A 223,287-nucleotide genomic window follows, 5' to 3' on the forward strand; every position below is an offset into this window, starting at 1 on the left:
AGGCCGCGCGTGATCGCGCGATAGACCTTCTTGCCGGTGACGAGCCACAGGCTCGCAGCAAACGACTTCTTCGCCAGGATTTTTCGCTCGCGCGGCGTCAGCGCTTCCGGCGCGTAGGAGCGCTTGTGCTTGAGCAGATGCCGCAGGTCTTCATAGGCAAGGATGCGGTAAAGCCGGCCCCGGCGCGCAAAGCACGCCGCGAGCTGGAAGTCGGTCACATAGGCGCGGCCGTCGCGGCCGACCAGCCAGTTCTGCTCCTTGGCGAGATCGTTGTGGCAGATGCCGGCACGGCGCAACCGCCGCAACGCGGCCTTGGCCGAGCGGAAATAGGCGAGGTCGCCATGGGGCTTTGCCAGATGCAGCGCGACGCCGTCGACGAAGCCGCGCACCAAGGCACGGCGGCCGGCCCAGAGCAGCTCAGGACCGACATTGAGACCCTTTGCGAGCGCCAGCGCACGCTTCTCGCGCGCGAACAGATGACGCGCCAGCAGGAGTGACCACCACGGCACCTCGTCCAGCCGGCGCAGCACCGCGTCGACCTCGCCGTTGTCACCGCAGAAGCGGCCGCGCTCGACGGTCGAGAACACGTCGCGCTTCAGCAGCACGCCCTCGGTCCAGCGCGCCGAGAGTTCTGCGGCGTCGTCTTTGGGGAGGCTCATCGGAAGCTCACGCCGCGGCGGCTATGCGCAGGTGATCGGCGATCCAGCGATCGAGATCGGCGAGCGCCCGCGCACTCATCGCCTGCTTCTTGGCCACCGTCTTCTCGTTGCCGCGCAGCCGCGTGCCGTCGGGCTTCTTGGTCGGTACGCTTGCGAGCGGCGGGAACAGTCCGAAATTGATGTTCATCGGCTGGAACGAGCGCGTACCCGGTTCGATGGTCTCGATGTGGCCGCCGGTGATGTGGCCGAGCAGCGATCCCAGCGCGGTCGTGCCCGGCGGGCTCTCGAGCGTCTCGCCGCGAGCATCCGCGGCCGCATAGAGGCCGGCGATCAGGCCGACGCTGGCGGATTCCACGTAGCCCTCGCAGCCCGTCATCTGACCGGCAAAGCGCAGCCGCGGCTGCGCACGCAGGCGCAACTGGCCGTCGAGCAGCTTGGGCGAGTTCAGGAAGGTGTTACGATGCAGGCCGCCGAGGCGGGCGAACTCCGCCTTCTCCAGCCCCGGAATGGTGCGGAAGATGCGCTGCTGCTCGCCGTATTTCAGCTTCGTCTGGAAGCCGACGATGTTGTAGAGGGTGCCGAGCTTGTTGTCCTGGCGCAGCTGCACGATGGCGTAGGCCTTCGTCGCAGGATCGTGCGGATTGGTGAGGCCGACCGGCTTCATCGGGCCGTGGCGCAGCGTCTCGGGGCCGCGTTCCGCCATCACCTCGATCGGCAGGCAGCCGTCGAAATAGGGCGTGTTGGTCTCCCACTCCTTGAACTCGGTCTTCTCGCCGGCGATCAGTGCGGCGACGAAGCCGTCATACTGCTCCTTGGTCATGGGGCAGTTGATGTAGTCGGCGCCGTTGCCGCCGGGGCCGACCTTGTCGTAGCGCGACTGGAACCAGGCCACCGACATGTCGATGGATTCGCGGTGCACGATCGGCGCGATCGCATCGAAGAAGGCGAGCGCGCTCTCGTCGGTCAGCGCGCGGATGGCTTCGGCGAGCGGCGCAGAGGTGAGGGGGCCGGTCGCAACGATGACGTTGCTCCAGTCCGCCGGCGGCAGGCCGGCGACCTCGCCGCGGGCGATCTCGATCAGGGGATGGTCGTTGAGCGCCTTGGTGACGGCCGCGGAGAAGCCATCGCGGTCGACCGCAAGCGCGCCGCCGGCTGGCACCTGGTTGGCGTCGGCCGCGCGCATGATCAGCGAGTCGAGGCGGCGCATCTCCGCATGCAGCAGGCCGACGGCGTTGTTGGCGGCGTCGTCCGAGCGGAACGAGTTGGAGCAGACGAGCTCGGCGAGCCCGTCAGTGCGGTGCGCCTCGGTCATGCGGTCCGGCCGCATCTCGTGCAGCACCACGGGCACGCCGGCTTTGGCGACCTGCCAGGCGGCTTCGGAGCCAGCGAGGCCAGCGCCGATCACGTGCACACTATTGGAATGGGGTCCTGTCATGGGGCGGACAGGTAGCGCTTTTCGGCGAGGAGTGGAATCGCCGAGATTGAGTTTTCTGCCTCCGGAAACGACAACGCCCGCACGAGGCGGGCGCTATCGGTCCGTTCCGGTGAAGGGCTGAACGATATCAGCCCTGATACTGGCCGGCGGCAACGCGCGGGATGTCCGAGCGATCGAGGCCGATGTCGGCCAGTTCGCGATCGCTGAGCTGGGACAACTCGGCAACATTGCGCTGATAGTCCCGGAAGGCCTGGATCATGCGGATGAGCGAGAGCAGCATTGGTAGTCTCCTGTAGTTCGATTCAGCCTTTGCCTAAGGCCTCATCGTTGAAATGAATATAGGTGAGAGTGGTGCAGTGCGAAAGTTCCGATGTTGCGATGCAGCTAAGCGAACAGTGCATAGCATCGGTAAGGGGCGCTTAACCTCTTGGCACTCCCGCCCAAGGGCTGGGCGGGCCTGACCGATTTCTGCAGTAAATGTCCGTGAAATCACGGGCTTATAGCAGGTGATGCGGTTCCGATGAGGGTTGAAATAGGTTGCGTTCCCGTGATCCGCAACATGCTCGGTCAGCTAGTAGGCCCAAGTCTCGCATGCGCGAATCGCATGAATCGCAAAATGTAGAAATGAATTTACATTCGAAAGTTCGATGGATTCGTCGCGCTTTGCAGGCCTGCGACTCGTAGGCGCTGCCCCCAGGAGGATTACCGCTTCTGGCTTTCGCGAACCCGAATGCATTCCCCGCCATTGGACTCTGAGGCTGACCACCGCTCCGTTGATGCGGTGCACACACGCCAAGCGTGCGCATCTGATTACCAAGTTGTAATGAAAATCAGAAGTTTCGCATGCGGCTCTGCGCGGCGCGCAACATCACGCAATTCTCGCGGGGAATTTATTGCGGCAAGTTGCCGCAACCGGAGGAAAGTCATGTCGCAGATTCCGGCAATGTCGCCGGTTCTGGCCCAAGAACAAGAGAAGGAAAGTAACATCATGACGAAGTTACTCGGGGTTATCGCAATCGCCGCCGTCGCTTTCGCCGTCGCGCCGGCCCAGGCCGCCAAGCACGCCATGGGCGGCTGCAGCGGGGCCAATCTGGAGAAGACGGAGACCGCGATCGAGAACATGGCCGACGGCGACAGCAAGTTCGTCGCGCAGAAGGAGATCGCGGCGGCTCAGGACTCCCTGCTCAACGGCAAGATGGGTGCGTGCGGCACGCATCTGAACAAGGCGATGCACGCCACCATGGGCAAGTAAACGCGACCCAAGAGAGGGCCGGTCGCCGTGCGGTCGGCCCTACGCATTTTGTCGCGTGTTTCTTAAGGAGCGCGTGCGAGCTGGGTGGCGAAATAGGCCACGGTCTTCGAATAGACCTCGCTCTTGTTCCACTGCTGCAGCACTGCGAAGTTCGGGCTGCCCGGCTGCCAATCCTTGCCTTTCTGCCAGCCATAGCCGGCGAGATAATTGGCGGTGGATGCGAGCACGTCAGGCGCATTGTGCAGCAGATCACGCTTGCCGTTGCCGTCGAAATCGACCGCGTATTTCATCCAGGACGAGGGCATGAACTGGGTCTGGCCGAGCTCACCGGCCCATGCGCCCTTCATGTCACCTGGTGCCAGATCGCCGCGCTGGACGATGCGCAGCGCATCCAGCAGCTCGCCGCGAAACTGCTCAGCGCGCCGGCAGTCATAGGCCAGCGTCGCCAGCGAGCGGATGGTGGCGAACTTGCCGGTGTTGACGCCGAAATCGGTCTCCAGACCCCAGATCGCGACCAGCACCTCGCCCGGCACGCCGTAGGTCTGCTCGATGCGCGAGAGCACCGAGCCGTATTGCTTCATCATGTTGGAGCCGCGAGTCATGCGCGGCGGCACCATGCGGCCGGAAAACTCCTCAAAGGTCTGGGTGAAGACCTTTTGCGAGCGGTCGCGGTTGAGCACGCTCTGATCGAGCGTCACGCCGGCAAGCCCCGCGGTGATGGCCTGCTGCGAAATACCCTTGGCCGCGGCGTCGGTTTTGAAATCTGCAAGCCAGGCGTCGAAATTGCCCGAGCCGCAGGCGACAGCGGAAAGCGCTGGCTGGGCGGACAGGATTGACGCGGAGAGGGCGAGGGCTGCGAGAGCGAGACGAGAAATCGTCGGGGTCATCAGATGAAATGGATTCCGTGAAGTGATCTGGCCAGCGGCGCAATTTTGATTGTAACCGCGGCCAAAGCAAGGCGCATGGCAGGCCGATCCTGCCCGCAGCCGGGCAGGATCGGATGGCACGAGATCGTTAAGCGTCCGTTCGATTCCGCCACGGGAAGAGGTTGGCGGGGAAGTCGGCGGCGGGCTTGCGCGGACGATGTGGCGGAGGCGGTACGGGCCGCGCACCGGGATCGGATACGATCGCCTTGCGGTAGAGATGCCAGGTGGCGTGGCCGAGCAGGGGGATGACGACGGCGAGGCCGAGGAACGCGGGAATCGTGCCGAGCGCCAGCAGCACCGCGACGATCAGGCCCCAGGCCGCCATCGGCACCGGGTTCCTGGCAACGACGCGCAGCGAGGTCACCATGGCCTCGAACGCGCCGGCATGGCGGTCGAGCATGAGCGGGAACGACACGGCGCTGATGCAGAGCGCAGCGAGCGCGAACAGGAATCCGGTGCCGCAGCCGACCACGATCAGCCACCAGCCTTGCCGGGTCGTCAGCACGCGGGTCAGGAAATCCGAGATCCCGGTGACGCCCTCATAGCCGAACGCTGCGACATAGATCGCCTGCGCGGTCGCAACCCAGGTCACGAACAGCGCGAGCAGCAACGCGCCGAGGCCGAGCATTGCGCCGAACGAAGGCGAGCGCAGCACCTCCATGGCATCCCAGGCGCTGGCCTCCTCATGGCGTTCGCGTCGGCTGGAGAGTTCATAGAGGCCAAGGGCCGCGAACGGGCCGATCAGGGCGAAGCCCGCGGCCAGCGGAAACAGCAGCGGCAGCACGGAATAGCCCATCACCACGCGGGCGAGCACGAGGCCCAGCACGGGATAGATCACGCACAGGATGATGGCGTGGCTCGGAACTGCCTTGAAATCCTCCCAGCCGCGCCGAAGGGCCTCGTGCAGGTCGGACAGTTGGATGGTTCGGATCACAGGTCCAGCCGCATCTGCAGGCTGGGCCATCGTGGGTACATTGCCCTGATAGAGTGTGGCCATGATCGCTAGCTCCCTTGCCGGGCAGCCGCATTCGGCGCCGGCAAACGGCGCAAGCGGCCGCTCTTCTCTGAGTTTCGCGATTCCAACCAGACGCGAATTCCGGACGGGGATCGCGAGTTGAACGCTGAGGCTACTCCCAATTCCGAGTCCTGTCCCTCACGCTCGGGTGAAATTCGATGCCGCAGTGCAACCTCAATGATGTCATTCGGTCGTCATTTCGCCGCAGATAAGCTGATGCTGTTCGTGGTTCGCAGAACTCCGCGGGCGCAATGCAGTGACTTCGTTTATAAGTGGCCACTCAAGGCCCTTCCAACGGATCCTTTTCGGGGAGCAGACATGAGCATTTTCGGGAAAATCATGAGCGCGATCTTCGGCGGCCAGCCGGCTTCCGCCGCGCCCGCCGGTGGCGCAGCGCCGGGCAGTGCCCCCGCAGGGGCCGCGCCGGGCGCATCGACGCCGGCATCAGCGCCCATGGCGGCCGTCGATGTCGCGGCCATCGTCGACAAGGCGGTTGCCGCGCACAAGGGCGAGAAGCTGGAATGGCGCACCTCGATCGTCGACCTCATGAAGGCGCTGGACATCGATTCCAGCCTGGCCGCGCGCAAGGACCTTGCCAAGGAGCTCGGCTACAGCGGCGACATGAACGACTCGGCCAGCATGAACGTCTGGCTGCACAAGCAGGTCATGTCCAAGCTCGCCGCCAATGGCGGCAAGCTGCCGCCTGAGATCAAGCACTGACCGATCGTCCCTCGGTCGCCGAAGGGCCCGCGATCGCGCGGGCCCTTTTGCGTTCAGGCGACGAGGTCCGCATCCTCCGGATGCTTGTCGAGATAGTCGACGACGAAGCCGCAGCCGGCGATTAACTTCCTGCCGTCGCGGCGGATCAGATCCAGCGCGCCCTTGACCAAACCGGTGCTTGCCAAGGTGCGACCAAGGGAGGTTGCCGCAGGGGAGATATCCGGAAAATGCGTGTCCCGCTCAGCGTCATGGCCTTGCTCGCCGCGCTCGCTTCGACGGCGCAGGAGTCTTTGAGGAGGCTCGGGGCGCTCTAGCTGCGGTGCGATATGAGTTGACGACCGGCGAATATCGCGCTGCCATCGAAATAATCCTCGCTCTCGCTCTTGCGCGCTCGTCGGCGGTTCCCACGTGTTCCCTAGGACATGCGTCCGAATGCGGCCGGCAGGGTCGCCAGACATTCGGAAATCGTGATCGCCAGCCGCAGACGTGTGCCTCTGTCAGAGGAGGGTACGATGTCGGACTTTGGTTTCTTGAATACTCATCGCACATGGGAAGACTGGTCCGGGATGGTGCTGGGCGCACTGATTGTCGTCTCGCCATGGTTTCCCATTCAGGATCAGCCCGCGATTGTCGGAGACCAGATGGTTATCCTGAATGCGGTCGCAGTCGGCCTGGTCGTGTTTGGCATCAGCCAGCTTGAATATGTCGCGCTGCAGCGCTGGCAGGAAGTGGCGACGATCCTGATCGGATTGTGGCTCATCGCCTCGCCCTACGTCCTCGGCTATTCCGGTGAAGGGTTCCTGCGCATCTACCACACGAGCCTCGGCGCGGCGGTGGTGCTTCTCGGCGTGCTGCTGCTGTGGCAGGACTGGGACCTGAATGACCAGGACATGCTCAAGCACGGGCAATAGGCTGTAGATGTCGGCAGGCCCGCCTGGCTAGGGGCGGGCCGTACGCTTATCGCTCCACCAGATCCTGATAGTCCGGGTGCTTCTCGATCCACGCCTTCACGAACGGGCATTGCGGGATCAGCTTCAATCCGGCGGCGCGGACCTGGTCGAGCGCGCCTTGCACCAGCTTCGAGCCGACGCCCTTGCCGCCGAGCTCCTTCGGCACCTCGGTATGCTCGAAGGTGATGGAATTGCCGTCGAGCCTGTAATGCTCGATCGCAAGATAGCCCTCCACCTCGAGCTCGAAGCGGTGATGGGCCTTGTTGTCGATGACGTCGCTCATGTCGTCTCCGGTCAGCTCTTCAGGGAGTCCGTCAGCATCTTGCGGATCGACCAGGCTTCGCCGTCGGAAGCGCCCCTGATGTCGTCGATCCGCCAGCTACCTGCCTCCCGCACGAAGTCGTAACGCACGATCAGATCAGTCGGTTTCCGGTCGTTGCGGTGACCGGTGATGGTCACCGCGACGGTCGCCTTGTCCGCCTCCATCTTCTCGGCGTCCAGCTTGAACGACTTCACGTCCGGTTCCTGCGAATTGGTGACCGGATCGAAATCGACGGGCCCGACGTCGCCCTTCGGCGTATGCGTGTCCGCCTTGGCCCACAGCGCGATCAGCGCCTTGGAGAGATATTTCGTCTTGGCCGCCTTGTTCTCGATGATGAAGGCGCCGCCGCCATCGCCCTTGCCCTTGGCGGCGCGGGTGTAGATCGCAGTCAGGATGGCGAGGGGGTCGCTTGCAGCGACGGTTTCACCGAATGCCGGGCAGATGCCCGCGAGGAGGGCGGCGGCGACGAAGGAGCGGCGGGTGAGCATGAGATGTCCCTGAGATGATGGCGCATGACGGCAGGCCGGGGCGGCCGGTGCCGTCGTGCATCTCTGTAGACCGTTGTGAAGGCCGTTCGGTTCAATCGCTCGCTTTCGCGAGCCTGGAATCTTCCGCCTGCGGTTGCGGGCGGAGGCAGCCCTGGCAGATGACGAGGGAGCGGTTGACCCCGGCGTCCTGTTCGGCCTCGATGCTGTGCTGTGCCTGCCACCATTCCTTCGAATAGGGCTGGAGTCCGGCTTGCGACCCGTCGCGCTCGGATATGGCGGCGGCACGCGTCGTTCGCGATGGTCCGGCGGCAGCGCGCGGCTGATTGGGATCCTCGCCGGCGCCATCCCAGGCGTAGCGTGCAGGCTTGACGGCGGGATCGGAGGCCAGATGCGCTTGCGGGGCCATGGCACATCCGGCGAGCGCCAGCGACAATAGGAGGAGGGCGGGCGCTTTGACCATGATGCGGCACTCTGTACGCGAGAACTGCGCGAGGTTGCGCCGATCATGTTTAAAATTCCTTGAACGCGTGCGGGCCTGCGCACGACCAACGCGAATGCGATATCTGACGCTCGTGCTGACCCTCCTTGCCACGGCTGCACGCGCCGACGACGCAAAGCCGTTCAGTCCGGCCGAGTATCCGCCCGGCGTGCAGAAGGCGCTGCGTTACGCCAATGAGGAATGCGAGAGCCAGGGCGGCGGCGCGGTGACTTTTGCGCCGGACACGGTGCGCAAGGTCGACCTGACCGGCGACGGACGCGACGATTACATCATCGATTTTCGCGACACCAAATGTGGTGACCGCGAGACCACCTATTGCGGAACCGGCGGCTGCGTCATGAACATCCTGGTCGCGCTGCCTGACGGCAGCGTGCGTCCGGTGTTCGACGGCTATGTCCGCAGCTACAGGATCGTGGCACCGCCGATGAAGCGCGGCGCCGCGCGTGTCATCCGGTTCGATCTGCATGGGAGCTATTGCGGCGGTTTTGGCGCGCAGGCCTGCGTCAAGGAGAAGGCGATCACGGCGACGCCGTTCGCGTTCAAGCAGCCGTAAGGCAGCTGTGCGGCCGGCGGCCTTGCAGGCGTAGCGGCGATGGCGATAAATGGGCCTCAATGAGCGGGTGGCAAGCGCGCCCTCCGCACTCGAAGAGGAAGCCCCATGCAGCCCCTGCGCATGTCCCGTCGCGTCATGAATCTTGCTCACATGCTGACCCAGAATGCGCGGCGGCACGGGGCGCGTCCCGGTTTCGTCTGGGGCGACAGATCCTGGACCTGGCGCGAGGTCGATGCGCAGGTCTCGGCGCTGGCGGCGGCGCTCGCCGCGCGCGGCATCACGAAAGGCGACCGCATCCTGGTCCATTCCAAGAATGGCGATGAGATGTTCTTCTCGATGTTCGCGGCGTTCCGGCTCGGTGCGGTCTGGGTGCCCACCAATTTTCGCCTGATGCCGGATGAGGTCACCTACCTCGCAGAAGCCTCGGGTGCGAAGGCGTTTCTGTGCCATGTCGATTTTCCCGAGCACGCCGCGGCGGTGAAGGGCGGTGCGCTCGGGTTCACCTGGAGCATTGACGGCCAGGGCGCGTTTGGCGAGACATCGGTTGCACAGGCCATCGCGTCGCAGGCTGGCAGCACCGTCGAGAACGTCGCCGTCGAGCACGATGATCCCTGCTGGTTCTTCTTCACCTCCGGCACCACCGGCCGCTCCAAGGCGGCGGTGCTGACCCACGGCCAGATGGGCTTTGTCGTCACCAACCATCTCGCCGATCTCACCCCCGGGGTGACCGAAGCGGATGCCTCCCTGGTGGTGGCGCCGCTGTCTCATGGCGCCGGCGTGCATCAGCTGGTGCAAACCGCGCGCGGCGTGCGCACCGTGCTGCTGCCGACCGAGAAATTCGACATTGACGAGGCCTTCCGCCTGATCGAGACGCATCGGGTCAGCAACCTCTTCACGGTGCCGACGATCCTGAAGATGATGGTCGAGCATCCCGCCGCCGACAAATACGATCACTCCTCGCTGCGTCACGTGATCTATGCGGGCGCGCCGATGTACCGCGAGGACCAGAAGGCCGCGCTGAACAAGCTCGGCAAGGTCATCGTGCAGTATTTCGGCTTGGGCGAGGTCACCGGCAACATCACCGTGCTGCCGGCGGCGCTGCACGATCCCGAGGACGGCCCGCATGCGAAGATCGGCACCTGCGGCTTCGAGCGCACCGGCATGCAGGTCTCGATCCAGGACGACGAGGGCCGCGAGCTCGGAGCCAACCAGAGCGGCGAGATCTGCGTGATCGGCCCTGCGGTGCTCGCCGGCTATTACGACAATCCTGAAGCCAATGCGAAGGCGTTCCGTAACGGCTGGTTCCGGACCGGCGATCTCGGCCACATGGACGAGGAGGGGTTTGTCTACATCACCGGCCGCGCCTCCGACATGTACATCTCCGGTGGCTCCAACATCTATCCGCGCGAGATCGAGGAGAAGATCCTGACGCATCCCGCGGTTGGCGAAGTGGCCGTGCTCGGCGTGCCCGACGCGACCTGGGGTGAGGTCGGCGTCGCCGTCTGCGTCCCGCGCGAGGGCGCGAAGCCCGTGAGCGAGGCCGAGATGGCGGCGTTCCTCGCGCCGAAGGTGCCGCGCTACAAGATGCCGAAGCGCTTCTTCTTCTGGGAGGCGCTGCCGAAATCCGGCTACGGCAAGGTGCCGAAGCGTATGGTGCGCGACGAGCTCGAGGCGCGCGGGCTGCTCGACCTCGACAAGACCAAGGCAGGCTGAGCGAAGGTGATGCGGAGTATCAAGCAGCCCGGCGCGCCCGTCGCCGAACGCATTCAATGGGTGGAGGCGAGGGGGCGTGCCTTCACGTTCACGCTTCAGGCAGGTGTGCCGCTGCTGGAGGCTGCGCGGCGCGGCTTTGCGGCGGAGGGATTTGCCGGCGGCGTACTGAATTTCGGCCGCGGCGCGCTCGGGCCGTTCGGCTATGTCATGCCGGCGCTGTCCAAGACCGGTGAGAATGCCGCGTTCTACAGCGACACCTATCGGCCCCAAGGCATCACACGCACGAAGCTCGGCAGTATGACACTCGGCTCGCGCGCCGGCGCGCCGTTCTTTCATTGCCATGGGCTCTGGACCGAAGCCGACGGCAAGGCCAGCGGTGGCCACATGCTGCCGGACGAGACCATCGTCGTCGAGCCGTTCGAGGTCGCGGCGTTCGGTATCGACGCTGCGATGTTCACGGCCGAGCCCGATCCCGAGACCAATTTTAAGCTGTTCGGGCCGGTCGCGGCTGCGAGCACCGGCGCGCGCACGACGAGCCGCGTTTTCGCGCTGCGGCTGCGCCCCAACCAGGACTTTGCCTCCTGTCTCGAAGAGTTCTGCCGCGCACACGGCATCGCGCGGGCGAAGATTCATGGCGGCGTCGGCTCGACCATCGGCGCCCGCTTCACCCATGGCGGCGTCACCGAGCCGTTTGCGACGGAGCTTGCCATAACGGCTGGGGCGATCGCGCCCGGCGCCTTCGGCGCACTTGAATCTGCGCTCGATGTTGCGCTGATCGACTACACCGGCGGCATTGCGGAGGGGCGTCTGATCCGTGGCGGCAATCCCGTGCTGATGACCATGGAGCTGGTGATCGAGGTGTTGGGCTAGTATCGGCGAGCGATCATCAGGGATGAGAACGTAGCTTGGCAATGGCCAGGTACGTCGAGTCACTTATCCCTGAGCCCGATCCCTGAAAGAGGTTGAGCAACGGGGATTGTCCCTGACCGATGCTCTGGCCGTTTTTGACATCATACATGGCGGAGAAACGGCCGAGCAGCTTTTCAACCTTCGCGGGATCGGAGAGATCCTTGATCTTCATGAATTTGTCCACGAACTTGGCCTGCTGATCGATCGGCATCGACGCCATCGAGTCAGGCAGATTGAAGGTGGTCCTGAACACCTCCGAAAGAGCCTTGTCGGCGAGGATGTCGTATGCGGACGTGATCTCCCCCGCCTTTCGCTGGAAATAGAGCGCCAGGCGCACGCCCGGATTCGTATCCCCCTGCTGCTGCTCCAGGCTTTGCTGGAGATAGTTCGCCTGCGTTTCCCGGAATTGGTCCTGCTTCTGCGGCCCCATCATCGCAAGGCGCGCGACGTCGCCCTTGCTGTCGAAGTTGAACGACGCCGCGATTTCGGCAAAGCGATGATCGCTCTCGGTGTTCGCGAAGCTCTTCGGATTGTTCAGGTCGGACGCGAAGATCTTCTTGAGATATTCAGTGCTGACCTTCTTGGGGTCCAGGCCCTTGGCGACGAGAATGAAATTGACCATCTTCCGGTTTGCAAGCAGCTCGGAAACGCTGTCTATGCCTGCGATGGCTTCCTGATAGGACGTCGCGTCTTTCTGGGCCTGTTCGCGAACTGCTTTCTGCTGCTCAGGGCTTGCCTGTTTCAGCACTGCAATGACGTAGTCCTTCGCGGTCTGCAAGACTTTAGCCGGGTCCTGAGCCACCAAGGGGGTCGTCAGATTGCCTTTGGCGTCGAAGTTGAAGGCGCGTGCGAGCTCGACGTACCGATTGTCCTTGAGCGTACAGACGAAGCTCTTGGGGTTGCTGAGATCGCTTTCGAGGACAGCCTTGACAGTGTCCAGCGGGACCGCTTTGGGATCGAGGCCGACGGCGCCCAGCGCAAAATCATACACGGCTGGCGTCGATACGAACGCCTGGACCGACTTGATGTTGAGGATGGCGTTTCTGAAATTCCTGATTGCCAGCGCTTCGCTCAGCGGGCTTGCAGCCGCATAGACGGCGGACTTGCTGTCGTCGAACCGCTTTGTCGTGAGCGTGACGTTTGCAGCCGTCTGCGCGGGCACACCCGACGGCAGCGACCCGTCAGGCGAAAACTCGAACGCGCCGGCCAGGTCCACAAAATTGCCAATCGTCGCGATCTGGTCGTTGAGGCTGGAAATGCTCTTCGTGTATGACTCCAGGTGATATTTTTCGACCAGGATCTGGACATTCAACTGGGCCACGTCCGCGCCTGGTTGCGAGAGTTGGGCCGTGTAGTCGGCGATCTTGGTATTGGTGGCGCTCACGTCCGATTTGGCTTGAGCGAGCTGGGCGTTGAGGCCGGTCAACTGAGACGCGAAGGTGGTGTTGACGTAGCTGTTTGGATCGGATGGGTCGCTGCGCAGGACCTGACTTATCGTGTCGCGCGGCCACTTGCTCTGATCGATCCCGAACGCCGAATAGACGTAGTTGCGAAGACGATCGTCGTTCAGGAGCTGGTCTGCACTCGTGATGTTGCCGATCTGGGCGCTGTAGTATTTCGAGTCGTCCGCAAGCGCATCGACCAGACTCTTTTTGGTCGCCGTGTACAGACCGATCATCTCGTCGATCTGGTCCTCGGATTGCGCAACGGGCTTTATACCGCCCGTGAAGGAGAATGCCTCGGCAAACTCCCGGTAACGCTTGTCGACGAGCTTGTTGACGAAGCTCTTTGCGTCCGAGAGGTCGCTCTCCAGCACCTTTCTCATGAAAGCCTTGGCGTAGGCCATGTCTTCCAGGCCATATGCCTTCAGTGCGTAATGATACAGCCGATAATCCTTCATAAGATCGTCGACGGTCTTCACCTTGCCGATGTTGGCTTTGTAATAGGCGGCCTCTTTCGCGACGTCGGGTTGCTGTTCGACCCGCGTCAGGGACTGCTTGAGATGGTGCGAAATGTAATTGTAGCTGAAATACGTTGATACCATCGCGCATTCCTCGCGGCTTCTTAACGTCCCGGACGTCCGTCAATCATTGCGGGGTCGCGAGGTGGGGGCCGGCCTCATGCCAGCAGATTGTCTCACAGCTACGTTGTCTTACGGCGATTCCAGATCGCACTCTCAGATTTTAGTTTGCGTCCAACTAACGCATTACGTGTTTTGTTGCTGTTTGTATCCATTTGTTTCTCAGATGCAGCTTACGCGAAGGTGGTGTTCCTGATATGTTCCAATCGAAAGATGGGTCGGAATGGGGGAGCCGGGGATGAGCCGAAGAAGCGGTCGAACGATCAATCTGCCGGCGCCATACCTGAGGCGGGTCTGGCTCGACCTGTCGCGCGTCCACGATCGCGAGGCCTATCCGTTCTGCCTGCCGATCTTTCCGGATGATTTCGAGCTCAACTTCGAGGCCGCCATCACGATCATCGTTGGAGAGAACGGCACCGGAAAATCGACGATCCTCGAGGGGATCGCAGCGCTCGCCGGCTACGACGATGCCGGTGGCGGGAAGGGCTACATGCCGGTCGATCACTCCGAGGCGCGTGAGAAGATGGGCGGCCAACTTTCCAAGGCTTTGCGCGCAAGCTGGCTGCCGAAGATCACCAATGGCTGGTTTTTCCGCGCCGAGAGCTTTTTCTCGGTCGCGCGATATCTCGACAAGGCTGCACGTGATGCCGGTCAGGTCGGCCCGGATTTCCTCTCGCATTCCCATGGCGAAGGCTTCCTGCGCTTCTTCGAGGAGCGTTGTCAGCGCCAGGGCATCTTCATCTTCGACGAACCTGAATCGGCGCTGTCGCCGGCGCGCCAGATCGAATTCCTCAAGCTATTGCGACGCATGGACGAGTCGCGCATCTGCCAGGTCATCATGGCGACCCATTCGCCGATGCTGATGGCCTATCCCAACGCGCACCTGCTGCGACTCGGGAAGTACGGGCTTGAGCCTGTCACTTTGGAGCAAACCGATCACTACCGACTCATGCGCGAGTTTTGCGAGGATCCGCACGGGTTCGTCGAGGCGACGCTGGCTGAGTAGGCGAGGGGCGCCCACGCTCTCTCCATCGTCATTGCGAGGAGCTCTTGCGACGAAGCAATCCAGAGTCTTTCCGTGTAATGAGTCTGGATTGCTTCGCTACGCTCGCAATGACGGAGAGGAGGCGCGTGCATCGAACTCAAAATCCTATCTTATACCGGACACGGTCTCGCATTCTCGCGGCGCATTCTGCCCGAGCTTTGCGCTAGTCATCACCCCCAAAAGTGCCGAGGGCGCAGGGAAGGCCGGGTGCCGGCTGGCACCCGCGGTCCACTGTGCGAAAATTGCGCTACGAAATTTGCACAGCGGCATACAGGTGAAGCCAAACATCCGGCCTTCCCTGCGCAGTGGTTTTACGGCTTATGTCGCGCTCTCCCCGGGGAGCGATGCACTATTGCCCCCGTCGCCTTGCGGATCGCTGATGCGCGCGCCCGGTCGGGCAGGGCACATCACCGCAAGCCTTGGCGCACAGACCCCGGGCGCCAGGACCACACGATTTTGCCGTACGCAGGCTGCACCGGTCGTGTGCGCGCAAGCCGTTGCTCACGGAGTGACCCGCCCTGCAAACCGCCTTCGCGCCGACGCCGCCTGCGTCCACCACGTCCCCTCCCGCGTGTCGTGACGATCGCGATACGCCCCTCGGACCGGGCTGGGATGGCCGTAACATGCGATAATTCCGAATTCGCGTAAAGCGAATTGTTTTCGTCCTGATGCATTGACCCCGGTCTTGCGTGTTTTGCCTGTCGGGCAACGCAAGGGATGGTGTGGATGGGCGAGCGCCTCCGCCACCGCCATGCCACGAACCGGTCGCCCCTCGGCCCCAAAATGCGCTACGATGATCCCAGCGCGCCTCAAGTCGCGCAGATCGAAGAGTGAGGAAACGGTATGAGGATGAGAAGCGGAACGGCGTTCGCCGGGGTGGCGGCGCTGGCGGTGGCGGGGATGGCCCTGACGACGGCGTTCGCGCCGGCCTGGGCCCACGGGCCGACCCGGCAGAAGGTGCGGGAATCCATCGAGATCAACGCGGCTCCGGCCAAGGTGTGGGCGGTGATCGGCAATTTCCAGGACATGAGCTGGCTTCCGCCGGTGACCAAGACCGAGGGCGAGAAGGGCAACGAGATCGGCGCGACGCGGAAGCTGACGCTGACGGGCGGCGCCACCGTCGACGAGGAGCTCTACAAGTTCGACGCGGCCGCGATGACCTATTCCTACCGGATCACCACCGTCGACGTGAAGGTGCTGCCGGTCACCAACTATTCCTCGACGCTGACGGTGACGCCGAGCGCCGACGGCAAGGGCGCGACGCTGGAGTGGGCCGGCGCCTTCTATCGCGGCTTTCCCAACAACGACCCGCCGCCGGAGCTGAGCGACGAAGCCGCCAAGACCGCGGTGAGCGGGCTCTACAAGGCCGGCCTCGAGGCGCTGAAGAAGAAGATCGAGAGCGGAAGCTGACCGTGCGGGTGCTGGTCGTGCGTGCGCTGGTTCTGGCGGCGCTCGCCGCCAGCCTTGCTTGCAGCGCTTCCGCCGAGGAGGCGTTCGTCACCAACCAGCTCAGCGACGATCTGATGGTCGTGGACCTCGCCACCGCGCATGCGGTGGCAACCATCCCGATCGGCGGCAAGCCGGCCGGCGTCGCCGTCAGCGCGGACGGGCGCTTTGCCTATGTCACGAGCCCGGACGCCAAGGCGGTGACGGTGGTGGACGCCACCACGCGGCAGGTGACGGGGCGGATCGAGGTCGGCGGCGGACCGCTCGGCATTGCCGTGGCGCCCGATGGGCGCACCGTCTACGTCGCGGACTGGTATGCGGCGGCGGTGCGGGTGATCGATGCGGCCTCGCGCAGCGTCACCGCCAGCATTGCGGTCGGTGCCTCGCCGTCGGGCCTGGCGGTGACGCCGGATGGCAGACTGCTGCTCTCGGCCGACCGCGACGACGACAGCGTCTCCGTCGTCGACACTGCGACGCGCCAGCGCAAGGCGACCATCAAGGTCGGCACGCGCCCGTTCGGCGTCACCATCGATGCCGAGGGCAAGCGCGCCTACACCGCCAATGTCGGCTCCAACGACGTCTCGGTCATCGACATCGCGGAGGCGCGCGAGGTCGGCCGCGTGCCGGTGGGGATGCGTCCCTACGCGGTGGCGCTGACGCTGGGCCGCGGCTTCGTCACCGACCAATATGGCGGCACCGTCAGCGTGTTTGACCTCGCGACCCTGAAGCCGGTCAAGCGCATCAATGTCGGCGACTATCCCGAAGGCATCAATGCAACCACCGACGGCAAGCGCGTCATCGTCGCCTGCTGGGAGAGCAATATGCTGAGCATTATCGATGCGGCCGAATTGAAGGTGATCGGCGAGGTCAAGACCGGCGACGGCCCGCGTGCGTTCGGGGCGTTCTTGCGCAGGACGGAGTAGGGGCTGTAGCCCGCATGAGCGTAGCGACATGCGGGACCGAGCCCATCCTCATCCACCGGCGCTCCCGGATGTCGCTTCGCTCATCCGGGCTACGGCATCGGTGCACAGCGTCGATGCAATCTCATCCATCCGTTCGAACACATGATCCGGCCCCAGCGCCCGCAGCGCCGCCGGGGCCGCATAGCCCCAGCACACCGCACCGCAGGCAATCCCCACCGCGCGCGCCGCCTCGATGTCGCGCACCTCGTCGCCGATCGCGATCACGCGGTTCGGCTCCACGCCGGCGCGGCGAACGACGCGGCGGAATTTCGCGGACTTGCCGAACAGCGATGCCGAGCAGGCGTAATGCGAGAACAATGCGGCGGCGTCGCCGAGCTTCTCGCGCGCATTGGCCTCGCTGTCCGACGTCACCAGCGCCAACTGCACGCCGTTCTCGGCCATGGTCTGCAGCATCGTCTCGACGCCCGCAAACAGCGGGATCTCGCTAACCGCCTCCGCCTTCAGCCGCCGCGCATGCCGCGCGATCGCCGGCAGCTTCCACAGCGGCACCTCGAGGTGGCTGAGGATTTCGCGGCTCGAAGCATGCCGTAGCCCCTCGACATCCTCGTCCCGCACGCGGCGAAAGCCGAAGTGGTCAGCGACGTCGTTGATGGTGCGCAGGAACCAGGGGAAGCTGTCGGCCAGGGTGCCGTCGAGGTCGAAGATGGCGAGGGAGTAGGCCATGGAAGGAGCGGGCGTGCCGGGCGGACTTGCGCATCGTGTCCAGCCGGCGATGCGCTGACAGATGCGATCGGAAATGCTATATTGAGGCCAGAGGTGACAGATGTCGGAGCTACTGGCAAGGATTACGGTCGATCCGCAGCGTATGCATGGACGCCCCTGCATTCGCGATCTGCGCATCACGGTTGCCGACGTCCTGGGATTGCTGTCCGCGGGACAGTCGCGGGAAAGCATCCTCGATGATTATCCTTATCTGGAAGAGGCCGACATCGACGCGGTGCTCGCCTATGCCGCCCGTCAGGTCGATCACCCGATCATAGCGGCCAAATAGCTTGCTGTACCTGATCGATGCTCAGCTTCCACCTGCACTCGCGGAAGCGATGCGTCGCACTGGATACGATGCGGCCCATGTTGCCGAGTTCGGGATGGCGAACGCGACTGATGGCGTGATCTGGAACGAAGCCATTTCTCGGTCGGCTGTTCTCGTCACCAAGGATCGCGACTTTTCGCTGCTCCGCGTTGCAAAGAATCAGGGACCTATTGTGCTATGGGTGCGCGTGGGCAACATCGACAATCGCGCGCTGATCAGCCAGTTTCTAGGCGCCATGCCGCAAATTGCCGAAGCCGTCGCGCGGGGCGAGGCGGTGATTGAATTCGTCGGCAGCTAGCGGGACCGCAACCTGCGGACGTCAACGTTGATGTCGAGATCAACGTTGCTGACGCAAGTCTGAGTGGTTCGATGCGAGCCTCCTTCATACCAGCGGCCATCCCGCACCCGGGCACCACTGACACTGGCCAACTTCAGGCACCGCCATTGCGGCAGCGGTCCGCTACTCTCGCCGGCGAACTGCCAGGCCAGCACAGCTTCCTCACCGCTTTTGTTGGTGCCGATGATGTGCGGGCAGAGCTCGCGATAGCGCCCCTCGTAGACACAGGTTACCTGCTGCTCGGCGAGGATGGCGCTCCGAAATACCGTATAGGTTCGGCTCGGCATGGAGATCACTCCACCGCGGCATGATTCCGGCCGTTCAAGGCAACGGTCGCTATTCCGCAGCCTCGCTCGTGCTCCGCCGCTTCGGCTTCCGCGCCTTCTTGAGCACCGGCTCCAGGAATTTGCCCGTGTAGCTCCGCGGCGCTTTCGCGATGTCCTCCGGCGGGCCCCAGGCGACGATCTCGCCGCCGCCATCGCCGCCCTCCGGGCCGAGGTCGATGACCCAGTCGGCGGTCTTGATGACTTCGAGATTGTGCTCGATGACGACGACCGTGTTGCCCTGCGCGACCAGCTCGTGCAGCACTTCCAGGAGCTTCTTGACGTCGTGGAAGTGCAGGCCGGTGGTGGGCTCGTCCAGGATGTAGAGCGTGCGGCCTGTGGCGCGCTTGGACAGCTCCTTCGCCAGCTTGACGCGCTGGGCTTCGCCGCCCGAGAGGGTCGTGGCCTGTTGGCCGACATGGATGTAGTCGAGGCCGACGCGGTGCAAGGTCTGGAAAGTCTCGCGCACGCGCGGCACCGCCTTGAAGAACTCGGCGGCTTCCTCGACGGTCATGTCGAGCACGTCGGCGATGCTCTTGCCCTTGAACAGCACCTCCAGCGTCTCGCGGTTGTAGCGCTTGCCCTTGCAGATGTCGCAGGTGACGTAGACGTCGGGCAGGAAGTGCATCTCGATCTTGATGACGCCGTCGCCCTGGCAGGCCTCGCAGCGGCCGCCCTTGACGTTGAAGGAGAAGCGGCCGGGCTCGTAGCCGCGCGCTTTCGCTTCGGGCAGGCCGGCGAACCACTCGCGGATCGGCGTGAAGGCGCCGGTGTAGGTCGCCGGATTCGAGCGCGGGGTGCGGCCGATCGGCGACTGGTCGATGTCGATGATCTTGTCGATGTGCTCCAGGCCCTCGATGCGGTCGTGCGGGGCGGCGCCTTCGCTGGCGCCGTTCAGCTTGCGCGCGATGGCGCGGTACAGCGTGTCGATCAGGAGCGTCGACTTGCCGCCGCCGGAGACGCCGGTGACGCAGGTGAACAGGCCGAGCGGAATCTCGGCGGTGACGTTCTTGAGGTTATTGCCGCGCGCGTTCACCACCTTGATGGTGCGGCGGTGGTTCGGCGGGCGCCGCTCCGGCACCTCGACCTCGAGCTCGCCGGTGAGATACTTGCCGGTCAGCGATTTCGGGTTGCGCATGATCTCGGCGGGCGTGCCTTCGGCGACGATGTGGCCGCCATGCATGCCGGCGCCGGGACCGATGTCGAGTACGTAATCGGCAAGCCGGATGGCGTCCTCGTCATGCTCGACCACGACCACGGTGTTGCCGAGGTCGCGCAGCCGCTTCAGCGTATCGAGCAGGCGCGCATTGTCGCGCTGGTGCAGGCCGATCGAGGGCTCGTCCAGCACGTAGAGCACGCCGGTCAGCCCTGAGCCGATCTGCGAGGCCAGGCGGATGCGCTGGCTCTCGCCGCCGGACAGCGTGCCGGAGGAGCGGGAGAGGGTGAGATAGTTGAGGCCGACGTCGAGCAGGAAGGTGAGGCGCTCGCGGATCTCCTTGAGGATGCGGCCGGCGATCTCGTTCTGCTGCTTGTTCAGGGCGTCCGGCACCGTCTCGAACCATTCGCCGGCCTTCCTGACCGACAGCTCCGAGATCTCGCCGATATGCTTGTCGCCGACCTTGACGCACAGCGCCTCGGGCTTGAGGCGGAAGCCCTTGCAGCCCTCGCAGGGCACGTCGTGGAAATACTTTGCCAGCTCCTCGCGGGCCCACTCGCTTTCCGTTTCGCGGTAGCGGCGGTTGATGTTGGTGATGACGCCCTCGAACGGCTTCCTGGTGTCGTAGGAGCGCACGCCGTCCTGGTAGGAGAACTTGATCTCGTCCTCGCCGGAACCGTAGAGGATGGCGTCCTTGGTCTTCTTGGCGAGATCCTTCCACTTGGTGTCGAGGGTGAACTTGTAGTGTTTGCCGAGCGCGGTCAGCGTCTGCTCGTAATAGGGCGACGATGACTTGGCCCAGGGCGCGATCGCGCCCTTGCGCAGGGACAGCTCCTTGTCGGGAATGACGAGGTCCTCGTCGACATGCTGCTCGACGCCGAGGCCGCCGCAGGCGGGGCAGGCGCCATAGGGGTTGTTGAACGAGAACAGGCGCGGCTCGATCTCGGGGATGGTGAAGCCGGACACCGGGCAGGCGAATTTTTCCGAGAACAGGATGCGTTCGGGTCCGCTCTTGTCGTGGATTTTTGCCGTCTTCTTTTTCTCTTCCGCAGGCGCGGCTGCCGGCGCGTCGGCGAACTCGATGACGGCGAGGCCCTCGGCGAGCTTCAGCGCGGTCTCGAAGCTTTCGGCGAGGCGCTGGCCGATGTCGGCACGCACCACGATGCGGTCGACCACGACGTCGATATCGTGCGGGAATTTCTTGTCGAGCGTCGGGGCTTCCGCAAGTTCATGGAAGGTGCCGTCGATCTTGACGCGCTGGAAGCCCTTCTTCAGCCATTCGGCGAGTTCTTTCCGGTACTCGCCCTTGCGGCCGCGCACGACGGGGGCGAGCAGATAGAGGCGCGTGCCCTCGGGCAGCGCCAGCACGCGGTCGACCATCTGCGAGACGGTCTGGCTCTCGATCGGCAGACCGGTGGCCGGCGAATAGGGCACGCCGACGCGCGCCCACAAGAGGCGCATGTAGTCGTAGATTTCGGTGACGGTGCCGACGGTCGAGCGCGGATTCTTGGAGGTCGTCTTCTGCTCGATCGAGATCGCCGGCGAGAGGCCGTCGATCTGGTCGACGTCGGGCTTCTGCATCATCTCCAGGAACTGGCGGGCATAGGCCGACAGCGACTCGACGTAGCGGCGCTGGCCTTCGGCATAGATGGTGTCGAAGGCGAGCGAGGATTTGCCGGAGCCGGAGAGGCCGGTGAACACCACCAGCTTGTCGCGGGGGATCTCGACGTCGATGTTCTTGAGGTTGTGCTCGCGCGCGCCGCGGATCGTAATTGCGCGCAGGCTGGAGCCCGCGTTCTGTTGTTGGCGCTTCGCCTTGATCACTTCATCCATCCGAGTTGCCCTCAAGGAAGCCCAAAGGTGCGCGATCGCGCCAACAAAAAAGGCGCGCTGCGCCCGGAACCGGGATCGGCGCCGATGGGTGTGGCAGCGAACGTAGGAAGAACGGAGACGGATTTCCAGAGGGAGTTGCGAATCGTCAACGGAATGTTGGCGAACTGGCGGCATTTGGCAGCAGCGGGCAGGCGGAATTGCGCTGGAACGTGCCGCCAAAACAAAAAGGCCGGCACGAGGCCGGCCTTTCGTAACGCGGGTAGCGTTGGATACGAAGCTTAGTACTTCGCGACGATCGGGCCGTTGAAGTGATAGTTCACGCCGACCTGCACGGTGTGGAAGTTGAGCGTGCCGGTGGGCAGGGTGCCCGAGAAGTAGGTCTCGCCGCCAAGACTGCGATAGAGGTACTCGCCCTTGACCGACCACTGCGGAGCGAAGAACGCTTCGACGCCCGCGCCGACAGTCCAGCCGGAGTGCCACTTGCTGTCCGACACGGACACGCCGAGTGCGGAAAGGGTGATCTTGTTGTCGATCCAGGCGTAGCCGCCGGTGCCGTAGAACAGGACGTTGTTGACGGCGTAACCGATGCGGCCGCGGACGGTGCCGAGTGCGTCGGTCTTGGACGACGCGGTGATGCCGAGAGCGGTCGTTGAAGCGCTGACGTCAGCCCAGGAACCATCGGCTTCGACACCGAACACGACATTGCCGGTCTGCCAGTTATAGCCAGCGGTGCCGCCGACGAAACCGCCCTGCATCCGGGGGCTGCCAGCGTCTTCCCAGGCGCCGCCGCCGACGATACCGAGGTAGAAGCCGGTCCAGTTGTAGACCGAGGCCACAGCCACCGGAGCCTTGGTGTACGGGCGGGCCGCGAGATCAGCTGCCGACGCGGGGGCAGCCAGAGCGAACAAACAGGCCGAAGCCAACAAAACCTTCTTCATATTCAACCTAAATCCCAGTCCCAGTTTCTGTTGTTGCCTTCCGTGAACGGAAGGGCATCGGACGCTGTGGTCCAACTGGCGTCGTGCTTACACCAACGAAGCCGCAAGTTGTGTACCCGAAAAGTCACAACAATCACAAAACGTCACAATCACTGACTGATTGCTCCCCCTCGCTCGCACGCAGCAAAAAGGCCGGCGCGAGGCCGGCCTTTCGTCGGACGAGACTATGCTTGCGATCAGTACCTGGCGATCGCCGGGCCGCCCCAACGGTAGTTCAGGCGGACGAGGGCGAGATCGACGTCCTGACTGACGCGTTCGGTCTGAACGAAGGCTCCGCCCAAGGTGAAGTCGACGTTTCGAGTGCCGAGGAAGATGTGGTCGTACTCGAAGCCCACCGACCAGTTCGGGGCGAAGCCAAATTCGACTCCCGCGCCGACCGTTCCGCCCCAGCGTGTTCCGTTGGCCGAACCGAAGGTCGTGCCAGCACCCACAAAGCCCGGCGCGACGATGAGGTCGTATCTGTCGTCCACTACGGCGCCGCCGCCCTTTACGTAGACCAAAACGTTGTTCCAGGCATAACCGACCTGCCCGGTAATCAAGCCGAAGGCATCGACCCGCGTACGGTTCTGCTGATCTGGCGCGGTCGGGCTGATGTTTCTTCCACTGAAGTCAGCCCAGTTGCCTTGGCCTTCCACGCCAAACACCCAATTGGCCGACTGCCAGCGATAGCCGACCTGACCACCGACCGTGCCGCCCGTTGCGTTATGGCAGCCGTCGTCGATCAGCGTACCGGTGACCGGCGTCACGAAGTCCCAGCAATTGCGGCTTGAGCCCCAGCCCCCGTTGATGCCGATGTAAAAGCCGCTCCAGTCGTAGATGGTCGCGACCATCGGGGGCGGAGCCTTGGTGTAGGGACGCGCCGCCATATCCGCCGCGCTTGCGGGAGCCGACAGGCCCAACGCCACAGCACCGATTGCACCAATCAAAATCTTATTCATTGCAGTCTCCCCGGGTAAGGTCCGCTTCTTGAGGTCCCCGAAGCGGCCAATCAGGCGCGACGCCCATATGAACTTAATTCCGAGGCAACCGTAGCCTAAGCGAGAGGCAGAGTCCGTCTCCGAAATGCAACAGTCGCGGGGCAAGTACGGGACATATAACTTGATGAATGTTATGCGCTTTTTGCTGATTTTGGGAACCTGAAAAAGTTCCATCCGGTGCGCGCCATTTGGGCGGCATGCAGGCACCGAATATCCGCACCCGCCGGAAAGGAACAAATCTGGAACATTCCGGCAGGCAATGCTATATGTGGGGATAACCCGAGCGCTGGTGGGCTGATCGGTCCGCGCAAGCGTATAGGGTCGCCTCAATCAGGTTGCAGAGGGCCGCAGGGCGTGCGGCGCGGCCTTACGAATTCAGTGGCATTTGGAGTGGAGAGCGGCGATGGCGGGAAGCGTCAACAAGGTCATTCTGGTTGGAAATCTCGGCAAGGATCCTGAAATCCGCCGCACCCAGGACGGGCGGCCGATCGCGAATCTGAGCATCGCGACCTCGGAGACCTGGCGCGACAAGAACACCGGCGAGCGCAAGGAGAAGACCGAGTGGCATCGCGTCGTGATCTTCTCTGAGCCGCTTTGCAAGATCGTCGAGCAGTATCTGAAGAAGGGCGCAAAGGTTTACATCGAAGGCGCGCTCCAGACCCGCAAGTACACCGACCAGAGTGGCGTCGAGAAATACTCGACCGAGGTCGTGCTCCAGGGCTTCAACTCGACGCTGACGATGCTCGATGGCCGCGGTGGTGGCGGCGGAGGCGGCAGCTTCGGCGACGAGCCGGGCGGCGATTTCGGCTCCTCCGGTCCGGTCGGCAGCGCGCCGCGCCGTCCCGTTGCCGCCGGCGGCGGCCGCAACAGCGACATGGACGACGACATCCCGTTCTGAGGTACGGTGCCCTTGCTCGCGTAAAGCGTCAGGAATTCTTACCAATTATCGGGTGGAGTTCGGGTTTTCCGCGCTTGCCTCATGTGCTGCCTCAAGTCTTTGACGGGCCATGATGTGAATGGTATTAACTTCATGTTAATCGCATTCACATCGGTCGCCACTCGACCCGAGGAAGCCCCGCATGAGCCTTGCGCCGCTGCTTGAGGCCGCTCCCGCGATCCCGCTGCATGCCTTTGCCGCCATGACCGCCTTCGTGCTCGGCCTGGTCCAGTTTGCCGCGCCAAAGGGCACGCTGCCGCACCGGACGATCGGCTGGATCTGGGTGGTCCTGATGCTGGTCGTGGCTGCCTCATCGTTCTGGATCCACCAGATCCGCCTGGTCGGGCCGTTCAGCCCAATCCATCTGTTGTCGATCTTCACCCTGGTGGTTCTGCCGCTCGCGGTGTGGCGTGCGCGCACCCATCGTGTCGCCGACCATCGGCGGATGATGATCTTCATCTTCGCTGGCGCACTGGTGGTGGCGGGCCTGTTCACGCTGGTGCCCGGGCGCATCATGCACCGGGTGATTTTCGGGGCGTGAGAGCCGGTTACGCCCGGTCCGTTCCGGCCCCGTCCGGGGCGGTGCCGGGAAGGGCGTAAGTCTCTGGAAAAACAGTCGGAAAAAGCGCTTCCAAGACCCGCACAAGGGTGGTTATCGGGGGTGTGATGCGCTATATGATTCCCAGACAAAAACTCACCGGATTCCCCCTTGGCTGACGACGACAACAAGCCCGGCGACCAGCCGGCGCAACCCTCGGACATTCGCCCCGTTTCGATCTACGAGGAGATGAAGAAGTCCTATCTCGATTACGCCATGAGCGTGATCGTGTCGCGTGCGCTGCCCGATGCGCGCGACGGGTTGAAGCCGGTGCATCGGCGCATCCTGTTCTCGATGAACGAGGAAGGCTACACGCCGGACAAGAAGCACAAGAAGTCGGCCGGTATCGTCGGCGACGTCATGGGCCAATACCATCCCCATGGCGACCAGGCGATCTATGACGCGCTGGTGCGCATGGCGCAGCCTTTCTCGATGCGCGAATTGCTGGTGGACGGGCAGGGCAATTTCGGCTCGGTCGACGGCGATCCGCCGGCGGCGATGCGCTACACCGAGTCGCGCCTGACCAAGATCGCGCTCAAATTGCTCGACGACATCGACAATGAGACGGTCGACTTCCAGGACAACTATGACGGCTCGACCAAGGAGCCGGTGGTTCTGCCGGCGCGGTTCCCCAACCTGCTGGTCAATGGCGCCGGCGGCATTGCGGTCGGCATGGCCACCAACATTCCGCCCCACAATCTCGGCGAAGTCATCGACGCCTGCCTGGCGCTGGTCGACAACCCGTCGCTGACCATTGACGAACTCAACAACATCATCCCCGGCCCGGATTTCCCGACCGGTGGCATCATTCTTGGACGCCAGGGCATCCGCAGCGCCTACCATCTTGGCCGCGGCTCCATCGTGATGCGCGGCAAGGTCGAGTTCGAGACGATCCGGAAAGAGCGCGAGGCGATCGTCATCAGCGAGCTTCCCTATCAGGTGAACAAGGCGACGATGGTCGAGCGCATCGCCGAGCTTTACAAGGAGAAGAAGATCGAAGGCATCTCCGATCTGCGCGACGAGTCCGACCGGGACGGCTACCGGGTCGTGATCGAGCTCAAGCGCGACGCGGTGCCTGATGTCGTGCTGAACCAGCTTTACAAGTTCACGCCCCTGCAGACGAGCTTTGGCGTCAACGCCGTCGCGCTCGACTCGGGCCGTCCGCAGACGATGAACCTGAAGGACATGCTGACGATATTCGTCGGCTTCCGCGAGCAGGTCGTCACCCGCCGTACCAAGTACAAGCTGCGCAAGGCGCGCGAGCGCGCGCATGAACAAGTCGGCCTCGCGATCGCGGTTGCCAATATCGACGAGATCATCAAGGTCATCCGGCACTCGCCGACCCCGGCTGCCGCGCGCGAGACCCTGATGACGCGCGACTGGCCGGCCCGCGATGTCGAGGACATCATCACGCTGATCGACGATCCCCGCCATCGCATCAACGAGGACGGCACCATCCGCCTGTCGCTGGATCAGGCGAAGGCCATCCTGGAACTGCGACTGGCGCGTCTCACCGCGCTTGGCCGCGACGAGATCGGCGATGAGCTTTCCAAGCTCGCCGGCGAAATCGGCGAGTATCTCGAGATCCTGCACTCGCGCGCGCGCATCCTCGACATCATCAAGACCGAGCTCGCCGAGGTGAAGGCGGAGTTCGCAACGCCACGCCGCACCGTGATCATGGAGCAGGAAGGCGAGGTCGAGGACGAGGACCTGATCCAGCGCGAGGACATGGTCGTCACGGTCTCGCACGCCGGCTACGTCAAGCGCGTGCCGCTGTCGGCCTATAGGGCGCAGCGCCGCGGCGGCAAGGGCCGCTCCGGCATGCAGACCCGCGACGAGGATTTCGTCAGCCGGCTCTTCGTCGCATCGACTCATACTCCGGTGCTGTTCTTCTCCTCGCGCGGCCAAGTCTACAAGGAAAAGGTCTGGCGGCTGCCCATGGCCGCGCCGAGCGCGCGCGGCAAGGCGCTGATCAACATCCTGCCGCTGGAGCAGGGCGAGCGCATCACCACCATCATGCCGCTGCCGGAGGATGAATCCACCTGGGGCCAGCTCGACGTGATGTTCGCCACGACGGGCGGCAATGTCCGGCGCAACAAGCTGTCCGACTTCGTCGACGTCCGCCGCTCCGGCATCATCGCGATGAAGCTCGACGACGGCGAGTCGATCGTCGACGTCCAGATCTGCACCGAGCGCGACGACGTGCTGCTCACCGGCGCCGGCGGCCAGTGCATCCGCTTCCCGGTCCCCGACGTGCGCGTGTTCACCGGGCGCACCTCGATGGGCGTGCGCGGCATCGCGCTTGGCGAGGGCGACAAGGTGATCTCGCTGGCGATCCTGCGCCATGTCGAGACCACGTCCGATGAGCGCTCGGCCTATTTGAAGATGCGCCGCGCGGTCGCCGGCGAAGCCGCAACCGAGGAAGCCCCGGCGGATGCCGAGGCGGAGGAGACCTCAGGCAGTTTCCAGCTCCCGCAGGAGCGCTATGCCGCGATGTCGGCGGCCGAGCAGGTGGTGCTGACGGTCTCCGTCAACGGCTACGGCAAGCGGACCTCGTCCTACGAGTACCGCACCACAGGCCGCGGCGGCAAAGGCATCGTCGCCATGAGCGTCAACAACCGCAACGGCAATCTCGTCGCCTCGTTCCCGGTGGAGGAGGCGGATCAAATCATGCTGGTCACCGACAAGGGCCAGCTGATTCGCTGTCCGGTCGAAGGCATCCGCATCGCCGGCCGCTCGACGCAGGGCGTGATCGTGTTCGATACTGCCGAGGACGAGCACGTGGTGTCGGTCGAGCACATCACCGAAGAGGCCGAGAACGGCAACGGCGCGAACGGCGAGTAGCGAGTGGTGAATAAGGTGAGCTGCTCTATTCGCCACTCACCATTCGCTAGATCTCCAGCTCTGTCCCGAACTCCACCACCTGCTTGGTGGGCACGCCGAAGAACGCGGCCGAGCGTTCGGCGTTGCGCTGCAGGAAGGCGAATACGCCTTCGCGCCAGACCCACATGCCCGGGACGTCCTCGCGCGGGATGATGGTCTCGCGGCCGACGTAATAGGTGATGTCGGCGAGGTCGATGCCGGGCAGCTTGCCCTGCCGGCATGTGAGATTCAGCCCTTCGTAGATGGTCGGGTTCTGCATGAAGCCGTAATGCAGGATCACGCGGGTGATGCCCGGAATGATCTCATGCACCTCGGCGCGTTCCTCGTCGGGAATGTGCGGCGATTCCTCGATCAGCACGGTGACCAGCAGCACGCGTTCGTGCAGCACGCGATTGTGCTTGACGAACTGGGTCAGCGCGAGCGGCACGCCACGCGGCGCAGAGGCCAGGAACACGGCGGTCCCGGGCAGTCTCGCATGGCATTTGTTGACGGCGGTCTCGATCAGATCCTCCTCGGGCTGGCGCAGCCGGGCGCGTGCCGCTTCGACCAGCTTCACGCCGGCGCGCCAGGTCAGCATCAGGAAGGCGACGAGGCCGGCGAGCAGCAGCGGAAACCAGCCGCCCTCGAACAGCTTGATCGAATTGGCCGAGAAGAAGATCACGTCGATCACGAAGAAGAAGCCGTTCACGGCGACCACGAGCCAGGGCGAAAAGCCCCACTGGATCGCGACCAGGGCTGCCAGTAGCGTGGTGATCGCCATCAGCAGCGATACTGCGATGCCGTAGGCGCCGGCGAGGGCGTCCGAGGAGCCGAAGGAGAGGACCGCACCGAGCGTTGCCGCGGCGAGCAGCCAGTTTACCAGCGGCACGTAGATCTGGCCGATCGCGTGGCTGGTGGTGTGGCGGATCTGCATGCGCGGAAGGAAGCCGAGCTGGATCGATTGCTGGGTCAGCGAGAACACGCCGGAGATGATCGCCTGCGAGGCGATCACGGTCGCGACCGCCGAGAAGGCGACCAACAGATAGTGCAGGGCGTCCGGGCAGAGCTGGAAGAAGGGGTTCTCGATCATGGTGGGATCGGTGATCAGCAGCGCGGCCTGGCCGAAATAGTTCAGCACCAGCGCGGGAAGGCAGATCGCGAACCAGGCGAGCCGGATCGGCAGGCGGCCGAAATGACCCATGTCGGCATACATGGCCTCGCCCCCGGTCACCGCGAGGAAGGCGGCGCCAAGAATCCCGAAGGAGACGTGGAAATCCTGGTGGATCAGGAAGTCGAAGGCATAGAACGGGCTGAGCGCCGCCAGCACCGCCGGCGCCTTGACGATGCCGTGGATGCCGAGCGCGGCCAGCACGACGAACCAGGTCAGCATCACCGGGCCGAAGATGCGGCCGATGAAGCCGGTGCCCTGCTTCTGCATCATGAACAACCCGATCAGAATGGCGACGGTGACGGGCACGACCACCGGCGCGAGCGAGGGCGCATCGACCTTGAGGCCTTCGATGGCGCTGAGCACAGAGATCGCCGGCGTGATTGCGCCGTCGCCGTAGAGCAGGGCGGCACCGACGAGGCCGACCACCAGCAGATGCGCCCGCCAGGTGCCTGCTTGCGCGTTGCGCGCGTGGAGCAGGGCCAAGAGGGCGACGATGCCGCCCTCGCCACGGTTGTCCGCGCGCAGGATCAGCAGCGCATATTTCAGCGAGATGATCAGCAGCAGGGCCCAGAGGATCAGCGAGGCGACCCCCAGGACAGCGTCGTGACTTAGCGTGCCGCCATGGGCGGCCGCCTTGGCGGCTTCCTTGAGGGCGTAGAGCGGGCTGGTGCCGATATCGCCATAGACCACCCCGAGGGCGCCCATGGTCATGGCAAGCGGCAGTGGATCAGGATGATGGCCGGAGGCGACTGCGGGCGTACTGGACAAAGGCAATCCCCCGATGGCATCGCGCCCGGCGGGCCATTCCGACGGGCGCGAGCATCACGCAGTCTGCGACGAGACGTCGCAAATATCCATGGGGTTTATCTTGAGGGGCTTTCCTGACGCGAAACTGACGGATCCGACTACGGCGTGCGGTCGGCGGTCACGAGGCGCGCCTGGCGGACATCGGCCTTGCTGCCGGCGCGGCGCAGGCAGGACGTCTCGAAATTCGGCCAGGCCTGCTGCGAGCAGTCGCGTCCGATGGTGCGGATATCGAGCCGGTCGCTCTTGGCGAGCGGCTGCGGCACGCTGGCCTCGACGGTCGGGGCAAAGCCGGGCAGGAGGGTGAGGGCCGCGGCAACACACGCAGAGAGTGCGATGGCTGAAAGAGCCTTGATCATTGACTGTCCCCTGTGATGCGGCCGCCTGCGCCCAGCGTGCGGCCCGTCATTCGTTGGCCGGATTAGTAACCATGGCCAGTTTCCGGACGTCTTCGCGGAGGCTGGAAATGGTTTCGTTCGTGCTCTGTTTTGTTTCGTGGCTGCCCCCAGGACGAAACAAACCGGCCATGGCCGACACCTGCAGAGGACATTTTCCAGCAAACGGGCAGGAAACGGGCAAGGAACCTGCCCGGCTTGCCGGGCCGGGCCGGGCGCGGTAGGAGGGGGCCATGCCGCGCATCGCCTTCTATCCGGGTTCCTTCGACCCCATCACCAACGGCCATCTGGACGTGGTCCGGCATGCCGTTCCGCTGTGCGACCGCCTGGTGGTCGCGATCGGCGTCCACCCCGGCAAGAAGCCGCTGTTCTCGACCGAGGAGCGCCTGAAGATGCTTCAGGACGTTTGCGGTCCGATCGCGGCCCAGGCCGGCTGCGTGCTCGAAGCCGTGACGTTTGACGATCTGTCGGTGACCGCGGCGCGCAAGCACGGCGCGACCATCATGATTCGGGGCCTGCGCGACGGCACCGACCTCGATTACGAGATGCAGCTTGCCGGCATGAACGAGGCCATGGCGCCCGAGGTGCATACGGTTTTCCTGCCGGCCTCTCCCATGGTCCGCCCGATCACCGCCACTTTGGTGCGCCAGATCGCGGGGATGGGCGGAGATGTCTCGACCTTCGTGCCGCCGCTCGTCGACACCCTGCTCAAGGCCAAATTCGCCGGATAACGGCGCGCTGCTTCATCTCACCAGATCCGGAGTTTTCATGATCCGTCGTCTCGCAATTCTTGCCACGATCTTTGCCGCGCTCATTGGCGCGGCGCCGGCGTTGGCGCAGCAGCTTCCGGCGAACCTCGACAAGGCCAACGCGCTGGTCATCGACACCACCAAGGGCCGCATCGTCATCAAGCTCAGGACCGATCTGGCGCCGCAGCACGCCGAGCGCCTCAAGCAGCTCGCGCGCGAGGGCTATTACAACAACGTGCCGTTCCACCGCGTGATGGACGGCTTCATGGCGCAGACCGGCGACGGCGAGAAATTCAACGGCACCGGCGGCTCGAAATACCCGAACCTGAAGCAGGAATTCTCCAAGGTGCATTTTGCCCGCGGCATCGTCGGCATGGCCCGGCGCGGCGACAGCGTCGACACCGCCAACTCGCAGTTCTTCATCATGTTCGCGGATGGCGGCAGCCTCGACGGCCAGTACACCGTGATCGGCGAGGTCGTGCAGGGCATGGACGTCGTCGACAAGCTGAAGAAGGCGCCTCCCGGATCAAGCAGCGGCACCGTCACCGATCCCGACAAGATGGTGAAGGTGCAGGTCGCTTCCGACATCAAGTAGGCAAACGCGATGGCGCGCTGCGGCAACAGGCTTCTGGTCGCTGCCGCGATGCTGCTGCTCGGTGTCTCAGGCGCGAAGGCCGAGGACGCACAGGTCAACACCATCCAGGACATCTTCCGGCATCTGCGCACCTGCTGGAAGCCGCCGCCGCCCACCAAGGCTCGCCCACTCGACATTACCGTCGTCGTGAGCTTTAACCGGGCCGGAAACATTCTGGGCCATCCGCGGATTACCTATGAATCCGCGGAGGCCTCCGACAATGACCGGCTGCAATACCGGATCGCGGTGATGGAGGCGTTGCAACGCTGTACGCCGATGCCATTTACCGAAACGATGGCCGGCGCTGCTGCGGGGCGTCCATTCGCGATCCCGTTCCGTAACCGGAAGACTTCACCCCCAACGCAAGAGAGACGAGTATGAGCGTCACCGAAAACACCTTGATCCTCGAGACCACGCAGGGCCCCGTCACCATCGAGATGCGGCCCGACCTCGCGCCCGGCCATGTCGCGCGCATCAAGGAACTGGTCCGCGAGGGCTTCTACGACGGCATCGTGTTCCACCGCGTGATCGAGGGCTTCATGGCCCAGACCGGCTGCCCGCATGGCACCGGCACCGGCGGCTCGGGCAAGAAGCTGAAGGCCGAGTTCAACAAGGAGCCGCATGTGCGCGGCACCGCCTCGATGGCGCGCGCCGCCAACCCCGATTCCGGCGACAGCCAGTTCTTCATCTGCTTCGACGACGCCCGCTTCCTCGACAACCAGTACACGGTGTGGGGCAAGGTCACCGAGGGCATGGAGAACGTCGACAAGATCAAGCGCGGCGAGCCGGTGCAGAACCCGGACAAGATCGTCAAGGCGCGGATGGCCGCGGACAAGGAATAAGCGGCTTTGCCGGTGTCATGCCCCGCGCAGGCGGGGCATCCAGTAATCGCCAGGGGTGGTTACGACAAAGATCGTGAGTACTGGATCGCCCGCCTGCGCGGGCGATGACAAGTTCTGGGTATGCGCACCGATCTCTTCGATTTCGAACTGCCCGCCGAGCGCATCGCGTTGCGCCCGGCGAGCCCGCGCGACTCCGCGAAGATGCTTGTTATCGAGAACGGCGCGCTGCGCGACCAGACGATTGCCGACCTGCCGCAATGGCTGAGGCCGGGTGACCAGCTTGTCGTCAACGACACCAAGGTGATCGCGGCGCAGCTGAAAGGCCGCCGCATCGGCCGCGAGACCGAGCCGAAGATCGAGGCGACGCTGATCAAGCGTCTCGACGGCTCGCGCTGGCAAGCGCTGGTGAAGCCCGCCAAGAAGCTTGTTGCCGGCGACCGCATCCGCTTCGGCAATGAGGGCAAGGTCTGCCTGCTGGGCCATCTCGACGCCGACGTCGAGGCCAAGAGCAGCGAGGGCGAGGTGACGCTTGGCTTCTCGTTGCACGGCCCGGCGCTCGACCAGGCCATCGCCGATCTCGGCAGCCCGCCGCTGCCGCCCTACATCGCCTCCAAGCGCACGCCTGACGATCAGGATTTTGCGGATTACCAGACCATGTTCGCGGCGAACGAAGGTGCGGTCGCGGCTCCGACCGCAGGCCTGCATTTCACGCCCGCGCTGGAGCAGGCGCTGAACGCGCGCAACGTCGGGATCAACCGCGTCACGCTGCATGTCGGGGCAGGGACCTTCCTGCCGGTCAAGGCCGACGACACCGAAGGCCACAAGATGCACGCCGAGTGGGGCACCGTCTCCGCGGAGACTGCCGAGCGGCTCAACACCGCGCGGAAGAACGGCGGCCGCATCGTAGCAGTCGGCACGACGTCATTGCGTCTGCTCGAAAGCGCGGCGAGCGAGGACGGCACCATCCAGCCGTTCGCGGCCGAGACCTCGATCTTCATCACCCCCGGCTATCGCTTCCGCGCCGTCGATGTCCTGATGACGAATTTCCACCTGCCCAAGTCGACGCTGTTCATGCTGGTGTCGGCATTCTCGGGGCTCGAGACGATGAAGGCTGCGTACGCGCACGCGATTGCGAGCGGATACCGGTTCTATTCGTACGGGGACGCGTGTCTGCTGTTTCGGGGATAGGATAGCAAATCCATCACCGTCACCCTGAGGTGCTCGCCTCTTCGGCGAGCCTCGAAGGGCGACGGCCCTGCTGCTGCATCTCGGCCGCGCATCCTTCGAGGCTCACCCAGCGGTGCTCTGCACCGCCGGGTTCGCGCCTCAGGATGACGGGTCGGGAGTGCGTTACGCCATCACCCGCTGCGGCAAGAGCTCCGCGATCTGCACCGCATTCAGCGCCGCGCCCTTGAGCAGCTGATCCGCGGCCACGAACATCGAGATCGAATGCCCTGAGGGGTCGCTGAGGTCCTTGCGGATGCGGCCGACCAGGACGTCGTCCTGGCCCGAGGCGTCGATCGGCATCGGGAAGTAGTTCTTGACGCGGTCGTCGACCACCTTCACGCCCGGGGCCTGCGCCATGATGGCGCGGACCTGGTCCTCGCTGATCGGCTTCTCGCATTCGAAGGTGATGGCCTCGCAATGGGCGCGCAGCACCGGCACGCGCACGCAGGTGACGCCGATTGCGATCTTCTCGTCCTCGAATATCTTGCGGGTTTCATTGATGACCTTGGTCTCTTCGTCGTTGTAGCCGGTCTCGGGATCGACCGCGGTGTTGTGGTTGAAGAGATTGAAGGCGTAGGGGTGCGGCATCACCTTGGGCGTATAGACCTGCCCGTTGAGATTGGCGCGGGTGGACTCGACGAGCTCCTCCATCGCGGCCGCGCCGGCGCCGGAAGCGGCCTGGTAGGTCGAGATGATGACGCGCTTGATGCGGTTCTTCTGGTGGATCGGCCAGAGCGGCACCAGCGCGGTGATCGCGGCGCAGTTCGGGTTCGCAATGATGCCCTTGTGGTCGCGGATGCAGTTCGCGTTGATCTCGGGGATCACCAGCGGCACGTTGGGATCCATGCGGAAGGCGGAGGAATTGTCGACCACGACGGCGCCCGACTTGACCGCGATCGGCGCATACTTCTTCGAGATGCTGCCGCCGGCGGAGAACAGAGCGATGTCGACGCCTTCGAAAGCGCGCTCGGTCAACTCCTCGATGACGACGTTCTGGCCGCGGAACGACACCGTCTTGCCGGCCGAGCGGGCGCTGGCCAGCGCCTTGAGCTTGCCGACGCGAAAGCCGCGCTTGTCCATGGTGGCGATGAATTCGGCGCCCACCGCACCGGTGACGCCGACAATCGCGACGACGGGATCGTTACTCACATTCTCCTCCATTGAGTTCTAGACAACAAAAAAGCCCCGGACCATCGAGGGCGGGGCTTCGGTAGAGCTGATGCGTTTAAGTCGACGACCTACGCGCGCACGCCTCCCCGGGCCCCCGGGGCCATGGTGGTTTTGGTCGTGCGTTTGGTGGTCGTGAACATGGCGGCGACTTATGCGGGAGAGTCTTGCGGCCGTCAATGGCTTTTCGGCGGGAATGTGGCCGCGCGAGGAATCTGCCGCTATTTGGCGCGGGCGCCCGGCGGCTCCAGGATGACCTCCTTGAGGTCGTCGCCGCTGATCACGACGATCGCGAAACTGAGCCGGCCGCGCTCGCGCACGAGACCACCGCTGATGGCCTTGCCCGAGGCTGCTCGCTCGGCGACGCGTACAGCGTCGGCAAGGCGGTGCCTGATGGCGCCGAGCGCTGCGAGATTGCTGCGGTCCTCGAGGTCGAGCTCGGCGAGGGGCAGGGCGGCTTCGCCGCCGACGAGCTCGCCGGTCGCCGCATTGATGGTGTGGCGCCAGATGCGGTCGTTGTGCAGGGTCTTGACCCGGTAGACCGGCACGCCCGAGCCGCCGTCGAAACTCACATCGGCGGTGGTGGCGCCGGCATGGCGGGCTTCCGCTATCGCCATGGCCTGGCTGATCGTGATCGAGGAACTGCGGAATCGTTCGATCTCGCGGCTGACCGCCTGGCGGTCCGCTTCAGCATCACCATCTGTGTCGCTGTGAAGCGCGGTCGGCGTGCCCGCGGTCACGACTGCCTGTGCCGGTGCGGCGATGAGCAGCACGGGCAAGGCGAACGCAAGCAGTTGCGAGGTCCATCGTTTGGCTGTCGTCATGCTCGAAACCCTCGGCCAGCGAGTGTGCCGGATGATCGTAAAGAATTCGCGGCCGACCTTGGGCAAAGGCCGGCCGCTGAGCGTCGCGGCGGGCTGTACCCGCCGCGGCGATCGAAGCGGCACGGACCTCTTTTGGGGCTGGTGAAAAAAGCGGCCCGTACCAGCTTATAACTAAACCATACCGTATCGTTTTATTTCGGTCAATGCGTTTGCGCCCGCCCCCGTGGGGAAAGATCGCAAGCTCACGGAATTGTCAGCGGGAGGAGCGGCGCCGCGGCGTGCCCTTGGCAGCGTCCTTGACGCGGTCGGCGGGGCCGAGCGCACCGGCCAGGAACAGCTTGATCGCGGTGCGCATCCGCTTTTCCGCGGACTTCATCTCGAGCGCCGTTCCGAACGTCGCCAAGCGGTGGGTGTGGCCGACGACGACGTCGAGAAACACCTCGGCCGCGATGGTGGTGTCCTCGATGTCCAGCGCGCCTTGCGCCACCAGGCGGTCGAAGAAACGCGCCGTGGTGGCGACCGCCTTGAGCCAGCCTTCCTCCTTGCCGAGCTTGGCGATGTCGGGGAAGTTGATGGCCTGCGACGTCATCATGCGGCTGAAGGCGACGGCATCGGGCCCGCAGGTGAAGGTCAGCATCTCGCGCCCGATCTCCACCAGCCGCTGCTCGACCGAGATGTCCGCGTCGCTGGAGAGCTGCGTCTCCGCCGCAGCCGACAGCGGCGCAAGCCAGCGCGCGATCTCGCGCCTCAGCACTGCCGCAAACAGGCCGCGCTTGTCGCCGTAGCGGGAATAGACGGTGGGCTTGCTCACCCGCGCCGCTTCCGCGACCGCATCGAGCGAGGTCGCGTCAAAGCCGCGGTCGAGAAACAGGCGGGTGGCGACCTCGATCAGCCGCTGGTCGCGCTCGATGGCGGCCGTCTTGGTCGGCCGGCCGCCACGCGATTTCGGCACCTCGCGCCGCGGCGCTGCCGATCTTGTCCTGGTCGCAGTCAATCCCATGCCCAATGATTCCTGCGCGTTGCCTGTCATTCGCTCTATATCGCGCAGGAGAGGGGGCGTCATCGCGAATCTGGCCGAATTGGCCGTATCGTCAACGGTTTCGATAGGACGTCGTTCCGTCTCCAGCGTCACGGCAGCGTCGAAGTCCAGGCCTCGCCGGCCGCGGCCTTCTGATACCCGTACTGATAGAGCGCCCGCATATAGCCAGTGTCGAACCCTTCCGACGGCGGGGCGGGATAGTCGCGCGCGATATAGGAGAGATGGAAGCCCAGGCGGTTGCGCCTGGCGAAATCGTAGGTCGAGAAGATGATCGAGCGGGTCTGCGACTGGGTGATCGCCGACAGGCTGCGCGAGGCGACGTCGATCGTGCTGTTGGACACCAGCTCGAAGTTGCGCTCGATCTTCTTGTTGACGAGGATGTAGATGTCCATCTTCGCAGTGCCCGGCAGGCGGCTGCCCTGGAACAGCAGGGCTTCCGGCAGTGTCAGCACCGGTGCGGTCACACCGCCGTCGACATGCATCTCCTGAAACCGGCGGCCCTGGCCTTCGGCGTCGATCATGATCGGCGGAAACACCAGGGGAATGCTGGCGGAAGCCGCCATCACGTCGCGAAACAGCTTGAGCGCCTCGGGCGTTCCGACCGCTGCGATCTTGCCCATGTCCCAGATGGCGGTCCGCTGGGTGTCGAGATCGGTCGTCACGATCAGCAGCCTGCGGCCCCTGGCATTCTCGCGCGCGACCTGCGCCATGATCTCCGGCCCGACATAGCGGGCGACGAGCTCGCGCAGGCGCGTGTTGCCGAACAGGCCGGAGCCGAACAGCACGCGCATGATGCTGGGATCGTTCAAGAGGCTCTCCGCGATGCCGCTGGTGTAGACCTCCTTCAGCGTGTCGTCATATTGCGATCCGAGAAATGCAAAGGGTGCGATCAGGCCGCCGGTGCTGACGCCCGAGACGACCGTGAAGGTGGGACGGGTTCTGGCCGCGGACCAGCCGTTGAGCACGCCGACGCCGTAGGCGCCATCGGCGCCGCCGCCGGAGAGCGCCAGATAGGATTTCGTCGCAGTGCTGGCGTCCTTGTCGAAGCTGAATTTCGTCACCGGCTCGTCGGCGTAGCGCCTGAGCCCGTCGATATCGAGCACGCGTGATGTGCTGGCCTCGGCGGCCGTATAGGGCGTGCGGGGCAGGGAGGTGCAGCTGGCCAGCGCCAGACTTAAGGCCAGGACCAGGAGTCCGGTCAGGCGGGCGCCTATGTGCCTGATCCGGCCATGCGAAGGGCCGGATATTTCGGTCGAACTTGAAGCGGAGGGCATTGTCAGTGGCTGGCGATCACGCAAATACGGCCGCCGGCACATTCACCGCGGCATCTCGTCAGGCCCCACGGTAAAACTACACTGTATCGTTTTGTTTGGCAAGCCGGGGGTGGAACATGAAGTCCGCATCAAATCTGTCCCAGTCTGACGCATCGTGTGGTTCGGGCGGGTTGATCGGCCTCGCTCGGCACGCAATAAGCACGGCCATGAATCTTCCCAACACTGATCTACCCAATCATTTCGAACTGCTCGCCAGCGATGGCGCCGCGCGCACCGGCCGCCTGACCACGCCGCACGGCGTGGTGCGGACGCCGGCCTTCATGCCGGTCGGCACCGCCGGCGCCATGAAGGGTATGCACTGGCGCGAGGTGCGCGAGGCCGGCGCCGACATCGTGCTCGGCAACACCTACCACCTGATGCTGCGCCCCGGCGCCGAGCGGATCGGAGCCCTCGGCGGTTTGCAGCGCTTCACCGGCTGGAACGGGCCGATGCTGACGGATTCCGGCGGCTTCCAGGTGATGTCGCTGGCTGACCTTCGAAAGGTCACCGAGAACGCCGTCACCTTCCGCTCGCATATCGACGGCGCCAAGGTCGAACTGTCGCCGGAGCGCTCGATCGAGGTGCAGCGCTTCCTCGGCTCCGACATTGCCATGCAGATGGACGAATGCGTGCGGCTGCCCGCCGAGCGCGACGACATCGACCGCGCGATGCGCCTGTCGCTGCGCTGGGCCGAGCGCTCCAAGCGCGCCTTCGAGAGCGCGCCCGAGGGGTACATGCTGTTCGGCATCGTGCAGGGCGGCGACATCCCGCAGTTCCGTCACGCCAGCGCAGAGGGCCTCGTCGAGATCGGATTCCACGGCTACGCGATCGGCGGTCTTGCGGTCGGCGAGCCGCAGGAGGTGATGTTGGCGATGATCGACGAGACGGCGCCGATGCTGCCGAAGGAGCGGCCGCGTTATCTGATGGGCGTCGGCACGCCCGACGACATCCTCGAAGCGGTGAAGCGCGGCATCGACATGTTCGACTGCGTGATGCCGACGCGCAATGGCCGGCACGGCGTCGCCTTCACGCGCTTCGGTCAGGTGAATTTGCGCAACGCGCGCCACGCCGACGATCCGCGCCCGCTCGATGAAGAGAGCTCATGGCCGTCGACGCGCAACTGCGCGCGCGCATATCTCCATCATCTCGTCAAGGCGGGCGAGACGCTGGGGGCAATGCTGCTGTCCGAGATCAATATCGCTTACTACCAGTCCCTGATGCAGGGCATCAGGGACGCGATTGCGGGCGGAACGTTCGACGAGTTTTATCTGCGTACGCGTGAGGATTGGGCGAGGGGCGATATCGCCCCGCGCTGATCAATTGCGCAATGTCAATTGCAGACGATCCGCTGCTTGACGGCATGCTTGGTCACGAAACCATAGCCGCAATTGTCGCAGGTCCAGAGATAGCTGATCATGTGGTCCGAGACGTAGGCGGATGCTTCAGCGGCGACCATGGAGTCGGCGCAGACGGGACAGGTGGGCAACTCGCTGCAACGCGGATCGCGGTTCAGCGCGACGGTCGACATCACTTCAGCAACTGCTGACATCGTGGTGACCTCCCTGCTTTAGGACGTAAGTCTAACATAAGCATAAGTACTTGACGAGGTCGCAACACAAAAGCGCTGGCTTTTATAAAATTGCGGTCACCACGACGTGTTCGCTGACCTTTTCGCGGCCTCGGTATCGCAGCGCAAACAGCCCGTGTGCATTGCGATACTTCGCCGTGCGGCTTCGCGCGTCATGACATTCAATTTACTGCGCCGCACCCTGCCGACTGAGCGCTGGCGCGAGCGCGAGCGGCTTGCTGCGATCCGAACGGAGCCTGCGTGCGAACGAAATCCAGGGTTTCTCGACGAGGGAATATGTCATCCAGCTGACAAGGATCGACGACGTCACGACCTCGGCGACGAAGACGAGCCATGCCAGCGGTCCGTCGCCAGGCCATGCGTAGCGATGGATCCAGACCATCGCGAACGGCGACATCAGGTAGACCGAGTAGCTGATGAGGCCGACGAACGCGAGCGGACGCCAGGCCATCCGCTCGCCGAACGCGGCAAACACGATGAAAACGAGAGCCGCGCAGACATAAGCGGCCCCGATCGAATAGCTGTAGAAGAAGTTGTCCTCGTACGTTCCGCCATAGCGCCTGCTGGCCAGCGTGATCGCGAAGACGGCGTATAGCGCCGTGCAGACGGCGACATGCCGCCATCGCAGCGTTCCGCCGACGACGGTATCGCGAATGATCTTGCCGAGGAACATCGCCGAAAGGTTCAGCCCGATCTCCATCATCACCCACGCCGCCCGGTCCTCGACCAGGACAGCTACCGCCGTCCCGGCCAGCGCGGTCGCGACGACGATCGCGATGGCAGTCAGGCGCCGGGTCAGCAGTCCTGCCGTGAAGAGGATGATGCAGACAACGTAGAACAGCAGCTCGATCGTCAGCGTCCAGTAGAAGTCCCAGAGGTGACGGACCTCCAGGAAGCTCTGAAGCATGGTGACGTTGGCGACGATTTGCGACAGGGGATAGGTCCTCAACTCCACCGCCTGCATCGTGACGAGCCCGATCGCGATCGAGGTCCAGTAGGCCGGATAGAGGCGGAAGAACCGACTGACCGAGAAGTCATTCACGGGAGACGCGCTGGCGGGAAAACTGAAGGGAATGACGAAGCCGCTGACGAAGAAGAACAGCGCGACGCCGAACCGGCCGAAATTCATGTAGTAGCCGATCGCGTCATGAAAGATCGGATGATACGCGCCGGTCGGATGTTCCCGCACAATCACCTCAAGCGCGTGCTGAACGACCACCGCCAGGACGGCGATGCCGCGCAAGGTATCGATGAAGGCGAGCCGTTGATGCATCAGGCGTTCTCTGCGCTCCCGCCGCCCGCAACGGACGTCGCCTGTCGGGAGGGTATTTGGCTAAGGCACAAGCGATATTCAGAAGGGACGCTCGTCCACCAGTTCAGCATGGCAATCGTGAACAGATTGACAACGACAGCCGGCAGGGCGGTAAACTCGGGCCTCCTGCAAATGGATCACGTGATTGCCGCTTGCGTGTCGCCGCAGGCTGTCTGTAACTGCGGAACAGCTGCGACAGCGGTACAATTTGTCGCCAAAGGGAGTTCATAATGGACGCATCGTCCAAAACGGGTGCAGCGCACCAACCCGGCCGCGGCCGGATCTATTCTTCGATCGTCGAGGCTTTTGGCGACACGCCGATCGTGCGCTTGCGACGCCTGCCGGGCCAGCATGGGGTGAACGCGACGATTTTGGCAAAACTTGAATATTTCAATCCGGCCGCGAGCGTGAAGGACCGCATCGGTGCGGCCATGATCATCGCGATGGAGAAGGCCGGCATCATCAAGCCCGACACCGTGCTGATCGAGCCGACCTCCGGCAATACCGGCATTGCGCTCGCCTTCGTGGCGGCTTCGCGCGGTTACCGGCTCAAGCTGGTGATGCCGGAATCCATGTCGATCGAGCGGCGCAAGATGCTGGCCTTTCTCGGCGCCGAGCTGGTGCTCACCCCGGCCGCGCAGGGCATGAAGGGCGCGATCGCCGCCGCCGAGGAGCTCTTGAAGACGACCCCGAACTCGGTGATGCCGCAGCAGTTCAAGAACCTCGCCAATCCGGAAGTCCACCGCCGCACCACCGCCGAGGAGATCTGGAACGACACCGGCGGTAACATCGACTTCTTCGTCGCCGGCGTCGGCACCGGCGGCACGATCACCGGCGTCGGCCAGGTGCTCAAGCCGCGCAAGCCGTCGTTACGGGTGATCGCGGTCGAGCCGGAGGAAAGCCCGGTGCTGTCAGGGGGACAGCATACGCCGCACAAGATCCAGGGCATCGGCGCCGGCTTCGTGCCTGACATCCTCGACCGCTCGGTGATCGACGAGATCGTCAAGATCAACTCGACCACCGCGATCGAAACCGCGCGCGCGCTGGCGCGGCATGAGGGCATTCCGGGCGGCATCTCCTCGGGCGCGGCGATCGCCGCCGCGCTCCAGATCGGCAAGCGGCCGGAAGCTGCGGGAAAGACCATTTTGGCGATCGTGCCGTCCTTCTCGGAGCGGTATCTTTCGACGGCTCTGTTCGAGGGAATCTAGGATATGGCGGATCAACCGAGGCGGCCGCGCACGCTTGGCGATGCCAGGACCGAAGCTGAGGCGGCGTTCAAGAAGGTGACGGCCAAGGTCGCCGCGGCGTCGCCCAAGCAGAACGCCGTTCCCGGGATCAAGGAGCAGGTCACGCTGCGCATCGACCAGGACGTGCTGGAGTTCTTCCAGGCGGGCGGCCCCGGCTGGCAGGACCGCATCAACGAGGCGCTGCGCAAGGCCGCGGGGAAGTAAGGGATCGGTCCGCGGGCCGGGACGTCCCTGTGCTCGCATCCGTATCCCAAGCTCGTCATTGCGAGCGCAGCGAAGCAATCCAGAATCCCTCCGCGGTGACAGCCTGGATTGCTTCGCTACGCTTGCAATGACGGAGTGTGCGGCAGCGCCGTCTTTCCTTTTGTCTTGCCGTACGAGAATAGAAAGAAAAAAGCCCGGCGCGAGCCGGGCTTTTGTCTTTGAAGCTGCCGTCCTGCCTCAGCGGCGGAACATGCCGCCCATCATGCCGCCGACGACGCCACCCACGAAGGCCGCACCGGCCGCATCGCCCGGGCTGCTGCGTTGGGGTGCCGGTGCCGGCGCGCTGCTGCCTGCGGGGGCGCTGGCACGTCGGGCCGCCTTCTGGCCGCTATCGCTTGCAGTCGGCGGTGTGGCCACGACCTCCGAGAGCAGGGCCTTGTGCTGGGGCTTGTTGAGGTAGCCTGACGAGGGATAGCCGCGCGCGGCCTGCCAGCGCTTGATGACGGTCCGGGTTTCCTCGCTGAATGCTCCGGTCTGCTTGGTGTCGAAGCCGAGCCCGGTGAGGCGACGCTGCACGTCGCGGCGCTGGTTCTTGTCGAGGCCGATCTGGTCCTCGGTGAGTTGAGTGGCCTCGTCGGTGAAGGCTGCGGGATCGACGCCAGCGTTGAGGGTGCGGGTCGTCGTCGACGGTCCGCTCTTGATCGCGGCAAGCCGCGCCAGCGCCAGCGCCTTGAACTGGCCGTTGGGATAGGCGGTGAGGTAGGCGTTGAGCTCTTCCGGCTTGTTCGACTCCTTCACCGAGCGCCAGTATTCGAGCTCGACACCATCGGAGCTGCCGGCGGTCGCCACAGGGATGCTGCCAGCCGCCGTCGGCGCCGCGTTGGCAACCTGCGTCGTCGGAGCCTGGTTGAGATAGACGGCGCCGATCAGGTTGGTGTGGCCCCAGGGCAGCTGGCCCTTGTGGGTCTCCTCGTTGACCTGGGCGCGGACCGAGGTCATCGCCTGCTGGATCTCGACGCCGGGCTTGGTGATGTTGTCGATCAGCGCGCGGGTGAACGGGCTGTTGTTTCCTTCCTGGCCGTCGAGCGCAGTCTGACCCGGGCCGGTGGCGAACGCGATCAGCGTGCCTTCGCCGGATTTCATCTCGGCAAGACCGCTCTGTACGTTGACGCTGCGGGTCGCCGAGTTCGACTTGATCTTGGCGGCAAAGGGATTGTCGCGGCAGGCATCGAGGAAGACGAGCTTGACCTTGGCATCGCCCATGGTCTGCTCGAGCGTCAGGTCGATGTTGATGGCGGCGCCCAGCTTGACGTCCATCTCCGATTTGATGTCGGCATCGACAGGCAGGAGATAGTTGGTGCCGCCGACGGCGATGCCGTGGCCGGCATAGTAGAACAGCGCGATATCGGAGCCCTGCGCCTTGCGGCCGAAGTCGAGCAGCTTCTCGGTCATCTGGTCGCGGGACAGATTGGAGCCCTCGATTACCTCGAAGCCGACATTGCGCAGCGTGGATGCCATCGCCTTGGCATCGATCGGCGGGTTCGGCAATTGCGCGACGTTCTTGTAGGAGCCGTTGCCGACGACGAAGGCGACGCGGCGGTCGGCTTTCGCGGCACTGACCGACAGCGCGACGCAGATCAGCGACGCGAGGAGAGTGAGATAGCGCATCTGAAATCCCCAGAATCGAATTGCAGGCAGCAACAAATTGGCAACGAACGTACACGAAGTGCCCGACTTCGCGCCACCAAAACGGGCGGTACGTCGCGTTCAACCCGCTGCTGTGTGGCCGAATGTGCACGATGGAGGGGCTCTCCAACGTGATCCAAATCACACGGCCACTTGGTTTTGTCGCGCGAGGCAGCGCGAGGTTCACTGCGCGGGAGCGGGAACCGGCGCCGGCTTCAAATTCAGCAGATTGCCGCACAGGATCAGCGCCGCGCCGAGAACGGTCCAGGCGTCGAGCCGCTCCGAATACAGCAGCCAGCCTGCGGTCGCGGTCAGTGGAACCCGGAGGAAGTCCATGGGCACCACGATCGTCGCATCGGCATAGCGCATCGCGCTGGCGAGGCAGTAGTGTGAGAACGTGCCGCAGACGGCGATCACGCCGACCCAGGCCCAGGCGTAGGGCGACGGCCAGGTCCAGACCAGCAGCGTCGGCACGAAGCCCGCGACCGACTGCACCACCAGCATCCAGAACAGGATCGACAGCGCGCTTTCGGTGCGGGTCAGCGACTTCACCAGCGCCATCGAGACGCCAAATCCCATGGCGGCCCCGAGCGCGATGAGCTGCCCCGGATTGATCTCGCCGGTGGCCGGCCGCACGATCACGATCACGCCGACGAGGCCGAGCACGATGGCGGCGATCTTCCACGGCGTCATGCGCTCGGAGAGGAAGCTCGCCGCGAGGATCGCGGTCCAGATCGGCATGGTGAACTCGATCGCCACGACCTGGCCGATCGGGATCAGCGTCAGCGCAAAGAACCAGCCGAGCTGGGCAACATAGTGCACGAGGTTGCGCGCGACGTGGTGTTGCAGGCGCGATGTCCTGAGCACCCTGAAGCCACCGGCGCGATAGATGATCGGCGCCAGCAGGACGAAGCCCGCCAGCGAACGGATCTCCATGATCTCGAAGACGTTGAGCTCGCGTGTGGTCTCGCGCCCGGCCACCGCCATGATCAGCATCAGCGACAGCCAGCCGGCCATCCACAGTGCAGCCATCGTTTTGGACGGTGTCGTGCTCATTGCGGCGGATGCGGAGGGGTGGAATCCGAAGGGACGGCCGGTATCGGCGACATTGCCGCCGTTTGCAACGGCCAAATCTGCGGATGCAGCGATGCGGTGCGGCGTGTTAAGGCATCAGCGAACAACAAGAAAATCGGGAGACATTGCCCATGCGCATCTTGCAGCCAGCCGAGTGGCAAAAACCGCGCGGCTTTTCCCATGGCGTCGTGGTCGAGGGGCCGGGCCGGTGGGTGGTGCTCGCCGGCCAGACCGGCGGCGACGAGGCGGGCAATTACGCGCCTGACATGGCGGCGCAGGTCGGAGCCGCGCTGCAACGGATCATCAAGCTGCTGGGCGAGGCCGGCGCGGGACCCGAGCACATCGTTCGCCTCACCTGGTACCTGACCAGCCGCAGCGAATACGAGGCCGCGGGTGCCGGCATCGGCGCGGCCTGGAAGGAGACGCTCGGGCGCAATTTCCCGCCTTCGACGCTGCTCTATATCGGCGGCCTCGTGGACGAGCGGGCCAAGGTCGAGATCGAGGTCACCGCGTTCGTGCCGGGCGCATAAAAATCGATCCGGCGAGTTCGCCGGATCGATTGTCGTGTCACCCTGATGTCTTACTTCGACATCGAGATGTTGGCGCCGCGGAACTGGCTGTCCGCACGGATCGCGACGGTCTGCTTGTTGCCACTCGTCCGTAGCGCGAGGTTGGCGTTGAAGCCGGCAGCAGAGACGGCCACCTCGAAGTTTCCACCACCGCCGCGGCCCTGGAGCGAGCCGGAGATGTTACGGCTGGCCTCGGACCAGCTGCCGGTGACGGCGCTGCCCTCGGCCTTCACGCTGGCGGCGAGATTGAACTTGTAGGCGTCGCTGGCACAGGTCAGCGACATCTCCATCGTGGGGCCGATCGGGGCGTATTTGGCTCGGCAGCGGATGCGTTCGGTGGAGCCGTCATCCAGCGTGACGGTGCCGCCGCCGCTCCAGCTTCCAGCCATCGGAGCGAACGGGCCGGACTGGGCCTTGCTTTCAGAGCTGACGATCCCTGCCGCAAACAAAACGGCGGCCGCAATCAGCAGCCGCCGGCCTGGGGCGCGAGCCTCGATTGGTTTATTGGCGCGATGCTTCCCACCGCCCGCTGCACGGTATGCCTGCAGATGCTCCATTCCACTTCCCCGATCCGGCGTTGCCGTTGAGTTGACCGTTGGCATATGCACCATTGATCGAAACTTTCACAAGTCCCCCACTGCCGATGGTGCCGGAAACGTTAGCGCCGGGTGCGGTGATCTTGCCGTCGGCAACGGTCAGCATCGAGCTCGCGGTCGGCTCGCACGAGCCGCTCTTGGTCACGATGACGACGTGCCAGTTGCCGTCATAGGGGCTCTGGGCGAAGGCGGGAGCGGCGAGGGTGCCGGTAAAAACTGAAGCGGCACAGAACGCCGCGATGCGAGCAAAACGCATGAATTCCGTCCTTGAGTATGTCTGATATGCTGTCGCTTATTCGGACAAAATGTGACGGAAATTTGTTGCGTTGCCAAATCGAAAATTGTTCCTGTGGAAACAATGGTTTATTTGTGTTTTCGGCTCCGATTTTTCAAGCAGAATCAATGCGCCTTCACGTTAAGGGTAAACGTCAGGAGAGACTCGGTGCCGAGGTCGCGAACTGCTCGTCCTGGACCTTGGACGGCAGCGCCTTGTGAACCTTGATATAATCGATCACGTCGGCCAGCAATTTGAGCCCGAGCGGAGCAAGCGCACGCTCCCAGAGCTCGCGCGCGGTCTCGCCCTTTTTGACGAAGCACCAGTCCTGGGCGGCGATGGCTCCTGCGTCCATCCGGTCGGCGAGCTGATAGATGGTGCCGCCGGCGATCGGATCGCCTTCCTTGATGGTCCATTCCACGGCGGCCTTGCCGCGGTGGCGCGGCAGCAGCGAGGGGTGGTAGCCGATCCCGCCGAACGTGGCGGCGGCGAGCGCGTCCTTGCCGATCCGGGCATGGCTATGTGCCGTGATGATCAAATCGGTGTCAGGAGCGATCTCGGAGGCCACCACCAGCTTCGGATTGGCCTGCACCACGACCTCGATGCCGGCGGCCCTGGCCGCTGCGGCCAGGCGATCCTCGGCGTCCGCCACGACCACCCGTGCGATCGAGACGCTGTGCTCCCGGAGCATGTTCAGGGTGGTCACACCGAAATGGCGGGAGCCGACGAGGGTAATGCGCATGGGGGTCCGATCCGTCTCGCAACTGCGTCATACCCCCGATAACACGTCCGGGCGCATCCGCGCGGCGTTTGCGGCGGTTATCAACAATGCGCGGGGCGCGGGGCAGCTGAACTCCATGATTGCACAGGCCGCCGTCCCGGTGCTTCCATGTGGGCCTTACAGCGTTTCAGGAGCGAGGGCATGCGAAGCGCTTGGTTTTTTCTGTTTGTCACACTGATTGCGGGCGCTCCGGCCCACGCCGGCGGGCCGTACCCGGCAGTGCCGCCCGAGATCGGTGTGGCGCCGTTTATTGGCCCGACCTGGGACGCCTATCGCTGCGCTGAGGGGCTGCCCTACAATTTCTACCACGACGCCTATTATGGCGAGGAGCCGCCAGCGATCTATCGCGGCTATCCCTACAGGCCGTATTACCGCTACAGCGCCTACCGCAGGCTGCCCCGCAAGTATTTTTGCGTCACGGATTAGCGTTGCCGGGCGGCCACGGTCGGACGGCAAATGCTGTCATGCAGCCTGTGGCCGCTGGCGTAACTGCCAGCGGCTTTTTCATGCCGTGCCTCAAGAAATCATCTGACGGTAATACGTTCTCAACCAGCTTGTCGTATCGACGAATCCGTCGCGGATTTGTATTGCGTACCGCGACACCGAAAATGTCCCGCCGGCGTGGGTGCGCCGCGCAGGGCTTTTCGCCGGGACCGATTTCATGCCGAGCGCGATTGAGCAGATCGTGGACGCCTATGTGCGTCTGAAGAACCGTCGCGGCCTCGATCAGCTGATGATGCACAGGCAGCGGCTCGCGGTCGATCTGAAGTGCAGGTCCGGCTATGATTTCAGCCTGCCGATCGGCCAGATCGACGAGGAGATCGCGATCATCGAGGCGGGCCTCAGCCGGCTGAAGGCGGCGAATTCCACGGCGGTCTGAACCAGCCGCCCGGCGCCCATGGTGGAACAGGTTCAGTTCCGAGGTGGTCCAGGTGGGCAATGTCCGGACGGCTATGATTTCAACCACTCGAACGGCCGCTGCTATCCGAACGATTATCACGCGCCCGGTTACTACACGGCCCCCCAGCCGACCTACCGAGGGCGGGGCTACTATCGAGGCGACTACGACGGTCCCGAGTACTATGGACGCCGTGGCGGCCTCTGTCCGGATGGCTACGACTACAACTATGCGAGCGGACAGTGCTTTCCGAACCGCGCCCGCACGCCTGGCACGTACGGGCGCTAGTGTGCCTGCGGCGCGATGAGACTTGGATGAGTCGTCATCGCGCTTTGCCAGGCCGCCCCGTTTAGGAGCGCTTCCCGCCGTCGATCACCGTGAACAGCGGTCGGGCCTTGGTCGGCTCGACCAGCAGTTCGTCGACCATGGCACTCGCGGCCTCGACATATTTCCGCGTGGGCTTGTCCAGCGGCCGTTGGGCCTCGTCGTCAAGCGCGACCTTGGCGGCCTCGACCAGCTTGCGCATGCGCTCGGCATGGTCGTCGCCTGCGGTCAGCGTTGCGCGCGCCAGCGAGCGCAACACGAACAGCTCGCCCTCGAGGCGGAGCAGGCGGTCGTTGAGACGGGCGAGGATGGCGTTGAGGTCGGCCATGTCATGAGTTCGGTGCAGAGGATCCATCCCGATCTAACGGCGATCGGTGAACGGAGTGCAAACGGCATCGGCGCAATTGGGCTGATCGTCCGCGCGTCGCGGTGCCGCCGTTGTGACCGGTTGTGACGTCGCGTATGCGTGGGCGCGGCATGGTTCCCGCACCACGTATCAGCCTGGGTGGACGTTTGGAGCCCATGCGATGCGGTTTATCCCGATTGTGATCCTCTTGATGTCGGCATGCTCGGCTGCCGCCGCCGCGCCGGCGCGCCACGCCCGCCCGCACCACCCCGTTGTCGTCCGTCCGGCCGAGGACGCGCCGGTGCCGCCCGGCTGGTACAAATTTCCCGGGTGGCCGCCGATCCCGCCGTCGGAGAACAGGAATCTCGATCCCTCCAATTTCGGCGGAGGCTGATCGAAATTACGCAGCGCTTCGCGCCAGATAGTCGCGCGCGAAGGCGAGGTACCAGTCGAGGCAGGCGGGGTTGGCCATCGCCTCCTTGTTGATGACCTTCTCGACGGGCTGGCCGAGCAACAGCTTCTTGATCGGCAGCTCCTGCTTCTTGCCCGACAGCGTGCGCGGGATCTCGGCGACTGCGAAGATCTCGTTCGGCAGGAAGCGGCGTGACAGGCCGGCCTCGATCGCCTTGTTGATCTTCGCCTGCATCGCGGCGTCGAAGGCTGTGCCCTCGCGCAGCACCACGAACAACGGCATGTAGCTGTCGCGGCCGAGATATTCGAGGTCGACGACGAGGCTATCGAGCACCTCCGGCAGCGCCTCGATCGCGGAATAGAGCTCGCTCGTGCCCATGCGCAGGCCGTGCCGGTTGATGGTGGCATCGCTGCGGCCATAGATGATGCAGGAACCGTCGGGATTGACCTTGAGCCAGTCGCCGTGCCGCCACACCGGCCCGCGGCCGCTGCCGTCGAAATTGTCCGGATAGGTCTCGAAATAGCTGGCGCGATAGCGCGCACCGTCCTTGTCGTTCCAGAAATACAGCGGCATCGACGGCATCGGCTCGGTGCAGACGAGCTCGCCGACCTCGTCCGTGACGGCGCGCCCCTGTTCGCTGAAGGCTTCGACGGCCGCACCGAGCAGGCGGCACTGCATCGCGCCCGGCGTCTGCGGCAGCTCGCGGTTGCCCCCAATGAAGGCGCCGGCGAAATCGGTGCCGCCTGAGATGTTCGCCCACCAGATGTCGGCCTGCGCCTTGCTGCCGTTGGTCTTCGACAGCGCCGCAAAGCGCGCGTTGAACCAGGCTTGTGTGTCGGCGCTGAGCGGCGAGCCGGTCGAGCCGAGGCAGCGTAGCCGCGACAGATCGCCGGCGGCGGCAAGGTCGATCTCGGCCTTGGCGCAGTTGGCGAAGAACGCCGCGCCGGCGCCGAAGAAGGTCGCTTTCGACTGCGCCACGAAGCGCCACAACGTGGTCCAGTCCGGCTTGTCTTTTGCGCCGCCGGGGCTGCCGTCGAAGATGCAGCAGGTGGTGCCGCTGAGCAGGCCGCCGACCTGGCTGTTCCACATGATCCAGCCGGTCGAAGAGTACCAGTGGTAGCGCTCGCCGAACGAGTTCTGGTGATAGGAGCAGCCGATGTCGTTGTGCAGCCCGAGCAGCGCCAGCACCACGATGACGATGCCGCCATGGCCGTGCACGATCGGTTTCGGCAGGCCGGTGGTGCCGCTGGAATAGACGATCCAGAGCGGATGATCGAACGGCAGCCACATCGGCTCGAACGCGTCGATCGCGGCACCAGTGCTTGCGAGGATATCGGAGAGCAGGGCGTCCGGCGCGGCAGGCGCGCCGGCCTCGCTATGCAGGATAACGTGTTCGACGGTGGGGAGCGATCGTCGGAGTTCGGCCAGCACATCGTGCCGGTCATGGCGCCGGCCGGCATAGGTGACGGCGTCGCTGGCGATCAGCACTTTCGGCTCGATCTGCTTGAATCGGTCGATCACGGCGGGCGCGGCCATGTCGGGCGCGCAGACGCTCCAGACCGCGCCGATGCTGGCGCTGGCGAGAAAACCGATGATGGTCTCGGGGATGTTGGGCAGATAGGCCGCAACGCGATCGCCGGGCTTGACGCCTTTGTCCGTCAGATGCAGCGCGAGCGCGGCGGCCTTGCGCCGCAGTTCGGGCCAGCTGGTTTCCCGGAGCTTGCCGTCCTCGCCGCTGCTGACGATCGCGGGGAGGCCAGCGGCGTCCGCTGCCTCGACATGCCGGAATACCTGCCGGGCGTAGTTCACCTGCGCACCCGGAAACCAGACCGCGCCGGGCATCCTGCGCTCACTGATGACGGCCGCAAACGGCGTCGGCGATTGCAGATCGTAATAATCCCAGATGCTGCGCCAGAAACCGTCGAGATCGCGCACCGACCATTGCCGCATGTCCTCGTAGCTCGCGAAGGAGAGGCCGCGCTGCTCGGCCAGCCAGTTGCGGTAGAGGGCGATCTGCGGAACGAAAGGGGCGGTCATCGCGTGTCGGATTCGGTTGCGGGGAGGCAAGTGTAGCCCGCGCCGCGGACTAGCAGAAGCCGCAGTTCGCGCAGACCGCGATGGTCGCCTTCAGCCTACCACTCCACGCCCGCCCAGCGGCGTCCGAACACCGGCGGCTTCGTCTTCACCGCCTGCCAGCCGAAGAAGTGATGCTTGCCGGACCAGCTGTGCACCAGGCTGCTGCAGATGTTGCACCTGAAGTGGCCGACATGCGCCTCCGTGTGCTCCTCCCGTGTCGCGGTGTAGTTCATGCTGCAACCGGTGCAGGTGAATTCTTCGATCGTCCAGATGCTGTTGGCCATTGCACGCGCTATTTCCAGGGACCTCGCTGCAGGGTAGGAGCGGGCCTTTGCATCGGCGTAAACCGGCCCAGGGAAATCCGGTTAATCGCCGTTAGCCAAATCGCGCCGGGGTCGTCTTGACGCCCGCCCCGGGGCTGGCAATAACGGCTGCCCGTGCAAGTGCCGGAACCCGCGTCGATGCCGCAAGGAAGGTCGTGCCCGTGAAAAGCCTCCGTCAGCTCCTCACGGGAGAGGACATCATCCAGCTCGTGATCCGGCTCGGCCTGCTCGGCCTGCTGATCATCTGGACCTTCCTGATCATCCGTCCATTCGTGCCGATCCTGGCCTGGAGCGGCGTGCTCGCGGTGGCGTTCTACCCGGCCTTCAGCTGGGTCGCCAAGATCCTCGGCGGACGCCCCAAGATTGCGGCGGCGATCCTCACCCTCATCACGCTCGGCATCGTCATCGGCCCCGCGACCTGGCTCGGCATCAGCGCGGTGGACGGTGTGCGCGAGCTGGCGCATCAGCTCGGCACCGGCGACCTCGCGCTGCAGTCGGCGCCGGAGCAGCTCAAATCGTGGCCGCTGATCGGCCCCTGGCTCTATGAGCTCTGGGACCAGGCCTACACCAACATCCGCGCAGTGCTGCGCGAGGTGGCGCCCTATCTTCAGCCGCTGGCGGGGCCGCTGCTGTCGCTCGCGGGCGATGCCGGCGTCGGTACGCTCCAGTTTCTCGTGTCGGTGTTCGTGGCCGGCTTCCTGTTCCCGCATGGGCCGCGGCTGGTTGCGGCCGGCCGCAGCCTCCTGTTCCGCATCGTGCCCGAGCAAAGCGAGCATTTCCTCTCGCTCGCGGGTGCGACCATCCGCGCCGTGGCGCAAGGCGTGATCGGCGTCGCGATCGTGCAGGCCCTGCTTGCCGGCATCGGCTTCAAGCTTGCGGCGGTGCCGAGCGCGGGCCTGCTCGCCTTCATCGTGCTGCTGCTCTCGATCGTGCAGATCGGCGCCTTCCTCGTGCTGCTGCCTGTCATCATCTGGATCTGGACCGCCAAGGACGTCACCACGGCGCTGGTGCTGACGGTGTTTCTGGTCCTGGTCGGCTTCATCGACACCATGCTGAAGCCGCTGGTGATGGGGCGCGGTCTGAGCACGCCGACCATCGTGATCTTCGTCGGCGTGATCGGCGGCACGCTCGCCCATGGCATCGTCGGCCTGTTCATCGGGCCGATCATCCTGTCGGTGGCCTGGGAGTTGATGATGGCCTGGATCAGGACGGAGGACCGGGCGGAGGCAGGCGCGAGCGGCAGCGAAGGCTGACACCGCGGCCCGAACGGCGCGATCCTGCGCTCTCTGGTCGCCCCGGCCTGACGGCCCGCAGCCTGTGAGCAAGACGCGCCCCGAACTTGTCTATCCAACTAGACAAGTTACGATCGGGACGATTCTCTTCTCGACTACGGCAGCAATGGCGAAGTCTTCCAAGCTGGTTGCCGCCAAGCGCGGCAAGGTATTGTTGGTCAGACGCCGGTCGGACGGCCTGTGGATGTTCCCGGGCGGCCGCAAGCGCGCGCGCGAGTCCGAGAAGGATTGCCTGCGGCGGGAGATCAAGGAGGAGCTGCCCAAGCTGAAGCTCGGCAGGATCAGCCTCTGGAAGGAAGTGAAGGCCAGGAACAAGCGTTCCGGTCGCAAGATGAGCGATGCGATCTTCATCGCCAAAGGTGCCAAGGGCAGGCTCGCTATCGGCGACAAGAAGGAGATCGACCGCGCCGCCTGGCAGAAGCCGCGCGGCATCCGCCTGACGCCGACCTCGCGCTACATCCGTGACCGCCTGTTTCCGAGGAAGCGGCGTCGCAGCTAGTCCTCTCGCCCCGCCGATTGCGTCCGCCCGGCGAACTCCCTCGAGCGCGGCTCCGGTGCGGCGCGCCTCACCGCCTCGGCCTCGCGCAGCTCCTTGCGGACCTTGCGCGCATTGCGCATCGCGCGCTTGACGAAGGGGTGCTGGGAATCCTCGGCGAAGAACAGCACCACCTCGCAACTCGGACACTGCCTGGAATAGCCGTCCTGCAACCGCGCGGCGCGATCGCGGAACACGTTCTTGCAGCGCGTGCACTGAATCTGGACGGAGCCCATGCGCGATCGACAATGACTAATGGAAATGCATCGATCAGCTGATCGCAAAGGTCTGAAGAAAGCCTGAAGCCCTTTTGCGAATTCGCCGCCAGCCTGCCGCAAGCCGATGCAGCGGGCGCGAGCATGTCGGCGATGCTCGCGTCACGCGCGCGGCGAAGCTATTGCTTGGCCGCCATCGTCTCCAGGCAATGATTGAGAAAAGCGGTGCGATCTCTCGGCAGCACCTTCTCGAGATCCGCTTTGAGTGCGCATTCGCGCTGCCGCATCTGCTCGGCGCGGCGCTTCTCGGCGGCTTCGCGGAATTCGGGGGCGACCTTGCTGGGATCGACCAGCGCCTGTGAGCGGGCGGGTGTAGATGCAAGCAGCGCAATGGCGGCGATGAAAATGAATGGTTTCAAATGAGCCTCCGTGAAAAGAGGCATCCTAGCGCGCGGCGTGCCAAGGCTCAAATCGGAGCCCGCGGTACCCCGTTCCCGCCGCAGCTGCGCTGACAGGGCGTGTGAACCGGTTCACAGGCGCTCGACCAATTCGCTGCTATGAAGGCATCATTGCCTGACCAAATCATTTTCCAACGAAACGCCCCGGCGTCCAAGCGCCGGGGTTTTTCGTGCGGGCGATGCGGTCCTTGATCGCATCAGCCTTTGCCTCAAGTGAGGCACGATCCCCGCCGCGTTGTCAGGTTCGGACGGGCCCGGTTCCCCTCTATGGATGCACGGAGCGTTGCCACGAGGCGTGCGTTCGCCGTGCAAATCCCATATGCATGGCGGCGCGTCGCCGAATCGACACGAGGGCGGCGCGTGTTCAGTTGCGGTGGTTTACGACCAGAAACGGATTCACGTGAGGCTTGCAAAGAAGGCGCGGGCGGCCAAGGCATCGCTAAAGAGGGCATCGCCAAAGACCAGGATATCGCCCAAGACCAGATCGCCCAAGACCAGGACATCGCTCAAAGCCAAGGCGTCGCTCAAGACCAAGGCGTCGCCAAGGAAGAGCGAGGGGACGCAGCGCGCCACGATCTCGTCCTCGTCGCCGCTCGGTTCGATGGCGCTGCATCTGCTTGCGCAATGGAAGCAGTCCGGACCCAGCGGCATCGTGTTTCTCGCCGAGAACGAGAGCAGGGCGGAGCGGCTGGGCAGCGTCATTCACGCGCTCGATCCGTCCTGCGAGGTGCTGGTGTTTCCGCGGCTGAACACCTTGCCGTTTGATCAGCTCGAGCCCTCGCACGAGCTCGCAGGGCGGAGGGCCTCCGTGCTGCGGCGCCTCGCAAGATCCAGGAAGCCGCTGTTTCTCGTCTCGACCGCGGAAGCGGTGATGGAGCGCCTGCCGCCGCCGGCGAGCCTGTTGCGCCTCAGCGTCAGCTTGAAGGTGGGTGGCGCGTTTTCCGAGCGGGATCTCGAGACCCGCCTCGAATCCCTCGGATACGATCTCGACGACGAGCCGGACTATCCGGGCGGCGCGCTGTTTCATGGACAGACCTTCGAGATATTTCCCGCAGGCGCGCTCGGTCCATTCCGGATCGAGCATTCCGATCGCGCGATCGACCGGATCGTGGCGTTCGATCCGAAAGAGCACGACATCATCTTCGAGACGAAGGAGCTCGTGGTCGATCCGATGTCGGAGCGGCTTGGCCTTGCCGGCAAGGGCGGCAGGCGCGCGAGCCTGTTCGACTATTGCGGACGCGCCAAATGGATCGCCGATGCTGGAGTTCCAGCGCATGCCGACGGCTGGCTTGATACGATCGAGGAGGCCGCGCCGCGCGCGGAGCGGGAGCGCGAATATCTCGGACGGCGCGACTGGAAGCAGCTCTCCAGGGGCATGAAGGTGCTGCCGCGGACGGCATCGTTCCAGGCCGTGCCAGAATTCTCGAAGCTGACATCCGCAAGGAAAGCGCTGCGTGGCTTCGTCGAGGAGACGCGGCGGGCCGGTTCGCGACTGATCCTCGTCGCAGCGCATGAGGACGATCTGCGCGTGATGGAGCGGATGAGCGGCGTCAAGGCACAGCGCTGCGAGGATTGGGACGAGGCGACGCGCGGTGGAAGCGGCGAGGCGGCGCTTGTGGCCGATCTCGATGCGGGCTTCGTCGTGCCGGGGCGAAAGCCTCTCGTCGTCGTGACGGCGTCCGACGTGCTCGGCAGCCGGGCGCATCATGCGCAGCCGATGGCGCGCGCCTGGAGCGCGGCCTTCGACCATGCCGATGTGCCGGAGCAGGGCACGGTGGTCGTTCATCTCCAGCGCGGCCTTGCCGTGCTCGACGGCCTGCAGACGGTCAACACCGGCGGCGGCGCAATGCGGGAGATGATCCGCCTCAAGTTCGCAGGCGACAATGCGGTTCTGGTGCCGCCGACTGATCTGGCGCTCATGTGGCCTTACGCTGCCGAGCTCGGCAAGCTGGCGCTCGACAAGGCGGACGGCAGCACATGGTGGGCGCGCCGCAGCGAGGCCGAGCGCGAGATCCAGATCGCCGGCAAGGTGCTGGCCAAGCACATCAGCCAGCGACGCCGGCGGCGCGCGGAAAAGCTGGTGCCGCCGGGATCGGCCTACGAGAAGTTCGTCGCGCGGTTTCCCTATTTCACGACGACCGACCAGGCCAAGGCGATCCACGACGTGCTGGACGATCTTGCGTCCGGTCACCCGATGGACCGGGTGGTCTGCGGCGACGTCGGCTTTGGCAAGACCGAGGTGGCGCTGCGCGCGGCGGCCGCCGTGGTGCTCTCAGGCAAGCAGGTGGCGATCGCGGTGCCGACGACGGTGCTGGCCCGGCAGCATGTCGCAACCTTCCAGAGGCGCTTCGCCCCGTTCGGCATCGAGGTCGGGAATCTGTCGCGGGCAACGTCCGGCGCGGAGCTGCGCGAGACCAGGGAGGGCCTGCGCAGCGGCCGGATCAAGGTCGTGATCGGAACGCAGGCGCTCACGGCGAAGGACGTGAAGTTCGACGATCTCGGCCTCGTCATCATCGACGAGGAGCAGCATTTTGGCGCGGCCGAGAAGGCAAAGCTCGCCGGCCTCGCCAAGAATGTCCATGTGCTGATGATGAGCGCGACGCCGATCCCGCGGACGCTGGCCGCAGGTCTTGCCGGCTTCCGCGACCTCAGCGTGATCGCCTCGCCGCCGGTGCACCGGCTGCCGGTCGCGACCAGGATCGCGCCGCTGTCGGATGCCGCGATTGCCTCGGCGCTGCTCCGCGAGCAGCGCCGCCACGGCCAGAGCTTCCTGATCTGCCCGCGCATCCAGGATCTCGATCCGATGCTGGCGCGGGTGCAGGCGGTGGCGGGCGAGCTTCGCATCGTCTGCCTGCACGGCAGGCTGGCGGCGGACGAGATCGACGACCGCATGATGAGCTTCGTCGAGGGCAGGGCCGACGTCCTGCTCGCGACCAACATCGTCGAGAGCGGCCTCGACATTCCCCGCGCCAACACCATCGTGGTGTGCTGGCCCGAAAAGTTCGGCCTCGCCCAGCTGCATCAGCTGCGGGGACGCGTCGGGCGCGGCGGCATCCGCGCCTTCGCCCATCTCTTGACCGAGACAGCGTCCGGGCAGTCCGAGAAGCGGCTGGCCGTGCTCGAGGAATTCAGCCGGCCGGGCGCCGGCTTTGCCATCAGCGAGCGCGACCTCGACCTGCGAGGCGCGGGCGATCTGTTCTCGGAGCAGCAATCCGGCCATGTGCAGGTGTTCGGGCCGGTGCTCTACAGCCATCTGCTGAAAATGGCCTCGGAAAAGGTCGACGAGGAGCGCGCCGCGGTGTGGGTGCCCGACCTCAACCTGCCGGTCGGCGACATGCTCCCCGAGACCTATGTGCAGTCCGAGCCCGTGCGGCTCGAGCTCTATGCGCGCGCCGCACGATGCAGCAACGAGGACGATCTCGACGACCTCGAGGAGGAAACCTCCCGCCGCTTCGGCCCCCTGCCGAAGGTCGCCCGCGACTTCTTCGCAGCGGCCATGCTCAGGATCGAGTGCAAGCGCCGCGGCATCATCCGCCTCGACGTCGGCCCCGGCGCGGTGGCTGCGACGTTCCTGCCCGGGCGGTTGCGGAAGTCGAGAGGCAAGTCACTCCAGCGCGACGGCGACCGCGTCGTCTATCACAGCCCGATGCGCGATGCGCCGTTCGAGCGGGTGGAGGAACTGTTCGAGGTATTGGACGAGGGGTAGGGCACCCCAAAAATTTGAAAACAACCCCATGCACAGTAGACAAGTGCTGGCGGCACAATGCCTTTCCGCAGCCGGCGGAAAGGCTGGCGGGCCCATGATCAGATTCAACTGTTCTCCGTCACGTCGCATCGTTCGACGCCATATTTCCGGCTCGCAACCGGTTGACCCGTCGGGCAAAACAGTGGCATTCTGTCAACTTCGGAAAATCCGCCGCGGTGAAGGCTGCCCCCTGCGGAGCCGGGTGTTCGGTGGGCCGCAGCGACACCCATTGTCAGCTTAGCCCCAGCTAATTGAGTCATCCCGTCGCATAAACCCCGTATTCGGCCGGAGGCGCCGGGCCTGGCCGCTAACGTGGAATTAATCCAGAAAGCCCACAATTTTAGGCAGGTGTGTATGGGTGCTGCGTAAAGGAGGCGTCGCGACGACGTTCCGGCGACGGCTTCCTTTCGCTCGCTCATGAGGTCAATGCAGATGACCACGACATCCGAAGCGCAAGGCCTCGTCGAACAACTCGACCCCGCAGCACTTGCAGCCGCCGCAGCCCCCGAACCCGCAGCCCTGGAAGCTCCTGTGCCGACCAGGCGGTCCAGCCGGAAATCGGTCCTGGCCCTGTCGGTATGTGCCCTCGCCATCAACGGTTCGGCGGCCGTCTACACATGGCCAACCGATCTTCCGTCGCTGAATGTCCGCAAGCTCGCTGAACTGTTTCCGCGCCCGGAATCGTCCGCGCCAAAACCGGATCCGGTCATTGCCGCCTTGAAGGATATCCAGGCGGCCCAACAGCAACATACGGCTTCGCTGCAGGAGAACAGCTCCCTGGTGCAGCAAAATGCAGTTCTGCAGCAGCAGGATACATTGGTGCTGCTATCCCTGCGGCAGAGCATCACCGACGAACGGGTCGATGTGAGGAAGATATCGTCGCAGCTCTCCACGCTGATCGCGAAGGTCGACGCGCTGCAGAATACGATGATGTCGGACGTCACGTCCTCCATCCGACGGGCGAATGCCCGCTATGGACTGTCCGCAGCGATGCGCAAGCGGCTGCTGGTTCGGGAGTCGAAACCTGTCGGGCCCGTGTCGGTTGGAGGAGCTCCACTGACCGCGCCGGCTACGACGTCGGCTCCGGAAAGCTGAAGGCTCCCTGACTGAACAAGGTTGGCCGAGTGCGCCCGTCACTTCGAGGCGTGGTCGATCTTGTGCTGCAAATGTCCGGTGTCGTGATCGCGACGTAACTGGCTCAGCGACGTCTCGTTCAATTGAAGCAGCACCTCGCTGAGTTGGGTCGTATCGGGATAGCCGGCCGCAAAACCTCTTCCGTAGATCTTGCGCAACGTGCCGACCAGCGTGTTGCCGTGCTTCTTGCTGATCCGGCTATCCTTGTCGCGGTGGCGGCCATCCAGGCCATGTTCCTTCATGTGTTTCTCCCTGTGCGGCGTCTTGAGCGCCTGGAGAGAGCGTGCTCCCAAACGAGTTGATTGGCAACGGCATGGCGCGCGGCAGTTGAGGGCTGGTCCGTGCCGCCGCAACGGCGTTGCCGTCACGTGTCCATCGCTGAGCTGTGATGCCGCGCTGGATTGCGGCGGGATCGTTGACGCATCACATCAACCCGGACGGCGTTCGATTGGAGCTGGTACGATGCGCTCTGTTCTGGTCATGGGTCTGTTGCTCGTCCTGTGTACCGCCGCGAACGCTGCGACGGCGCATCGCTCCCGTACACATCATCCGCGCTATCCCGCGGTCGACCGTTTCGGCGCAGACGAAAATCCTCGGGCGCGCTTCGCAGTTCCCGGCTGGAGCGATGAAGCAACGCAGCGCTGGCTGAACAGTGCCTCGTCCAATGTCGGCCGAGGCGGATAGCCACCGCGGTCGGTTGCGTTGTCGGCCCGCGCTGGCGAACTGATGGGGGCTGATTTCCGAATAGCGAAGGCGGAGTGGCTAGGCGGCCTGCTCCTCGAATGAGGTGTAGACCCGGCCAGTGGGATCAACGACCTGAACGTCCCAGCAGCCGTCTTCGACCAGCTCTTTGGCCTTCTTGAGGGCGGCGGCGAGCGAAGGCCGTTTGAGACTGACGACGCCTGCCGTGTCGAAACCGCTGATTTCAAACATGCCGCTCCCTCCTATTTTCTCGAATCCTACACCTTTCGTCGGTGTTGTCTCGCGGCATTTTGGGGGAGGGCGGTTGGAACGGTCAAGGTTGAGTGCACTGTCACCGTAATCCGGTTACAGCGCGGTAGGATGGGTTGAGCCCTTGCGAAACCCATCGCCGGCAATCAATTAGGTCGGCTACTCCGCGGTCCTTCGAGGATTGCTGCGATAATCGATCGCGGATCGCAGCGGCGCTGATCGCAACGAGTGATGGGTTTCGCAAGGGCTCAACCCATCCTACGGGCTCGGATTGATTGCCGCCGTAGCTCGGCCGGTAGGCACGTGACTTTTAATCACGGGGGCCGTCGGCGAGAGCGACTATGGCCTGGCAAGGTACGGTTTAGTGCACTGGCACCGTAATCCCTGGATCAGTCTCTCAGTCGGCGCGGAATAATTCGGCTGCACCCAGCGTCGCTGTCCCGATCTGCTCGACACGGATGTTGGTGGGGTTGCGAGGGAAGCCTCCATCGTCTTTTCCCTTGATGAAAACATGGTAGGAAAAGTTTGTTGTGTGATCTCTCTGATCAGCAGCTGAATAGTACACGACGCAGCCAACTACATAGACGTAGACGTGGGGTTTGGCTTTCTCTTCCCACTCACGAATAGGGATGAATAAAACGTCTTCTTGCTCTGTTTGCTGGTCGGGGAAAATCGTAGAGCCTGTGAAATAAGGGCCGGGTGGATTTCTTGTACAGGTGCTCGGCTGTTTTTGCTGCAGTTCACTCGTCGGGGCACCGATATCATCAAGTACGGATTGGTTTACGATTGCGAAATCAAAAGCCGCGATGACTTGTTGTGCTGGCGTCTCTCCGACATTCTTCAGCTTCGTCTTGAGCTTAAGCAGATAGGTATTGTCGTAGCCGGGCTGCAGGGCGGCCCTGACGCTCACCTCTGCAGAGATCCAGGGGCGTTGTGCCGCCCGACTGATGGCTACTTGCTCTTGCGCGGCGATCGTTTGTTTCTTGGCCTCTGCGATTTGCTCGAGCGCATTGAATGCAAACCAAGCCGTAAACACAGCTGCTGCTGCCGATGCAGCGGTGCTAAGCGTCATAATAAAAGTGTTCCAGCCGAAGCGGTCATTCCGCTGACCGGGGGTATTGCTCACCATAGGTTGACGCCGCGGGAGAGAGCGCGGTTTAGCCGGTCGATAGATACGCTTCATTTGCAAGAGCCCCAAGCGAATCGCGGCTTTTCACAACCTATAAGGGTATGGCCAGACTTCCCCAAGAAGACGTCGCTGTCTAGTTGGGGCAGCATGCGACGGCTCCGGAGGACGAGGAGGCGTTACCTAGACGTTACCCGACGGACGAGGAGGAGGCTTGTGGAGTAGCGTAAGCTATTGATCTTTTTGGTGAGCGCGCTGGGGCTCGAACCCAGGACCCCGTGATTAAAAGTCACGTGCTCTACCGGCTGAGCTACGCGCTCCCATGGCCGCGGATGGCTTCGACAAAGAGATTGCCATCGTCTTCGGACATTCGAGAAGCATGTCTTGCCGCCACGCTGAACTCGCGTTGCGGGGAAAACCGGCTGTTTCCGGATCATACTTTCGGCCCGCGCTGTGTAAGAGGAGTGGCTGCGGAGGTCAATAGCGGGGGCGGCTGCCGAAACTCACGGCAGGAGCGGGGATTTGCTCGCGGTATCCGTCGTTTAGGCCGAGATTTTCAACCCGATTGGTGGGCCGTCATCCACGCCCAAAGAGCCCGTGACTTTTAATCACGGGGTCCGAGGCGCCCGGGTTTGGTCCGGTCCGTCAGTTCGCCTCGCGCCGGACCTCGTTCGGCACAGGCTGCGGCGTTCCCGCCGGGGTCGGCAGGGCGACCGGGCGGAGGCCGATCAGCTCGGCGGTGCGGATCGCGCTGTCGCGCCAGAACTGGAACGAGTTGATGCGGCTGAGCTCGAGGATGGCGATCGCAACCGCGGCCAGGAACGGCAGGCTTTGCAGCACCAGCACGCCGGCGAAGATGTAGATCTCGGTGATCTGCCGGAAGCTGTTGGAAGCGACCAGCACGCCGGCGCCGACCAGAAGCAGGGTGCCGATCACGGCCTCCCAGAACGCCTGGAACTCGATCGACATCCTGGACAGGCCGCCCTTCGAGGTGCGCGCGAACGCGATGTGCTCGGTGATCAGGCCCTGCGCCACCGCGCGCGACACCGTCCATTGCACGCTCATCGCCGCGATCATGGCGCCCAGCATCTGGCCCGGCTTGATCGCGACGCGGGCGCGGTACATCGACAGGAAGTGCACCAGCGAAACGATGAAGGCGCCGATGATCGGCAGCGTCAGGATCTTGTCGGGAATGGCAATGTCGGCAAAGGCGACGATCGGCACCCAGACGAGGTTGAGCAGCGCCACGACCACGCCGAGGCTTTCGGCGCCGAGCCAGTTCAGCCAGCCGAGGCCGTATTCGCGCTTCTGGTCCGCCGTCAGCCGGCTCGCGCCCGGCAGGAAGCGGCGCCAGTGCTTCTTGACGATCTGCAGGCCGCCATAGGCCCAGCGATGACGCTGCTTCTTGAAGGCCTCGTAGGTGTCCGGCAACAGGCCGGCGCCGTAGCGGGTGTTGGTGTAGTGCGTGACCCAGCCGAGCTCCTGGATCGCAAGGCCGAGATCGGAGTCCTCGCAGATCGTGTCGCTTGACCAGCCGCCGGCCATGTCCATCGCGGCGCGGCGGATCAGGCACATCGTGCCGTGCACGATGACGGCATTGAGCTCGTTGCGCTGGACCATGCCGATGTCGAAGAAGCCGGCATATTCGCCGTTCATGATGTAGTGCATGATCGACAGGTCGCCGTCGCGATGCTCCTGCGGCGCCTGAACGAGGCCGACGCGCGGGTCGGCGAAAGCCGGCACGAGGTCCTTCAGCCAGTCGGGCTCGACGACGTAATCGGCATCGAGGATGCCGATGATCTCGGCATCGACGGCGGTGCGGTCCATCGCGATCCGCAGCGCACCGGCCTTGAAGCCCTGCACTTTCTCGGCGTTGATGAACTTGAAGCGTTCACCGAGCGCGCGGCAATGGTCCTGGATCGGCTGCCAGAAGGCGGGATCGGGCGTGTTGTTGATGATGACGACGCATTCGTAGTTCGGATAGTTCAGCCGCGACAGCGCATCGAGCGTCTGCTTCAGCATGTCGACCGGCTCATAATAAGCCGGGATGTGGATCGAGACCTTCGGATAGTAGTTCTCCGGCACGTTCTCGACCGGCTTGCCCTTGGTAAGCAGCCGCTGCGGCGGGCGGCCGAAGGCGACCGCCGCGATCTCGTCGATGCGCGCCATCGCGATCAGCACCAGCGGAACAAGCAGGATCATGCCGAGCGTCAGCGCGAAGGCCGAGCCGAAGATGAAATAGTGCCCGTTCCAGAACGCGAACACGGTCGCGGCCCAGGCGCCGACGCCATTGGCGGTGGCCGACAGCAGGAACGCCTGCTTCGCCGTCGGCTGCTGCAGCCGCAGGATCGGCAGCGACAGGAGGATGCCGACCAGCAGCGCGATTCCCATCAGCTTCCAGTAGTCGGGGTTCTCCACCGGGCCGGTCCAGGCGAATTTCGGCTCGCGGCTGGCGTTGAGAATGCCCCAGTACGGACCGACGCCGCCTTCGAAGAATTTCCAGGGCTGATCGATGGCCTCGACGATGTTGTATTCCATGCCGATGGCTTCGGCGCGGCCGACGAAGTTGCGCAAGGTCAGCGCCTGCTGGAACGGACCGGGGTCGGCGTTGCGCAAATTGTAGCCCTGGCTCGGCCAGCCAAACTCGGCGATCACGATGCGCTTGCCGGGGAACAGGTTGCGCAGCAAATTGTAGCGGTCGACGGCCTGGTCGACCGCCTGGTCCGAGCGGAAGTTTTCCCAATAGGGCAGCACGTGGGCGGCGATGAAATCGACGTTGGAGGCAAGGTCGGGATTGTCGCGCCAGATGTTCCAGATCTCGCCGGTCGTGACGGGCACGCGGACCGAGCCCTTCACCTTCTTGATCATGTCGATGAGGTCTTCGACTTTCTGCTCGCCGCGGTAGATCACCTCGTTGCCGACCACGACGCCGACGACGTTGCTGTTCTTGCGGGCGAGCTCGATGGCGGCCTTGATCTCGCGCTCGTTGCGATCCTTGTCCTTGTCGATCCAGGCGCCGACGGTGACCTTGAGGCCGAACTCGGCCGCGATCGGCGGCACCAGTTCCACGCCGCCCGTGGACGAATAGAGGCGGATCGCGCGCGTCATGGTCGACAGCGTCTTCAGGTCGGCGCGGATTTTCTCGATCGACGGGATGTTGTCGATGTCGGGGTGGGCCGAGCCTTCGAACGGCGCGTAGGAGACGCTGGGCAAGAGGCCCTTGAAGTCGGGAGCGGGTTCCTTGTCGCGCAAGACTCCCCACAGCCCAGCGTGAAGCGCGGACACAAGCAACAGAACGGCGGCGACAACGCGCATCGCGGCTAAACCAAAAGGGGCTGAGGTGGCAGGGAAGCGGATCTGACCCCGAGATCCGACCGAGTCCGCGGCAAATGGAGCATACCTCTGCCGCGCGGTTTCACAACTGTCATGGGCTCATGTCCTTATGAGGGCATGGGCTTTTCGAACGACGCGCGGCAGTGCCAACCGCGTCTATGGCCGATCGTTCCTGAACGAGAGCTGAAACGACCGGCGACTATTTCTGCGGCGCCGGTGTCGGGCTTGCCGCAGGCGAGGGGCTCGCGGCCGGCTGGGGGGCGGGCGCATTGCCGGTGGTCGGCGTTGCCGGCTGGGAAGCGCTGGCTGCTGCCTGCTGCGGCTGGGAGGCCGGGTTGATCCAGCAAGCGTGCACGCGGCTATCCAGGGTCTCGGCGACCTTGGGATCGATCTGGCCGCCGAAGCGCGTCAGGCAGCGGAACGCCGCCTGAATATGGCCGCCGGGGCAGCCGAAGCGGTCGTACAGGTCGAGATGGCGGAAGGCGGTATCGAGGTCATCCCGCCACATCAGCCGCACCACGCGCCGGCCGAGCCAGACGCATTCGGGGTTGCCGGCCGGGCCGTTGATGACCTGGGCGGCTTCGGCGAACTCGTCGGTGCGGCGCTGGTTCTGGGCGGCGTCCTTGGCGGCATCGGCGGGCTGGGCCGCGGCCTTGCCCTGGTCGGGGGCCGGCGTGCCGCTCTGGGCCGAGGCACCATTGAGGCCGGCCAGACCGAGAAGGGCGGAGACGGCCAAGGTGGCGGCGAACTGCCGCAGGACCGCATTTCGTGACTGACGCACCCGTTGCCGCATGAATTCCCCAACTTCTCCACTGACCGCCCGCGTCAGGATCCCGCGGACGCGCCGTGATGGCGTCCAAATGGGTCTCCAATGCGGCGGAAAATTCCCGCCGAGTCCCATGACCTGAATTTCGAATTTTGTCCAGCAAAGTCACAATCCTAGGCCTCTGTCGAACGGCCGCAGGTAAATTCCTTGGGGGCGCGAGGGATCCATCCGGTGTGCCCCCTTGGCAGATGGCGTGGATGCAGGTAATCGACGGCCCTTCGCGGAGGACGGAACCGATTTCTCTTCGTACGCCACTGGCGCTTCTGCTCGTTTCACTGGGTGCGATTGCTGCCGTGTGGTGGTGGCTGGCCACGCCAATCACGCTCGCGCGCGCCCCGATCGATCCCGCCGACAAGGTTCAATGCGTCTCCTATGCGCCGTTCCGCGGCGAGCAGTCGCCGCTGGATGCATGGACGCATATCGAGGCCGACCAGATCGAGCAGGACCTGCGCCAGCTCAAGGAGATCACCGACTGCGTCCGCACCTATTCCATGGAGAATGGGCTCGACCAGGTGCCGGCGATCGCCGCCAAGGTCGGCGGGCTGAAGGTGCTGCAGGGCATCTGGCTCTCCAGCAACCGCACCAAGAATCTCGAGCAGGCCGCGCTCGCCGTCCGTCTCACCAAGGACTTCCCCAACGTCATCACCGCGGTCATCGTCGGCAACGAGGTGCTGCTGCGCGGCGAGATGACGACCGCCGACCTCGTCTCCATCATCCGCTCGGTGAAGGCGCAGGTGAGCGTGCCCGTCACCTATGCCGATGTCTGGGAATTCTGGCTGAAGAACCGCGAGGTCCATGACGCCGTCGACTTCGTCACCATCCACATCCTGCCCTATTGGGAGGATTTCCCGGTCAAGGCGAAATTCGCCGCCTCCCATGTCGAGGCAATCCGCGAGCGCATGGCGGTGGCATTCCCGGGCAAGGAAATCCTGATCGGCGAGACCGGCTGGCCGAGCGAGGGGCGCATGCGCGAAGGCGCGCTGCCGTCGCGCACCAACCAGGCGCGCGTGGTCTCGGAAATCCTCAGCCTTGCGAAGGCGCAGAAGTTCCGCGTCAACCTGATCGAGTCCTACGACCAGCCCTGGAAGCGCAGGCTGGAAGGCACCGTCGGCGGCTATTGGGGTCTTTATGATTCCGTACGCCGGAACCTGAAATATCCGCCGGGTCAGCCGATCAGCAATTTCCTGTACTGGAAATGGTACATGGGCGCCGGCATGGGCCTGTGCGTGCTGGTGTTCGCGGTGGCGCTGATCACGCTGCGCCGGCGGCCGTGGACGCCGCGCTTCTCGGCCTGGCTCGGCGTCGGCATCTCGGCGACGACGGCGGGCATCCTGCTCGGGATCGGCGCCGACAAGATGTACTACGAGAGCTACGGGATCGGCGGCTGGCTGCTCTGGGGCGCGCTGCTGCTCGCCGGGATCCTGTCGCCGATCTTCTGCGCGCAGGCGATGGTGATCGGCCGCAGTCTTCCGACCTTCCTCGATCTGCTCGGCCCGCGTGAGGGGCGCAAATGGTCGAAGCTCACCGCCGTGCTCGGCCTGACGCTGGCGGTGACCGCGGTGATCGCGGCCGAGACCGCGCTCGGCTTCGTGTTCGACCCGCGCTACAAGGATTTTCCCTACGCCGCGCTGACGATGGCGGTGGTGCCGTTTGCGCTTTTGATGCTGAACCGGCCGCAGATCGGCCAGCGTCCGATCGCCGAAGCGGTGTTCGCGGGCGTGCTGGCGCTGTCGGCCGTGTTCGTGCTCGTCAACGAAGGCCGCGACAATTGGCAGTCGCTGTGGACCTGCACGATCTATCTGTTGTTCGCGCTCACGCTGTGGCGGGCGCGGGCCGAGCAAACCCAAGAATGAACAGGCCGATCGCGAGGCCCGACAGCACGACATTGTAGAGCACAATGCCGAGGCCGGCCGCGACGAGGCCGACCGTGAGCAGCACGATCGAGGGCCGCATCAGGTTCAGCGTCGCAACCACCAGCGCGACGATGCCGAACACCGAGTTCTTGAACAGCACGGTCGAGACCGACCGCGACTTGCAGATCAGCGTCTGCAGCCCGGCGTCGCAGGCGAGAGCGACCTGCGAAAACTCGATCGCGAGATAGCGCACGTAGAGCGCGCAGCCGACGGTGACGAATCCGACGACGATCAGGAACTGCACCTGGTAGGGCGTGAGGCGGAAGGGCTTTTTTGTCATAGGCGCAATATGGTCGGGATGAAGGGAGGGGGCAACAGGGGAGGTGGAGGTTTTCGGCAAGTCTGCCCGAGAAAATCTGGAACAGGATTCACTGCGCGAATATGTTGCCGATCGCCGGTGCTTCGACTTTCTGCTCCCTGAGAGGGAAGCTCACTACCGCCTGAAGAATGACGTCAGCGTCGATCCCGCCGACGCCGTCTCCGGCTTTGCCTGCGGCGCGGGCTGCTGCGGTGCCGGGGCAGGCGCGGGCTCTTCGCGCTTCGACGAGCGCTTGGAGGAATAGCTGCGGCGGCGCTTGTCCGGTTTTGCATTTGGCGCGGGCGCCGGCGCGGTCTCGGCTTGCGGCGCGGTGTCCTGCGTCTTCTCGGAGTTGTTCTCCTGAACCCGGTCCTGGGACTTCTCCTGTGCCTTTTCTTGTCCCTTGTCTTGCCCCTTCTCCGAACCGCCACGCATCGACAGCCGCTGGCCGTCGAACACGGTGGTCTCGCAGTGGCGGTTGCTCTCGGATAGCCCGGCGCAGAGCTTTGCGGCGGCGGCGGCGTTGATCAGCGGACCGGCCCCTAAGCGCAGCTGCATGCCGAGGCCGCTCGTGCCTTCCTTGATCATGATGATCGGCCGCAGCACTGCGACTTCCGGATTGGATTTGGTCACGCCGCGCCAGAGCGCGCGCAGGCCGTCGATCGAGTTGGCGCCGCCGAGGTCGATCGCGAAACGCGTCTGCTGGACCGCGATCGCCGGCGCTTCGCTCTCGGCCGTCTCCGGCGCCCTGGCTGGTGCGGCCGCAGCGACTTCGATCGGGGCCGCCGCGGGCTCCGGCTTCTTCTCCGCCTCAGGCTGAACCAGCTTGGATGCGGCGGGATCAGGCGGCGCCATGATCGACTTGGACGGCACCAGCGGAAGCATCGGCAGCGCCGAGGTCGTTGCCGGCGCCTGCGACACCAACGATGCGGCAGCCGCGGTCTGCGGCGGCGGATTTGCCGGCTCCTTGGCTGCGTCCTTTGCGGGCGCCTGGTCCTTGGCGGTCGCGCGCGGCTTGTCGCCGGATGGCGCCGGCACCGAGGCGACTGGCCCGACGCTGGGCGCAGCCGCTGCGGGCTGCGCCTCAGGGGCCGGCGTGTCCTGCTGCTTTGCGCTTTGCCTCGCGATCGCGCCGGTGACGGAATCGAGCCCTTGCTCCAGCACGGTGACGCGCGAATAGAGCCGGTCGCGATCGGTGTTCAGCGTCTCGATGGCGGCGGCGAGGCGGCGCGCCTCGTTCTGGCTTTCCCTGGACAGCAGCTGCAGCCGGTCGGCCTGGCGCGCGAGATCGGCAGACGCCACCTGGTCACGGCGCCAGCCGAGCTGGGCCTGGTTGGCCATCACGGCGACGACGACGGCGCCGACGGCCGCGACGCCCCACGAGCCCAGCCGCCACAGCATGCGGCGGTCGAACGTGCTTTCCTCGGCCAAAAGTCCGGAGAACAGCCCGCCGGTCTCCTTCGTGCCGAAGGCGTCCGCCAGTGGGTCGGAATCCTTTGCCATGAACGTTAAATGCCCAGCCCTGTCCGGCTTCCCCGAATCAATCAGGGAACATTAACAGGAAAACTCGGTCGCACTTGAATTCCGGGCGTTTGCGGGGGTAGCAAGGCGGCAGCTTACGAGGGCGGCCTGCCGCCAATTGATTCGGCCGTATCTGACAGGATTGCGATGACCGTCCGTTCCAGCCTCACGATCGTGCTCGCCGCCGGTGAAGGCACGCGGATGCGATCGAGCCTGCCGAAGGTGCTGCATCCCGTCGCTCACCAGAGCCTGCTCGCCCACGTGCTCGCCGCCGCACCGAAGGGAACCGGCACCTCGCTCGCCGTCGTGATCGGCCCCGACCATCAGGCTGTGGCGGATGAAGCCAGGCGCATCCGCCCCGACGCGCTCACCTTCGTGCAGCGCGAACGCCTCGGCACGGCGCATGCGGTGCTGGCGGCATGTGAGGCCATCGCGCGCGGCGCCGATGATCTCCTGATCGCATTCGGCGACACGCCGCTGATCTCGGCCGAGACCTTTGCGCGGCTGCGCGCGCCTCTTGCCAAGGGCGCGGCGATTGCCGCACTCGGTTTTCGCGCAGCCGACCCGACCGGCTATGGCCGCTTCATCGTCGAGGGCGACCGCCTGGTCGCGATCCGCGAGCAGGCCGATGCCAGCGAAGCCGAGCGCAAGATCGATCTGTGTAATGCCGGCGTGATGGCGATCGACGGACGCCGCGCGCTCGAAATCCTTGGGCAAATCGGCAATGCCAATTCCAAGGGCGAATACTATCTGACGGACGCGGTCGAAATCGTCCGCAAGCAGGGATGGGAGTCCGTGGTGATCGAGACCAGCGAGGACGAGGTGCGAGGCATCAACACCAAGGCGCAGCTCGCGGAAGCGGAAGCCGTGATGCAGGCGCGCCTGCGGAAAGCGGCGATGGAAGCCGGCGTCACGCTGATCGCGCCGGAGACCGTGTATCTGTCCGCCGACACCGTGTTCGGCAAGGACGTCACCATCGAGCCGTTCGTGGTGATCGGCCCGGGCGTGTCGATCGCCGACGGTGCGGTAATCCATTCCTTCTCGCACATCGTCGAGACCACGCTCGGCAAGAAGGTCTCGATCGGCCCCTATGCGCGGCTTCGTCCCGGCACCTCGCTCGGCGACGGCGCGCGCATCGGCAATTTCGTGGAGACCAAGGCGGCGACGCTGGAGGCCGGCGTCAAGGTCAACCATCTCTCCTACATCGGGGACGCCACCGTCGGCGCCAATTCCAACATCGGCGCCGGTACCATCACCTGCAATTACGACGGCTTCAAGAAGCACAAGACTGTCATCGGGCAGGGCGCCTTCGTCGGTACCAACTCATCGCTGGTCGCACCGGTCACAATCGGCAACGGCGCCTATATCGGCTCGGGCTCGGTGATCACGAAGGACGTGCCCGACGACGCCATGGCGCTGGAGCGCAACCAGCAGACCATCAGGGAAGGCGGCGCGGCGCGCTATCGCGAGATGAAGACCGGCGGCAAGAAGCCGGAGAAGTGAGTGGCAAGGTGCCGGCCCCGATCGGTGCTGTTAGGGCTGCGTTCATGGACGACGACTTCATCGACGATACGATCTCATTCCTCGTCGAGAACGTCATCAAGCCGCCGGGACGATGGGTGCTGGAACAGGTCGGCGAGCCCCGCCCAACCGAGACCGCATCGCTGGTCACCGGCCTGGCGTTCTGGGCGTTCGTCGTTTTCCTCGTCTTTGCCCTGGTGCTGGGGTGGTGAGGCGCGCCGCTATTCGTCGTCGGCGAATTCGGAGAAGATCGCGCGGGTCAGGCGCCAGCCGCGCGGCTTGGCGCGCTTGGCCGGCTCACCTTGCTTATGCTTGACGAAGACCGGCTTGCTTTCCTTTCCGCGCTGGGGCGGCGGCCAATGGGCGAGGTGCGTGCCCGAGGTCTCGCTGGCACGCAGATACAACGACGACAGACCTTTGCGGTCGGATGAGCCCTTCATGGCCTTGTTCTCCTGACCGGAATCGTTGGTCAAACTTGTTGACAACAAGTTAACGTGCGGGGTTAAAGGCCGGCCACATCGACGCAGGCAAGGCAATGGTGCCGGCGAATGCTGTCTCAATCAGCAATAATTATTGAGTATATGGTTCCCTCGGAATTTCGCTAAAAACTGAGCGCGTCGTTTTGGCGATTTTTCGACGATTTGGGGGATATTGATCCGCATGTGCGGGATTGTCGGCATTCTCGGGCGCGAGCCGGTTGCAGAGCAATTGGTGGATTCGCTCAAACGTCTTGAATATCGCGGCTATGATTCCGCGGGCGTCGCCACGCTCGAGGGCAAGCATCTCGAACGCCGCCGCGCCGAGGGCAAGCTGAAGAATCTGGAGAAGCGGCTGGAAGCCGAGCCGCTCAAGGGCACGACCGGCATCGGCCACACCCGCTGGGCCACCCATGGCAGGCCGACCGTCAACAACGCCCATCCGCATGCGACCGAGCGCGTCGCCGTCGTCCACAACGGTATCATCGAGAATTTCCGCGAGCTGCGCGAGGAGCTCGAGAAGAAGGGTGCGGTGTTCCACACCGAGACCGACACCGAGATCGTGCTGCATCTCGTCGACGATCTGCTCACGCGCGGCAACAAGCCCGTGGAAGCGGTGAAGCTGGCGCTGGGGCGCCTGCGCGGCGCGTTCGCGCTCGGCTTCATCTTCGCTGGCGACAACGACCTCATGATCGGCGCCCGCAACGGCCCGCCGCTCGCGATTGGCTATGGCGACGGCGAGATGTATCTCGGCTCCGACGCCATCGCACTCGGCCCCTTCACCGACACGATCAGCTATCTCGAGGACGGCGACTGGGTCGTGCTGACCCGGAAGAGCGCGACGATCTTCGACAAGGACGGTCACGCCGTCCAGCGCGAGAAGATCAAGCACGCAGCCTCGACCTCGCTGGTCGACAAGGCCAATTACCGCCACTTCATGGCCAAGGAAATCCACGAGCAGCCGGAGGTGGTCGGCCATACGCTGGCACGCTATGTCGACATGGCGACCGAGCGCGTCGCGCTGCCGGTCAAGCTGCCGTTCGATTTCAAGACCATCCAGCGCATCAACATCACCGCCTGCGGCACCGCGAGCTATGCCGGCTTCGTCGCAAAATACTGGTTCGAGCGCTTTGCGCGCGTGCCGGTCGAGGTCGACGTCGCCTCTGAATTCCGCTACCGCGAGGCGCCCTTGCGCAAGGGCGATCTCGCCATCTTCATCTCGCAGTCGGGCGAGACCGCCGACACGCTGGCGGCGCTGCGCTACGCCAAGGCCGAGGGCGTGCACACGATCGCCGTCGTCAACGTGCCGACCTCGACCATCGCGCGCGAGAGCGAGACCGTGCTGCAGACGCTGGCCGGACCCGAGATCGGCGTCGCCTCGACCAAGGCCTTCACCTGCCAGCTTATGGTGCTCGCCAATCTCGCCATCGCCGCCGGCAAGGCCAGAGGCGAATTGTCCGACGAGGACGAGACCAAGCTGGTTCACGGTCTCGTCGAGGTCCCGCGCCTGATGTCGGATGCGCTCACCACGGAGCTGCAGATCGAGAAGCTCTCGCGCGAGATCGCGAAGTCACGCGACGTGCTCTATCTCGGCCGCGGCACCAGCTTTCCGCTCGCGCTCGAAGGCGCGCTGAAGCTGAAGGAGATCTCCTACATCCACGCCGAGGGCTATGCTGCCGGCGAGCTCAAGCACGGCCCGATCGCGCTGATCGACGAGACCATGCCGGTCGTCGTCATCGCACCCTATGACCGGGTGTTCGAGAAGACCGTCTCGAACATGCAGGAGGTCGCCGCCCGCGGTGGCAGGATCATCCTGATGACCGACGCCAAGGGCGCGGAGGAGGCGACCGTGGATTCCCTCGTCACCATCGTCATGCCCGACATGGCGGCGGCGTTCACGCCGATGGTCTATGCCGTCCCGGTGCAGCTGCTCGCCTATCACACGGCTGTCATCATGGGCACCGACGTCGATCAGCCGCGCAATCTCGCGAAATCGGTGACCGTGGAATAGGCAGAAGGGATCGGTGCTGCACTCTTCCAAAACCTGCTAGAAAACCCTAGCTTGAGTGCAGCGACCGACCTGGAACCCGAATGACCACCCGCGACGACGTCCCTGCGCCGCTTGATCCCGCTCCGGAACCGCATACCGGCCTGATGGGCCGCTTCCGCAATTATTTCCTGACCGGCCTCGTGGTGACGGGGCCGATTGCGATCACCCTCTATCTGGTCTGGTGGTTCGTCACCTGGGTCGACGGCGTGGTACGGCCGTTCGTGCCGCTGGCCTATCGTCCGGAAACCTATCTGCCCTATGGCGTCCCCGGCTGGGGACTGATTGTCGCATTCTTCACGCTGACCTTGGTCGGCTTCCTCGCGGCGAACCTGATCGGCCGCACCCTGGTCGATGTCGGCGAGACCTTCCTCGGCCGCATCCCGGCGGTGCGCGCCATCTATCGCGGCCTGAAGCAGGTGTTCGAGACGCTGTTCTCGGGCAAGGGCTCGAGCTTCCGCAAAGTGGGCCTCGTCGAGTTTCCCTCGCCCGGCATGTGGTCGATCGTGCTGATCTCGCAATCGCCGAGCGAGGACATCGCCCGCAGCCTGCCGGGGGAGGAGCATGTCTCGGTGTTCCTGCCGTGCTCGCCGAACCCGACCACCGGCTTCTTCTTCTACGTGCCCAAGAGCAAGATCATCGAGGTCGACCTCAGCGCCGAGGACGCCGCGACGCTGATTATGTCGGCCGGCGTGGTGCAGCCGGGCTCGGCGCCCGACCCGAAGAAGGCCGCCGCGCTCGCAGGCATGGCGAATGCCGCGCGCATCGCCAACGCCTCGACGCTCAAGCCCCAGCCTGCGAAGGTGGAGTAGGGCCATTCCGCTGCGGGATGGCCGCGTTCACGCAAGGACTCGCATCCTCTGCTAGTCTTCGGTCGATCTGAGCACGTCGCTCGGAATCGACCTGGAGTGCACGATGTCCAAAACGATTGCGATCCTCGCACCCGGCGCCATGGGCAGCGCCGTGGCCCGCCGCCTCAGCGAAAACGGCGCGCGCGTGCTGACCTCCTTGAAAGGCCGCAGCGAGGCGACGCTGAAACGGGCTGCCGATGCCGGCATGATCGGCGCCGAGGACGAGGCGATTGCCGACGCCGACATCATCCTCTCGATCGTGCCGCCGGGTGAGGCCGTGGCACTCGCCGAACGCCTGGCCGCGCTGATCGTCCGGCGCGCCAGGAAGCCGGTCGTGGTCGACTGCAACGCCGTCAATGTCGATACTGTGCAACGGATCGAGGAGATCATCGGCTCGGCGCAGGCGCCGTTCGTCGATGGCGGCATCATCGGCTTTCCGCCGCAGCCCGGCGGCAAGAGCCCGGCCTTCTACATGTCCGGCGAGCATGCGAAGGAGGTCGCCGTGCTGAAGGATCTCGGCCTCGACGTGCGGATCGTCGAGGGACCGGTCGGCGCCGCCTCCGCGCTGAAAATGTCCTACGCCGGCATCGTCAAGGGCCTCGCCGGCATCGGCTCGGCCATGGTGATCGCGGCGACAGAGGCGGGCGCGGCCGATGCGCTGCGTGACGAGCTGGCGCTGAGCCAGCCCGCCATTCTGGCGCGGCTCGAAGTGGCGCTGCCGGACATGATTCCAAAAGCCTATCGCTGGGTCGCGGAGATGCGGGAGATTTCCGGCTTCCTTGGAGCCGACCACCCGGCCAGCCAGATCTATGAGGGTTTTGCGCGCTGGTTCGAGCACCTCGCGGAGGATGCGAATGGCAAGGCTGTAGATGCGGAGCTGATGAAGGCATTCGCTGCGAGCATCGCGCGGAAGAAGACCTAGTCGTCCGGAGCTGCCGAAACCGGCTGCGGAAAGCCCTGGATGTCCCGGTCGCGTCTCAAGCGTACAACGTGTGCCGAGCTCCACCCACATCGTCATTGCGAGCGAAGCGAAGCAATCCAGAATCTTTCCGCGGAGGGACTCTGGATTGCTTCGCTTCGCTCGCAATGACGGGGAGGAGACGTCGCGATCCCCATCTGTTACTCTGCGGAAGCAGGCGCATGGGAGTTCGAATGAGAGTGCTTGTCATCGGCGCTGGCGCGCTTGGCGGCTATTACGGAGCTTGCCTCGTCCGCGCGGGCCGCGACGTGACCTTTCTGGTGCGGCCCGCGAGGGCCGAGCAATTGCGGCGGAACGGATTGCAGGTCGTGAGCCCGCACGGCGACTTCGCCGTGCGGCCGAAGATTCTTCTGGCCAGCGATCTCAGGGAGCCGTTCGACGTCGTGCTCGTCGGCGTGAAAGCCTACTCGCTTGACGACGCCATGAGCCAGTTTGCGGCCGCCATCGGCCCCAACACGATGATTTTGCCGATTCTCAACGGGTTGAAGCATCTCGATGCCCTGACAACAAGGTTCGGCGCTGCGCGCGTCCTCGGCGGGCTCGCGAATGTCAGCGCCGGGCTCGATGCGGATAGTCGTGTCGTCCAGTTCATGGCCAATCAGACGATTGTCTTTGGCGAGATCGATGGGACGTTGAGCGAGCGTGCGCTCGCGCTGGAGACACTGCTGCAGGTCCCCGGCATCGACGTGCGCGCCAGCGAGGCGATCATGCAGGACATGTGGGAGAAATTCGTCCAGCTCTCGACGCTCGCCGGCATCACCTGCCTGATGCGCGCGAGTATCGGAGACATCCTGGCCGTGCCGAACGGCGAGCAGTCCATCTTCCGCCTGTTTGCGGAATGTTGCACTGTTGCGACGGCTTCAGGTTTCGAGCCACGCGCGCCGTTCATCGAGTTCGACCGAAAACTGTTCACCACGCTGGATTCGCCGCTGAAGGCCTCGATGCTGCGCGACATCGAGCGCGGCTCGATCACCGAGGCGGACCATATTCTGGGCGATATGGCCAATCGGGCTCGCACGCTCAGCATCGACACACCGCTGCTGGACCTCGCCCGCGCGCATGTGGCGGCGTACGAAATCGGGCGGCGAAGGGCAGAGGGCTAACCCGCCCCGATCAGCGGGATCGCCTCATCGCGTTCGTAGAGATACAGCAGGCATCGCAGCGCCTCGCCGCGCTCGCCCTTGAGCTTGGGATCGTCCTTGAGGATGCGCAGCGCCTCGTCTCTAGCCTGGGTGATGAGCTGGCCGTGGACCTCCGAGCGCGCGATGCGGTAGCCGGGCAGGCCGCTCTGGCGCACCCCTAACACGTCGCCTTCGCCGCGCAGCTTCAGATCCTCCTCGGCGATGCGGAAGCCGTCGGTGGTCTCGCGGATCACTTTCAGGCGTGCCTTCGACATCTCGCCGAGCGGCTCGCCATAAAGCAAAATGCAGGTCGAGGCTTCCGAGCCGCGGCCGATGCGGCCGCGCAGCTGGTGCAACTGGGCAAGGCCGAAGCGTTCGGCATTCTCGATCACCATGATGGTGGCGGCGGGCACGTCGACGCCGACCTCGACCACGGTGGTCGCGACAAGGAGTCCGATCTCGTGGGCGGCGAACTGGCCCATCACGCGGTCCTTCTCGGTGCCCTTCATCTGGCCGTGGACGAGGCCGACGCGGTCGCCGAAGCGCTTTTGCAGGCTTTCGAAACGCTTGGTCGCATTGGTGAGGTGCTCGGTGCCTTCGGCCTCGGATTCATCCACCAGCGGGCAGATCCAGTAGACCAGCTTACCGGCTTCGAGCGCGCGGCCGACACCCTCCATGACCTCGCTGATCCGGCTCATCGGCACCGCGCGGGTGTCGATCGGCTGCCGGCCGGCGGGCTTTTCGCGCAGCTCCGAGATGTCCATGTCGCCGAAATAGGTCAGCACCAGCGTGCGCGGGATCGGGGTTGCGCTGAGCACCAGCACGTCGACCGCTTCGCCCTTGGACGTCAGCGCAAGGCGCTCGCGCACGCCAAAGCGGTGCTGCTCGTCGACGATGGCGAGCGCGAGGTCCTTGAAGATCACGTCGTCCTGGATCAGCGCATGGGTGCCGACGAGGAGGTCGATCTCGCCGGCTTCGAGTTGTGCCAACAACTCGCGCCGCTCCTTGCCCTTTTCGCGGCCGGTGAGGATGGCGACTCGCAGGCCGGCGCGCTCGGCGAGCGGGGCAATGGTCTTGATGTGCTGGCGTGCCAGGATTTCCGTCGGCGCCATCAGCGCGGCCTGCTTGCCGACTTCGGCCACCGCGGCGGCCGCGAGCAGCGCCACGACCGTCTTGCCCGAGCCGACGTCGCCCTGAAGCAGGCGCAGCATGCGCACCGGCTGCTTCAGGTCCTCGGCGATGGCGGCGGCGGCGCTGCGCTGGGAGGGTGTGAGCGCGTAAGGAAGGGCGTCGATGATCTTGTTGCGCAGGTGCCCGTCGCCGGCATTGCGCACGCCGGCGGGGCGGCGCAGCTGGGCGCGGATCAGGGCGAGTGCGAGCTGGCCGGCCAAGAGCTCGTCGAAGGCGAGGCGGGACCAGAACGGTCGGTCCGGCAAAATGTCCGTCAATTCGACCGGCTGGTGCACGCGATTGAGCGCCTCCGCGATTGGCGGGAAGTGGCAGCGGCGCAGCACCTCGGGGCTGATCCACTCCGGCAGGGCGGGGAGCTTCTGCAGCGCCTGCGCGATCGCGCGGCGGAGTGAGCCGAGCGCGAGGCCCTCGGTCAGGGGATAGACCGGATCGATCCCGGAGAGTTTCGAAATCGCCTCCTCGTCCAGTACACGATCGGGATGCACGATCTGCGGAATGCCGTCATACATCTGCAGCGTGCCGGAGACGTAACGCTTCTCGCCCATCGGCAGCAGCTTTTCGACATAGCCGGGCTTGGCGCGGAAGAAGGTCAGCACGACATCGCCGGTATCGTCGCTGGCATAGACCAGATACGGCGCGCGCGCGTTGCGCGGCGGGGGCGGGCGGTGGCGATCGACGGTGACCTCCAGCGTCACCATGGTTCCCACGGCCGCGTCGCGAATCTTGGGCCTGGCGCGGCGGTCGATGACCTGGCTCGGCAGATGCAGCAGCAGGTCCACCAGCCGCGACGTCTCGCTGCGGCTGAGCAGATACTGCAGCAGCTTGTCCTGCTTCGGACCGACGCCGGGCAGGCTGGTCACGGGAGCAAACAGCGGATTGAGCAGGCTGGGGCGCATGAGAGCGAATCTAGGATCGTTTCGGCCCGTCATGCCCGGCTTTATGCCTGGCATCCACGGCTTTTTTCGCGTCCCGACGCGGGCGGCGGGCCAGATCAAATCGAAGGCGCAAATCGAGGGCTGACATGGGCACCTCGAGTGGCTATATCACCCCCGCCCGGCACGTCCGGGCTTTCTGCGTTTGACTGGATTTGAGACATGACGGGAACGACACGATCGAGCAGCGGGCTGGATGACCGCCGCAAGCGGCTTCTGTTCCGCTGCTGGCACCGCGGCACGCGCGAGATGGACCTGATCCTCGGCCGATTCGCCGATGCCGAGATCGGCAACCTGTCCGAGACCGAGCTCGGCGAGCTCGAGCGCCTGCTCGAGGTCAACGATCCCGACCTCTATGCCGCCATCACCGGCGACAAGGTGCTGCCGGCTGACGTCACCGGCGCGCTGTTTGCCCGCATCAAGGCGTTTGCGATCGCGGACGGCAATTTATGAAGCAGGGGATGAAATCGCCGGCCGAGCTGCTCACGCCCGGCCGCGCGCTGACGCTCGCCAATGTCGCGGAAGGCGCGGAAGGCCTCGTCGTTTCCGATCTCGCCCGCGCCATCGCGGCGCGGCCGAAGAAACCGGCGGTCAGCCTCGCGGTGGTCTGCCGCGACGGCGCGCGCATGCAGCAGCTCGAGCGCGCGCTCAGATTCTTTGCGCCCGATCTGCCGGTGCTGACCTTTCCGGCCTGGGACTGCCAGCCCTATGACCGCGTCTCGCCGCATGGCGGCATTCTCGCGCAGCGCCTGACAACGCTGGCGCGGCTCGCTTCGCTCACCGGCAGCGACAAGCCGCTGATCGTGCTGACCACGGTGAATGCGGTGGTGCAGCGCGTGCCCGCGCGCGAGCTCGTCGCAGCGCAGGCGCTGTCGGTCGCACCGGGCAATGTGGTGCCGATGGATACCGTCGTCGCCTGGCTCGAGCACAACGGCTACAATCGTTCCTCCACCGTGCGCGAGCCCGGCGAATACGCGGTGCGCGGCGGCATTCTGGACCTGTTTCCGGCCGGCCTCGAGCAGCCGGTGCGTTTCGATTTCTTCGGCGACAGCCTGGAATCGATCCGCTCCTTCGATGCCGAGACCCAGCGCACGCTGCTCGACATGCGATCGCTCGACCTCGTGCCGGTCTCCGAGTTCCAGCTCGTCACCGACACCATCCGCCGTTTCCGCATGGGCTATGTCGCCGAGTTCGGCGCGCCCGAGCGCGACGATGCGCTGTACGAGGCCGTCAGCGAAGGCCGCCGCCATCCCGGAATGGTGCACTGGCTGCCGCTGTTCCAGGACCGGATGGACACGCTGTTCGATTATCTGCAAGGGGCGACTGTTGCGATCGAGCCGCAGGCCGAGGACGCCGTGCGCGAGCGCTTCAAGCAGATCCTCGACTACTACCAGGCCCGCCGCGAGGCGATGGAGCATCCCGGCGGCGGTGCCATCTACAAGCCGCTGCCGCCCGACCGGCTGTATCTGACCGACGAGGAATGGACCAAGCGTCTCGGTGACATCCCGCTGGCGCGTCTGACGCCGTTCTCGGTGCCGACCGACGGCACCAGCGTCGTCGATGCCGGCGCACGCAAGGGCCGCGACTTCGCGCCGGAGCGTAACGACACCACCGTCAACGTGTTCGAATCCGTCGTCAGCCACGTGATGGCGCTGCAGGCGCAGCGCAAGAAGGTCGTGATCGCGCTGTGGACCGAAGGCTCCCGCGACCGCATGAATTCGATGCTGCGCGACCACAAGCTCGCCCATACCACCAGCGTCAACAGCTGGCGGACGGTGCAGGCGACGCCGCGCAACGAGACCATGCTCGCCGTGCTCGGCCTTGAGAGCGGCTTCGAGACCGACGAGATCGCACTCATCAGCGAGCAGGACATTCTGGGCGACCGCCTGGTGCGGCCGCGCAAGGCCAGCCGCAAGCTCGACAATTTCATCTCGGAGGTGACGAGCCTTGCCGCCGGCGACATCGTCGTCCATGTCGAGCACGGCATCGGCCGCTTCATCGGCCTGCAGACCTTGGATGTTGCCGGCGCGCCGCATGACTGCCTCGAGCTGCATTATGCCGCCGAGACAAAACTGTTTCTACCGGTCGAGAACATCGAGCTCTTGTCCCGCTACGGCTCGGATCAGACCACGGTCGAGCTCGATCGTCTCGGTGGCTCGGGCTGGCAGACCCGCAAGGCAAAGCTGAAGAACCGCATTCGCGAGATCGCGGGCGAGCTGATCAAGATCGCGGCCGCGCGCCATCTGCACGAAGCGCCCAAGCTGCCGGTGCAGCAGGGCCTCTACGACGAGTTCTGTGCGCGCTTTCCCTATGACGAGACCGAGGACCAGCTCGGCGCGATCGAATCCACCCTGAAGGACCTCGAGCTCGGCCGTCCGATGGACCGCCTGATCTGCGGCGACGTCGGCTTCGGCAAGACGGAGGTGGCGCTCCGTGCGGCCTTCGCCGTTGCGCTCGAAGGCAAGCAGGTCGCGGTCGTGGTCCCGACCACGCTCCTGGCACGCCAGCACGCCAAAACCTTCACCGAGCGCTTCAAGGGCTTTCCGGTGAACGTGGCGCAGGCCTCGCGCCTGATCGCGACCAAGGAGCTGAACCAGGTCAAGAAGGGCATCGCCGACGGGTCGGTCGACGTCGTCGTCGGCACGCATGCGCTGCTCGGCAAGGCGATCAAGTTCCGCGACCTCGGCCTCGTCATCGTCGACGAGGAGCAGCATTTTGGCGTTACCCACAAGGAGCGGCTGAAGGCGCTGCGCTCCGAAGTGCATGTGCTGACGCTGTCGGCGACGCCGATCCCGCGCACGCTACAGCTGGCGCTGACCGGCGTGCGCGAGCTCTCGATCATTGCATCGCCCCCGGTCGACCGCCTCGCGGTGCGCACCTTCGTCGCTCCGCACGATCTCTTGATGATCCGCGAGGCGCTCTTGCGCGAGCGTTATCGCGGCGGCCAGGCGTTCTACGTGGTGCCGCGCATCGACGATCTGGCCGAGGTCAAGGACTTCCTCGACAAGAACGTGCCGGAGATGAAGGTCGCGGTCGCGCACGGGCAGATGCCGCCCGCCGTGATCGAGGACATCATGACCGCGTTCTACGACGGCAAGTTCGACATCCTGCTGTCCACGACGATCGTCGAATCCGGCCTCGACATCCCCAACGCCAACACGCTGATCGTGCACCGCGCCGACATGTTCGGCCTCGCCCAGCTCTATCAGCTCCGCGGCCGCGTCGGCCGCTCGAAACTGCGGGCCTACGCGCTGTTCACGCTGCCGGCGCAGCAGAAGATCACCGCGCAGGCCGAACGCCGGCTCACCGTGCTGCAATCGCTGGAGACGCTGGGCGCCGGCTTCCAGCTCGCTTCCCACGACCTCGACATCCGCGGCGCCGGCAATCTGCTCGGCGAGGAGCAGTCCGGCCACATCAAGGAGGTCGGCTTCGAGCTTTACCAGTCGATGCTGGAGGAGGCGATCGTCAACCTCAAGGCCGGGGTGTCCGAGCCCGCCGCCGACCGCTGGTCGCCGTCGATCACGATCGGCATGCCCGTGCTCATCCCCGAGGATTACGTCAGCGACCTCTCGGTGCGGCTGTCGCTGTACCGGCGCCTCGCCGATCTCGATACCGAGGAGGAGATCGAAAACTTCGGCGCCGAGATGCGCGACCGCTTCGGTGTGCTGCCGGACGAGGTGCGCTACCTGTTCAAGGTCGCCGCGATCAAGGCGTTCTGCCGCCGCGCCAATGTCGAGAAGATCGACGCCGGCCCGAAGGGCGCCGTCATCGTCTTCCGCGACAATTCCTTCGCCTATCCCGATCGCCTCGTCACTTTCATCCGCAGCCATGGCCAGGCCGCGAAAGTGCGGCCCGACATGAAGGTGGTGTTCCTGCAGGACTGGGAGACGCCGGAGGAGCGTCTCGCCGGCACCACGGAGATCATGCGGCAGCTGGCGCAGCTCGCGGAGAGCAAGAAGGCGGCGTGAGGGGAAGCGAGATCTCGTAGGGTGGGCAAAGGCGCTCTTGCGCCGTGCCCACCATTTTCCAAGACGAGCGATATGGTGGGCACGCTTCGCTTTGCCCTACGGCAGCGAGGTTGTGACTACGACGCCGCCCTTGAGGCGTCGGCCGACAGCCGCGCGAGCAATGATCTTGCCGTGTCCGACGGCGACAGCGAATCCACGCTGACCACGGGATCGCTGCGCATCTCGTGCTTGCCGTTGGACGTGTGCCGCATCACCGCCGACAAACGGCGGGCGATCATGTGGGCGGTGCGGAAGTCCGTCTCGGCGAACACGACGATGACCGAGCCGTCCTTCTGGGCTGCACCGAAATCCATCTGCCGCATCAGGCGGCTCAGGATGCGCGCGGCATCGAGCTGGGCGCGCGGATTATTGGGATCGAAGGCGAAGCGTGCCACCGACAGGCCGCCGCCGCGGGCCAGCGTCTGCTCAACCGCCTTGGCAAAATCGCGAGCGAAGGCTTCCGTGGTGAGCAGGCCGCTGCGCGGGTCGAGCCAGCCGCCGGCATCGATCGAGCGCAGCGTGCGGCTCAGTTGTGATTCCATCGCGTGCTGGCGGATCAGCGGCAGCGCGTTGGCGGCGATCTTCGCCGGCTCGCCCGCGATCAGCTCGAGATTGGGCAGATCGTAGCTCTGCACGAGCTGGTGCGCGGTGACGACCACGGGGAGGGTGCGGAAGCGGGTGTCCTCGGCGAGCACGGTGAGGAAGGCATCGGTCACGCGCGCGGTAAACCCTTCGGCGAGCACGACGCCGTCGATGTCTCGGGTGTTGAGATGCTTCGCGGCGGCCTCGATCGAGAGCGCGCCGACCACGCCGACGCGTTCGCCGAGCGCGACGGAGAGTGCGGGATAGGCGGCGCCGCGGCCGATCAGCAGCACGGTGGCATCGCGCGACGGGTCGCCCTCGGGCAGTACGACCTTCGCCTCGGGCAGCCGGCGCAGCACGGTCGAATGCAGGGTGCGGACGCGCAGCGCGGCGCGTAGCCGCGCGCTCAGGCGTTCGGGATGGCCGTCGCGCGAGGCGAAGGGCAGGGCGTTGTGCGGCAGCGTGCCCGCCGCATCGAGGGCCACGAAGGGAAGGTAAGGCGATTGGTCGGCGATCTTCCTGGCGAGCAGCGCCAGATGCGGCTCATGTCCGCCATGCATCGCGGCGAGCACAGCGGCCGGCTGCACCTGCTCGACCGCGCGCGTGGCGCTGGCCCAGTCGGTGTCGACCACGGGAAAGAGCCGGGCCTCGTCCAGCGCCGCGACGACGGCGGGGCGCTCGGCATTGGACACAAACAGGATCGGGCCCGCCTGGGACATTGGGAAACTCTGATCACGCAACAGGTGCCGCGCAATCTAGTTTGGCCGCCTTAATGCGGCGTCAACGTCTCAGGCGAAACTGGGCTCAAGCCGGCCCGGAGCGGTCGCGAAAAGCTTCGACCATCAGGGGGTTAAGCCCGAGCTCGCTGAGCGCCTCGCGGGCGCGGGCATTGTCCTGGGCCCGCCCTGCCAGCCGGTGGCCGGAGAGGCGGTCGGGCAGTGCAGTGAGCAGGGCGCCCTGGCCGAGCCGGCGCGCCCATTCCTGGAGGTCGTTGGAGAGGAAACGGTAGCCGCCGACGGCCATGATGCCGGAAGGTGGCGCGGTGATGCAGATTGCGCCGCTGGCACGGTCGAGCCGCGCGGCATAGCCGGTGTCGACATAGTCACGCGGGGGCTGCGCGGTCAGCGTCTCGCCGACCGGCTGCGGCGGGGCGTAGGCCGCGATCGGCACCATCGCCCCGCGCAGGCCAAGCGTGCCCTTCGGCGTCAGCAGGATCTCGCCGGCGATGGAGGAGCCCGCCTGCTCACGCGGCGCGCCGTGCGGTCCCGGCATCACCGGCACCGGCATGCCGTCCTCGCCGCGGCGGACGCCGAACAATCCGGCCTCGCCGAACAGATAGACGTCGGTCAGCGGCGCATGCGGCGCGATCCAGGCATCGCTCGCCGCCACCTGCTCCGGCGCGCGCCACAGGCCGATGACGTTGCGCAAGCTCGGCATCCGTGCCGCGAGGTCGGCATCGCCGAGCCGCAGCGCGAGCTGCGCCGGCGCGATCAGCACCTCGCATTCATGCTCGTTGATCTGCTGCTCCAGCACGTCGTTCTCGAACGGGTGATGCAGCGCCAGCGTGCCGCCCGACAGCAGCCACACCGCGAGCGAGGAGGCGAGGCCTGCGAATGACATCGGCGTGAACGCCGCCATCACGGTCGCGCCCTGCCTGACGTCGGCTTCGAGCGACATCGCAAGACCGCCGGCGATCAGGCTGAAATGCGGCCGCGGCACCGGGCGAAAGCCCTCCGCCGTGACGTCGAAGGAGATCATCGCCGCCTTGCGGCCGTCCTGGATCACGGCGCGCGTGGTGCCGGGCGGACGGGCCAGGACGTCGTCGAGCGAGGCCATGCCTTCGGGCAGGTCGCCTCCGAAGCCGTAGACATGACGGATCGAGAACGCCTCGGCGGCAGCGTGCATCGCGAGGTCGGCATAGCTGACGCCGTCGACCGTGCTCATGGTGACGATGGCGCGCGCCGCGGTGCGGTTGAGCGCCGCGGCCAGTTCCGCGTGCCGCCACAGCAGCGGCAGCACGGCGACGACGAGGCCGGCGCGATGGGCGGCGAGCACGGTGAGCACGAACTCGACCGTGTTGGGTAACTGGATCGCGACGACGGAATTGGCCGGCAGGCCCGATTCGACGAAATGGGCCGACAGGGCCTCGATGGCGGTGTCGGCCTCGGCATAGCTCATCCGCCGCGGCTGATGTCCGGTGATGCGCGCCTTGTTGAGGGGATCGAGCAGGGCGGTCGCGTGCGGCTGCCGCATCAGCGTGCGCTGAAACAGCGTGTCGAGGGTCGGCGATACGGCTGGCTGGTTCACGGCGTCACTTCGTTTGCGTCGCTTGAGGCTCACCCTTCGACCACCAGGTCTCCGGCAAATAGCCGGACAGCGCGGTGGCCTTCGGCCGTTCTATCCGATTCCAGCGCGCGATCCATTGCTCGGATACGTTAAACAGCGGGATTGTGTAGGAGCCCGCGATCAGGGCGCGATCGAGCGCACGCACTGCCGAGACGAAATCCGTATGTTCACGGGCCTCCAGCAGGGCGCCGATCATGGCGTCGATGGCGCGATCCCTGGCGCCCATGTAGTTGCGGGTGCCCGGGTTGTCGGCGGCCGCGCTGCCCCAATAGAAATACTGCTCGTTGCCGGGCGACAGTGACTGGTCCCAGCGGTTCTGGATCATGTCGAACTCGTAAGCGAGCCGGCGCTGGTCGAATTGGACGGGATCGACCGCGCGCACGCTCGCCTCGATGCCGGCGCGCCTGAGGTCGCGCTGGAAGGCGAGCGCGATGCGCTCCTGGTCGCGGGTCGTGACCATGATCTCGAAGGTGAAGGGCGCCTTGGTCGTGCGGTTGCGCAGCACGGTGCCGTCGAGATCGTAGCCCGCCTCCGACAACAGTTTCAGCGCGGCGCGCAGCGTCGTGCGGTCGCGGCCCGAACCATCGGTCACGGGCAGGCGGTAGCTGCCCTCCATGATCTCGGGCGGAATTTGCGCGGCGAACGGCTTGAGCAGCTCGCGCTCGCGCGCATCCGCAGGCCTGCCATAGGCCGACAGCTCCGAGCCGGCGAAGTAGCCGGCGACGCGCGAATAGAGGCCGAAGAAGTAGTTGCGGTTGACCAGCTCGAAATCGAACAGCAGCGTCAGGGCCTTTCGTACCCGGATGTCGGCGAAGACCGGACGGCGCGTGTTGAACACCAGGAATTCGGAAGGCTGCGGCACGCGGGGCTTGATGGTGTCGCGGATCACCTCGCCGCTTCTGGCGGCCGGAAAATCGTAGCCGTCGTGCCAGCGCAAAGGCTCGTGCTCGATGCGGAAATCATAGAGGCCGCGCTTGAAGGCTTCGAACTGGCCGTTCGCCTCGCGAAAATAGTCGAGCCTGATCTCGTCGAAATTGTAGAGCCCGCGATTGATGGCGAGGTCGCGGCCCCAATAATCGGGATTGCGCGTGAGCGTCACGCTCGCGCCAGGTTTCACCGCGGTCACGCGATAGGGGCCCGAGCCGACGGGGCTCGTCAGTGTCGTTTCCTCGAAGGTTGCGGTATCAACTGCATGCTTCGGCAGGATCGGCATCAGGCCGAGGATCAGCGGCAATTCCCGGTCGTTGGCCCCGGCAAGATCGAAGCGGACGGTGAGAGGATCGGGCGCCTCGGCCTTGGTGGCCTTGGCATAGTATTGCCGCAGGTTCGGGCGGCCGCGGTCGCGCAGCAGCTGCCAGGAAAACAGCACGTCCTCGGCCGTTACCGGCTTGCCGTCGGAGAAGCGGGCACGGGGATCGAGGCGGAACGTGACGAAGGTCCGGTCGTCGTCGGTTTCGACGGACCTCGCAAGCAGGCCGTACAGTGTGAACGGCTCGTCCTGGCCGCGCGCGAGCAGGCTCTCGATCACGTAGTTGCGCACCGGCTGCACCGCCAATCCCTTCACGATGAAGGGATTGAGACTGTCGAAGGTTCCGAGAATGCCCCAGGTCAGCCGGCCGCCCTTGCGGGCATCGGGATTGGCGTAGGGCATGTGGGTGAAATCGGCGGGCATCGCCGGCTTGCCGTGCATGGCGATGGCATGGGCTTCCTCGGCGCGTGCAGCACCGGTCGACAGCGCAAACGTGAGCGCAAAGGCAAGGACGCAGAGGCGGAGACCGGGGCCCTCGAAGAGGCGCTGGAACATGAACATCGGCACACGTTGATTCGAGGACCGGCGGGACTGAATCCTATCACAGGGAATTTCACCGGACGCAGCTGTGGATGTGGTCAAAGACGCTTGTCGGCATTGATCTTTTCGTCGGCCACGCTAAGAAGGCACCCAATCGCGCAAGAGCGCCGAGCCCGTCACGTATCCGCCTCAATTGACGGGGAGAGAGCCGCGCCCAAGGCGGCTTGGTTCGGTGCTTCGGAGCGGTTCGGGCACTTCCCGTTCAGAAAGGGTTTTCTGCAATGAATTTCCGTTACTTGGCCGCGTCCGTCCGGCCGCGCGGGCGACTTCTCGCCTTGTTGACGGCGACGGCATTGGCCGTCCCGTTTGCCGCCGAAGCCCAGACCCCGGCGCCGGCTCCCGGTGCGCCCGCCGCGCCCAAGGCGGCCCCGGCCCCGAAGGCGGCTCCAAAGGCTGCCCCCAAGGCTCCGGCGCCTGCCCAGGCGCAGCCGGCCCAGCAGGCTCCCGCGCAAGGCGCCCCGGCGCAGCAGGGCGCGGCCCAGCCCGCCGACCAGCAGATCCAGCTGATCTACGCGCCCTGGACCAAGTTCTGCCTCAAGGGCCAGGACGCCAACGCCAAGCAGGTCTGCTTCACGGGCAAGGACGGCCGCATCGAATCGGGCCAGCCGGTCATTGCCGCCGTCATCATCGAGCCGGAAGGCGAGCCCAAGAAGATCCTGCGCGTGACGCTGCCGCTCGGCATGCAGCTCGTGCACGGTACCCGCATCATCGTGGACAGCAACGCGCCGCTGCAGCAGCCGTATGTGATCTGCTTCCAGAACGGCTGCATGTCCGACTACGAGGCCACGCCCGAGCTCATCAACAGCATGAAGAAGGGCCAGAATCTCGTTGTCCAGGCGATCAACGCCAACGGCGCGCCGCTGACCCTGCCGCTGCCGCTCGCCGGCGAATTCCAGAAGGCCTATGACGGTCCGCCGACCGATCCGAAGGTGTTCGAGGAAACCCAGAAGAAGCTCCAGGAAGAGCTTCAGAAGAAGGCCGACGAGCAGCGCAAGAAGCTCGAGCAGCAGGGCACGCCGCCCGGCGCAGCGCCGACCGGCCAGAAGTAATTGGGACCAAATCCCGGACATGAAAAAGGCGCTCATTCGAGCGCCTTTTTTGCTGACCCGCCGTGTCCGAGCGAAGATCAGTTCAGCGACGGATTGCGCGGGCGGTAGCCGCCGCCCTTGTCCTTGATGAAGATCTCGGCGACCTGCGAGTGCCGGATCGGCTCGCCGGAATCATCGGGCAACAGGTTCTGCTCGGAGACGTAGGCGACGTACTCGGACTCCGCGTTCTCCGCGAGCAGGTGGTAGAACGGCTGGTCCTTGTGGGGCCGCACCTCCTCGGGAATCGACAGCCACCACTCCTCGGTGTTGTTGAATTCCGGATCGATGTCGAAGATCACGCCCCGGAACGAGAAGATCCGGTGGCGCACGACCTGTCCGATCTGGAATTTGGCGGTCCGCGCTTTAATCATTCCCCGTCGATAGACCAGGATTGTGGCCGATGCTAGTGGCCTTGTCGGGAATTAACCTTCGCGTCCGGGGCGGATAGCCCCCAAGTCTTCAGAAAACACTTCATCAATGCTCGATATCCTCAATCTAGCTCTACCTTATTTTGGCCTGATCTTCGTTGGTTTCGCGTGCGGCAAGGTCAAGGCCCTGCCGGAATCGGGCCTCGCCTGGATGAACTTCTTCCTGCTCTACGTGTCGCTGCCGGCGCTGCTGTTCGCGATCATGTCGAAGACGCCGTTTGCGGAGCTGAACAACCCGCCATTCCTGGTCGCGACCACGCTGTCGACGGTGGCCGCGTTCACGCTGGCGCTGGTCGTCGGCAAGGTGCTGGGACGCCTGACATTGCGCGAGGCGACGCTCGCAGGGCTCTCCGGCGGCTACGGCAATATCGGCTATATGGGACCGGGGCTGGCGCTCGCAGTGCTCGGGACGAAGGCGGCGGCGCCGACCGCGCTGATCTTCTGCTGCGACAGCATCTTCCTGTTCACGATCGTGCCGCTCTTGATCGAGCTCTCCGATCGCGACCATCCCTCCATCGTGCATGCCTTCGGCGTGGTGCTGAAGCAGATCGTGCTCAACCCGCTGATCATGTCGGCCTGCTTTGGCGCGGCGGTGGCGGCGCTCCATATCGAGCTGCCGGTCGCGCTCGACCGCACCATCACCTTCCTCCAGAACGCGGCCGCGCCGACGGCGCTGTTCGTGCTCGGCGTGACGGTGGCGCTCCGCCCGTTCGACCGTGTGCCGTGGGAGGTGCCGGGCGTGATCGCGGTGAAGCTCCTGATCCATCCGCTCGCGGCGTTCGGCCTGATGCTGGCGTTCGGCCCGTTCGCGCAGCCCTGGGCCGCGACCGCCGTGCTGATGGCCTCGCTGCCGCCGGCATTGAACGTGTTTGTCATCGCCCGGCAGAACGATGCCTGGATCGAATCTGCCTCCGTCGCCGTACTGCTCGGGACGTTTGCGTCGGTGGTCACGCTCACGAGCGTGATGTGGGCGATCCAGACGGGCCGGCTGGCGTTTCCGTAAGAGGCGCTACCGCCGCCAGGTCGGCGTCAGGCCTTCGCGCATGGCGAAACGCCGGAGCGGGCCGATAGCGCCGAGCAGGTGCATGCCGACGGCGCGGACCGGCTGGAGCGGCAGGAAGTCGTTGAGCAAGGAGCGGTTGGCGATGTCGATCGCGAAGGTCCGGCTCAGGATGTCGGGCCGCCGGGCGCGGTCATAGCGCTTGAGCACGTCGTCCGCGCCGGGATCCCGGCCCGCCGCGATCGCCTCGCCCGCGAGCTTCGCGATGTCGGCTGCATCCCTGAGGCCGAGATTGAGGCCCTGGGCGCCGATCGGAGGAACCACATGGGCGGCTTCGCCGACCAGCGCGATACGGTCGCGGCCGAAGGATCTTGGACGCTCGATCGCAAGCGGAAACAGGTTGCGACCGGGCTCGACCGTCATGCGTCCCAGGATCGAATGCGACTGCTTCTCGATCGCGGCGGACAGCTCCTCGTCACTCAAGCCGCGCAGCCGCTCGGCGTCGGCAGGCGCCGAGACCCAGACGATGCTGGAGCGGTCGCCGGGCAGGGGCACGAACACGCAGGGCCCGTGCGGCGTGTGGAACTCGGTCGAGACGTTGCGATGCGGCCGCGTGTGGCCGACGTTGAAGGTCAGCGCGGTCTGCGTCAGCTCGCGCCGCACGACCTCGATGCCGGCGGCCTCCCGGCACAGCGAATGCCGGCCGTCGGCACCGACCACGAGCCGGGCGGAGAGGAATTGTGCGGAGGCGGTGCGGACCGCGACGTCGTCGGCTTCGATGATGATGCTTTCGGCCTCGTCGTCGAAGCGGACGATCCCGGGTAGCTCGGCCGCGCGCTCTTCCAGCGCCAGCATCAGCGAGCGGTTGTCGATGTTGTAGCCGAAGGCGTCGAGCCCGATTTCGTGACAGCAGAAACGAACCTCCGGCGCGCGGAACAGCCGGCCGGTGTCGTCGACGAGCCGCATGACCTCCAGCGCGGCCGCCTTGTCCTTGCAGCGCTGCCAGACGTCGAGGCTCTCCAGGAGATCGATGGAGGCACCCAGCAGCGCGGTGGTGCGATTGTCGGCATAGGGCAGACGCCGAGCCACCAGCGCGGTCCGTGCTCCGGCCTGCGCCAATGCGATCGCCGCTGCTATCCCCGCCGGTCCGCCGCCGATCACGGCTGCGTCAAAATGTGTCGATGCGTCTGTCATGGAACGACAAATGACACGCCCCGCGGCAAATTCAAGCCCACCTATTTTTCCTTGGTTTTATGGCGAATTGTGCCACCGGGCGCCGTAATGGCTTATGTGCAAATCGCCCCCATTCTGATAGCAGAAGCCATGGACAGCCAAGAGGATTCCCTGAAGCCGACCCCCGCGATCCGCGCCGCGGCGTTCTCGGTGCATATCTTCACCGCCTTCGGCGGGGCGGTCGCTCTATTGGCGATGCTGGAGGCCGTGCGCGAGCACTGGGCGGCGATGTTTCAATGGCTGGGCGTCGCGCTGATCATCGACGCGATCGACGGTCCGATCGCGCGCCGGCTCGACGTCAAGAACGTGCAGCCGAACTGGTCGGGCGACGTGCTCGATCTCGTGGTCGACTTCGTCACCTATGTGTTCGTGCCCGCCTATGCGATCGTGGCGAGCGGGCTGTTGCTGCCGGTCGCGGCGCCCTTGCTCGGCGTCGCCATCATCGTCACCAGCGCATTATATTTCGCCGATCTGCGCATGAAGGCCGACGACAATCACTTCCGCGGTTTTCCGGCGCTGTGGAATGCGGCGGCGTTCTATCTGTTCCTGCTGCACTGGACGCCGTTGTGGTCCACGCTGCTGGTGGCGGCCTTGGTGGTGCTGACATTCGTGCCGTTCCACGTGCTGCATCCGGTCCGCGTCGTGCGGCTGCGCTGGCTGACGATGTCGCTGATCGCGATCTGGGCGATGCTGTCCCTCTACACGCTGGAGATGGACTTTCACGTCGGCATCGGCGTGACGGTTGCGCTGTGCGCGATCGCGCTCTGGATCAGCTTCAGCGACGCGTTGATCCGCTTCGCAAGATCCTTCGCATGATGCATCTGATCACCAGCCCCGAGGCGTGGGCCGCGCTGCTGACCCTGACCTCGCTCGAGATCGTGCTCGGCATCGACAACGTCATCTTCCTGTCTGTGATCGTCTCGCGCATCCCGGAGCGGCAGGCGAACCGCGCCCGCCAGATCGGGCTGGCGCTGGCGCTGGTCTTCCGCATCATCCTGCTCAGCGTGCTGGTCTGGCTGATCGGCCTGACCGCGCCGGTGTTCTCGGTCGCAGGTTACGACTTCTCCTGGCGCGACCTGATCCTGATCGGCGGCGGCCTGTTCCTGATCGCGAAGACCACGCACGAGATCCACGCCGAGGTCGAGGCCGATGACGGCGAGGGCGATGAGAAATCCGGCGGCAGCGCCTTCTTCTGGGTGATCGTCCAGATCATCGTCATCGACATCGTGTTCTCGCTGGACTCGATCATCACCGCGATCGGCATGGCGCAGGACATCGAGATCATGATCGCGGCCGTCGTGATCGCCTGCCTGATCATGTACATTTCGTCCGGGCCGGTGTCGCGATTCGTCGCGGAGCATCCGACCACGAAGATGCTGGCGCTGGCCTTCCTGGTGCTGATCGGCGTCGCGCTGGTCGCGGACGGATTCAAATTTCACATCCCGCGCGGCTACATCTATTTCGCAATTGCGTTCTCGGCGGCGGTCGAATTCTTCAACGTGCTGGCCAAGAGCAACCGCAAGAAGGCGAGCAAGCCGTCGGCTTAGGCGTTCCAGCCGGCGTCGAGTTGACAAGACGGGCGCGATGTCTTTCGCTCAGCCTTGGAGAAGAGGAGGTCAGGTGATGACCAAAGCCGTCCGTGTGCACAAGGTCGGAGGCCCCGAAGCCCTGGTCTATGAGAGCGTCGAGGTCCCGGCGCCGGCTACCGGCGAGGTGCGCATCCGTCAGCATGCGGTCGGCCTGAACTTCATCGACGTCTATTACCGAACCGGCCTCTACAAGGCGCCGGAGCTGCCCTTCATCGCCGGCAACGAGGCCTCGGGCGAGGTGGTTGCGGTCGGTCCGGGCGTCACCAATTTCCACCCCGGCGACCGCGTCGCCTACTACCATAACCTCGGCGCCTATACCGGCGAGCGCAACCTCCCCTGGGAGAAGCTGGTCAAGCTGCCCGATCACATCACCCACGAGCAGGGCGCCGTGCTGATGCTGAAGGGGCTGACGGTGTGGTATCTCCTGCACAAGACCTTCAAGGTCGAGCCGCACCATCGCGTGCTGATCCATGCCGCGGCCGGCGGCATCGGCCTGCTCGCCTGCCAATGGGCGAGTGCGCTCGGCGCCCATGTCATCGGCACGGTCGGCTCGCGCGAGAAGGCCGAGCTCGCGGAGGCCAATGGCTGCGACCACGTCATCCTCTACAACGAGGAAGACTTCGTCGCCCGCGTCAAGCAGATCAGCCGCAACGAGGGCTGCGACGTCGTCTATGACGGCGTCGGCAAGGCGACCTTCCCGGGCTCGCTGTCCTGCCTGAAGCCGCGCGGCATGTTCGTCTCGTTCGGCAATGCCTCAGGTCCGGTGCCGCCGTTCTCGATCGCCGAGCTCAACACTCACGGCTCGCTGTTTGCGACCCGGCCGAAGCTCAACGACTATATCGGCACGCGCAAGGAGCTGCTGGAAGGCGCCGACACGCTGTTCGCCGCCGTCATCAACGGCAAGCTGCACGTGCCGATCAACCACGCCTATGCGCTGAAGGATGCCGCGAAGGCCCATATCGATCTCGAGAGCCGCAAGACCACGGGCGCGTCGATCTTGAAGCCGTAGATGGCTGTCATTCCGGGGCGGCTCGAAGAGCCGAACCCGGAATCTCGAGATTCTCAGGTGCGCAATTGCGCACCATAGTTCGATGCTTTGCATCGCCCCGGAATGACGAGCGTGCGGATGCGGCCTTACGCCACCCGCCGCGCCGCGCCGGCCTTGGTCAAAATCCCGTCGAGACAATCGATCATCTCGGCGATCTCCGCGCGCGTGACGTTCAGCGCCGGCATGAAGCGCAGGGTGTCGAGCTGCGGCGCGTTCAGCAGCACGCCGGCCTCGAACGCCTGCGCGACGATCCCCGGCGCGATCGACAGCTTGAGGTCGAGCGCCAGCAGCAGGCCGCGTCCGCGGACGCCGCCGAGGCCGTGCCGGGCCGAGACCTTCTGCAGTTCGCTTTCGAGCAACAGGCCTGTCTCAGTGACTGACTTCAGGAAGTCCGGCTTGCTGACCTCCTCCAGCACCGCAAGTCCCGCCGCGCACATGATCGGGTTGCCGTTGAACGTGCCGCCCTGGTCGCCATGCTCGAAGCAGGAGGCGCGTTCGCTCGCAAGCAGCGCGGCGAGCGGCACGCCGCCGCCGATACCCTTGCCGAGTGTCATGATGTCAGGCGCGATGCCGGCGTGCTCATGGTGGAAGAGCTTTCCGGTCCGGCCCATGCCGGTCTGGATCTCGTCGAAGATGAGCAGCAGGCCGTGCGCCTGCGTCAACGCACGCAGCTCGCGCAGGAACTGATCGGTCGCCGGCCACACGCCTGATTCACCCTGGATCGGCTCGAGCATCACAGCCACCGTGTTGGCGTTGATCAGCTTCTCGACCGAGGCGATGTCGTTGAGCTTCGCCTTCTTGAAGCCTGATACCTTCGGCTCGAACAGCGGCTCGAACGCCTTCTTGCCCGAGGCCGACATCGTCGCCAGCGTCCGGCCGTGGAAGCCGCCTTCGAAGCTGATGATCTCGAACGCACCGCCCTTGTGCAGGCTGCCATATTTGCGCGCGAGCTTGATCGCACCCTCGTTGGCTTCCGCGCCCGAGTTGGCGAAAAACACCTGGTCGAAGGCGCTGTTCTCGACCAGCGCCTGCGCCAGCTTGAGGCTCGGCTCGTTGTAGAACGCCGGGCTCGGTGTGAGCAGCCGCTTGGCCTGCGCGGCGAGCGCGTCGGCGATCGCCGGCGGTGAGTGACCGAGGCAGTTGACGGCCCAGCCCTGCACGAAATCGAGATAACGCTTGCGGCCGTCGTCCCAGAGGTAGGAGCCGGCGCCGCGGACGAACACGGCCTTGGGCCGTGCGGTGATGTCCATCAGCGCGTCATACGGATGGGTGGCGGTGGTCATGTCGAACTCCTCTGGAGGCGGGTGAAAAAAGGACGCAAAAAGCAAGAAGGCCGCACTTTGCGGGTGCGGCCTTCTCGAAAACTGGCTGAATTCTAGTGCTTCAGCGGCGTCGTCGGACATGGCGCAACCCATCATCGTCGCGGGTGCGACGACGGAAAGCTGCGCGGCGTTGGGTCCGAGAGTTGATCATGGGGCGCGTCCGTACAGCCGAATGGCAGGACTTGTCAAGCGGCCGTTTTGCAGGATTCCCGCCGGGCGTACATCGGTCAGGTCAGGTGCGCCGCTTCTTCGGCGTCCTCGTTGCCCCAATCCGCAACCGCAATGGCGCTGTCGATGAGCTCGCCGCGCATCAGCTTGAGCGGCGAATTCCAGTACAGCGCGATGTTGTGGAAGGGGTCGGTCAGCACTTTGAACACCCAGACGAGTCCGGTCGTGACGTCGCGCGTTGCGAAGAGCTGGAGCATGCGGGCAAGCCCGCCAGCGATCCCGATCGCGAGCCAGAGCGCGCCGACATGGCGAATGAAGTCGTAGTGGCCTGCGGGAAGATCGAACAGCCCGAACAGCGTCGGAAAGACGTAGAGCACAATCGGCGCGCTGCCCCAGACCAGAAGCAGGATGATCTTGCGGGTCTGGTTATAGCCGACCTTCACCGCTTCCTTGTAGTCGTTGCTGACGTCGTTGACGGCGTCATAGCCGTTCGGCTCGAAGAAGAAGTGCCCGGTCTGTCGCGTCAGCATGGCGAGCCAGCCGACGAGACCCGCAAGGGCAGGGTCTTTGAACAGCAGCGCATAGCAGCCGAGAAAGATCACGGCGCTGACGAGGTGCAGCGTCTGGTTGACGGTGCTCTGGTGGTAGAAGCGGTAATCGTCGAAGCGCTGCGTGCGCAGCATGTCTGAGAGGCGGCTCATCAAAAATCCTCGCTCGCGTTGAAAGGCGCGCGAGAATTAGGACGAGTCCGTGACCCCTGCGTGAATGCACTATAGTGTCACATTGCATGCGCGCGCAGAGCGGCGCGAGAGGATTACTCGACACCGTAATGCGCGAATACATCGGCAATGCCGGCATTGATCGCTTTCGCCGCCGCGATGTCGCGCTCGGCTCCCTCGTTGTCGCCCTTCTTCCGCTTCGCCAGCCCGCGGCCGTAAAGTGAACTGTCGAACTGCGGCCTTGCGTTCAGCGCTGCGTCATAGTCGGCAATCGCCGCATCGAGATTACCGAGCTTGGAGCGACCTGGCGAAATCGGCCAGCGCGGTCACGATAGACGCGAGCACGGTTGCCATAGGCCGGTCATCGATCTTGCTGGTGCCGAAGCACCATTGCCGCGCCTGCGCGGGCGATGGGGATTGTGCCGCGGCGGGAAGCGCAAGCAGGATCAATGCTGTGCCAATCGCGTACAGCCCGGCCCCGACACCAACCTTTTGATTGTATTTCATCGATCGCCGCGTAGAAACCATTGAGCCTCTAGCGCGTTTGTGATCAACGGACGCCAATTGGTTCGAACCGAACGCGATGCGGTTCAGACCAAGGGAGACGGGACCAACCAGACAGTTTTCAGCCTTGTCCGATACCCCTTACCCGATCGACCTCGACAGCATTCGCGGCGCGTTTCCGCCGGGCATCGAAGCGCCGCCGCTGCTGGTCGACTTTGCCGCCTGGCTCAAGGGTCGCCCCTGGGGCAGCGTCGGCTGCTTCTCCTTGCAGGGCCAGTTCTCCGATTCCGCGCCGATCGTCGACGGCAGTCCGTTGCGCGACAGGTTTTCGCTGTTCATGCGCCTGCCTGACGGCTCGGCCGTCGGCGGCTGGTATGGCGCCGGTCTCGACCGCGACAACCCGCCGATCGTCGGACTGGGATCGGAAGGCGATTACGAGCTGCTCGCGCCGAGCCTCGACGGGCTGCTCGCCAAACTGACGTCGCAACAATTCGACAAGGCCTGGAGCGATCTCAAGCCGCACGAGGAGGTCGAGTGCCAGACGGGCGAGCTCGCGCAATGGCTCGCCGGCCGGCCGATCGGCGAGACGGCTGCGCCGGAAGACGGCGTGTTGGAGCTGCCCGACTTCCGCGGCTTCGTGGAGAAATGGAGCCGGGATCGCGAAGACTATTGGGCCAACCACCGGCTGATGGCCGAACTCGGCTGGCGGCTTGCCGCCCATCTGCCCAAGGGCAAGAAACCCTGGGACAGGACGCGTTTCGAGATCGCGATATCGGGTACCCAATACCAGGCCCGCGTGCTGACGCGCGGACCGCAGCCGTTCGAGGAAGCAGGCTCGATCGAATCCCTGCTGCGCGATCTGCGCGAGGAGATGCGTCGCGCGCAGCCCGAGCTGGGCCTGTGGTACGTGATGAATTTCGGGCTCTATGCCGACGGCCGCATCATGCCGAGCTTCGAGTACGACGTGCGCCCGACCATCGACGGCGAGCCGGCGAAGCTGTCCGAGGCGAGGGCCGATCTCGCCCGTGCACCGCGCCCCGAGCGCTGGGTGCCGAAATGGCTGGCGGCATCCTGAAGCTCGGAATCCGCGATGCTGCCGCCCGGACGGCGCGCCGAAATCTTCTGCTGTCGTGCCATCTTGGCGTCGCGGGAACGGCACCTTCGACCCCCCCCTTGACTTAGAGTGCGCTCGAAGGGGTATCTGTACGTGCGTCAGTACGAGAACGGGCACACATGAAGATCGGCGACCTCGCAAAACGAACCGGCCTGTCGACTCACACGTTGCGTTATTATGAGCGCATCGGGCTGCTGCCATACGCAGACCGGGATCGTTCCGGCCAGCGTGACTTTGACGCATCGATCCTCAGATGGATCGAATTCCTCGGTCGGCTCAAGACCACGGGAATGCCGATCCGGGATATGTTGCGTTATGCGGCGCTTCGTGATGAAGGCGAAGCCACCGGGCCAGCCCGGCGGCAGATGCTGGAAATCCACCGGGAACAGGTTCGCACGCAGATTGCCGAACTCCAGGAATGCCTGCTCGTCCTTGATACCAAGATCGCCGGCTATGCCGGCGGCGAACAGAGGACGAAGGAAAATGACGCACGCCCAAACACAAGCCGAAAGCCGCTTCGATCGCGGCCAGCGGGCCCTGTCACGCATTGACGGCAGAGCCGGCGAAAATGTCGTCGCCTCACTCGCCGACATCGCTCCGGATTTCGCACGATACGTGATCGAGTTTCCCTTCGGCGACATTTACAGCCGCCCAGACCTCGGCCTGCGCGATCGAGAGATCGCGACGATCGCCGCACTGACGGCGCTCGGAAATGCCGCGCCTCAGCTCAAAGTGCATATCGAGGCGGGTCTGAACGTCGGGCTGTCTCGCGACGAGATCGTGGAGATCATCATGCAGATGGCCGTCTATGCGGGCTTCCCGGCGGCGGTGAACGGGCTGTTCGCAGCCAAGGAGGTGTTTTCCGCGCATGACGGACGGCGGGTGTCGGGAGAAGCGACATGATGAACTTGCTCCAAGCATGCAGCCGGGCCGTCGTCCTTCGAGGCTCACTCTACGGCGCGGTTGCGTCGCAGAGCGAGCACCTCAGGATGACGGTGATGGAGCTATCATCGCTACGCTTGCAATGACGGAGTGCTTCAGAACCCCGCGACGCTGCCGTGCAGATCGTACGCGTCGGCGCGCTCGATCTTCGCGGTGACGATCTCGCCGACGCGCAAGGGGCGGCGGCTCGTCAGATAAACCGCGCCGTCGATCTCCGGCGCATCGGCTTTCGAGCGGCCCTTTGCCACCGTCGGGCCGACCTCGTCGATGATGATCTGCTGGCGCGTGCCGACCTTGCGCTTCAGCCGGCGCGCCGAGATCTTCTGCTGGCGGGCCATCAGCGCGTTGTAGCGCTCCTGCTTGACCTCTTCCGGCACGGGATTCTCGATCGCGTTCGACGTCGCGCCGGCGACCGGTTCGTATTTGAAGCAGCCGACGCGGTCGATCTCGGCCTCATCGAGCCAGTCGAGCAGATAGGCGAAGTCGGCATCGGTCTCGCCGGGGAAACCGACGATGAAGGTCGAGCGCAGGGCCAGATCGGGACATTCCTCGCGCCAGCGCTTGATCCGCGCCAGCGTCTTGTCCTGCGCCGCCGGACGCTTCATCGCCTTCAGCACTTCGGGGCTCGCATGCTGGAACGGGATGTCGAGATAGGGCAGCACCGTGCCTTGCGTCATCAGCGCGATGACCTCGTCGACATGCGGGTAGGGGTAGACATATTGCAGGCGGACCCAGGCCCCGAGTTCGCCGAGCTCGCGCGCGAGATCGAGGAATTTGGCGCGGACCTGGCGGTCCTTCCACGGGCTCTCGGCGTATTTGAGATCGACGCCATAGGCCGAGGTGTCCTGCGAGATTACCAGCAGCTCTTTCACGCCGGCGCCGACCAGGCGCTCGGCCTCGCGCAGCACGTCGTTGGCCGGGCGCGAGACGAGGTCGCCGCGCAGTTTCGGGATGATGCAGAAGGTGCAGCGGTTGTTGCAGCCTTCGGAGATCTTCAAATAGGCGTAGTGGCGCGGCGTCAGCTTGATGCCCTGCGGCGGCACCAGGTCGAGATGCGGATTGTGCGCCGGCGGCAGCGCGCGATGCACGGCGTCGAGCACGCTCTCATATTGCTGCGGACCGGTGATGGAGAGCACGCCGGGATAGGCCTGCTCGATCTGCTCGGGTTCCGCACCCATGCAGCCCGTCACGATGACCTTGCCGTTCTCGGCCATGGCCTCGCCGATCGCCGACAGCGATTCCTGCTTGGCGCTGTCGAGGAAGCCGCAGGTGTTGACGATGACGATGTCGGCCCCGTCATGCTTGCGGGCGAGCTCGTAGCCCTCCGCGCGCAGGCGCGTGATGATGCGCTCGGAATCCACCAGTGCCTTGGGACACCCGAGTGACGTGAATGATATGCGCGGCGCTCTGTCCATGTAATCGCCTGGAGGTCTACATCTGAATTGTCAGGATTTGCGGCCCAAGTAATTGAACCCATGAAAAAATTCAACAACTAACGTATGCGGTGCGGTGCTGAAGCGGAAGCTGGTTCCGATCGAGCGTGCTGAGGAACCGAGAGGAATCGCGCCAAACACGCACTTTTTAGTTGCTATTCTGTTTCTTGCTTAGTCCACGGAGCTTTACTGCGATGCGCCGTTTCATCTTCGGCCTGGCCTTCGTTACCGTTTCCTGCGGCGCGATGTTTCCGGCGAAGGCCGAAGTCGACAAGATCATCCATGTCTGCGATCGGCAAGAACGAATGTGTCCGGAATTCAGGCCACGCGTGAAGGCGCCCGATGGGTGGACGAGGGACGAGGCCGCGAGTCTCAAGTACCTCGCCTCGATGTTCGTGCCCAACGGGAAGAGGTTCGGCAACGCCGAAGTGATCATCTATGCCGAAGGCCGCTACAATAAGGATCGGACCGAATTGGTCCAATGGGTCGCATCCAGCGATCGGGATTGGGCGACGACATCCGGCAAGAACGCCAAGATCACCACGCTTCCCTCGGTCAACCCGAAGGTCATCATCAACCGCTACGACAATCCGTCCCTGAAGGACCAGCCGATCGAAGTGATCGCGCATTACGTTGATGTCGACAAGGACGGCAATTCCTACGTCGTGCGGCTGGCGGTCTCCGGCAAGAACGAGAGGGCGGTGTTGGCCGCCGTGCCACTTCTCGACAAGATGATCGTTGGCGCGAAGATTCCGTGATGGCACAAGCCCAGCCGCCGTCGGGCGGCAGTCTTCTTGTGGGAGTGGGCGGGTCAAAAGTTTACATCAGTTGTCTCAGGCACCCCAGCGACACGAAGCTGACCTTGGGCGCAGCCGTCTGATCCATGTCTGATCTGCCTGATTGACCGGCCTGAGCTAGTCCCAATTGCCCATAATTACAACCCTTTGCATGGCCTGCGGGCGTGCTATGGATGAATCAGCTGCCGTGAGTGAGCCATGAGCGCCGAACAGTCGCCCAAAATCGTGATTGTCGACGAGAGCCCGATCCGGGCTGCGATCCTCGAGGAGGGGTTGCGGGAAGCCGGGTTCACCCAGGTCGTCCATATCAGCGAGATGCAGAGCCTCCTGGCCCGTATTTATGCGGTGGACCCCGACATCATCCTGATCGATCTCGAAAACCCCAGCCGTGACGTGCTGGAGGCGATGTTCCAGGTCAGCCGCGCCGTGAAGCGGCCGATCGCGATGTTCGTCGACCAGAGCGATTCAGCCTCGATCCAGGCCTCGGTCGAGGCGGGGGTGTCGGCCTACATCGTCGACGGGCTGAAGAAGGAGCGCATCAAGCCGATCCTCGACCTCTGCGTGTCTCGTTTCAACGCCTTCGCGAAACTCCAGGAGGAGCTCGAGCGCACCAAGTCGCAGCTCGAGGATCGCAAGATCATCGAGCGCGCCAAGGGCATCCTGATGAAGGTGAAGGGCCTCACCGAGGACGAGGCCTATGTGCTGCTGCGCTCGACTGCGATGCGCGAGAAGAAGAAAATCGGCGAGATCGCCCAGTCGATCATCACCGCATCGGAGATGCTGAAATGACTGGACCGCTCCGCATCGGGTTCATCCCGCTGGTCGATGCCGCAGCCCTGATCGTCGCCGTCGACAAGGGCTTCACCGCCGCCGAAGGGCTCGAGGTCGAGCTGGTGCGCGAGGTGTCCTGGTCCAACGTGCGGGACAAGCTCAATATCGGCCTGTTCGACGCGGCACATCTGCTCGCGCCCGTCGCGATCGCGTCCTCGCTCGGGCTCGGCCACGTCAAGGTGCCGATCGCCGCGCCCTTCAATCTCGGCATCAACGGCAATGCGATCACGGTGTCGCCGGCGCTGCATGCGGCGCTGATGGAGGAGATCGACGGCGACCGCTTCGATCCGATGGTCACCGCGAAGGCGCTGGCGAAGGTGGTCGCCAAGCGCCGCAAGGCAGGCGCGGAGCCTTTGACCTTCGGCATGACCTTCCCGTTCTCGACCCACAATTACCAGCTGCGGTTCTGGATGGCGGCGGCCGGCGTCGATCCGGACGAGGACGTGCGCATGGTGGTGCTGCCGCCGCCCTACATGGTCGACAGCCTCGAGAGCGGCCATGTCGATGCCTTCTGCGTCGGCGCGCCCTGGAATTCGGTCGCGGTCGATCTCGGCATCGGGCACATCCTGCATTTTGTCTCCGATATCCTCGTGCGCGCCGCCGAGAAGGTGCTTGCGGTCCGTCAGGTCTGGGCCGACAAGAATCCGGACGTGGTCGCAGCCCTGGTGCGTGCGGCCGTGAAGGGCGCCGAGTTCATCGAGCAGCCTGCGAACCTCACCGAGGCGGCGCGGATTCTGGCGCAGCCCGAGCGGATCGGTGTCGATGCCGAGGTCATCCAGCGGACCCTCACGGGACGCCTGAAGATCTCGCCGGACGGCACCTTCCGCGAAAGCAGCCGTTACCTGCTGGTCGGACGCGAAGGCGCAGGGCGCCCCGAGCCGGTCCAGGCCGCCTGGCTCTACGCCCAGATGGTGCGCTGGGGGCAGACGGCGCTGACGCCCGACGGCGTCAAGACGGCCATGGCTGTGTTCAGACCGGATCTCTACGACGCAGCCGTCGGCCGCCAGCCGCCCACCGAGGCGCCCGCGGCCTTCGGCGCATTCGCCGGACCCGCCTTCGATCCCGACAACATCCGGGGCCACCTCGAGGCCTTCGAGGTCGGCCGCTGGAAGGCCTGATTCGTCCCCTGCATCGTTTTTCAGCAATGGGCGGTAGCGGCTAAATTTTGGGCCGAGTGCTCGAATTTCGTGTGAGTTCCGGGACCGGTGTTTTTCGGGGCTTCCGGTAATCCATTGAAAGATAAAAATTTTCTCTTTCGTAAAAGCTGGCACGCAACTTGTATGTTGCGCTGCGGCCAGCTTGTCATTGGTGCCTGCTGAGCCAAGTCCCACAGCAACGAAGCTGATTGGACCGTCGGGTTGCGAAGCAGGCTTAAGCCGCCAGCTGAGTTCCCCGCGGGTCGCACAATTTTCCGTCGATGCCACCGCGGTGGCCGCAGGAGCTTCGTTACCGACCATGAAAATCGATACGGTCTCAGTCGACTTTACCGACGAGCAGAAACGCTATCTCGAAGGCTTCACGACCGGCCTGCAGATCAGCCGCGTCGGTCGCGGCCTTGGTGGTGGCGGCGGCAAGGCGAATGCCGAGCCGACCGGTCCTGATGCCGTGCACATCAAGGCGCAGGACAAGGTCATCGCAGCAGGCAAGAAGCTCGCCGACCAGGAGAAGTTCAAGCGCGACGAGCATCCTTTCGATGCGTATCCGCGCCTTCGCCAGCAGGCGCTCGACAACACCCCGCCGAGCCCGGCGGACAATTTCCGCTGGCGCTATTACGGCATCTTCTACGTCGCGCCGACGCAGGACTCCTACATGTGCCGCCTGCGCATCCCGAACGGCATCATGAAGCACTGGCAGCTGTCGGGCCTTGCCGATCTCGCCGACGAGCTCTGCGGCCCCTATAGCCATGTCACCACGCGCGCCAATCTCCAGCTGCGTGAGATCCCGCCGAAGCACGCGATCAGAATGATCGAGGGCATCCAGGACCTCGGCCTGTGCTCGCGCGGCTCCGGCGCCGACAACATCCGCAACGTGACGGGAACGCCGACCGCCGGCATCGATCCGCAGGAAATCATCGACACGCGGCCCTATGCGCGCGAGTGGCACTATCACATCCTCAACGACCGCTCGCTCTATGGGCTGCCGCGCAAGTTCAACGTCGCCTTCGACGGCGCCGGCAAGATCGCGGTGCTGGAAGAGACCAACGACATCGCCTTCACCGCCTATGAGGTGAAGGACGGTTTCGGCGTCGAGCCTGGGGTCTGGTTCCGGCTCGGCCTCGGCGGCATCACCGGCCACAAGGATTTTGCGAAATATTCCGGCATCATCGTGAAGCCGGAGGAGGCGACCGCCGTCGCGGACGCCATCGTGCGCGTCTTCATCGATCATGGCGACCGCACCAACCGCAACAAGGCGCGCTTGAAATACGTGCTCGATGCGATGGGCCATGACGGCTTCCTCAAGCTGGTCGAGGAGCGGCTGAAGACGCCGTTCACGCGCGTGCCGGAAGAGGCGTTTCTCCCGCGGCCCGCCGCAGATCGCATGGCCCATATCGGCGTGCACAAGCAGAAGCAGGACGGCCTCAACTGGATCGGCGTGTCGCTGACGCTCGGCAAGCTCAGTTGCGATCAGATGCGCGCCCTCGCCAAGGTTTCGCGCGACCTCGGCGACGGTGAGATCCGCCTGACGGTCTGGCAGAACCTGTTGATCTCGGGCGTGCGCGACGAGAATGTCGAGCTCGCCATTGCCGCGATCAAGCAGACCGGGCTCGCGGTCGAAGCCTCGCACATCCGTGCCGGCCTGATTGCGTGCACCGGCAATGCCGGCTGCCGTTTCGCGGCGTCCAACACCAAGCGCAATGCCGCCGAGATCGGCGACTGGTGCGAGCCGCGCGTCGCCATGGACAAGCCTGTCAACATCCACCTGACCGGATGCCACCATTCCTGCGCGCAGCATTACATCAGCGACATCGGACTGATCGGCGCACGCGTGCCCGTGAACGAGGAGGACACCGTCGAGGGCTATCACCTCTTCACCGGCGGCGGGTTCGGCCCCGATGCCGATGTCGGGCAGGAGGTCTATCACGACCTCAAGGCCGAGGACGTGCCGAAGACGGTCGAGGCGCTGCTCAAGGCCTATCTCGCCCATCGCGCCTCGCCTGATGAAACCTTCCTGTCTTTTGCGCGCCGCCACGACGGCGAAACGCTGCGCAAGCTTGCCGATGCACAGGTGTCCGCATGAACCAGATCACGCCTCCGCCGAAACTCGACATCATTCCCGCCAGCGCGCCGTTCTCCGACGCGCAGCGCTCCTGGCTGAACGGATTCTTTGCCGGACTGCTCTCGCCTGACGTGGCTACGCCCTTGTCGGCAGAGCAGGGCGCGGCCGTCATGCAGGCCGGTGACGGCGACGACGGCGAAGCGCCATGGCACGACCAGACCATGCCGATCGCCGACCGGATGAAGCTCGCGGAAGGCCGTCCCCTGCGCCGCAAGATGATGGCGGCGATGGCGCAGCAGGATTGCGGCCAGTGCGGCTACAATTGCCAGGACTATTCGGAGGCGATTGCGAGCCGCAGCGAAGCGCGGCTCAATCTCTGCGTCCCCGGCGGCAAGGAAACCGCGCGGATGCTGAAGTCGCTCTACGAGGAGCTCGACAAGGCGCCGGCGGCGAAAGCACCCGAGAAGACGAACGCAGTCGCGGCGCCCGCCGTGACCGTGACGATCGCCGAGCCCGGCCGCTCGCGCGACAATCCGACGGAAGCGACGTTCCTGTCGCGGCGTCTTCTCAACAAGGGGAAGTCCGAGAAGGAGACCTATCACATCGAGTTCGATCTCTCCGCGAGCAAGCTCGACTACGTGGTTGGTGACTCTTTCGGCGTGTTCGCGCGCAACGATGTCGGCCTCGTCGACCAGATCATCGCGCTGCTCGGCGCCTCCCACACCACCAAGGTCAACGGCAAGACGCTGCGCGAGGTGCTGATCGACGACGTCTCGCTGTCGCCGGCGCCGGATTCGTTGTTCGAGCTGATCTCCTTCATCACCGGCGGCGCGCAGCGCGAGAAGGCGCGGGCGCTGGCGCAGGGCGAGGATCCCGATGGCGATGCCGCAACCCTCGATGTCATGGCAGCGCTCCAGAAGTTTTCCGGCACGCGTCCGCACCCCGAGGCCTTCGTCGAGGCGCTGGAGCCGCTGCAGCCGCGGCTTTATTCGATCTCGTCCTCGCACAATGCGACGCCGGGCAAACTGTCGCTGACGGTCGATTCCGTGCGCTACGTGATCGGCAAGCGCAAGCGCATCGGCGTCGCCTCGACCTTCCTCGGCGAGCGCATCGCCGAAGGCGAGAAGCTCAAGGTCTACGTGCAGAAGGCGCACGGCTTCGGCCTGCCGCAGGATCCGAAGACGCCCATCATCATGATCGGCCCCGGCACCGGCATCGCACCGTTCCGCGCCTTCCTGCTCGACCGCAAGGCGACCGGCGCGCCCGGCAAGAACTGGCTGTTCTTCGGCCATCAGCGCAGCGACTGCGATTTCTTCTACCAGGAAGAGCTCAATGCGATGAAGACCTCGGGCCAACTGACGCGATTGTCGCTGGCCTGGTCGCGCGACGGCGAGAAGAAGTTCTATGTGCAGGACCGCATGCGCGAGGTCGGCCGCGAATTGTGGACCTGGCTCGCCGAAGGCGCGCATCTCTACATCTGCGGTGATGCCAAGCGCATGGCCAAGGACGTCGAACGTGCGCTGGTCGACATCGTCGCCCAGTTCGGCGCGCGTTCGACCGATGAGGCCGTGAGCTTCGTCGCCGAGCTCAAGAAGACCGGCCGCTTCCAGGCTGACGTCTACTAAGGAAGACCTCGTAGGGTGGGTTAGCCCCGCAGATGCGCGAAGCGCATCTGCGCGGCGTAACCCACCATGCTTCCGCAAATGCGGAGGGAAGTTGGTGGGTTACGCCGTGCGGACTGCGCTTCGCGCAGCCGCAAGGCTAACCCACCCTACACTGTCATCCCTCCGTCATCGTGCCCGGTTCCAACTGGCTCGAATCCTAACGAATAAGATTCTCGGAACCCGCAGGTGAAGAGAATTTGCGCCTGCGATGGGGCCTCCCCGGAGAACCCTCATCGCTATTTCCGCCGCCATCTTGCCTCCCGCCAGGGTTGATCCTTCATACTCCCGCAAATGGGGCGTTGGAGATCGACCATGCGCGAACTATCGGCGGAAGCCAGACTGCACTTCTACGCGCGCTCGCTCTCGCGTCGCACCGGGGCGAGCGCTCATCATCTGGCGCTCTACAGCGCCTTTGCCGTGATCGCCGCGATCGTGTTCGGCACGCTGTCGGTGCACCCGTTCTGAATCGTCGTTCGGGGGCGGCGAAGCCGAACCCGGAACCTCGAGATTCTCAGGTGCGCAATTGCGCACCATAGTCTGATGCTTCGCATCATCCCGGAATGACGACAATTCTCACGCCCCGCGCTTGAACGGCGCCACCTCGATCCCGGCTTCCTTCAACGCCTGACGCAGCGTCCGCGCGATCTCGACCGCGCCGTGTGTATCGCCATGGATGCAGACCGTGTCCGTCCGCATCTTGATGACCTTTCCCGTCACCGACACCACCGCGCCGTCCTGCACCATGCGCACCACGCGCTCCGCGATCACTTTCGCATCATGCAGCACCGCGCCGGGCTTCTTGCGCGAGACGAGGTTGCCGTCATCCTCATAGGCGCGGTCGGCGAACACCTCGTGCACCATCGGCAGGTTGGCCGCTTCGCCGGCCTTCACCAGCTTCGAATTGGCGAGCACGACGAAGATCAGGCTGGGATCGACCGCCCTGATGCCGGCGGCGATCGCCTTCGCCGTCATGTCGTCCTCGCAGGCGACGTTGGAGAGTGCACCATGCGCCTTCACATGCGTGACCTTGTGGCCGGCCGCGGTCGCGATCGCCTGCAGCGCGCCGATCTGGTAGGCGACGAGGTTCTCGATCTCGGAGGCTTTCAGCCCCGCGATCGGATGCCGGCCGAAGCCGTGCAGGTCGCGATAGCCGGGATGCGCGCCGACCGAGACGCAGCGCGCTTTCGCAAGCTCCACCGTCCGGCGCATGATGTCGGGGTCGCCGGCGTGGAAGCCGCAGGCAACGTTGACCGAGCTTGCGAGGTCGATCATCGCGGCGTCGTTGCCCATCTCCCACGCGCCAAACCCTTCGCCGAGGTCGCAATTGAGATCGATCGTCTTCATGGGTTGCTCTCCGCCTCTGGTCTCGTTGCCGCTTACGGTTCCGCCGTGACCTGCCAGGTTCCGGCGTCGACCGCGCTCACCGCGTAGCCGGCAACGTTAGCATCGCTGAGCGCCTCGATGTTGAGTTCGACGGTGTCGGAGGAGCGCAGGCGGTCGGGGAGGGTGCGGATCAGTTGGGCGAACTTGCGCGCCTCGTCCTGCGCCTCCGCCATGCTGACCTGCTTGAAGCGGAACGCGGTTCCCGCCGAGGTCTGCGCCAGGCGGCCCACATCGGCCGTGATCACGGTTGCGATCTTCGGATAGCCGCCGGAGGTGCCGCGGTCCATCATCAGCGCGATCGGCGAGCCGTTGCCGGGCACCTGGATGCTGCCGTTGACCGTGCCGTCGGAGACGATGTTGTGGCCGTGCAGGTGCTTGATCGCGGGGCCTTCAAGCCGGTAGCCCATGCGGTCTGACGTCGCCGAGATCTTCCACTCGCTACCTAAGAACAGCGCCTTGTTGGCGTCGTCGAACTCGTCGTCCTGCGGCCCGAGCAGCACGCGGATCGGTCCGCTCACCGGTTTCGGCAGCTCGATCCGCAGCTCCGGTGCGCCGCTTGCGGCCTCGACGGTGAATTCGTCGCCAGCCTGGAGCGGGCGCGGGTAGGGACTGCCGAGACCGGCACGGGCATTCACCGCAAGGCTGCCGAACACCGGCTCGCCCTTGATACCGCCTTCGATCGCCAGATAAGTGAACGCGCCACCGCGAGCGAAACCCAGCGTCAGCGTCTCGCCGTCCTTCAGCGTCACCGATGTGTCCATCGCCACCGGCCGCCCGGCGACATCGGCGTTGCGCGGTGCCCCGGCGATCGCCACGCGGACGGTGCCATCCTTCGCAGTGAACGTCGCGCCGAACGGGCCGATCTCGACAGCGGCCGCTAACGGCTCATTGCCGACCAGCGTGTTGGCCGCTGCGAGCGACAGGCGGTCCATCGCCCCGCTGACTGTCAGGCCGTAGCGTTGCGCACCATGGCGGCCGCCGTCCTGGACCGAGCTGGCAGGGCCAATGCTGGCAACAATAAGCCGGCTCATGCGACCACCTGCTCGGCGACGATCTCGCCGGCCTCGGCGGCGCGGTCCATGTCCTCGAACGTCTTGTGGTCGATGGCGAAAAACGTCACGCGATCACCGGGTTCGGTGAGGAAGGTCGGATTGCGGTGGAGCTGATAGGTTCTGACAGGCGTGCGGCCGAGCAGGTGCCAGCCGCTCGGGGCGGCCAGGCACTGGATGCCGGCCTGGATGCCGCCGATCGAGATCGTGCCGGCGGGCGTCAGCAGCCGCGGCGACTGCCGCCGCGACATGTGCAGGGATTTGTCGAGGCCGCTGAGATAGGACCAGCCCGGCGTGAAGCCGATCATGGCGACCTTGTAGTCGCCACCGATGTGCCGGGCGATGATGTCATCCGGCGTGGTGTTGAGCGTCTTGGCGACATCCTCGAGGTCGATGCCATGTTCGCCGCCATAGGCGACGGGAATGCGCCAGCGGCGCGCCTTGGTGGCTGGCGGCAGCGGCCGGGTGGCGATCGGGAGGATCTTCTCGCCGAGCGCGTCGAAGCCGATCTTGCCGGGGTCGTAATGCACCAGCAGTGAGCGATAGGTCGGCACGGTCTCGGTGATGCCGTCGATGGGGCTCGCTGCGAGTGCCTTGTCGAGCGCCAGCACGCGCTGGTTGGCGGTATCATCGATGGTGCGGCTGAACTCGACCGTGACGGCACTGTCGCCACTGGGCAGGAGGCGGGGCGGGGGAAGCGTCGCGGCCATTGAGCTGTCAAAGCGCTGTCGAAATCGGGCTTCTCAGGAAACGCGGGCTCAGCGTTGAGTTCCGCGTGTCCCTGCTTCGCGTAAATGCGCCCGCAAGTCCAATAAATTAATGCAGGGGTCCGCGATAAAGCCTTGTTATCGCGTCGCATAATGGCGCTGCGGCCCTGCATTCTTGTGGGTCTTTTGGCCCTTGACGCAAAGGCTGCGGCTCGCAAGATGCGCGCGTTATTTTCCCGCCTATCCGGAGCTCGTTCTCGTCCATGTCGCTGTCCCCCGAAGCCCGCAAGACCCTCGCCGGCATCACCACTGCCACCATCACCACGGTCCTGCTGAAAAAGGGCCTGCGCAACGTGTGGATGCGCGGCGCGCGTCCGCTGCGCCCGGGCCTGCCGCGCCTGGTGGGGCCTGCCTTCACGCTGCGCTTCGTGCCGGCGCGCGAGGATCTGGCGACGCCGGAATCCTGGTCGTCGCCGATCTCGACGCGCACCGCGATCGAGGCGATGCCGGAGGGCTGCATCGCCGTGGTCGACGCCATGGGCATCACCGATGCCGGCATCTTCGGCGACATCCTCTGCGCCCGCATGATGAAGCGCGGCGTCACCGCGCTGGTCACCGACGGCGTCGTGCGTGACGTCGAGGGCGTGCTCGGCACCAACCTGCCGGTGTGGTGCGACGGCTACGCCGCGCCGCCGTCGGTTGCGGGCCTGACCTTCGTCGGCTGGGGCGAGCCGATCGGCTGCGGCGGCGTTGCGGTATTCCCGAACGACATCGTGGTCGCCGATCAGGACGGCTGCGTGCTGATCCCGCAGGCGATGCTCGACCACGTCCTTGCCGAGGGCGTCGAGCAGGAGCGGATGGAAGCCTGGATCGTCAACGAGGTGAACAACGGCGCCGTGCTGCCGGGCCTCTATCCCATGAACGCCGAAACCAAGGCGCGTTACGCCGCCAGCAAGAAGTAACGGAAGCGAGGACCCCCATGGAGATCACCGTCGCAGGCACGCGGCCGACCCGCCGCGCGCCCAAGGAACACTTCACCGGCACGGTGTGGCAGGACCCCGTCATCATGGCGCCCGCGCCGGCACGGCTGAACTGCTCGCGCGTGGCGTTCGAGCCGGGCGCACGCACCAATTGGCACCACCATCCGCTCGGGCAGACGCTCTACGTCATCTCCGGCGTTGGCCGCATCCAGTCCAAGGGCGGGCCGATCCGCGAGATCCGCCCCGGCGACACTGTCTGGATTCCGCCGGGCGAACTGCACTGGCACGGGGCCTCGCCGACCAACGGCATGTGCCACATCGCCATGCAGGAAGCACTCGACGGCGTCTATTCGACCTGGCTCGAGCCGGTGACCGACGCGGAATACGGCGCAGCGGCGGGCTAATTTGCGTGCCCCGGGCAAGACGCATCGCCCTTGGCGATGCGTGGCCGAGCCGGGACACGGCGACTTACATCCTTTGCGCCGTCCACGTGCCTGTGCATATGGCGCCGCGCCAGGTGCCGGAGCCCGAGGTGCCGCTGAGGTGACCGAAGCCGACCGCGCGCTTGATGCCGCTGCTCAAGGTGACGTTGATGCTGCCGGCATCCGCCACGCGACCGGAGGCGTTCACGGTGGCGCTGCTTGATGCAATCTGACCGTTGTTGATGCCGATCGCGACGGTTGCGCCATTGCCGCAGGTCTCGCTCGATGACGAGATCCGGACATTCCATGTGCCGTCGAAAGTGTTGGTCGCAGCACCGGCCTGCGTCAGCGGGAGAGCGATGGCGAGAAGGGTAACGAAGAGTCCTTTGCGAATGCCGTTCATGGCACGCCCCTGTGGTTGACCATGCAGGGGAACGTGGCACGGCGCGCGGAACCGGCGATGTGAGAGGCGTCACGCCTGCAGCAGGCTCTGTGAGGTGGCGCACGTCGTCATGACACGCGGACAAAGCAAAGGGGCCCGGATCGCGGGCCCCTTGTTTGGTCAGAGCGTCGAAACCGAACTCAGTTCACGCGCGTCCAGGTCTGGCCGCCGCAAAACATGCCGCCGAAGGCGCAGCCCTGCACGCGCAGCCTGTCCGTGCCCTTCATGGAGATCGTGGAGTCGTATGTCGATCCGCTGTTGGGATCGAGGATGCGGCCGGACCATTTCTGGTCCTTGCCGGGCTTCATGTTGATCAGGACCTGCTCGCCGTTCTGGTTCGATTTGCTATCGACCGAATAGCCGCAGAGATTGCTGCCGCACTGCTCGATGCGGACCTTGCCTTCCTTCTCCTCGGTGAGCCAGACGCCGAGCGGTGAATTGAGATCACGCGTGGGCGCGGCTGCCGGAGCGGGCGGGGCGACCGCGGCGGATTGAACGGGAGCGGGGGCCGGAGCCGGTGGCGGAGGTGGCGCCGGCGGTGCAACGGCCACAGCGGCCGGCGGCGGTGCTGCGGGAGCCGCCTGCTGCTGGACGGGAGCAGGGGCCGGAGGCGGTGCGGGAGGAGGCGCGACAGCCGTATCAGCCGGCGCAGCGGTGGCGGTCGCCGGCTGCGGTGCGGGTGGCGCGGGAGGCGGTGCGGCCACGACGGGCGCGGGGGACTGCACGGCCGCGGGAGGCGCTGCTGCGGCGGCAGGTGGAGGCGCCGGTGCAGCCGGCGTTTGCGGCTCGACCGTCGCTTGCTGCGGCGCCTGCTGGCCTGGGCTCGTCTCGTTCTTCTTGGCCTTCTTGGCCTTGCCCTGGCCGGTGTTGTCGTACACGCCGGGAATCTGCACGGTGCCGCGGTCGGGATCGATGCGGATGGTGCGCCCGCCATATTCGAAGGTGTACTGCGCCTGCGCAGCAGTGCTCGCCAACAAAAGGAATGCGGCCGTGGCCACCAGCTTCCTCATTTCCATCTCCTGAACAGGTGGTCCCCGCACCGACGCTTACGCGCCGGCTCGATCGCAAAAAGTGATCTAGATCACTGTTGTCCGTATGAGTCGTCCTCCCTCCGGTTCCGGTTCAATAACGCGGAAGTCGGTCCACAGTTGGGCGGGCTTGGCCGTTCGGTGGCGCAGGGGGCTTGCCTGGACGATCCGTGCTGATTGAATATACTCGATGGTGCACGCTGACGGAGATGCTGATCATGCTGCGACGATCTTGCGTAGTGATGCTCATCGCGGCGTGTTGTCTGGTCGCGACTGCGGTGCAGGCGGCCGGGCTCCGCTTTCTCGACGTGCCGGCCGATGCGGGCGGGCCTGCACTGAAAGGCATGGTCTCGACACCTTGCGCGGCATCGCCCTCGGAGGTCGCGTTGGGCGCGGGTCTCGCCTTGCCGGGCGTCAAGGATTGTCCGATCGCGGGCAGCCGACTCCCGCTGATCGTTGTATCGCACGGGAGGCGCGGCTCGTATCTCAGTCACGTCGATACCGCGACGGCGCTGGCCGATGCCGGTTTCGTGGTCGCGGCTATCAACCACCCGGGCGACACCGCCAGGGACACCAGCCGGACCGATGAGTTCTCCGTGCTGGTCGAGCGTCCCGCCGACATGAAGCGATTGACCGATTTCATGCTCGGCGCCTGGACGGAAGCTGGGGCTCTCGACCCCAAGCGGGTCGGCCTGTTCGGTTTCTCGCGCGGCGCCTATACCGGTCTCGTCGTAATCGGCGGCAATCCCGATTTCGGCGCGCTTGCTCCGCTTTGCGACAAGGAAGGGGCGACAACGCCGAAATGCCGGGCCATTCGCGATGGGCGCGTACCAACTGAAGCGGCCGTACACGACTCCCGCGTGAGAGCGGCCGTGCTGGCGGATCCGCCCCTTTATGAGGGGCTCTTCAACCGGGATCGCCTCGCCAATGTGACGATCCCGCTTCTCTTATGGCGTTCGGCGCTCGGCGGTGACGGCGTCGTGCCCGCTTCGGTCGATGCGCTCGAGCAAATGCTTCCCGCGCGTCCCGACTTCCGGATCGTGCCGAACTCGTCGCACTTTTCCTTTCTTGCGCCATGTCCAGCTAAGCTGGCCGAAGCCGCGCCGATCCTGTGCACCGACCCGGCCGGGTTCGACAGGAAAGCGTTTCACGACACCTTCAACGACGCAGTCGTGAGCTTCTTCCGCAAGCATCTGGAGTGACGGACGAGATCGGCCGCCGGTCGCGCCGCTAGTCGAACCAGGCGGCGTAGATCTTCTTGTAGCTGCCGTCTTCCATGGAAATGTGCAGCCACTGGTCGACGAAGGCCTTGAGCGCCATGTCGCGCTGCAGCCAATAGGCTTTCTCGGAGAAATCGAACGGCTTTTCCGGATGCACCGCACAGAGCACGCCTTGATGCTGCTTCTGCTGGTAGCGCGTCTCGGAGGCGTCGGTCATCATCAGATCGGCGTTGCCCTTGGCGATCTCGTCGAAGATCACGGTGTTGTCGGCGAAGACGGTGATGTCGGCGTCCTTGATGTTGGCGCGCGCGAAGCGTTCGTTGGTGCCGCCGGGATTGACAATGACGCGGGTGCCCTTCTTGTCGATATCAGGGAGCGTCTGGTACTTGCCGACGTCGGCGCAGCGCGCGATCGGCGTCTTTCCCTCGCGCATGATCGGTGCCGAGAAGAAACCCTTCCTCTGCCGGTCGAGCGTCACCGACACGCCGCCCATGGCGATGTCGAACTGGTCGGCCTCGAAATCCTTCATCAGCTTCGGCCAGGCCGTCGGCACGAACTCGACCTTGACGCCGAGTGCCTTGCCCAGCGCCTCCGCCATGTCGACGTCGAAGCCAGAGAACTGCTGGGTGGTCTTGTCGAGATAAATGAAGGGCTTGTAGTCACCGGTCATGCCGACGCGCAAGGTGCCGCGCTTAATGATCTCGTCGAGGCGCGAGGGCGCCGCCTGCTGGGCGTGGGCCGAAAGGTTCATCAGCAGCGCCACGGCCAAAGCCGCCAGAATTCGAACGGATATTCGAACGGTCATCTCTTTTCCACCCATGCCCGAGCTGTCATTGTGCAGCTCCTCTGATTTGGATTTAGACCGGATGCCCGTCGCTGGCGAGGCGGAATTGAAAGGAAGCTTGGGGTGACGATTTCGATGTACGAGGCCTTGGTTGGCCTCTTCGTGCCGTATCTGCGCAACCTGTCCGTCCTGCTCGACAAGGGCGTGGCCTATGCCGAGGCCCGCAAGTTCAATCCCGCGGTGCTGCTCGGCATGCGCCTTGCGCCGAACATGTACGATCTGGCGCAGCAGGTCGGCGAGGCCTGCCGCCACGCCACGGTCGCGCCGGCCCTGCTGGCGCAGCACGATCCCGTGGCGCTGCCGGCGCTGGAGCACGACATGGCCGGGCTGCAGGCGCGCATCGCGACCTCGATCGAGTTCATCGAGAGCCTGCCGCGCGCGACGATCGATGCGGCGGCGGAGCAGAACGTCTTCTTCAGGCTGAAGAACGGCACCGAGCTGCCGTTCACAGGGCGGACGCTGCTGCTGACGTTCAGCGTTCCGCAGTTCTTCTTTCACGTTACGACCGCCTACGACCTGTTGCGGCACGCCGGCGTCGAGCTCGTGAAGAAGGATTATCTCGGAAGGAAGTAAGTCCTAAAGCGCGATGGGATCTGGATGAATCGTCATCGCGCTTTGGGTTGTTGTTTACGCATGATCTTTTTCGGAAAACCGCTTCGCACTTTTCCGGATCATGCTTCAGGCTTCGCCCTTGCGCTCGTAATCGGCGAGCGAGCTGCGGCCGGCGATCTCGCTGCGCAGCAGCTCGAAGCGCCTGTTCGCCTCTTCCTCATGCGCATCGACGAAGCGCACGGCGGCCTCGCTCGTCATCGGACCGCTGACGACGGGCGCGGACTGCTCGCCGATGGTCTCGTGGACGTAGTACTGGCCGTCATCGCCGCGATGAACCGTCCATTTGAGACGGATCGCCACCATCGGCCCCGGTCCGACCTTGCTGTAGCCGTCGGCATCGGTGTGCTCCGGCACCAGCGGCTGTTCCTCGACGACGGGATGCTCGTGCTCGGCGACCACCGGATGCTCGTCAGCGGCGGCTGGATGTTCTTCGACGACGGAATCCTCTTCAGCGGCCGGCGTCTCGGTGTCGCGGACGACGAGAACGGGCTCGGGGTTCTCCAGGATGCTGGCGATGGTCGCCAGCGCATGGTCGGTCGGGTCGATCTCTGACAAGGGTCCATCCTCCAGCTCGACGCGGACGGCAGGTCTGTCCCACTGCCGCCGCGGCCGGGAACATTAGGCGCGTTTGATTAAGGCTGAGTTGGGGCCCGATCTGCACCAAAATGGGACGCTTTCTGGCGTCCCGCAGGCGGTTGGGTCAGCTGAGCACGTCCTGATTGATGACGTTCTGCCTGATGGGATCGCCGTCCAGAGCGCTCAGGATGTTGTGCGCGGTCTGCTCGCTCATGCGCTGGACCGCCTCGACCGTGACGCCGGCGACGTGCGGCGCCATGATGACGTTGGGCAGCGCGAACAGCGCGTTGCTGACCGGCGGCGGCTCCACCTCGAACACGTCGAGGCCGGCGCCGGCGAGCTTTCCGGACGTCAGCGCGTCGTGCAGCGCCGCTTCCTTCACGATGCCGCCGCGCGCGGTGTTGATGAGGTAGGATCTCGGCTTCATGCGCCCGATCCGCGCCGCATCGAACAGGCCGACGGTCTCCGGCGTCTTCGGGCAGTGGATGGTGACGAAATCGGCGTGAGGCAGCACGGCGTCGAGGTCAGTGACCGGCTCGCATCCGGCCGCCTTGATATCGGCAGCGGGTTTGTAGGGGTCGTGGACCTGCACCTTCATCTCGAACGCCAGGCAGCGCCTGGCGGTGCGACTGCCGATGCGGCCGAAGCCGATGACGAGCACGGTCTTGCCGTAGAGGTCGAATGGCAGCATGCCGAGCCGGTCGGCCCATGTGCCGTCCCTGACGCAGGAATGCAGCTCCTGTGCGCGCTTGGCGAGCGTCAGCATCATGAACAGCGCCGCTTCCGCGACCGAGGGCGAGTTGGCGCTGCCCGCCACCATCAGCGGCACCTTGCGGCGGGAGAGGGCGGGTACATCGACGGCGTCGTAGCCGACGCCGATACGGGTCACCACCTTCATGTCTTTGGATGCCTCGAGCTCGGTCTCGCCGAAGGCGGTGGCGCCTAACGCCACGCCATGGACCGGCGCATGGCTCTTCAGCAGGGCCTCGAAGTCCTTGGCCGAGATCAGGTTGGAAAACTCGACGAGCTCGATATCGTCCCGCTGGGTGAGGAGGGCGCGTGCCCCTTGCGACAAAGTTTGGGTAACGAAAATCTTCTTCTTGTTGGTCGCCATCGCTCCCCTGCCTGCTCGCGTTTCTTAAGCCGGCGTCACAGCACGACGCCGGTTTCTTCGTTTAGCAGGTGCATGTTGTTGAGGTCCATCGCCAAACGCATGGGAGCCCCGTCCGTAGCGCCGGCATTGGGATCGACGCGGCCGCAGACCGGCGTGCCGTCGAGCCCGAAATAGACCAGGGTCTCCATTCCCATCGGCTCGGTGACGTCGAGCACGGTGTCGAAGGGCTCGACCCCTGGCCCCAGATGCGCATGCGACTCCGTGAGATGCTCGGGGCGGATGCCGAGCAGCAGCTTGTCGGTGCGCGGCAGCGCGCTGTAGCGCGCGGCGCGGGCCGGCGGCAGCGCAAAGGCGATGCGGTCGGTGAGGCGGAGCTGAAGCGCGCCGCCGACATCCTCGAGCCGGCACGGGATGAAGTTCATCGCGGGCGAGCCGATGAAGCCCGCCACGAAGTGCGTCGCCGGCTTGTGGTAGAGCTCGTTCGGCGTGCCGATCTGCTCGATGCGGCCCTTGTTCATCACCACGACGCGGTCGGCCAGCGTCATCGCCTCGACCTGGTCGTGGGTGACGTAGACCGTGGTGGTGCGCACCTTCTGGTGCACCTTCTTGATCTCGATCCGCATCTGCACGCGCAGCTTGGCGTCGAGATTGGAGAGCGGCTCGTCGAACAAAAATACCTTGGGATTGCGCACGATGGCGCGCCCCATGGCGACGCGCTGACGCTGGCCGCCGGAGAGCTGCTTCGGCTTGCGGTCGATCAGGTCGGTGATGTCGAGGAGGCGGGCGGCTTCCGTCACCCGCGCCTTGATCTCGGCCTTGGGATAGTGCTTCAGGCGCAGCCCGAACGACATGTTCTCGGCGACCGTCATGTGCGGGTAGAGCGCGTAGTTCTGGAACACCATCGCAATGTCGCGGTCCTTCGGCGGCACGTCGTTGACGACGTCGCCGCCGATCATGATATCGCCGTCGCTGATGTCCTCGAGCCCGGCGATCATGCGCAGCGTCGTCGACTTGCCGCAGCCGGAGGGGCCGACCAGCACGATGAACTCATGATCGGCGATGTCGAGGTCGATGCCGCGCACGGCTTCGACATCATCGTAACGCTTGACTACCTTCCGCAAAGCAACGTCAGCCATGAGTCATCAACCCTTTGTCGCACCGGCGGTCAGGCCGGCAATGTAGTAGTCCATCAGGAATGCGTAGATGATCAGCGGCGGTGCGGCGCCGAGCAGCGCGCCGGTCATGATCTGCCCCCAGTTGAACACGTCGCCCTTGATCAGGGTGGTGGTGATGCCGACCGGCAGCACCAGCTGATCGATCGACGTCGTGAACACCAGGGGATAGAGGAACTGCGCCCAGGACACCGTGAACGCGAAGATGGTCGCGGCGATCAGCCCGGGCAGCGCGACCGGGATGAAGATCCGCGTCAGGGTCTGCAGCCAGGAGGCGCCGTCGATGAGGGCGGCCTCATCGAGCTCCTTCGGGATCGAGGCGAAATAGCCGATCATGATCCAGGTGCAGAACGGCACCGTCAGCGTCGGATAGATGAACAGCAGCACGTACCATCGGTTGAGCAGCGTGATGCCGGTGTAATCCTGGACCACGCCGAGCATCTTGAACAGCGGGATGAACAGAAGACTGTCCGGGATCAGGTAGGTGAGGAAGACGCCGGTGGCCAACGTCGCCGAGCCCCAGAACTTCATCCGCGCCAGCGCGAACGCCGCGGGAATGCTGATCAGCATGGTCACGATCACGACCACGATCGACACGATCGACGAATTCCAGAAGAAGCGCAGGAACTGGTTCGAGGTGAGGAGCTCGACATAGTTCGACAGCGTCGGGTGGAATACCCACCACGGATTGGTCGCCGCCGATATCTCCGCGCTGCTCTTGAGCGAGGTGATCAGCATGTAGACCGGCGGTGTCAGGAAGAAGATCGCGAACAGCACCAGGAAGAAATAGGACCAGCGCAGCGCCCAGGCGCGGTCTCGGCTCATGCTGCCATACTTGACCTTGCGGGAGGGGCCGGACTTGTCGATTGCAAGCGTGCTCATCAGGCTTCGTTCCCGCGTTTGGTGACATCGCGCAGGATGAAGATCGCTGCGACGGCGAGGATCGGCACCATGAACAGCGAGACGCAGGCGCCGAGCGGAATGTCGCTGCTCTGGATGCCGACCTGGAACGCCCAGGTGGCGAACAGATGCGTCGTATCCAGCGGGCCGCCCGAGGTCAGGATGCGCACGATGTCGAAATTGGCGAAGGTGACGATCAGCGAGAACAGGGTGGTGATCGCGATGATATTGCGCATCATCGGCAAGGTGATATGCCAGATCTTCTGCCACCAATTGGCGCCGTCGATTGCCGCGGCCTCATAGAGCTGGTCGGGCACGGATTTCAGCGCGGCGAGATACATGATCAGGAAGAACGGCGCGCCGTACCAGACGTTGACGAGGATGACGGAAAAGCGCGCCCAGAAGGTGTCACCCAGCCATGGGATCGGACCGACGCCGAAGAAGGAGAGCGTGTAGTTGAAGGCGCTGTAGGAGGGATCGAACAGCCACAGCCAGGCCAGCGTGCTCATCGCCGGCGGAATCACCCAGGGCACCAGCAGCATGCCGCGCCATTTGCGCTGCTTCTTGCCGGGAATGTTGTGGACGAAATGCGCGACGATGAAGCCGATCAGCGCCTTGAAGATCACGGCGGTGATCGCAAAGATGCAGGACTGCTGCACCACCATCCAGAACGTCTCGCGCTTGAACAGGAAGGTGAAATTGCCGAGGCCGACGAATTTCGTCATCGCCTTGTTCAGCGTCGCCAGATAGAGCGAATAGAAGGCGGGATAGAGCACCAGCAGCGCGATTAGTAGGATCAGCGGCAGCGTCAGGAAGAACGCGACCGTCGATTTTCGCCCGAGCGCATTGCGCAGACTCTTTCCCTTGCGCGCGCCCGTCGCACGGGCGACGCGACCTCGCTCAACGACGACATCGGCCATGTCAGAATCCTTAGGGTCAGTCTTCTTGTAAGCAGTCCAACCTTGGAGCCGGCCATAGCGGTCGGCCTCAAATCCTGCGGATAGGAGGGCGGAGCCCTGGCGGCTCACGCACGTGGCGCGAGCCGCCCGGCACAGCCCGGCCTAGCTCCGCATGAAGCCTTCGCACTCGCCCTCGGCCCAGGCGAGCGCCTGCTCCATCGTCTCGCCCCGCGCAAAGCGCAGCGCCATCTTGGTCAGCGTCGCCTGGAAGTAGATCTGTTGCGCGATCTTGGGCGGCGCGGGCGACGCCGCGATCGACAGCGTCTGGTGCTTGTAGGGGTCCGGATAGTGGAAGAGCGTTCCCTTCGGCGGCCCTTCTTCCGCCCAGGTCGGGAACTTGCTCATGTTCGCGTAGGCCGGCAGGTCGTAGCCGCCGCTCACCGCAACGAACTTCTCGATCGACGATGGCGAGGACAGGTGAACGAGCAGGCTCTTGGCCGCCTCCTTGTTCTTGCCGAAGCTCCACACGCCCCAGAAGTAGGGCAGGTACGGTGCGAACCGTCCCTTCGGACCGGACGGGAAGCCGTGCGTCCAGCACTGCTCGGCGACCTGCGGCGCATCGCGCTTGGCAACGGCCCAGGCGCTCGGCGGATTGAGGATCATCGCGCCGCGGCCGGAGATCAGCCATTTGTTGTTCGAGGCGTCATCCCAGGACGGTGCATCCGGCGGCAGGAAGGCGATCAGCTTCTTGTAGAACTCCATCGCCTGGCGAACCTGGTCGGTCTTCACCGTGATGTCGCCCTTGGCGTTGACGAGCTCGGCGCCGAACGACTGGAAGATCGCGCCGGCGGTGTCCACGCTGTCGGTGGTCTCGCCGAGACCGATGCCGAACGCGAAGCCCGCCTTATGGCAAGCCTCGGCCGCCTTCAGGAAGGTCTCCATGGTCCAGTTCTCGACCTTGGGCGGGCCGCCGGCCGGATACATCTCCTGCACGTCGATGCCGGCATGCTTCTTCATCAGATCGATGCGGGAGCAGGGGCCCTTGATCTGGCTGCCCGGTGTCGCGGGGGTCGCGAGCCATTTGCCGCCCGACTGTCCGAGATATTTGACGGTGCCGTTCACCTCGCCATTCTGCTTGAGGAGCGGCTCCATGATGTCGTTGAGCGGCTCGAGATTCTCGGCATAGGCCTGCGGCCACCAGCTCGGCATCTGCAGGATGTCATGACCCGACTTGGCCTGGGCCTCGGCGGCGGCGGTCAGCTCGAGCTTCTTGTTGTTGCTGGTGATGTAGTCGATGGAGACTTCGACCTTCTCCTTGGCGGCCCATTCATTGACGAGATCGGTCGAGGCCTTGTTGGCGCCCGGCACCCAGTGGTCCCAGAAGCCGATCGACAGTTTGCCGGCGGCGTAGGCGCCCCGGACGTAGGGCGCCGTGATCAGCGCCGCGGAGGACATTGCAGTGGCAGCCACAAATTGACGTCGCGTCAGTGTCTTGCGTGACATCTCGTTTCCTCGCTTGGGTGTTTTATTGTTCTGGTGTTTCCTCAACTCTTCCGAGTTTTGCTTTTGATTTTCTTGTTGACGTTTCTTGTTGGTCGTTTCTGTCGGTGCGCCGTCAGCGTCGATCCGGATCGTGCGCCGCGCGGCAAATTGGTAGCGCGATCAGATCATGATTGATCGCGTCTGTCGAGAAAGCCGAAGGCGCTTCGTCTAGAACTAACGTTGTGCCCGAATGTGCGGCAATACCGCTGGCATCGCGCGCCGGAGCTGAATCGTGCTCCCTCGTTTTTGCGACGCACACATCGCGTCAGCCGATCGGGAACGATCCGTGCGCAATTACGCCGCAGTTCCGAATAAGCCTCCATAACCGCTTCGCGCGAAACGCTTTTCGGGCGTGGACAGCAATTGGCTGCGTCTGGACCTCGAAGCGGCGGAAACGATAGTGTTGCAAGCAGCGGGGTAGGTCCCACCCCGACAGAGGCCAATCCGTTCGACGATGGAGACGAGAATGATGCACCCGGCACCGCCAGCGCGACATTACTTGCGACGATCGCTCGCGCTGGGGTCAGTGCTCGTGTTGCTGCTCGGTGTCGCCGCAGTCGCGAACGCTCAAGGATTGGTCAAAGGCGTCCAGGAAGGGGCGGCTGCCGGGAACAAGGCGGCCGGCCCGGTCGGTGGCGTGCTCGGCGGCGCGATTGGCGGTGTAGTCGGCGTCTTCACCGGCGTGCTCGGCGTTGGCAACAATAACAATGCCAATCAGGCGCCGGCGGCCAAGGATGCTGGTAAGGACGCCAGCAAGGATGCCAAGCAGCAGCAGGGTGCCGGCAAGGACAAGGACGCCAAGAGCGCCAAGGAGAGTACCAAGGCGGGCAAGGGCGCCAAGGCGAGCAAGGAAGCCAAGAACGCGCCGAGCGCGCCACAGGACAACAAGGATAAGGACGTTACCGTCCTCACCCAGCCCGGCGCGCCGCAACAGACCGCCGAGCAGATCGTGGCCAACAGCGATTCCTATATCGAGCGGATCAAGACCGAGTTGAACCTCACGCCCGACCAGGAGAAGCATTGGTACGGCTTCTCGAGCGCCATGCACTACCTGGGGCACAATGGTGCAGAGCGGCTCAACCTGCGGGTTGCGCGCGCCAAGCGGGATCCGCCCGACGACATCATCGAGCAGATGCGCAATGAGGCGCAATTCCTGATCGACCGCGCCTCCGACCAGCGCAATGTCGCCGACGCCGCCGAGCCGCTCTATTCGAGTCTCGATGACAAGCAGAAGCAGGTCTTCATTCAGGAGATGGTGCGCCTCAGCCACGAGCGTGGACTGGATTGATCAAGTTGAAGCGGATTGCGGGCGCCTGAATTAACGGCGCCCGCCACGAACTCGTGAATCCTCTCCGCAATTCGGTTATGATTAGCTTCGCGAGGCTGACTGCGGGGTTGATATGGCGGACGGACTCTCCGTTTTCCTGGTCGAAGACGAGGCGTTGATCCGGATGATGATGGCCGACATGGTGGCAGAGCTCGGCCACCACGTCGTCGCGGAAGCGGACAATGTCCGGGACGCGAGCGCCTTTGCGATGACCGCGCAATACGATTTCGCCATCCTCGACATCAATCTCATGGGACTGTACGTCGATCCCGTCGCCGACTTGATCGAGCGCCGCGGCAAGCCGTTCCTGTTCGCCACCGGGTATGGGCCCGAGTTGCTGCCGTCCTTGCTTCGCCGCAGGCCCATCCTGCGCAAGCCGATTTCGATCGATCAGCTCAAGGCCATGATCGATTCGATGTTTCCGGAAGCCACAGCGCAGACGCCGCGCTGAGCGACCGCAAAGATGCCGCGCCGGCGACGCGCCGCGCCGGGAGCGCCAACGAAATTGGCCGCCCGTGGGGCGGCCGTTTCACGAAGAAATCCGTCGCGGCCTCAGATCAGGCCGGCACTGAGATCGATGCCGCGCGCCATCAGGCCGAACGAGGCGAGGAGGCCTGCGCAGCAGAACAGCAAGATGGTCTTGAACGAAGAACTGGCGAAACGCGTTTCGGCGACGGCCGGCATTGCGGCGAGCGAAATCATGCTCATGTTCATTCCCCCCTTTTGTTGGTCCTGAATTGCATCAGGTGAGGGAACTCCTAGAGCAAAAAGTTTGACGTGAGATTGCGAGGGATCCCTAACGGAATCGCAACCGGCACGCACCAGCGCGCGTGCCGTGTCGGGATCGCAAGTTTCAGCTGCGGCCGTTCCTCAACACGGTGGCGATGGTATGGGCGGTCATGGCGGCGCGATCAGACGCGCGCTGGGCGGCCAGCCGGTCTCGCGCCTTCTCCTCGATCAAGAGCTCGATCAGGGCGAGCCGCTTGTCCTCGTCATCCGCCTCGGTCAGCAGGCGATGATAGCGGTGATAGTCGAATCCTACGTCCTGCTTACGCATGTCACGCCCCCGCAACTAACGCCACACACTGGACGGATTGTTTCTCATAGGAAACAATCGGGCAAGCACGATCCTGCGTGGAACCGCGCTTTCGGTGCAATCAGCTGTGAATTAGTTAATGGACCGGATTAATGGACCGGACGACCCCTGCCGGCGGCGCTTCAATCCGGATTGTGGTCGGCGAACATCTTCAAGCCGAGGAAGCTCGCATCGGGCCTGGTGACCAGCCGGGTCGGAATGTTGCGCAAGTAATCCTGGAAGCGTCCCTTGGCCTCGAAGCGGGCGCGGAAGGCCGAGGCGGCCAGGAATTCGGGAAAGCGCGGGACGATCCCGCCGGCGATATAGACGCCGCCGCGGGCGCCGAAAGTCACCGCGAGATTGCCGGCGACCGAGCCGAGGGTGGCGCAAAACATCTCCAGCGTCGCACGGCTGTGCGCACAACTGCCGTCCAGGGCCGCCTTGGTGATGGCAGCGGCATCGCGTTGCGGCACCTCCGCGCCATCGACCTCCGCCAGGGCCTCGTAGAGGCTTTGCAAGCCCGAGCCGGATAGCGCGCCGCGCTCGATCGAGACATGGCCGAGGCGCCGGCGCAAGCACGCGATCACGCGTTCCTCGCGCTCGTTCTCGGCCGGCAGCGTCGCATGTCCGGCTTCGGTAACGACGGCCAGGCGTGCTCCATGGCGCTCGACCAGACAGGAGACGCCAAAGCCGGTTCCTGGCCCGACCACCAGCAGCGGTTCTCCGGGCAGGCCGTCCAGTCCGCCGAGCGGGATCAGATCGGCCGGCTGCAAGGCGGGCAGGGACCAGGCCACAACCTCAAAATCGTTCAGCACGTGGACGCTGTCGAAGCCGAGCGCCGGCTGGAGCTCGTTGCCGTCGATGACCCAGGGGCTGTTGGTCATGACGCAGCGGTTGTTGGTGACGGGGCCCGCCACGGCCAGCACGGCCCGTCGGGGCGGCTCGCCGCCGGATTTGCGTGCCAGCACATCGGCGATGGCTTCCCGGACGGTCGGGAAGTCGGCGACCTTCACGTAGTCGATCGCGCCGGTCTGGTTACCGTCGCCTTGGCTCAGCGCAAAGCGCGCATTGGTGCCGCCGATATCGGCGAGAAGAATCTGTTCTGTCTTGCCGATACCCATGGCCCTGTGGCTGCCGCGGCCTTGCCGGCCCTCGGGAACCCCTGTCTCCGTTCCTGATCCGGTCCGCGACTGCGCGGACGGTCCGAGAATCCTCGCTTGATTGTGCCTAGTCAACACGGACAGGGCCAAACCGTTGCATCCCGGGAGGTATTCTGGCCATCAGCGCGGTATCGCCACACGCTGACAGTGGTTGCGAAGCTGCGCCGGAAGATCGACAGTGGAGGGAGCGTTCGGCGCCCGGCGCCGGGCGAATGGCGTGGAGCCTTGCGATGAAGATTGCCGACCGCGACGTGCTGCTGGTGATCGACGTGCAGAACGACTTCTGCACCGGCGGGGCGTTGGCCGTGCCCGGCGGCGAGAAAGTCGTGCCCGCCATCAATCGCATCGCCCAAAAATTCGCCAATGTGGTGCTGACCCAGGACTGGCATCCGGCCGATCATGTCTCCTTCGCGCCGAACCATGCGGGCAAGCAGCCGTTCCAGACCATCGAGCTGAACTATGGCACGCAGGTGCTTTGGCCGTCGCATTGCGTGCAGGGCACGGCCGGCGCCGAATTCCACGAGGAGCTGGACGTCACAAGGGCGAGCCTCGTGGTGCGCAAGGGCTTTCGCCGCGGCATCGATTCCTATTCGGCGTTGTTCGAGAACGACCACAAGACGCCGACGGGCCTGCTCGGCTATTTGCGCGAGCGCGAGCTGAAGACCGTTTTCGTCGCGGGACTCGCACTGGACTTCTGTGTCCGCTTTTCGGCGGAGGATGCCCGCAAGGCGGGGTTCGAGGTCGCGGTGATCGAGGATGCCTGCCGCGGCATCGATCTCGACGGCTCCATGGCTGCGGCCCACCGGAGTTTTGGCGAGCTCGGCATTTCCGTCATCAGCTTCGAGGCATTCCTGTGAGAGGCGCGAGATAGACGTGGCGGAGAAGACAGGCAAACAGCCGGGCGGACCGGATCACGTGCAAGAGGACCCGCTGCTGTGGCCGTTTGCAGCGGCGCGGCTCGCCATGGATGCCTGCTTCTGGTGGATGGAGCGCGGGCCGGCTGAGCCGGTCGTCGACAGCAGCCTGCCGTGGACGACGCCGAGCACGGTGGCGCTGGAGCTTGCGACCATGCGCCTGCGCGAATGCACGACGGACCGATCCGGCCAGCCGGCGCTGGTCTGCGCGCCCTATGCATTGCATCGGGCCCTGATCGCCGATTTCGCGCCCGGGCATAGCGTGGTGCAGTCGCTGCAAAATGGCGGCGTCGACCGGGTCTATCTCACCGACTGGCGGTCGGCCACATCGGATATGCGCTATCTCTCGATCGACAGCTACCTGTCCGATCTCAACGTTGCCATCGATGAGATCGGCTCGCCGGTCGATCTCGTCGGTCTGTGCCAGGGTGGTTGGCTGTCGCTGCTCTATGCAGCGCGCTTTCCCGCCAAGGTGCGGCGGCTGGTGCTGGCAGGCGCACCGGTCGACCTGTCGATCGACTCGGCGATGTCGCGGCTCGCCCGCAACGCGCCCGGCATGGTCTACGACCAGCTCGTCGCGCGTGGCGGCGGCAATGTCAGCGGCAAAGAGATGTTGCGCGTCTGGTCGAAGGCGCCGAGCCGCGAGGATATCGCAGCCGCCTTGCAGAAGGAGCTCTCGGACGAGGAAGGCGCGGCGCTGCTCGCGCGCTTCGACCAGTGGAATGTGGAGCCCCTCGATCTGCCCGGCACCTATTATCTGGAGATCGTCAACTGGATCTTCCGGGAGAACCGGATTGCCGGTGGCAATTTCGTCGCGCTCGGCCGTCGGATCGACCTGAAGGACGTCAAGGCGCCAATCTTCCTGCTGGCCGGCCTCGACGATGAGGTGGTGCCGGCGACGCAGGCGCTCGCCACCGCCAAGCTTGTCGGTACGTCGCCCGCCTTCATTGCGGCGGCGTCCGAGCCGAGCAACCATCTCGGCCTGTTCATGGGCGCGCGGACCCACGCGCATGCCTGGCCCCGGATCGCCCACTGGCTGCGGGACGATCTGTCCGGCGTCCTGGCCCGCAGCGCTTGAGGTCGCCGGGCGCTGGACCGGCCGATGCGCAAATCCGTTATGCATGATGGAGGATGGCCTGCACGGGGCCAGATCGATGGGCTACATATGATTGGAGCTGACGGCGGCGGCCGGCCGGACGAGATTTAAGGGTACTGCGCTCGATGACTTTCCACTCGATCTACGCCCACGGATTTGCGCGCGTGGCGGCCTGCGTGGCCACCTCCCATGTGGCCGATCCCTCGGCCAATGCGAAGGCCGTCCTGGCGGCGGCCGATGCCTGCCACGAGCAGTCGGTGGCGGTTGCCGTGTTTCCCGAGCTGTGCCTGTCCGGTTATGCGATCGAGGATCTGGTGAAGCAGGATCCGCTGCTCGATGCGGTCGAGCGCGGGCTCGTCACCATCGTCGAGGCCTCCGCCGCACTGATGACCGTGCTGATCGTTGGCGCGCCGCTGCGCTTTGGTCACCGCATCTACAATTGCGCCGTCGTCATCCATCGCGGCAACGTCCTTGGCGTCGTGCCGAAATCGTACCTGCCGACCTACCGCGAGTTCTACGAGGGACGCCATTTCGCCTCCGGCGCCGGAATAGCCGGCGAGACCATTTCCTTTGGCGGTCTGCACGCGCCATTTGGCGTCGACCTGCTGTTCGCGGCCGAGGACGTCCCGGGCCTGACCATTGGTGTCGAGATCTGCGAGGACATGTGGATTCCGGTCACGCCGGCCTCGGAGCTCGCGCTGGCGGGTGCCAGCGTGCTGATCAATCTCTCGGGCAGCCCGATCACGATCGGCCGGGCGCGCTCGCGCGCGCTGCTGTGCCAGTCGACCTCGGCGCGCTGCCTTGCGGCCTACGTCTATTCCGCCGCCGGGGCCGGGGAATCGACCACCGATCTGGCCTGGGACGGCCAGACCTCGATCTACGAGAACGGTGTGCTGCTGGCCGAGGGCGAGCGCTTCCGCCAGGGCGGCCAGATCACATATGCCGACATCGACCTCGATCTGCTGAGGCAGGAGCGCGCGCTGATGGGCACGTTCGACGACAACCGCCGCCAGCGCGAGGCGTTCTTCCGCAAGGTGACGTTCGCCCTGAAGCCGCCGGCTGCCGATATCGGATTCCTGCGCAAGGTCGAGCGCTTCCCGTTCGTGCCGAGCGACGAGAGCCTGCTCGAGCAGGACTGCTACGAGGCCTACAACATCCAGGTCGCCGGCCTCGTGCAGCGCATGCGCGCGACCGGCACCAGGCGCGTCGTGATCGGTGTCTCGGGCGGTCTTGATTCCACCCACGCCCTGATCGTCGCCGCCAAGGCGGTCGACCTGCTCGGCCTGCCGCGTGAGAACATTCTTGCCTACACCATGCCCGGCTTTGCCACCGGCAGCGAAAGCAAGACCAATGCGCTGGCGCTGATGAAGGCGTTGCAGACGAGCTGGCAGGAGCTCGACATCCGCCCCACGGCGACGCAGATGCTGAAGGATATCGGCCATCCCTTCGGCAAGGGCGAGAAGGTCTACGACGTCACCTTCGAGAACGTGCAGGCGGGCCTGCGCACGGACTATCTGTTCCGCCTCGCCAATCATCACGGCGGCATCGTCATCGGAACCGGCGATCTCTCCGAGCTCGCGCTCGGCTGGTGCACCTATGGCGTCGGCGACCAGATGGCGCATTACAATGTCAACGCCGGCGTGCCGAAGACGCTGATCCAGCATCTGATCCGCTGGGTGATCGCCTCGAAGCAGTTCAGCGCTGACGTGAACCGCACCCTGGGCTCGATCCTCGCCGCCGAAATCTCGCCCGAGCTGGTGCCCGTGCAGCCCGGCGAGAAGCCGCAGAGCACGGAGGCCTCGGTCGGTCCCTACGAGCTGCAGGATTTCAACCTGTTCTACACGCTCCGCTTCGGCATGCGGCCGTCCAAGATCGCCTTCATGGCGCTGCAGGCGTGGAAGGACGTCGGCAAGGGCGAATGGCCGCCGGCGTTTCCGAACGACAAGCGCCGGGCCTACGATCTTGCCGAGATCCGGCGTTGGCTCGATGTGTTCCTGCGCCGCTTCTTCGCCTTCAGCCAGTTCAAGCGCTCGGCCATGCCGAACGGCCCGAAGGTGTCGGCCGGCGGCTCATTGTCGCCGCGCGGCGACTGGCGTGCGCCGTCGGATTCGAGCGCCACGGCATGGCTCGAGGATCTCGAGCGCAACGTGCCGAACTGATCGGCACGGCGGATCGATATTGCGGGGGACGATCTGATGTCGGCCGGGAAAGGCTCAGAGGCGGGTGAAGGGGCCAGCGTCGTCAACGGCCTCTACATCTTCGACATCGAAATGCGTGAGGGCAAGCGCGGGCAGGCGCGAGGCGTGGTCGTGCTCTGCGACGGCCGCATCATGGGTGGCGACAGCTATTTCTACTACACCGGCAGCTACACCTTCCGGAACGGGAAGTGGCGCGGTGACATGATCGTCAACCAGCACACGGAAGCGGTCGGCCGGACGCTTGTATTCGGGGGCAGGGAGGTCACCTGCGGCTTTTCCGGCGACTATTTCCCCGGCGGCGCGCAAGTGGAAGGAATGGCGCTGGTCGGCAAGATCAGCGTGACCTTCACGGCGCGGCTGACGCTGAAGGATGCCATGTGAGCGCGACCCGATCCGCTCGCGGGTGAATGGCTGCGTTCCTGCTCAGGAACATTCGCACGAACAGAACGTTCGCGTCTGTTGTTGCGATTTGTTGAGGAGAGGGACAATGCGTAAGCACTTGATGTTATCGACTGCAGCCGTCGGCCTTATGCTGGCATCCGGCATCGCCTACGCCCAGGCGCCCGGCGAGCGCAGAGACGAGCCGAAACGGACCGAGGAACCGGCGAAGGGCGCTGCGCCGCAGCGCGGTGGCGCGGCCCAGGAACGCGGTCAAGATCGCGCCCAAGATCGCGTTCAGGAACGCACGCAGGGCGCCCAGGAGCGACTGCAGGGTGCGGGCCGCGAGGACAAGGGCGGCGCCAGGCACGAGGCCGGCGACGACAAGCGCCAGCCAGCCCCTTCTGCCGAGCGCAATCAGCCGAAGGCGAAGGATCACGCGCAAGACTCTCGCGAGCCTGCGCGCGACCGCAACCGCGAGGCCGAGGGCGCGAAGCGCGACAGCGGCAAGAGCAGCGCGGAGACGAAGCAGGACAAGTCCGCGCCGCAGAAATCGACGGCCGAGTCGGAGAAGTCCAAGATGGGCCCGGCTGCCCAGCAGAACGAGCGCAACCAGCCGCCGCGCAATGCCGCCGAGCAACCGCCGCCGGCGCAGCAGGGCAACCGGCCGGCGACGGCGACGGACACAAGCCGGACGGCTCCGTCCAGCAACGCCCAGAGCGCCCCTGCCGCGACGGGCACGCAAACCAACCAAGCCAATCAGACGACGCAGACCAATACGCAGGTCAATCAGCAGGCTCAGATCACAACCGAGAGGCAGGTGCGGATGTCCGAAACGGTCAGTCGCGCACGCCTTGCGCAGCCGGAGCGCAATCTGAACATCGCGATCCGGGTCGGCGAAACGATTCCCTCGCGCGTGCGTCTCTACCGGCTGCCGCCCGAGATCATCTCGATCGAGCCGCAATATCGAGACTATGAGTATTTCGCCACGGATGACGACGTCGTCATCGTCGAGCCGCGGACGCACCGTATCGTCAGCCAGGTGCCGCGCGATCCGTCGCGGGCCCGCGCACAAATGGGCGGCGCCGCCACATCCAGCATGGCTGCGGCCGGCAGCAACGTGAATTGCCGCGTCATGCGGCGAGACGCCTCGGGCAATGTCGCCGAAGCAGAACCCACAACGGTGGGCTCGACCGCCCGCATGGATTCGTTGAGCGTGACGGTCCAGATGCCGGGCGGTGGCTCGTCCGCGCCGATTGCCCTCGGCGCTGATGCCGGCGACATCGTCGTCGCGACGCAAGGGCAGGGTGATTGCACGGTCACGATCGAGCCGCAAACACGCTGAGCGAAAGACGACACTGAAACGACAACGCGCCGCCCGGCTGAACCAGCCGGACGGCGCGATGTGCGTTCAATCTGAAAGTTCCGAGGTCCGGAGTGCCTAGGAGTCCGGACCTCGTCACCTTGCCCCAGCCTTCGATCCCTCGCCCCATGTGGTCCCCCAACCCCGTGGTGCGCGATCAGAGGGTGATGCCCTTGGAAGTGGCCGCCGATCGATGTCGCGCGATGTACGCGAGATCGGAATAGGATTCCATTCCGGATCACTACGGACACGATTCAACTTGCTTCTGCGGCAAACTGCACGTGCCTGCATCGACGGCGCGCCGTTGCACAAGATCGATGCTGACGATGCGCAGGATGTCCACACCCGCGCGACGCTGCGGATCCTCGATTTCACGGGCCTGTCATTGAACTGGTCTAGCGCTGCTCCCGTCATCGCTGACGACCGAAGGAGCAAGCCATGTCGAAGCCGGTGTTGGGCGCCGCATTGTCCATCAAATCGATCCCCGCGCATCGTGACTGGCTCCTCGAACGGCAGCGCGATCTCGAGATCCAGGATTTCTTCCGCGCCGATCTGCTCGACGGCGACTGGCGCAGCGCGGCGGTTGAGATCAAGCAGATGCTCGCGGGCCATACCGGCCGGCTCGGCATCCATGGCCCGTTCTGGGGCTTCAAGATCGACAGCCACGATCCCATGATCCGCCAGGCCGTGACCAAGCGCCTGCTGCAGGGTCTGGAAGCCGCCGAGTTCCTCGGCGCGACGCAGATGGTGATCCATTCGCCGTTCACGACCTGGGACCACAACAACCTCGATCTCTATCCCGACAACCGCAACAACCTGGTCGAGCGCGTCAAGGCGACGCTGGCCGAGGTGATCGCGCGCGCCGAGGCTATCGGCTGCGAAATCGTCATCGAGAACATCGAGGACAAGGACCCGCGCGACCGCGTGCGCCTCGCCAAGGCACTCGAAAGCAACAAGGTCCGTGTCTCGCTCGATACCGGTCACGCCAACTACGCGCATGTCTCCACCGGCGCGCCGCCGGTCGACTATTACGTCGAGACCGCCGGAGACATGCTGACGCATGTGCATCTCCAGGACACCGACGGCTTTGCCGACCGCCACTGGGCGCCGGGCGAAGGCAATATCCCGTGGGTCGCCGTGTTCCGCGCGCTGGGACGGCTGACCTCCAACCCGCGGCTGATCCTCGAACTCCGCAACCACGATGACGTCCGCGCCGGCGCAGCCCATCTCGCCGCGCTGGGTCTCGCCGAATAACCGACATCACAGAGGGCAGGGCTTAAGTCATGAGCAAATTCACCCGTCGCACCATCCTGAAATCCGGCGGCGCGGTCGCCAGCACGCTGCTGCTGCCGCGCTTTGCCATCGCGCAGAGTGACAACCGTCCGTCGGTGACGATCGCCGTGCAGAAGGTGACCAATTCGAACGTGCTCGACGTGCTGCGCGAGCAGTCCAATGTCGGCGAGCGCGTGTTCTTCTCCTCGATCTGGGAAGGCCTGATCTCCAAGAACTGGCGCGGTAGCCTCGAGGCCGTGCCGGGCCTTGCCACCGAATGGCGCCGCATCGACGACCAGACCGTCGAGGTGAAGCTGCGCCAGGGGGTCAAATTCCACAACGGCGACGAGCTTACTGCCGAAGACGTCGTCTTCACCTTCAGCCGCCAGCGCATGTTCGGCGAGACCGAGGCCAAGAGCCGCTCCACGATCCAGGCCTTCGAGAAGATTCCGACGCCGCGGCCGGGCAAGGAGCTGCCGCCTGATGTGCCCGCGGTTGCCCGCCGCATCTGGCCGGACCTCGTCCGCGTCGATGCCGTCGACAAGTACACCGTGCGTTTCTACAACGCGACGCCCGACGTCACCATCGAAGGCCGTCTGTCGCGCTACGGCTCCGACATCATGAACCGCCGCGCCTGGGAAGAGTCCGCCAGCTATCTCGACTGGGCGCGCAAGCCGATCACCACGGGTCCGTACAAGGTCGTCGAGCTCAAGCCCGACGTCTCGCTGACGCTGGAAGCCCACGACGAATATTGGGGCGGCCGTCCGCCGCTCAAGCGCATCCGCTTTCTCGAAGTGCCCGAGGTCGCGAGCCGCATCAACGGCCTCTTGTCGGGCGAATATCAGTTCGCCTGCGACATCCCGCCGGACCAGATCGCCGGCATCGAGAAGAACGCCGCGTTCGAAGTTCAGGGCGGTACCATCCTCAATCACCGCCTGACCGTGTTCGACAAGAACCACGCCGTGCTCGCCAATCCGCTGGTGCGGCGCGCCTTCACCCATGCAATCGACCGCCAGGCCATCGTCGACAGCCTGTGGGCCGGCCGCACCCGCGTGCCGAAGGGCCTGCAGTGGGAATTCTATGGCGACATGTTCAACGCCGACTGGAGCGTGCCGGCCTATGATCCCAAGCTCGCGCAGGATCTGCTCAAACAGGCGAACTACAAGGGCGATCCGATTCCCTATCGCCTGCTCAACAACTACTACACCAACCAGGTCGCGACCGCGCAGATCCTGGTCGAGATGTGGAAGTCGGTCGGTCTCAACGTGCAGATCGAGACCAAGGAGAACTGGTCGCAGATCATGGAGCGCGCGCCGACCCGCGCGGTGCGCGACTGGTCGAACTCGGCCGCCTTCAACGATCCGGTGTCGTCGCTGGTCGCCCAGCACGGGCCGAACGGCCAGCAGCAGCAGATCGGCGAATGGACCAACGTCGAGCTGAACAAGCTCTCGGAGTTCCTGGAGACCTCGACCGACCGTCCCGCGCGCAAGAAGGCGTTCCGCCGCATGCTGGAGATCGCCGAGCGCGAGGATCCCGCCTATACGGTGCTGCACCAGAACGCGACCTTCACGGCCAAGCCGAAATCGATCAAGTGGAAAGCCTCGCCCGCCTTCGCGATGGATTTCCGCGCCGGCAATTTCGAGGCCTGAAGGTGTCGCCGCTGGTCAGCATCGCAGGCCTGCACGTCGCCTTCAATGGCGTGCCTGTGCTGCGGGGTGTCGATCTTGCGCTCGGCAAGGGCGAGGCCGTCGGCCTCGTCGGCGAGTCCGGCTCAGGCAAGTCGGTGACGTGGCTTGCTGCCCTTGGCCTGCTGCCGCGGCATGCGAAGGTCTCGGGCTCGGTGCGGCTCGACGGGCGCGAACTGCTGGGCGCGCCGGCCGCCGAGCTCGATCTGGTCCGGGGCGGGCGGGTCGCCATGATCTTCCAGGATCCGGCGAGTGCGCTCAATCCGGTGCTGACCATCCGCAAGCAGCTCTGCGAAGCGCTGGCGCTGCATCGCGATCTCCAGGGCGAGGCCGTGAAGGCCGAAGCGAAGCGGCTGCTCGACCTCGTCGGCATCCCCGATGCGGCGCGGCGGCTGTCGGCCTATCCGCACGAATTCTCCGGCGGCCAGGTCCAGCGCATCATGATCGCGATGGCGCTCGCCGGAAATCCGGATCTCTTGATCGCCGACGAGCCGACCACGGCGCTCGATGCAACCATCCAGGCGCAGATCCTGGAGCTGCTTTCCGCCATCCGCCGCGAGATGAGCATGGCGATGGTGCTGATCAGCCACGATCTCGGTGTCGTCGCCGAGAACTGCGACCGCGTCGCGGTGATGTATGCCGGCCGCATCGTCGAGCAGGCCCCCAGCAACCAGCTCTTTGCCGATCCCGTGCACCCCTATGCCCAGGGCCTGATCGGCGCACTGCCGCCGCTCGATGGACCGCGCCGTCGCCTCACCGCCATTCCCGGGACGGTGCCTGATCCCGCGCACATGCCCGGCGGCTGTGCCTTCGCGCCGCGCTGCGCGTTCGCAGCCGAGCCGTGCGGCCTTGCCGCGCCGAGACTGGCGCCGATCGCGAACGATCGCACGGTTGCCTGCATCCGCGCCGAAGCGTCGCGCCGCGCGCTGCTCGGGATGGCCGCCGAATGAGCGCGCCGCTCGTCGAGGTCTCCGCGATCTCCCGCAGCTACAGCATGCGCTCCGGAATGTTCGGGCGAGCTACGGCCGTGCATGCCGTCGACGGCGTGTCGCTCTCGATTGCCAAAGGTGAGACTCTGGGCCTCGTCGGCGAGTCCGGTTCGGGCAAATCCACGACGGGCCGGATCGTGCTCGGCCTCGAGCCGCCCGACCGCGGCGCGGTACGGTTCGACGGCAAGCCGATGGCCGCGCCAGGGACGGCCGCGTGGCGCGCGCAGCGTGCGCGGATGCAGATGATCTTTCAGGACCCGCTGGGGGCGCTCGACCGGCGCCTGCCGGTCGCAACGCAAATCCGCGAGCCGCTCGACATCCACGGCCTCGGTACGCCGGCCGAGCGCGAGGCGCGGGTGCGCGAATTGCTGCGCGCGGTCGAGCTGACGCCCGCGCACGGCGCGCGCTATCCGGGCGCACTGTCCGGCGGCCAGCGCCAGCGCATCGTGCTGGCGCGGGCGCTGGCGACGAAGCCGGACTTCCTGGTTTGCGACGAGCCGGTCAGCGCGCTCGACGTCTCGATCCAGGCGCAGGTGGTGAACCTGCTTTGCGACCTCCAGGCGCAGCTTGGGCTCACGCTGCTGTTCATCAGCCACGATCTGCGCGTCGTCAGGCAGATCAGCACGATCGTCGCCGTGATGTATCTCGGCCGCATCGTCGAGATCGGCAGCGCCGACGATCTGTTCGCGCGCCCGGAGCATCCCTACACGCAGGCGCTGGTCTCGGCGTCGCCCGCGCCCGGCCGCCGCAGCGCCGGCCGCATCGTGCTCGCAGGCGATCCGCCGAACCCGGCCGCGCGGCCCCAAGGCTGCGCCTTCCATCCGCGCTGCCCGCGCGCCATCGCGCGCTGTGCCAGCGAGGTGCCGGCGCTCTCGGCGGTCGGCGGTGACAGGCAGGTCGCCTGCCATCTCGTCACGGGCGCCGAAACGCGGGACGCGGCGTGATGGGACGCTACTTCGCCATCCGGATCGGACGCGCCGCGCTGACGATCGTGCTCGTCGTGACCTTCGCCTTCGTCGTGCTGCGGCTGTCAGGCGATCCCGCCCTGATGATCCTGGGACCGGAAGCGCCGCCCGAAGTTATTGCCGCCTTCCGCAAAGCCTGGGGCCTCGATGATCCCATCTGGTTCCAGTATCTCGATTACTTCAGCGCTATCGCACAAGGCGAGCTCGGCCGCTCCATGCGCGACGGGCGGCCCGCGATTCAGCTCGTGCTGGAGCGGATCCCTGCAACGCTGGCGCTGACGCTGCCGGCTTTCTTCTTCAAGGTCGCGCTCGGCGTTCCCGCCGGCATCTACGCCGCATTGCACCGGGGCTCGTCGATCGACCGCGCCGTGATGATGACGGCGGTCGCCGGCTTCACCGTCCCGAGTTTCGTGCTCGCGCTGATCCTGGTTCTGGTCTTCGCCGTGCAGCTCGGCTGGCTGCCCTCGGGCGGACAGGACAGCTGGCGCCACGCGATCCTTCCCATTGCAACGCTCAGCCTTGGCGGCGCGGCGGTGCTGGCGCGCTTCACCCGCAGCGCCATGCTGGAGGTGCTGGGGCAACCCTATATCCGCACCGCATCCGCCAAAGGCGTGCCGTGGCGCAAGGTGGTGACATCGCACGCGCTGCCGAACGCGGCGATCCCGACCGTGACCATTCTCGGCTTCATGGTGGGCACGCTGATCGCGGGCGCGGTCGTGGTCGAGAGCGTGTTTGCCTGGCCGGGAGTAGGGCGGCTTCTCGTCGTTGCGGTTGCCAATCGCGACCTCGCCGTCGTGCAATGCATCCTGTTGCTGGTCGCGATGACCATGGTGACGTCCAACCTGATTGTCGATTTCCTCTACGGCTTCCTCGATCCGCGCCTGCGCGCCAAAGGAGCCCATGCATGACCGACGCCACGCTGAAGGACACCACCGTCCGCCGCCGCATCAGCCTGCCGGCGATCCCGGTCTCGGTCGCGCTCGCGGTCTGCTGGATCGTCGCGATGCTGGTGATCGCGGCCTTTGCCGAGAAGATCGCGCCCTACGGCTTCACCCAGCTCGACCTGCGCAACCGGCTGTCTGCGCCCGGCAATGTCGCGCACTGGCTCGGCACCGACGAGCTCGGCCGTGACGTGCTGTCGCGCCTCCTGGTCTCGATCCGCATCTCGCTGCTGATCGCCTTCGGCGCCACCGCGATCTCGGCCATCGTCGGCACCACGCTCGGCTTCCTCGCCGCGCATTTCCGAGGGTTCGTCGAGCAGCTCGTGCTGATGCTGACCGACTTCCAGGCCAGCATGCCCTTCCTGATCATGGCGCTGGCCGTGCTCGCCTTCTTCGGCAATTCGCTGCCGCTCCTGATCGGCCTGATGGGCCTGTTCGGCTGGGAGCGCTATGCCCGCATCGCGCGCGGCCTTGCCATCTCCGCCAATGCGCAAGGCTATGCCGCGGCCGTCCGCCAGTTGGGGGCGACGCCGTCGCGGATCTACCTCCGGCACATCCTGCCCAACATCGCCTCAACCCTGATCGTCTCGACCACGCTGGTCTTCCCCGAGGTGATCCTGATGGAATCCGGCCTGTCCTTCCTCGGCCTCGGCGTGCAGCCGCCGATGACCAGCCTCGGCAACATGGTCGGCTATGGCCGCGAGTACCTGACCCGGGCGCCCTGGATCATGCTGGCACCGGCGACCACCATCGTCGTGACCACGCTGGCGGTGTCAGTCATCGGCGACTGGCTGCGCGACCGGCTCGATCCGACGCTGCAATAGAGGCTACAGCCCGACGGCCTCCGCTGTCATTCCGGGGCGCGCCGAAAGGCGCGAACCCGGAATCCATTGTCCCGCGGGTACTGCCGCCCGATGGATTCCGGGTTCGATGCTGCGCATCGCCCCGGAATGACGGAAACGTAAAACAGGCGACGAAACCCCGCGCCGGGAGCAGGGGAGCCCTGTCCGGCCCAAGTTCCCGTTGCACCTCGGCGGCCCGTGCGCTATCCGGCCGGAAAGGCCTGAGGCGGCTCCATATTTTCCCGCCCCGGCACCCAAACCCGAGGACGGAAACCGCCATGCCAGCCTATCGCTCCCGCACCACCACCCACGGCCGCAACATGGCGGGCGCTCGCGGCCTCTGGCGCGCGACGGGCATGAAGGACGGAGATTTCGGCAAGCCGATCATCGCCGTCGTCAACTCCTTCACCCAGTTCGTGCCCGGCCACGTCCACCTCAAGGACCTCGGCCAGCTCGTCGCCCGCGAGATCGAGCAGGCCGGCGGCGTCGCCAAGGAATTCAACACCATCGCGGTCGACGACGGCATCGCCATGGGCCATGACGGCATGCTCTACAGCCTGCCGTCGCGCGAATTGATCGCCGACAGCGTCGAGTACATGGCCAACGCCCATTGCGCCGACGGCCTCGTCTGCATCTCCAACTGCGACAAGATCACGCCCGGCATGCTGATGGCCGCGCTCCGGCTCAACATCCCCGCCGTGTTCATCTCGGGCGGGCCGATGGAGGCCGGCAAGGTCAAGCTGCAGGGCAAGACCAAGGCCGTCGACCTCATCGACGCCATGGTGGCCGCGGCCGACTCCAAGGTCAGCGACGACGACGTCAAGGTGATCGAGCGCTCGGCGTGTCCGACCTGCGGCTCCTGCTCGGGCATGTTCACCGCCAATTCCATGAACTGCCTGACCGAGGCGCTTGGTCTGGCGCTGCCCGGCAACGGCTCGGTGGTCGCAACCCACGCCGACCGCAAGCGCCTGTTCGTCGAGGCCGGCCACACCATCGTCGATCTCGTGCGCCGCTATTACGAGCAGGACGATGCTTCGGTCCTGCCGCGCAACATCGCCAGCTTCAAGGCGTTCGAGAACGCGATGACGCTGGACATCGCGATGGGCGGCTCGACCAACACCGTGCTGCATCTGCTTGCCGCGGCCCATGAAGGGCAGGTCGCGTTCACCATGAAGGATATCGACCGGCTGTCGCGCCGCGTCCCCGTGCTGTGCAAGGTCGCGCCGTCGGTCGCCGACGTCCATGTCGAGGACGTGCACCGCGCCGGCGGCATCATGGGTATTCTTGGCGAGCTCGACCGCGCCGGCCTGATCGACACCTCGGTGTCGACCGTGCACGCGCCGACCATGAGCGAGGCGCTGGAGCGCTGGGACATCAAGCGCTCCAAGAGCGAGGCGGTGCGCACCTTCTATCGCGCCTCGCCCGGCGGCATCCCCACGCAAGTCGCGTTCAGCCAGGAGCGCCGCTACGACGAGCTCGATGCCGACCGCGAGAAGGGCGTCGTGCGCGACCTCGCGCACGCCTTCAGCAAGGACGGCGGCCTCGCCGTGCTCTACGGCAACCTCGCGCAGGACGGCTGCATCGTGAAGACCGCCGGCGTCGACGCCTCGATCCTCAAATTCTCAGGGCCCGCGCGCGTGTTCGAAAGCCAGGACGCCGCCGTCGAAGGCATCCTGGGCGGCAAGGTCGTGGCCGGCGAGGTCGTGGTCATCATCTATGAAGGCCCGCGGGGCGGCCCCGGCATGCAGGAGATGCTGTATCCGACCAGCTACCTGAAATCGATGGGCCTCGGCAAAGCCTGCGCCCTCGTCACCGACGGACGCTTCTCGGGCGGCTCGTCCGGCCTGTCGATCGGCCATCTGTCGCCGGAGGCGGCGGAAGGCGGCAACATCGGTCTGGTGCGCACTGGCGACGTCATCGCCATCGACATTCCGAACCGCAGCATCACGCTGGAGGTCTCCGACGAGGAGCTCGCCAGCCGCCGTGCAGCGGAAGAGGCGAAGGGCGATGCCGCCTGGCAGGCGACGGGCCGCAAGCGCAACGTCTCGACCGCGCTGCAGGCTTACGCTGCACTCACCACCAGCGCTGCGCGCGGTGCCGTGCGCGAAGTGAAGCGTCGCTCGAAGTAAGCGAGGCGATGCGCCGCGCGGATGGTCAACAAGTGCTGAACGGCCGGCGAAAGCCGGCCGTTCGCATTAAGGATGCCTCGACGAACTTCAGCAGCCCTGGATTTTGCAGCGTATACTGATGCGACCTTCGCAAGTCCATTTCGGGCAACTGGGGCACTCCATAATGTCTCGTACTCTTGCTGTTGTTTTCTCCACGGCCGTCGCCGCGATGTCCATGACGGGCGCAGCTTCCGCCGGCTGCTACAATTGCTATACGCCGCCGCCGTGCACCACCTGCTATCAGCAGCAATACGTCGCGCCGCAATACCGCACCGTCGACGAGACCGTGATGGTATCTCCCGGCTCCGTCGTGGCGCACCGCACGCCGGCGCAGTACCGCACCGTGATGGTGCCGCAGACCGTGATGGTTGCGCCGCCGAGCGTCCAGTACGAGCGCATCCCGCCGCAATACGCCACGCGCCAGCGCGTCGAGATGGTCTCGCCGGGCTATTCCTATTACGCCCCGGTGCAGATGGGCTGCGCCTCCTGCGGCTACTGAGCCGACCGCAGCAACGGCCGAATTTCGCGCGGCGCTCCCTCGGGGCGCCGCGTTTTCTTTTGGCCTCAAGCAAACAGGGCCCGGACCTGGAGCAGAAACTCCAGCCGGGCCCCGCAACCGGCAACGCTCTGGGCGGTGTCGACGGTCCCGCCAAGGCTAGGACACCGGGCTGACACACGCCTGACAGAGCGATTTCCATGGAAACGAGGGACGGCCACCGCGCGCCCGCCAGCTTCGCGTTGCCTTGGGCGGTCGGCCATGGGGGCTATCAATAGCCACAACGCGGCCCCGGCTGGGTGGGGGGCTTTTGGGGTAGAGCCGGGGCCGCAGGAGGTTGCTTGGACCCTTGGGGAAGGCCAAGCGATCGATAGCTTACCCGGCGCCTCCCAGCACTTCTGTTCGCTTCAGCACATTGCGCGCTAATCATTGCAGCGCTGTCTGCGTTTTGGGGAAACGGCCCCAACCCAGGGATAGGAGGAGTTGGGGCCGAAGTTGCCGGGCGAGCAAGGCTACGCTTAGCCCGGACTCAACATTTGGCATCGAACCCAGGTCGCTCGCGATTGGGCAACCGGCGTACCTCGGATTTGCAATGCCCTAGATTCTCCTCTGTGCGGGTGCAACCGAAGGGTCCCGGTGGTGTCCGCTTGCTAGGTTCGGCGGAGCTGCTCTAACCCATTGGTGATATCGGGGAGACGAAAGAAGCTGTCCAGCATCAGTGCGCAGATCAATTTACCAAGGATGAGTATGGGCTCGGATGAGAAGCGACGAAAATGGGATAAGCAACCGTGCCGTCCAAAGCACGCAGGCGCGCTCGGTACAAGGCATCGATCTTGCGCTCAGCAGCAGCGTTGAAACCTGCCTGCTGCAAGATCAAGATTGGGTTGGCGGCGCATTTTTCCACATTATCTTCTTGGACGGTCAGCTTGAACGAACTGGCTGTGTGATTCAGCGCCATAGACAAAATGTAGAAGTATTCGCCAGAACAGACATGAAAGGTCTTGTAGCCGTCACCATTAGAAAATGGACCTAGCTTTAGATTGTCTGCGGTCGGGATGCCGAATGATCGCAGCAGCTCATGCAACTTAGTCTCCATGCCCACGTGACTTGAAGCAGAAATTGCATTGCAAACTTCGCGACTAATCACTTCGTCATCAACCAGAGTCTTGTTGGGGGGCAACCCGTTATATTGGCCAAGGATTGCGCTGAACGCGCTGAGCCCGGTAGACCATCCCAACCGGCTCATCCTTCGATCTGTTATCTTCAATCAAGAAGAGCGTATGGCGTTCAGTCACGTTTTCGGCACATCCAGAAAGCTATCTGCTTTATGGGACCGTTCTCGACCGATAACGTCACCCGAACTCCCCAAGCGCTGACCAATCTGAAAAGCGCTTCATCGGAGCCGCTTTTGGGAAGTACGGCTGCCAGCCTGGACAGCTTTTCGTGTTCGGTAAACGGACGACCGACTCTTTGCTGTGTGCTCTCGGCTGATGGCCCACCCAAGCCGAGCGCAACCTTCCAAATCGGCACTTTGTCGTATTTCACCGGCCCGGCAACTTGCTCGAAATACGAATCCATTCGTCCACGATCAACATACAGATAATCTGCTATATCCATGGCTACCGATCCATTGGAAAAGGATTTGGGCTATATCAGCAAGCGAATCATAACACGTAGAGGTTGATTGTCACCGATTGTGTTCGGTCCTTCATTCTTAGCGACGGCTGTTTTCCACGCTGCACACATTCTAGGTACACTTCCGCCGCGCGTCCAAGGCGGGCCGCGCGTCAGGTCGCTTGTTTGGCTGTTGCTCGTGTCTGCGGAACGTCAGCTTCGGGTCAAACCGCGAAGAACTCAGGTTGAGCAAATCTGGTCCGCTCTGGCTTGATGAGCGGACCTCCTTCGAACACGGCGCAAGTTCGCAGATGGGCCAAAGGACTAAACCGCTCGCGCGGTAGGCCGCCGGGGCTGGCGACACAGCGAAGCAATGGGCGACAACTCATCCTGACGAGCGGGGCAATTAGCCCGTTGCGGGTGATGATCCGACGATCGAGGACGTGCTGATCTGGAAGTTCGTCGCGGAGCACCAACCATTGCACAAGATCCGGCTCGAACCCAACATTCTCGATCGTGATTGTGCGCACCGTCGCGCCAATTGCGCCCGGTCCAGGATCTCGACGTAAGCAGAGTTACTGATGCGGTGATGCTCTTGACGAGCAGCTCGAAACGGTTTCGGCTCAGATAGCTCCGGCAGCTTTCCATCTCGCTAGAGTCAGTCTGCCTCATGGGATTCGAATATCGATGACCTCACGTCTAGATTGTGGGGTGTGTTATTTTTGCTACGGCCAAGCCATTGAAAGTACGGGTGCCGCTGAACATTAAAATCCCCATAGACGATCTTCCTGATCGTCCGAAGGTTGTCTCCGCCGTCGACGCGACTTGGCTCGTGCACGCGGCACCGTCCTACGTCCCCCCAGCGCGGTTTCCTCCTTTGGAGGCTTTCGGACGCCGGCCGCCGAGCTCGCGGCGCCGTCCCTCATGCGGCCGGCATCCGAAACCCTTCACATGAGCTGACTCAGTGCATCAGTTCTGTTTCAGGAATTCCAGGAGCGAATTGTTTACGTCTTTGGCGCGCTCTTGCTGGGTCCAATGACCGCAACCTTTCAAGACTAACGTCTCGCGAAGCAAGGGCACCGACTGTTTGAGGCTAGGGATGAGATGGTTCCAATTCGGCGATCTGTAAACCCCGTCTCGATCGCCAACGACATAGAGTGCCGGGACCTGAACCTTTGCGCCAGACCATGGTGCGAGTAGTTCCCAATTCCGATCAATGTTGCGATACCAGTTCAAACCTCCGCCAAAGCCGGTGCGCTTGAATTCCCTGACGTAAAACTCGATGTCATTGTCCGTGAGCCACGTTGGCAATGATTGGGCTGTAGGCTTCCCATCAAGCCACCCCCCCTCATTAGGAAGCATCGCGAGCGACGCAGGATCTTCAACTGGCGCGTCGCCGGATAGAGCAAACAATGTTGTCCTGATTGCGTTGTGGACGTCTTTTTCGAGTTCTGCCTCGGCAACGCCCGGCGTCTGGAAATAGAGTTGATAGAAGCGCTGCTTTTCGGTCCTCGGCATGACGGCGCTTGGTCGGTTTGGACCACGCACCTGAAACGGCACGCTCAGGCCAACGACAGCCCTAAATCGATCCGGTCTGAACAGAGCGCAGCGCCAAGCGACCAGCGCTCCCAAGTCATGCCCGACAACGACTGCTTGATCCGTGCCGATCGCGTCGAGCAATCCGACCATGTCTCCCGTCAAATGCAACAGAGTGTATTGATCGATCGCATCCGGTTTGTCCGTCTGCCCGTAACCACGCATGTCGGGCGCGATGGCGCGATATCCGGCGCCAGCGAGCGCTTCCAATTGGTGCCGCCACGAATACCAGCACTCCGGAAAGCCATGGCAGAGAAGCACGGTGGGGCCGCTCCCTGCTTCGGCCATGTGCATTCGAATGCCATTTGTCTCGATAAATCGATGCGAGATCGTCATTGCCAACCTCCGTAAGATCATTGATCTGTTAGCTAATCAGTCAATTGTCGGCTCCAGCCCCAACCGAAGTGGCTCCGCCGACATCAAGTCGAACGGCGGGCCGCCAAAACGACATGCTCTACGAATTTATTTTCGAGCCCGCACCGCGCCTTCGGCAGTACGGGGTCGGCTTCGGGTCATGAACGACGATCTCACTCGTGACGCCGCCTTTCCGGTGCGCCTCTGATAGCCGACCATCGAGACAGGCGTCCCGACCATCGCGAAGGGCCAAAAAGAGACATCAGCCAAGTAGGCATCCAAGCAGGTCTGTCGTATAACTCGGCCTTACGAGGACCAGTGCCATGGTTCAGGAGCGCCCAGCCCGGATCGAGCGCAGATTGTCGGCGATATTGGCCGCCGACGTCGCTGGCTATTCACGGCTTATGCACCAAGACGAAGAGGCCACGCATACCAAGCTGACAGCGCTCCTCTCGGACGGGATCATGCCCGCGGTCACTGAGCACGGCGGTCGCATTGTTAAAAATACTGGCGACGGGTTCTTGGCAGAATTTCCAAGCGCGGTCGAGGCGGTTCGGGCTGCCGTACAGCTCCAGACCCGCGTCAACGAGCTTACAAACGCAGAGGCGGAAGACAGGCGTATTGCTTTTCGTATCGGCATCAATGTTGGCGACGTGATTGTCGAGCCGCATGACATTTTCGGCGACGGCGTAAACATTGCGGCGCGGCTCGAGAGTATCGCAGAGCCCGGCGGCATCTGCATCACGTCTTCCGCATACGACCATGTACGGGGAAAGGTCAGCGTTGAGTTCATTGATTTAGGCGAGCAAAATCTCAAGAACATCCACAGCGCGGTCCGGGTCTATGCAGTTGTCCGGGCAAGACCTAGTTCGACGACACAGGTTGAGAGCGCGAAGCCAGAGCCGCTGTCGCCGCCTCGTCTTTCCATTGTTGTACTGCCGTTCGTCAATCTAAGCGGTGATCGTGAGCAGGACTATTTCGCGGACGGCATAACCGAGAGTCTGACCACGGATCTGTCGCGCATCGGTGGTTCATTTGTAATGGGATCGAACAGCGCCGTCTCATACAAGGGCAGAGCTACCGATGCGCGCCAAGTTGGTCGCGAATTGAATGTTTGCTACGTGCTCGAAGGCTCAGTGCAACGCAGCGGCAAGCGACTTCGGATGAATGTTCAGCTGATCGATGCCAGGAGCGGCCAGCATCTTTGGGCCGAGCGCTTCGAGAAGCCTGTCGTCGACCTGTTCGATATGCAGGACGAAATCGTGTCGAGGCTCGCCGGTACATTAGGTGCCCAACTCATCGAGGCTGAGGCGCGACGAGCCGAGCGTACGCTGCATCCCGATGCGATGGACTTGTGCTTCCAGGGCCGGGCCTGGTTGATGAAGGGGATTAGCCTTGAATGCGTGACGCAAGCGCGGGGCTTCTTCGAACGCTCGCTGGAGTTCGATCCCGGCAACGTCGAAGCAATGATTGGTCTGGCAAATGTTGATACGGTAGTTGGAGGTAGTTTTACGACGGATGATGGGCCCGCGCGGCTTGCGGCGGCCGAGGCGATGGTGAACAAGGTATTGTCGATTAGGCCGAATAGTGCCTCAGCCCACATGGCTCGGGGTTGGGTCCAGACCTTTACGAACCGGGCCGCCCAAGGCATCCGTGAGTTCGAACATGCGTTGGCGCTGGCTCCGAATTTGGCCAACGCTCATGCTGCCCTTGGTTTCGCCAAATCCTACATAGGTCGGGCTACCGAGACCGAAGGTCATATACTCGAAGCTTTACGGCTCTCTCCTCGCGACGTTTTCGCCTACCAGTGGGCGTGTTTTGCGGGCGTGGCCAAGCTGCTGCTTGGTTCAGACGTCGAAGCCGTCAGTTGGCTGCGACAAAGCACCGAGGCGAACCGTAACTTTCATCTCGCTCATATATCGCTCGCCGCTGCCTTGGCCTTGACCGGCGCGCTCGATGAGGCGCGAACTGCTGCGAGAACGGGACTTGCGCTCAACTCAGGTTTCACCATTCGTCGCTTGCTCGCAGCTCAACAAAGCGACAATCCAATTTACCTTGAAGGGCTGCAGCGCTTGTGTGAAGGCTGGCGCCTCGCTGGCGTGGCGGAAGGGTGATGAGCGCTTCGGGCCGACTTCAGTGCTTTACTGCCCTACGTCGGCTTTGGGTCACGCGCCGACCTCGGCAGCTTGCTCGGCGAAGTTCGGTTCAACACTGAAGAGCGGACATTAGGCTCAATCCGCTAAGGTCGGCTAGGCGGAAACATCATCCGCCGTGTTCGCGGCTTAAATGATTGAAGTATCTTGCGGTGATTTTTGCGAGAAAATTTTGCTCACCAAAACGACTAACCAATTTTCCGGTAGGCAATCATTGTGATGCGGCGTTCCGCCGTGAAAGCTTCAGATGGTAGCTGCGTTCTTATGTTCTTATGACGTCATCGTCTTGAGCGCCGAGTGAGAGGCAAAATACTTCCGGCCCTTATCGGTGATCAGCCATACTAGCCTATCAATTCGATAAGGCCGAGGGCTTCGAATTGCCTTCGGACCATCACATAGTCATCGCGATTGCAATAGCTCTGCCGGAGTGGTTTGCTTCCGATCGGTCTACCGACGTTGGAGGCAATTGCGTTAGAAATCTGGCTTTCACCCAGCTCTTTGACGATCTCGTCGTAGATGGCCAAGAAGATATCCTTGAACGTAGTCTCTACGGTATAATCTTCGTTGGTGTTCGGCTGGCTTGAGTGGTGCGTCACTTCCTTGAGCCTGAGGGTAAGCCCTGTTTCAGGTCCCTTGAGAGCCGGATCGAAGGTGACCGCTACAGAATCATTTGCTTTTGCTAGGGTGGCCTTCAGATCGGCATTCGCAATCCTCAGCCTTTCTAATTCCTGCAGTAGTTTCGGATCAATAGCGTTGTCGCCGCGCACCCATCCAAGTCCTGGCTTCAGATTGGTTTGATGCGCAACTGCCGTGACGATTTTTGTGCAAAGTTCGTCTTGGTTGCTCCAGAAATCGACCATCCGACCGGTTTTTGGCTTTGCGTTAAATCAGACTTGTGCGCCCAGCTTCGTCCTTCTCGCATCTATTTGCTGGCAACGAGCCCGGTTCCTTGTGAAGGAATGCGAGAACCGGGATACCCTGCGACATCGCGTAATCGCATTCCTTCTCCGTGAAACTCAAGCCGTCGCTTGCTACCGATCCGTATCGGCCGGCCGTGATCACCACATAGTAGTCGCTGCGATCGATGACCCGCTTGATGTACTCGAATTGGTCTTGGTCGCTCGCTGGGAAGAGTTCCATGCCGGCTGGCAAATAACCAAACTTTGCCAAGCTGGTGCTCACAAGGCGCCGCTGTTCCTGTAAGTCTTCGAATGTCGAACTAACGAAAAACCCTATCCACTGCGAACCCCAAATTGGCCACGCTGGACGCTAACACATAAGGCGCGCTTTGCTGATCCGAGCTTATTCGCAGAGGTGGTTAGTCGCTATTGGTCAGTCAAAACCGAAGAATATTGAAATTATTGGCTTTTTGGCCTTGACTGGCGGAAGGGGTGGGATTCGAACCCACGGTACCCTTGCGGGCACGCCGGTTTTCAAGACCGGTGCCTTAAACCACTCGGCCACCCTTCCAGCGCAATAGTTTCAACCACTTAGCGGCTGACCCCGTCGAGCGCGATGCGAACAGTCCCGGGTTCCGGGACATGTCACGGATAGACGTCTCTTACGGCTTGAGAAAGCCCGCCGCAAGCACGGCGAAGGCGGCTCTCGAGGTGCCTCGGCGTCCTTGCTGCGCTTGGGCCTGTTGTCATTCCCTGGCGTTTGGCGAGCGGATCGACAGACGTGCCGCATTCAGCCGCGGGATTGAGGTCGGCTGCAGTGCCGGATGAATCGCCGATGGATCGCCGCGCTTGACCGGTTTGGATCCAGCCCTGTCGAAGACGCGCCACCCACGATGGTGCTCTGGCCTGCATCCTTCACGTACGCGGCCAGCGCCACATGGTTCTCGAAGTCGACCTCGACGAACATCCCGAAGTCAGAAGCGAACGCCGACCGGATCGAATGAAGCGGACTTGTGCCCGCCGCCTGTCGAAGGATCGGAGGGGCCGCTCGGGCCCGGAGGCGTCGGGTTGACGGTCGCCGTCTTCAGAATTTGCGGCACAAAGAGCTGGCCGAAGTTGAGGCCGCCACCGCTGACGAGTTCGAGCTCCGAAGTGCTGAGTTCGCGTCCCATGGATCGTCTCCCGATCTATAGCGTCTGTGGCTCCAGCCATAGCGCATCGCGGAGACCAGCGACCGTGACGGCTGTCACAGTGCTGCGACACCGTGGGCGGCGCTGATTGCGTCCTAGCGGGGCGAGATTTCGTACCTCTCCAATCGCTCAATGGCTGCTTGGCGTTCGTGCTGGCCCAGCCAGACCAGCGCCAAAAGCAGCGTGCCGCAAAGCGCCGCGAATCCGAAAACCAGACGCTTCATCGCCTGTGAATTCGAATGCGTGGGTAAGGTTCCTGACGATGCGGATGATCGTTACGCGCGATGGCCTGATAGGTCACGGCGCCTGTCCGTAAACAAGGAAGCCTGGAGCGCAGTTCTTGCTGCAGGCGACCGGGAAAAATCGGCAACGCCTCGCCGGGAATCAGGTAAGCTCCATCGTGCGGCCGGTGTCCATTTGGAAGCCCCTATCGGCCGCAAATCTGGGAATGCGCGGCCTTGCTTTCTCTGCCCGGAGAAAGTGAGGCCGTTTTTATGATGGAGACCGTTTGGGACTGCGCGGGAAGTCAGTCCGATTGCGATGCAGGTCGCCAATTCACGAAATCAAATTCGTCCTGCCATTCATGGACGATGGTTTTGCAGTAGGCGCAGCAAAACTGGCGCGGCTCATGGTCGTCTCGGGAAATCTGATCGGTCATGAAGGCCGCGTCGCATTTCGGGCAAGCAAAGACAACTCGCGTCATCAAAATTGCCATCGCTGAAAACGGGTCGCCCGCATGATTCCAGAACAGGGGGCACGGGCTAGATGGGAATTATCGATGGTAGCCCGGCAAAACCCGCATGCCTCGTGGCGGAACCGTCGGCGGCATGCGGGTTTTCTCCGCAAGTCGCGCCATGGCTTCTGTTGAGGCAGGGCAATTGGAAGTGGTGCGACGGGCCGCCGGCGATATTGAGGTGAAGAGCCGGCGGCCCACTTCAAGTATTGTCTTGAACCGATGTTCCCAATTGCGGGAATTGGTCTCGCTGCTATCGCCGGTTCTTGTTTCTCTCGCAGAACAGAAGGCCCACGACCTTTGATTTTGGCGCAGATCCTGCGCCGCCAGCGTCCGCGACGGTAAAGCTCGGACTTACGCCGTTTGCGCCAGGCTGGAACGTGTTGCCGACGCCGGCAACAAGCGCTCCGGCAGCGGGACTGTACTCCTGCCATCCTTTCGGACAGCTGGGCAGGTTGAAGGCCAGGACAGTGTGCTCTGGCAGGTCTTGGGCTTGGGCCGGAAAGTTGAACGCGCTCAGGAAAACGATCGATAGTGCGGCAGCAATTCGCATGGCTTGCAATCCTCTCAGCTAAATGGTCACCGGCGCAGCATAGTTTGCGCGATGTATTTTCGCGTGCCCAAACAGGAAGCTGTTGCACAAGTTTGAGGCCCGCACGGCGCCCGCGCGACGACACCGGCTAAATCCCGCGCGCAGACCGCGCACCAATGAAATTCGATTTGCTGGGTAACTTCGCCGCGCGCATCCAGATCTGCGGCTGGTCGTGGCTCACATCGTGCCGGCGGACGATAGGGCCGGCGATCCGGATGAGGTCCCCATAAGGCCCGCCGGCTCAGACCAGCGGGTCTTTCTCGTCATGCAAAGAAGGCCACGATGGCGAGTGCGACGTCAGCGCCGAGGTCGCCTGAATACATCCAGAAAGCAATTCCAGCACCGAGAGTCAGCGCAATCACCTTGAGAGCAATCATCTTCAGTCTCCCCTTGAAATTCCGGGAAAAAGTAGCAGCGTTATGTTTCCGGGATGCTTCGAGCGGAGAGGGAAGGTGTTTCCTTCACCGAACCGTTATCGGCTCTCGTCCCTGGCAGCTTCCCTGTAAGCCCAGGTTTGGACGGAGTCGGCTCCGGCGACGGATTTTCCGAAAATGGCAAAATGCCACTGTTTTGCCCGACGGGTCAAGCATCCCTTCGGGAACACGAGAAAAAGTCGTTGTACCGTCATGACTTAGCTACTGTGCATGGGGTTGTTTTTCGACATCTTGTTTGAGTGGGCCTCAGGCAGGGGCGGAAGGCCCCGATCTCCGCTTCGGGCGGGCGACCGGTCCGAGCGGGAGATTCTGCCGGTAAGAGCCTGAACAAGCGGGCATTTCGGCTTGCGTTGCGCCGCACGCGGGATCCGGCACATGGAACTCTTGCCTCACCTCCGCGTTGTCTCGCCATGACTGAAGACCTTTCCTTCCGACGCAAACCCCTGACCCCCGAACAGCGCCAGGCGCGCGATGCGGCTCGCCGGATCGAGGCCGAAAAGGCCATGCGCGATCACGAAGCGGCGCAGAAGGCGTTTTACGCCAACAAGGACCGGCTGAAGGCCGAGCGGCTCGCGCGTGAAGCTGCAGCCGCGAAGGGCTGACGGCGTCCGGTCGCAGCCCGCCAATTTTGCCAGGATCAACGGCCCGGCGGCTAGTGCCGCTTCTTGGACATGCTCTTCGCGCTCAAGGCCAGCTTGAGCGCCTGGACGGCTTCTGCGAATGCCCCGCGCGGTGATTGTGCCTCGATGGCTTCGGCCGCGATGCGGCAATCGTTGGCGACCTTGAGCAACCCGCTTCGTGCCAGGTCCATGGTGGAAAGGGCGGCCTGCTCCAGGCAGAGGCGTTCAAGCCGTCGAAACTCGCGCAGATCTCTGTTCATGCGTCAGCTCTCGATGTCCCGCATCCATGCGGCGCTGAGTCTGCTTAACAAACGGTAAACATCCTCCGGTAACAGATCTGGCTGGCACGAAGCTGGCGGCTGCGGTGGACAGCCCAAGCCTGGCGCAAGCGGCAGGCTTGACGGCGTTTGCCTTCCGCCGGAAGCTTCAAATGATCCTCAACTGACGTGAAATACGGAGACGTTCGCCTCCAGCCAATCCGAACCCGTTCAGTGACAACGCAATGGAGCTGACCATGACCACGTTCGACAAGCGCGAGCAGGGCTTCGAGGCCAAATTCGCCCACGACGAGGAGCTCATGTTCAAGGTGACGGCCCGGTCCAACAAGCTGCTCGGACTCTGGGCCGCCAGCCAGCTCGGCCTCAGCGGCGATGCTGCGGCCAGCTACGCGGCGGCGCTGGTGACGGAGCATCTGGAGAGCCGGACGATCGACGAAGTCCTGGACCAGGTGTCGGGCGATCTCCGCGGCAAGGGAGTGGCGCGCGAGCAGGTCGCCCAGAAGCTCCAGGAATGCCTGCATCAGGCCATGCAGCAACTGGAAGCAAAAAAGGAGTGAGCACCGCGCGGCCTGGTGCTCACAGCTCCATATGGATGATCTCGATGGGCTCGCCGCCGAGGCCGTGAGAGAACTGTCCTCGACCCGTGCTTCTGAAACCGTAGCGTCGGTAGAAGGCTTCGGCATTGATCGTGGCTTCAAGGCGGATCGGCCCGCTATGGCCACGCCGCGCCTCGGCCACGCCGATGTCGAGCAGCCGTCGCCCGACACCGGAGCCGGCAGCTCCGGGCAGCACGAACAATCGGGTGACCTCGCCGGGCTCGGCATCGACGAAGCCGATGACGATGTCGTTGCGAAGGCAGACGGTCATTCCCCCCTTGGCGATCAGCGCTTCGTAGAACCGGGGCGTCCGTTCGCCCATCCAGTTCTCGATCTGGGCCGGTGAATAGCATCCGCGCGAAAGACCCGCGATCGAGGCCTTGGTGATCTTGAACACGGTCTCCGCATCGTCCGGGCACGCCGGCCTGAAGGAGATGTCGTCAGCGGGCATGGGGACTCCGGTTTGTGTATCGCGAGATCGAACGCCTCACTCGGCGTGTCTGCGCATTCCGGAATCGCTGAGCTTGTCGACGTAGGCAATTCCGTGCGCCGAGACGATGAAGGTGCGCAGCAGCGCGATCGGTTCGGTCCTGGTCTCAGACACAACCGACATTCAGGCAGCATCCTCGCGAGCAGAGACGATCTCGCTTTTCTGTACCCCGACAAGATGGCCGGCGGAAGACGTGCGGTGCGCTTGACGAGGCTTCCGGCGATCGCGCGGTTTCGTGCTAGCGTGGACGCGGCCGTCCTGCGACGGCCCGGATCAGGAGGAGCGAGGTGCGGAACGGCTTTGACGGCGGGCTTGGGAGAACCGCGCTTGTTGTGGCGATCATGCTTGGCGCCGGCATCGGCGAGGTGTCGGCGACGCCGCTGACGCCGTTTCGCTACGAGGCGCAGGCGCAGCGCCATTGTCCGCATGATCAGGTGGTCTGGCTGGATTTCAGGAAGGGCGTCTATTACGCCAGGGGTCAGAAACGCTACGGCCAGGGTTTTGACGGCAGCTTCGTCTGCCTCAGCGAAGCCCGCGAGAACCTCTATCGCCGGTCGCTGCTCGGCCTGCGCTGAGCGCGTGACTGGCGCTCCAGGACGCCGGTTATTTCTGACCCGGCAGCTTCACCGGCACGTGTGGGGCGGTGCTGATGATGCGGGGGCTTCCGTCGGGATAGGCGCGGTCGCCGCGGATCAGCGATTCCAGAACCAGAAAAAATTTCTCGGCAAGCATTTGCGTCACCTTCGTTGGTGATGGCCTCTTGAAATACGTCGAGGCGCCGAATGCAGAAATTCAATCAACTAAAAGAGAGCCGGGCAATCCAGAACGGACGGCATGCTGCGTCGCGGTGTAGTTGTGGTTAGAGATAAGGAAAGGCGTGTGGTGGTGCTCAGCCGAAGGCCAGTGCCACCAGGCTCGAGCACAACAGCACCAGACCGCCTGCGGTCAATGCCAGGAAGCCATCGGATACGAGGTCATGGTTGCGCATGGGACACCTGCCGCTCTCGTCTTCGATGCTCGATCGGATTGATCAAAACGTCCGAACGTGCCGCCTTGAAAGAGGTGATGCTTGCCGCCCGTGCGAGTGCCTTCAGGCCCTCGTCCGGTAACCTTCGAACGCATGGGCCAGGAAGATCCCCGCGCTTACCAGACCCATCAGTGCCGAAACCGTCTCGATCATCGTTAAATTCCAAATCCCGCCCTTGCATGCGAGAGAACGCGTGCGGCCTTGCACAGTCAAAAGAATTCCAGTGAGCGGCGTGACAATGGGGGTGGAGTGAGGATTTGGCGCAACAGAATGTCCGGAAGTGGCACAGAGCAGGGCGCCTGCGCTCCGTAGATCAGCGGGGGAAGCGAACGGCCCGTTTACCATCCCGGCGTGATCGCCGCGGGCTCCCCATTTCCGCCGTGTTCGGGTTGCGTTATCGTTACCACATCCAAAGCGGTGGTGGGCCGCTTTGGGGCAAAGGACCGGACAGCGCGCGCCCGTCACCAAAGCGGGTGGGGTACGCCTCCGGCGAAATGGTATTTGGGGCGAATGGGGATCCGACGTTCAGATTCGGTTTTGCGGGCCGCGCGTGGTGTTGCGGCGGCCGCGACCTGCCTCGCGCTCGCCAATTGCGCTTCGTCGGGCAAATTCGCCAGCCGCGTCGATCCGAAATACGGCGTGTCCTCGAGCCCCCGGGTCGTGGCCTGGGGCGATCCGGTCCCGAAGGGCGGCGGCACCTACCGCGTCGGCAAGCCCTATGTGGTCGCCGGCAGGACCTACGTGCCGGAGGAGGACGTCAACTACCGCGCCGAGGGCATGGCGTCCTGGTACGGCGATGATTTCCACGGCCGTCTCACCGCCAACGGCGAAGTGTTCGACATGGGCTCGTTGACCGCGGCGCATCCGACCCTGCCGATGCCGTCCTACGCGCGGGTGACCAATGTCTCGAACGGCAAGTCGCTGATCGTCCGCGTCAATGACCGCGGGCCCTACCACGGCAACCGACTCATCGACGTCTCGAACAAAGCCGCCGAACTGCTTGAATTCAAAGGCAATGGTGTCGCCAGGGTCCGTGTCGAATATGTCGGCCGGGCGCCCCTCGAGGGCTCCGACGACCGCCAGCTGATCGCCACCCTGCGCACCGGGATCCCGGCGCCGTCGCCCTCGATGGTCCGGGTCGCCTCGGCGAGGCCCTTCGTGCCCGAGCTGCCGTCATCGACCCGCGGCGCCATTCGCGGCGAGGTTCCGATGCCGGAGGGGCGGCCCTACAATCTCGGCAACTCCTCGGCCGACATGGCCTCGCTCAATGCGACCTCGGAAATGTCGGCCTCGAGCCGCAGCCGGGGCCGGGCGCTCCAGAACGCGCGCGCCGTGTCCTATGACGAGGACGGCCGCTACACCACCGAGAGCGCTCCGTCCGCCGCCTATACCTCGGACGGCGCCGCCGAAGCCCGCAGCATCCTCAGCGGCCGCGGCCTGTACTAGGCCGCGCGCTCCTTCAAGAACGACACCAGCGCCGCATTCACTTCCTCGGGCCGCTCCTGCTGCACCCAATGGCCGGCGCCCTCGATGATCAGCTTCCGCTTGAGATTGGGTAGCACGCGCTCGAGCTCGTTGACGCGCTTGGCCCCGATCAGCCCCGTGATGACGGCGTCTTTCGAACCGGCAATGAAGAGGGACGGCTGGTGGATCTGCGCATCCTGCCAGGGCGCCGTCAGCTCCCAGTTGCGATCGAGGTTGCGGTACCAGTTCAGCCCGCCGCGGAAGCCGGACTTGCGGAAGGCCTCGGTGAAATAGGCGAGGTCAGCTTCGCTGAGCCAGGCGGGCAGCGGCTCTCCGGTGGTCGCGTGGCCCAGAAAGCCCTTTCCCTCCTGCACGAACATGGCGGCGGTGGGATCGGCGAGGCCGCGTCCGCCGAGCACGATGCGCATGGTGCGGGCAACGTCGCGCTCGAGCTCGGCCTCGGCGACGCCCGGCGCCTGGAAATATTGCCAGTAGAAGTTGGTCACTCCGCCCTCGCGCAGCAGGTCGAGCGGCTTGCCACGGCCGCGGAATGGCGGCGGCACGCTCAGGCCCGCCACCGCCGTGAAGATGTCGGGTCGGAACAGGGCCGCGTGCCAGGCCACCGGCGCACCCCAATCGTGGCCAACCACCATGGCCTTGGTTTCGCCGAGCGCCTGCACGAGGCCGACGACGTCGCCGACGGTGTCGAAGATCGAGTAGGCGTTCACATCGGCCGGCGCGGCGCTCTGGCCGTAGCCGCGCATGTCGGGAGCGACGACGTGAAAGCCGGCGGCGGCCAGCGCCGGGATCTGGTGGCGCCAGGAGTAGGACAGTTCCGGCCAGCCGTGGCAGAGCACGACCAGCGGACCCTGGCCGGCTTCGCGGATGTACAGGTCGATCCCGTTGGCCTTGATCATGCGGGTGGAAGACATCGCTTTTCCGCCTTGTTTCAGGGGTTTGGTCGCTAAATATAAGGTGTCACGATAGGGGCGTGACGAGAATCATGCAAACTCTGGCGCCGACGCCAGCCTCGTGTTGTTCGCACCGGTTCCAGCTGTTAGAACGCCGCTCTCAGGGCTTCGCCATGGCATTTCGTCTTTTTTCGCTCTGCCGCACCCGGTTCACCGCCGGAGCGATGGCGCGCGGGTTGATCGCTGCCGTTCTGGTGGCGGGGATCGGCTGGGGCGGGGCTCTCTATGCGGCCAACCAGAGCGTCCAGGGCGCCAAGAAGACGGAAGACGCCGGTTTCGACGGCGATGCGCCCACCGCGATCCTGATCGAGGCTTCCAGCGGCAGCGTGCTGTTCGAGAAGAATGCCGACGAGCTGCGCGCGCCGTCCAGCATGATGAAGCTGATGACGGCCGAGGTCGTGTTCAACGCCATCAAGAAAGGCGACATCAAGCTCACCGACGAGTACCGGATCAGCGAGAACGCCTGGCGCAGGGGCGGCGCGCCCTCCGGCGGATCGACGATGTTCGCCGCCATCAACAGCAAGGTCTCGGTCGACGATCTCCTGCATGGCGCGATCATCCAGAGCGGCAACGACGCCTGCATCGCGCTCGCCGAAGCCATGGCGGGCAACGAGCGGATCTTCGCCGCCGACTTCATGACCAAGCGGGCCCGCGAGCTCGGGCTCACCAAATCGACCTTCGCCAATTCCAACGGTCTGCCCGACCCCGGCAACAAGATGACGGTGCGGGAGCTCGGCATCCTCGCCCGGCACATCGTCCTGGACTTTCCGGAGTTCTACAAGCTGTTCGGCGAGAAGGAGTACACCTGGAACAAGATCCGCCAGCCCAACCGCAATCCGCTGCTCAATTCGATGGAAGGCGCTGACGGCCTCAAGACCGGCTACACCAAGGAAGGCGGCTACGGCATGGTCGGCTCTGCGGTGCAGAACGGCACGCGGCTGATTGTCGTCGTCAACGGGCTGGACGACCCCGAGGATCGCGCCACCGAAGCCAAGAAGATGCTGGAATGGGGCTTTCGCAACTTCGAGACCCGGACCCTGATCGCAGCCGACCAGCCGGTCGGGTACGCAAAGGTGTTTGGCGGCGAGAGCCGCTCGGTGAAGCTCGTCGCCAAGACGCCCGTGAAGGTGATGGTGCACAAGAACGGCAGCGACAAGCTGATCGCGCGCGTCGTGTATAAGGGTCCCGTGCGGGCGCCGGTCGAGGCCGGTCAGCAGGTCGGCGTGGTCAAGGTCTGGCGCGGCGGCAACATCGCGGTGGAGACGCCGGTCTATGCAGGTGAAGCGATCGGCACCGGCTCGACCATGCGGCGTGCGATCGACGGTGCCAGCGAGCTCGTGATCGGCATGTTCCGCGCGGGCGCCGAGAAGCTCTGATCATGAGTAAGAACGCGGTACAGCGACCGTCCGGACGCGGACGCTTCATCACCTTTGAAGGCGGCGAGGGGACGGGCAAGTCGACCCAGATCAAGAAGCTTGCCGACCGCCTCAAGGCGGCACGGATGCGCATCCTCGTCACGCGTGAGCCGGGGGGATCGCCGGGCGCCGAGATCATGCGCCATCTGGTGCTGTCGGGCATGGGCAAGCTGCTCGGGCCCGAAGCCGAGACGCTGCTGTTTGCCGCCGCGCGCGACGATCATGTCCGCACCGTGATCCAGCCCGCGCTGAACCAGGGCGCGTGGGTCCTCTGCGACCGCTTTGCGGACTCGACGCGGGCCTATCAGGGCAGCCTCGGCAGTGTCCCGATCGGGCTGATCAACGCGATGCAGCGGGTTACGATTGGCGATCTCAAGCCGGATCTGACCATCATCCTCGACCTGCCGGTCGAGATCGGATTGCAGCGTGCTGCCGTACGCCGCGGCACTGGCGCGCCCGACCGGTTCGAGAGCGAGCAGCTCAGCTTTCATCATGGCCTGCGCGAGGCCTATCGCAAGATCGCGGCGGAAGAGCCCAAGCGCTGCGTGCTGATCGACGCCAATTCCGATCCTGATACGGTCGCAGACCGCGTGTGGACTGCGCTGCGCGAGCGTCTCCTTCCCGCGACAGCGTCGGTGATCTCAGCATGAGCCCGCGTCAGGCCGAGCGTGAGACCGCCATTCCGCATCCACGCGAGACGAGCATTCTGTTCGGCCATCGCGAGGCCGAGACGGCGCTGCTGACGGCCTATCGCAGCGGGCGGATTCCGCACGCCTGGCTGATCGGGGGACCGCAGGGCATCGGCAAGGCGACGCTGGCCTATCGTATGGCGCGCTTCGTGCTCGCCCATGGCCAGCCGCTTTCATCTTCCGTGCAACGTGCCGAAAACCTCGCGATCGATCCTGACGACGCCGTGGCACGCCAGGTCGCGGCCGGCTCGCATGGCGGGCTGCTGACGCTGGAGCGCACCGCCAACGACCGCGGTGTGATGCGCACGGTCATCACCGTGGATGAGACGCGCGAGACAATCGGCTTCTTCGGTTCGACCGCTGCGGTGGAAGGCTGGCGGGTCTGCATCGTTGACACCGTCGACGAGCTCAATCCGAATGCGGCCAACGCACTGCTGAAGATCCTGGAGGAACCGCCGCAGCAATCGCTGTTCCTGCTGGTGAGCCATGCGCCCGCGCGCGTGCTCGCCACGATCCAGTCGCGCTGCCGGAAACTGCGCCTGCGGCCGCTCGGAACGGACGAGGTGATCGGCGCAGCGGCCGCAGCCGCTGACCTTGCTCCGACTGATCTGGCGCTGCGCGAGGCCGCAGAGGCTTCCGAAGGCAGCGTTGCACGCGCCCTGACGTTGCTTGGGGGTGACGCCCTGAAACTCCAGCAGCGCACGGCGGCGCTGCTGGCGCGTTTGCCGCAGGTCGATTCGCGCGAATTGCACACGCTCGGCGATTCGCTTGGGACCAGCGACCGCGTCGCGCTCGCGGCCTTCATCGACGGCATCGACCGCTGGATCGCGGAGCGTCTGCATGCGGACGATGCCAATGCCAACCAGAACCTGCCGCGCCTTGCGCGCCTAGCTGAGGTATGGGAAAAGATCGTCCGCGCCGCGCGCGACACCGAAACCTACAATCTGGAGCGAAAGCCCTTGGTTTTCTCGGTGTTCGGCTGGCTGGCGGACGCAACGCGCTAGAGCATGATCCGGAAAAGTGTGTAGCGGTTTTCCGACAGGATCATGCTCAAAACAATAACCTAACGCAGGTTCGTTTCCAAATTTCGAGAAGCCGGTAAAGGAATTCGTCGTGGCAACGCGAGCTAAGAAAACCGTCAAGGGCAAGAGCAGCAAGAAGAAGGCTGCCAAGAAGGCCGTGAAAAAAGCCGCGAAGAAGGCTGTAAAGGCGCGTGCGTCCAAGACCGCCAAGAAGACGGCCGCCAAGAAGGGCGTGAAGAAGAGCGCTGCGAAGACGTCAAAGAAGGCCGGCAAGAAGGCTGCGAAGAAACAGGCCGTTGCCAAGAAAGCCTCGAGGAAAACGACCGCCAAGAAGCCAGCCAAGGCTCCGGCAAAGAATAAAGCTCCGGCGAAGAAGGCGAAGGCGGCTGCGCCTGCCGTGATCGCCGCGCCTGCTCCTGTCGCCGCGCCCCCGAAGGCTGTGAAGCCCAAGGTGTCGCAGCCCAAGGTTTCGAAGCCGAAGGTGCCGCCTGCGCCGAAGCCCGCCGGAGCTGCGCAAGCCGCCGCGCCCGTCGCGGCCCCCGCGCGCGACAACGTCTTCTATATCACGACCGCGATCGCTTATCCCAACGGCAGCCCGCATATCGGCCACGCCTATGAGGCGATCGCAACCGACGTGCTGGCGCGCTTTGCACGGCTTGACGGCAAGGACGTGTTCTTCCTGACCGGCACCGACGAGCACGGTCAGAAGATGGTTCAGACGGCGGCCGGTGAGAACATGTCCGTCTCCGCGCTCGCGGCCCGCAATGCCGGCCGCTTCAAGGAGATGGACGAGCGCCTGAACGTGTCGTTCGACCGTTTCATCCGCACCACCGAGGAGCAGCACCATCGCTCCAGCCAGGAGATCTGGCGGCGCATGGAGGCGAACGGCGACATCTATGCCGACACCTATGCCGGCTGGTATTCCGTGCGCGACGAGGCGTATTACGCCGAGGACGAGACGCGCCTGAACGACGACGGCGTGCGCCTCGGTCCGCAGGGCACGCCGGTCGAGTGGGTCGAGGAGAAGAGCTATTTCTTCCGCCTGTCGGCCTACGAGGACAAGCTGTTGAAGCTCTACGCGGAGAATCCCGATTTCATCGGGCCGGACTCCCGCAAGAACGAGGTGGTGAGCTTCGTCAGAGGGGGTCTGCGCGATCTCTCGATCTCGCGCACGACGTTCGACTGGGGCGTGAAGGTGCCCGGCGACGAAGAGCACGTGATGTATGTCTGGGTCGATGCGCTGACCAACTACATCACCGGCGTCGGCTTCCCCGATGAAAATGACGGAAACTGGCGCTATTGGCCGGCCGACGTGCACATCATCGGCAAGGACATTATCCGTTTCCATGCTGTGTACTGGCCGGCGTTCCTGATGTCGGCCGGAATTCCGCTGCCCAAGCGGGTCTATGCCCATGGCTTCCTGTTCAACAGGGGCGAGAAGATGTCGAAGTCGGTCGGCAACGTCGTCGACCCCTTCAATCTCGCCGACCAGTACGGCGTCGACCAGATGCGCTATTTCTTCCTGCGCGAGGTGCCCTTCGGCCAGGACGGCAACTACAACCACGAGGCCATCGTCGCGCGCATCAATGCCGACCTCGCCAACGATCTCGGCAATCTCGCGCAGCGCTCGCTGTCGATGATCGCAAAACAGCTCGGCGGCGTGCTGCCGGAGCCGGGCGAGTTCAGCGACAACGACAAGGCGATCCTGGCGATGGCCGATGGCATGATCGGCGCATCGCGTGAGGCGATGGCGACGCAGCAGATCCATCACTGGCTCAACGCCGTGTGGGCCGTGGTCGCGGAGGCCAACCGCTATTTCGCGGGCGAGGCGCCGTGGGCGCTCGCCAAGACCGATCCTGTCAGGCAGAAGACGGTGCTCTATGTCACCGCCGAGGTCGTGCGCCAGATCGCGATCCTGGCCCAGCCGGCGATGCCGACCGCATCTAGCAAGCTGCTCGACAGCCTCGGTATCCCCGAAGGCGAACGCAATTTCGCCATGCTCGGCGGAGCCAGGCGGATCGCGCCGGGCTCGACACTGCCGGCGCCGACGCCGGCGTTCCCGCGCTACATCGAGCCGGCAGCCTGAGCGTTCGATCGATGTTGGTCGACAGTCATTGCCACCTGGATTTTCCGGACTTTGCGGAAGATCTCGACGGGATCGTGTCGCGGGCGCGAGCGGCCGGCATTGCCCGCATGGTCACGATCTCGACGCGGGTGCGGAGGCTGAACCAGCTTCTGGCGATTGCCGAGCGCTACGACGACGTCTATTGCTCGGTCGGCACCCATCCGCATCACGCGGATGAGGAGGACGGCATTTCGCCGGACGAGCTGATCGCGCTGACAGAGCATCCCAAGGTCGTCGCGCTCGGAGAGGCCGGGCTCGACTATTTCTACGACAACGGCTCGCCGGAAGCGCAGGCGAGGGGCTTTCGCGCCCATATCGCCGCTGCGCGCTCAACCGGCCTGCCGCTCGTGATCCACACCCGCGAGGCCGACGTGGATTGCGCCCGCATCCTGGAAGAGGAGGCGGCACGCGGATCGTTTCGCGCCGTGCTGCATTGTTACACCGGCGGGCGCGAGCTGGCGCTGAAGGCGGTGTCGCTGGGGCTCTATATCGGCTTCACGGGCATCCTGACCTTCAAGAAGTCGGAGGCCTTGCGTGCACTCGCGGCCGAGCTGCCGCCTGACCGTATTCTGGTTGAAACAGACTCGCCCTATCTTGCGCCGGGCAAGTTTCGCGGCAAGCGCAACGAGCCGGCCTTTGTGGTCGAAGTGGCCAAAGTGCTCGCCGAGACGCGCGGCGTGTCGTTCGATGAGATCTCACGCCAAACGAGCGAAAACTTCTTCCGCCTGTTCTCCAAGGTGAAAGCTTGAGACTGGAAGCCGCATGACGCTGACGCTGACGATCCTGGGCTGCGGCTCCTCCGCAGGCGTGCCGCGTCCGGCCCTCGGTTGGGGCGCCTGCGACCCGAGCAATCCGAAGAACCGCCGCCGCCGCTGCTCGCTGCTGGTCGAACGGAAGTCCGAGCACGGCACCACGCGGATCGTGATCGACACCTCGCCGGACCTCCGCGAGCAATTGCTCGCAACCAATGTCGACCACATCGACGCGGTGTTCCTGACGCACGAGCACGCCGACCAGACCCATGGCATGGACGATCTGCGCTCGGTCGTGATGCACATGCGACGACGAATTCCGACCTATTTCAACCTGTCGACCGCCAAGGACATCATGGCGCGGTTCTCCTATTGCTTCATTTCGCCGGAAGGCAGCGACTATCCGCCGATCCTGACCCGGCATTCGATCGAGGCGGGCGAAAGCCAGACCATTCTGGGGAAGGGCGGCGCCGTGACGATGACGGCCTTCCTGGTGCAGCACGGCGCCATTCCCGCGCTCGGCTATCGTATCGGCGACGCCGCCTATACGCCGGACCTCAACGACATTCCGCGCGAGAGCTGGGGCGCGCTGGAAAATCTCGACCTCTGGATCGTCGACGGCCTGCGCTACACCAGTCATGTCAGCCATTTCAGCATCAACGACGCGCTGTCCTGGATCGAGCGCTTCAAGCCGAAGCGTGCGGTCATCACCAACATGACGGCCGATGTCGATTATGAGGTGATCAGGCAATCGCTGCCTGCGGGCGTGGTGCCTGCCTATGATGGCCTGCGGCTGGAGACGCACTGAGCCTATCCAAGGAAAAGTTGCCGCAGGCCGGCATGCTCCTTGCTTTCGCGAGCCCCATCGTGTTGGTCTAACGTCTCAAAGACAGGCGTTGGCGGGAGGCGATAATCAGGCAAGGTGCCCGTAGATCGCCGGGCTTGATTGCGCCGCAGGATGAGGACGGGGGCCGCGTGGCAGTGGACGGCGACGACGTAAAGGCTGTTGGACCGGTCCGACGCGCTCTGGATCTGCTTTATCTCGGCTCGGGCATTGCGGCCGGCGTCTTCCTGGTTGCGATCTTCGCCATCATGATGGTGATGTCGGTCGGGCGGCAGTTTGCGCTCAACATCCCGGCGGGCGACGATTTCGCATCCTGGTGCATGGCGGCGATGGCGTTTCTCGGCCTCGCTCACACCTTCAAGCGCGGCGAGATGATCCGCGTCGGCCTGCTGCTGGAGCGGCTGCACGGACGGACCAAGCAGGTCGCGGAAATCGTGGCGCTCGCAATCGCCACCGCCTTCGTTCTCTACTTCACCCGCCACGCGCTACAGATGACGTACGACTCCTGGCGCTTCAACGACGTGGCGCAAGGCGTCGTCGCGCTCCCGCTCTGGATACCCCAACTCGGCTTTGCCGGCGGCCTCGTGATCCTGTCGATCGCGCTGATGGACGAGATGATCAATGTCATCAGCGGCAACCGGCCGAGCTATGAGAAGGGCTCGCCGGACGAGACGCCGGAAGAGTTCGTCGAGCGCATCTCGCAGGGCGGCGGAGGTTGACCATGGCCAATCTCGGCATGATCCAACTCTCCTTCATCCTGCTCGGCGTCATGATCCTGCTGCTGGGAAGCGGCGTCTGGATCGCGGTGTCGCTCGGGCTCGTCGGCTTCGTCGCGATGGCGCTGACCACGAGCCTGCCGCTCGGCTCGGTGCTTGCGACGACCACCTGGAGCGCGAGCTCGTCCTGGACACTGGCCGCGTTGCCGTTGTTCATCTGGATGGGCGAAATCCTGTTCCGTACCAAATTGTCGGAAGAGATGTTCCGAGGCTTGTCGCCCTGGGTTCAGTGGCTGCCTGGACGGCTGACGCATGTGAACGTGATCGGCTGCGGTATCTTTGCTGCGGTGTCGGGGTCATCGGCGGCAACCTGTGCAACCATCGGCAAGATCGCGCTGCCGGAGCTCGACAAGCGTGGCTATGACAAGGGCCTGAGCCTTGGCTCGCTCGCAGGTTCCGGCACGCTCGGTCTGTTGATCCCGCCCTCTATCCCGATGGTCGTCTACGCGGTCACCGCGAACGTTTCCGTGCTTCAGGTGTTCCTCGGCGGCTTCCTGCCGGGCGCGCTCGTGATGGTGCTCTATTCCGGCTACATTATCATCTGGTCGCTGCTGAACCCGGACAAGATTCCACCGCGCGATCCGCCGATGCCGTTGCGGCAGAAGCTCCGGGAGTCGGCGCGGCTCGCGCCGTGCCTGCTGCTGATCCTCGCGGTTTTCCTCTCGCTCGTGCTCGGCTTTGCGACCGCGACCGAATGCGCGGCATGGGGCGTCGCGGGCGCACTGCTGCTGGCGTGGTGGAGCGGCACGCTCACGCGCAAGAACTTCCTCGAGAGCATCATGAGCGCGACGCGCCTGACCTGCATGATCATGCTGATCCTCGCAGGCGCGGCCTACACGACGGCGGCGATGGCCTATACCGGCATCCCCGCCGCGCTCGCCACCTGGGTCCAGGGGCAGCAGCTCACCCCCGGCATGCTCGCGCTGTATCTGAGCATCATGTACATCATCCTCGGCTGCCTGATCGACGGCATCTCGATGATCGTGCTGACGGCCGTCATCGTGCTGCCGATGGTGAAGCAGGCGGGTCTCGATCTGGTCTGGTTCGGTGTCTATCTCATCATCCACGTCGAGATGGCGCAGATCACGCCGCCGGTGGGATTCAACCTGTTCGTGCTCCAGAACATGAGTGGCCGCGATACCTTCACCGTCGCGCGGGCTGCGTTTCCGTTCTTCGTGTTGCTGTTGGCCTCCGTGTTCATCATCACCGAATACCCGCAGATCGTGATGCTTCTGCCCAAGCTCGCTTTCCCTGACTGACTTAAATTCGACCGTGAGGAGAAGTCCGATGAAGTCTCGTCTCATTCGCGCAGGCCTGATCGCCGGCGCCGTACTGGCCGCAACGCCCGCCTTGGCCCAGACCAAATGGAATCTGCCGGCAGCGTATCCCGCCGACAATCCGCACTCGGAGAATCTGGTGGCGTTCGCCAAGGACGTCGAGGCCGCCACCTCCGGCAAGCTTCAGATCACGGTCCATCCTGGCGCCTCGCTGTTCAAGGCGCCCGACATCAAGCGTGCGGTCGTGACCGGACAGGCGCAGATGGGCGAGGTGCTGCTGTCGATCCACGAGAACGAGGACCCGATCTACGGTGTTGACGTCGTTCCTTTCCTCGCGACGAGCTTCCCGGATGCGATGAAGCTCTATCAGGCCTCAAAGCCCCTGATCTCCAAGAAGCTGGACGCACAAGGTCTCAAGCTCCTCTTTGTCGTGCCGTGGGCACCGCAAGGCGTCTACGTCAACAAGCCGCTCGCCGCGATCGAGGACATGAAGGGCCTGAAATGGCGCGCCTACAATGTCGGGACCGCGCGCATCGGCGAGCTGGTCGGCGCCCAGTCGGTCACCATCCAGGCCGCCGAACTGCCGCAGGCGCTCGCGACCGGCGTGGTGAATTCCTTCATGTCGTCAGGCGGTACCGGCTACGATTCCAAGGCCTGGGAATCGCTGAAATATTTCTATGACGTGCAGGCCTGGATCCCGAAGGACTACACCTTCGTGAACAAGGCCGCGTTCGAAGCGCTCGACAAGCCGACCCAGGAGGCCATCCTCAAGGCCGCCGCCACCGCTGAGACGCGCGGCTGGAAGGCCTGGGAAGAGAAGGCCAATTGGTACATCGATCAGCTCAAGGCCAAGGGCATGACGGTCGAGCCGCCCAGCCCGGCGCTGAAGGCCGGCTTCCAGAAGATCGGCGAGCAGCTCACGGCCGACTGGCTGAAGAAGGCCGGCGCCGACGGCCAGGCCCTGATCGACGCCTACAAGAAGATGTGAGGACGGAGGGAGGCCTCCGCTCGCCGTGCTCGGGCGGGCGGAAGGCTCTCCGGACACTGTTAGGCCGAAATCGCCTTGGCCGAGCCCACTTCGTTGCGCAGCAGGAATTTCTGGATCTTGCCCGTGGACGTCTTGGGGATTGGTCCGAACACGACCGCCTTCGGCGTCTTGAAGCCGCTCATGTACGAACGGCAGAAGGCGATGATCTCGGCCTCGCTCGCGCTGGCGCCGTCCTTCAGCTCGACGAAGGCGCAGGGCACTTCACCCCATTTCGGATCGGGCTTGGCGACCACGGCTGCGAACAGCACGGCCGGGTGCTTGTAGAGGATGTCCTCGACCTCGACGGAGGAGATGTTCTCGCCGCCGGAGATGATGATGTCCTTGGAGCGGTCCTTGATGATGACGTAGCCGTGCTCGTCGAGCACGCCGAGATCGCCGGTGTGAAACCAGCCGCCCTCGAAGGCTTCCTTGGTCGCCTTCTCGTTCTTGAGGTAACCCTTCATCACGATGTTGCCGCGGAACATGACCTCGCCGATGGTCTCGCCGTCGCGCGGCACCTCCTGCATGGTCTGCGGATTGATGACGGTGACGCTTTCTTCAAGCGGGTAGGGCACGCCCTGCCGGCGCTTCATGCGCGCGCGCTCGGCAGCGGGGAGGTCGTCCCAGCCGGGCTGCTCGGCGCAGACGGAGGCGGGGCCGTAGACCTCGGTCAGGCCATAGACATGCGTCAGCTTGATGCCGATGTTTTCTGCGCCTTCCAGCACCGCGACAGGCGGCGCAGCACCGGCGATGAGACCGACGACGCGGCGGGCGGCATTGCCTTTCGGCGCGTCGGGCGCGTTGATGAGCGTGTTGTAGACGATCGGCGCGCCGCACATGTGGGTGACGCCGTGCTGCCTGATCAGCTCGAAGATCTTCGTCGGCTCGACCTTGCGCAGGCACACGTTGATGCCGGCGGCCGCTGCGATGGTCCAGGGAAAGCACCAGCCGTTGCAGTGGAACATCGGCAGGGTCCAGAGATAGACCGGGTGCTGGCCGAGATTGCCGGCAAGGATGTTGCTGACGGCGTTCAGATACGCACCGCGATGATGGGTGACGACGCCCTTGGGGTTGCCCGTCGTGCCCGAGGTGTAGCTCAGCGCGATCGCGTCCCATTCGTCCTGCGGCGGGATCGCGGTGAAAGCAGGATCGCCCTGCGCGACGGCGGCCTCGTACTCGATTTCGCCGATGCGCTTGCCGCCCTTGAAGGCGGCATCGTCGACGTCGATCACGAACGGCTTTGGCCCGCTCATCTGTGCCAGCGCATCGGTGATGACGCCCGAAAACTCGGGATCGACAAGAATGATTTTCGCCGCGCCATGATCGAGCTGGAACGCGATCGAGGGCGCATCGAGGCGGATGTTGAGCGCGTTGAGCACGGCGCCGGTCATGGGGACAGCGAAGTGCACCTCGTTCATGGCCGGGATGTTCGGCAGCATCGCCGCTACGGTGTCGCCGACGCCAATGCCCTTGCCCGCTAGATACGACGCCAAGCGCCTGCAGCGCTCATAGGTCTGCGCCCAGGTGAAGCTGCGGCCTTCATAGACCGTGCTGACGTGATTGGGGTAGACCGCGGCGCTGCGCGCGAGGAAGCTCAGCGGGCTGAGCGGCACGTAATTGGCTTGCGTCTTGTCGAGGCCGATATTGTACGGGTTCTGTCGCTCACTCATCGACACCCTCCTTAAACCGCGTCAAAGAAATCCGATCGAGATCCAGGGGAAGATCGCAACGATGATCAATCCCAGCAGCAGCGCCAGCAGATAGCCCCAGATCGGCCTGATGCCTTCGGCCGGGTCGACGCGTCCGATGGCGCAGGCGGCATAATAGCCGACGCCGAAGGGCGGGGCGAATAGCCCGATACCCATGGCCAGAATGATCACCATCGCATAATGCACCTCGTGCACGCCGACGGCGCGGGCGATCGGAAACAGCAGCGGCCCGAACAGCACGATCGCCGGGATGCCCTCCAGCACGCTGCCGAGGATGGTGAAGGCCAGGATGGACACGGCGATGAAGGTCGCAGCCCCGCCCGGCAATCCGGTCATGGCGGCTGCCAGCGAACGCGAGAAGCCGGATTGTGTCAGGCCCCAGGCCATGCCGGTGGCCGTGCCGATGATCAGGAGGATCGCGCCCGATAGCGCCGCGGTCTCGACCAGCATCGGAAACAGCCGCCGCCACTCGAAGCGGCGGTAGACGAGGAGGCCGACCAGCGCGCCATAGACGATGCCGATGGTGGAGACTTCGGTCGCCGTCGCGATGCCCTCGACCACGGCGTAGCGGATCACGAAGGGCAGTGCGAGTGCGGGCAGGGCGATGACGAAGGTCTTGCCGATCTCGGATGCCGTGGCGCGGTTGACGTGGCTCATGTCCTCGTGCCGGTAGCGCCACCACACCAGCATGCACAGGGTAATCGCGAGCACGACGCCGGGCAGGAGGCCGCCGGTGAACAGCGCCGCAATCGAGACGCCCGTAACCGAGCCGATGGTGATCAGCACGAGGCTCGGCGGGATGGTCTCGGTCTGGGCGCCGGTTGCCGCCAGAAGCGCGACGAGATCGCCAGGCTTGGCGCCGCGTTGCTTCATCTCCGGGAACAGAACGGGCGCGACCGCGGCCATGTCGGCGGCCTTGGCGCCTGATATGCCTGAGACCAGGTACATGGCGCCGACCAGCACATAATGTAGGCCGCCGCGGACATGGCCGAGCAGGCTCGCCAGGAAGGCCACCATGGCCCGCGCCATGCCGGTCATCTCGATCAGCAGGCCCAGGAACACGAACAGCGGCACCGAGAGCAGGATGAGGTGGCTCATGCCCTCGTCCATCCGCCCGACCAGCACCATCACGGGCGTGCGCGTGGTCAGCGCCAGATAGCCGAAGATCGCCAGCCCAAAGCCGAACGCAATGGGAACGCCGGCAAAGACGCAGAAGCCGGCGACGCCGACGAAGAAGATGACGAGGTTGAGATTGCCGAGTGGCCGCAAGGATGGCTGCGCCAGCCAGAACAGTCCGACGACGACGGCGACGGAAACTACGGCCGTCAGTACCATGCGGTAGTCGGCGGCCCGCAGCAGCCGCAGCAGTGCGAATGCTGCCATCAGGCAGATGCCGGCCGGCAATGCCGCGGCGCGCCACATGTTCGAGATCTGCAGCGCCGGCGTGGTGATGAAGCTTTCCTCGTAGGCGTAGTCCCAGGACGGCCACACGATCAGCGCCAGGAATGCCAGCGCCGCACAGGTCGCGACCAGATCGAGATAGGCCCGCATCGCGGGGCCGGCGCTTGCGACCACGGCGGTCATGCGCATGTGCTCGGAGCGGCGGAATGCGACCGCCGCGCCCAGCATGGCCAGCCACAGGAACAGGATCGAGGCAAGCTCGTCCGACCAGATCAGCGGCCGGTGCAGGCCGTAGCGCGCGACCACGCCGGCGAACAGGATCACGATCTCGGCGACCACCAGAATGGCCGCCGGGATTTCGACCAGGAGGCCGAGGAGGCGCTCCGTCGAGGCCAGCAGAGAGGATCGGCGAGGGGACTGAACAGCCGCCTCGCCCGTCACTTCGATCACCTCGACCTCGACATGAGCCATGACGGCCCCAACGCGTTACGAGAGCTTGCCGACGGCCTTTTCCAGCAGGTCCCAGGCCTGGTCGCCATACTTGCCTTTCCACTCGGCGTAGAAGCCGGCGGAGCGCAGCTTGTCGCGGAACGGCGCGACAGTGGGCTGGTTGAAGGTCAGGCCCTTGGCCGCGAGCTCCTGCTGCAGGTTGGCATTGAGCTTGGCGGTGTCCTCACGTTCCTTGACCGCGGCGGCGTTGATGTTCTTGGCGACGATGGTGCGGACGTCCTCCGGCAACGCGCTCCAGGCACGCCGGTTGGCCAGGAACCAGAAGCCGTCCCACATGTGGTTGGTCAGCGAGCAGTACTTCTGCACCTCGTAGAGCTTCGCGGTCGAGATGATCGCCAGCGGGTTCTCCTGGCCCTCGACGATCTTGGTCTGCAGCGCCGAATAGACCTCGCTGAAATTGATCGAGGCGGGCGCGGCGTCGAACGCCTTGAACATCGAGGTCCACAGCGGCGACACCGGAACGCGGATCTTGAAGCCCTTGAGGTCGTCGGGACCGGTGATCGGCTTGGTCGAGGACGTGGTCTGGCGGAAGCCGTTGTCCCAGATCTTGTCCATGACCTCGAGGCCGGCCTTCTTGATTTCGCCACGGACATGGGCGCCGAGGTCGCCGTCCATGGCCTTCCAGACCGTGTCGTAGTCCGGGAATGCAAAGCCGATGCCGTTGATGGAGGCCGCCGGCACCAGGGTCGACAGGATCAGGCCGGACAGCGTGAAGAACTCGACGCCGCCGGAGCGGATCTGGCTCAGCATGTCGGTGTCGGAGCCGAGCTGGTTGTTCGGGAAGATCTGGAGGTCGAACTTGCCGTTGGTCTCGGCCTTGATCGCCGCAGCCATCTCCTTGGCGCGCACGTTCAGCGGATGAGTGTCCGGCAGGTTGTTGGCGTATTTGTAGGTGAACTCGGCGCTCTGCGCGCGGGCCACATGGGGCGCGCCAATGCTGCCCAGGACCGCGGTCGCGGCGGAGGCCTTGAGAAGCGTGCGTCGGGAAAAGCTCATGGGTCTGCTTCCTCGGAAGGATTGTTTTTGTTCTGAGACGCAAACCTATACGGACGTCACGTCAGAAGGTCATCTGCGATCTCGCGAAGCTCGCTTATTGCAGCCGGACATCGTCACGGCAATATCGGCTTTCGCCACATGGGGCCGGATACAAAATGGCGAAAACAACCCCATGCACAGTAGCCGTCAAGAGCTGGGACGATGGTCGGGCGGCAGGGCCGGAAACGGCGCTGGAGCGAAGGTGCTGTGGCAGGAATTCTACCTAAATATCTGATCCAATTGTATATAAAAATATTCCATAATATACCTTATGCGAATTATGGATATGACGGTCTGCGAAAGTCAGCCCGGACAAATCCACGGCTACTGAGAACCCCGCTTCCGGACAGAGTGGCAGTCCCAGACACCGGACAGGCAGTCAAGTTTGCGCCAGTCCTTGGGAGGTTCGTCATGCATGCAGGAGACGGTCGCCCGAGGAGGGCCGCTCGCGCGTTTCCATTCGGCGCCGCTAAGCTCGACAATCTCATGGAGGCGACCTCGACGTCTGGTCGCGACCTCCGGCGATATCTTTGGCGCGGTCGAGCAACAGCTCGCCCAGATCATCCAGCGCGACTGCACCCCACGGCATGGGCCTCGTCAGCCACGAGGCCCCTCGCCTGAGCGCCAATAGGTCCGGTTCCCTACGACGACAGCGACGCCCGTCTGCCGCTCGAGCCCGACATGGTCGTCTCGATCCGAGACCACTTCCTCTCGTGAAGCCGTACCGGCGACCGCGCGGTCTCGCGCTGCCATGGAAGGCTGCCTTAGCCGCAACCCAAAGCTAATGTGAATTGGGCTCAGAACAGCCTTGCGTATCGCACTAAGCGACCTAACGTTTCATTCAAACCTCGCGCAACTCGGGTTGAGACTCGCTATGGACAACGGGCCGGACAACGACGCAGAACCACAACGCAGCGAACCGGCGGAAATCCTTCCGCCGGTTTGGCTACGCGCCACCCTCGCCGACCTTGCGGACCTTGAATTCGACAGCCCGATCGCAGACTCGAACAGCGCCGACAGTCAGGATCTGGGCGATCTGTTTCGGAAAGCTGCCGGTGAAACAGACGATACCCCTGCCGCCCGTGTATTTCGCATGTTGTCTGCTGTAACCGGCATGCTGTTCCGGCCCAAGGATCCCAGCGAGCCCTTCGGTGCCATGGTAGTTTTTCCCGACGGCCGCCGGTCACCTGTTGCTGCGGACTTTCGGGGCCAGCCCGTCGAAGTCCTAGCCGCCATAGCTCAGCGCGCGACAAATCCGGCTTTGCGAGCGCGCCTTTCTGACCTTTGCTGGTTTCTCGAACGAAAACGGGTTGATTTGGCTACTGCAGCAGTTGCCGCCTACGTCGACATTTTAAGGAAGGTCGACAGCGGAGTGCTTGCGTTCCGTTTCGACGATGGCAAAGGAGCGCTCACGCACGACGCGCGCAATTTGCTACGACGGGCCCTGCAAATTGGCCGGATCGTGGGCTGGGACGATGTCGATGCAGTAGCCGCTCGCGCGATGGCAACTGAATTGCGCGTGAGGGCTATTCAGAACTCGCTCGCCATTCCTGTATTTTGGTTCAGCGAACTTCACCTGGATTTCGGCATTTCTGATCCGGCCGTGATCGGAAAGGATATCGAGGATTTAATTGCCGCCCTGCCAGCTGAAACCGATGCCCACAGCATCGTTGAACTCTGGCGGCTTGGCGCACATGCCTACCACCTCGCCAAACAACCTGACCACCGGCACCGCTGTCAGTCAGCGGCCGCCGACCAATTTGTCTCAATGGCAGACCGCCAACCACTGGCGATGATGACCTCGTCGATGCTAGCCAATGCGATTTCTGAGCTTCACGGGGTTCCCGGACAAAAGGACAAGAGGAAAGAACTGAAGCACCGGCTCGTTGATGCCCAGGCGGGCATCGCCGAGGAAATGTCTGGATTCTCCATTCCGTTCAATCTTGAGGATATGGCTCGGCAGATTGACCAGGGCGTAAAGCGCCAGCCTACCCTGCGCGACAAGCTGTTTGTCTTTGCGGCTCTCGAAAATTCACCGGATCCTGTAGAGCTAGCCGAAACAGCTTCCGAGTCAATTCGCGAGCATCCGTTGGCGTCACTTTTTGGCACCTCGCATCATGACAGCGAAGGTAAAGTCGTCCATCGTACTGAAGGGGCCGGGTTTGGCGATGGTGCTGACACTAGTGCAATTCAGCGTCAAATTGCTCAGGACGAGCGCATTCGCCGCCATGTCGTAGCGGCTGGAAAGATTGAGACTGCCCGTCAAGCGATCGGGGCCGATCATTTCTTGTCGGACGATGTCTTCGCGCGAATTCTCACTCATAGCGCGTTTGTTCCAAACGATCTGGTCAGAACGTTCAGCCGGGGATTCCTGCGCTTCTTTCAGGGCGATTTCGTTAGCGCGTTATACATTTTGACGCCCCTGCTGGAGAATTCGCTGCGCCAAGTGCTGAAATCGCATGGACATGACGTGACTATCTTCGACGATGCGACACAGACGCAGCAGGATCGCACAATCTCCTCCCTTTTTGAGCAGATGAGGAGCGAACTGGAGGCAATCTTCGGCGCAGCCATTACGGCCGATATCGAACGCGTCTTCTTGAAGAAACCCGGTCCATATCTCCGGCATGCGCTGTCGCATGGCTTGCTGCATGACGGAGACCCCTACGGTCCCGACGCTGGATACGCCTGCTGGCTAATCTTCCGGCTTTGCCTAATTCCTTTGTTTCCTTACCGGGAAGAGCTAACGCTTCCATTCGATCAACCGGCGCCATGCCAGCCGCTGGCATCGCAAGCAGCAAATACGTAGGCCGGGAATAGCGGAAAGACGGACTCTTAGCCGGTGCAATCGATGATAGGCTGCTGCTTACTGCCCAGCGCTCCTTGCAGACGGAAAGACCCTCGCCAGCACTTGAGTTGGGCAACCATGTGGTCGACGGCGTTCAGCCTGGGGCCGGAGGACCAGATCCGATCGTTGTTGCCGCTCGTCGACATCGACCGCGTGTACCTGATCGATGAGGCCGGCCAATCGGTCGAATTGTCTGCGTAACCTGCCCCCTACCGCAATGGCAGCAGGTCGAGCTGGTTTTGCGCCTTCTTCACCGCCGCCGCGAACCAGCTCTGGCTCGGCGCTTCCTTGGCGAAGCATTTTGTGTAGGCGTCCATGGCCTGGTCCTCCCTGGCCATGGCGTCTTGCGGGGTCTTCCTGGCCATCATCTGCGTCCAGACCTTCTCGCAGGCCGGGATCTCCGCCGTCTTTATGGCGTCGGTTACGGCGATGAAGAAGACCTTCTCGCCCTGGATCGCCACGACGTCGATTTCGTGAGGCGCTCCCTTCAGGTCGCCATTGCCGCGCACGCCGAGCACGGCGACCGCGGCGCTCGCGGATGCGGGCTTGGTGACCGGCAGCTCCGCATATTTGGCGAAGGCCGAGTCCTGGATCGCCTGATAGTAGAAGCGGTCGGACTTGATCGCTGCGCCGATCTCCTGCGGCATGCCGTCGTCGCGGTGCTCGCGCAGCCAGTGCCTGAGCAATCCCGTGGTGGTCACCACGGCCTGCATCTTGTCGCCTTCGGAGGCGAAGCCGAGACCGTCGAGATGGCCGAAGCCTGAATCGCCCTTGAACAGGGTGTCGACGTTGGACTTGCCATCGGCCGGGAGGCCCTTGATCGTGACCGGGCCCACCAGGCCGCGCAGGACGCGCGCCAGATCCTCGAGCGCCGCGTCATGCTGCTTGAAGGTCTCGTCGTTCTCCTTGGCCTTGGAGAATTTTGCGATGTAGCGGTCGCGCAGGTCGAGATAATTCTGCTCGGGCGCGGTCGCATGGGCTGATGTCGCGAAGGCGAGCAAGCAGAGCAAGGCGAGCGATCTCATTGCAATATCCGCAAAGACTGGAAACGACCTCCAGTCTTTGTGCCGGCGCCGGCCGCGAAGGTTCATCCGCGAGAGCGGGCCCTACTCCGCCGGCGTCAGCTGCCGGTTCAGGCGCAACGCCGCGGTCTCGCGCACGCGGACCCGGGCGCGGCGCTTGCGCCACCAGATCACGACGCCGGTGACCGACAGTGCCGCCACCACGAGCCCCATGATCGAGATCAGGATGCGGCCGAACAGGCCGACGATGCGGCCCGAATGCAGCGGGAACTGCGCCTGGACGAAGATGTCGGCGGCGGTCCCGACCCAAGGCAGCCGCTCGCCGATCGGACGGCCGTCCTCGCTGTCGTAATAGAGCTGCGCCGGGCCGACGCCGCCGGCGCCGTGATCGTCGCCGGGGTTGAAGAAGGCGGCGGCATAGACACCATGCGCCGGGCCGTAATTGATCGAGCCGACCGGGATCGTCCAGCCTCGCGCCTTGCCGTCGGCGGCCGCGCGTGCGGCAATGTCGGCGAACGTCATCTTGGGCTCGATGGGGTCATCGAGATCGCGATAGGGCCGTTGCTCGTAAGGAGTCGGCGTATAGTTCGACACCATCTTCATCAGCGGCGAGAACACCTCGAAATAGAGGTTCAGCGAGAACGCCGTGAAGGCGATGATGAACAGCACGCCCCAGGTCCACAGGCTGAAGGCGCGATGGATGTCGAAATTGATCCGGTAGGCGCTGCCCGAGGTCTTGATGGTCCAGGCCGGCGCCCAGCGCGCCCAGAAGCCGCGGTCGAGCTGTCGCGCGACCTCGGGCGCCCGCGCCGCCTTGGCGCGCCGCCGCGACGGTAGCGTCAGATAGAAGCCGACGAAGCAATCGATGGTCCAGATGATCGCGATGATGCCGAGCACGCGCATGCCCCAGCGGTCGCTGCCCCAGAACTCCGGGATGTGCATGGTGTAGTGCAGCTTGTAGAGGAACGAGACGAAGTTCTCTCGCGTCACCGGCCACACCGCGCCCCAATAGCGGCGGCCGAGCTCCACGCCGGTGTTGGGATCGAGGAAGACCTGATTGTAGTCGAGGGAATAGCGCTTGCCGGTCGCCGGATCGATCCGCGGCATCACAAAGAACCACAGCGAGTGGCCCTCCTCCGGCGTCATGAAGAGATAGACCACGCGCGCCCGTGGGTCGCGCTGCTCGATCATCTTGGCGAGCTCGATCGAGGGAATGGCCGGGCCCCTGGTCGAGACATCGAACAGATGGCTGTTCAGGACGTCGTCGATCTCATGGTCCCAGGAGATGATCGCGCCTGTGATGCCGGAGAAGAACAGGAATCCGGCCGTGAGCAGGCCCGCCCAGCGATGCAGCTTGCCGAATATCGCTCTCATGGTTCGAATCCCGCCTCAATCTCATGGTTCGAGACGCCCGCTTTGGGCGGGCTCCTCACCATGAGGGAATGCAATCCCGCCGCGAACAACGCCCTCATCCTGAGGAGCCCGCCGACAGCGGGCGTCTCGAAGGATGCGCCGCAAAGGTGCTGCCCGCCGGATTGTTTTCCATTTGCGATCGCCCTCGTCACCAGCGGTAGGTCAGCTTGCCGATCGCCTTGCGCCCCTCCGCGTACATGCAGCCCGACAGGCTGTAGCAGGCAGCGACATAGCGTGTGTCGGCGAGATTGGAGACGTTCAGCGACAGCCGCCAATTGTCACGGGTATAGGCGAGCAGCGCATCCAGCACTGTGGCCGATCCCACCTTGAAGGTGTTGGCATCATCGCCCCAGGTCGCGCCGACATAACGGATGCCGCCACCGAACTGCAACCCCGCCAGCAGTCCGTCCTGGAGCGTGTAGTCGCTCCATAGCGAAGCGCGGTTGAGCGGCACGGTGACCGGCGCCTTGCCGACATTGACCGGATCCTGCGTGACCATGGCATCGACATAGGCATAGGCCGCCCGCAGGTTCCAGCCGTCGGCCAGCGACATCGTGCCTTCGAGCTCGATGCCGCGAGATTTCACCTGCCCGATCTGTTCGTAAAAGGTGGTTGCAGGCACGTACACAGCGACATTGTCACGCGTCAGGTCGAAGGCGGCGAAGGTGAACAGCGCGTTCCAGCCCAGCGGTTGGTACTTGACGCCCACCTCGTACTGCACGCCGGTCTCGGGATCGAGCATCTGTCCGGACGGACTGGTCGCGAGCTGCGGCAGAAACGACTCGGAATAGCTGAAATAGGGCGCGATGCCGTTGTCGAAATTGTACATCACGGCGGCGCGGCCGGTGAACGCCGAGGAGTCTTTCGAAGTGGAAGTATCGGCCGGCGGTAGATTGGTGTCGAGCTGCGTCGTCACGAAGTCCTGGCGGCCGCTGAGCTGGAACGAGAGCCGGCCGAGCTTGATCTGATCCTGCGCATAGAGGCCGAGCTGCGACTGCTTGATGCCTTTGTTGTCGTACAGGCCGCCGAGAGCCCAATCGTAGCTGTAGACCGGATTGAAGACGTTGATCTCCGGCGCCGACGTCGTGACGGCAAAGGCGGTGTCGCGGAACGTGGTGTTGCGATAGTCGAGCCCGACCAGGGTGGTATGGCTGAGAATGCCGGTCGTGAACTTGCCATGGAGCTGGTTATCCACCGCGAAGGAGTTGATGTACGAGTTGCTGTAGCTGCCGAAACGCCCCAGCTGTCCCGCCGCCTCGTCGGTGTACCCTGTGCCGTAGAAGGTCTTCTCCTCATTGTGCTGATAGGCGTAGCGCAGATTCTGCCGGAACGTGATGTTGTCGGTGAAGTCGTGCGAGAGCTGGTAGCCGGCCGTTGCGATCTCGGTGTTGAAAGCGTTGAAACTCGGCACGCCCGCGAAGAACGAGACCGGGATGGTGCGACCGTTGTTCGGCCACACCGTTCCGGAAGCCGGCAGGAACTGGAGGCCCCACCCTGCCCGGTCGCGCTGGTAGTTGGCGAGCAAGGTGATGGTGGTGTCCTCGTTCGGCTTGAAGGTGACTGCGGGCGCGATGAAGACGCGGTTGTCCTTGGTGAAGTCGACCTGGGTTTCGCCGTCCCGGACCACGCCGGTCAGGCGCCATAGCACGGTGCCTTCCTTGTTGGCGGGCCCGCCCATGTCAAACTGGCCCTGATAACGGTTGAAGCTGCCGCCGGAGATCGAGACCTCGCCGAACTGCTGCGCGGTCGGCAGCTTGGTCACGTAGTTGAGGATGCCGCCGGTGCCGCTGCCGCCATACATCGCCGAGGACGGCCCTTTGAGAATCTCGAGCCGCTCGGCGCCATAGGGATCGAGGCCGTTGAAATGCACGTAGTTGCTGGAGGGAATCCGCAAACCGTCGATGTAGAGGCCCGACATGGTCGTGTCGAAGCCGCGAATCTGGAGAGCGCCGAAGCGGGTATCGGAGCCGCCATTGACGTCGCCGCTGACGCCGGCGGTGTAGCGCAGGGCCTCGCCGATCGAGACCGCGCCCTGATTCCTGACCTGGTCGGTGGTGACGATGGACACCGACTGCGGGGTCTCGATCAGCGGCGTGTCGGTCTTGGTGGCGGTGCCGCTGCGCGTGGCGACGAAACCGCGCACCGGCCCATTGGCGCGCTCAGTCGTGGCACCGTTCGATGCCGGCTGGGTCGGCGCGGCCTGCTGCGCGGCAGCGCGACGGCTGGCGCGGGAGGTGCGCGTCGATGCCGATCGTCGCGACACGGCGATCGCTGCAGGACGTTCGCGCTCGGCCGGCGCGTCAACGGTGACAGAGGGAATTTGCGTCTGCGCCTGCACGGGACCAAGGGAAAGGATGAGAGCGGCTGAGCTGACGGCGCCGAAGAAGAGCACCTGAACTTGTCGAAGACGCGTGTCTGAACGCGAAGGAAGTTGGAAGTCTGTCACGTCTTTAGTGGCCCCACGCACTGCCGGCTTCGCCGGTATCGTTTTTGATGCCTCGCCCTAACGCAGGCGATTTCGGAGCGCGATAGGAACCGGGTTAGAACTTCTCCAGACCTGTGCGCAGCACATGCGGCGAATGCGCTCAGGTGCGGAGAGAGGCGCGCGGATTTGGAATCGTTCCAGGCGACCGCGGTCAACGCGACGGAGCGCGATCACCAGCGACATCGCAAGCAGGCGCGGAGAACGAATCCTTTACCATGGCCTCGGCGCTCGATTGAGCCCGAGGGACCCCGAGGGTAGACTCTGTTGCGGGATATTTCATTTGCGTTGCAGACCATGCGGCAACGTTCTGTGCCAGCCTATGCTGGGCATCCGGGGTTCGACGTCCATGAGCGAATTGCGCGCTGCGACCAGGCAATCCACGGCGAGGACGGGGCTCGTCGAGTTCGACGGCGCCAGGGGCACCGTCACCATCCCCTGCACGATCGCAGACGTATCAGGCACCGGCGCGCGGCTGAAGCTCGACTGGTCGCTGGCGTTTCCGAAACAGGCCACGCTGATCTTTGCCGACGGGCTGCGAAAGACCTGTCGTGTCGCCTGGCAGAAGCGGCGGCTGCTCGGCGTCGCCTTCGCGGACGGCGTTGCGAGCCTCGACGAGCAGGCTCTCATGATGACCGAGGAAGAGCAGGCTCTGCACCGGCGGCATATCGGCGTGCAGGTCCGCGGCGCGCGCGAGGCACGGGGCTATACCGAGAGTCAGATGGCGGACCTCATTGGCGTCTCACCCGACGATGTCTCCCGGGCCGAGCGCGGCGAGATCAGCATCCCGCTGCACCAGCTCACGCACATTGCCGATCTGCTGCTGGTCGACCTCGACAGCCTCGTGGCTGGCCCGGCGGTCAGCGACGCCGAACTGGCGGCCAGCTAGTTTGCAACCTCGCCAGGCCTTGTGGCTGCCCTCCTGCGCCTCCGAACTGCCGTCGAAGACACTGCGGCGCGCCAGGCTGGCGGCCTGACGCGCCCACTGCCTTACCAGGTTGGCAAGTACGTGCCCTTGAAGCGCGTCTCCAGGAACGCCTTCACGGGGGCGGAGTGATAGGCCTCGATCAGCGGCTTCACCCACGGCTTGTCCTTGTCTTCCTCGCGCACGGCGAGGATGTTGACCCAGGGTCCGTCAGGATTTTCGCGGGCGATCGCGTCGGTCGCGGGATTGAGGCCGGCCTGCACCGCGTAATTGTTGTTGATCGAGACGACGTCGACGTCCTGCAGCGCGCGTGGGAGCTGGGCGGCATCGAGCTCGACGAAGCGCAGCTTCTTCGGGTTGTCTGTGATGTCGGCAATGGTCGAGGAGACGTTGTTCGGGTCTTTGAGCTTGATCACGCCGTGCAGCGCCAGGATCATCAGGCCGCGGGCGCCGTTGGAGGGATCGTTGGCGATGGCGACGCGGGCACCCTCCGGCAGATCGGCGAGCTTCTTGTATTTCTGCGAATAGACGCCCTGCGGCGAACCGATCGTGCTGGCGACCTTGACGATCTTCCAGCCGGTCTTGGAGATCTGGTTCTTCAAGTACGGCTCGTGCTGGAATGAGTTGGCCTCGAGATCCTTCAGCGCCAGCGCCTGGTTCGGGATCACGTAGTCGGTGAACTCGACCACCTTGATGTCGAGGCCGCGCTCGGCGCCGACCTTCTTCACGACGTCCATAATCTCGGCATGGGGGCCGGCGGTGACGCCGACGCGGATGGTTTCGGCCTGAGCTGAGGTCGCAAGCAAGGCTGCAGCCGCAAGGGTTGCGAGAAAACGCATAGATGTCTCCAGTTTCAGAACGTTTGGTTCAGCGGTGCCGCAGCCGGCGATTGACCCGGCGTGCCAGATAGTCGCCTGCGCTCTGGACGATCTGCACCAGCGCGATCAACACGACGACGACCGCGAGCATCATCTCCGGCATGAAGCGCTGGTAGCCGTAGCGGATGCCAAGATCGCCAAGGCCACCGCCGCCGACTGCGCCGACCATGGCGGAGTAGCCGAGCAGGCTGACCACCGCGAGCGTCAGTGCCAGCAGCAGGCCCGGCAGCGCCTCGGGGATCAGCACCTTGAGCACGATCTGGATGGGCGAGGCCCCGAACGAGGACGCGGTCTCGATCAGGCCGCCATCGACCTCGCGGATCGCGGCTTCGACGAGGCGCGCAATGAACGGGGTCGAGGCGATGGTCAGCGGCACGATCGCTGCCGTCGAGCCGATCGAGGTGCCGGCGACGAGCCGCGTGAACGGGATGATGGCGACGACCAGGATGATGAAGGGCGTCGAGCGCGTCGCATTGACGATGATGCCGAGCACGCGATTGACGAGGGGCGATGCGAACAGCTCCCCCTTCCGGCTGGTGGCGAGGAAGACGCCGAGCGGCAGGCCGAAAGCGGTGCCGAGCAGCGCCGCGATGCCGACCATGTACAGGCTCTCGCCCGTGGCCTGGATGATCAGATTGATGAGTTCAGGCGACATAGCCGAGATGCTCCGCCGAGAATTGATATTGAGAGAGCCAGGCGAGAACCCGCGCCTGCACGTCCTCGCGGCTGGGTATACCGAGAACGAGCGAGCCCACATGCTGGCCGCCGATCTCGTCGATACGCGCCGACAGCAGCGACACGTCGAGCCCGAGTTCGCGCGCAAGCCGCGCCACCACTGTGTCGCCCGCCCCTGCCCCACGCACCTGGACGCGGATCACGGCCTGCCCGCCGGCAGACCGCTCCGCCACGATCCGGCTCGCCAGCGACACCGGCAGGCTGTCGCCGATCACCTCGGCGAGGAAGGACTGCGTGATCGGATGCTTCGGGTGGGTGAAGATGTCGGCGACATGGCCGCTCTCGACGACGTGGCCGGCATCCAGCACCACCACTTCCTTGGCGAGCTGGCGCACCACGGACATTTCGTGGGTGATCAGCACGATGGTCACGCCGAGCTCGCGGTTGATGTTGGCGAGCAGATCGAGGATCGCGCGCGTGGTCTGCGGATCGAGCGCCGAGGTCGCCTCGTCCGACAGCAGCACGCTCGGTCGCGTGGCGAGGGCTCGTGCGATGCCGACGCGCTGCTTCTGGCCGCCGGAGAGTTCGGAAGGGTACCGATCATGCTTGTCGGCGATGCCGACGAGCGCGAGCAGCTCAGCCACACGCGCCCTGATGTCGGCCTTGGCCCAGCCGGCGATCTCGAGCGGCAGCGCGATGTTGTCGGCCGCGGTGCGCGACGACAGCAGGTTGAAGTGCTGGAAGATCATGCCGATCGAGCGCTGCGCCAGCCGCAGCTCGCGGCCCGCGAGCGCCGAGATATCGCGGCCGTCCACGATCACGCGCCCGGTGGTCGGCTTCTCCAGGCCGTTAATGAGTCGCACCAGGCTCGACTTGCCGGCGCCGGAGCGGCCGATCACGCCGGTGATGGAACCGCGCGGAATGGCGAAGTCGATGTTTTGCAGCGCGTTGACGCCGGGCTTGCCGCGATAGGCCGGATAGGTCTTCGAGATGGCTTCGAAGCGGACCATCGCGTCCGGCTCGGTCGCAGCGGGTGAAATCGCTTCAAGCGTTTCGATCGGTTGTCCGATCGCGAGCGATTGGTGGACATTCATGGAAGCGGCCTTCATGCACAATAGTTCGCTGTCCCGAGCGCCCCGGGGCGGATGGGAACCAGGTCGCATCGCGCGACGGGGAGAGAAACAGCGGTGAGGATCCGGAACGAACGCGCTGCACCGCAGCACGCACCATCGCCTTTTCCGGTCTTTCTTGCAATTTCAGATATTTGACGGGAGTTGGACGAAGATTTCCCAATCCCTCCGCGGAGAAGAATATTCCTCCGCCGAGGGCGATCAGCCGTTAACCTGGCTCAGGAGACCCTCAACCAGGGCAGCACGATCAGCAGGAGCCCCGCGAAATAAAGCAGCCCGAAGATCAGTCCAAAGCCCCAGAACTGCCCTTTCCCGATAAAGCCGCTGCCGAAATACATCGGCGCCGGCCCCGTCGCATAGGGCGAGATCACGCCCATCAGGCCGAGCGAATACATGCAGAGCATCGCAAGCGTCGTGACCGGCAAGCCTGGAATGCCCGATCCGACCGCGAGCACCACCGGCAGCACGGCGGCCGCATGCGAGGTGATGCTCGAGAAGAAATAGTGGATCCAGAAGAACAGCGCGACCAAGAGGAGCATCGCAGTCGACGGCGACAGTCCAGCGAGCGGCTTTGCGTATTCGGTCGCGAACCATTTGATGAAGCCGATCTCGTTGAGGCCCGAGGCCAGCGTCAGCAGCGAGGTGAAATAGAAGAACACCTCCCAGGCGCTCTTTTCGCTGACGATGTCGGCAAACTCGATCACCCCCGTGACCAGCATCAACGAGATCACGATGAAGACGACGGTGGTGGCGTTGACGAAGTTCGAGCCGAGCACCGGGACGCGGATGTCAGGGCTGGAACCGGCGATCCACAGGAACATCGCGAGCACGATCAGCGCCAGCATGATCCATTCGTTGCGCGACATCGGGCCCATGGCGCCGAGCTCCTTCGCCGCCCATTCGGCGATTTCCGGGCTGCGCTTCACCTCGGGCCGACACACGACGTAGCTGAGCAGCGGCACGACGATCATCAGGAGGATGCCGAGCGGCGCAAAGCCCATGAACCACTGACCCCAGCTGACCTCGACGCCGACGGTCTTCTTCGCGATGGCCAGCGCCGCCGCATTGGGCGCGAGCGCGGTGAAGAACAGCGAGCTGGTGACTGCGGTTGCCGCAAAAGCCGTCCACATCACATAGGTGCCGATCTTGCCGGCGGTCGGTCCGGGCTCGGAGCCGTAGATGCGCGGGATGTTGCTGATGATGGGATAGACGATGCCGCCGCTGCGCGCGGTGTTGGACGGCGTTGCCGGCGCGAGCAGAAAATCCGACATGGCGACTGCGTAGCCCAAGCCGAGCGTGTTCCGGCCGAGCTTCTGAACCAGCACCAGGGCGATGCGGCGGCCGAGCTGGCTCTTGCGATAGCCGATCGAGAACACGAAGGCGCCGACGATCAGCCACACCGTGCTCTCGGCAAAGCCCGCCAGCATCCAGCGCAGCGATTTACCGGGATCGGGATCGATATAGCCGGCGACGCCCGCGACCGTCAGCCCGATGAATCCGACCGCGCCGACCGGCATCGATTCCAGGATGAGCCCGGTGATGACGGCCGCGAAAACGGCAAAATAGTGCCACTGATTGACGTTGAGCCCCGTGGGCACCGGCCACAGATAGATCGCCAGCCACACCACGAGCGGCGCGATCAGCTTCCAGCGGAACCCTTGTCCCTCAGGCGCCTGCGAGCTAGCGGCCATGGGCCCTCCCCTTCGATGATCGTCGCGTTGGTCCGGCCAAACTGACCGAGCCGCTTTTGTCCCTTGCGCCGCGTATACGGATTGTCCTCGGTGCAATCAATGGCCGTCCGGGACGATCTGTTGGGATGGCTTCGCCAGATTGCCGGCGTCAATGTTAGCGCACAACGGCGTCACGAACACGTGGCCGGATTGCGCTACAACGAACGCTCGACAGAAACGGACCAAAGCGCCTATCTTTGCCGCCATGAGCCACGATCACGACCATCATCATCACCACGATCATGACCATTCCGAGCTGTCCGAGACCGAACTGCGCGTGCGCGCGCTCGAGACGATCCTGACCGAAAAAGGCTATGTCGAGCCGGCGGCGCTCGATGCCATCATCCAGGCCTACGAGACCAAGATCGGCCCGCACAACGGCGCGCGCGTCGTCGCCAAGGCCTGGACCGATCCGGCATTCAAGCAGGCGCTGCTCGAGGACGGCAGCAAGGCGATCGGCACGCTCGGTCATGTCAGCCGCGTCGGCGATCATCTCGTCGTGGTCGAGAACACGCCAGAGCGACACAACATGGTCGTGTGCACGCTGTGCTCCTGCTACCCTTGGGAGATGCTGGGGCTGCCGCCGGTCTGGTACAAGGCTGCGCCCTATCGCTCGCGCGCGGTGAAGGATCCGCGCGGCGTGCTCGCCGATTTCGACGTCAGCTTGCCGAAGGACATGGAGATCCGGGTCTGGGACTCCACAGCCGAGACGCGCTTCCTGGTGCTGCCGATGCGCCCTGAGGGCACCGAAGGCTGGAGCGAGGAGCAGCTCGCCGAGCTCGTCACGCGCGATTCCATGATCGGCACCGGCTTCCCGAAAACGCCGGGAGCGCCGTCATGAACGGCGTGCACGACATGGGCGGCATGGACGGGTTCGGCAAGGTCGAGCCCGAGCCCAACGAGCCGGTGTTCCATGCGGAGTGGGAATCGCGGGTCCTGGCGATGGTGCGCGCGATGGGCGCGGCCGGCGCCTTCAACATCGACACCTCGCGCTTCTATCGCGAGATGATCCCGCCGCACATCTATCTCTCGAGCTCCTACTACAAGAAATGGTTTCTCGGGCTCGAGGAGATGCTGATCGCGAAGGGCTATCTCACCCGCGAGGAGGTCGCCGCCGGCCACGCGCTGCAGCCAGCAAAGGCGCTCAAGCACGGCAAGCTGGAGCGCGACGATGTCGAGCGCACCATGGTGCGAGGCAAGTTCGCCCGCCCTGCTCCGGCGCCCGCCAGGTTCAAGATCGGCGATCGCGTGCGTGCGAAAAACATTCACCCGGTGACGCACACGCGGCTGCCGCGCTATGTGCGTGGGCATGTCGGCGTCGTCGAGCTCAACCACGGCTGCCATGTGTTTCCGGATTCGGCCGCGATGGAGCGCGGCGAGAATCCGCAATGGCTCTATACGGTCGTGTTCGAGGGACGCGATCTCTGGGGCGAGGACGGCGATCCAACGCTAAAGGTCTCGATCGACGCGTTCGAGCCGTACCTGGACCCGGCGTGATGAGCAGCACGCTTGCTGCCGCCGCCACAGCGGCCATTCCGAGCATTCCCCGCGATGACGATGGCCCGGTGTTCCGCGCGCCCTGGGAGGCGCATGCCTTCGCGATGGCCTTGAGCCTCCACGAGCGCGGCGTGTTCACCTGGCCCGAATGGGCCGCAGCGCTCGCCGACGAGATCAAGCGCGCGCAGGCCGCCGGTGATCCTGACACGGGCGAGACCTACTATCTGCACTGGCTTGCCACGCTGGAAGGCCTTGTCGCGCGGAAAGGCGTCGCATCATTGGAGACGCTGCACCGCTACCGCGACGCCTGGGACCACGCGGCGGACCGCACGCCGCACGGCAAGCCGATCGAGCTGCGGGACGAGGATTTTAGGTAGCTCGTTGATTGGCACGCTCGCGCCAAGGCCTCCACTGTCATTCCCCGCGAAGGCGGGGAATCCAGTACGCCGCGGCTTCTCGGCTCAAGCATGGTCTCTGGAATACTGGATCGCCCGCCTTCGCGGGCGATGACACCATTTCCTTGATTAGCGCCCCGCCACGTACTCGTTCCACCCCTTCGCCCGCAGGCTGCACGCCGGGCACTCGCCGCAGCCATAACCCCAATCATGCTGCGCGCCGCGTTCGCCGAGATAGCAGGTGTGGGACTGCTCGCGGATCAGATCGACCAGCTCGTCGCCGCCGAGATCATGCGCCAGCTTCCAGGTCGCGGCCTTGTCGATCCACATCAGCGGCGTATGCAGCTCGAAGGGCCTCGCCATGCCGAGCGAGAGCGCGGCCTGCATGGCGCGGATGGTCTCGTCGCGGCAATCGGGATAGCCGGAATAGTCGGTCTCGCACATGCCGCCGACGATGTGGCTGATGCCGCGCCGGTAGGCCAGCGCCGCGGCGAAGGTCAGGAACACAAGGTTGCGGCCCGGCACGAAGGTATTGGGCAGGCCGTCGGCCCCCATCGCGATCGCGACGTCGCGCGTCAACGCCGTCTCGGACACAGCCGCCAGCGTCGGGATCGACAGCGTATGGCTCTCCCCGAGCTTTGCGGCCCAATCGGCGCGCAGGCCCTTGATGCCGTCAAACAGCCGCTCGCGGCAGGCCAGCTCAATGGCATGACGCTGGCCGTACTCGAACCCTAGCGTCTCGACGCGGGCAAAGCGGCTCAGCGCCCAGGCGAGGCAGGTGGTGGAATCCTGGCCGCCGGAGAACAGCACCAGCGCGGTTTCGGAGGAAAATGCGTCACTCATGGCCCGCGCTTTAGCACTGCGCACCTCGCCCGCCAATCGGTGGAAATCGGCCTGTTCCGCCGCACGCCGCTGGGAACGGCGGCCCGCTTTTGGCATAAGGCTTTGGACCCAGGAGACTGCCCCGCAATGACCCCTTCCCGCGACATTTCCCGCCTGATCGAGATCATGGCGGCACTGCGCACGCCAGTGACCGGCTGCCCCTGGGACCTCGAGCAGAACTTTTCGACGATCGCGCCCTACACGATCGAGGAGGCCTATGAGGTGGCGGACGCCATCACCCGCGGCGATCTCGACGATTTGCGCGAAGAACTCGGCGACCTCCTGCTCCAGGTCGTGTTCCACGCCCAGATGGCGTCGGAGCAGAACGCATTTGCATTCGGGGACGTGGTCGAGGCCATCACCCGAAAAATGATCCGGCGTCATCCCCATGTCTTCGCCGACAAGGACGGCAATCTCGCCCCGCACCACGTCAAGGAAGTCTGGGACCGCATCAAGGCCGAGGAGAAGGCCGAACGCGCAGCGCGCCGGCCGCCGGAGGAAAACCCGTTGCACAAATCGCTGCTGTCAGGCGTGAAGGCCGGCCAACCCGCGCTGACGCGCGCGATGGAGCTGCAGCGCAAGGCCTCCACCGTCGGCTTCGACTGGAACGACCCGCGCGCGGTGCTGCAAAAGATCCGCGAGGAGGCTGACGAGATCGAGGCCGCGCTCGATCGCAACGACAATCAGGAGCTTGCCGAGGAAACCGGCGACCTGATGTTCGCACTCGTCAACCTCGCCCGTCATGTCGATGCCGATCCGGAAGCCGCGCTGCGCGCGACGAACGCGAAATTCGAGCGGCGGTTTGCCTATATCGAGCGCGCACTGGAGGCACAGGGGCGGACGCTCGAGCAGGCGTCGCTGGCGGAGATGGACGCGTTGTGGAATGCGGCGAAGGGTGATGAGAAGCCGGCCTCAGAGGGACGCAAGGAAGCGCGCAGCTAGCTCCGCTGTCGTCCCGGACAAGCGCGCGCAGATCCGGGACCCATAACCCCAGGGAGGCGTTGTAGCGGCGATCTGATAACCACGAGTCTTCGCCAAACGACGTCCTGTGGCTATGGGTCCCGGATCTGCGCTTACGCTTGTCCGGGACGACAGCGCTGTTGAGGAAGCAGTTGGCGTAACTCCCGCGGCGGGACCTACGTCGCATGATGCGGCACGGCGTCGAACCTCGACACCACGATATCCCGCTTGGTCTCGTCCACCCGCACCGTCATGTCGAAGCGGCCGTCGTGCAGCTCCTTGGCCAGCACCTCGGAATTGCGGTGCAGCCAGCTGATGCCGGCGCCGTCGGCGGCGTCGATGGAGAGATCGAGCGTGGTGCGCTTGGCGGCTAGCCGCTGCTCGATCGCGGCGAGCAGCGCGTCGATGCCCTCGCCCGATACGGCGGAGACCAGCATCGCCGGATGATCCTCCGGCCTGCGCGCGGCGATGTTCAAGAGTTCTTCGCGCTGCTCGGGCTCGTAACGGTCGATCTTGTTCCAGACCTCGATGATGCGGCCTGAGTCGTCTGGATTGATGCCGAGCTGGCGCAGCACGGCGTCGACGTCGCTTTGCTGCGCCTCGGCATCCCCATGCGAGATGTCGCGGACATGCAGGATGACGTCGGCCTCCAGTACCTCCTCCAGCGTGGCGCGGAAGGCGGCGACGAGTTGCGTCGGCAGGTTGGAGATGAAGCCCACGGTGTCGGACAGCATCGCCTTGCCGCCATGCGGCAGGTTGAGCGCGCGCAGGGTCGGATCGAGCGTCGCGAACAGCATGTCGGCCGCCTGCACGTCGGCGCGCGTCAGGCGGTTGAACAGCGTCGACTTGCCGGCGTTGGTGTAGCCGACCAGTGCGACCACGCGGTACGGCACGCGCTGGCGGCCGGCGCGATGCAGCCGCCGTGTCGCCTGCACCTTCTTCAGCTCACTCTCGAGCTTGGTGATACGCTCCTGGATCAGGCGACGGTCGGCCTCGATCTGGGTCTCGCCCGGACCGCCCATGAATCCGAAACCGCCGCGCTGGCGCTCCAGATGGGTCCACGAACGAACCAGGCGCGAGCGCTGGTAGTTGAGATGCGCGAGCTCGACCTGGAGCGAGCCCTCCTTGGTCTTGGCGCGGCGGCCGAAGATTTCCAGGATGAGACCGGTGCGGTCGAGCACCTTGGCGTGCAATTCCTTCTCGAGATTGCGCTGCTGGATCGGCGCCAGCGCGCAATCCATCACCACGAGCTCGACGTCGAGGCTCTTGGCCAGCGCGGCGATCTCCTCGACCTTGCCCTTGCCGATATAGGTCGCGGGCCGGATCTGGCTGATCGGCGCGATGATCGCATCGGCAATGACGAGATCGATCGCGCGCGCGAGGCCGGCGGCTTCATCGAGCCGGGCCTCGGCATCCCGCACGACTTGACCAGAAGAGGCATGGCTTTCCGATTGCGCGTCGGCACTGCCCGCGCGCACCCGCAAATAGGGGCCGATGACAAGCACCCGCCCCGTCTGCTTAGCCCCTGCCGACCGCCGACGGTCGGCATCCCCGTCGAAATTCCGGGGTTCCAATCAGATCACTCTCAAGCCGGCTGATCCTCGCCGCCTTCGAACAACTGGATGGGCGCGCCCGGCATGATGGTCGAGATCGCATGCTTGTAGACAAGCTGCGAGTGACCGTCGCGACGAAGCAGCAAACAGAAATTGTCGAACCAGGTCACGATACCCTGGAGCTTCACTCCGTTGACCAGAAAGATCGTCAGTGGCGTCTTGGTTTTGCGAACGTGATTAAGGAAGGTGTCCTGTAGGTTTTGTGCGCGGTCTGCCGCCATTGTTTTTTTCTCGCTTTGAGTTTCTTTTTATTGCGCCGGTTGCGGCCCTCTTTGTGAAATTCGGGGCCTCTTCCGGTTGCCGTTCCTCATGAGATCCCCCTCGGGAGGAACAGCGGTTCGATTAGAAGACAGGTCGGGATATTAGGCAAGCCGCTTCACGCGGCAGCCCGCGCCGTATTGCCCCGAAAAACTACGGAAATCGATGATTTTCTTCGCTTATTCCCGAGATGCCGCTGCAACGTCGCAGCGCTAGCCGACGCCGAGCGCCTTCAACTTCCGATGCAGTGCCGACCGTTCCATGCCAACGAACTCAGCCGTCCGAGAAATATTTCCTGAAAAACGGCTGATCTGTGCAATCAAATAGTCGCGCTCGAACACTTCGCGTGCCTCCCGCAGCGGCAGGCCCATGATGTGCTCGCCATTGTTACTGGTGGGCATCGCCGGCACCATCGAGCCGACGTCCTGCGGCAGCATGTCGGCGGTGATGATGACCTCCGGGCCGCCGGCGGCCAGAATCATGACTCTTTCAACGTTGTTGCGGAGCTGGCGCACGTTGCCGGGCCAGACATGCGATTGCAGCACCGCCATCGCGTCCTGCCCGATCTGGCGCTTGGGCAGGCCGCTGCCGGCCGAGATCTGCTCCATGAAGTAGTCGATCAGCTCCGGGATGTCCTCGCGCCGCTCCGACAGCGCCGGCACGCGGATCGGCACCACCGAGAGCCGATGATAGAGGTCCTCGCGGAAATGGCCGGCCGCGATCTCCTCTTCCAGGTTGCGCGCGGTCGAGGAGATGATGCGCACGTCGACCTGCACCTTGGCGGTGCCTCCGACGCGCTGGAACGACTGCTCGACCAGCACGCGCAGGATCTTGTTCTGGGTCTCGCGCGGCATATCCGCGATCTCGTCGATGAACAGTGTGCCGCCATGCGCTTCTTCGAGCGCGCCCGGCTTGCGCGGCTGCTCGCCGTTGGACTGCTCGACACCGAACAGCTCGTGCTCCATCCGTTCCGGCGTGATCGCGGCGGCGTTGATGACGACGAACGGGCCGTCGGCGCGGCCCGAGGCCGTATGCAGCGTACGCGCGGTCAGCTCCTTGCCGGCGCCGGCGGGGCCGACGATCAGGATGCGGCTGTTGGCCTTGGCCGCGCGCTCGATGGTCTGGCGCAGCTGGTTCATGCTGGGCGAGCGGCCGACCAGCTGGCTGGCGCTCGGCGCGAGCTGCTTCAGCTCCTTGACCTCGCGCTTGAGCCGCGAGTTCTCCAGCGCGCGGTTGGCGACCAGGATCAGCCGGTCGGCCTTGAACGGCTTTTCGATGAAATCATAGGCGCCACGCTTGATCGCGGCGACCGCGGTCTCGATGTTGCCGTGGCCGGAAATCATCACGACCGGCAGATCGGCATTGTCCTTCTTGACCTGCTCCAGCAACTGCAGGCCGTCGAGCTTGGAGCCCTGCAGCCAGATGTCGAGGAACACCAGGTGCGGCCTGCGATTGGCGATCTCGGCGAGCGCCGTGTCGCTGTCGCGTGCGGTCCTTGTGACGAACCCCTCGTCTTCGAGAATGCCCGCGACGAGATCCCGAATATCGGCCTCGTCATCGACAATCAGAATTTCACTAGCCATGGGTCGCGCCTGTCTTGTCAGCTGCCTGTTGAGGCTTCGATTTTCGTTGAATCATTGGTCTTTTCTTCCGGCCCTTTGGTTCCGGCCGCCGGCTCTTTTGTTTCCAGGTCCTTGCCGGATTCCTTGACAGATTCCGGGGACGTTTCCTTGATGTCCGGCTTGGCCGCGGGCTCGGGCGCCTGCTCGGCTCCCTGGGACTTCGCAGGCTGGCCGGAGATCGCAAAGCGCATGCGCATCCAGGCGCCGCGCTGGCCCTCGCGGAAATCGGAGGCGTCCTTCAGCTCGATGCGCCCGCCATGGTCTTCCAGCACGCGGCCGACGATGGCAAGGCCAAGGCCGGTGCCCTTGGCGCGTGTGGTCACGTAGGGCTCGAGCAGCCGCGAGCGCGCGACCTTGGGCAGGCCGATGCCGTTGTCGATCACGTCGATCAGCACGTCCTCGCCCTCGCGCGACACCACGACGTCGATGCGGCCTTTGCCGAGCTCCTCCGGCGGGACCTGCTCGATCGCCTCGGTGGCGTTCTTGACGATGTTGGTGACCGCCTGCGAGATCAGCCGCCGGTCGAACTGGGCCCGCAGCGGATCCTCTTTGAATTCCGCCTCGATATCGAGCTCGGGATGGGCGACCTTCATCAGGAACACCGCCTGCCGCACCGTGTCGGCGACGTCCTCGCCCTCCATCACGGGCTTCGGCATCCGCGCAAAGCGCGAGAACTCGTCGACCATGCGCCTGATATCGTCGACCTGGCGCACGATGGTGTCGGTGCACTGGTCGAAGATCTGCTTGTCCTTGGCCTCGGTGATGTCCTTGCCGAACTTGCGGCGGATGCGCTCGGCAGAGAGCTGGATCGGCGTCAGCGGGTTCTTGATCTCGTGGGCGATGCGGCGCGCCACGTCGCCCCAGGCCGAGGTGCGCTGTGCCGAGACCAGCTCGGTGATGTCGTCGAGGGTGATGATGTAGCTGTCGTGCGGCTGGTTCTTCTCGGCGCTGACGCGGACCGAGAGATTGCGTTCCTGCCCGTCGCGCGTGATCGTGATCTGGCCCTGCACCAGGCGCTGGGTCCCTTCCCGCGCCGTCTTCATCATCTCGTCGAGCTCGGGCAGAACGTCCGAGAGCGGATGGCCCAGCGTCTCCGCTTCGGAGTGCCCGATCAGCTTCTCGGCGGAGCGGTTGAGGATGCCGACGCTGCCCGAGGTATCGACGCCGATGATGCCGGCGCTCGCCGAGGACAGCACGGCCTCGATGAAGCGGCGACGGCTGTCGATGAGGTCGCTGGCGTTGACGAGCTCGTCGCGCTGGCTGCGCAATTCCTGCGTCATCTTGTTGAAGGTCTCACCCAGCTGGGCGAGGTCGCCTTCCGACTGGTGCACCGGAACTTTGACGTGCAGGTCGCCGGTCGAAACCGTATGGGCCGCGTTCATCAGTCGCCGGATCGGCGCCACCAGCGAGTTGGCGAAGTTCAGCCCGATCAGCACCGAGGCCATCAGGATGGTCAGCGCGATCACCGCGAACATCAGCGCGAAGGCGACCTGGATGCCGAGCCGCCGCGACTCGATCTGGGCATATTCGGCGACGCTGACCTCGGTCTGCTTGAGCTGGTTGACCACATTGGGATCGAGAGGTCGCGCGACATAGAGGAAGGTGTCGTTGAAGGCACGCAGCCGGATCACGGCCGCAACGAAGCTCGCATCCGGCAGCACCGCGATCTCGGGCTCGTTCTCGTTGACGTTGCTGAGGAAGTCCGGCGCCGGCGGCGAATAGGCCAGCCGCATGCCAGTGTCGGCGGATTCCAGGATGTTGGTGTTCTTGTCGATGATCATCGCGCCCGGCAGATTGCGGGAGCTCGCACTGGCGGTCAGCATCTCGCGGAACGAGCGCCGGTCCTGGTCGTACAGCGGCCTGGCATGGGCGATGTCGTTGGCCATGCCGAGAATGTCGCCGCGGATCAGCTGAGCATGGTCCTGCATGTAGGCGCGCGCGATGTTCAGCGAGTTCTGGATGACCTCCTTGGTCGGCCCGGAGAACAGCCGGTCGAGGCCGCGCTCGAGGGTGACGTTGGCGACCACGGAGACCAGCACCGCCGGCAGCACCGCAACGATCGAGAACAGGCTGACGATCTGGACATGGAGCCGCGCCGCCGCCCTTCCCCGCCGCCGCGCCAGGATGAGCTGCCAGAGCTCGCGGACGATGATCCCGACCAGCAGCAGGATGGTGCCGGCATTGATCAGGTAGAACGAACGGACCACCTCCGGCGTCGGCTCGATCCGCGTCAGTCCGGTCAGGACCAGGAAGGTCAGCAGGCCCGACAGCAGTGCCAGCGCCACGGCAAAGGGCGCCAGCCAGCGTCGAGGCGACCAACGTCGCGGCTCTTCGGCTGGGGCCGTGTCAAAGGATGCGGCCGAGGTATCTGCGCTGGTCATTCCGGCAATGGGTGCTGAAAACGGGTCCGCGGCGGGCGGAAACTGATGTATTCGTACCACATTGTTGCCGAGACACTACAGTGTCAAATAGCCACGTGATCTCAGAGGCTTACGGAATTCAACTTCTTCTTTTGGCCACGATTTACCAAAATGGAGCAGTCGGGATTCGACGGTCGCCGGCCAGCTCGACGAAGCCGGACGAGAGCCTCACTTCAGCGAAATGGTGATCTGGCTGATGTTTGCCGCGAGCTCCAGGCCCGCCTTCGGTCCTTGCAGCACCAGCGTCACGCCCTTCTCGTTGCGCAGCTGGACGCCGTTGATGCCGCCAACCAGGGCGAAGCCGCCGCCGACGGAACTGTACGTCCCGGCAAAGTCAGCGACGTCCCGGATGCCCGACGCCCGTCCCTCGAACCGACCAACGCTCGCGCCGGCTGTTATGCCGAAGCTGAGGCCCGCGACGGTGAAGGGATAGTTCCGCCCGCGATAATTCAACACGCCGCTGCCCGCGCCGCCGCCGACCAGAAGGCCGGCCTTGACGATCTTGACGCGGACTTGCCCGCTCGCCTGTGCAAAGGATGGCGTGGCCGGCATCGCAAGCAGGACGAGCACCAGCGCCGCGAGGCCGGTTGCGATGGCGCGCAGGACGCGTTCCAGCCTAGGGCTTCTCGGCATCGACCTTCTTCCACGTCTGGTCGGGATCAAACAGCGTCGTCCGCGGCGCGATGAAATCGGTCCGGGTGCCGAGATCCTTCTGGTAGACGGTGCCGGCGTGGTTGACCAGAAAGGTCATCACGCCGGAATTGCCATACTCAGCGGGCCATGCGATCAGCGCGAAGCCGCCGATCATCTTGCCCTTGACGACGTAGTTGAGCGCGCCGCCGGGCGCGTCGGCCCCCTGGCCTTTCAGGATACGGAAGTAGTAGCCGTGATAGGGGGCGGGCCCATCGCCTGCGCCTTGCTTGTAGCCTTCGGCCGCGGCCTCCGCGACCAGCGCGCCGAGCGGGCTTGGATCGGCATCGTCACGCCAGAACAGGCCGTCCTTCTTGCCGGCCGTGGAGAGGAAGCGCTGCGCATAGATGCCGGCACCCTCGCCGCGATCCTTGTCGGCATATTCGTTCTGCGCATCGACATAGGCGAGCGCGGTCTGGATCGCGTCGAGCTCGTTGCGGCCGATGCGGCGGCGAAGCACCTCGATCCGGCCTTCGTCGGTGTCGAACTCCCAGCCGGTCCTGGTGTTGACCAAGGGAATCGGGAACGGGAAGTCGTCCGGGCCGAGCATCAGCGTGGCCTTCTTGTTGCCCTCGGCCTTGATCGCATGCTTGGCGTCGTACATCGAGACGAACCGCGCGCGGATGTCGGCGTCGGCGACCTCGTCGCCGGACGAGACGATGTCGTCCGCCGCCTTGCCCAGCACCTTCAGGAGATCGCGCGGGCCGCTCTTGGCCGCAGCAGCGAGAGCGGCGGCCGCGTCCTCCGGCGTCTTGTAGGATTCCTGCGCCTGCGACACCGATCCAAGAAGCGCCAGCACCATGATGCCGGGCAGTACCGCGCGACAAAGCGACATCAGACCGATCATGGCGCGACCTCCGCAGGAATCTTCGCGCCGCCGGCGAGCCAATCGCTGTAGGTGCGGAATTTCAGGCCAAGCTTTTCGTAGCGGACGCGCAGATAGCCGTCGCTGCCGCGGGTCACCGCATCAGGCATTACGCTTTCGACCTCCTGCGCCATGACGCCGACATAGGCCTTGTCGCTGCCGATATAGCTGAAGCGATAATAGCCGAGACCGTTGCCGAGATGGCCGAGCAGTGCGATGTCGTGCTTCAGTGCTATATCCGAGCGCCGGCCACCGCCGCCTCCACCACCACGCATCGCCATGCCGCCACCGCCGCCGCGACCGGCAAAGCTCGGCCCGCCGCCGCCACCGCGCGGCATGCTCGCCATGCTCGATCGTCCGCGCGCCGACGCTGCGGCCGCCGCCCGGCCGGAGGAGACGTTCATGGCGCCGCCGCGATTGCCGCCACCGCCACGATTGGCCGCACCGCCGCCGCCACGGGTCGCAGCCTTGGCGCGGTCGCCCCCGCCCTTGGCACGATCACCTCCGCCCTTGGCACGATCCCCGGCACCGGCCCGGTCGCCGCCACCCGGCCGGTCGCGCGTCCCTGCACTGGGGCGATCCCCGGCGCCAGGACGATCGCCGCGATTGCCGGCGCGATCACCGGGCCCGCCACGATCGCGTGCACGATCGCCAGCGCGGTCTCCAGCACCCTGGTTGGGACGCAGCACCTGGTTGCCGTCACGACCGCGGAAATCCATCCGGTCCGACACACCGGCCTTCAGATTGTTGTTGCCGAAGCGCTGCTGAACATTGGTGTTGTTGTAGCGCACGCCCTGGCGATGGGCCGGATTATGCTGCCAGCCGGTATTGATGTTGGTGTTGCGATGATTGACGTAGACGTTGCGGTTGCCCCAGTTGCAGCCGCCGCCCCAGTAATTGCCCCAGCGCCCGATTGCCCAGGCCGTGCCGAACGCGAGCCCGGCCGCGACCACGCCGGCGCCGATATAGGAGGGATAGCCCCAATAATACGGCGGATATTCTGCATAGGGCCAGGTGCCGTAGACCGTCGCCGGATCGTAGTACGGCACATACATCGTCGCAGGATCGGCCTGCTGGATGACGACGACCTGCTTGCCTTCCTGCGACTGAACGCTGACCTTCTGCTGCTTGGTGGTCACCAGCTTCTTGTTGTCATAGGCCTTGTTGCGCAAGCGCTGGATCGCATCCATTACGTCGGGCTGCTGGGCGAGAAAGGCATCACCCAGCTTCTGGGTCCAATCGAGCTTGTCGCTCATCATGGCAAGAACCTCGGCCGTGCTCGCGAGCGCCTTGACGCTGTCGTCCCAGGCCTGCTTGTCGACCTCGGTCTTCAGCGCATCACCCTTCAGCGTCTTACGCTCCTTCAGCCAGCGGTCGGCCTGCACCACTTCGAGCGGATAGGTCGACGCGGCCAACACGTTGGCGAGCAGCTCGTCGGGATAGAGCGCGATCGGCGCAACCAACGCTTCGAGCTGTTCCGGCTTCAACAGCTCCGCAGCCGGTGCTTGCGCGGTTGCAGGCTGCGCCTGCGTGCTCGGCGTCGCCGGCTTGTCAGCCGTCTGCGCAAATGCCGCGACCGGCATCGCCAGCATCAGCGCAATGGCCATCAGGGTCTTGCCGCAGCGAGACATTCCACCCTCCATCGGACTTTCCGGTCGCGAACATCGGGCCGCGGCATGGGCGTTTGTTGATCGAGATCAACAAACGCCGCTTCGCGTCTTGTTGCGGCGCGAGAGTGGTATGGCGGAGACGCCTTCAACGAATGAGCGGCAGCCTGATCGTGAACAGGGCACCGCCCCCCGGCTGGTTCTCAGCGGCGATCGTGCCGTGATGGGCCTCGATGATGGTCTTCACGATCGCAAGTCCCATTCCCATGCCTTGCGGCTTGGTCGTGAAGAACGGATCGAAGATGTTTGCGAGATCCGCGGCGGCAATGCCTGGACCGGTATCGGAGATCCTGATCTCGGCCTGGCTGCCGGCGCGCGTGGTCGACACGGTGATTTCGCGCTTCTTCATGTCGGCGTCCGAGACTGCATCCATCGCATTGATGATCAGGTTGAGCACGACCTGCTGAAGCTGGACGGGATCGCCCTTGACGTGCAGATCCGCGAATGCGGGCATGTAGGTCAGCGCGATGCGGCGTCCATCGGCGACGGCGGTCACCAGTCCGATCGCCTCCCGCACCGTGTCGTTCAGCTCGATATCCCTGACCTCGAACGGGGTCTTCTTCAGCACGCTGCGCAGCCTGCGGATCACCTCGCTCGCCCGCTGGTCGTCCCGTCTGATGTCGGCGAGGATCTGCCGGACCTCGTCGATATCGGGCGGTGCGGCCCTCAGCATGAGCTCCGCGGTCTCGGCGTTGGTCAGAATGGATCCCAGCGGCTGGTTCAATTCATGCGCGATCGAGGTCGTCAGTTCGCCAACGGCCGAGTACCGGTTCACGTGGGCGAGTTCCGCGAGCCGCTGGCGCGATTCCACTTCGGCGAGCCGGCGGCGGCGACGCTCATGCAGCAGCCCGCTGATGAGCCCGGCCTGCACCAGGAATACGGCCGAGATCATCAGCATCTGCCAGCGATAGCGCTCCCAGATGTTCGGTTCGCGAAACAGGATTTCGCTGCCGGGAGGCAAGCGGCTCTCGCTGATGCCCCAGCGCTGCAATTCCCGCCAATCATATCTCGGCGCCGCGAAGCCGAGGGGCTCATAGGTGATGCTCGCAGGTTTTTCGCCTCCGAGAACGCGGATCGCGACGCTGACGGTCCTCGAACTCGTCTCCGCAACCGAATGCATCGGTCCGCCGACGGTGCTGCCCCCGAAGAACGGGTCCTGGTAGGAAAAGATCGGCGCATTCGCGACTGCGTGCAGGCTGCGCAGGGCGATGTCGCTCTCGTGGACGATCCCGGCTGCATCGACCGACATCAGGCCCCAGAACAGCACCGTGTGCGGGGGAAGACTCGATGCACGTTTCAGGATCTCCTCGAACGACAGGTCCGAATACCAGATGAGCTCCAACCGCTCGTCCAGAGGTTTCAGTTCGCGTTTCAGCTCCTCTATCCAGAACTTCTCGAGCGGCGAGGCACCGATCACGATTGCGACCGCCCTGGTATCCGGCAGCACCTGGAGGATGTTGGCGAATGCAGCCGTGAAATCGTTGCGGATCGCCACGACGACGTCATTGTCGGTAAGATCGGCGCGGTTGATCAGCCGGTACTCGACCGCGGAAAGAATCAACGGCGTATCGGGGAACAATCTCGCGCGGTATTTCTGGGCAAACCGGGCGGCGGGTGCGCCAATGGTCAACACGATATCGGGCAACGCCCCCTGGTAGAGCGATTGCAGATACTCGACGAAGGGCGCCTCGGGACCAGGATTGTTGAACCGCGCTGTGAGCAGCGCATGCTCCTGGATGTCGAGCGGCCATGGCGATTGCCGCTCGAGCTCCGACTTGATGTCGCGCGCGTATTCGCTCCACGGCCGAAACTCGCGGCCAAAGGAATGCAGCAAGAGCACACGCTTGAACTCGCCGCGCAGGCTCCGCTCGACGCCACGGGCCTCGTCAGGCGACAGGCACGCGACGACGAACAAGCCCAGGCAGAACAGCACGGCCGGCCATGACCTGACCGAGGCAGAGGACATGCGTCCGCTCAGCTCCAATCCCCGCAGCTTCCGGTGGCTGCTTTCCCAACAATTCTAGCGGCAATTGTCGCGCACGGACAGTCCGCGAAGACACGATCTGTCGCTAAGAGGCCGGACAACGGAAATAGCGGATCTCCATCTCCTCCATGCCCGGGAATAGCCGGATGATGCTGTTTGCATCCACCTCCTTCAGGCTGAACTGAATGCTGGAGAGCATCATGTCGGTCGCGCAGGCCGCCACCAGGTTGACGTTCGGACCGTTGTCCTTCCGCGCTTTGATGCGGCAGCGCGCGAATTTTCCAACGATCTGATCTCCGTCGACGATGAAACCGCCGCCATAGACGTCCGACATGTCGGTGAAGCCGAGCTGCGCGCCCTTGCGCGCAAACACCTTGCTGCAATTGTCGGCATCGCCGGCCCAGGCGCCGTTGAGGTCAAGGGCCCTGGCGCTGGCAGCCGCAACAACAAGCGAGATCAACGTCGCGCCGAGCGTGACCATTTTCCGTGAACCCATGTGCTTCGTCCTTCTCTCGTCGTTCAATGGCCGCCGCTCAGCACGAGCGTCTGGATCGGCAGCAACAGCGCCTGGATCCGCAGCAGCAGCGCGTGCACGAGGCCGACGCCGTCCACGACGTGCAGCGCGATCTTCCGGCTGGTCGGCGTATCCTTGGCCGAGATTTCCTCGTGGTTGCTGGTGTAGGCATTGACGATGCAGCTGCTACCAGGCGTGACTCCCTCGAGCCCTCCCTTGTAGAGCGGCTCCATGAATACAAGGATCGTGCCCGGACGAACGGCATTCTGCGCTTCCAGCAATTGCTCTCCGGACCGGAACTGCCCGGCTGCGATGTAGTCCTGCACGGTCGTGATCAGCATCGGGATGATCACCCACGGCTTGGATACGCAGGTCGCCTCCGCCACCATGCCGGTCTTCATCACCTGCGCCTCGATCTGGCCGAAGCCGGCCTGGAGAAGCTTGCGGCCGGCCTCTTCCGGAATCAGGACGCCCGCCGGGCGCATCATCTGGTTGACGACGTCGCCGGGACGAACCACGAACTGTTCGACCCGCCCGTCGACACCGGCGCGCACGAACGTCTTGTCGAGATCGACCTGGGCCTGGTCGAGCGCGGCCTCAGCGCTGGATTTCTGCGCCGGCAGCAGCGTGGAAATCTGCAAGGATGCGGATTGCTTCGCGGCGTTCGCGGCATCGACACCGGCCTGGCGCTGATCGACCAGGACCTGGAGCTTCTCGATGTCGCGCTGTGGAACGATGCCGGGGTTGCGGCGCTGGAGCTCGCTCTTGACCTCGAGCTCGTCCTTGGCCTGCTGGTAGTTGGCTTTCGCCTCCGCGATCTGTGCCTCGGCCTTGACGACGTCGGCCTGCGCCGCCTGCATCGCGGCATCGACCTCGGCAACCTTGCGCTTGGTAGTCTCGAACGCAGCCTGCTGCTTGGAGCTGTCGAGCGTGAACAGAACATCGCCCTTCTTCACCGGTGCGCTGAAGCCGACCTTGACCTCGGCAACACGGCCAGAGCTTTCGGGCAGGATCGGCACGGTTCGGAAGTACAGCGTCGCCGACTGCGTTGACGGGTGAAAATAGAAGATCATCGTGATCAACGAGACCGTCAGCATCAGGCAGCTCGTAATGCCCCAGCGCAGCTCGTACCAGACCGAGAAGAAGGTGATCTCCTTGCCGAAGCGCTTGCCCTGGCGGTAGCGGCGGTAGAGGTAGTCCGGCAAGATCGTCACCAGGGAACAGATCAGGAGCTCAAGCATGGCTGTGCTCCTTTTCCTTGGCGGGGCCCGCCTTGTCCGGTGGCGGCTGTACGACGCCATCCCCCGCTTGTGCCGGGCCTGCATACACCTCACCCTCTCCCGGCGTGGCGTCGGCAATCTTTTCGACGGAATCGGCAATGCTGCGCAGCGGCGTTCCAAAATCCGGGATATCGATCATCGCCAGCAGCAGGCCCGCGATCCAAAAAATGTGCATGTGGGTGAACAACGAGATCAGGCCGAGCACCGCAACGAATTCGAACTGCAGCTTCTGCGATTTGTGCGCCATCCGCTCCGGCAGGCTGTGCAGCTTCCAATAGAGCGTGCCGACCCAGAGGATTGTGCCGATCAGGAAGACGCCCATCACCACCATCAGCGTATCGGTCCCGCTTCCAGGCGCGAGATAGAACGGCAGATGGTGCGGAGCCATCGGATGAAGCTGGTCGCTCAAACGTCTCTCCCGGTCAGCGAACGTGCACTTTCGGCACTGTGTTCAGCTACCTTCCCAATTTGCTTGATTTGAATCAAGGGAACACCCGCGGCCGGACCTAGCGTTCCCTAAAGCTTTGCACAATCAAAGGGAGCCGCTGCCATGCCTGGTCTCGACGATCTCATTCCCAGTGCCACGCAGATCCGCAAAGAGGCCGCGCTCAAGGAGGCGGAGAAGGCGGAAGAGTATGTCCGCCTCGCGGCGGCGGCCGAGGCCGAGAAGCGGGCCCTGATCGAGCGACTGAGCAAGCCGTCCGGCAAGACCGAGGAGGAGAAGATCAAGCTCGCCTCGACGATTATCCAGCGTGCGGTGCGAAACGGGCTCACCGAGGTCATGGTCTATCGTTTCCCGAACACGCTCTGCACCGACAAGGGACGCGCCATCAACCAGATGGAAAAGGGCTGGGAAAATACGCTGACCGGCATCCCAAAGGAGATATTTCAGCTCTGGACCGACTATCTGAAGCCGCGCGGCTATCGCATCGCCTATCAGATCATCGATTTTCCGGGCGGCGTGCCCGGCGACATCGGCGTGACCATTTCATGGGGCGACGACTAGCGCCCGGAGCATAACGTGTTGAGCGGCTGATAGCGCAACCGCGAACTGATAAAACATTCGATTGTTGCTTCTGGCCATGCACGAGGAGCGCTCCAATTGGCGAAAGATGGGCAAAAGAAGCGTCAGTCAGCCGAAGCAACCAACGCCTCCGGCAAGATGAAGCGCAAGGAATTCGAGAAGGAACTCGCGAAGCTCCAAGTCGAACTAGTTCGCCTGCAGACTTGGGTCAAAGCCAAGGGTGCGCGCATCATCGTGGTTTTCGAGGGCCGCGACACGGCGGGCAAGGGCGGCGTGATCAGCCGTATTACCGCCCGCACGAGCCCGCGGGTCTACCGGCACGTGGCATTGCCCGTCCCGTCCGACCGTGAGAAGACGCAAGTCTACGTCCAGCGCTACATTGCGCATTTCCCGGCGGCAGGTGAGATCATCCTGTTCGACCGCTCATGGTACAATCGCGCTGGTGTAGAGCATGTAATGGGCTTCGTCAGCGACGAGGAGTACGAGCGCTTCCTGGCGCTCGCTCCTGCAGTCGAACGGGAGATGATCGTCAAAACCGGAATCATCCTGCGGAAGTACTTTCTCGATGTCAGCCAGGACGAACAGCGGCGCCGCTTCGAGGCCAGGATCAATGACCCGGTCAAGCATTGGAAACTGAGCCCGATGGATACAGAATCGGTTTGGCGTTGGTGGGACTACACGGCGGCCTACCAGCGCATGATCGAGGCCACGCACACGCCAGAGACGCCATGGTACATCGTGCCAGCCGACGACAAGCGCCGCGCCCGGCTGAACCTGATCCGGCATCTGATCGACAGCATACCCTATAAAAAGGTCGACATAGACCTACCGAAGATCCCCAAGCCGCAGGCGCGGCCCAAAGGCGCTACCGAAGATCTGGGCGCAGGCGAGCCGATCCCCAGCCGTTACTGAGGAAGCCAGCACGCGCTAGAGCCTTCTCCGGCGCCCAGCGCGCGAAACGCCTTGGCGCAGGGATGGAGGAGCAGGGAACGCCGTTTCATGGCGCGCATCGAGGATCCGCTGTGGCAGTGGAAGCTGAGCCCGATGGACACCGAGTCGTTCGGGCGCTGGTATGATTATTCGCGTGCGCGCGACATGATGTTCGAGGCGACTGACACCATACGCCGTGGCGGCTGATCCGCTCCGACGACAAGCGGCGCGCGCGGCTCAACGCAATCTCGCACATCCTGAGAACGATCCCGTACAAGAAGGTCAAGCGGGAGAAGGTCAAGCTGCCGCCGCGGTCGCACAAGGGACGCTACGACGACCAGGCAAGCCTGCGCGGGCGGAAGTTCGTCGAAGAACGGTACTGAAATGTGAAACGGGCTGCGGTGACGCAGCCCGTCTGCTATGAGCCCTGCTCCCGGATCTATTTCAACCGTATCGTCACCCCGCCGACCGCGGCCGATACTTCGGCGCCGACCCTGGGTCCGCTGAGCTGAAGGATGACGCCATTGGCGTTCTGCAGCTGCACGGCACCTGCCCCTGCCGCAACGGCGCCGCCCGCTCCGCCCGCCGCATAGGAGCCTTCGATGGAGGCGGGACCCTTCAGATTGAGGGCGCGGCCGACGAACTTCGTCGTCGAGGCTCCAACCGTGAAGCCGACGCTCATGCCGGAGACTGTGAAGGGATATTTCTTGCCCCTCAGGAGCAGCACGCCCTCCCCGCCGCCGACGCCGACGATGAACCCGCCCTTGGTAAAGACGACCGCGACCTGGCCGGTCTCGGCACGCGAGGGCGTGCTGAAACCGGCAATGGCTGCGAGCGAGGCGACCAGGACGGCGCCGACGGTGAACTTTCTCATGACGTTTCTTCCTCCTATTGGGTCAGGATCATGGCGAAGGAGCCAAACACGGTAAGCAGGATGAGCAGCAGAGCGATTTCGACCGTACCGTCGCGTCGGATTGCGCCGGGTCGGCAATGCCTGGCTGTCATCTACAAGACTGCATTGGGGCGCCTTGGCTCTCGCCAGGCTTGATCTGGATCAAGCAAGGCGCTGACGCTCGAGCTCCTCGACTTGAACCTCCTGGCTCTCACGACCCCGGTGCCGCCGGGACAGTTCGCGTCCGTCCGCAGCGGCGCACCGACGAAGATGCTGGAGCCAGTATCTCGACAAATGACCGGCATTTCCGCGCTATGGCGCGGCCGCACGCGTGACCGACTCGATCAATGATTGTGCGGTGAACGGCTTTGTCAGATAGGCGACGCAACCCGATGCAACCGCGGCAGTGCGGTTCACCGGGCTGTCATTGCCGGTAATGTAGATCACTGGCGCGGTGACGCCCTCCTCCGCCAGCTTGCGGCGCAGCTCGACGCCGGACTTGCCGTCGAGATTGATGTCGAGGACGATGCAGATCGCCTCGTCGAAACCGCCGTGATCAAGCAAGGCCTCCGCGGAATCGAACAGCCTCACATCGAATCCGTGCGCGCGCAGCAGCCTGTTCATGCTGACTCGCATGGATGGGTCGTCGTCGACAATGAAAACTGACCCGCGCATCGGCAAGAAAGCGGCCTTTCGGACTCGGCATGACGGTGACGCGGCGACTGCAATCAGGACGTGCCGCAATCGCATGGCAGCACCGCGTCAACGCGCTTCATATTGTCCTTTGGGGCAGTGACACCGCGGGAACTGCATTCGAAACGACGGTGCAGCCTAGCGGCCGTTCGGATCCAGCATTCCAAGCCGCTCCGCGATCGAAACGAGCTCGGCAAGCGAATGAACCTGCATCTTCTCCATCACCTGGTGGCGATGCGCTTTCACGGTTCGCTCGGTCGTCCCGAGCTCGTAGGCGATTTGCTTGTTGATCTTGCCGCGGACGATGAGATCGAACACCTGCCGTTCGCGCTGCGTCAGCGTCGCAAGGTGCGCGCGAAATGCCTCGAGCCTGCCGCGATGGCTGCGCGCGGCATCTTGCCTCGCCAATGCACGCGCGATCGCATCGAGCAACAGCTCCGATGAAACCGGTTTGGTCAGGAAGTCTTCCGCTCCCGCCTTGATGGCCTGCACGGTCGTCGGCGTGTCGGCGTGACCCGTCAGGAATATGATCGGCAACGTCGAGCCCGCGGCGATCAGGCGACTTTGCAGTTCAGGGCCGCTCAAGCCCGGTATCCGCACGTCGAGCAGGATGCATCCCGGCTGCTCGTCGTCCAGCGCTGCGTTCAGGAAGTCCTGCGCCGATGCGTAAGTGACGACGTCATAACCGGCAAGCTTCAGCCGGCGCTCGATCGCCGTCCGGAACGATGCGTCGTCATCGACAACGTGGACAAGACCGGGCACCATTTACCTCGCGTAAAATTCAATAAAGCAATCTTTAACCGAGGCCGCGTGGTTGCCAACGGTTCAAAAATCGAAACATTTGCTTCGCAACAAAATACTTTCCGGCTCCATCGAGGTCTTTCTCAGTCCGCGCAGCGATCGCCCCCGCTGTCCCTTGGGACATTGACCCTTGGGACAATGGATTGAAATACCGCCTTAGTCGTAAATCAACCTCGACGGGAACGCGATTGCGCGGCGCATTTCCGGTGCGAGAGATTTTTGTCTCAAAGACCAATTCGGCGGCAAGCTGAGGAGCTGGCCCATGTTCGTTCGCATCACCACCGATTCTGCGCTGCGCCCCAACTCCCTTCGCGACCTCGGCATGACCAGTGCTTCTAATGCGCTCGTCAGTTTAATCGAATTTTCCTACAAGAAAGGCGCCGAGATCTACGGCGAGAAAGAGCCCGCCGAATATGTCTACCAGGTCAAGTCTGGCGCGGTGCGGAGCTACAAGCTGTTGTCGGACGGCCGCAGGCAGATCGGCGCGTTTCACCTGACCGGCGACATTTTCGGGCTGGAGAACGGAAACGAGCATCGTTTCACGGCCGAGGCGATCGTCGACACCACGGTTCGCCTGGTGCGGCGGCAGAGCCTCGAGCTGGTGGCCGAGAGCGATGCCATGGTTGCCAGAAATCTGCTCAGCATGACCACGAACAATCTCCAGCATGCGGAAGATCACATGCTGCTGCTCGGCCGCAAGACCTCGCTGGAGCGGGTCGCGGCTTTCCTGCTGGAAATGGACAAGAGGCTGACCGCTACGGGGGTCATCGCGCTGCCGATGTCGCGGCGCGATATCGCCGACTATCTCGGCCTGACGCTGGAAACCGTCTCTCGCGCCATTTCGCGGCTGCACGAGCTCGGCGTCCTCGGCTTCATCGGCAACACCCAGCGCCAGATCGTGCTCCTGGACCGGAACCAGCTCGCGAGCCTCGATCTTCAGCCCTGAGCGACGCAGGGCTCTACCGAACCGCGCGCGAGCAGAGCGGCAGGAACTGCACGCTCAGCAATTCAGGCATTGTTCCCGCCACGGAGCCGTTCGTTCGCTTCACGATTTTCGATCGTCTTGCGCAGGACCTCAAACAGGATGGCTGCCGACCAGCCGGAAAGCAGGATGCCGTTCATGGCCGTCAACGGGCCGATCAGCCGCCATTCGGGCACCGGCGTGATGTCGCCATAGCCGAGCGTGGTGTAGTTCACGAAGACGAAATACAGCAGGTCGCTCCCCGCCGGTGCCGCCTGGACGAACCAGTATGTGCAGACCCAGACCAGGACCTCCAGGGTGTGCGCGACGCTCAGCGCTGCGGCCGTTGCGACCATCACCCCCATCAAGTGCAGTCGTGGCCCCTTGGTGACGAGCTTCAAGCTGGCCGTTCGCGCGATCGATACGGCACCGACGGTCGCCAGCGCGTGCATCCCGATATTGATCGCGCTGACCAGCGCGCTGACAAGGACTTGAAGCAGCATCAGGACCGACCTTCTTGCCTTTCGTGCCAATCTCGGCGCGACGGAAACCGTTCAACAACAGCGCCAGGGACTGCCCCTGCGACCCTGAACTCATCTTCGGACGGCAGTGGAACTCTCCGACTTGTCCTGCGCCCGCAGCGCTGCGGAACGGTCGATCCGGATCCAGGCCGCCGCGAGCTCCCAGGCGACCGCCAGAATGATCGGGCCGATGAAGAGGCCGATGATGCCGTGCGCCAATGTGCCGCCGATGACCCCGATCAGGATGAGGAGCGTCGGTGTGCTCAGGCCCCGACCCATGACCAATGGCTTGAGAATATTGTCCAGCAGACCGACGACGACGAGGAAGACGGTCAGAAGCAGCGCCGTTGTCACGTCCTTGTCCGTCCAGATCCAGATCACCACGGGCACGAGGACGATGGCGGCCCCGATCTGCACGATCGACAGCAGTAGAACGAGGATGGCGAGCAAGCCGGCGCTTGGGATGGCCGCAAGCTTGAAGCCGATGCCGGCCAGCAGCGCCTGGATGATCGCGACGCCGATCACGCCTTGCGCAACCGCCCGGATCGTTGCACCCGCCAGCGCGAGAAAATGCTCGCTCTGCTCCGGCACGATGCGGAACAGGAAGCCGCGGATCGCCTCAACGAGCTGCGGTCCGTACGGAAACAGGAAGCCGGCGACGAGCACCGACAGCAGGAACTGCAGCGTGCCGACGCCGGCGCTGCCGGCGAACGACAGCATCACCCCGGCCAGCGGTTTCAGATACGGCGCCACCTCGCGCAGTACGGCGCGAACGTTGGTATAGGCCAGGGTCCAGAGATCGAACAGCTGGGGGCCGATCAGCGGCCAGTCCTTGAGCCATTCCGGCGCCGCCTGAAGCACGAGATCGCCGGTGCCGATCTGGCCCGCGAGATCCTTGATGCCTTCGACCGCGCTCAGCCCGAGCCATGCCGCAGGACCGATGATAACGCCAAGCGTCGTCAGGGTGAGAATGGTCGCGGCCGTTCGGGGCCGGCCGCCGAGGCGTTTGGCGAGCCAGCTGAAGGCGGGATAGAACGCGACCGCAAGCACCGCGCTCCAGGTCAGGATCGGCACGAAGGGGCGGATGATCAGAAACGTCCACGCGATCAGGAGCGCGAGCAATCCGAGACGGATCACGAGCTGGACAATCTGCTCCGCGGAGAGAAGCTTGCGAAGTGGGGTCAAGACGACGCTGTCCTTCCGGGAGTGCGGATACCCGATGGACGTAGCGGCCTCCGCCGCCGGGCATTCTTGATCCAGATCAAGCGGGCCGCACAGACACGCCGTTCGTCCCCGATCGGGACATGCGCGCGGACGACGGAAGCCGGCAGGTCGGCGCCAATTAAGCTATTGTAATATCTATGTAATTACGATTTCGCCAGCCCAGGGCGCGATCCACCAAGGGTAGGCTGATCGGCGCTCGCTGGCGGGAACGGATTCCCTTGCCTCCGGATTGACCGGAATGGATAGGATATTTCTTGCGACGATGGTTTTGGCCGTGCTGCTGCTGATTGTGGCTGCGGACCTCCTGGTCAACGGCGTCGGCCTGCAGCCGCCGCCGACGCAGCTGGCCGACATACTGCCGGCGCCTGCACGCCCGGTCAGATAGGCGCAACGCCGCGCCGAGCGGCCGGACGACCAATTTGGATGATCCGGCGGAACATTTCGGTCCTATCAGGACTTCTGCTCACCGCGTCAGCCACAACGGCGAGCGCGATCCGGACAGGCTCAGCTCCGCTGTGGTAGGGGGAGCTGAGCCACCGTCGGCTCGTGAAGCCTAGCCCCCGCTCCGATAGACCTGGATGTCGAGATCCCGGATCTTCTTCCGCAGCGTGTTGCGGTTGAGGCCGAGCAGGTCGGCGGCGCGGATCTGGTTGCCGCGGGTGGCGGCGAGCGCGGCCGTGAGCAGCGGCACCTCGATCTCCTTGAGGATGCGGTGATAGAGCCCGGGCGGCGGCATGCCGTTCGGAAAGCCCTGGAAGTGCGAGGACAGATAGGCCTCCACCGCGCCGCCGAGATTGTCGACGCCCTGCTGGACCGCGGCACCCGGACTGACCGAAGGCGGGGCCAGCTCGCCGTCGATGACGGAGGCCGTGATCACGTCCTGCGGATAAAGCGCGGCAAGGCGCCGGGCGAGGTTCTCGAGCTCGCGGACGTTGCCGGGCCAGCGGTGCTGCTTCAGCCGCTCCAGCGCCAGCGCGTCGAGCTTCTTCGGCGGCAAGCCGTCTTTTTCAGCCAGCGTGAAGAAGTGCCGCACCAGATCCGGCAGGTCCTCGATACGCTCGCGCAAGGGGGGCAGGCGCAGCGGCACGACGTTGAGGCGGAAGAACAGGTCTTCGCGGAACAGGCCCTGCTGGATCAGGACGCGCAAATCCTTGTTGGAGGCTGCGACAATGCGCACGTCGGTCTTGATCGGCGTGCGGCCGCCGACGGTGGTGTACTCGCCCTGCTGCAGGACACGCAGCAATCTGGTCTGCGCCTCCATCGGCATGTCGCCGATCTCGTCGAGGAACAGCGTGCCGCCCTCGGCCTGCTCGAACCGGCCCGAGGCGCGGGTATTGGCACCGGTGAAGGCCCCACGCTCATGGCCGAACAGCTCGGATTCAATGAGGTCGCGCGGGATCGCCGCCATGTTGACGGCGACGAACGGGCCGTTGCGGCGCTTGCCGTAATCGTGCAGCGCGCGCGCCACCAGCTCCTTGCCGGTGCCGGACTCGCCCGTGATCATCACGGTGAGGTCGGTCTGCATCAGGCGCGCCAGCACGCGATAGATTTCCTGCATCGCCGGCGAGCGGCCGACCAGCGGGATCGCCTCCATCTCGGCGTCCTCATCCGGCGTCGAGACCCGCTCCTTCGGCTCGGCCAAGGCGCGGCCGACGATGGCGATGAGCTCCTTCAGGTCGAAGGGCTTTGGCAGATATTCATAGGCCCCGCGCTCGGAGGCGCGGATCGCCGTCATGAAGGTGTTTTGCGCGCTCATGACGATGACGGGCAAATTCGGCCGCATCTTCTTGATCCGCGGCAACAGGTCGAAGGCGTTTTCGTCGGGCATCACCACGTCGGTGATGACGAGATCGCCCTCCCCCTGGCTGACCCAGCGCCACAGCGTGGCGGCATTGCCGGTGAGCCTGACCTCGTAGCCGGCGCGGGAAAGTGCCTGATTGAGAACCGTGCGGATGGCGGTGTCGTCATCAGCAACGAGAATGCTACCTGCGGGCATTGTTAATCCTCATTTTGCCCCCTGTGACGCAGACGACGACTTCCCGGCAGAGCCGTCGCGACTGCTATGATCGGCATGTTTCACCGATGTGGAATACATCGGCATCAGCACGCGGAAGGTGGTCTTGCGCGGTTGAGATTCGCATTCGATGATGCCCCCGTGATCGCCGACGATCTTGGCGACCAGAGCAAGACCGAGGCCAGAGCCGGTCTGCTTGGTGGTCACGAAGGGATCGAACAGGTTGGGCAGAAGATCATCCGGCACGCCTGGTCCATTGTCCCTCACGCAGAATTCGAGCGGCAGGGATACCCGGGATTTTTGACCGGGGACTGACAGGCGCACGCCGGGGCGGAACGCGGTGGTGAGCTGGATCTCGGCGTCGGGCACGTCGATCAAGGCTTCGGCGGCGTTCTTCACCAGGTTGAGGAACACCTGGATCAGCTGATCCTGGTTCGCCAGCACCGGCGGCAGCGAAGGATCGTAATCCTCGATGAAGCGGATGTTGCGGGCAAATCCCGACTGCGCCAGCCGCTTCACGTGATCGAGCACCGAATGGATATTGACGGGGCCGCGCACCACGGGGCGCTCGTCGCCGAACACTTCCATGCGGTCGACCAGGGTCACGATGCGGTCGGCCTCGTCGCAGATCAGGCGCGTCAGCATACGGTCCTCGGACGAGGCCTGCTGCTCCAGCAGCTGCGCCGCGCCGCGAATGCCCGAAAGCGGATTCTTGATCTCATGCGCAAGCATTGCTGCTAGCGCTATCACCGAGCGCGCTGCGCTGCGATGGGTGAGCTGGCGATCCATCTTGTCGGCGATGGTGCGCTCCTGGAGCATCACGACGATATGGCCGGGCCGCTCGGTGAGCGGGGCCACGTGCAGATCGACCTGGCGGTCGCCGCCCATGCGCGGCGTGCCGAGATCGACCTTGTATTCATTGACCGGCGAATTCGAGGAGCGCACCTGGTCGATCAACGCCAGCAACGGGCTGCCGAACGGCACCAGCTCTTTCAGCGACTGCCGCTTCAGGAACTGCGTCGAGATCTCGAAAAAGGCTTCGGTTGCGATGTTGGCGGCGACGATCTTGCCGTCCGGCCCGATCAGGAGCACGGGATTGGGAAGCGCGTCCAGGATCGCATCGCTGTCGGACAGAACCGGCCGACGATGTTCAGCGGCTGAGCTCATGCAGCAGCGCTCCATGCGAAGTCGTCGAAGGCATCTTGCAGTGAACTGTGAACGAGGCGCGGATCCTCGGATGTGAGGATCTTCCGGCGCCAGGATTTCAGCGTCTCGGCCGGCGCGCGGCTCACATCGGCCGCGACGTCGAGCGCCCAGCCGAGATGCTTGCGCGCATGCTTGAGACCGACGCGCAGCCCATAGAGCGCGCAGACGCCCTCATAAAGCGTGCGGACGTAATGGAGCTGCGTCTGAAGCGACGGCGCGGCTTCCGCCGCACCGCCCATGAGGCGACGGCCGATCTGGCCCGGCAGCCAGGGCTGGCCCTGCGCGCCGCGGCCGATCATCACGGCATCGGCGCCGGAGGCCTCGAGGGCCGCGAGCGCCGTCTCGTAAGAGGTGATGTCGCCATTGACGATGAGCGGAATCGAGATCGCCTCCCGCACGGCGCGGATCGCATCCCAATCGGCCTCGCCCTTGTAGAACTGGCAGCGGGTGCGGCCGTGAACGGTGACGAGCTTGATGCCTGATGCTTCCGCGCGCCGCGCCAGTTCCGGTGCATTACGGCTGCGGTCGTCCCAGCCGAGCCGCATCTTCAGCGTCACCGGCACCTTCACTGCCGCGATCGTCGCATCGATCAGGCCGACGGCGTGGTCGAGATCGCGCATCAGGGCCGAGCCGGACTGGCCGCCCGTGACGTGGCGGGCCGGGCAGCCCATGTTGATATCGATGATGTCGGCGCCCTCGGCTTCCGCGATCCGGGCGCCTTCGGCCATCCAGTGCGCCTCGCAGCCGGCAAGCTGCACCACATGCGGGCCGATTCCCGTGGCTTCGCAGCGCAACCGCGACATCCGATGGCCGTTGGCAAGCTCATCGCTCGCGGTCATCTCGGACACGACCAGACCGGCCCCGAGTTCGGCCGCCAGCCGCCGAACGGGCAAGTCAGTCACCCCCGACATCGGCGCCAGGAAGACCGGGGTGGCGACTTCAATATCGCCTATTTTCAACGGCTTAGAGCCGGATGCTGCCGTGCCGGTCACAGGGGTCTCGTCAACTAGGCAGCGCCTCATCGCGCTGGCCATGATCTATCTTGCGCACAATTCTTGTGCAGTCAAGCGTCATGCCTACAGTTTAGACAATTCTGCAGATCTTTCAAGTGCAGTGCAGCAAAATGCTGTTTCCCACAATGCGGGGAAACCCCTTTTTTTGCGGGCCTGCCGTGCTAGAGGCATGCCGGCAATCATCCCCTGCTCTTTCATCAGCAACTGAGTATTTGAGTCCTATGGCGAAATCACAACGCACCGCTGTCGTCCTCGTGGCGGCCGGACGCGGCCTGCGCGCCGGCGCCGGCGGGCCGAAGCAATATCGCGAGATCGGCGGCGTGCCTGTGATCTATCGCGCCATGGAAGCCTTCAGCCGCCACGCTGGCGTGTTTGCGGTCCAGCCGGTGGTAAACCCCGACGACAGCGCCATCTTCACGGCAGCGGTCGCAGGGCTCAGTCACGAGCCGCCGGCCAATGGCGGCGCCACCCGTCAGGCCTCGGTGCTCGCCGGTCTCGAAGCGCTGGCGAAGCACAAGCCGGACATCGTGCTGATCCACGACGCCGCGCGTCCGTTCGTGTCCGAAGGCGTGATCTCGCGCGCGATCGAGGCGGCGAGCCGCACCGGCGCTGCGATCCCCACCGTTGCCGTCACCGATACCATCAAGGTCACCGGCGAGAGCGGCAATGTCGAGGACACGCCGGACCGGTCGCGCCTTAGAATCGCGCAGACGCCGCAATCCTTTCGTTTCGACGTCATCCTCGAGGCGCATCGTCGCGCCGCGAAGGATGGGCGCTCTGATTTCACCGACGATGCCGCGATTGCCGAATGGGCGGGATTGACGGTTGCAACCTTTGAAGGCGATGTTGCCAATATGAAGCTCACCACCCCCGAGGATTTCGTGCGCGAGGAAGCGCGCCTGGCTGCCCAGCTCGGCGACATCAGGACCGGCACCGGTTACGACGTGCATGCCTTCGGCGAAGGCGACCATGTCATGATCTGCGGCGTGCGCGTACCTCACACCAAGGGTTTTCTGGCGCATTCCGACGGCGATGTCGGCCTGCATGCGCTGGTCGATGCCATCCTCGGCGCGCTCGCCGACGGCGACATCGGCTCGCACTTCCCGCCGAGCGACGCCAAGTGGAAGGGCGCCTCGTCCGACCAGTTCCTGAAATACGCCATCGAGCGCGTCGCCCAGCGCGGCGGCCGCGTCGCCAATCTCGAGGTGACGCTGATCTGCGAGCGACCGAAGATCGGTCCCTTGCGCGACGCCATGCGCGCGCGCATCGCCGAAATCTCCGGCGTCGACATCTCCCGCGTCGCGGTGAAAGCGACCACCAGCGAGCGGCTCGGCTTCACCGGCCGCGAGGAAGGCATCGCGGCCACCGCGAGCGCCACCATCCGTCTTCCCTGGGGCGTCTAGGCCATGGGCGGCAGCGACGCACGCGCCCTCTCCCGCTCGCTGCTGGATTTGTGCCGGATGCGCAAGCTGACGATCGCGACCGCGGAGTCCTGCACCGGCGGCCTCGTTGCCGGCGCGCTGACCGACATCCCCGGCTCGTCTGACGTCATTGACCGCGGCTTCGTCACCTATTCCAACGACGCCAAGCGCGCGATGCTTGGCGTCGAAACGGGCACGCTGACGAATTTCGGCGCCGTCAGCAAGGAGACCGCGACCGCGATGGCGATCGGCGCGCTGGAGCGTGCCGATGTCGATCTCGCCGTCGCCATCACCGGCATCGCCGGCCCCGGCGGCGCCACGCCCGGCAAGCCGGTCGGCCTGGTGCACTTTGCTGCCGCCGCGCGCGACGGCCGCATCATCCACCGCGAGCACCGCTTTGGCGCGATCGGCCGCAGCGCGGTGCGGGCCCGCTCGGTGGTCGAGGCGCTGCGCATGCTGATGGACCTCGCCCGCGGCCCGCAAGTCGCGGCCAAGCCGCAACGCACCGCCGCCAGCCGTCTGCGCCCGCGCGTGACCCGCTCGCCGCGCCGGCATGCGGTGAAGCGCCGGCCGCCGCGCTCGCCAAGAGGATGAAGCGCTTCACGCCGCCATCAGCAACGCGCTCGCGTGGTCGAGCACGCACTGCTTGACCGCATCGGCCTCCGACGGTTTCGCTTTCGCGCTGACCGTCAATTCCAGGATCGGTGCCGCGGGATTAGCGACATCGAGGACCTTGGTGACGGAGACGGCAGGCTGCGCCTGAACGTCGATGCGGGAGTCGTTGCGCAATTCCTTCAGGATGCGATCGGCCAGCGTATTGGCCGCGCCGGCCGGGACCGGAAACGCCACCTTGACCTCGCCCGTGCCGGGATAGGCGCTGTGATTGACGATCGCTGCGCCCCACACCTGTCCGTTTGGCAACAGGATCTGCGTGTTGTCGGGCGCGACCAGCTCGGTCATGAACAGCGACAGCGACCTCACCTTGCCCGCCCTGCCGGCGACCTCGACGTCGTCGCCGATGTGAAACGGCCGGAACAGCAGCAGCATCACGCCAGCGGCGAGATTGGAAAGCGTGCCCTGGAGAGCGAGGCCGATCGCGAGTGACGTCGCGCCCAGCACGGCGACCAGGCTCGCGGTCTGGATGCCGAACAGCTGCAGCACGGCGATGCCGACCACCGCGAGCACGCCATAGCGTGCGAGGCTGCCGACGAACAAGGTCACCAGCGGATCGACCCGGTGCGTGACACCGAGCACGCGCGTCGCGAAACGCTGCATGGCGCCGGACAGATACCAGCCGATGGCGAGGAGCAGGATCGCGTAGATCGCATTGAGCCCATACAGGACGAGCGACGCTTTCAGCGTGTCGAAATTGACGGTCATGGCGGCTCTACCGGGACAATCGGTTGAGAACTCGGTGTCGCGGAAAATGATCCCTTCCGGCGCCTTGTCAATCGTCAAGCGCCTGCCGCTGGACCGCATAGGTGAGAGCGGCGTGAAACCCGGGCATTGGCCCGCGGGAATACCGCGTTCAGCCTCGGCGGCCTGTCATTGCGCCGTTCGCTCGATCCGATAGATGACGGGAAGCTTTTGCTCGATCGCCTTGGCGAGCACCGTCCCCGTGGTCCGTCCGAGCTCTTTCGCGATCGTCGTGATCGGCTTGGTGCCTGCGAGCTTCCTGAGCCGGTTGAGGTCGTCCTCGCTCCACGATTGCTTCCAGCGCGCCATGTCTCCAGTCCCAGTCCACGAGCCCCGCGCCCGATTCGGATTTTAGTTGAGTATCGTATAAAATACATCCCGTGCAGGTGCACCGCTCGCGGCAAGGGGTGTTCCATCACGGTTCCGCGTTTTGGCACAAACTGCACTTGTCACCTTCGACTGCGCGATGTCTGAATTTCTGATTGCGCGCCAGCCTGCAGGTGTCGCCCCGTCCCTACAAGCCCTTGCGCTGCCCGTCGGCCAAAACACCCAGCCAGCGGGTCAACGCCCGCGCGCGAAGATATTCCACTTTACCGAACTTCGGCTTTCGCGTATTCGTGCATCACCTCATCCCGGTCAGAGGGGCGTATCGCGATCGTCACGAACGCGGGGTGAGCGGCGGTGGATTGAGCCACACTGTCATTGCGAGCGCAGCGAAGCAATCCAGAGTCTCTCCGCAGAGAAATTCTGGATTGCTTCGTCGCAAGAGCTCCCCGCATTGACGGTGGAGAGAGCGTGCCCGCTCGCGGCGGTTACGTCGACGCCAGCTTTGGCCGCCCGTAGATCGCATCCGCCCGCTTCTCGAACGCGGTCGAGAACCGCGCGAAGGCGGCGTCGAACATCGAGCCCATCAGCATCGCCAGCATGCGGCTCTTGAACTCGTAGGCGAGGAAGAAACCGACGTCGCAGACGCCCTCACCTTTGGGCTCGAACGTCCAACGGTTTTCCAGATTCCTGAACGGTCCTTGCAGATATTCGACCAGGATCTTCAGATTGGCGCGGTCGAGCGTCACGCGGCTGGTGAAGGATTCCTTGACCAGCTTGAACGACACCGTCATGTCGGCGACCAGCACCTCGGTGCCGTCGGGCTTCGCCATGCGCTGCCGGACCTTGAGCGCGCTGCACAGCGGCACGAATTCCGGGTAGCGCTCGACATCGGCGACCAGATCAAACATCTCGGACGCGCTGTGGTTGACACGGTGCTTGCTCGAAACTCGATGCATGGTACGTCAGCGGGCGTGAGCTGCCCGCGCAGCCTTCAGTCTCGCGAAATCCTCGCCGGCATGATGCGACGAGCGGGTGAGCGGGCTTGCCGACACCATCAGGAAGCCCTTGGTGTAGGCGATCTTTTCGTAGGACGAGAACTCGTCCGGCGGCACGTAGCGCATCACCGCGTGATGCTTGCGGGTCGGCTGCAGATATTGCCCGATGGTCAGGAAGTCGACCTCGGCCGAGCGCAGATCGTCCATCACCTGCTGCACCTCATGGCGCTCCTCGCCAAGGCCGACCATGATGCCGGACTTGGTGAAGATGGTGGGATCGAGCTCCTTGACCCGCTGCAACAGCCGGATCGAATGGAAGTAGCGCGCGCCCGGCCGCACCGTGAGATAGCGCGACGGCACGGTCTCGAGATTGTGGTTGAAGACGTCGGGCTTTGCAGCGACCACGACCTCCAGCGCGCCTTCCTTGCGCAGGAAGTCGGGTGTCAGGATCTCGATCGTGGTCGAGGGACACGCGGCGCGGATCGCGCCGATGGTCTGGGCGAAATGCTCGGCGCCGCCGTCAGCGAGATCGTCGCGATCGACGGAGGTGATGACGACGTGGGCGAGGCCGAGCTTGGCCACGGCCTCGGCGACGTTCTGCGGCTCGGCGGCATCCAGCGCGTTGGGCAGCCCCGTCTTGACGTTGCAGAAGGCGCAGGCCCGGGTGCAGGTGTCACCCATGATCATGAAGGTCGCGTGCTTCTTGTCCCAGCACTCGCCGATATTCGGGCAGCCCGCCTCCTCGCACACCGTGTGCAGGCCGTTGGCGCGCACGATGTTGCGGGTGTCGGCATAGCCGCGGGTATTGGGCGCGCGCACGCGGATCCAGTCCGGCTTCGGCGGCGAAGCGGAATCAGGGCGATTCACCTTTTCAGGGTGGCGCGGGCGCAGCGGGTTCGAGATGGTATCGACAATAACGACCATGGGGTATCCGGTCTGTTCAGGTCCTACCTAGTCGGTCTGGCCCGGCATCGCAACCCGGCTCGCACCACTTCAGGGAACATGGCAGATATGGGCAATATCCTGCTCTGTTCTCAGGCGATTCTCACCTCGAATGGCTCCAGTCTCGAAACCTTCCACACCACGGCTAGGCAAGGCCCTGAAGCGTGCCTTCTTCGCGCGCAACGTGCGCGAGGTCGCACACGACCTGATCGGTGCGACCATGCTGGTCGACGGCGTCGGCGGGATCATCGTCGAGGTCGAGGCCTATCATCATACCGAGCCGGCGGCGCACTCCTACAATGGCCCGACGCCGCGGAACCAGGTGATGTTCGGCCCGCCCGGCTATGCCTATGTCTATCGCTCCTACGGCATCCACTGGTGCGTGAACTTTGTCTGCGAGGAGGAAGGCTCGGCCAGCGCCGTGCTGATCCGCGCGCTGGAGCCGACGCATGGCCTGGCTGCGATGCGCCGCCGCCGCCATATCCAGGATCTGCACGCGCTGTGCTCGGGCCCGGGCAAGCTGACGGAGGCGCTCGGCATCACCATCGCGCACAACACGCTGCCGCTCGACCGGCCACCGATCGCGCTGCACGCGCGGACGGAGGATTTGGAGGTCGCGACCGGCATCCGGATCGGTATCACCAAGGCCGTCGAGCTGCCCTGGCGCTATGGCGTCAGGGGCTCGAAATTTTTGAGCAAGCCGTTTCCTCGCTGATGGTCATTCCGGGGCGATGCGCAGCATCGAACTACGGTGCGCAATTGCGCACCTGAGGTCTGGTCCTACGGACCATCCCGGAATGACAGCGAGGTCACGACGCCTGCTTCAGCCGCTCCAGCGCCTCCAGCAGCTTGGCCTTGCGGGCCAGCGCCGCCTCGCGCTTTTCACGCTCCTCCTCGACCACCTCCTCGGCCGCGTTGGCGACGAACTTCTCGTTCGCCAGCTTGGATTCGGCGCGCTTGATGTCGGCGTCGGCCTTGCCGATTTCCTTGTCGAGGCGCGTCCGCTCCGCGGCAACGTCGATCACGCCCTTCAGCGGCAGCGCGACCACTTCGCCGCGCACAAGCAGCTGAACGGCGCCGTCAGGCGCACGGTCGGCAAAGGAGATGTCGGACAGCCGCGCCATGCGCTTGATGATTTCGGTCCAGCGCGGCGCACGCTCCTTGGTCTCGGCCGAGGCGCCCGCGAGCACCAGCGCGGTCAGCGTCGCCGGCGCGATGTTCATCTCGGCGCGCACCGAGCGGATCTGCGTGACCAGGTCGATGACCCAGCCGATCTCGGCTTCCGCCTTGGGATCGGTGAAGTCGGCATGGTCGAAGATCGGCATGACCGGCGCCGGCGAGATCAGCGGATCGGTCGGCCCGGCGGCTGCGGCGAGCATCGCGAACTGCTCCGGCGAAGGCTGAGAGGGCTTCAGCGGCCACGGCGCCAGCGCGAGCAGGCCGTCGCGCTTGGCCGTCACCTCCCACAGCTCTTCGGTGATGAAGGGCATGAAAGGATGCAGCAGCTTCAGGATCTCGTCGCGCGCCCAGGCCACCATGGCGCGGGTTTCGTCCTTGGCGGGGCTATCGGGGCCAAGCAGCACGGGCTTGGCGAGCTCGACATACCAGTCGCAATAGACGTTCCAGACGAAGCGGTAGATGGCGCCGGCGGCATCGTTGAAGCGATAGGCCTCGATCGCCTCGGTTACCTCGCGCGTGGTGTGCGCGGTCTCATGCGCGATCCAGCGGCTCAGCGTCTCCTTCGCCTTCGCCGGCTCGAAACCGTCGGGCACGGCACACTGGTTCATCTCCGCGAAGCGGCAGGCGTTCCAGAGTTTGGTCGCGAAATTGCGGTAGCCTTCGACGCGGCTGGTGGCGAGCTTGATGTCGCGGCCCTGCGCCGCCATCGCGGCCAGGGTGAAGCGCAGCGCGTCCGCGCCATATTCGTCGATCAGGTGGAGCGGATCGATGACGTTGCCCTTCGACTTCGACATCTTGGCGCCCTTCTCGTCGCGGACGAGGGCGTGGATGTAGATGGTCGAGAACGGGATCTCCTTCATGAAGTGCATGCCCATCATCATCATGCGGGCAACCCAGAAGAAGATGATGTCGAAGCCGGTGACCAGCGCATTGGTCGGATAGTAGCGCTGCACCTCGGGCGTATCGTCAGGCCAGCCTAGCGTCGAGAACGGCCACAGCGCCGAGGAGAACCAAGTGTCGAGCACGTCCTCGTCGCGCGTGATGAAGCCTTCGCGCTTGTTGCGGTCGAGCGCCATCTCGCGGCCCTGCTCGACCGTGATCACCTCCTGCTCGACGTAATAACCGAGCGCGTGGCTGATCGCCTCCTCCTCGGTCTCGGCGACGAACACCTTGCCGTCAGGCCCATACCAGGCCGGAATCTGATGACCCCACCAGAGCTGGCGCGAGATGCACCAGGGCTGAATGTTCTCCATCCACTCGAAATAGGTCTTTTCCCAGTTCTTCGGCACGAAGCTGGTTTCACCCGACCGCACCGCCGCGATCGCCGGCTTTGCGAGCGTCTTCGCGTCGACATACCACTGGTCGGTCAGATACGGCTCGATCACGCTGCCAGAGCGATCGCCGTGCGGCACCATGTGGGTGTGCGGCTCGATCCGCTCGACGAAGCCGAAGGATTCCAGCCGCTCGACGATGCGCTTGCGCGCTGCGAAGCGGTCGACCTTGTTGAACTCCTCGGCGAATTGCGCGGCGCCTTCCGGCAGGTCGCGCAGATAATCCTCGTTGTCGAGGAGATCGAGGCAGCCTTCCCTGTCGAGCACGCTGATGCGACGCAGGCCGTGGCGATTGCCGACCTCGAAATCGTTGAAGTCGTGCGCCGGCGTCACCTTCACCGCGCCCGAGCCCTTCTCCGGATCGGAATACTCGTCGGCGACGATCTTGATCTTGCGGCCGACCAGCGGCAGGACGACGTTCTTGCCGACCAGCTTCTGAAAACGCTCGTCCTCCGGGTGCACGGCAACGCCGGTATCGCCGAGCATGGTCTCGGGACGCGTCGTGGCGACGACGATGAAGCTCGAGGGATCCTCGGGGCTGAAGGTCTTGCCCTCGATCGGATAGCGCAGATACCAGAGGCTGCCCTTGACCTCGGTCTGCTGCACTTCGAGATCGGAGATCGCGGTCAAGAGCTTGGTGTCCCAGTTCACCAGCCGCTTGTCCTTGTAGATCAGGCCGTCGCGGTGCAGCTCGACGAACACCTTGACTACGGCCTTGGACAGGCCCTCGTCCATGGTGAAGCGCTCGCGCGACCAGTCGCAGGAGGCACCGAGCCGCTTGAGCTGGTTGATGATGGTGTCGCCGCTCTCGGCTTTCCACTGCCAGACCCGCTCCAGAAACTTCTCGCGGCCCATCTCGCGGCGGCCGGGCTGCTGGCGCTCCATCAGCTGCCGCTCGACCACCATCTGGGTGGCGATGCCGGCATGGTCGGTGCCGGGCTGCCACAGCACATCGCGGCCGCGCATGCGCTCGAAGCGGCACAGGATGTCCTGGAGCGTGTTGTTGAGGGCGTGGCCCATGTGCAGCGAGCCCGTCACGTTCGGCGGCGGGATCACGATGGTGAAGGGCACCGCGTCGCGGCGGTCGGGACGGCCGGCCTTGAAGGCACGGCTGTCCTCCCACACGACGGACATGCGGGCTTCGATATCGGCGGGCTGGTAATTTTTCTCGATCATGGGGCTGCTAGAAAGCCGCGCGCGGGGGCCAAGTCAACGAAAAGGTCAGGGGAAAGCGAGGCGGCAACAGCGCCTTCCGGCCCGGTCCGGGGCCGAATATGACACGCAAGCCGGGCATTATGAGGGCCCTCCGGCCGCTCTCAGCGGCCGCCGCGCGAGACCCGCTCGATTTCGGCCTTCACGATGCGTTCAACCAGGCCCGGCAAATTGTCGTCGAGCCAGGACTTCAGCATCGGACGCAGCATCTCCTTGACCAGATCCTCCAGCGTCCGCGCATTGCTGCTGAGGACGGTATGGGCCAGGGAGTTGAAGGCCGATTCGACCGCGGAGACGGTTGATTGCGCCAGGATCGGCTGTTGCGGCGGCAGTGGCGGCGCATCGAAGTCCACTGGCGCGTAGGACGGCGGAGGCGCCGGACGCGGCGGTGGCGATTCGGCGAACTCGAGATCGTCGCGCGGCTCGACCTTGCGGAAGCTTGGTGGCGGCGGAGGCGGTGTCGGCGCCGGGTCCATCGCCATTTCGTCGGTCAATTCGAGCACATCGGGTTCAGGCTCGGGCTCCGGCCCTGGCGCACGGACCTCGGGCGCGGGCGTCGCCGCATCGAGCCCCGCCAGCAGCGCGTCGATATCGTCCTGGCTATTCGGTCCGGCATCCGCGGCGGGCGCGGGTGGCGGCGGTGCCGGAGCCGGAGCCGGCTTCGCAGCCGGAGGTGGCGCGGGCTTCTCGGCGGCAGGTTTGGGCGGTGCGACCTTGGATGGCGGAATGTCGTTCATCGGCTTCGGCGGCGGCGCGGCGGGCGCCGCAGCCTTCTCGGGCTTGGCGGCCTCTGCCGGCGGCGGCTTTGCCTCGTCGTCGGCAATGATGCGCCGGATCGAGGCCAGAATCTCCTCCATGGAGGGTTCTGTGACCTTTGCAGGCTGCGTCATCTCCGACTCCACATCATCAACGCCCTCGCATGCGTTGTTTTACACCAAGCACGACAGGATTGGCCGGTTCCGCAACGAGCGCCCCGACATTTTCGTCGCGGCAGCCCGACTTGTCCCCAGATCACGGCTCAACGTGCGGCGGCGCGCCCCTGCCCTCGGCACTCAAGCTTTACGCATACGGCATCAGTTGCGGAGCGAATCGACCCGCATCTTCTTGGCAAGGCTATGTCAGGGATTTTGATGATTGCAAGCAAAGCACCGGTCGGCCGCAATTGTTCGCGAGGCCGACCGGATGACTACGGGAATCAGCGCCCGTCAGGCGTACGCACGCCGCCCCAGCTGTCGCGGACCTGATGGTAGTGAACGCTGGCATCGTAGACTGTGGTCGCAAGACCGAGGACCTGGGGCGACAGACGGCCGACGGCGGAGAGGACGTTATAGGACGCCACCACGCGGTCGTGCTGCGCAGTCACCAGCGCGACGCGCGCATTGACCAGAGCCTGCTGCGCATTGAGCACGTCGAGCGTGGTGCGCTGACCGGCCTTGGCTTCCTCGCGCACACCGTTGAGTGCGATCTCGGACGCGGTGACCTGCGCCTGCGCGGACTGCACCTGCGCCTTGCCGGCCTGCAGCGAACCCCACCACTGCACGACGGTCGCGCGGGTCTGGTCGCGCGTGGTTTCGAGGTTGAGACGCTGCTGCGCCAGGTTTTCCTTGGATTGGCGGATCAGCGAATATTCACTACCGCCCTGATAAATCGGCACCGAGACCTGCGCGATCGCGGATGCGTTGAACGAGCGCAACTGAATCAAGGACTGTTCGTTGGACTGCGTGGCCGCGGCCTGGATCGTAACCGTCGGCAGCAACGCACCTTCGGCGACTTTGACCTGCAAGAAATTGACGTCGATGCCATACATTGCGGCCGTGACGTTGGGATGCTCGACCAGGCCGAGCTCGACGGCCGAAGCGAGCGTTGACGGCAGGAACCGGTCGACCGGCGAGCCCGGTGCGAGGTTCGTCGGCTCGTTGCCGATGATGCGGCGGAAGTTCGCCCGCGTCGTGGTGAGGTTCGCCTCCGCGGTGAGCGCCTGCGTCTTGCCGGCAGCCAGTTGCGCTTCAGATTGCGCAACGTCGGTGCGCGTCACTTCGCCGACGTTGAAACGATCACGGGTCTGCTTCAGCGTCTGCTCGAGCACGCGCACGTTGCTGCGCTGGACTTCCAGCGTGGCGGCATCGCGCAAATAATCCATGTAGGTCGTGGCGGCCTGGAGCAACAGGCTTTGATCGAGGCTGCGCAGCGCTTCGCGGGCACCGGACACCTGACTCTCCGCCGCCCGCGTTCTGTTGGCGGTCTGGTTGCCATTGTAGAGCGTCTGCGAAGCGGTAATTCCAGCGCTGCGAGGCATGGTGGTTCCGTGGATTGACGAACTCCCCACGCCACTCTGCAAATCCGTATACTGATAGCCACCGCTGGCGGTCAGCGAGACCCTGGGGCGATAGCCGGACAGGGCTTGAGGCACGTTTTCGTCGGTCGAGCGCACCTGGGCGCGCTGTGCGTTGAGCTGCGGATTGTTCTGATAGGCGCGCACCAAGGCGGCCTCGATCGTGTCCGCCAAGGCAGGCGTCGGCCCGGTCAGCGCCAGCAGCAGGACCGAAACCGCAGCTCCGGTGAAGAGCTTCACCCCATGCATCCCAAAATTTCCGTTTCATTTTAACGCCCGGCTCGTGCCCGCGAGCCGGGTTAGCGTCTACCGAGTGGAGTCGTTGCCCCGCCGCAACATAGGATGCGGATTGGCGCGACGGAACTACCTTAGGGTAGTTCTCGGTGGAAACTCTTCACGTGCAGCATCCCGGCCACACTTCTGATTCAGAACGGGATTTTAACGGGGTTTGGGCCGTCAGAAGACGAAAGCGGCGGCCCGTTCCAGCCCGGGAAGGACCGGAGCCGTGGCGTCGAACAGCGCCCGATGGCCGAATTCGCCGTGGGCATGGGTCACGATCATCGCCCGCGGCAGCCGCGATTCGGCTGAGACGCCCACCAGACGCCCGCCCTCCCTGAGCTGCCCGAACAGCACCTCCGGCGTCACCTCGGCGGCGCCATTGAGGATGATCACGTCATAGGGAGCGGCAGACGGATCGCCCTCGGTGCAGGGAGCGGCCTTGCAGGTGACATTGGCGAGTCCGAGGGCGGCAAAGGCCTCCCTGGCCTTCGCGGCCAGGGCCGAATCGCATTCCGTTGCGGTGACCTGGCGCGCGAGCTTGGCCGCCAGCGCGGCGAGATAGCCAGTGGCGCAGCCGACGACCAGAACGTTGTCGCCCTCGCCGATCTCGGCGGCCTGGAGCAGCTTGCCGGTCAACTGCGGCTTGATCAGGAACCGCTTGGCAGTCCCCTCGCTCACATCAAGGTCGAGGTCGAGATAGGCCAAGGCCTGCCGGCTGGCCGGCACGAAGGCCTCGCGCGGAACGGTGAGCATGGCATCGAGAATTCGGCGATCGGTGACGTCATTGGTGCGCACCTGGCCATCGACCATTTTGAGGCGCGCGGTCGAGAAACCGGACATTTGCGGACCCTGAAATGCGGACGATGCCGCGGACGGAAGTTGGCGGCATCTTTGGAACATGCCCGGCGAAAACGCAACATGGCCGTTGGCCTTGGCCGGCCACCGCTGCGACTCACCGCATCAGGGAACAGGACGGATTATTCGATCGTCACCGCGAGGCGGCCGATCAGGGCGGCAACCTCATCCAGGCGCGCCGAATCGGGGGTCTCGACCGCACGCGCAAGGCAGGCGAGGCATTCGTCGTCGCTGAGGTCGGGAACGTCGGCCGGCAGAATCGAGGGAGCCAGTTGGGCGCGGTCGATCTGGATGTCGGGCATGGGAATCACCTCCATAAGAGTCCGGCTGTGCGAAGCTCGATTTGAATTA

217 protein-coding genes, 2 tRNA genes and 2 pseudogenes (1 of these 221 running past the window's edge) are annotated in these 223,287 nt (G+C 64.4%); 102 read left to right on the forward strand and 119 right to left on the reverse strand.

Annotated elements, in window-relative coordinates:
- From GGD63_RS01075 to GGD63_RS01085, 3 genes are all read right to left on the reverse strand, one after another.
- On the reverse strand, positions 1-659 hold the 5' portion of the coding sequence (locus GGD63_RS01075) for a serine/threonine protein kinase (RefSeq protein ID WP_183239066.1). The gene continues 436 nt to the left of window position 1, outside the view; only the first 659 of its 1,095 coding nucleotides appear in the window; the start codon lies at positions 657-659; its stop codon lies off the left edge, out of view.
- 7 nt (positions 660-666) lie between these two features.
- Complete coding sequence (gene trmFO, locus GGD63_RS01080; protein WP_183239067.1) at positions 667-2,094, reverse strand: methylenetetrahydrofolate--tRNA-(uracil(54)-C(5))-methyltransferase (FADH(2)-oxidizing) TrmFO; 1,428 nt, start codon at positions 2,092-2,094, stop codon at positions 667-669.
- A gap of 127 nt (positions 2,095-2,221) precedes the next feature.
- Positions 2,222-2,374: a DUF1127 domain-containing protein gene (locus tag GGD63_RS01085; protein ID WP_007590701.1), complete on the reverse strand. Its 153-nt coding sequence runs from the start codon at positions 2,372-2,374 to the stop codon at positions 2,222-2,224.
- A 645-nt stretch (positions 2,375-3,019) separates the two neighbouring features.
- Between GGD63_RS01085 and GGD63_RS01090 the strand changes: the two genes are divergently transcribed.
- Positions 3,020-3,346: a hypothetical protein gene (locus GGD63_RS01090; protein WP_183239068.1), complete on the forward strand. Its 327-nt coding sequence runs from the start codon at positions 3,020-3,022 to the stop codon at positions 3,344-3,346.
- A gap of 62 nt (positions 3,347-3,408) precedes the next feature.
- On the opposite strand, the gene GGD63_RS01095 is transcribed toward GGD63_RS01090, so the two are convergent.
- On the reverse strand, positions 3,409-4,233 hold the full coding sequence (locus GGD63_RS01095) for a lytic murein transglycosylase (RefSeq protein ID WP_183239069.1): 825 nt from the start codon (positions 4,231-4,233) through the stop codon (positions 3,409-3,411).
- Between the two features lie 127 nt (positions 4,234-4,360).
- Positions 4,361-5,269, reverse strand: a complete 909-nt coding sequence (locus tag GGD63_RS01100; RefSeq protein ID WP_183239070.1) for a DUF2189 domain-containing protein — start codon at positions 5,267-5,269, stop codon at positions 4,361-4,363.
- 336 nt (positions 5,270-5,605) lie between these two features.
- Here GGD63_RS01100 and GGD63_RS01105 point away from each other — a divergent pair, with 336 nt between their 5' ends.
- A complete protein-coding gene (locus tag GGD63_RS01105; protein WP_183239071.1) occupies positions 5,606-6,007 on the forward strand; it encodes a DUF3597 domain-containing protein in 402 nt (133 codons plus the stop codon).
- Positions 6,008-6,060: 53 nt separating this feature from the next.
- Here GGD63_RS01105 and GGD63_RS01110 read toward each other — a convergent pair whose 3' ends face one another.
- The gene (locus GGD63_RS01110) at positions 6,061-6,291 is read right to left on the reverse strand and encodes an N-acetyltransferase (RefSeq protein ID WP_183239663.1); all 231 of its coding nucleotides are present in this window, start codon (positions 6,289-6,291) and stop codon (positions 6,061-6,063) included.
- A 228-nt stretch (positions 6,292-6,519) separates the two neighbouring features.
- On the opposite strand from GGD63_RS01110, the gene GGD63_RS01115 reads away from it, so the two are divergent.
- On the forward strand, positions 6,520-6,918 hold the full coding sequence (locus GGD63_RS01115) for an SPW repeat protein (RefSeq protein ID WP_183239072.1): 399 nt from the start codon (positions 6,520-6,522) through the stop codon (positions 6,916-6,918).
- 46 nt (positions 6,919-6,964) lie between these two features.
- Here GGD63_RS01115 and GGD63_RS01120 read toward each other — a convergent pair whose 3' ends face one another.
- The 3 genes from GGD63_RS01120 to GGD63_RS01130 all read right to left on the reverse strand — a co-directional run bounded on the left by GGD63_RS01120 (position 6,965) and on the right by GGD63_RS01130 (position 8,227).
- Complete coding sequence (locus tag GGD63_RS01120) at positions 6,965-7,240, reverse strand: GNAT family N-acetyltransferase (protein WP_183239073.1); 276 nt, start codon at positions 7,238-7,240, stop codon at positions 6,965-6,967.
- A gap of 11 nt (positions 7,241-7,251) precedes the next feature.
- On the reverse strand, positions 7,252-7,767 hold the full coding sequence (locus GGD63_RS01125) for a DUF3828 domain-containing protein (RefSeq protein ID WP_183239074.1): 516 nt from the start codon (positions 7,765-7,767) through the stop codon (positions 7,252-7,254).
- A 91-nt stretch (positions 7,768-7,858) separates the two neighbouring features.
- A complete protein-coding gene (locus GGD63_RS01130) occupies positions 7,859-8,227 on the reverse strand; it encodes a hypothetical protein (RefSeq protein ID WP_183239075.1) in 369 nt (122 codons plus the stop codon).
- A 94-nt stretch (positions 8,228-8,321) separates the two neighbouring features.
- On the opposite strand from GGD63_RS01130, the gene GGD63_RS01135 reads away from it, so the two are divergent.
- From GGD63_RS01135 to GGD63_RS01145, 3 genes are all read left to right on the forward strand, one after another.
- Entirely contained in the window at positions 8,322-8,819 is a 498-nt protein-coding gene (locus GGD63_RS01135) for a hypothetical protein (RefSeq protein ID WP_183239076.1), read from the forward strand.
- A 105-nt stretch (positions 8,820-8,924) separates the two neighbouring features.
- Positions 8,925-10,532: an acyl-CoA synthetase gene (locus tag GGD63_RS01140; protein ID WP_183239077.1), complete on the forward strand. Its 1,608-nt coding sequence runs from the start codon at positions 8,925-8,927 to the stop codon at positions 10,530-10,532.
- Positions 10,533-10,541: 9 nt separating this feature from the next.
- Entirely contained in the window at positions 10,542-11,402 is an 861-nt protein-coding gene (locus GGD63_RS01145; RefSeq protein WP_183239078.1) for a PCC domain-containing protein, read from the forward strand.
- 16 nt (positions 11,403-11,418) lie between these two features.
- On the opposite strand, the gene GGD63_RS01150 is transcribed toward GGD63_RS01145, so the two are convergent.
- Positions 11,419-13,485 (reverse strand): DUF1217 domain-containing protein, encoded by a 2,067-nt coding sequence (locus GGD63_RS01150; RefSeq protein ID WP_183239079.1) that lies wholly within the window; start codon positions 13,483-13,485, stop codon positions 11,419-11,421.
- Between the two features lie 274 nt (positions 13,486-13,759).
- Between GGD63_RS01150 and GGD63_RS01155 the strand changes: the two genes are divergently transcribed.
- From GGD63_RS01155 to GGD63_RS01165, 3 genes are all read left to right on the forward strand, one after another.
- Positions 13,760-14,527 (forward strand): AAA family ATPase, encoded by a 768-nt coding sequence (locus GGD63_RS01155; protein ID WP_183239080.1) that lies wholly within the window; start codon positions 13,760-13,762, stop codon positions 14,525-14,527.
- 882 nt (positions 14,528-15,409) lie between these two features.
- Entirely contained in the window at positions 15,410-15,976 is a 567-nt protein-coding gene (locus GGD63_RS01160) for an SRPBCC family protein (protein WP_183239081.1), read from the forward strand.
- Between the two features lie 17 nt (positions 15,977-15,993).
- On the forward strand, positions 15,994-16,935 hold the full coding sequence (locus GGD63_RS01165) for a cytochrome D1 domain-containing protein (protein WP_183239664.1): 942 nt from the start codon (positions 15,994-15,996) through the stop codon (positions 16,933-16,935).
- 48 nt (positions 16,936-16,983) lie between these two features.
- Here the strand turns inward: GGD63_RS01165 and GGD63_RS01170 are convergent, their stop codons facing one another.
- A complete protein-coding gene (locus GGD63_RS01170) occupies positions 16,984-17,658 on the reverse strand; it encodes an HAD family hydrolase (RefSeq protein WP_183239082.1) in 675 nt (224 codons plus the stop codon).
- A 100-nt stretch (positions 17,659-17,758) separates the two neighbouring features.
- On the opposite strand from GGD63_RS01170, the gene GGD63_RS01175 reads away from it, so the two are divergent.
- Together GGD63_RS01175 and GGD63_RS01180 are read left to right on the forward strand one after the other, a co-directional pair.
- Complete coding sequence (locus GGD63_RS01175; protein WP_131868850.1) at positions 17,759-17,986, forward strand: DUF433 domain-containing protein; 228 nt, start codon at positions 17,759-17,761, stop codon at positions 17,984-17,986.
- A gap of 1 nt (position 17,987) precedes the next feature.
- Positions 17,988-18,323 (forward strand): DUF5615 family PIN-like protein, encoded by a 336-nt coding sequence (locus GGD63_RS01180; RefSeq protein ID WP_183239083.1) that lies wholly within the window; start codon positions 17,988-17,990, stop codon positions 18,321-18,323.
- Here GGD63_RS01180 and GGD63_RS01185 read toward each other — a convergent pair.
- The 4 genes from GGD63_RS01185 to GGD63_RS01200 form a co-directional block, all read right to left on the reverse strand.
- Positions 18,320-18,649 (reverse strand): hypothetical protein, encoded by a 330-nt coding sequence (locus GGD63_RS01185; RefSeq protein WP_183239084.1) that lies wholly within the window; start codon positions 18,647-18,649, stop codon positions 18,320-18,322. The genes GGD63_RS01180 and GGD63_RS01185 overlap by 4 nt on opposite strands.
- A 49-nt stretch (positions 18,650-18,698) precedes the next feature.
- A complete protein-coding gene (uvrA, locus tag GGD63_RS01190) occupies positions 18,699-21,674 on the reverse strand; it encodes an excinuclease ABC subunit UvrA (RefSeq protein ID WP_183239085.1) in 2,976 nt (991 codons plus the stop codon).
- Positions 21,675-21,952: 278 nt separating this feature from the next.
- Positions 21,953-22,612: an outer membrane protein gene (locus GGD63_RS01195; protein WP_183239086.1), complete on the reverse strand. Its 660-nt coding sequence runs from the start codon at positions 22,610-22,612 to the stop codon at positions 21,953-21,955.
- Between the two features lie 236 nt (positions 22,613-22,848).
- Positions 22,849-23,610: an outer membrane protein gene (locus GGD63_RS01200; protein ID WP_183239087.1), complete on the reverse strand. Its 762-nt coding sequence runs from the start codon at positions 23,608-23,610 to the stop codon at positions 22,849-22,851.
- A 442-nt stretch (positions 23,611-24,052) separates the two neighbouring features.
- On the opposite strand from GGD63_RS01200, the gene GGD63_RS01205 reads away from it, so the two are divergent.
- The 3 genes from GGD63_RS01205 to gyrA all read left to right on the forward strand — a co-directional run bounded on the left by GGD63_RS01205 (position 24,053) and on the right by gyrA (position 28,028).
- Positions 24,053-24,547 carry a single-stranded DNA-binding protein gene (locus GGD63_RS01205; RefSeq protein ID WP_183239088.1) on the forward strand — a complete coding sequence of 165 codons (495 nt, stop codon included), beginning with the start codon at positions 24,053-24,055 and terminating at the stop codon, positions 24,545-24,547.
- Between the two features lie 181 nt (positions 24,548-24,728).
- Positions 24,729-25,127 carry a DUF2306 domain-containing protein gene (locus GGD63_RS01210; RefSeq protein ID WP_183239089.1) on the forward strand — a complete coding sequence of 133 codons (399 nt, stop codon included), beginning with the start codon at positions 24,729-24,731 and terminating at the stop codon, positions 25,125-25,127.
- Positions 25,128-25,295: 168 nt separating this feature from the next.
- A complete protein-coding gene (gene gyrA / locus GGD63_RS01215) occupies positions 25,296-28,028 on the forward strand; it encodes a DNA gyrase subunit A (protein WP_183239090.1) in 2,733 nt (910 codons plus the stop codon).
- A gap of 46 nt (positions 28,029-28,074) precedes the next feature.
- Here the strand turns inward: gyrA and GGD63_RS01220 are convergent, their stop codons facing one another.
- Together GGD63_RS01220 and GGD63_RS01225 are read right to left on the reverse strand one after the other, a co-directional pair.
- Positions 28,075-29,928, reverse strand: a complete 1,854-nt coding sequence (locus GGD63_RS01220) for a potassium transporter Kup (RefSeq protein WP_183239665.1) — start codon at positions 29,926-29,928, stop codon at positions 28,075-28,077.
- Between the two features lie 194 nt (positions 29,929-30,122).
- Complete coding sequence (locus GGD63_RS01225) at positions 30,123-30,380, reverse strand: hypothetical protein (protein WP_183239091.1); 258 nt, start codon at positions 30,378-30,380, stop codon at positions 30,123-30,125.
- A gap of 269 nt (positions 30,381-30,649) precedes the next feature.
- On the opposite strand from GGD63_RS01225, the gene coaD reads away from it, so the two are divergent.
- From coaD to queA, 5 genes are all read left to right on the forward strand, one after another.
- Positions 30,650-31,147, forward strand: a complete 498-nt coding sequence (gene coaD / locus GGD63_RS01230; protein WP_018642144.1) for a pantetheine-phosphate adenylyltransferase — start codon at positions 30,650-30,652, stop codon at positions 31,145-31,147.
- Between the two features lie 37 nt (positions 31,148-31,184).
- Complete coding sequence (locus tag GGD63_RS01235) at positions 31,185-31,760, forward strand: peptidylprolyl isomerase (protein ID WP_183239092.1); 576 nt, start codon at positions 31,185-31,187, stop codon at positions 31,758-31,760.
- A gap of 9 nt (positions 31,761-31,769) precedes the next feature.
- Entirely contained in the window at positions 31,770-32,180 is a 411-nt protein-coding gene (locus GGD63_RS01240) for a hypothetical protein (protein WP_183239093.1), read from the forward strand.
- Positions 32,177-32,641 carry a peptidylprolyl isomerase gene (locus GGD63_RS01245; protein WP_018642141.1) on the forward strand — a complete coding sequence of 155 codons (465 nt, stop codon included), beginning with the start codon at positions 32,177-32,179 and terminating at the stop codon, positions 32,639-32,641. Before GGD63_RS01240 ends, GGD63_RS01245 begins: the two co-directional genes overlap by 4 nt.
- 120 nt (positions 32,642-32,761) lie before the next feature.
- Positions 32,762-33,829 carry a tRNA preQ1(34) S-adenosylmethionine ribosyltransferase-isomerase QueA gene (gene queA / locus GGD63_RS01250; RefSeq protein ID WP_183239094.1) on the forward strand — a complete coding sequence of 356 codons (1,068 nt, stop codon included), beginning with the start codon at positions 32,762-32,764 and terminating at the stop codon, positions 33,827-33,829.
- Between the two features lie 162 nt (positions 33,830-33,991).
- Here queA and GGD63_RS01255 read toward each other — a convergent pair whose 3' ends face one another.
- The 4 genes from GGD63_RS01255 to GGD63_RS01270 all read right to left on the reverse strand — a co-directional run bounded on the left by GGD63_RS01255 (position 33,992) and on the right by GGD63_RS01270 (position 38,172).
- Positions 33,992-35,029 (reverse strand): aspartate-semialdehyde dehydrogenase, encoded by a 1,038-nt coding sequence (locus GGD63_RS01255; protein ID WP_183239095.1) that lies wholly within the window; start codon positions 35,027-35,029, stop codon positions 33,992-33,994.
- A gap of 227 nt (positions 35,030-35,256) precedes the next feature.
- Entirely contained in the window at positions 35,257-35,859 is a 603-nt protein-coding gene (locus GGD63_RS01260; RefSeq protein WP_183239096.1) for a PepSY domain-containing protein, read from the reverse strand.
- 253 nt (positions 35,860-36,112) lie between these two features.
- A complete protein-coding gene (locus tag GGD63_RS01265) occupies positions 36,113-36,859 on the reverse strand; it encodes a TetR/AcrR family transcriptional regulator (protein ID WP_183239097.1) in 747 nt (248 codons plus the stop codon).
- 128 nt (positions 36,860-36,987) lie between these two features.
- Entirely contained in the window at positions 36,988-38,172 is a 1,185-nt protein-coding gene (locus GGD63_RS01270) for a patatin-like phospholipase family protein (protein ID WP_210315595.1), read from the reverse strand.
- Positions 38,173-38,378: 206 nt separating this feature from the next.
- Between GGD63_RS01270 and tgt the strand changes: the two genes are divergently transcribed.
- Entirely contained in the window at positions 38,379-39,527 is a 1,149-nt protein-coding gene (gene tgt, locus GGD63_RS01275) for a tRNA guanosine(34) transglycosylase Tgt (RefSeq protein WP_183239098.1), read from the forward strand.
- Between the two features lie 14 nt (positions 39,528-39,541).
- Here tgt and GGD63_RS01280 read toward each other — a convergent pair whose 3' ends face one another.
- Positions 39,542-39,760, reverse strand: coding sequence for a hypothetical protein (locus GGD63_RS01280; protein ID WP_018642135.1), 219 nt, complete (start codon positions 39,758-39,760; stop codon positions 39,542-39,544).
- Between the two features lie 205 nt (positions 39,761-39,965).
- On the reverse strand, positions 39,966-41,072 hold the full coding sequence (locus GGD63_RS01285) for an acyltransferase (RefSeq protein WP_183239099.1): 1,107 nt from the start codon (positions 41,070-41,072) through the stop codon (positions 39,966-39,968).
- 269 nt (positions 41,073-41,341) lie between these two features.
- Between GGD63_RS01285 and cysK the strand changes: the two genes are divergently transcribed.
- Both cysK and GGD63_RS01295 read left to right on the forward strand, forming a co-directional pair.
- Positions 41,342-42,319 (forward strand): cysteine synthase A, encoded by a 978-nt coding sequence (cysK, locus tag GGD63_RS01290; RefSeq protein ID WP_183239100.1) that lies wholly within the window; start codon positions 41,342-41,344, stop codon positions 42,317-42,319.
- Positions 42,320-42,322: 3 nt separating this feature from the next.
- Positions 42,323-42,562: a BrnA antitoxin family protein gene (locus tag GGD63_RS01295; RefSeq protein ID WP_183239101.1), complete on the forward strand. Its 240-nt coding sequence runs from the start codon at positions 42,323-42,325 to the stop codon at positions 42,560-42,562.
- Positions 42,563-42,799: 237 nt separating this feature from the next.
- Here the strand turns inward: GGD63_RS01295 and GGD63_RS01300 are convergent, their stop codons facing one another.
- Together GGD63_RS01300 and GGD63_RS01305 are read right to left on the reverse strand one after the other, a co-directional pair.
- Positions 42,800-44,230, reverse strand: a complete 1,431-nt coding sequence (locus GGD63_RS01300) for a caspase family protein (RefSeq protein WP_183239102.1) — start codon at positions 44,228-44,230, stop codon at positions 42,800-42,802.
- Between the two features lie 201 nt (positions 44,231-44,431).
- Positions 44,432-45,304 (reverse strand): DMT family transporter, encoded by an 873-nt coding sequence (locus tag GGD63_RS01305; RefSeq protein WP_183239667.1) that lies wholly within the window; start codon positions 45,302-45,304, stop codon positions 44,432-44,434.
- A gap of 149 nt (positions 45,305-45,453) precedes the next feature.
- Here GGD63_RS01305 and GGD63_RS01310 point away from each other — a divergent pair, with 149 nt between their 5' ends.
- Positions 45,454-45,852: a RidA family protein gene (locus GGD63_RS01310; RefSeq protein ID WP_183239103.1), complete on the forward strand. Its 399-nt coding sequence runs from the start codon at positions 45,454-45,456 to the stop codon at positions 45,850-45,852.
- A gap of 50 nt (positions 45,853-45,902) precedes the next feature.
- Here the strand turns inward: GGD63_RS01310 and GGD63_RS01315 are convergent, their stop codons facing one another.
- From GGD63_RS01315 to GGD63_RS01325, 3 genes are all read right to left on the reverse strand, one after another.
- Positions 45,903-46,448 (reverse strand): hypothetical protein, encoded by a 546-nt coding sequence (locus tag GGD63_RS01315; protein ID WP_183239104.1) that lies wholly within the window; start codon positions 46,446-46,448, stop codon positions 45,903-45,905.
- Positions 46,393-46,743, reverse strand: a complete 351-nt coding sequence (locus GGD63_RS01320) for a hypothetical protein (protein WP_183239105.1) — start codon at positions 46,741-46,743, stop codon at positions 46,393-46,395. Before GGD63_RS01320 ends, GGD63_RS01315 begins: the two co-directional genes overlap by 56 nt.
- 172 nt (positions 46,744-46,915) lie before the next feature.
- A complete protein-coding gene (locus tag GGD63_RS01325) occupies positions 46,916-47,503 on the reverse strand; it encodes a formyltransferase family protein (protein ID WP_183239106.1) in 588 nt (195 codons plus the stop codon).
- A 180-nt stretch (positions 47,504-47,683) separates the two neighbouring features.
- Here GGD63_RS01325 and GGD63_RS01330 point away from each other — a divergent pair, with 180 nt between their 5' ends.
- Positions 47,684-47,968, forward strand: a complete 285-nt coding sequence (locus GGD63_RS01330; protein ID WP_183239107.1) for a hypothetical protein — start codon at positions 47,684-47,686, stop codon at positions 47,966-47,968.
- 235 nt (positions 47,969-48,203) lie between these two features.
- Positions 48,204-48,422, forward strand: a complete 219-nt coding sequence (locus GGD63_RS01335; RefSeq protein ID WP_183239108.1) for a hypothetical protein — start codon at positions 48,204-48,206, stop codon at positions 48,420-48,422.
- Positions 48,423-48,789: 367 nt separating this feature from the next.
- On the opposite strand, the gene GGD63_RS01340 is transcribed toward GGD63_RS01335, so the two are convergent.
- Complete coding sequence (locus tag GGD63_RS01340) at positions 48,790-49,092, reverse strand: hypothetical protein (RefSeq protein ID WP_183239109.1); 303 nt, start codon at positions 49,090-49,092, stop codon at positions 48,790-48,792.
- A gap of 199 nt (positions 49,093-49,291) precedes the next feature.
- Here GGD63_RS01340 and GGD63_RS01345 point away from each other — a divergent pair, with 199 nt between their 5' ends.
- Positions 49,292-49,504 carry a hypothetical protein gene (locus tag GGD63_RS01345; protein WP_183239110.1) on the forward strand — a complete coding sequence of 71 codons (213 nt, stop codon included), beginning with the start codon at positions 49,292-49,294 and terminating at the stop codon, positions 49,502-49,504.
- Positions 49,505-49,510: 6 nt separating this feature from the next.
- Here GGD63_RS01345 and GGD63_RS01350 read toward each other — a convergent pair whose 3' ends face one another.
- Together GGD63_RS01350 and GGD63_RS01355 are read right to left on the reverse strand one after the other, a co-directional pair.
- Complete coding sequence (locus GGD63_RS01350; RefSeq protein WP_183239111.1) at positions 49,511-51,559, reverse strand: acetoacetate--CoA ligase; 2,049 nt, start codon at positions 51,557-51,559, stop codon at positions 49,511-49,513.
- Between the two features lie 95 nt (positions 51,560-51,654).
- Positions 51,655-51,882: a hypothetical protein gene (locus GGD63_RS01355; RefSeq protein ID WP_183239112.1), complete on the reverse strand. Its 228-nt coding sequence runs from the start codon at positions 51,880-51,882 to the stop codon at positions 51,655-51,657.
- 194 nt (positions 51,883-52,076) lie between these two features.
- Between GGD63_RS01355 and GGD63_RS01360 the strand changes: the two genes are divergently transcribed.
- Positions 52,077-53,174: an AI-2E family transporter gene (locus GGD63_RS01360; protein WP_183239113.1), complete on the forward strand. Its 1,098-nt coding sequence runs from the start codon at positions 52,077-52,079 to the stop codon at positions 53,172-53,174.
- A gap of 145 nt (positions 53,175-53,319) precedes the next feature.
- Entirely contained in the window at positions 53,320-53,712 is a 393-nt protein-coding gene (locus GGD63_RS01365) for an NUDIX hydrolase (protein WP_183239114.1), read from the forward strand.
- On the opposite strand, the gene GGD63_RS01370 is transcribed toward GGD63_RS01365, so the two are convergent.
- Both GGD63_RS01370 and GGD63_RS01375 read right to left on the reverse strand, forming a co-directional pair.
- Positions 53,709-53,984 carry a hypothetical protein gene (locus GGD63_RS01370; protein WP_183239115.1) on the reverse strand — a complete coding sequence of 92 codons (276 nt, stop codon included), beginning with the start codon at positions 53,982-53,984 and terminating at the stop codon, positions 53,709-53,711. The two genes, GGD63_RS01365 and GGD63_RS01370, sit on opposite strands and share 4 nt — an antisense overlap.
- Positions 53,985-54,142: 158 nt before the next feature.
- Positions 54,143-54,382, reverse strand: a complete 240-nt coding sequence (locus GGD63_RS01375; protein ID WP_183239116.1) for a hypothetical protein — start codon at positions 54,380-54,382, stop codon at positions 54,143-54,145.
- 640 nt (positions 54,383-55,022) lie between these two features.
- Here GGD63_RS01375 and GGD63_RS01380 point away from each other — a divergent pair.
- Both GGD63_RS01380 and GGD63_RS01385 read left to right on the forward strand, forming a co-directional pair.
- A complete protein-coding gene (locus GGD63_RS01380) occupies positions 55,023-58,127 on the forward strand; it encodes a DEAD/DEAH box helicase (RefSeq protein ID WP_183239668.1) in 3,105 nt (1,034 codons plus the stop codon).
- A gap of 465 nt (positions 58,128-58,592) precedes the next feature.
- On the forward strand, positions 58,593-59,261 hold the full coding sequence (locus GGD63_RS01385) for a hypothetical protein (protein WP_183239117.1): 669 nt from the start codon (positions 58,593-58,595) through the stop codon (positions 59,259-59,261).
- A gap of 38 nt (positions 59,262-59,299) precedes the next feature.
- Here the strand turns inward: GGD63_RS01385 and GGD63_RS01390 are convergent, their stop codons facing one another.
- From GGD63_RS01390 to GGD63_RS01415, 6 genes are all read right to left on the reverse strand, one after another.
- Complete coding sequence (locus GGD63_RS01390; RefSeq protein ID WP_183239118.1) at positions 59,300-59,542, reverse strand: hypothetical protein; 243 nt, start codon at positions 59,540-59,542, stop codon at positions 59,300-59,302.
- 520 nt (positions 59,543-60,062) lie between these two features.
- The gene (locus GGD63_RS01395; protein WP_183239119.1) at positions 60,063-60,233 is read right to left on the reverse strand and encodes a hypothetical protein; all 171 of its coding nucleotides are present in this window, start codon (positions 60,231-60,233) and stop codon (positions 60,063-60,065) included.
- 415 nt (positions 60,234-60,648) lie between these two features.
- On the reverse strand, positions 60,649-61,434 hold the full coding sequence (locus GGD63_RS01400) for a hypothetical protein (RefSeq protein ID WP_183239120.1): 786 nt from the start codon (positions 61,432-61,434) through the stop codon (positions 60,649-60,651).
- A gap of 187 nt (positions 61,435-61,621) precedes the next feature.
- A tRNA-Lys gene (locus GGD63_RS01405) sits at positions 61,622-61,697 on the reverse strand.
- A 325-nt stretch (positions 61,698-62,022) separates the two neighbouring features.
- Positions 62,023-64,692, reverse strand: coding sequence for a glycosyltransferase (locus GGD63_RS01410; protein ID WP_183239121.1), 2,670 nt, complete (start codon positions 64,690-64,692; stop codon positions 62,023-62,025).
- A gap of 217 nt (positions 64,693-64,909) precedes the next feature.
- On the reverse strand, positions 64,910-65,503 hold the full coding sequence (locus GGD63_RS01415) for a beta-1-3, beta-1-6-glucan biosynthesis protein (RefSeq protein ID WP_183239122.1): 594 nt from the start codon (positions 65,501-65,503) through the stop codon (positions 64,910-64,912).
- 221 nt (positions 65,504-65,724) lie between these two features.
- Between GGD63_RS01415 and GGD63_RS01420 the strand changes: the two genes are divergently transcribed.
- Positions 65,725-67,389, forward strand: a complete 1,665-nt coding sequence (locus tag GGD63_RS01420) for a beta-(1-6) glucans synthase (protein ID WP_183239669.1) — start codon at positions 65,725-65,727, stop codon at positions 67,387-67,389.
- Here GGD63_RS01420 and GGD63_RS01425 read toward each other — a convergent pair.
- A complete protein-coding gene (locus GGD63_RS01425; protein ID WP_183239123.1) occupies positions 67,349-67,729 on the reverse strand; it encodes a hypothetical protein in 381 nt (126 codons plus the stop codon). The two genes, GGD63_RS01420 and GGD63_RS01425, sit on opposite strands and share 41 nt — an antisense overlap.
- Positions 67,730-67,882: 153 nt before the next feature.
- Positions 67,883-69,250 carry a hypothetical protein gene (locus GGD63_RS01430; RefSeq protein ID WP_183239124.1) on the reverse strand — a complete coding sequence of 456 codons (1,368 nt, stop codon included), beginning with the start codon at positions 69,248-69,250 and terminating at the stop codon, positions 67,883-67,885.
- A 165-nt stretch (positions 69,251-69,415) separates the two neighbouring features.
- On the opposite strand from GGD63_RS01430, the gene glmU reads away from it, so the two are divergent.
- A complete protein-coding gene (glmU, locus tag GGD63_RS01435; RefSeq protein ID WP_183239125.1) occupies positions 69,416-70,771 on the forward strand; it encodes a bifunctional UDP-N-acetylglucosamine diphosphorylase/glucosamine-1-phosphate N-acetyltransferase GlmU in 1,356 nt (451 codons plus the stop codon).
- Positions 70,768-71,001: a hypothetical protein gene (locus GGD63_RS01440; protein ID WP_183239126.1), complete on the forward strand. Its 234-nt coding sequence runs from the start codon at positions 70,768-70,770 to the stop codon at positions 70,999-71,001. Before glmU ends, GGD63_RS01440 begins: the two co-directional genes overlap by 4 nt.
- 9 nt (positions 71,002-71,010) lie before the next feature.
- On the opposite strand, the gene GGD63_RS01445 is transcribed toward GGD63_RS01440, so the two are convergent.
- Positions 71,011-71,229, reverse strand: coding sequence for a hypothetical protein (locus tag GGD63_RS01445; RefSeq protein WP_183239127.1), 219 nt, complete (start codon positions 71,227-71,229; stop codon positions 71,011-71,013).
- A 220-nt stretch (positions 71,230-71,449) separates the two neighbouring features.
- On the opposite strand from GGD63_RS01445, the gene glmS reads away from it, so the two are divergent.
- From glmS to panE, 4 genes are all read left to right on the forward strand, one after another.
- Positions 71,450-73,276, forward strand: coding sequence for a glutamine--fructose-6-phosphate transaminase (isomerizing) (gene glmS / locus GGD63_RS01450; protein ID WP_183239128.1), 1,827 nt, complete (start codon positions 71,450-71,452; stop codon positions 73,274-73,276).
- Positions 73,277-73,356: 80 nt separating this feature from the next.
- Positions 73,357-74,124, forward strand: a complete 768-nt coding sequence (locus GGD63_RS01455) for a DUF502 domain-containing protein (protein WP_183239129.1) — start codon at positions 73,357-73,359, stop codon at positions 74,122-74,124.
- 103 nt (positions 74,125-74,227) lie between these two features.
- Entirely contained in the window at positions 74,228-75,085 is an 858-nt protein-coding gene (locus GGD63_RS01460) for an NAD(P)-dependent oxidoreductase (protein WP_183239130.1), read from the forward strand.
- 230 nt (positions 75,086-75,315) lie between these two features.
- The gene (gene panE / locus GGD63_RS01465) at positions 75,316-76,245 is read left to right on the forward strand and encodes a 2-dehydropantoate 2-reductase (RefSeq protein ID WP_183239131.1); all 930 of its coding nucleotides are present in this window, start codon (positions 75,316-75,318) and stop codon (positions 76,243-76,245) included.
- On the opposite strand, the gene recG is transcribed toward panE, so the two are convergent.
- Entirely contained in the window at positions 76,242-78,350 is a 2,109-nt protein-coding gene (gene recG, locus GGD63_RS01470; RefSeq protein WP_183239132.1) for an ATP-dependent DNA helicase RecG, read from the reverse strand. The genes panE and recG overlap by 4 nt on opposite strands.
- 198 nt (positions 78,351-78,548) lie before the next feature.
- Here recG and GGD63_RS01475 point away from each other — a divergent pair, with 198 nt between their 5' ends.
- Positions 78,549-78,839, forward strand: a complete 291-nt coding sequence (locus GGD63_RS01475) for a succinate dehydrogenase assembly factor 2 (protein WP_183239133.1) — start codon at positions 78,549-78,551, stop codon at positions 78,837-78,839.
- The gene (gene mfd, locus GGD63_RS01480; protein ID WP_183239134.1) at positions 78,836-82,354 is read left to right on the forward strand and encodes a transcription-repair coupling factor; all 3,519 of its coding nucleotides are present in this window, start codon (positions 78,836-78,838) and stop codon (positions 82,352-82,354) included. The genes GGD63_RS01475 and mfd overlap by 4 nt, the downstream gene beginning before the upstream one ends.
- A gap of 116 nt (positions 82,355-82,470) precedes the next feature.
- Here the strand turns inward: mfd and GGD63_RS01485 are convergent, their stop codons facing one another.
- From GGD63_RS01485 to GGD63_RS01495, 3 genes are all read right to left on the reverse strand, one after another.
- The gene (locus GGD63_RS01485) at positions 82,471-83,694 is read right to left on the reverse strand and encodes a GGDEF domain-containing protein (RefSeq protein WP_183239135.1); all 1,224 of its coding nucleotides are present in this window, start codon (positions 83,692-83,694) and stop codon (positions 82,471-82,473) included.
- Positions 83,695-83,779: 85 nt separating this feature from the next.
- On the reverse strand, positions 83,780-85,282 hold the full coding sequence (locus tag GGD63_RS01490) for a class I adenylate-forming enzyme family protein (RefSeq protein ID WP_183239136.1): 1,503 nt from the start codon (positions 85,280-85,282) through the stop codon (positions 83,780-83,782).
- Positions 85,283-85,286: 4 nt separating this feature from the next.
- Positions 85,287-87,131: an extracellular solute-binding protein gene (locus GGD63_RS01495; RefSeq protein WP_183239670.1), complete on the reverse strand. Its 1,845-nt coding sequence runs from the start codon at positions 87,129-87,131 to the stop codon at positions 85,287-85,289.
- 260 nt (positions 87,132-87,391) lie between these two features.
- Between GGD63_RS01495 and GGD63_RS01500 the strand changes: the two genes are divergently transcribed.
- Positions 87,392-88,219, forward strand: a complete 828-nt coding sequence (locus GGD63_RS01500; protein ID WP_183239137.1) for an invasion associated locus B family protein — start codon at positions 87,392-87,394, stop codon at positions 88,217-88,219.
- A 77-nt stretch (positions 88,220-88,296) separates the two neighbouring features.
- Here the strand turns inward: GGD63_RS01500 and hspQ are convergent, their stop codons facing one another.
- Complete coding sequence (hspQ, locus tag GGD63_RS01505; protein WP_074120446.1) at positions 88,297-88,629, reverse strand: heat shock protein HspQ; 333 nt, start codon at positions 88,627-88,629, stop codon at positions 88,297-88,299.
- 106 nt (positions 88,630-88,735) lie between these two features.
- Between hspQ and GGD63_RS01510 the strand changes: the two genes are divergently transcribed.
- The gene (locus GGD63_RS01510) at positions 88,736-89,689 is read left to right on the forward strand and encodes an AEC family transporter (RefSeq protein WP_183239138.1); all 954 of its coding nucleotides are present in this window, start codon (positions 88,736-88,738) and stop codon (positions 89,687-89,689) included.
- Between the two features lie 6 nt (positions 89,690-89,695).
- On the opposite strand, the gene GGD63_RS01515 is transcribed toward GGD63_RS01510, so the two are convergent.
- Positions 89,696-90,880, reverse strand: coding sequence for a UbiH/UbiF family hydroxylase (locus tag GGD63_RS01515; RefSeq protein ID WP_183239139.1), 1,185 nt, complete (start codon positions 90,878-90,880; stop codon positions 89,696-89,698).
- 87 nt (positions 90,881-90,967) lie between these two features.
- On the opposite strand from GGD63_RS01515, the gene pcsA reads away from it, so the two are divergent.
- From pcsA to GGD63_RS01530, 3 genes are all read left to right on the forward strand, one after another.
- On the forward strand, positions 90,968-91,735 hold the full coding sequence (pcsA, locus tag GGD63_RS01520) for a phosphatidylcholine synthase (RefSeq protein WP_183239140.1): 768 nt from the start codon (positions 90,968-90,970) through the stop codon (positions 91,733-91,735).
- The gene (locus GGD63_RS01525) at positions 91,732-92,466 is read left to right on the forward strand and encodes a TerC family protein (RefSeq protein WP_183239141.1); all 735 of its coding nucleotides are present in this window, start codon (positions 91,732-91,734) and stop codon (positions 92,464-92,466) included. Before pcsA ends, GGD63_RS01525 begins: the two co-directional genes overlap by 4 nt.
- Before the next feature lie 76 nt (positions 92,467-92,542).
- Positions 92,543-93,517: a quinone oxidoreductase gene (locus GGD63_RS01530; protein ID WP_183239142.1), complete on the forward strand. Its 975-nt coding sequence runs from the start codon at positions 92,543-92,545 to the stop codon at positions 93,515-93,517.
- A gap of 125 nt (positions 93,518-93,642) precedes the next feature.
- Here GGD63_RS01530 and GGD63_RS01535 read toward each other — a convergent pair whose 3' ends face one another.
- From GGD63_RS01535 to GGD63_RS01545, 3 genes are all read right to left on the reverse strand, one after another.
- Complete coding sequence (locus GGD63_RS01535) at positions 93,643-94,839, reverse strand: acetylornithine transaminase (RefSeq protein WP_183239143.1); 1,197 nt, start codon at positions 94,837-94,839, stop codon at positions 93,643-93,645.
- 266 nt (positions 94,840-95,105) lie between these two features.
- On the reverse strand, positions 95,106-95,747 hold the full coding sequence (locus GGD63_RS01540) for a hypothetical protein (protein ID WP_183239144.1): 642 nt from the start codon (positions 95,745-95,747) through the stop codon (positions 95,106-95,108).
- A 303-nt stretch (positions 95,748-96,050) separates the two neighbouring features.
- Entirely contained in the window at positions 96,051-96,272 is a 222-nt protein-coding gene (locus GGD63_RS01545; RefSeq protein WP_183239145.1) for a hypothetical protein, read from the reverse strand.
- Between the two features lie 124 nt (positions 96,273-96,396).
- On the opposite strand from GGD63_RS01545, the gene GGD63_RS01550 reads away from it, so the two are divergent.
- The 3 genes from GGD63_RS01550 to GGD63_RS01560 all read left to right on the forward strand — a co-directional run bounded on the left by GGD63_RS01550 (position 96,397) and on the right by GGD63_RS01560 (position 98,286).
- Positions 96,397-97,344: a hypothetical protein gene (locus GGD63_RS01550; RefSeq protein WP_183239146.1), complete on the forward strand. Its 948-nt coding sequence runs from the start codon at positions 96,397-96,399 to the stop codon at positions 97,342-97,344.
- Between the two features lie 158 nt (positions 97,345-97,502).
- The gene (locus tag GGD63_RS01555; RefSeq protein ID WP_183239147.1) at positions 97,503-97,934 is read left to right on the forward strand and encodes a MerR family transcriptional regulator; all 432 of its coding nucleotides are present in this window, start codon (positions 97,503-97,505) and stop codon (positions 97,932-97,934) included.
- A complete protein-coding gene (locus tag GGD63_RS01560) occupies positions 97,867-98,286 on the forward strand; it encodes a carboxymuconolactone decarboxylase family protein (protein WP_183239148.1) in 420 nt (139 codons plus the stop codon). The genes GGD63_RS01555 and GGD63_RS01560 overlap by 68 nt, the downstream gene beginning before the upstream one ends.
- 134 nt (positions 98,287-98,420) lie before the next feature.
- On the opposite strand, the gene rimO is transcribed toward GGD63_RS01560, so the two are convergent.
- Positions 98,421-99,740, reverse strand: coding sequence for a 30S ribosomal protein S12 methylthiotransferase RimO (gene rimO, locus GGD63_RS01565; protein WP_183239149.1), 1,320 nt, complete (start codon positions 99,738-99,740; stop codon positions 98,421-98,423).
- 212 nt (positions 99,741-99,952) lie between these two features.
- On the opposite strand from rimO, the gene GGD63_RS01570 reads away from it, so the two are divergent.
- The 6 genes from GGD63_RS01570 to GGD63_RS01595 all read left to right on the forward strand — a co-directional run bounded on the left by GGD63_RS01570 (position 99,953) and on the right by GGD63_RS01595 (position 106,731).
- Positions 99,953-100,516, forward strand: a complete 564-nt coding sequence (locus GGD63_RS01570) for a hypothetical protein (protein ID WP_183239150.1) — start codon at positions 99,953-99,955, stop codon at positions 100,514-100,516.
- Positions 100,517-100,753: 237 nt separating this feature from the next.
- Positions 100,754-101,344: an ANTAR domain-containing response regulator gene (locus tag GGD63_RS01575; protein ID WP_124158279.1), complete on the forward strand. Its 591-nt coding sequence runs from the start codon at positions 100,754-100,756 to the stop codon at positions 101,342-101,344.
- Complete coding sequence (locus GGD63_RS01580; RefSeq protein ID WP_183239151.1) at positions 101,341-102,504, forward strand: CmpA/NrtA family ABC transporter substrate-binding protein; 1,164 nt, start codon at positions 101,341-101,343, stop codon at positions 102,502-102,504. The genes GGD63_RS01575 and GGD63_RS01580 overlap by 4 nt, the downstream gene beginning before the upstream one ends.
- A gap of 337 nt (positions 102,505-102,841) precedes the next feature.
- On the forward strand, positions 102,842-104,623 hold the full coding sequence (locus tag GGD63_RS01585; protein ID WP_183239152.1) for a NirA family protein: 1,782 nt from the start codon (positions 102,842-102,844) through the stop codon (positions 104,621-104,623).
- A complete protein-coding gene (locus GGD63_RS01590; protein WP_183239153.1) occupies positions 104,620-106,227 on the forward strand; it encodes a sulfite reductase subunit alpha in 1,608 nt (535 codons plus the stop codon). The genes GGD63_RS01585 and GGD63_RS01590 overlap by 4 nt, the downstream gene beginning before the upstream one ends.
- 351 nt (positions 106,228-106,578) lie before the next feature.
- Positions 106,579-106,731 (forward strand): hypothetical protein, encoded by a 153-nt coding sequence (locus GGD63_RS01595; protein ID WP_035666020.1) that lies wholly within the window; start codon positions 106,579-106,581, stop codon positions 106,729-106,731.
- A 108-nt stretch (positions 106,732-106,839) separates the two neighbouring features.
- On the opposite strand, the gene GGD63_RS01600 is transcribed toward GGD63_RS01595, so the two are convergent.
- From GGD63_RS01600 to pxpB, 3 genes are read right to left on the reverse strand one after another with little or no spacing between them, the layout of a single operon-like run.
- A complete protein-coding gene (locus tag GGD63_RS01600; protein ID WP_183239154.1) occupies positions 106,840-107,610 on the reverse strand; it encodes a LamB/YcsF family protein in 771 nt (256 codons plus the stop codon).
- A 32-nt stretch (positions 107,611-107,642) separates the two neighbouring features.
- Positions 107,643-108,680 (reverse strand): biotin-dependent carboxyltransferase family protein, encoded by a 1,038-nt coding sequence (locus GGD63_RS01605; RefSeq protein ID WP_183239155.1) that lies wholly within the window; start codon positions 108,678-108,680, stop codon positions 107,643-107,645.
- Complete coding sequence (gene pxpB / locus GGD63_RS01610) at positions 108,677-109,408, reverse strand: 5-oxoprolinase subunit PxpB (RefSeq protein WP_183239156.1); 732 nt, start codon at positions 109,406-109,408, stop codon at positions 108,677-108,679. The genes GGD63_RS01605 and pxpB overlap by 4 nt, the downstream gene beginning before the upstream one ends.
- A gap of 260 nt (positions 109,409-109,668) precedes the next feature.
- Between pxpB and GGD63_RS01615 the strand changes: the two genes are divergently transcribed.
- Both GGD63_RS01615 and GGD63_RS01620 read left to right on the forward strand, forming a co-directional pair.
- Positions 109,669-110,367 (forward strand): ribonuclease activity regulator RraA, encoded by a 699-nt coding sequence (locus GGD63_RS01615; protein ID WP_128951761.1) that lies wholly within the window; start codon positions 109,669-109,671, stop codon positions 110,365-110,367.
- Between the two features lie 17 nt (positions 110,368-110,384).
- A complete protein-coding gene (locus GGD63_RS01620; protein WP_183239157.1) occupies positions 110,385-110,789 on the forward strand; it encodes a cupin domain-containing protein in 405 nt (134 codons plus the stop codon).
- A gap of 64 nt (positions 110,790-110,853) precedes the next feature.
- Here GGD63_RS01620 and GGD63_RS01625 read toward each other — a convergent pair whose 3' ends face one another.
- Positions 110,854-111,210 (reverse strand): hypothetical protein, encoded by a 357-nt coding sequence (locus GGD63_RS01625; protein ID WP_183239158.1) that lies wholly within the window; start codon positions 111,208-111,210, stop codon positions 110,854-110,856.
- A gap of 179 nt (positions 111,211-111,389) precedes the next feature.
- A complete protein-coding gene (locus tag GGD63_RS01630; RefSeq protein ID WP_183239159.1) occupies positions 111,390-112,259 on the reverse strand; it encodes a DUF2147 domain-containing protein in 870 nt (289 codons plus the stop codon).
- 227 nt (positions 112,260-112,486) lie between these two features.
- On the opposite strand from GGD63_RS01630, the gene GGD63_RS01635 reads away from it, so the two are divergent.
- Positions 112,487-113,479 (forward strand): dienelactone hydrolase family protein, encoded by a 993-nt coding sequence (locus tag GGD63_RS01635; protein WP_246785334.1) that lies wholly within the window; start codon positions 112,487-112,489, stop codon positions 113,477-113,479.
- Positions 113,480-113,507: 28 nt separating this feature from the next.
- On the opposite strand, the gene GGD63_RS01640 is transcribed toward GGD63_RS01635, so the two are convergent.
- Positions 113,508-114,302, reverse strand: a complete 795-nt coding sequence (locus GGD63_RS01640; protein ID WP_183239160.1) for a transporter substrate-binding domain-containing protein — start codon at positions 114,300-114,302, stop codon at positions 113,508-113,510.
- Between the two features lie 114 nt (positions 114,303-114,416).
- Between GGD63_RS01640 and GGD63_RS01645 the strand changes: the two genes are divergently transcribed.
- Positions 114,417-114,914 (forward strand): DUF1993 family protein, encoded by a 498-nt coding sequence (locus GGD63_RS01645; RefSeq protein WP_183239672.1) that lies wholly within the window; start codon positions 114,417-114,419, stop codon positions 114,912-114,914.
- Positions 114,915-115,019: 105 nt separating this feature from the next.
- On the opposite strand, the gene GGD63_RS01650 is transcribed toward GGD63_RS01645, so the two are convergent.
- The 6 genes from GGD63_RS01650 to GGD63_RS01675 all read right to left on the reverse strand — a co-directional run bounded on the left by GGD63_RS01650 (position 115,020) and on the right by GGD63_RS01675 (position 121,117).
- The gene (locus GGD63_RS01650; RefSeq protein WP_183239161.1) at positions 115,020-115,508 is read right to left on the reverse strand and encodes a hypothetical protein; all 489 of its coding nucleotides are present in this window, start codon (positions 115,506-115,508) and stop codon (positions 115,020-115,022) included.
- Between the two features lie 145 nt (positions 115,509-115,653).
- The gene (locus GGD63_RS01655) at positions 115,654-116,643 is read right to left on the reverse strand and encodes a hydroxyacid dehydrogenase (RefSeq protein WP_183239162.1); all 990 of its coding nucleotides are present in this window, start codon (positions 116,641-116,643) and stop codon (positions 115,654-115,656) included.
- Positions 116,644-116,678: 35 nt separating this feature from the next.
- Entirely contained in the window at positions 116,679-117,779 is a 1,101-nt protein-coding gene (locus GGD63_RS01660) for an ABC transporter ATP-binding protein (RefSeq protein WP_183239163.1), read from the reverse strand.
- Positions 117,780-117,785: 6 nt separating this feature from the next.
- Positions 117,786-118,697: a carbohydrate ABC transporter permease gene (locus GGD63_RS01665; RefSeq protein WP_183239164.1), complete on the reverse strand. Its 912-nt coding sequence runs from the start codon at positions 118,695-118,697 to the stop codon at positions 117,786-117,788.
- The gene (locus tag GGD63_RS01670; RefSeq protein ID WP_183239165.1) at positions 118,697-119,635 is read right to left on the reverse strand and encodes a carbohydrate ABC transporter permease; all 939 of its coding nucleotides are present in this window, start codon (positions 119,633-119,635) and stop codon (positions 118,697-118,699) included. The genes GGD63_RS01665 and GGD63_RS01670 overlap by 1 nt, the downstream gene beginning before the upstream one ends.
- Positions 119,636-119,776: 141 nt before the next feature.
- The gene (locus GGD63_RS01675; protein WP_183239166.1) at positions 119,777-121,117 is read right to left on the reverse strand and encodes an ABC transporter substrate-binding protein; all 1,341 of its coding nucleotides are present in this window, start codon (positions 121,115-121,117) and stop codon (positions 119,777-119,779) included.
- Between the two features lie 505 nt (positions 121,118-121,622).
- Between GGD63_RS01675 and GGD63_RS01680 the strand changes: the two genes are divergently transcribed.
- Together GGD63_RS01680 and GGD63_RS01685 are read left to right on the forward strand one after the other, a co-directional pair.
- Entirely contained in the window at positions 121,623-122,444 is an 822-nt protein-coding gene (locus GGD63_RS01680) for a Spy/CpxP family protein refolding chaperone (RefSeq protein WP_183239167.1), read from the forward strand.
- A 112-nt stretch (positions 122,445-122,556) separates the two neighbouring features.
- Entirely contained in the window at positions 122,557-122,934 is a 378-nt protein-coding gene (locus tag GGD63_RS01685; protein ID WP_183239168.1) for a response regulator, read from the forward strand.
- Between the two features lie 101 nt (positions 122,935-123,035).
- On the opposite strand, the gene GGD63_RS01690 is transcribed toward GGD63_RS01685, so the two are convergent.
- From GGD63_RS01690 to glk, 3 genes are all read right to left on the reverse strand, one after another.
- Complete coding sequence (locus tag GGD63_RS01690) at positions 123,036-123,191, reverse strand: hypothetical protein (protein WP_183239169.1); 156 nt, start codon at positions 123,189-123,191, stop codon at positions 123,036-123,038.
- Between the two features lie 145 nt (positions 123,192-123,336).
- Positions 123,337-123,540, reverse strand: coding sequence for a hypothetical protein (locus GGD63_RS01695; protein WP_018642023.1), 204 nt, complete (start codon positions 123,538-123,540; stop codon positions 123,337-123,339).
- A 161-nt stretch (positions 123,541-123,701) separates the two neighbouring features.
- Positions 123,702-124,679: a glucokinase gene (glk, locus tag GGD63_RS01700; RefSeq protein ID WP_183239170.1), complete on the reverse strand. Its 978-nt coding sequence runs from the start codon at positions 124,677-124,679 to the stop codon at positions 123,702-123,704.
- Positions 124,680-124,930: 251 nt separating this feature from the next.
- Here glk and pncA point away from each other — a divergent pair, with 251 nt between their 5' ends.
- From pncA to GGD63_RS01765, 13 genes are all read left to right on the forward strand, one after another.
- A complete protein-coding gene (gene pncA, locus GGD63_RS01705) occupies positions 124,931-125,575 on the forward strand; it encodes a bifunctional nicotinamidase/pyrazinamidase (protein WP_183239171.1) in 645 nt (214 codons plus the stop codon).
- A gap of 16 nt (positions 125,576-125,591) precedes the next feature.
- Entirely contained in the window at positions 125,592-126,710 is a 1,119-nt protein-coding gene (locus GGD63_RS01710) for an alpha/beta fold hydrolase (protein WP_183239172.1), read from the forward strand.
- A 143-nt stretch (positions 126,711-126,853) separates the two neighbouring features.
- Complete coding sequence (locus GGD63_RS01715) at positions 126,854-128,887, forward strand: NAD(+) synthase (protein ID WP_183239173.1); 2,034 nt, start codon at positions 126,854-126,856, stop codon at positions 128,885-128,887.
- A gap of 36 nt (positions 128,888-128,923) precedes the next feature.
- Complete coding sequence (locus GGD63_RS01720; protein ID WP_183239174.1) at positions 128,924-129,307, forward strand: GrlR family regulatory protein; 384 nt, start codon at positions 128,924-128,926, stop codon at positions 129,305-129,307.
- Complete coding sequence (locus GGD63_RS01725; RefSeq protein ID WP_246785335.1) at positions 129,297-130,649, forward strand: DUF1236 domain-containing protein; 1,353 nt, start codon at positions 129,297-129,299, stop codon at positions 130,647-130,649. The genes GGD63_RS01720 and GGD63_RS01725 overlap by 11 nt, the downstream gene beginning before the upstream one ends.
- 456 nt (positions 130,650-131,105) lie before the next feature.
- Positions 131,106-131,921 (forward strand): sugar phosphate isomerase/epimerase, encoded by an 816-nt coding sequence (locus GGD63_RS01730; protein ID WP_183239175.1) that lies wholly within the window; start codon positions 131,106-131,108, stop codon positions 131,919-131,921.
- 29 nt (positions 131,922-131,950) lie between these two features.
- On the forward strand, positions 131,951-133,588 hold the full coding sequence (locus GGD63_RS01735) for an ABC transporter substrate-binding protein (RefSeq protein ID WP_183239176.1): 1,638 nt from the start codon (positions 131,951-131,953) through the stop codon (positions 133,586-133,588).
- 2 nt (positions 133,589-133,590) lie between these two features.
- Positions 133,591-134,574: an ABC transporter ATP-binding protein gene (locus GGD63_RS01740; protein ID WP_183239177.1), complete on the forward strand. Its 984-nt coding sequence runs from the start codon at positions 133,591-133,593 to the stop codon at positions 134,572-134,574.
- Complete coding sequence (locus GGD63_RS01745) at positions 134,571-135,557, forward strand: ABC transporter ATP-binding protein (RefSeq protein ID WP_183239178.1); 987 nt, start codon at positions 134,571-134,573, stop codon at positions 135,555-135,557. Before GGD63_RS01740 ends, GGD63_RS01745 begins: the two co-directional genes overlap by 4 nt.
- Positions 135,557-136,486: an ABC transporter permease gene (locus GGD63_RS01750; protein ID WP_183239179.1), complete on the forward strand. Its 930-nt coding sequence runs from the start codon at positions 135,557-135,559 to the stop codon at positions 136,484-136,486. The genes GGD63_RS01745 and GGD63_RS01750 overlap by 1 nt, the downstream gene beginning before the upstream one ends.
- Positions 136,483-137,343 (forward strand): ABC transporter permease, encoded by an 861-nt coding sequence (locus tag GGD63_RS01755; RefSeq protein ID WP_183239180.1) that lies wholly within the window; start codon positions 136,483-136,485, stop codon positions 137,341-137,343. The genes GGD63_RS01750 and GGD63_RS01755 overlap by 4 nt, the downstream gene beginning before the upstream one ends.
- A 296-nt stretch (positions 137,344-137,639) precedes the next feature.
- Positions 137,640-139,490 (forward strand): dihydroxy-acid dehydratase, encoded by a 1,851-nt coding sequence (gene ilvD, locus GGD63_RS01760; protein WP_183239181.1) that lies wholly within the window; start codon positions 137,640-137,642, stop codon positions 139,488-139,490.
- Between the two features lie 214 nt (positions 139,491-139,704).
- Positions 139,705-140,028, forward strand: coding sequence for a hypothetical protein (locus GGD63_RS01765; RefSeq protein ID WP_183239182.1), 324 nt, complete (start codon positions 139,705-139,707; stop codon positions 140,026-140,028).
- Positions 140,029-140,752: 724 nt separating this feature from the next.
- Here the strand turns inward: GGD63_RS01765 and GGD63_RS01770 are convergent.
- The 3 genes from GGD63_RS01770 to GGD63_RS01780 form a co-directional block, all read right to left on the reverse strand.
- On the reverse strand, positions 140,753-141,271 hold the full coding sequence (locus GGD63_RS01770; RefSeq protein ID WP_183239183.1) for a hypothetical protein: 519 nt from the start codon (positions 141,269-141,271) through the stop codon (positions 140,753-140,755).
- A 41-nt stretch (positions 141,272-141,312) separates the two neighbouring features.
- Positions 141,313-141,642: a hypothetical protein gene (locus tag GGD63_RS01775; protein WP_183239184.1), complete on the reverse strand. Its 330-nt coding sequence runs from the start codon at positions 141,640-141,642 to the stop codon at positions 141,313-141,315.
- Positions 141,643-142,608: 966 nt separating this feature from the next.
- The gene (locus GGD63_RS01780; protein ID WP_183239185.1) at positions 142,609-143,571 is read right to left on the reverse strand and encodes an alpha/beta fold hydrolase; all 963 of its coding nucleotides are present in this window, start codon (positions 143,569-143,571) and stop codon (positions 142,609-142,611) included.
- 341 nt (positions 143,572-143,912) lie between these two features.
- Between GGD63_RS01780 and GGD63_RS01785 the strand changes: the two genes are divergently transcribed.
- On the forward strand, positions 143,913-145,703 hold the full coding sequence (locus tag GGD63_RS01785; RefSeq protein ID WP_183239186.1) for an adenylate/guanylate cyclase domain-containing protein: 1,791 nt from the start codon (positions 143,913-143,915) through the stop codon (positions 145,701-145,703).
- Between the two features lie 380 nt (positions 145,704-146,083).
- Here GGD63_RS01785 and GGD63_RS01790 read toward each other — a convergent pair whose 3' ends face one another.
- The 5 genes from GGD63_RS01790 to GGD63_RS01810 form a co-directional block, all read right to left on the reverse strand.
- A complete protein-coding gene (locus tag GGD63_RS01790) occupies positions 146,084-146,602 on the reverse strand; it encodes a hypothetical protein (RefSeq protein ID WP_183239187.1) in 519 nt (172 codons plus the stop codon).
- A 22-nt stretch (positions 146,603-146,624) separates the two neighbouring features.
- Entirely contained in the window at positions 146,625-146,996 is a 372-nt protein-coding gene (locus tag GGD63_RS01795) for a DUF4062 domain-containing protein (RefSeq protein WP_183239674.1), read from the reverse strand.
- A gap of 126 nt (positions 146,997-147,122) precedes the next feature.
- Positions 147,123-147,212, reverse strand: a tRNA-Ser gene (locus GGD63_RS01800).
- A gap of 403 nt (positions 147,213-147,615) precedes the next feature.
- The gene (locus tag GGD63_RS01805) at positions 147,616-147,813 is read right to left on the reverse strand and encodes a hypothetical protein (RefSeq protein ID WP_183239188.1); all 198 of its coding nucleotides are present in this window, start codon (positions 147,811-147,813) and stop codon (positions 147,616-147,618) included.
- 1,004 nt (positions 147,814-148,817) lie between these two features.
- Entirely contained in the window at positions 148,818-149,117 is a 300-nt protein-coding gene (locus GGD63_RS01810) for a hypothetical protein (protein ID WP_183239189.1), read from the reverse strand.
- Between the two features lie 883 nt (positions 149,118-150,000).
- On the opposite strand from GGD63_RS01810, the gene GGD63_RS01815 reads away from it, so the two are divergent.
- Positions 150,001-150,192 carry a hypothetical protein gene (locus tag GGD63_RS01815; protein WP_183239190.1) on the forward strand — a complete coding sequence of 64 codons (192 nt, stop codon included), beginning with the start codon at positions 150,001-150,003 and terminating at the stop codon, positions 150,190-150,192.
- A 50-nt stretch (positions 150,193-150,242) separates the two neighbouring features.
- On the opposite strand, the gene GGD63_RS01820 is transcribed toward GGD63_RS01815, so the two are convergent.
- Positions 150,243-150,470, reverse strand: a complete 228-nt coding sequence (locus GGD63_RS01820; protein WP_183239191.1) for a hypothetical protein — start codon at positions 150,468-150,470, stop codon at positions 150,243-150,245.
- A gap of 254 nt (positions 150,471-150,724) precedes the next feature.
- Between GGD63_RS01820 and GGD63_RS01825 the strand changes: the two genes are divergently transcribed.
- Positions 150,725-151,045 (forward strand): DUF1476 domain-containing protein, encoded by a 321-nt coding sequence (locus GGD63_RS01825; RefSeq protein ID WP_183239192.1) that lies wholly within the window; start codon positions 150,725-150,727, stop codon positions 151,043-151,045.
- Positions 151,046-151,064: 19 nt separating this feature from the next.
- On the opposite strand, the gene GGD63_RS01830 is transcribed toward GGD63_RS01825, so the two are convergent.
- Both GGD63_RS01830 and GGD63_RS40740 read right to left on the reverse strand, forming a co-directional pair.
- Complete coding sequence (locus tag GGD63_RS01830; RefSeq protein WP_183239193.1) at positions 151,065-151,535, reverse strand: GNAT family N-acetyltransferase; 471 nt, start codon at positions 151,533-151,535, stop codon at positions 151,065-151,067.
- Between the two features lie 36 nt (positions 151,536-151,571).
- Positions 151,572-151,649, reverse strand: a pseudogene (locus GGD63_RS40740) (TIGR00645 family protein); the annotation flags it as partial.
- Positions 151,650-151,915: 266 nt separating this feature from the next.
- Between GGD63_RS40740 and GGD63_RS01840 the strand changes: the two are divergent.
- Positions 151,916-152,149, forward strand: a complete 234-nt coding sequence (locus GGD63_RS01840; RefSeq protein ID WP_183239675.1) for a hypothetical protein — start codon at positions 151,916-151,918, stop codon at positions 152,147-152,149.
- 28 nt (positions 152,150-152,177) lie between these two features.
- On the opposite strand, the gene GGD63_RS40545 is transcribed toward GGD63_RS01840, so the two are convergent.
- Positions 152,178-152,306 (reverse strand): hypothetical protein, encoded by a 129-nt coding sequence (locus tag GGD63_RS40545; RefSeq protein ID WP_283811913.1) that lies wholly within the window; start codon positions 152,304-152,306, stop codon positions 152,178-152,180.
- Between the two features lie 805 nt (positions 152,307-153,111).
- Here GGD63_RS40545 and GGD63_RS01845 point away from each other — a divergent pair.
- Complete coding sequence (locus GGD63_RS01845) at positions 153,112-154,047, forward strand: septal ring lytic transglycosylase RlpA family protein (RefSeq protein WP_183239194.1); 936 nt, start codon at positions 153,112-153,114, stop codon at positions 154,045-154,047.
- Here the strand turns inward: GGD63_RS01845 and GGD63_RS01850 are convergent.
- Complete coding sequence (locus GGD63_RS01850) at positions 154,044-154,997, reverse strand: alpha/beta fold hydrolase (RefSeq protein WP_183239195.1); 954 nt, start codon at positions 154,995-154,997, stop codon at positions 154,044-154,046. The genes GGD63_RS01845 and GGD63_RS01850 overlap by 4 nt on opposite strands.
- Positions 154,998-155,149: 152 nt before the next feature.
- On the opposite strand from GGD63_RS01850, the gene GGD63_RS01855 reads away from it, so the two are divergent.
- From GGD63_RS01855 to GGD63_RS01895, 9 genes are all read left to right on the forward strand, one after another.
- Entirely contained in the window at positions 155,150-156,412 is a 1,263-nt protein-coding gene (locus GGD63_RS01855; RefSeq protein ID WP_183239196.1) for a D-alanyl-D-alanine carboxypeptidase family protein, read from the forward strand.
- A 2-nt stretch (positions 156,413-156,414) separates the two neighbouring features.
- Positions 156,415-157,101: a dTMP kinase gene (gene tmk, locus GGD63_RS01860; protein ID WP_183239197.1), complete on the forward strand. Its 687-nt coding sequence runs from the start codon at positions 156,415-156,417 to the stop codon at positions 157,099-157,101.
- Positions 157,098-158,144: a DNA polymerase III subunit delta' gene (locus GGD63_RS01865; RefSeq protein ID WP_183239198.1), complete on the forward strand. Its 1,047-nt coding sequence runs from the start codon at positions 157,098-157,100 to the stop codon at positions 158,142-158,144. Before tmk ends, GGD63_RS01865 begins: the two co-directional genes overlap by 4 nt.
- Before the next feature lie 109 nt (positions 158,145-158,253).
- Complete coding sequence (metG, locus tag GGD63_RS01870) at positions 158,254-160,248, forward strand: methionine--tRNA ligase (RefSeq protein WP_183239199.1); 1,995 nt, start codon at positions 158,254-158,256, stop codon at positions 160,246-160,248.
- An 11-nt stretch (positions 160,249-160,259) separates the two neighbouring features.
- Positions 160,260-161,036, forward strand: coding sequence for a TatD family hydrolase (locus GGD63_RS01875; protein WP_183239200.1), 777 nt, complete (start codon positions 160,260-160,262; stop codon positions 161,034-161,036).
- A gap of 13 nt (positions 161,037-161,049) precedes the next feature.
- Positions 161,050-161,847 (forward strand): MBL fold metallo-hydrolase, encoded by a 798-nt coding sequence (locus GGD63_RS01880; RefSeq protein ID WP_183239201.1) that lies wholly within the window; start codon positions 161,050-161,052, stop codon positions 161,845-161,847.
- Between the two features lie 167 nt (positions 161,848-162,014).
- Positions 162,015-162,602: a TRAP transporter small permease gene (locus tag GGD63_RS01885; protein ID WP_183239202.1), complete on the forward strand. Its 588-nt coding sequence runs from the start codon at positions 162,015-162,017 to the stop codon at positions 162,600-162,602.
- 2 nt (positions 162,603-162,604) lie between these two features.
- Positions 162,605-163,918: a TRAP transporter large permease gene (locus GGD63_RS01890; RefSeq protein WP_183239203.1), complete on the forward strand. Its 1,314-nt coding sequence runs from the start codon at positions 162,605-162,607 to the stop codon at positions 163,916-163,918.
- 28 nt (positions 163,919-163,946) lie between these two features.
- A complete protein-coding gene (locus GGD63_RS01895; protein ID WP_183239204.1) occupies positions 163,947-164,924 on the forward strand; it encodes a TRAP transporter substrate-binding protein in 978 nt (325 codons plus the stop codon).
- Between the two features lie 59 nt (positions 164,925-164,983).
- Here the strand turns inward: GGD63_RS01895 and GGD63_RS01900 are convergent, their stop codons facing one another.
- Genes GGD63_RS01900 through GGD63_RS01910 form a run of 3 tightly spaced genes read right to left on the reverse strand, consistent with a single transcriptional unit; the run spans position 164,984 to position 169,579 of the window.
- The gene (locus GGD63_RS01900) at positions 164,984-166,633 is read right to left on the reverse strand and encodes an acyl-CoA synthetase (protein WP_183239205.1); all 1,650 of its coding nucleotides are present in this window, start codon (positions 166,631-166,633) and stop codon (positions 164,984-164,986) included.
- A 21-nt stretch (positions 166,634-166,654) separates the two neighbouring features.
- Positions 166,655-168,544 carry a TRAP transporter large permease subunit gene (locus GGD63_RS01905; protein ID WP_183239206.1) on the reverse strand — a complete coding sequence of 630 codons (1,890 nt, stop codon included), beginning with the start codon at positions 168,542-168,544 and terminating at the stop codon, positions 166,655-166,657.
- Between the two features lie 15 nt (positions 168,545-168,559).
- Positions 168,560-169,579: a TRAP transporter substrate-binding protein gene (locus tag GGD63_RS01910; protein ID WP_183239207.1), complete on the reverse strand. Its 1,020-nt coding sequence runs from the start codon at positions 169,577-169,579 to the stop codon at positions 168,560-168,562.
- On the opposite strand from GGD63_RS01910, the gene GGD63_RS01915 reads away from it, so the two are divergent.
- The 3 genes from GGD63_RS01915 to GGD63_RS40550 all read left to right on the forward strand — a co-directional run bounded on the left by GGD63_RS01915 (position 169,578) and on the right by GGD63_RS40550 (position 172,667).
- Entirely contained in the window at positions 169,578-169,853 is a 276-nt protein-coding gene (locus GGD63_RS01915; RefSeq protein WP_183239208.1) for a hypothetical protein, read from the forward strand. The genes GGD63_RS01910 and GGD63_RS01915 overlap by 2 nt on opposite strands.
- Before the next feature lie 639 nt (positions 169,854-170,492).
- Positions 170,493-172,427 carry a hypothetical protein gene (locus GGD63_RS01920; RefSeq protein ID WP_183239209.1) on the forward strand — a complete coding sequence of 645 codons (1,935 nt, stop codon included), beginning with the start codon at positions 170,493-170,495 and terminating at the stop codon, positions 172,425-172,427.
- Between the two features lie 117 nt (positions 172,428-172,544).
- The gene (locus tag GGD63_RS40550) at positions 172,545-172,667 is read left to right on the forward strand and encodes a hypothetical protein (RefSeq protein ID WP_283811914.1); all 123 of its coding nucleotides are present in this window, start codon (positions 172,545-172,547) and stop codon (positions 172,665-172,667) included.
- 8 nt (positions 172,668-172,675) lie between these two features.
- Here GGD63_RS40550 and GGD63_RS01925 read toward each other — a convergent pair whose 3' ends face one another.
- From GGD63_RS01925 to GGD63_RS01935, 3 genes are all read right to left on the reverse strand, one after another.
- Complete coding sequence (locus tag GGD63_RS01925) at positions 172,676-173,491, reverse strand: hypothetical protein (protein WP_183239210.1); 816 nt, start codon at positions 173,489-173,491, stop codon at positions 172,676-172,678.
- Between the two features lie 81 nt (positions 173,492-173,572).
- The gene (fsrB, locus tag GGD63_RS01930; RefSeq protein ID WP_183239211.1) at positions 173,573-174,862 is read right to left on the reverse strand and encodes a siderophore utilization protein FsrB; all 1,290 of its coding nucleotides are present in this window, start codon (positions 174,860-174,862) and stop codon (positions 173,573-173,575) included.
- 187 nt (positions 174,863-175,049) lie between these two features.
- Positions 175,050-177,044 (reverse strand): TonB-dependent siderophore receptor, encoded by a 1,995-nt coding sequence (locus GGD63_RS01935; protein ID WP_183239676.1) that lies wholly within the window; start codon positions 177,042-177,044, stop codon positions 175,050-175,052.
- Between the two features lie 688 nt (positions 177,045-177,732).
- Between GGD63_RS01935 and GGD63_RS01940 the strand changes: the two genes are divergently transcribed.
- Positions 177,733-178,272 carry a helix-turn-helix transcriptional regulator gene (locus GGD63_RS01940; RefSeq protein ID WP_183239212.1) on the forward strand — a complete coding sequence of 180 codons (540 nt, stop codon included), beginning with the start codon at positions 177,733-177,735 and terminating at the stop codon, positions 178,270-178,272.
- A gap of 101 nt (positions 178,273-178,373) precedes the next feature.
- Here GGD63_RS01940 and GGD63_RS01945 read toward each other — a convergent pair whose 3' ends face one another.
- From GGD63_RS01945 to GGD63_RS01960, 4 genes are all read right to left on the reverse strand, one after another.
- Entirely contained in the window at positions 178,374-179,147 is a 774-nt protein-coding gene (locus GGD63_RS01945; RefSeq protein ID WP_183239213.1) for a MetQ/NlpA family ABC transporter substrate-binding protein, read from the reverse strand.
- A gap of 28 nt (positions 179,148-179,175) precedes the next feature.
- Positions 179,176-179,841 carry a methionine ABC transporter permease gene (locus GGD63_RS01950; protein ID WP_183239214.1) on the reverse strand — a complete coding sequence of 222 codons (666 nt, stop codon included), beginning with the start codon at positions 179,839-179,841 and terminating at the stop codon, positions 179,176-179,178.
- The gene (locus GGD63_RS01955; protein WP_183239215.1) at positions 179,831-180,970 is read right to left on the reverse strand and encodes a methionine ABC transporter ATP-binding protein; all 1,140 of its coding nucleotides are present in this window, start codon (positions 180,968-180,970) and stop codon (positions 179,831-179,833) included. Before GGD63_RS01955 ends, GGD63_RS01950 begins: the two co-directional genes overlap by 11 nt.
- A gap of 239 nt (positions 180,971-181,209) precedes the next feature.
- Complete coding sequence (locus GGD63_RS01960) at positions 181,210-182,682, reverse strand: DASS family sodium-coupled anion symporter (protein ID WP_183239216.1); 1,473 nt, start codon at positions 182,680-182,682, stop codon at positions 181,210-181,212.
- Between the two features lie 244 nt (positions 182,683-182,926).
- Between GGD63_RS01960 and nthA the strand changes: the two genes are divergently transcribed.
- From nthA to GGD63_RS01975, 3 genes are read left to right on the forward strand one after another with little or no spacing between them, the layout of a single operon-like run.
- On the forward strand, positions 182,927-183,562 hold the full coding sequence (gene nthA, locus GGD63_RS01965; RefSeq protein WP_183239217.1) for a nitrile hydratase subunit alpha: 636 nt from the start codon (positions 182,927-182,929) through the stop codon (positions 183,560-183,562).
- Positions 183,559-184,218 (forward strand): nitrile hydratase subunit beta, encoded by a 660-nt coding sequence (gene nthB, locus GGD63_RS01970; RefSeq protein ID WP_183239218.1) that lies wholly within the window; start codon positions 183,559-183,561, stop codon positions 184,216-184,218. The genes nthA and nthB overlap by 4 nt, the downstream gene beginning before the upstream one ends.
- Positions 184,218-184,595, forward strand: a complete 378-nt coding sequence (locus GGD63_RS01975; protein WP_183239219.1) for a nitrile hydratase accessory protein — start codon at positions 184,218-184,220, stop codon at positions 184,593-184,595. The genes nthB and GGD63_RS01975 overlap by 1 nt, the downstream gene beginning before the upstream one ends.
- A gap of 147 nt (positions 184,596-184,742) precedes the next feature.
- Here the strand turns inward: GGD63_RS01975 and queC are convergent, their stop codons facing one another.
- Positions 184,743-185,456: a 7-cyano-7-deazaguanine synthase QueC gene (gene queC / locus GGD63_RS01980; protein WP_183239220.1), complete on the reverse strand. Its 714-nt coding sequence runs from the start codon at positions 185,454-185,456 to the stop codon at positions 184,743-184,745.
- 126 nt (positions 185,457-185,582) lie between these two features.
- Here queC and mazG point away from each other — a divergent pair, with 126 nt between their 5' ends.
- Positions 185,583-186,437 (forward strand): nucleoside triphosphate pyrophosphohydrolase, encoded by an 855-nt coding sequence (gene mazG, locus GGD63_RS01985; RefSeq protein ID WP_183239221.1) that lies wholly within the window; start codon positions 185,583-185,585, stop codon positions 186,435-186,437.
- A 194-nt stretch (positions 186,438-186,631) separates the two neighbouring features.
- Here the strand turns inward: mazG and hflX are convergent, their stop codons facing one another.
- The 11 genes from hflX to GGD63_RS02040 all read right to left on the reverse strand — a co-directional run bounded on the left by hflX (position 186,632) and on the right by GGD63_RS02040 (position 199,756).
- Entirely contained in the window at positions 186,632-188,029 is a 1,398-nt protein-coding gene (gene hflX, locus GGD63_RS01990) for a GTPase HflX (protein ID WP_183239222.1), read from the reverse strand.
- An 11-nt stretch (positions 188,030-188,040) separates the two neighbouring features.
- Positions 188,041-188,289 (reverse strand): RNA chaperone Hfq, encoded by a 249-nt coding sequence (gene hfq / locus GGD63_RS01995; protein ID WP_007591126.1) that lies wholly within the window; start codon positions 188,287-188,289, stop codon positions 188,041-188,043.
- A gap of 249 nt (positions 188,290-188,538) precedes the next feature.
- Positions 188,539-189,909 (reverse strand): sigma-54 dependent transcriptional regulator, encoded by a 1,371-nt coding sequence (locus GGD63_RS02000; RefSeq protein ID WP_183239223.1) that lies wholly within the window; start codon positions 189,907-189,909, stop codon positions 188,539-188,541.
- Between the two features lie 17 nt (positions 189,910-189,926).
- On the reverse strand, positions 189,927-192,329 hold the full coding sequence (locus tag GGD63_RS02005) for a PAS domain-containing sensor histidine kinase (RefSeq protein ID WP_183239224.1): 2,403 nt from the start codon (positions 192,327-192,329) through the stop codon (positions 189,927-189,929).
- Positions 192,330-192,536: 207 nt separating this feature from the next.
- Positions 192,537-193,001, reverse strand: coding sequence for a hypothetical protein (locus GGD63_RS02010; RefSeq protein WP_183239225.1), 465 nt, complete (start codon positions 192,999-193,001; stop codon positions 192,537-192,539).
- Positions 192,985-193,905, reverse strand: coding sequence for a DUF2950 domain-containing protein (locus GGD63_RS02015; RefSeq protein WP_183239226.1), 921 nt, complete (start codon positions 193,903-193,905; stop codon positions 192,985-192,987). The genes GGD63_RS02010 and GGD63_RS02015 overlap by 17 nt, the downstream gene beginning before the upstream one ends.
- On the reverse strand, positions 193,902-195,554 hold the full coding sequence (locus tag GGD63_RS02020) for a DUF3300 domain-containing protein (RefSeq protein ID WP_183239227.1): 1,653 nt from the start codon (positions 195,552-195,554) through the stop codon (positions 193,902-193,904). The genes GGD63_RS02015 and GGD63_RS02020 overlap by 4 nt, the downstream gene beginning before the upstream one ends.
- A 124-nt stretch (positions 195,555-195,678) precedes the next feature.
- A complete protein-coding gene (locus tag GGD63_RS02025) occupies positions 195,679-197,556 on the reverse strand; it encodes a HAMP domain-containing sensor histidine kinase (protein WP_183239228.1) in 1,878 nt (625 codons plus the stop codon).
- A gap of 103 nt (positions 197,557-197,659) precedes the next feature.
- Positions 197,660-198,070 (reverse strand): hypothetical protein, encoded by a 411-nt coding sequence (locus GGD63_RS02030; RefSeq protein WP_183239229.1) that lies wholly within the window; start codon positions 198,068-198,070, stop codon positions 197,660-197,662.
- A 23-nt stretch (positions 198,071-198,093) separates the two neighbouring features.
- On the reverse strand, positions 198,094-199,329 hold the full coding sequence (locus GGD63_RS02035) for an HlyD family secretion protein (protein ID WP_183239230.1): 1,236 nt from the start codon (positions 199,327-199,329) through the stop codon (positions 198,094-198,096).
- Entirely contained in the window at positions 199,322-199,756 is a 435-nt protein-coding gene (locus GGD63_RS02040; protein ID WP_183239677.1) for a hypothetical protein, read from the reverse strand. The genes GGD63_RS02035 and GGD63_RS02040 overlap by 8 nt, the downstream gene beginning before the upstream one ends.
- 162 nt (positions 199,757-199,918) lie before the next feature.
- Here GGD63_RS02040 and GGD63_RS02045 point away from each other — a divergent pair, with 162 nt between their 5' ends.
- The 3 genes and pseudogenes from GGD63_RS02045 to GGD63_RS02055 form a co-directional block, all read left to right on the forward strand.
- A complete protein-coding gene (locus GGD63_RS02045) occupies positions 199,919-200,374 on the forward strand; it encodes a hypothetical protein (protein WP_183239231.1) in 456 nt (151 codons plus the stop codon).
- Positions 200,375-200,530: 156 nt separating this feature from the next.
- On the forward strand, positions 200,531-201,304 hold the full coding sequence (ppk2, locus tag GGD63_RS02050; protein ID WP_183239678.1) for a polyphosphate kinase 2: 774 nt from the start codon (positions 200,531-200,533) through the stop codon (positions 201,302-201,304).
- 69 nt (positions 201,305-201,373) lie between these two features.
- A pseudogene (locus GGD63_RS02055) lies at positions 201,374-201,705 on the forward strand (polyphosphate kinase 2); the annotation flags it as partial.
- A 56-nt stretch (positions 201,706-201,761) separates the two neighbouring features.
- Here GGD63_RS02055 and GGD63_RS02060 read toward each other — a convergent pair.
- The 3 genes from GGD63_RS02060 to GGD63_RS02070 all read right to left on the reverse strand — a co-directional run bounded on the left by GGD63_RS02060 (position 201,762) and on the right by GGD63_RS02070 (position 203,669).
- Positions 201,762-202,196 (reverse strand): hypothetical protein, encoded by a 435-nt coding sequence (locus GGD63_RS02060; RefSeq protein WP_183239232.1) that lies wholly within the window; start codon positions 202,194-202,196, stop codon positions 201,762-201,764.
- Between the two features lie 330 nt (positions 202,197-202,526).
- Complete coding sequence (locus GGD63_RS02065) at positions 202,527-202,838, reverse strand: response regulator (protein ID WP_312013020.1); 312 nt, start codon at positions 202,836-202,838, stop codon at positions 202,527-202,529.
- A 207-nt stretch (positions 202,839-203,045) separates the two neighbouring features.
- A complete protein-coding gene (locus GGD63_RS02070; RefSeq protein ID WP_183239680.1) occupies positions 203,046-203,669 on the reverse strand; it encodes a response regulator transcription factor in 624 nt (207 codons plus the stop codon).
- 301 nt (positions 203,670-203,970) lie between these two features.
- Between GGD63_RS02070 and GGD63_RS02075 the strand changes: the two genes are divergently transcribed.
- On the forward strand, positions 203,971-204,654 hold the full coding sequence (locus GGD63_RS02075) for a helix-turn-helix domain-containing protein (protein ID WP_183239233.1): 684 nt from the start codon (positions 203,971-203,973) through the stop codon (positions 204,652-204,654).
- Positions 204,655-204,716: 62 nt separating this feature from the next.
- Here GGD63_RS02075 and GGD63_RS02080 read toward each other — a convergent pair whose 3' ends face one another.
- Both GGD63_RS02080 and GGD63_RS02085 read right to left on the reverse strand, forming a co-directional pair.
- Complete coding sequence (locus tag GGD63_RS02080) at positions 204,717-205,172, reverse strand: potassium channel family protein (RefSeq protein ID WP_183239234.1); 456 nt, start codon at positions 205,170-205,172, stop codon at positions 204,717-204,719.
- A 90-nt stretch (positions 205,173-205,262) separates the two neighbouring features.
- Positions 205,263-206,375, reverse strand: a complete 1,113-nt coding sequence (locus GGD63_RS02085; protein ID WP_183239235.1) for an AI-2E family transporter — start codon at positions 206,373-206,375, stop codon at positions 205,263-205,265.
- 277 nt (positions 206,376-206,652) lie between these two features.
- On the opposite strand from GGD63_RS02085, the gene GGD63_RS02090 reads away from it, so the two are divergent.
- Positions 206,653-206,799, forward strand: coding sequence for a hypothetical protein (locus tag GGD63_RS02090; RefSeq protein ID WP_183239236.1), 147 nt, complete (start codon positions 206,653-206,655; stop codon positions 206,797-206,799).
- A 168-nt stretch (positions 206,800-206,967) separates the two neighbouring features.
- Here the strand turns inward: GGD63_RS02090 and ntrC are convergent, their stop codons facing one another.
- From ntrC to dusB, 3 genes are read right to left on the reverse strand one after another with little or no spacing between them, the layout of a single operon-like run.
- On the reverse strand, positions 206,968-208,410 hold the full coding sequence (ntrC, locus tag GGD63_RS02095) for a nitrogen regulation protein NR(I) (RefSeq protein WP_130366976.1): 1,443 nt from the start codon (positions 208,408-208,410) through the stop codon (positions 206,968-206,970).
- 9 nt (positions 208,411-208,419) lie between these two features.
- Positions 208,420-209,595, reverse strand: coding sequence for a nitrogen regulation protein NR(II) (locus tag GGD63_RS02100; protein ID WP_183239237.1), 1,176 nt, complete (start codon positions 209,593-209,595; stop codon positions 208,420-208,422).
- The gene (gene dusB, locus GGD63_RS02105) at positions 209,592-210,593 is read right to left on the reverse strand and encodes a tRNA dihydrouridine synthase DusB (RefSeq protein ID WP_183239681.1); all 1,002 of its coding nucleotides are present in this window, start codon (positions 210,591-210,593) and stop codon (positions 209,592-209,594) included. Before dusB ends, GGD63_RS02100 begins: the two co-directional genes overlap by 4 nt.
- A 275-nt stretch (positions 210,594-210,868) precedes the next feature.
- Here dusB and GGD63_RS02110 point away from each other — a divergent pair, with 275 nt between their 5' ends.
- A complete protein-coding gene (locus GGD63_RS02110) occupies positions 210,869-212,050 on the forward strand; it encodes a bifunctional 2-C-methyl-D-erythritol 4-phosphate cytidylyltransferase/2-C-methyl-D-erythritol 2,4-cyclodiphosphate synthase (protein ID WP_183239238.1) in 1,182 nt (393 codons plus the stop codon).
- A gap of 3 nt (positions 212,051-212,053) precedes the next feature.
- On the forward strand, positions 212,054-212,662 hold the full coding sequence (locus GGD63_RS02115) for a CinA family protein (protein WP_183239239.1): 609 nt from the start codon (positions 212,054-212,056) through the stop codon (positions 212,660-212,662).
- Between the two features lie 6 nt (positions 212,663-212,668).
- Here GGD63_RS02115 and GGD63_RS02120 read toward each other — a convergent pair whose 3' ends face one another.
- The 4 genes from GGD63_RS02120 to lipA all read right to left on the reverse strand — a co-directional run bounded on the left by GGD63_RS02120 (position 212,669) and on the right by lipA (position 215,730).
- Positions 212,669-213,448, reverse strand: coding sequence for a mechanosensitive ion channel family protein (locus GGD63_RS02120; RefSeq protein ID WP_183239240.1), 780 nt, complete (start codon positions 213,446-213,448; stop codon positions 212,669-212,671).
- Positions 213,449-213,613: 165 nt separating this feature from the next.
- The gene (locus tag GGD63_RS02125; protein ID WP_183239241.1) at positions 213,614-213,793 is read right to left on the reverse strand and encodes a hypothetical protein; all 180 of its coding nucleotides are present in this window, start codon (positions 213,791-213,793) and stop codon (positions 213,614-213,616) included.
- 503 nt (positions 213,794-214,296) lie between these two features.
- The gene (locus GGD63_RS02130) at positions 214,297-214,767 is read right to left on the reverse strand and encodes a type II toxin-antitoxin system RatA family toxin (protein ID WP_027542754.1); all 471 of its coding nucleotides are present in this window, start codon (positions 214,765-214,767) and stop codon (positions 214,297-214,299) included.
- 6 nt (positions 214,768-214,773) lie between these two features.
- Complete coding sequence (lipA, locus tag GGD63_RS02135) at positions 214,774-215,730, reverse strand: lipoyl synthase (RefSeq protein ID WP_183239242.1); 957 nt, start codon at positions 215,728-215,730, stop codon at positions 214,774-214,776.
- A 130-nt stretch (positions 215,731-215,860) separates the two neighbouring features.
- Between lipA and GGD63_RS02140 the strand changes: the two genes are divergently transcribed.
- Positions 215,861-216,463 (forward strand): DNA-3-methyladenine glycosylase, encoded by a 603-nt coding sequence (locus tag GGD63_RS02140; RefSeq protein WP_183239243.1) that lies wholly within the window; start codon positions 215,861-215,863, stop codon positions 216,461-216,463.
- A gap of 94 nt (positions 216,464-216,557) precedes the next feature.
- Here GGD63_RS02140 and GGD63_RS02145 read toward each other — a convergent pair whose 3' ends face one another.
- The 5 genes from GGD63_RS02145 to GGD63_RS02165 form a co-directional block, all read right to left on the reverse strand.
- Positions 216,558-219,434, reverse strand: a complete 2,877-nt coding sequence (locus GGD63_RS02145; protein ID WP_183239244.1) for a valine--tRNA ligase — start codon at positions 219,432-219,434, stop codon at positions 216,558-216,560.
- Between the two features lie 140 nt (positions 219,435-219,574).
- Entirely contained in the window at positions 219,575-220,360 is a 786-nt protein-coding gene (locus tag GGD63_RS02150; protein ID WP_183239245.1) for a PopZ family protein, read from the reverse strand.
- 305 nt (positions 220,361-220,665) lie between these two features.
- Positions 220,666-222,051, reverse strand: a complete 1,386-nt coding sequence (locus GGD63_RS02155) for a TolC family outer membrane protein (RefSeq protein WP_183239246.1) — start codon at positions 222,049-222,051, stop codon at positions 220,666-220,668.
- A gap of 207 nt (positions 222,052-222,258) precedes the next feature.
- Complete coding sequence (locus tag GGD63_RS02160) at positions 222,259-222,921, reverse strand: protein-L-isoaspartate O-methyltransferase (protein WP_183239247.1); 663 nt, start codon at positions 222,919-222,921, stop codon at positions 222,259-222,261.
- Between the two features lie 137 nt (positions 222,922-223,058).
- A complete protein-coding gene (locus tag GGD63_RS02165) occupies positions 223,059-223,238 on the reverse strand; it encodes a hypothetical protein (RefSeq protein WP_183239248.1) in 180 nt (59 codons plus the stop codon).
- Between the last annotated feature and the right edge of the window lie 49 nt (positions 223,239-223,287).

Origin of the sequence: Bradyrhizobium sp. cir1, assembly GCF_014198245.1 — a bacterium.
Classification (GTDB): domain Bacteria; phylum Pseudomonadota; class Alphaproteobacteria; order Rhizobiales; family Xanthobacteraceae; genus Bradyrhizobium.

What these genes read in the sequence shown, in the direction of transcription:
- GGD63_RS01400 (WP_183239120.1), bottom strand. Translation starts at nt 61,434, where the DNA reads ATGAAGCGTATCTATCGACCGGCTAAACCGCGCTCTCTCCCGCGGCGT.
- GGD63_RS01875 (WP_183239200.1), top strand. Translation starts at nt 160,260, where the DNA reads ATGTTGGTCGACAGTCATTGCCACCTGGATTTTCCGGACTTTGCGGAA.
- GGD63_RS01620 (WP_183239157.1), top strand. Translation starts at nt 110,385, where the DNA reads ATGGAGATCACCGTCGCAGGCACGCGGCCGACCCGCCGCGCGCCCAAG.
- GGD63_RS01545 (WP_183239145.1), bottom strand. Translation starts at nt 96,272, where the DNA reads ATGAAATACAATCAAAAGGTTGGTGTCGGGGCCGGGCTGTACGCGATT.
- GGD63_RS01205 (WP_183239088.1), top strand. Translation starts at nt 24,053, where the DNA reads ATGGCGGGAAGCGTCAACAAGGTCATTCTGGTTGGAAATCTCGGCAAG.
- GGD63_RS01355 (WP_183239112.1), bottom strand. Translation starts at nt 51,882, where the DNA reads ATGGCCAACAGCATCTGGACGATCGAAGAATTCACCTGCACCGGTTGC.
- GGD63_RS01725 (WP_246785335.1), top strand. Translation starts at nt 129,297, where the DNA reads ATGCCATGTGAGCGCGACCCGATCCGCTCGCGGGTGAATGGCTGCGTT.
- GGD63_RS02100 (WP_183239237.1), bottom strand. Translation starts at nt 209,595, where the DNA reads ATGAGCTCAGCCGCTGAACATCGTCGGCCGGTTCTGTCCGACAGCGAT.
- GGD63_RS01200 (WP_183239087.1), bottom strand. Translation starts at nt 23,610, where the DNA reads ATGAATAAGATTTTGATTGGTGCAATCGGTGCTGTGGCGTTGGGCCTG.
- GGD63_RS01295 (WP_183239101.1), top strand. Translation starts at nt 42,323, where the DNA reads ATGGCGGATCAACCGAGGCGGCCGCGCACGCTTGGCGATGCCAGGACC.
- GGD63_RS01510 (WP_183239138.1), top strand. Translation starts at nt 88,736, where the DNA reads ATGCTCGATATCCTCAATCTAGCTCTACCTTATTTTGGCCTGATCTTC.
- GGD63_RS01120 (WP_183239073.1), bottom strand. Translation starts at nt 7,240, where the DNA reads ATGAGCGACGTCATCGACAACAAGGCCCATCACCGCTTCGAGCTCGAG.
- GGD63_RS02020 (WP_183239227.1), bottom strand. Translation starts at nt 195,554, where the DNA reads ATGTCTCGCTGCGGCAAGACCCTGATGGCCATTGCGCTGATGCTGGCG.
- GGD63_RS02120 (WP_183239240.1), bottom strand. Translation starts at nt 213,448, where the DNA reads ATGACCGTCAATTTCGACACGCTGAAAGCGTCGCTCGTCCTGTATGGG.
- GGD63_RS02065 (WP_312013020.1), bottom strand. Translation starts at nt 202,838, where the DNA reads ATGAACAGGCTGCTGCGCGCGCACGGATTCGATGTGAGGCTGTTCGAT.
- GGD63_RS01135 (WP_183239076.1), top strand. Translation starts at nt 8,322, where the DNA reads ATGCGATATCTGACGCTCGTGCTGACCCTCCTTGCCACGGCTGCACGC.
- GGD63_RS01350 (WP_183239111.1), bottom strand. Translation starts at nt 51,559, where the DNA reads ATGACCGCCCCTTTCGTTCCGCAGATCGCCCTCTACCGCAACTGGCTG.
- GGD63_RS01280 (WP_018642135.1), bottom strand. Translation starts at nt 39,760, where the DNA reads ATGTCAGCAGTTGCTGAAGTGATGTCGACCGTCGCGCTGAACCGCGAT.
- GGD63_RS01195 (WP_183239086.1), bottom strand. Translation starts at nt 22,612, where the DNA reads ATGAAGAAGGTTTTGTTGGCTTCGGCCTGTTTGTTCGCTCTGGCTGCC.
- GGD63_RS01575 (WP_124158279.1), top strand. Translation starts at nt 100,754, where the DNA reads ATGAGCGCCGAACAGTCGCCCAAAATCGTGATTGTCGACGAGAGCCCG.
- GGD63_RS01810 (WP_183239189.1), bottom strand. Translation starts at nt 149,117, where the DNA reads ATGCGAATTGCTGCCGCACTATCGATCGTTTTCCTGAGCGCGTTCAAC.
- GGD63_RS02000 (WP_183239223.1), bottom strand. Translation starts at nt 189,909, where the DNA reads ATGGCTAGTGAAATTCTGATTGTCGATGACGAGGCCGATATTCGGGAT.
- GGD63_RS01305 (WP_183239667.1), bottom strand. Translation starts at nt 45,304, where the DNA reads ATGAGCACGACACCGTCCAAAACGATGGCTGCACTGTGGATGGCCGGC.
- queA (WP_183239094.1), top strand. Translation starts at nt 32,762, where the DNA reads ATGCGCACCGATCTCTTCGATTTCGAACTGCCCGCCGAGCGCATCGCG.
- GGD63_RS01430 (WP_183239124.1), bottom strand. Translation starts at nt 69,250, where the DNA reads ATGGCAAAGGATTCCGACCCACTGGCGGACGCCTTCGGCACGAAGGAG.
- GGD63_RS01695 (WP_018642023.1), bottom strand. Translation starts at nt 123,540, where the DNA reads ATGCGTAAGCAGGACGTAGGATTCGACTATCACCGCTATCATCGCCTG.
- GGD63_RS02150 (WP_183239245.1), bottom strand. Translation starts at nt 220,360, where the DNA reads ATGACGCAGCCTGCAAAGGTCACAGAACCCTCCATGGAGGAGATTCTG.
- GGD63_RS01265 (WP_183239097.1), bottom strand. Translation starts at nt 36,859, where the DNA reads ATGGGATTGACTGCGACCAGGACAAGATCGGCAGCGCCGCGGCGCGAG.
- GGD63_RS01940 (WP_183239212.1), top strand. Translation starts at nt 177,733, where the DNA reads ATGAGCGAATTGCGCGCTGCGACCAGGCAATCCACGGCGAGGACGGGG.
- GGD63_RS01840 (WP_183239675.1), top strand. Translation starts at nt 151,916, where the DNA reads ATGCTTGGCGCCGGCATCGGCGAGGTGTCGGCGACGCCGCTGACGCCG.
- GGD63_RS01715 (WP_183239173.1), top strand. Translation starts at nt 126,854, where the DNA reads ATGACTTTCCACTCGATCTACGCCCACGGATTTGCGCGCGTGGCGGCC.
- GGD63_RS01600 (WP_183239154.1), bottom strand. Translation starts at nt 107,610, where the DNA reads ATGAAGACGATCGATCTCAATTGCGACCTCGGCGAAGGGTTTGGCGCG.
- GGD63_RS01475 (WP_183239133.1), top strand. Translation starts at nt 78,549, where the DNA reads ATGACGGGAACGACACGATCGAGCAGCGGGCTGGATGACCGCCGCAAG.
- GGD63_RS01915 (WP_183239208.1), top strand. Translation starts at nt 169,578, where the DNA reads ATGGGTCTGCTTCCTCGGAAGGATTGTTTTTGTTCTGAGACGCAAACC.
- GGD63_RS01175 (WP_131868850.1), top strand. Translation starts at nt 17,759, where the DNA reads ATGTCGGAGCTACTGGCAAGGATTACGGTCGATCCGCAGCGTATGCAT.
- GGD63_RS01925 (WP_183239210.1), bottom strand. Translation starts at nt 173,491, where the DNA reads ATGAGATCGCTCGCCTTGCTCTGCTTGCTCGCCTTCGCGACATCAGCC.
- coaD (WP_018642144.1), top strand. Translation starts at nt 30,650, where the DNA reads ATGCCGCGCATCGCCTTCTATCCGGGTTCCTTCGACCCCATCACCAAC.
- GGD63_RS01790 (WP_183239187.1), bottom strand. Translation starts at nt 146,602, where the DNA reads ATGGTCGATTTCTGGAGCAACCAAGACGAACTTTGCACAAAAATCGTC.
- GGD63_RS01100 (WP_183239070.1), bottom strand. Translation starts at nt 5,269, where the DNA reads ATGGCCACACTCTATCAGGGCAATGTACCCACGATGGCCCAGCCTGCA.
- GGD63_RS01960 (WP_183239216.1), bottom strand. Translation starts at nt 182,682, where the DNA reads ATGGCCGCTAGCTCGCAGGCGCCTGAGGGACAAGGGTTCCGCTGGAAG.
- GGD63_RS01130 (WP_183239075.1), bottom strand. Translation starts at nt 8,227, where the DNA reads ATGGTCAAAGCGCCCGCCCTCCTCCTATTGTCGCTGGCGCTCGCCGGA.
- GGD63_RS01955 (WP_183239215.1), bottom strand. Translation starts at nt 180,970, where the DNA reads ATGAAGGCCGCTTCCATGAATGTCCACCAATCGCTCGCGATCGGACAA.
- GGD63_RS01765 (WP_183239182.1), top strand. Translation starts at nt 139,705, where the DNA reads ATGACGGGCGCAGCTTCCGCCGGCTGCTACAATTGCTATACGCCGCCG.
- GGD63_RS02045 (WP_183239231.1), top strand. Translation starts at nt 199,919, where the DNA reads ATGCCTGGTCTCGACGATCTCATTCCCAGTGCCACGCAGATCCGCAAA.
- GGD63_RS01420 (WP_183239669.1), top strand. Translation starts at nt 65,725, where the DNA reads ATGGCGTGGATGCAGGTAATCGACGGCCCTTCGCGGAGGACGGAACCG.
- GGD63_RS01755 (WP_183239180.1), top strand. Translation starts at nt 136,483, where the DNA reads ATGACCGACGCCACGCTGAAGGACACCACCGTCCGCCGCCGCATCAGC.
- GGD63_RS01525 (WP_183239141.1), top strand. Translation starts at nt 91,732, where the DNA reads ATGATGCATCTGATCACCAGCCCCGAGGCGTGGGCCGCGCTGCTGACC.
- GGD63_RS01825 (WP_183239192.1), top strand. Translation starts at nt 150,725, where the DNA reads ATGACCACGTTCGACAAGCGCGAGCAGGGCTTCGAGGCCAAATTCGCC.
- mazG (WP_183239221.1), top strand. Translation starts at nt 185,583, where the DNA reads ATGACCCCTTCCCGCGACATTTCCCGCCTGATCGAGATCATGGCGGCA.
- GGD63_RS01890 (WP_183239203.1), top strand. Translation starts at nt 162,605, where the DNA reads ATGGCCAATCTCGGCATGATCCAACTCTCCTTCATCCTGCTCGGCGTC.
- glmU (WP_183239125.1), top strand. Translation starts at nt 69,416, where the DNA reads ATGACCGTCCGTTCCAGCCTCACGATCGTGCTCGCCGCCGGTGAAGGC.
- GGD63_RS01225 (WP_183239091.1), bottom strand. Translation starts at nt 30,380, where the DNA reads ATGATCAAGGCTCTTTCAGCCATCGCACTCTCTGCGTGTGTTGCCGCG.
- GGD63_RS01425 (WP_183239123.1), bottom strand. Translation starts at nt 67,729, where the DNA reads ATGACAAAAAAGCCCTTCCGCCTCACGCCCTACCAGGTGCAGTTCCTG.
- GGD63_RS01270 (WP_210315595.1), bottom strand. Translation starts at nt 38,172, where the DNA reads ATGCCCTCCGCTTCAAGTTCGACCGAAATATCCGGCCCTTCGCATGGC.
- GGD63_RS01820 (WP_183239191.1), bottom strand. Translation starts at nt 150,470, where the DNA reads ATGAACAGAGATCTGCGCGAGTTTCGACGGCTTGAACGCCTCTGCCTG.
- GGD63_RS02075 (WP_183239233.1), top strand. Translation starts at nt 203,971, where the DNA reads ATGTTCGTTCGCATCACCACCGATTCTGCGCTGCGCCCCAACTCCCTT.
- GGD63_RS01240 (WP_183239093.1), top strand. Translation starts at nt 31,770, where the DNA reads ATGGCGCGCTGCGGCAACAGGCTTCTGGTCGCTGCCGCGATGCTGCTG.
- GGD63_RS01390 (WP_183239118.1), bottom strand. Translation starts at nt 59,542, where the DNA reads ATGAAGGAACATGGCCTGGATGGCCGCCACCGCGACAAGGATAGCCGG.
- hspQ (WP_074120446.1), bottom strand. Translation starts at nt 88,629, where the DNA reads ATGATTAAAGCGCGGACCGCCAAATTCCAGATCGGACAGGTCGTGCGC.
- GGD63_RS01595 (WP_035666020.1), top strand. Translation starts at nt 106,579, where the DNA reads ATGCGCGAACTATCGGCGGAAGCCAGACTGCACTTCTACGCGCGCTCG.
- GGD63_RS01245 (WP_018642141.1), top strand. Translation starts at nt 32,177, where the DNA reads ATGAGCGTCACCGAAAACACCTTGATCCTCGAGACCACGCAGGGCCCC.
- GGD63_RS01285 (WP_183239099.1), bottom strand. Translation starts at nt 41,072, where the DNA reads ATGCATCAACGGCTCGCCTTCATCGATACCTTGCGCGGCATCGCCGTC.
- GGD63_RS01690 (WP_183239169.1), bottom strand. Translation starts at nt 123,191, where the DNA reads ATGAGCATGATTTCGCTCGCCGCAATGCCGGCCGTCGCCGAAACGCGT.
- GGD63_RS02015 (WP_183239226.1), bottom strand. Translation starts at nt 193,905, where the DNA reads ATGATCGGTCTGATGTCGCTTTGTCGCGCGGTACTGCCCGGCATCATG.
- fsrB (WP_183239211.1), bottom strand. Translation starts at nt 174,862, where the DNA reads ATGAGAGCGATATTCGGCAAGCTGCATCGCTGGGCGGGCCTGCTCACG.
- GGD63_RS02090 (WP_183239236.1), top strand. Translation starts at nt 206,653, where the DNA reads ATGGATAGGATATTTCTTGCGACGATGGTTTTGGCCGTGCTGCTGCTG.
- GGD63_RS01815 (WP_183239190.1), top strand. Translation starts at nt 150,001, where the DNA reads ATGACTGAAGACCTTTCCTTCCGACGCAAACCCCTGACCCCCGAACAG.
- GGD63_RS01370 (WP_183239115.1), bottom strand. Translation starts at nt 53,984, where the DNA reads ATGGGCTCCGTCCAGATTCAGTGCACGCGCTGCAAGAACGTGTTCCGC.
- GGD63_RS01535 (WP_183239143.1), bottom strand. Translation starts at nt 94,839, where the DNA reads ATGACCACCGCCACCCATCCGTATGACGCGCTGATGGACATCACCGCA.
- queC (WP_183239220.1), bottom strand. Translation starts at nt 185,456, where the DNA reads ATGAGTGACGCATTTTCCTCCGAAACCGCGCTGGTGCTGTTCTCCGGC.
- GGD63_RS01235 (WP_183239092.1), top strand. Translation starts at nt 31,185, where the DNA reads ATGATCCGTCGTCTCGCAATTCTTGCCACGATCTTTGCCGCGCTCATT.
- GGD63_RS01485 (WP_183239135.1), bottom strand. Translation starts at nt 83,694, where the DNA reads ATGTCCCAGGCGGGCCCGATCCTGTTTGTGTCCAATGCCGAGCGCCCC.
- GGD63_RS01330 (WP_183239107.1), top strand. Translation starts at nt 47,684, where the DNA reads ATGCGAAGCGCTTGGTTTTTTCTGTTTGTCACACTGATTGCGGGCGCT.
- GGD63_RS01345 (WP_183239110.1), top strand. Translation starts at nt 49,292, where the DNA reads ATGCGGTTTATCCCGATTGTGATCCTCTTGATGTCGGCATGCTCGGCT.
- GGD63_RS01735 (WP_183239176.1), top strand. Translation starts at nt 131,951, where the DNA reads ATGAGCAAATTCACCCGTCGCACCATCCTGAAATCCGGCGGCGCGGTC.
- GGD63_RS02140 (WP_183239243.1), top strand. Translation starts at nt 215,861, where the DNA reads ATGGCTCCAGTCTCGAAACCTTCCACACCACGGCTAGGCAAGGCCCTG.
- GGD63_RS01880 (WP_183239201.1), top strand. Translation starts at nt 161,050, where the DNA reads ATGACGCTGACGCTGACGATCCTGGGCTGCGGCTCCTCCGCAGGCGTG.
- GGD63_RS01585 (WP_183239152.1), top strand. Translation starts at nt 102,842, where the DNA reads ATGAAAATCGATACGGTCTCAGTCGACTTTACCGACGAGCAGAAACGC.
- GGD63_RS02160 (WP_183239247.1), bottom strand. Translation starts at nt 222,921, where the DNA reads ATGTCCGGTTTCTCGACCGCGCGCCTCAAAATGGTCGATGGCCAGGTG.
- GGD63_RS01500 (WP_183239137.1), top strand. Translation starts at nt 87,392, where the DNA reads ATGAATTTCCGTTACTTGGCCGCGTCCGTCCGGCCGCGCGGGCGACTT.
- GGD63_RS01385 (WP_183239117.1), top strand. Translation starts at nt 58,593, where the DNA reads ATGCAGATGACCACGACATCCGAAGCGCAAGGCCTCGTCGAACAACTC.
- nthA (WP_183239217.1), top strand. Translation starts at nt 182,927, where the DNA reads ATGAGCCACGATCACGACCATCATCATCACCACGATCATGACCATTCC.
- GGD63_RS01910 (WP_183239207.1), bottom strand. Translation starts at nt 169,579, where the DNA reads ATGAGCTTTTCCCGACGCACGCTTCTCAAGGCCTCCGCCGCGACCGCG.
- tgt (WP_183239098.1), top strand. Translation starts at nt 38,379, where the DNA reads ATGAATCTTCCCAACACTGATCTACCCAATCATTTCGAACTGCTCGCC.
- GGD63_RS02155 (WP_183239246.1), bottom strand. Translation starts at nt 222,051, where the DNA reads ATGCATGGGGTGAAGCTCTTCACCGGAGCTGCGGTTTCGGTCCTGCTG.
- tmk (WP_183239197.1), top strand. Translation starts at nt 156,415, where the DNA reads ATGAGTAAGAACGCGGTACAGCGACCGTCCGGACGCGGACGCTTCATC.
- GGD63_RS01300 (WP_183239102.1), bottom strand. Translation starts at nt 44,230, where the DNA reads ATGCGCTATCTCACTCTCCTCGCGTCGCTGATCTGCGTCGCGCTGTCG.
- GGD63_RS01945 (WP_183239213.1), bottom strand. Translation starts at nt 179,147, where the DNA reads ATGCGTTTTCTCGCAACCCTTGCGGCTGCAGCCTTGCTTGCGACCTCA.
- GGD63_RS01140 (WP_183239077.1), top strand. Translation starts at nt 8,925, where the DNA reads ATGCAGCCCCTGCGCATGTCCCGTCGCGTCATGAATCTTGCTCACATG.
- rimO (WP_183239149.1), bottom strand. Translation starts at nt 99,740, where the DNA reads ATGGACAGAGCGCCGCGCATATCATTCACGTCACTCGGGTGTCCCAAG.
- GGD63_RS01605 (WP_183239155.1), bottom strand. Translation starts at nt 108,680, where the DNA reads ATGAGCCGGCTTATTGTTGCCAGCATTGGCCCTGCCAGCTCGGTCCAG.
- GGD63_RS01515 (WP_183239139.1), bottom strand. Translation starts at nt 90,880, where the DNA reads ATGACAGACGCATCGACACATTTTGACGCAGCCGTGATCGGCGGCGGA.
- GGD63_RS01395 (WP_183239119.1), bottom strand. Translation starts at nt 60,233, where the DNA reads ATGTTTGAAATCAGCGGTTTCGACACGGCAGGCGTCGTCAGTCTCAAA.
- GGD63_RS02060 (WP_183239232.1), bottom strand. Translation starts at nt 202,196, where the DNA reads ATGAGAAAGTTCACCGTCGGCGCCGTCCTGGTCGCCTCGCTCGCAGCC.
- GGD63_RS01380 (WP_183239668.1), top strand. Translation starts at nt 55,023, where the DNA reads ATGGCGCTGCATCTGCTTGCGCAATGGAAGCAGTCCGGACCCAGCGGC.
- ntrC (WP_130366976.1), bottom strand. Translation starts at nt 208,410, where the DNA reads ATGCCCGCAGGTAGCATTCTCGTTGCTGATGACGACACCGCCATCCGC.
- GGD63_RS01630 (WP_183239159.1), bottom strand. Translation starts at nt 112,259, where the DNA reads ATGAGGAAGCTGGTGGCCACGGCCGCATTCCTTTTGTTGGCGAGCACT.
- GGD63_RS01685 (WP_183239168.1), top strand. Translation starts at nt 122,557, where the DNA reads ATGGCGGACGGACTCTCCGTTTTCCTGGTCGAAGACGAGGCGTTGATC.
- GGD63_RS01830 (WP_183239193.1), bottom strand. Translation starts at nt 151,535, where the DNA reads ATGCCCGCTGACGACATCTCCTTCAGGCCGGCGTGCCCGGACGATGCG.
- GGD63_RS01320 (WP_183239105.1), bottom strand. Translation starts at nt 46,743, where the DNA reads ATGCGTTTTGCTCGCATCGCGGCGTTCTGTGCCGCTTCAGTTTTTACC.
- GGD63_RS01900 (WP_183239205.1), bottom strand. Translation starts at nt 166,633, where the DNA reads ATGAGTGAGCGACAGAACCCGTACAATATCGGCCTCGACAAGACGCAA.
- cysK (WP_183239100.1), top strand. Translation starts at nt 41,342, where the DNA reads ATGGACGCATCGTCCAAAACGGGTGCAGCGCACCAACCCGGCCGCGGC.
- GGD63_RS01850 (WP_183239195.1), bottom strand. Translation starts at nt 154,997, where the DNA reads ATGTCTTCCACCCGCATGATCAAGGCCAACGGGATCGACCTGTACATC.
- GGD63_RS01220 (WP_183239665.1), bottom strand. Translation starts at nt 29,928, where the DNA reads ATGACCATGGGCGCCCTCGGGGTGGTCTATGGCGATATCGGCACCAGC.
- GGD63_RS01920 (WP_183239209.1), top strand. Translation starts at nt 170,493, where the DNA reads ATGGACAACGGGCCGGACAACGACGCAGAACCACAACGCAGCGAACCG.
- GGD63_RS01335 (WP_183239108.1), top strand. Translation starts at nt 48,204, where the DNA reads ATGCCGAGCGCGATTGAGCAGATCGTGGACGCCTATGTGCGTCTGAAG.
- GGD63_RS01720 (WP_183239174.1), top strand. Translation starts at nt 128,924, where the DNA reads ATGTCGGCCGGGAAAGGCTCAGAGGCGGGTGAAGGGGCCAGCGTCGTC.
- GGD63_RS01590 (WP_183239153.1), top strand. Translation starts at nt 104,620, where the DNA reads ATGAACCAGATCACGCCTCCGCCGAAACTCGACATCATTCCCGCCAGC.
- GGD63_RS01785 (WP_183239186.1), top strand. Translation starts at nt 143,913, where the DNA reads ATGGTTCAGGAGCGCCCAGCCCGGATCGAGCGCAGATTGTCGGCGATA.
- GGD63_RS01570 (WP_183239150.1), top strand. Translation starts at nt 99,953, where the DNA reads ATGCGCCGTTTCATCTTCGGCCTGGCCTTCGTTACCGTTTCCTGCGGC.
- GGD63_RS01555 (WP_183239147.1), top strand. Translation starts at nt 97,503, where the DNA reads ATGAAGATCGGCGACCTCGCAAAACGAACCGGCCTGTCGACTCACACG.
- ppk2 (WP_183239678.1), top strand. Translation starts at nt 200,531, where the DNA reads ATGAAGCGCAAGGAATTCGAGAAGGAACTCGCGAAGCTCCAAGTCGAA.
- GGD63_RS01260 (WP_183239096.1), bottom strand. Translation starts at nt 35,859, where the DNA reads ATGACGACAGCCAAACGATGGACCTCGCAACTGCTTGCGTTCGCCTTG.
- GGD63_RS01895 (WP_183239204.1), top strand. Translation starts at nt 163,947, where the DNA reads ATGAAGTCTCGTCTCATTCGCGCAGGCCTGATCGCCGGCGCCGTACTG.
- hfq (WP_007591126.1), bottom strand. Translation starts at nt 188,289, where the DNA reads ATGGCGGCAGACCGCGCACAAAACCTACAGGACACCTTCCTTAATCAC.
- GGD63_RS01090 (WP_183239068.1), top strand. Translation starts at nt 3,020, where the DNA reads ATGTCGCAGATTCCGGCAATGTCGCCGGTTCTGGCCCAAGAACAAGAG.
- GGD63_RS02115 (WP_183239239.1), top strand. Translation starts at nt 212,054, where the DNA reads ATGGGCGGCAGCGACGCACGCGCCCTCTCCCGCTCGCTGCTGGATTTG.
- GGD63_RS01750 (WP_183239179.1), top strand. Translation starts at nt 135,557, where the DNA reads ATGGGACGCTACTTCGCCATCCGGATCGGACGCGCCGCGCTGACGATC.
- GGD63_RS01530 (WP_183239142.1), top strand. Translation starts at nt 92,543, where the DNA reads ATGACCAAAGCCGTCCGTGTGCACAAGGTCGGAGGCCCCGAAGCCCTG.
- trmFO (WP_183239067.1), bottom strand. Translation starts at nt 2,094, where the DNA reads ATGACAGGACCCCATTCCAATAGTGTGCACGTGATCGGCGCTGGCCTC.
- GGD63_RS40545 (WP_283811913.1), bottom strand. Translation starts at nt 152,306, where the DNA reads ATGCTTGCCGAGAAATTTTTTCTGGTTCTGGAATCGCTGATCCGCGGC.
- lipA (WP_183239242.1), bottom strand. Translation starts at nt 215,730, where the DNA reads ATGGTCGTTATTGTCGATACCATCTCGAACCCGCTGCGCCCGCGCCAC.
- ilvD (WP_183239181.1), top strand. Translation starts at nt 137,640, where the DNA reads ATGCCAGCCTATCGCTCCCGCACCACCACCCACGGCCGCAACATGGCG.
- GGD63_RS01170 (WP_183239082.1), bottom strand. Translation starts at nt 17,658, where the DNA reads ATGGCCTACTCCCTCGCCATCTTCGACCTCGACGGCACCCTGGCCGAC.
- GGD63_RS01210 (WP_183239089.1), top strand. Translation starts at nt 24,729, where the DNA reads ATGAGCCTTGCGCCGCTGCTTGAGGCCGCTCCCGCGATCCCGCTGCAT.
- GGD63_RS01455 (WP_183239129.1), top strand. Translation starts at nt 73,357, where the DNA reads ATGACCACCCGCGACGACGTCCCTGCGCCGCTTGATCCCGCTCCGGAA.
- pxpB (WP_183239156.1), bottom strand. Translation starts at nt 109,408, where the DNA reads ATGGCCGCGACGCTTCCCCCGCCCCGCCTCCTGCCCAGTGGCGACAGT.
- GGD63_RS01660 (WP_183239163.1), bottom strand. Translation starts at nt 117,779, where the DNA reads ATGGCTGACGTTGCTTTGCGGAAGGTAGTCAAGCGTTACGATGATGTC.
- GGD63_RS01770 (WP_183239183.1), bottom strand. Translation starts at nt 141,271, where the DNA reads ATGAGCCGGTTGGGATGGTCTACCGGGCTCAGCGCGTTCAGCGCAATC.
- GGD63_RS02110 (WP_183239238.1), top strand. Translation starts at nt 210,869, where the DNA reads ATGGCGAAATCACAACGCACCGCTGTCGTCCTCGTGGCGGCCGGACGC.
- GGD63_RS01580 (WP_183239151.1), top strand. Translation starts at nt 101,341, where the DNA reads ATGACTGGACCGCTCCGCATCGGGTTCATCCCGCTGGTCGATGCCGCA.
- GGD63_RS02035 (WP_183239230.1), bottom strand. Translation starts at nt 199,329, where the DNA reads ATGCTTGAGCTCCTGATCTGTTCCCTGGTGACGATCTTGCCGGACTAC.
- pncA (WP_183239171.1), top strand. Translation starts at nt 124,931, where the DNA reads ATGGCGTGGAGCCTTGCGATGAAGATTGCCGACCGCGACGTGCTGCTG.
- GGD63_RS01745 (WP_183239178.1), top strand. Translation starts at nt 134,571, where the DNA reads ATGAGCGCGCCGCTCGTCGAGGTCTCCGCGATCTCCCGCAGCTACAGC.
- uvrA (WP_183239085.1), bottom strand. Translation starts at nt 21,674, where the DNA reads ATGGATGAAGTGATCAAGGCGAAGCGCCAACAACAGAACGCGGGCTCC.
- GGD63_RS02130 (WP_027542754.1), bottom strand. Translation starts at nt 214,767, where the DNA reads ATGCATCGAGTTTCGAGCAAGCACCGTGTCAACCACAGCGCGTCCGAG.
- GGD63_RS01730 (WP_183239175.1), top strand. Translation starts at nt 131,106, where the DNA reads ATGTCGAAGCCGGTGTTGGGCGCCGCATTGTCCATCAAATCGATCCCC.
- GGD63_RS01155 (WP_183239080.1), top strand. Translation starts at nt 13,760, where the DNA reads ATGAGCCGAAGAAGCGGTCGAACGATCAATCTGCCGGCGCCATACCTG.
- GGD63_RS01675 (WP_183239166.1), bottom strand. Translation starts at nt 121,117, where the DNA reads ATGTCACGCAAGACACTGACGCGACGTCAATTTGTGGCTGCCACTGCA.
- GGD63_RS02080 (WP_183239234.1), bottom strand. Translation starts at nt 205,172, where the DNA reads ATGCTGCTTCAAGTCCTTGTCAGCGCGCTGGTCAGCGCGATCAATATC.
- GGD63_RS02010 (WP_183239225.1), bottom strand. Translation starts at nt 193,001, where the DNA reads ATGCCGAGAAGCCCTAGGCTGGAACGCGTCCTGCGCGCCATCGCAACC.
- GGD63_RS02165 (WP_183239248.1), bottom strand. Translation starts at nt 223,238, where the DNA reads ATGCCCGACATCCAGATCGACCGCGCCCAACTGGCTCCCTCGATTCTG.
- GGD63_RS01845 (WP_183239194.1), top strand. Translation starts at nt 153,112, where the DNA reads ATGGGGATCCGACGTTCAGATTCGGTTTTGCGGGCCGCGCGTGGTGTT.
- GGD63_RS01665 (WP_183239164.1), bottom strand. Translation starts at nt 118,697, where the DNA reads ATGAGCACGCTTGCAATCGACAAGTCCGGCCCCTCCCGCAAGGTCAAG.
- GGD63_RS01150 (WP_183239079.1), bottom strand. Translation starts at nt 13,485, where the DNA reads ATGGTATCAACGTATTTCAGCTACAATTACATTTCGCACCATCTCAAG.
- GGD63_RS02030 (WP_183239229.1), bottom strand. Translation starts at nt 198,070, where the DNA reads ATGGGTTCACGGAAAATGGTCACGCTCGGCGCGACGTTGATCTCGCTT.
- GGD63_RS01185 (WP_183239084.1), bottom strand. Translation starts at nt 18,649, where the DNA reads ATGCCGAGCCGAACCTATACGGTATTTCGGAGCGCCATCCTCGCCGAG.
- GGD63_RS01805 (WP_183239188.1), bottom strand. Translation starts at nt 147,813, where the DNA reads ATGGGACGCGAACTCAGCACTTCGGAGCTCGAACTCGTCAGCGGTGGC.
- GGD63_RS01340 (WP_183239109.1), bottom strand. Translation starts at nt 49,092, where the DNA reads ATGGCCGACCTCAACGCCATCCTCGCCCGTCTCAACGACCGCCTGCTC.
- nthB (WP_183239218.1), top strand. Translation starts at nt 183,559, where the DNA reads ATGAACGGCGTGCACGACATGGGCGGCATGGACGGGTTCGGCAAGGTC.
- GGD63_RS01645 (WP_183239672.1), top strand. Translation starts at nt 114,417, where the DNA reads ATGTACGAGGCCTTGGTTGGCCTCTTCGTGCCGTATCTGCGCAACCTG.
- GGD63_RS01145 (WP_183239078.1), top strand. Translation starts at nt 10,542, where the DNA reads ATGCGGAGTATCAAGCAGCCCGGCGCGCCCGTCGCCGAACGCATTCAA.
- GGD63_RS01495 (WP_183239670.1), bottom strand. Translation starts at nt 87,131, where the DNA reads ATGTTCATGTTCCAGCGCCTCTTCGAGGGCCCCGGTCTCCGCCTCTGC.
- GGD63_RS01560 (WP_183239148.1), top strand. Translation starts at nt 97,867, where the DNA reads ATGACGCACGCCCAAACACAAGCCGAAAGCCGCTTCGATCGCGGCCAG.
- GGD63_RS01905 (WP_183239206.1), bottom strand. Translation starts at nt 168,544, where the DNA reads ATGGCTCATGTCGAGGTCGAGGTGATCGAAGTGACGGGCGAGGCGGCT.
- GGD63_RS01105 (WP_183239071.1), top strand. Translation starts at nt 5,606, where the DNA reads ATGAGCATTTTCGGGAAAATCATGAGCGCGATCTTCGGCGGCCAGCCG.
- GGD63_RS01095 (WP_183239069.1), bottom strand. Translation starts at nt 4,233, where the DNA reads ATGACCCCGACGATTTCTCGTCTCGCTCTCGCAGCCCTCGCCCTCTCC.
- GGD63_RS01310 (WP_183239103.1), top strand. Translation starts at nt 45,454, where the DNA reads ATGCGCATCTTGCAGCCAGCCGAGTGGCAAAAACCGCGCGGCTTTTCC.
- GGD63_RS01680 (WP_183239167.1), top strand. Translation starts at nt 121,623, where the DNA reads ATGATGCACCCGGCACCGCCAGCGCGACATTACTTGCGACGATCGCTC.
- panE (WP_183239131.1), top strand. Translation starts at nt 75,316, where the DNA reads ATGAGAGTGCTTGTCATCGGCGCTGGCGCGCTTGGCGGCTATTACGGA.
- GGD63_RS01125 (WP_183239074.1), bottom strand. Translation starts at nt 7,767, where the DNA reads ATGCTCACCCGCCGCTCCTTCGTCGCCGCCGCCCTCCTCGCGGGCATC.
- GGD63_RS01115 (WP_183239072.1), top strand. Translation starts at nt 6,520, where the DNA reads ATGTCGGACTTTGGTTTCTTGAATACTCATCGCACATGGGAAGACTGG.
- GGD63_RS01410 (WP_183239121.1), bottom strand. Translation starts at nt 64,692, where the DNA reads ATGCGCGTTGTCGCCGCCGTTCTGTTGCTTGTGTCCGCGCTTCACGCT.
- GGD63_RS01865 (WP_183239198.1), top strand. Translation starts at nt 157,098, where the DNA reads ATGAGCCCGCGTCAGGCCGAGCGTGAGACCGCCATTCCGCATCCACGC.
- GGD63_RS01325 (WP_183239106.1), bottom strand. Translation starts at nt 47,503, where the DNA reads ATGCGCATTACCCTCGTCGGCTCCCGCCATTTCGGTGTGACCACCCTG.
- GGD63_RS01540 (WP_183239144.1), bottom strand. Translation starts at nt 95,747, where the DNA reads ATGAGCCGCCTCTCAGACATGCTGCGCACGCAGCGCTTCGACGATTAC.
- GGD63_RS01315 (WP_183239104.1), bottom strand. Translation starts at nt 46,448, where the DNA reads ATGGAGCATCTGCAGGCATACCGTGCAGCGGGCGGTGGGAAGCATCGC.
- GGD63_RS01975 (WP_183239219.1), top strand. Translation starts at nt 184,218, where the DNA reads ATGAGCAGCACGCTTGCTGCCGCCGCCACAGCGGCCATTCCGAGCATT.
- mfd (WP_183239134.1), top strand. Translation starts at nt 78,836, where the DNA reads ATGAAGCAGGGGATGAAATCGCCGGCCGAGCTGCTCACGCCCGGCCGC.
- GGD63_RS02125 (WP_183239241.1), bottom strand. Translation starts at nt 213,793, where the DNA reads ATGGCGCGCTGGAAGCAATCGTGGAGCGAGGACGACCTCAACCGGCTC.
- GGD63_RS01615 (WP_128951761.1), top strand. Translation starts at nt 109,669, where the DNA reads ATGTCGCTGTCCCCCGAAGCCCGCAAGACCCTCGCCGGCATCACCACT.
- GGD63_RS01365 (WP_183239114.1), top strand. Translation starts at nt 53,320, where the DNA reads ATGGCGAAGTCTTCCAAGCTGGTTGCCGCCAAGCGCGGCAAGGTATTG.
- GGD63_RS40550 (WP_283811914.1), top strand. Translation starts at nt 172,545, where the DNA reads ATGTGGTCGACGGCGTTCAGCCTGGGGCCGGAGGACCAGATCCGATCG.
- pcsA (WP_183239140.1), top strand. Translation starts at nt 90,968, where the DNA reads ATGGCTTATGTGCAAATCGCCCCCATTCTGATAGCAGAAGCCATGGAC.
- GGD63_RS01445 (WP_183239127.1), bottom strand. Translation starts at nt 71,229, where the DNA reads ATGAAGGGCTCATCCGACCGCAAAGGTCTGTCGTCGTTGTATCTGCGT.
- GGD63_RS02025 (WP_183239228.1), bottom strand. Translation starts at nt 197,556, where the DNA reads ATGTCCTCTGCCTCGGTCAGGTCATGGCCGGCCGTGCTGTTCTGCCTG.
- GGD63_RS01640 (WP_183239160.1), bottom strand. Translation starts at nt 114,302, where the DNA reads ATGACCGTTCGAATATCCGTTCGAATTCTGGCGGCTTTGGCCGTGGCG.
- glk (WP_183239170.1), bottom strand. Translation starts at nt 124,679, where the DNA reads ATGGGTATCGGCAAGACAGAACAGATTCTTCTCGCCGATATCGGCGGC.
- GGD63_RS02005 (WP_183239224.1), bottom strand. Translation starts at nt 192,329, where the DNA reads ATGACCAGCGCAGATACCTCGGCCGCATCCTTTGACACGGCCCCAGCC.
- glmS (WP_183239128.1), top strand. Translation starts at nt 71,450, where the DNA reads ATGTGCGGGATTGTCGGCATTCTCGGGCGCGAGCCGGTTGCAGAGCAA.
- GGD63_RS01855 (WP_183239196.1), top strand. Translation starts at nt 155,150, where the DNA reads ATGGCATTTCGTCTTTTTTCGCTCTGCCGCACCCGGTTCACCGCCGGA.
- GGD63_RS02145 (WP_183239244.1), bottom strand. Translation starts at nt 219,434, where the DNA reads ATGATCGAGAAAAATTACCAGCCCGCCGATATCGAAGCCCGCATGTCC.
- GGD63_RS02040 (WP_183239677.1), bottom strand. Translation starts at nt 199,756, where the DNA reads ATGGCTCCGCACCATCTGCCGTTCTATCTCGCGCCTGGAAGCGGGACC.
- GGD63_RS01625 (WP_183239158.1), bottom strand. Translation starts at nt 111,210, where the DNA reads ATGAACGGCATTCGCAAAGGACTCTTCGTTACCCTTCTCGCCATCGCT.
- GGD63_RS01635 (WP_246785334.1), top strand. Translation starts at nt 112,487, where the DNA reads ATGCTGATCATGCTGCGACGATCTTGCGTAGTGATGCTCATCGCGGCG.
- GGD63_RS01950 (WP_183239214.1), bottom strand. Translation starts at nt 179,841, where the DNA reads ATGTCGCCTGAACTCATCAATCTGATCATCCAGGCCACGGGCGAGAGC.
- GGD63_RS01780 (WP_183239185.1), bottom strand. Translation starts at nt 143,571, where the DNA reads ATGACGATCTCGCATCGATTTATCGAGACAAATGGCATTCGAATGCAC.
- GGD63_RS01255 (WP_183239095.1), bottom strand. Translation starts at nt 35,029, where the DNA reads ATGGAGGAGAATGTGAGTAACGATCCCGTCGTCGCGATTGTCGGCGTC.
- GGD63_RS01085 (WP_007590701.1), bottom strand. Translation starts at nt 2,374, where the DNA reads ATGCTGCTCTCGCTCATCCGCATGATCCAGGCCTTCCGGGACTATCAG.
- GGD63_RS01160 (WP_183239081.1), top strand. Translation starts at nt 15,410, where the DNA reads ATGAGGATGAGAAGCGGAACGGCGTTCGCCGGGGTGGCGGCGCTGGCG.
- recG (WP_183239132.1), bottom strand. Translation starts at nt 78,350, where the DNA reads ATGCGCCCCAGCCTGCTCAATCCGCTGTTTGCTCCCGTGACCAGCCTG.
- GGD63_RS01460 (WP_183239130.1), top strand. Translation starts at nt 74,228, where the DNA reads ATGTCCAAAACGATTGCGATCCTCGCACCCGGCGCCATGGGCAGCGCC.
- GGD63_RS01415 (WP_183239122.1), bottom strand. Translation starts at nt 65,503, where the DNA reads ATGCGGCAACGGGTGCGTCAGTCACGAAATGCGGTCCTGCGGCAGTTC.
- GGD63_RS01655 (WP_183239162.1), bottom strand. Translation starts at nt 116,643, where the DNA reads ATGGCGACCAACAAGAAGAAGATTTTCGTTACCCAAACTTTGTCGCAA.
- GGD63_RS01775 (WP_183239184.1), bottom strand. Translation starts at nt 141,642, where the DNA reads ATGGATATAGCAGATTATCTGTATGTTGATCGTGGACGAATGGATTCG.
- GGD63_RS01670 (WP_183239165.1), bottom strand. Translation starts at nt 119,635, where the DNA reads ATGGCCGATGTCGTCGTTGAGCGAGGTCGCGTCGCCCGTGCGACGGGC.